177 protein-coding genes, 2 tRNA genes and 5 pseudogenes (1 of these 184 only partly in view) are annotated in these 199,983 nt (G+C 61.9%); 104 read left to right on the top strand and 80 right to left on the bottom strand.

Going from position 1 to position 199,983, the window contains the following annotated elements; genetic code table 11:
- Positions 1-232: 232 nt before the first annotated feature.
- Together F4V60_RS13040 and F4V60_RS13035 are read right to left on the bottom strand one after the other, a co-directional pair.
- Positions 233-430 (bottom strand): integrase core domain-containing protein, encoded by a 198-nt coding sequence (locus tag F4V60_RS13040; RefSeq protein ID WP_084559218.1) that lies wholly within the window; start codon positions 428-430, stop codon positions 233-235.
- 240 nt (positions 431-670) lie between these two features.
- Positions 671-766: pseudogene (locus F4V60_RS13035) on the bottom strand (IS3 family transposase); the annotation flags it as partial.
- On the opposite strand from F4V60_RS13035, the gene F4V60_RS12840 reads away from it, so the two are divergent.
- From F4V60_RS12840 to F4V60_RS11345, 4 genes and pseudogenes are all read left to right on the top strand, one after another.
- Positions 719-862, top strand: a complete 144-nt coding sequence (locus F4V60_RS12840) for a hypothetical protein (protein WP_232315931.1) — start codon at positions 719-721, stop codon at positions 860-862. The pseudogene F4V60_RS13035 and the gene F4V60_RS12840 sit on opposite strands and share 48 nt — an antisense overlap.
- A gap of 11 nt (positions 863-873) precedes the next feature.
- Entirely contained in the window at positions 874-1,038 is a 165-nt protein-coding gene (locus F4V60_RS12570) for a hypothetical protein (RefSeq protein ID WP_157105742.1), read from the top strand.
- 73 nt (positions 1,039-1,111) lie between these two features.
- A pseudogene (locus F4V60_RS12835) lies at positions 1,112-1,525 on the top strand (helix-turn-helix domain-containing protein); the annotation flags it as partial.
- A 202-nt stretch (positions 1,526-1,727) separates the two neighbouring features.
- Complete coding sequence (locus tag F4V60_RS11345) at positions 1,728-2,120, top strand: hypothetical protein (RefSeq protein WP_075730678.1); 393 nt, start codon at positions 1,728-1,730, stop codon at positions 2,118-2,120.
- A gap of 53 nt (positions 2,121-2,173) precedes the next feature.
- Here the strand turns inward: F4V60_RS11345 and F4V60_RS11340 are convergent, their stop codons facing one another.
- From F4V60_RS11340 to trmB, 5 genes are read right to left on the bottom strand one after another with little or no spacing between them, the layout of a single operon-like run.
- On the bottom strand, positions 2,174-2,524 hold the full coding sequence (locus tag F4V60_RS11340) for a DUF3054 domain-containing protein (protein ID WP_075730677.1): 351 nt from the start codon (positions 2,522-2,524) through the stop codon (positions 2,174-2,176).
- Positions 2,525-2,530: 6 nt separating this feature from the next.
- On the bottom strand, positions 2,531-3,541 hold the full coding sequence (locus tag F4V60_RS11335; RefSeq protein ID WP_075730676.1) for a lysylphosphatidylglycerol synthase transmembrane domain-containing protein: 1,011 nt from the start codon (positions 3,539-3,541) through the stop codon (positions 2,531-2,533).
- Positions 3,542-5,752 carry an MMPL family transporter gene (locus tag F4V60_RS11330; protein WP_075730675.1) on the bottom strand — a complete coding sequence of 737 codons (2,211 nt, stop codon included), beginning with the start codon at positions 5,750-5,752 and terminating at the stop codon, positions 3,542-3,544.
- A gap of 8 nt (positions 5,753-5,760) precedes the next feature.
- The gene (locus F4V60_RS11325; RefSeq protein ID WP_075730674.1) at positions 5,761-6,357 is read right to left on the bottom strand and encodes an NYN domain-containing protein; all 597 of its coding nucleotides are present in this window, start codon (positions 6,355-6,357) and stop codon (positions 5,761-5,763) included.
- Positions 6,358-7,143 carry a tRNA (guanosine(46)-N7)-methyltransferase TrmB gene (gene trmB / locus F4V60_RS11320; RefSeq protein WP_075730673.1) on the bottom strand — a complete coding sequence of 262 codons (786 nt, stop codon included), beginning with the start codon at positions 7,141-7,143 and terminating at the stop codon, positions 6,358-6,360. It lies immediately after the preceding gene.
- A 344-nt stretch (positions 7,144-7,487) separates the two neighbouring features.
- On the opposite strand from trmB, the gene F4V60_RS11315 reads away from it, so the two are divergent.
- Entirely contained in the window at positions 7,488-9,314 is a 1,827-nt protein-coding gene (locus F4V60_RS11315) for a phosphoenolpyruvate carboxykinase (GTP) (protein ID WP_075730672.1), read from the top strand.
- A 7-nt stretch (positions 9,315-9,321) separates the two neighbouring features.
- Here F4V60_RS11315 and F4V60_RS11310 read toward each other — a convergent pair whose 3' ends face one another.
- Positions 9,322-10,059, bottom strand: a complete 738-nt coding sequence (locus F4V60_RS11310) for a class I SAM-dependent methyltransferase (RefSeq protein ID WP_075730671.1) — start codon at positions 10,057-10,059, stop codon at positions 9,322-9,324.
- Positions 10,060-10,083: 24 nt separating this feature from the next.
- Between F4V60_RS11310 and F4V60_RS11305 the strand changes: the two genes are divergently transcribed.
- Positions 10,084-11,184: a glycosyltransferase family 4 protein gene (locus F4V60_RS11305; protein ID WP_075730670.1), complete on the top strand. Its 1,101-nt coding sequence runs from the start codon at positions 10,084-10,086 to the stop codon at positions 11,182-11,184.
- Here the strand turns inward: F4V60_RS11305 and F4V60_RS11300 are convergent.
- Both F4V60_RS11300 and F4V60_RS11295 read right to left on the bottom strand, forming a co-directional pair.
- Positions 11,108-12,586, bottom strand: a complete 1,479-nt coding sequence (locus F4V60_RS11300; protein WP_075730669.1) for an MmpA family trehalose lipid delivery protein — start codon at positions 12,584-12,586, stop codon at positions 11,108-11,110. The genes F4V60_RS11305 and F4V60_RS11300 overlap by 77 nt on opposite strands.
- Positions 12,573-13,697, bottom strand: a complete 1,125-nt coding sequence (locus F4V60_RS11295; RefSeq protein ID WP_075730668.1) for a PorA family protein — start codon at positions 13,695-13,697, stop codon at positions 12,573-12,575. The genes F4V60_RS11300 and F4V60_RS11295 overlap by 14 nt, the downstream gene beginning before the upstream one ends.
- On the opposite strand from F4V60_RS11295, the pseudogene F4V60_RS12635 reads away from it, so the two are divergent.
- Positions 13,618-14,715, top strand: a pseudogene (locus tag F4V60_RS12635) (acyltransferase family protein); the annotation flags it as partial. The gene F4V60_RS11295 and the pseudogene F4V60_RS12635 overlap by 80 nt on opposite strands.
- Here F4V60_RS12635 and F4V60_RS13030 read toward each other — a convergent pair.
- Genes F4V60_RS13030 through F4V60_RS11275 form a run of 3 tightly spaced genes read right to left on the bottom strand, consistent with a single transcriptional unit; the run spans position 14,671 to position 18,587 of the window.
- Positions 14,671-17,829, bottom strand: a complete 3,159-nt coding sequence (locus F4V60_RS13030; protein ID WP_084559215.1) for an alpha-(1->3)-arabinofuranosyltransferase domain-containing protein — start codon at positions 17,827-17,829, stop codon at positions 14,671-14,673. The pseudogene F4V60_RS12635 and the gene F4V60_RS13030 overlap by 45 nt on opposite strands.
- Before the next feature lie 19 nt (positions 17,830-17,848).
- On the bottom strand, positions 17,849-18,046 hold the full coding sequence (locus F4V60_RS11280; protein ID WP_075730667.1) for a DUF2613 domain-containing protein: 198 nt from the start codon (positions 18,044-18,046) through the stop codon (positions 17,849-17,851).
- 22 nt (positions 18,047-18,068) lie between these two features.
- Complete coding sequence (locus F4V60_RS11275; protein ID WP_075730666.1) at positions 18,069-18,587, bottom strand: universal stress protein; 519 nt, start codon at positions 18,585-18,587, stop codon at positions 18,069-18,071.
- A 59-nt stretch (positions 18,588-18,646) separates the two neighbouring features.
- Here F4V60_RS11275 and F4V60_RS11270 point away from each other — a divergent pair, with 59 nt between their 5' ends.
- Both F4V60_RS11270 and F4V60_RS11265 read left to right on the top strand, forming a co-directional pair.
- On the top strand, positions 18,647-19,765 hold the full coding sequence (locus tag F4V60_RS11270) for a glycoside hydrolase family 3 N-terminal domain-containing protein (protein WP_084559214.1): 1,119 nt from the start codon (positions 18,647-18,649) through the stop codon (positions 19,763-19,765).
- 33 nt (positions 19,766-19,798) lie between these two features.
- Positions 19,799-21,484, top strand: coding sequence for a VanW family protein (locus F4V60_RS11265; RefSeq protein ID WP_075730665.1), 1,686 nt, complete (start codon positions 19,799-19,801; stop codon positions 21,482-21,484).
- Here F4V60_RS11265 and F4V60_RS11260 read toward each other — a convergent pair.
- Together F4V60_RS11260 and F4V60_RS11255 are read right to left on the bottom strand one after the other, a co-directional pair.
- Positions 21,481-22,206 (bottom strand): alpha/beta-hydrolase family protein, encoded by a 726-nt coding sequence (locus F4V60_RS11260; protein ID WP_075730664.1) that lies wholly within the window; start codon positions 22,204-22,206, stop codon positions 21,481-21,483. The genes F4V60_RS11265 and F4V60_RS11260 overlap by 4 nt on opposite strands.
- Positions 22,207-22,238: 32 nt before the next feature.
- On the bottom strand, positions 22,239-22,748 hold the full coding sequence (locus F4V60_RS11255) for a phospholipase A2 family protein (RefSeq protein WP_075730663.1): 510 nt from the start codon (positions 22,746-22,748) through the stop codon (positions 22,239-22,241).
- An 88-nt stretch (positions 22,749-22,836) separates the two neighbouring features.
- Here F4V60_RS11255 and F4V60_RS11250 point away from each other — a divergent pair, with 88 nt between their 5' ends.
- Positions 22,837-24,027 (top strand): sensor histidine kinase, encoded by a 1,191-nt coding sequence (locus F4V60_RS11250; RefSeq protein ID WP_084559212.1) that lies wholly within the window; start codon positions 22,837-22,839, stop codon positions 24,025-24,027.
- Between the two features lie 10 nt (positions 24,028-24,037).
- Positions 24,038-24,721 (top strand): response regulator, encoded by a 684-nt coding sequence (locus tag F4V60_RS11245; protein WP_075730662.1) that lies wholly within the window; start codon positions 24,038-24,040, stop codon positions 24,719-24,721.
- An 8-nt stretch (positions 24,722-24,729) separates the two neighbouring features.
- Here F4V60_RS11245 and F4V60_RS11240 read toward each other — a convergent pair.
- Positions 24,730-24,803 (bottom strand) — tRNA-Gly (locus F4V60_RS11240).
- 93 nt (positions 24,804-24,896) lie between these two features.
- On the opposite strand from F4V60_RS11240, the gene dcd reads away from it, so the two are divergent.
- Entirely contained in the window at positions 24,897-25,460 is a 564-nt protein-coding gene (gene dcd / locus F4V60_RS11235) for a dCTP deaminase (RefSeq protein WP_075730661.1), read from the top strand.
- Positions 25,461-25,502: 42 nt separating this feature from the next.
- A complete protein-coding gene (locus F4V60_RS11230) occupies positions 25,503-26,822 on the top strand; it encodes a UDP-glucose dehydrogenase family protein (RefSeq protein ID WP_174775550.1) in 1,320 nt (439 codons plus the stop codon).
- On the opposite strand, the gene F4V60_RS11225 is transcribed toward F4V60_RS11230, so the two are convergent.
- The 4 genes from F4V60_RS11225 to F4V60_RS11210 form a co-directional block, all read right to left on the bottom strand.
- On the bottom strand, positions 26,805-28,043 hold the full coding sequence (locus tag F4V60_RS11225; RefSeq protein WP_075730660.1) for a YibE/F family protein: 1,239 nt from the start codon (positions 28,041-28,043) through the stop codon (positions 26,805-26,807). The genes F4V60_RS11230 and F4V60_RS11225 overlap by 18 nt on opposite strands.
- Before the next feature lie 7 nt (positions 28,044-28,050).
- Complete coding sequence (locus tag F4V60_RS11220) at positions 28,051-29,280, bottom strand: pyridoxal phosphate-dependent aminotransferase (RefSeq protein ID WP_075730659.1); 1,230 nt, start codon at positions 29,278-29,280, stop codon at positions 28,051-28,053.
- Between the two features lie 55 nt (positions 29,281-29,335).
- Complete coding sequence (locus F4V60_RS11215) at positions 29,336-29,968, bottom strand: DUF1707 SHOCT-like domain-containing protein (protein WP_232316031.1); 633 nt, start codon at positions 29,966-29,968, stop codon at positions 29,336-29,338.
- Positions 29,969-30,030: 62 nt separating this feature from the next.
- Positions 30,031-32,376, bottom strand: a complete 2,346-nt coding sequence (locus F4V60_RS11210; protein WP_075730658.1) for a (Fe-S)-binding protein — start codon at positions 32,374-32,376, stop codon at positions 30,031-30,033.
- A gap of 254 nt (positions 32,377-32,630) precedes the next feature.
- Between F4V60_RS11210 and F4V60_RS11205 the strand changes: the two genes are divergently transcribed.
- Entirely contained in the window at positions 32,631-33,701 is a 1,071-nt protein-coding gene (locus F4V60_RS11205) for an HNH endonuclease signature motif containing protein (protein WP_075730657.1), read from the top strand.
- Here the strand turns inward: F4V60_RS11205 and F4V60_RS11200 are convergent.
- The 5 genes from F4V60_RS11200 to F4V60_RS11180 form a co-directional block, all read right to left on the bottom strand.
- On the bottom strand, positions 33,698-35,668 hold the full coding sequence (locus tag F4V60_RS11200) for an ABC transporter ATP-binding protein (RefSeq protein ID WP_075730656.1): 1,971 nt from the start codon (positions 35,666-35,668) through the stop codon (positions 33,698-33,700). The two genes, F4V60_RS11205 and F4V60_RS11200, sit on opposite strands and share 4 nt — an antisense overlap.
- A complete protein-coding gene (locus F4V60_RS11195; protein ID WP_075730655.1) occupies positions 35,668-37,386 on the bottom strand; it encodes an ABC transporter ATP-binding protein in 1,719 nt (572 codons plus the stop codon). Before F4V60_RS11195 ends, F4V60_RS11200 begins: the two co-directional genes overlap by 1 nt.
- A gap of 72 nt (positions 37,387-37,458) precedes the next feature.
- Positions 37,459-38,259 (bottom strand): family 1 encapsulin nanocompartment shell protein, encoded by an 801-nt coding sequence (locus tag F4V60_RS11190; protein ID WP_075730654.1) that lies wholly within the window; start codon positions 38,257-38,259, stop codon positions 37,459-37,461.
- Between the two features lies 1 nt (position 38,260).
- Positions 38,261-39,241, bottom strand: a complete 981-nt coding sequence (locus tag F4V60_RS11185; protein WP_075730653.1) for a Dyp-type peroxidase — start codon at positions 39,239-39,241, stop codon at positions 38,261-38,263.
- A 60-nt stretch (positions 39,242-39,301) separates the two neighbouring features.
- Positions 39,302-39,691, bottom strand: coding sequence for a methylenetetrahydrofolate--tRNA-(uracil-5-)-methyltransferase (locus F4V60_RS11180; RefSeq protein ID WP_075730652.1), 390 nt, complete (start codon positions 39,689-39,691; stop codon positions 39,302-39,304).
- A gap of 182 nt (positions 39,692-39,873) precedes the next feature.
- Here F4V60_RS11180 and F4V60_RS11175 point away from each other — a divergent pair, with 182 nt between their 5' ends.
- Genes F4V60_RS11175 through F4V60_RS11160 form a run of 4 tightly spaced genes read left to right on the top strand, consistent with a single transcriptional unit; the run spans position 39,874 to position 43,492 of the window.
- Positions 39,874-40,653 (top strand): phosphoadenylyl-sulfate reductase, encoded by a 780-nt coding sequence (locus tag F4V60_RS11175; RefSeq protein ID WP_075730651.1) that lies wholly within the window; start codon positions 39,874-39,876, stop codon positions 40,651-40,653.
- Entirely contained in the window at positions 40,650-41,582 is a 933-nt protein-coding gene (cysD, locus tag F4V60_RS11170; RefSeq protein ID WP_075730650.1) for a sulfate adenylyltransferase subunit CysD, read from the top strand. Before F4V60_RS11175 ends, cysD begins: the two co-directional genes overlap by 4 nt.
- Entirely contained in the window at positions 41,582-42,856 is a 1,275-nt protein-coding gene (locus F4V60_RS11165) for a sulfate adenylyltransferase subunit 1 (protein WP_075730649.1), read from the top strand. Before cysD ends, F4V60_RS11165 begins: the two co-directional genes overlap by 1 nt.
- Positions 42,857-42,880: 24 nt before the next feature.
- Positions 42,881-43,492, top strand: a complete 612-nt coding sequence (locus F4V60_RS11160; RefSeq protein WP_075730648.1) for a nucleosidase — start codon at positions 42,881-42,883, stop codon at positions 43,490-43,492.
- Here the strand turns inward: F4V60_RS11160 and F4V60_RS11155 are convergent.
- Positions 43,464-44,759 carry an AI-2E family transporter gene (locus F4V60_RS11155; RefSeq protein WP_075730647.1) on the bottom strand — a complete coding sequence of 432 codons (1,296 nt, stop codon included), beginning with the start codon at positions 44,757-44,759 and terminating at the stop codon, positions 43,464-43,466. The genes F4V60_RS11160 and F4V60_RS11155 overlap by 29 nt on opposite strands.
- Before the next feature lie 9 nt (positions 44,760-44,768).
- Entirely contained in the window at positions 44,769-48,203 is a 3,435-nt protein-coding gene (locus F4V60_RS11150) for a proline dehydrogenase family protein (RefSeq protein ID WP_075730646.1), read from the bottom strand.
- Positions 48,204-48,735: 532 nt separating this feature from the next.
- Here F4V60_RS11150 and dnaK point away from each other — a divergent pair.
- From dnaK to exaC, 5 genes are all read left to right on the top strand, one after another.
- Positions 48,736-50,589 (top strand): molecular chaperone DnaK, encoded by a 1,854-nt coding sequence (gene dnaK / locus F4V60_RS11145; RefSeq protein WP_075730645.1) that lies wholly within the window; start codon positions 48,736-48,738, stop codon positions 50,587-50,589.
- Positions 50,589-51,224, top strand: coding sequence for a nucleotide exchange factor GrpE (gene grpE, locus F4V60_RS11140; RefSeq protein WP_075730644.1), 636 nt, complete (start codon positions 50,589-50,591; stop codon positions 51,222-51,224). Before dnaK ends, grpE begins: the two co-directional genes overlap by 1 nt.
- Positions 51,225-51,363: 139 nt before the next feature.
- Positions 51,364-52,572 carry a molecular chaperone DnaJ gene (gene dnaJ, locus F4V60_RS11135; RefSeq protein WP_075730643.1) on the top strand — a complete coding sequence of 403 codons (1,209 nt, stop codon included), beginning with the start codon at positions 51,364-51,366 and terminating at the stop codon, positions 52,570-52,572.
- Between the two features lie 24 nt (positions 52,573-52,596).
- The gene (locus tag F4V60_RS11130; protein WP_075730642.1) at positions 52,597-53,001 is read left to right on the top strand and encodes a heat shock protein transcriptional repressor HspR; all 405 of its coding nucleotides are present in this window, start codon (positions 52,597-52,599) and stop codon (positions 52,999-53,001) included.
- 249 nt (positions 53,002-53,250) lie between these two features.
- A complete protein-coding gene (exaC, locus tag F4V60_RS11125; RefSeq protein ID WP_075730641.1) occupies positions 53,251-54,771 on the top strand; it encodes an acetaldehyde dehydrogenase ExaC in 1,521 nt (506 codons plus the stop codon).
- A gap of 13 nt (positions 54,772-54,784) precedes the next feature.
- Here the strand turns inward: exaC and F4V60_RS11120 are convergent, their stop codons facing one another.
- Positions 54,785-55,951, bottom strand: a complete 1,167-nt coding sequence (locus tag F4V60_RS11120; RefSeq protein ID WP_075730640.1) for an alpha/beta hydrolase — start codon at positions 55,949-55,951, stop codon at positions 54,785-54,787.
- Entirely contained in the window at positions 55,948-56,214 is a 267-nt protein-coding gene (locus F4V60_RS11115) for a hypothetical protein (protein WP_150387369.1), read from the bottom strand. Before F4V60_RS11115 ends, F4V60_RS11120 begins: the two co-directional genes overlap by 4 nt.
- 92 nt (positions 56,215-56,306) lie before the next feature.
- On the opposite strand from F4V60_RS11115, the gene F4V60_RS11110 reads away from it, so the two are divergent.
- The 3 genes and pseudogenes from F4V60_RS11110 to F4V60_RS12820 all read left to right on the top strand — a co-directional run bounded on the left by F4V60_RS11110 (position 56,307) and on the right by F4V60_RS12820 (position 57,866).
- The gene (locus F4V60_RS11110) at positions 56,307-57,116 is read left to right on the top strand and encodes a carbon-nitrogen hydrolase family protein (RefSeq protein WP_075730638.1); all 810 of its coding nucleotides are present in this window, start codon (positions 56,307-56,309) and stop codon (positions 57,114-57,116) included.
- A 76-nt stretch (positions 57,117-57,192) separates the two neighbouring features.
- Positions 57,193-57,459: pseudogene (locus F4V60_RS13025) on the top strand (hypothetical protein); the annotation flags it as partial.
- Positions 57,460-57,674: 215 nt separating this feature from the next.
- Positions 57,675-57,866: an SIP domain-containing protein gene (locus tag F4V60_RS12820; RefSeq protein ID WP_075730637.1), complete on the top strand. Its 192-nt coding sequence runs from the start codon at positions 57,675-57,677 to the stop codon at positions 57,864-57,866.
- Here F4V60_RS12820 and F4V60_RS12815 read toward each other — a convergent pair.
- Positions 57,863-59,059 carry a hypothetical protein gene (locus tag F4V60_RS12815; protein ID WP_075730636.1) on the bottom strand — a complete coding sequence of 399 codons (1,197 nt, stop codon included), beginning with the start codon at positions 59,057-59,059 and terminating at the stop codon, positions 57,863-57,865. The genes F4V60_RS12820 and F4V60_RS12815 overlap by 4 nt on opposite strands.
- 2 nt (positions 59,060-59,061) lie before the next feature.
- Positions 59,062-60,126: an LLM class flavin-dependent oxidoreductase gene (locus F4V60_RS11100; RefSeq protein WP_075730635.1), complete on the bottom strand. Its 1,065-nt coding sequence runs from the start codon at positions 60,124-60,126 to the stop codon at positions 59,062-59,064.
- 173 nt (positions 60,127-60,299) lie between these two features.
- Between F4V60_RS11100 and F4V60_RS11095 the strand changes: the two genes are divergently transcribed.
- The 15 genes from F4V60_RS11095 (at position 60,300) to F4V60_RS11025 (ending at position 77,258) form a co-directional block, all read left to right on the top strand.
- The gene (locus F4V60_RS11095; RefSeq protein ID WP_075730634.1) at positions 60,300-61,676 is read left to right on the top strand and encodes a sodium/glutamate symporter; all 1,377 of its coding nucleotides are present in this window, start codon (positions 60,300-60,302) and stop codon (positions 61,674-61,676) included.
- Between the two features lie 161 nt (positions 61,677-61,837).
- Positions 61,838-62,674 (top strand): MetQ/NlpA family ABC transporter substrate-binding protein, encoded by an 837-nt coding sequence (locus tag F4V60_RS11090; protein WP_075731337.1) that lies wholly within the window; start codon positions 61,838-61,840, stop codon positions 62,672-62,674.
- A gap of 22 nt (positions 62,675-62,696) precedes the next feature.
- Positions 62,697-63,722, top strand: a complete 1,026-nt coding sequence (locus tag F4V60_RS11085; protein WP_075730633.1) for a methionine ABC transporter ATP-binding protein — start codon at positions 62,697-62,699, stop codon at positions 63,720-63,722.
- Positions 63,722-64,396, top strand: a complete 675-nt coding sequence (locus F4V60_RS11080; protein WP_075730632.1) for a methionine ABC transporter permease — start codon at positions 63,722-63,724, stop codon at positions 64,394-64,396. The genes F4V60_RS11085 and F4V60_RS11080 overlap by 1 nt, the downstream gene beginning before the upstream one ends.
- A gap of 187 nt (positions 64,397-64,583) precedes the next feature.
- Positions 64,584-67,136 (top strand): ATP-dependent chaperone ClpB, encoded by a 2,553-nt coding sequence (gene clpB, locus F4V60_RS11075; RefSeq protein ID WP_075730631.1) that lies wholly within the window; start codon positions 64,584-64,586, stop codon positions 67,134-67,136.
- 245 nt (positions 67,137-67,381) lie between these two features.
- Positions 67,382-67,648: a hypothetical protein gene (locus F4V60_RS12810; RefSeq protein WP_075730630.1), complete on the top strand. Its 267-nt coding sequence runs from the start codon at positions 67,382-67,384 to the stop codon at positions 67,646-67,648.
- A gap of 10 nt (positions 67,649-67,658) precedes the next feature.
- Positions 67,659-68,711 carry a nitronate monooxygenase gene (locus F4V60_RS11065; RefSeq protein ID WP_075730629.1) on the top strand — a complete coding sequence of 351 codons (1,053 nt, stop codon included), beginning with the start codon at positions 67,659-67,661 and terminating at the stop codon, positions 68,709-68,711.
- 23 nt (positions 68,712-68,734) lie between these two features.
- Positions 68,735-69,601, top strand: a complete 867-nt coding sequence (locus tag F4V60_RS11060) for a sulfurtransferase (RefSeq protein WP_075730628.1) — start codon at positions 68,735-68,737, stop codon at positions 69,599-69,601.
- A 60-nt stretch (positions 69,602-69,661) separates the two neighbouring features.
- Positions 69,662-70,870: a hypothetical protein gene (locus tag F4V60_RS11055; protein ID WP_232315929.1), complete on the top strand. Its 1,209-nt coding sequence runs from the start codon at positions 69,662-69,664 to the stop codon at positions 70,868-70,870.
- Between the two features lie 51 nt (positions 70,871-70,921).
- Entirely contained in the window at positions 70,922-71,491 is a 570-nt protein-coding gene (gene pyrE / locus F4V60_RS11050; protein ID WP_075730626.1) for an orotate phosphoribosyltransferase, read from the top strand.
- Positions 71,472-72,155 (top strand): TrmH family RNA methyltransferase, encoded by a 684-nt coding sequence (locus tag F4V60_RS11045; RefSeq protein ID WP_075730625.1) that lies wholly within the window; start codon positions 71,472-71,474, stop codon positions 72,153-72,155. The genes pyrE and F4V60_RS11045 overlap by 20 nt, the downstream gene beginning before the upstream one ends.
- A 92-nt stretch (positions 72,156-72,247) precedes the next feature.
- Positions 72,248-73,426, top strand: coding sequence for a glycoside hydrolase family 76 protein (locus tag F4V60_RS11040; protein ID WP_075731335.1), 1,179 nt, complete (start codon positions 72,248-72,250; stop codon positions 73,424-73,426).
- Between the two features lie 229 nt (positions 73,427-73,655).
- Positions 73,656-74,690, top strand: coding sequence for a class II fructose-bisphosphate aldolase (gene fbaA / locus F4V60_RS11035; RefSeq protein WP_075730624.1), 1,035 nt, complete (start codon positions 73,656-73,658; stop codon positions 74,688-74,690).
- Between the two features lie 161 nt (positions 74,691-74,851).
- Positions 74,852-76,069, top strand: coding sequence for an FUSC family protein (locus F4V60_RS11030; RefSeq protein ID WP_075730623.1), 1,218 nt, complete (start codon positions 74,852-74,854; stop codon positions 76,067-76,069).
- 181 nt (positions 76,070-76,250) lie between these two features.
- Positions 76,251-77,258, top strand: a complete 1,008-nt coding sequence (locus F4V60_RS11025; protein WP_075731333.1) for an HNH endonuclease signature motif containing protein — start codon at positions 76,251-76,253, stop codon at positions 77,256-77,258.
- 83 nt (positions 77,259-77,341) lie between these two features.
- Here the strand turns inward: F4V60_RS11025 and F4V60_RS11020 are convergent, their stop codons facing one another.
- Positions 77,342-78,187 carry a diacylglycerol kinase family protein gene (locus tag F4V60_RS11020; RefSeq protein ID WP_075730622.1) on the bottom strand — a complete coding sequence of 282 codons (846 nt, stop codon included), beginning with the start codon at positions 78,185-78,187 and terminating at the stop codon, positions 77,342-77,344.
- A gap of 267 nt (positions 78,188-78,454) precedes the next feature.
- On the opposite strand from F4V60_RS11020, the gene F4V60_RS11015 reads away from it, so the two are divergent.
- Both F4V60_RS11015 and purT read left to right on the top strand, forming a co-directional pair.
- The gene (locus tag F4V60_RS11015) at positions 78,455-79,750 is read left to right on the top strand and encodes an adenylosuccinate synthase (RefSeq protein WP_075730621.1); all 1,296 of its coding nucleotides are present in this window, start codon (positions 78,455-78,457) and stop codon (positions 79,748-79,750) included.
- 64 nt (positions 79,751-79,814) lie between these two features.
- The gene (gene purT, locus F4V60_RS11010) at positions 79,815-81,083 is read left to right on the top strand and encodes a formate-dependent phosphoribosylglycinamide formyltransferase (protein ID WP_075730620.1); all 1,269 of its coding nucleotides are present in this window, start codon (positions 79,815-79,817) and stop codon (positions 81,081-81,083) included.
- Between the two features lie 24 nt (positions 81,084-81,107).
- Here purT and F4V60_RS11005 read toward each other — a convergent pair whose 3' ends face one another.
- From F4V60_RS11005 to F4V60_RS10990, 4 genes are all read right to left on the bottom strand, one after another.
- Entirely contained in the window at positions 81,108-81,593 is a 486-nt protein-coding gene (locus F4V60_RS11005) for a GNAT family N-acetyltransferase (RefSeq protein WP_075730619.1), read from the bottom strand.
- 45 nt (positions 81,594-81,638) lie between these two features.
- Positions 81,639-82,466, bottom strand: coding sequence for a PRD domain-containing protein (locus F4V60_RS11000; protein WP_075730618.1), 828 nt, complete (start codon positions 82,464-82,466; stop codon positions 81,639-81,641).
- Between the two features lie 34 nt (positions 82,467-82,500).
- On the bottom strand, positions 82,501-84,519 hold the full coding sequence (locus tag F4V60_RS10995) for a glucose PTS transporter subunit IIA (protein ID WP_075730617.1): 2,019 nt from the start codon (positions 84,517-84,519) through the stop codon (positions 82,501-82,503).
- Positions 84,520-84,733: 214 nt separating this feature from the next.
- Positions 84,734-86,095: an FAD-dependent oxidoreductase gene (locus F4V60_RS10990; protein WP_075730616.1), complete on the bottom strand. Its 1,362-nt coding sequence runs from the start codon at positions 86,093-86,095 to the stop codon at positions 84,734-84,736.
- A gap of 246 nt (positions 86,096-86,341) precedes the next feature.
- On the opposite strand from F4V60_RS10990, the gene pta reads away from it, so the two are divergent.
- Complete coding sequence (pta, locus tag F4V60_RS10985; RefSeq protein WP_075730615.1) at positions 86,342-87,700, top strand: phosphate acetyltransferase; 1,359 nt, start codon at positions 86,342-86,344, stop codon at positions 87,698-87,700.
- A complete protein-coding gene (locus F4V60_RS10980) occupies positions 87,701-88,924 on the top strand; it encodes an acetate kinase (RefSeq protein ID WP_075730614.1) in 1,224 nt (407 codons plus the stop codon).
- A 22-nt stretch (positions 88,925-88,946) separates the two neighbouring features.
- Here F4V60_RS10980 and F4V60_RS10975 read toward each other — a convergent pair whose 3' ends face one another.
- Genes F4V60_RS10975 through F4V60_RS10965 form a run of 3 tightly spaced genes read right to left on the bottom strand, consistent with a single transcriptional unit; the run spans position 88,947 to position 93,907 of the window.
- On the bottom strand, positions 88,947-91,397 hold the full coding sequence (locus F4V60_RS10975) for a serine/threonine protein kinase (protein WP_075730613.1): 2,451 nt from the start codon (positions 91,395-91,397) through the stop codon (positions 88,947-88,949).
- A complete protein-coding gene (locus tag F4V60_RS10970) occupies positions 91,398-92,462 on the bottom strand; it encodes a glutamate ABC transporter substrate-binding protein (RefSeq protein WP_075730612.1) in 1,065 nt (354 codons plus the stop codon).
- Entirely contained in the window at positions 92,462-93,907 is a 1,446-nt protein-coding gene (locus F4V60_RS10965) for a hypothetical protein (RefSeq protein ID WP_075730611.1), read from the bottom strand. The genes F4V60_RS10970 and F4V60_RS10965 overlap by 1 nt, the downstream gene beginning before the upstream one ends.
- Positions 93,908-94,096: 189 nt before the next feature.
- Between F4V60_RS10965 and F4V60_RS10960 the strand changes: the two genes are divergently transcribed.
- The 4 genes from F4V60_RS10960 to F4V60_RS10945 are packed head-to-tail and all read left to right on the top strand — an operon-like array spanning position 94,097 to position 97,539.
- Complete coding sequence (locus tag F4V60_RS10960) at positions 94,097-94,591, top strand: NUDIX domain-containing protein (RefSeq protein ID WP_075730610.1); 495 nt, start codon at positions 94,097-94,099, stop codon at positions 94,589-94,591.
- Between the two features lie 30 nt (positions 94,592-94,621).
- The gene (locus F4V60_RS10955) at positions 94,622-95,596 is read left to right on the top strand and encodes an ABC transporter ATP-binding protein (protein ID WP_075730609.1); all 975 of its coding nucleotides are present in this window, start codon (positions 94,622-94,624) and stop codon (positions 95,594-95,596) included.
- On the top strand, positions 95,597-96,370 hold the full coding sequence (locus tag F4V60_RS10950) for an ABC transporter permease (protein WP_249041629.1): 774 nt from the start codon (positions 95,597-95,599) through the stop codon (positions 96,368-96,370). It begins immediately after the preceding gene.
- On the top strand, positions 96,367-97,539 hold the full coding sequence (locus F4V60_RS10945; protein WP_075730607.1) for a multidrug effflux MFS transporter: 1,173 nt from the start codon (positions 96,367-96,369) through the stop codon (positions 97,537-97,539). Before F4V60_RS10950 ends, F4V60_RS10945 begins: the two co-directional genes overlap by 4 nt.
- Positions 97,540-97,550: 11 nt before the next feature.
- Here the strand turns inward: F4V60_RS10945 and F4V60_RS10940 are convergent, their stop codons facing one another.
- From F4V60_RS10940 to F4V60_RS10925, 4 genes are read right to left on the bottom strand one after another with little or no spacing between them, the layout of a single operon-like run.
- The gene (locus F4V60_RS10940) at positions 97,551-99,014 is read right to left on the bottom strand and encodes a phospholipase D-like domain-containing protein (protein WP_075730606.1); all 1,464 of its coding nucleotides are present in this window, start codon (positions 99,012-99,014) and stop codon (positions 97,551-97,553) included.
- Positions 99,015-99,037: 23 nt separating this feature from the next.
- Positions 99,038-99,847 carry an exodeoxyribonuclease III gene (locus F4V60_RS10935; RefSeq protein ID WP_075730605.1) on the bottom strand — a complete coding sequence of 270 codons (810 nt, stop codon included), beginning with the start codon at positions 99,845-99,847 and terminating at the stop codon, positions 99,038-99,040.
- A gap of 28 nt (positions 99,848-99,875) precedes the next feature.
- Positions 99,876-100,862, bottom strand: coding sequence for an N-acetylglutamate synthase, CG3035 family (locus tag F4V60_RS10930; RefSeq protein WP_075730604.1), 987 nt, complete (start codon positions 100,860-100,862; stop codon positions 99,876-99,878).
- A gap of 16 nt (positions 100,863-100,878) precedes the next feature.
- Positions 100,879-101,514, bottom strand: a complete 636-nt coding sequence (locus F4V60_RS10925; protein WP_075731331.1) for a peptide deformylase — start codon at positions 101,512-101,514, stop codon at positions 100,879-100,881.
- Positions 101,515-101,530: 16 nt separating this feature from the next.
- Here F4V60_RS10925 and F4V60_RS10920 point away from each other — a divergent pair, with 16 nt between their 5' ends.
- The 3 genes from F4V60_RS10920 to F4V60_RS10910 are packed head-to-tail and all read left to right on the top strand — an operon-like array spanning position 101,531 to position 103,698.
- On the top strand, positions 101,531-101,791 hold the full coding sequence (locus F4V60_RS10920; RefSeq protein ID WP_075730603.1) for a DUF3263 domain-containing protein: 261 nt from the start codon (positions 101,531-101,533) through the stop codon (positions 101,789-101,791).
- A 10-nt stretch (positions 101,792-101,801) separates the two neighbouring features.
- Positions 101,802-102,470, top strand: coding sequence for a LytR C-terminal domain-containing protein (locus F4V60_RS10915; protein ID WP_141255862.1), 669 nt, complete (start codon positions 101,802-101,804; stop codon positions 102,468-102,470).
- 58 nt (positions 102,471-102,528) lie between these two features.
- Positions 102,529-103,698, top strand: a complete 1,170-nt coding sequence (locus tag F4V60_RS10910) for a glutamate--cysteine ligase (RefSeq protein ID WP_141255864.1) — start codon at positions 102,529-102,531, stop codon at positions 103,696-103,698.
- Here the strand turns inward: F4V60_RS10910 and F4V60_RS10905 are convergent.
- Positions 103,695-104,450 carry a Crp/Fnr family transcriptional regulator gene (locus tag F4V60_RS10905; RefSeq protein WP_084559210.1) on the bottom strand — a complete coding sequence of 252 codons (756 nt, stop codon included), beginning with the start codon at positions 104,448-104,450 and terminating at the stop codon, positions 103,695-103,697. The two genes, F4V60_RS10910 and F4V60_RS10905, sit on opposite strands and share 4 nt — an antisense overlap.
- A gap of 132 nt (positions 104,451-104,582) precedes the next feature.
- Here F4V60_RS10905 and F4V60_RS10900 point away from each other — a divergent pair, with 132 nt between their 5' ends.
- The 6 genes from F4V60_RS10900 to F4V60_RS10875 all read left to right on the top strand — a co-directional run bounded on the left by F4V60_RS10900 (position 104,583) and on the right by F4V60_RS10875 (position 107,408).
- Entirely contained in the window at positions 104,583-104,939 is a 357-nt protein-coding gene (locus F4V60_RS10900) for a cupin domain-containing protein (protein WP_075730600.1), read from the top strand.
- A gap of 22 nt (positions 104,940-104,961) precedes the next feature.
- Positions 104,962-105,342 carry a hypothetical protein gene (locus F4V60_RS10895; protein WP_075730599.1) on the top strand — a complete coding sequence of 127 codons (381 nt, stop codon included), beginning with the start codon at positions 104,962-104,964 and terminating at the stop codon, positions 105,340-105,342.
- Positions 105,335-105,910 (top strand): ABC transporter substrate-binding protein, encoded by a 576-nt coding sequence (locus tag F4V60_RS10890; RefSeq protein ID WP_232315928.1) that lies wholly within the window; start codon positions 105,335-105,337, stop codon positions 105,908-105,910. The genes F4V60_RS10895 and F4V60_RS10890 overlap by 8 nt, the downstream gene beginning before the upstream one ends.
- On the top strand, positions 105,910-106,938 hold the full coding sequence (locus F4V60_RS10885; RefSeq protein ID WP_075730597.1) for a FecCD family ABC transporter permease: 1,029 nt from the start codon (positions 105,910-105,912) through the stop codon (positions 106,936-106,938). The genes F4V60_RS10890 and F4V60_RS10885 overlap by 1 nt, the downstream gene beginning before the upstream one ends.
- Positions 106,935-107,102: an ABC transporter ATP-binding protein gene (locus tag F4V60_RS13020; protein ID WP_084559208.1), complete on the top strand. Its 168-nt coding sequence runs from the start codon at positions 106,935-106,937 to the stop codon at positions 107,100-107,102. The genes F4V60_RS10885 and F4V60_RS13020 overlap by 4 nt, the downstream gene beginning before the upstream one ends.
- 75 nt (positions 107,103-107,177) lie before the next feature.
- The gene (locus F4V60_RS10875) at positions 107,178-107,408 is read left to right on the top strand and encodes a hypothetical protein (RefSeq protein WP_075730596.1); all 231 of its coding nucleotides are present in this window, start codon (positions 107,178-107,180) and stop codon (positions 107,406-107,408) included.
- On the opposite strand, the gene F4V60_RS10870 is transcribed toward F4V60_RS10875, so the two are convergent.
- The 8 genes from F4V60_RS10870 to F4V60_RS10835 all read right to left on the bottom strand — a co-directional run bounded on the left by F4V60_RS10870 (position 107,405) and on the right by F4V60_RS10835 (position 116,797).
- Complete coding sequence (locus F4V60_RS10870) at positions 107,405-108,643, bottom strand: glycosyltransferase 87 family protein (RefSeq protein ID WP_075730595.1); 1,239 nt, start codon at positions 108,641-108,643, stop codon at positions 107,405-107,407. The genes F4V60_RS10875 and F4V60_RS10870 overlap by 4 nt on opposite strands.
- 26 nt (positions 108,644-108,669) lie before the next feature.
- Positions 108,670-109,050 carry a monovalent cation/H(+) antiporter subunit G gene (locus tag F4V60_RS10865; RefSeq protein ID WP_075730594.1) on the bottom strand — a complete coding sequence of 127 codons (381 nt, stop codon included), beginning with the start codon at positions 109,048-109,050 and terminating at the stop codon, positions 108,670-108,672.
- Positions 109,047-109,322 carry a monovalent cation/H+ antiporter complex subunit F gene (locus F4V60_RS10860; RefSeq protein ID WP_075730593.1) on the bottom strand — a complete coding sequence of 92 codons (276 nt, stop codon included), beginning with the start codon at positions 109,320-109,322 and terminating at the stop codon, positions 109,047-109,049. The genes F4V60_RS10865 and F4V60_RS10860 overlap by 4 nt, the downstream gene beginning before the upstream one ends.
- Complete coding sequence (locus tag F4V60_RS10855; protein WP_255312467.1) at positions 109,322-109,861, bottom strand: Na+/H+ antiporter subunit E; 540 nt, start codon at positions 109,859-109,861, stop codon at positions 109,322-109,324. Before F4V60_RS10855 ends, F4V60_RS10860 begins: the two co-directional genes overlap by 1 nt.
- The gene (locus F4V60_RS10850; protein ID WP_075730592.1) at positions 109,851-111,662 is read right to left on the bottom strand and encodes a Na+/H+ antiporter subunit D; all 1,812 of its coding nucleotides are present in this window, start codon (positions 111,660-111,662) and stop codon (positions 109,851-109,853) included. The genes F4V60_RS10855 and F4V60_RS10850 overlap by 11 nt, the downstream gene beginning before the upstream one ends.
- Entirely contained in the window at positions 111,655-112,155 is a 501-nt protein-coding gene (locus tag F4V60_RS10845; RefSeq protein ID WP_075730591.1) for a Na(+)/H(+) antiporter subunit C, read from the bottom strand. Before F4V60_RS10845 ends, F4V60_RS10850 begins: the two co-directional genes overlap by 8 nt.
- Positions 112,156-115,131, bottom strand: a complete 2,976-nt coding sequence (locus F4V60_RS10840; RefSeq protein ID WP_075730590.1) for a Na+/H+ antiporter subunit A — start codon at positions 115,129-115,131, stop codon at positions 112,156-112,158.
- A 310-nt stretch (positions 115,132-115,441) separates the two neighbouring features.
- Complete coding sequence (locus tag F4V60_RS10835) at positions 115,442-116,797, bottom strand: dipeptidase (RefSeq protein ID WP_075730589.1); 1,356 nt, start codon at positions 116,795-116,797, stop codon at positions 115,442-115,444.
- Positions 116,798-116,959: 162 nt separating this feature from the next.
- Between F4V60_RS10835 and F4V60_RS10830 the strand changes: the two genes are divergently transcribed.
- The 5 genes from F4V60_RS10830 (at position 116,960) to ppk2 (ending at position 122,928) form a co-directional block, all read left to right on the top strand.
- Positions 116,960-118,948, top strand: coding sequence for an OPT family oligopeptide transporter (locus F4V60_RS10830; RefSeq protein ID WP_075730588.1), 1,989 nt, complete (start codon positions 116,960-116,962; stop codon positions 118,946-118,948).
- Between the two features lie 286 nt (positions 118,949-119,234).
- Positions 119,235-120,896: a chaperonin GroEL gene (gene groL, locus F4V60_RS10825; RefSeq protein ID WP_075730587.1), complete on the top strand. Its 1,662-nt coding sequence runs from the start codon at positions 119,235-119,237 to the stop codon at positions 120,894-120,896.
- A gap of 616 nt (positions 120,897-121,512) precedes the next feature.
- Positions 121,513-121,695 (top strand): hypothetical protein, encoded by a 183-nt coding sequence (locus tag F4V60_RS10820; protein ID WP_075730586.1) that lies wholly within the window; start codon positions 121,513-121,515, stop codon positions 121,693-121,695.
- A gap of 44 nt (positions 121,696-121,739) precedes the next feature.
- On the top strand, positions 121,740-121,874 hold the full coding sequence (locus F4V60_RS12900; RefSeq protein WP_255312468.1) for a hypothetical protein: 135 nt from the start codon (positions 121,740-121,742) through the stop codon (positions 121,872-121,874).
- Positions 121,875-122,028: 154 nt separating this feature from the next.
- Complete coding sequence (ppk2, locus tag F4V60_RS10815) at positions 122,029-122,928, top strand: polyphosphate kinase 2 (protein WP_075730585.1); 900 nt, start codon at positions 122,029-122,031, stop codon at positions 122,926-122,928.
- 114 nt (positions 122,929-123,042) lie between these two features.
- On the opposite strand, the gene F4V60_RS12895 is transcribed toward ppk2, so the two are convergent.
- The 5 genes from F4V60_RS12895 to F4V60_RS10795 all read right to left on the bottom strand — a co-directional run bounded on the left by F4V60_RS12895 (position 123,043) and on the right by F4V60_RS10795 (position 128,848).
- Positions 123,043-123,177, bottom strand: coding sequence for a hypothetical protein (locus tag F4V60_RS12895; protein ID WP_255312469.1), 135 nt, complete (start codon positions 123,175-123,177; stop codon positions 123,043-123,045).
- Between the two features lie 343 nt (positions 123,178-123,520).
- Entirely contained in the window at positions 123,521-127,405 is a 3,885-nt protein-coding gene (locus F4V60_RS10810; protein ID WP_232316029.1) for a Pls/PosA family non-ribosomal peptide synthetase, read from the bottom strand.
- 131 nt (positions 127,406-127,536) lie between these two features.
- A complete protein-coding gene (locus tag F4V60_RS10805) occupies positions 127,537-127,995 on the bottom strand; it encodes a MarR family winged helix-turn-helix transcriptional regulator (RefSeq protein ID WP_075730583.1) in 459 nt (152 codons plus the stop codon).
- Between the two features lie 37 nt (positions 127,996-128,032).
- Positions 128,033-128,329 (bottom strand): rhodanese-like domain-containing protein, encoded by a 297-nt coding sequence (locus F4V60_RS10800; protein ID WP_075730582.1) that lies wholly within the window; start codon positions 128,327-128,329, stop codon positions 128,033-128,035.
- A gap of 45 nt (positions 128,330-128,374) precedes the next feature.
- Positions 128,375-128,848 (bottom strand): inorganic diphosphatase, encoded by a 474-nt coding sequence (locus F4V60_RS10795; RefSeq protein ID WP_075730581.1) that lies wholly within the window; start codon positions 128,846-128,848, stop codon positions 128,375-128,377.
- Positions 128,849-128,931: 83 nt separating this feature from the next.
- On the opposite strand from F4V60_RS10795, the gene dacB reads away from it, so the two are divergent.
- The 12 genes from dacB to F4V60_RS10735 all read left to right on the top strand — a co-directional run bounded on the left by dacB (position 128,932) and on the right by F4V60_RS10735 (position 140,666).
- Complete coding sequence (gene dacB, locus F4V60_RS10790; protein WP_075730580.1) at positions 128,932-130,206, top strand: D-alanyl-D-alanine carboxypeptidase/D-alanyl-D-alanine endopeptidase; 1,275 nt, start codon at positions 128,932-128,934, stop codon at positions 130,204-130,206.
- A 13-nt stretch (positions 130,207-130,219) separates the two neighbouring features.
- Positions 130,220-131,161: a tRNA lysidine(34) synthetase TilS gene (gene tilS, locus F4V60_RS10785; protein WP_075730579.1), complete on the top strand. Its 942-nt coding sequence runs from the start codon at positions 130,220-130,222 to the stop codon at positions 131,159-131,161.
- 15 nt (positions 131,162-131,176) lie between these two features.
- A complete protein-coding gene (hpt, locus tag F4V60_RS10780; protein ID WP_075730578.1) occupies positions 131,177-131,764 on the top strand; it encodes a hypoxanthine phosphoribosyltransferase in 588 nt (195 codons plus the stop codon).
- Between the two features lie 12 nt (positions 131,765-131,776).
- The gene (gene ftsH / locus F4V60_RS10775; protein WP_075730577.1) at positions 131,777-134,686 is read left to right on the top strand and encodes an ATP-dependent zinc metalloprotease FtsH; all 2,910 of its coding nucleotides are present in this window, start codon (positions 131,777-131,779) and stop codon (positions 134,684-134,686) included.
- A gap of 44 nt (positions 134,687-134,730) precedes the next feature.
- Positions 134,731-135,621, top strand: coding sequence for a dihydropteroate synthase (folP, locus tag F4V60_RS10770; RefSeq protein ID WP_075730576.1), 891 nt, complete (start codon positions 134,731-134,733; stop codon positions 135,619-135,621).
- Positions 135,622-135,640: 19 nt separating this feature from the next.
- Entirely contained in the window at positions 135,641-136,012 is a 372-nt protein-coding gene (folB, locus tag F4V60_RS10765; RefSeq protein WP_075730575.1) for a dihydroneopterin aldolase, read from the top strand.
- Positions 136,012-136,500: a 2-amino-4-hydroxy-6-hydroxymethyldihydropteridine diphosphokinase gene (gene folK / locus F4V60_RS10760; RefSeq protein ID WP_075730574.1), complete on the top strand. Its 489-nt coding sequence runs from the start codon at positions 136,012-136,014 to the stop codon at positions 136,498-136,500. The genes folB and folK overlap by 1 nt, the downstream gene beginning before the upstream one ends.
- A complete protein-coding gene (locus F4V60_RS10755; protein ID WP_075730573.1) occupies positions 136,497-136,979 on the top strand; it encodes a DUF3180 domain-containing protein in 483 nt (160 codons plus the stop codon). The genes folK and F4V60_RS10755 overlap by 4 nt, the downstream gene beginning before the upstream one ends.
- A gap of 61 nt (positions 136,980-137,040) precedes the next feature.
- Positions 137,041-138,261 (top strand): DUF6779 domain-containing protein, encoded by a 1,221-nt coding sequence (locus F4V60_RS10750; RefSeq protein ID WP_075730572.1) that lies wholly within the window; start codon positions 137,041-137,043, stop codon positions 138,259-138,261.
- Positions 138,262-138,263: 2 nt separating this feature from the next.
- Positions 138,264-138,920, top strand: coding sequence for a 6PGD fold domain-containing protein (locus F4V60_RS10745; RefSeq protein WP_174775513.1), 657 nt, complete (start codon positions 138,264-138,266; stop codon positions 138,918-138,920).
- Complete coding sequence (locus F4V60_RS10740; protein WP_075730571.1) at positions 138,917-139,699, top strand: pantoate--beta-alanine ligase; 783 nt, start codon at positions 138,917-138,919, stop codon at positions 139,697-139,699. The genes F4V60_RS10745 and F4V60_RS10740 overlap by 4 nt, the downstream gene beginning before the upstream one ends.
- A gap of 40 nt (positions 139,700-139,739) precedes the next feature.
- Complete coding sequence (locus F4V60_RS10735; protein WP_075730570.1) at positions 139,740-140,666, top strand: 2-dehydropantoate 2-reductase; 927 nt, start codon at positions 139,740-139,742, stop codon at positions 140,664-140,666.
- On the opposite strand, the gene F4V60_RS10730 is transcribed toward F4V60_RS10735, so the two are convergent.
- The gene (locus tag F4V60_RS10730) at positions 140,663-141,625 is read right to left on the bottom strand and encodes an HNH endonuclease signature motif containing protein (RefSeq protein ID WP_075730569.1); all 963 of its coding nucleotides are present in this window, start codon (positions 141,623-141,625) and stop codon (positions 140,663-140,665) included. The genes F4V60_RS10735 and F4V60_RS10730 overlap by 4 nt on opposite strands.
- Positions 141,626-141,705: 80 nt before the next feature.
- Entirely contained in the window at positions 141,706-143,796 is a 2,091-nt protein-coding gene (locus F4V60_RS10725; protein WP_075730568.1) for a PhoX family protein, read from the bottom strand.
- A gap of 215 nt (positions 143,797-144,011) precedes the next feature.
- Here F4V60_RS10725 and lysS point away from each other — a divergent pair, with 215 nt between their 5' ends.
- Positions 144,012-145,580 carry a lysine--tRNA ligase gene (gene lysS, locus F4V60_RS10720; RefSeq protein WP_075730567.1) on the top strand — a complete coding sequence of 523 codons (1,569 nt, stop codon included), beginning with the start codon at positions 144,012-144,014 and terminating at the stop codon, positions 145,578-145,580.
- 12 nt (positions 145,581-145,592) lie between these two features.
- On the opposite strand, the gene F4V60_RS10715 is transcribed toward lysS, so the two are convergent.
- Entirely contained in the window at positions 145,593-147,029 is a 1,437-nt protein-coding gene (locus F4V60_RS10715) for a GuaB1 family IMP dehydrogenase-related protein (protein ID WP_075730566.1), read from the bottom strand.
- Between the two features lie 218 nt (positions 147,030-147,247).
- Here F4V60_RS10715 and F4V60_RS10710 point away from each other — a divergent pair, with 218 nt between their 5' ends.
- From F4V60_RS10710 to F4V60_RS10695, 4 genes are all read left to right on the top strand, one after another.
- Positions 147,248-148,690, top strand: a complete 1,443-nt coding sequence (locus F4V60_RS10710; protein WP_075730565.1) for an MDR family MFS transporter — start codon at positions 147,248-147,250, stop codon at positions 148,688-148,690.
- Positions 148,691-148,841: 151 nt separating this feature from the next.
- Positions 148,842-151,601: an ATP-dependent Clp protease ATP-binding subunit gene (locus F4V60_RS10705; protein ID WP_075730564.1), complete on the top strand. Its 2,760-nt coding sequence runs from the start codon at positions 148,842-148,844 to the stop codon at positions 151,599-151,601.
- A gap of 311 nt (positions 151,602-151,912) precedes the next feature.
- Entirely contained in the window at positions 151,913-152,083 is a 171-nt protein-coding gene (locus tag F4V60_RS10700; RefSeq protein WP_075730563.1) for a DUF4236 domain-containing protein, read from the top strand.
- A 3-nt stretch (positions 152,084-152,086) separates the two neighbouring features.
- Complete coding sequence (locus tag F4V60_RS10695; RefSeq protein WP_075730562.1) at positions 152,087-153,406, top strand: threonine/serine exporter family protein; 1,320 nt, start codon at positions 152,087-152,089, stop codon at positions 153,404-153,406.
- Here the strand turns inward: F4V60_RS10695 and F4V60_RS10690 are convergent.
- Entirely contained in the window at positions 153,380-154,240 is an 861-nt protein-coding gene (locus F4V60_RS10690) for an HhH-GPD family protein (protein WP_075730561.1), read from the bottom strand. The genes F4V60_RS10695 and F4V60_RS10690 overlap by 27 nt on opposite strands.
- Before the next feature lie 46 nt (positions 154,241-154,286).
- On the opposite strand from F4V60_RS10690, the gene F4V60_RS10685 reads away from it, so the two are divergent.
- Together F4V60_RS10685 and F4V60_RS10680 are read left to right on the top strand one after the other, a co-directional pair.
- Positions 154,287-154,913: a carbonic anhydrase gene (locus F4V60_RS10685; RefSeq protein ID WP_075731324.1), complete on the top strand. Its 627-nt coding sequence runs from the start codon at positions 154,287-154,289 to the stop codon at positions 154,911-154,913.
- 58 nt (positions 154,914-154,971) lie between these two features.
- The gene (locus tag F4V60_RS10680; protein WP_075730560.1) at positions 154,972-155,697 is read left to right on the top strand and encodes a hypothetical protein; all 726 of its coding nucleotides are present in this window, start codon (positions 154,972-154,974) and stop codon (positions 155,695-155,697) included.
- Here the strand turns inward: F4V60_RS10680 and radA are convergent.
- Positions 155,694-157,070 (bottom strand): DNA repair protein RadA, encoded by a 1,377-nt coding sequence (gene radA, locus F4V60_RS10675; protein WP_075730559.1) that lies wholly within the window; start codon positions 157,068-157,070, stop codon positions 155,694-155,696. The genes F4V60_RS10680 and radA overlap by 4 nt on opposite strands.
- 305 nt (positions 157,071-157,375) lie before the next feature.
- On the opposite strand from radA, the gene F4V60_RS10670 reads away from it, so the two are divergent.
- The 3 genes and pseudogenes from F4V60_RS10670 (at position 157,376) to F4V60_RS10660 (ending at position 159,884) form a co-directional block, all read left to right on the top strand.
- Positions 157,376-158,164, top strand: a complete 789-nt coding sequence (locus F4V60_RS10670; RefSeq protein WP_198154408.1) for an ABC transporter permease subunit — start codon at positions 157,376-157,378, stop codon at positions 158,162-158,164.
- Positions 158,164-158,801 (top strand): annotated as a pseudogene (locus F4V60_RS10665) (amino acid ABC transporter ATP-binding protein). Before F4V60_RS10670 ends, F4V60_RS10665 begins: the two are co-directional and overlap by 1 nt.
- 54 nt (positions 158,802-158,855) lie before the next feature.
- The gene (locus F4V60_RS10660; protein WP_084559205.1) at positions 158,856-159,884 is read left to right on the top strand and encodes an ABC transporter substrate-binding protein; all 1,029 of its coding nucleotides are present in this window, start codon (positions 158,856-158,858) and stop codon (positions 159,882-159,884) included.
- A gap of 128 nt (positions 159,885-160,012) precedes the next feature.
- On the opposite strand, the gene F4V60_RS10655 is transcribed toward F4V60_RS10660, so the two are convergent.
- On the bottom strand, positions 160,013-160,600 hold the full coding sequence (locus F4V60_RS10655) for a hypothetical protein (RefSeq protein ID WP_075730558.1): 588 nt from the start codon (positions 160,598-160,600) through the stop codon (positions 160,013-160,015).
- 319 nt (positions 160,601-160,919) lie between these two features.
- On the opposite strand from F4V60_RS10655, the gene F4V60_RS10650 reads away from it, so the two are divergent.
- The 5 genes from F4V60_RS10650 to rlmB are packed head-to-tail and all read left to right on the top strand — an operon-like array spanning position 160,920 to position 165,204.
- Positions 160,920-161,510 (top strand): CarD family transcriptional regulator, encoded by a 591-nt coding sequence (locus tag F4V60_RS10650; protein WP_075730557.1) that lies wholly within the window; start codon positions 160,920-160,922, stop codon positions 161,508-161,510.
- Between the two features lie 43 nt (positions 161,511-161,553).
- Complete coding sequence (gene ispD / locus F4V60_RS10645; protein WP_075731318.1) at positions 161,554-162,258, top strand: 2-C-methyl-D-erythritol 4-phosphate cytidylyltransferase; 705 nt, start codon at positions 161,554-161,556, stop codon at positions 162,256-162,258.
- Positions 162,251-162,763, top strand: a complete 513-nt coding sequence (gene ispF / locus F4V60_RS10640) for a 2-C-methyl-D-erythritol 2,4-cyclodiphosphate synthase (RefSeq protein WP_075730556.1) — start codon at positions 162,251-162,253, stop codon at positions 162,761-162,763. Before ispD ends, ispF begins: the two co-directional genes overlap by 8 nt.
- Positions 162,764-162,812: 49 nt before the next feature.
- A complete protein-coding gene (gene cysS, locus F4V60_RS10635; protein ID WP_232315927.1) occupies positions 162,813-164,231 on the top strand; it encodes a cysteine--tRNA ligase in 1,419 nt (472 codons plus the stop codon).
- Positions 164,232-164,247: 16 nt separating this feature from the next.
- Entirely contained in the window at positions 164,248-165,204 is a 957-nt protein-coding gene (rlmB, locus tag F4V60_RS10630; protein ID WP_075730554.1) for a 23S rRNA (guanosine(2251)-2'-O)-methyltransferase RlmB, read from the top strand.
- Here the strand turns inward: rlmB and F4V60_RS10625 are convergent.
- Genes F4V60_RS10625 through F4V60_RS10610 form a run of 4 tightly spaced genes read right to left on the bottom strand, consistent with a single transcriptional unit; the run spans position 165,201 to position 168,686 of the window.
- Positions 165,201-166,040 carry a CE1 family esterase gene (locus tag F4V60_RS10625; protein ID WP_075730553.1) on the bottom strand — a complete coding sequence of 280 codons (840 nt, stop codon included), beginning with the start codon at positions 166,038-166,040 and terminating at the stop codon, positions 165,201-165,203. The two genes, rlmB and F4V60_RS10625, sit on opposite strands and share 4 nt — an antisense overlap.
- Positions 166,041-166,064: 24 nt before the next feature.
- On the bottom strand, positions 166,065-167,018 hold the full coding sequence (locus F4V60_RS10620) for a metal ABC transporter permease (RefSeq protein WP_174775514.1): 954 nt from the start codon (positions 167,016-167,018) through the stop codon (positions 166,065-166,067).
- On the bottom strand, positions 166,996-167,697 hold the full coding sequence (locus F4V60_RS10615; protein WP_075730551.1) for a metal ABC transporter ATP-binding protein: 702 nt from the start codon (positions 167,695-167,697) through the stop codon (positions 166,996-166,998). The genes F4V60_RS10620 and F4V60_RS10615 overlap by 23 nt, the downstream gene beginning before the upstream one ends.
- Complete coding sequence (locus F4V60_RS10610) at positions 167,697-168,686, bottom strand: metal ABC transporter solute-binding protein, Zn/Mn family (RefSeq protein ID WP_075730550.1); 990 nt, start codon at positions 168,684-168,686, stop codon at positions 167,697-167,699. Before F4V60_RS10610 ends, F4V60_RS10615 begins: the two co-directional genes overlap by 1 nt.
- Before the next feature lie 107 nt (positions 168,687-168,793).
- Between F4V60_RS10610 and F4V60_RS10605 the strand changes: the two genes are divergently transcribed.
- Entirely contained in the window at positions 168,794-169,927 is a 1,134-nt protein-coding gene (locus F4V60_RS10605) for a LacI family DNA-binding transcriptional regulator (protein WP_075730549.1), read from the top strand.
- Here the strand turns inward: F4V60_RS10605 and otsB are convergent.
- From otsB to thrE, 5 genes are all read right to left on the bottom strand, one after another.
- Complete coding sequence (gene otsB / locus F4V60_RS10600; protein ID WP_075730548.1) at positions 169,905-170,693, bottom strand: trehalose-phosphatase; 789 nt, start codon at positions 170,691-170,693, stop codon at positions 169,905-169,907. The two genes, F4V60_RS10605 and otsB, sit on opposite strands and share 23 nt — an antisense overlap.
- A 47-nt stretch (positions 170,694-170,740) precedes the next feature.
- Positions 170,741-171,241: an META domain-containing protein gene (locus F4V60_RS10595; RefSeq protein ID WP_232315925.1), complete on the bottom strand. Its 501-nt coding sequence runs from the start codon at positions 171,239-171,241 to the stop codon at positions 170,741-170,743.
- Positions 171,238-172,668 (bottom strand): alpha,alpha-trehalose-phosphate synthase (UDP-forming), encoded by a 1,431-nt coding sequence (locus F4V60_RS10590; protein WP_075730547.1) that lies wholly within the window; start codon positions 172,666-172,668, stop codon positions 171,238-171,240. The genes F4V60_RS10595 and F4V60_RS10590 overlap by 4 nt, the downstream gene beginning before the upstream one ends.
- A 3-nt stretch (positions 172,669-172,671) precedes the next feature.
- A complete protein-coding gene (locus F4V60_RS10585) occupies positions 172,672-173,034 on the bottom strand; it encodes a hypothetical protein (RefSeq protein ID WP_075730546.1) in 363 nt (120 codons plus the stop codon).
- A 71-nt stretch (positions 173,035-173,105) separates the two neighbouring features.
- Positions 173,106-174,713, bottom strand: coding sequence for a threonine/serine exporter ThrE (gene thrE / locus F4V60_RS10580; protein ID WP_084559203.1), 1,608 nt, complete (start codon positions 174,711-174,713; stop codon positions 173,106-173,108).
- Between the two features lie 150 nt (positions 174,714-174,863).
- Here thrE and F4V60_RS10575 point away from each other — a divergent pair.
- Positions 174,864-174,936, top strand: a tRNA-Thr gene (locus F4V60_RS10575).
- A gap of 203 nt (positions 174,937-175,139) precedes the next feature.
- Here the strand turns inward: F4V60_RS10575 and F4V60_RS10570 are convergent.
- The gene (locus F4V60_RS10570) at positions 175,140-176,147 is read right to left on the bottom strand and encodes an HNH endonuclease signature motif containing protein (protein ID WP_075731314.1); all 1,008 of its coding nucleotides are present in this window, start codon (positions 176,145-176,147) and stop codon (positions 175,140-175,142) included.
- Between the two features lie 376 nt (positions 176,148-176,523).
- On the opposite strand from F4V60_RS10570, the gene F4V60_RS10565 reads away from it, so the two are divergent.
- The 6 genes from F4V60_RS10565 to F4V60_RS10540 all read left to right on the top strand — a co-directional run bounded on the left by F4V60_RS10565 (position 176,524) and on the right by F4V60_RS10540 (position 184,381).
- Positions 176,524-176,886, top strand: a complete 363-nt coding sequence (locus tag F4V60_RS10565; RefSeq protein WP_075730545.1) for a DUF488 domain-containing protein — start codon at positions 176,524-176,526, stop codon at positions 176,884-176,886.
- Between the two features lie 250 nt (positions 176,887-177,136).
- Positions 177,137-178,120, top strand: a complete 984-nt coding sequence (locus F4V60_RS10560) for a thiamine pyrophosphate-dependent dehydrogenase E1 component subunit alpha (RefSeq protein WP_075730544.1) — start codon at positions 177,137-177,139, stop codon at positions 178,118-178,120.
- A 17-nt stretch (positions 178,121-178,137) separates the two neighbouring features.
- On the top strand, positions 178,138-179,154 hold the full coding sequence (locus tag F4V60_RS10555) for an alpha-ketoacid dehydrogenase subunit beta (RefSeq protein WP_075730543.1): 1,017 nt from the start codon (positions 178,138-178,140) through the stop codon (positions 179,152-179,154).
- A 1-nt stretch (position 179,155) separates the two neighbouring features.
- Complete coding sequence (locus tag F4V60_RS10550; RefSeq protein ID WP_075730542.1) at positions 179,156-180,730, top strand: dihydrolipoamide acetyltransferase family protein; 1,575 nt, start codon at positions 179,156-179,158, stop codon at positions 180,728-180,730.
- Between the two features lie 12 nt (positions 180,731-180,742).
- Entirely contained in the window at positions 180,743-182,146 is a 1,404-nt protein-coding gene (lpdA, locus tag F4V60_RS10545) for a dihydrolipoyl dehydrogenase (RefSeq protein ID WP_075730541.1), read from the top strand.
- Between the two features lie 306 nt (positions 182,147-182,452).
- Positions 182,453-184,381, top strand: a complete 1,929-nt coding sequence (locus tag F4V60_RS10540) for a hypothetical protein (RefSeq protein ID WP_075730540.1) — start codon at positions 182,453-182,455, stop codon at positions 184,379-184,381.
- 85 nt (positions 184,382-184,466) lie between these two features.
- Here the strand turns inward: F4V60_RS10540 and F4V60_RS10535 are convergent, their stop codons facing one another.
- From F4V60_RS10535 to F4V60_RS10525, 3 genes are all read right to left on the bottom strand, one after another.
- Complete coding sequence (locus F4V60_RS10535; RefSeq protein ID WP_075730539.1) at positions 184,467-185,858, bottom strand: NAD-dependent succinate-semialdehyde dehydrogenase; 1,392 nt, start codon at positions 185,856-185,858, stop codon at positions 184,467-184,469.
- Positions 185,859-185,947: 89 nt separating this feature from the next.
- Positions 185,948-186,964 (bottom strand): FUSC family protein, encoded by a 1,017-nt coding sequence (locus F4V60_RS10530; RefSeq protein WP_255312474.1) that lies wholly within the window; start codon positions 186,962-186,964, stop codon positions 185,948-185,950.
- A gap of 230 nt (positions 186,965-187,194) precedes the next feature.
- Complete coding sequence (locus F4V60_RS10525; protein WP_075730537.1) at positions 187,195-187,971, bottom strand: acetoin reductase; 777 nt, start codon at positions 187,969-187,971, stop codon at positions 187,195-187,197.
- A gap of 497 nt (positions 187,972-188,468) precedes the next feature.
- On the opposite strand from F4V60_RS10525, the gene F4V60_RS10520 reads away from it, so the two are divergent.
- The 5 genes from F4V60_RS10520 (at position 188,469) to F4V60_RS10500 (ending at position 194,204) form a co-directional block, all read left to right on the top strand.
- Positions 188,469-189,212, top strand: coding sequence for an NUDIX hydrolase (locus F4V60_RS10520; protein WP_075730536.1), 744 nt, complete (start codon positions 188,469-188,471; stop codon positions 189,210-189,212).
- Between the two features lie 105 nt (positions 189,213-189,317).
- Entirely contained in the window at positions 189,318-190,559 is a 1,242-nt protein-coding gene (nadA, locus tag F4V60_RS10515) for a quinolinate synthase NadA (RefSeq protein ID WP_075730535.1), read from the top strand.
- Entirely contained in the window at positions 190,556-192,313 is a 1,758-nt protein-coding gene (locus F4V60_RS10510; protein WP_075730534.1) for an L-aspartate oxidase, read from the top strand. Before nadA ends, F4V60_RS10510 begins: the two co-directional genes overlap by 4 nt.
- Entirely contained in the window at positions 192,229-193,071 is an 843-nt protein-coding gene (nadC, locus tag F4V60_RS10505; RefSeq protein ID WP_075730533.1) for a carboxylating nicotinate-nucleotide diphosphorylase, read from the top strand. Before F4V60_RS10510 ends, nadC begins: the two co-directional genes overlap by 85 nt.
- The gene (locus tag F4V60_RS10500; protein WP_174775531.1) at positions 193,068-194,204 is read left to right on the top strand and encodes a cysteine desulfurase family protein; all 1,137 of its coding nucleotides are present in this window, start codon (positions 193,068-193,070) and stop codon (positions 194,202-194,204) included. Before nadC ends, F4V60_RS10500 begins: the two co-directional genes overlap by 4 nt.
- A gap of 7 nt (positions 194,205-194,211) precedes the next feature.
- Here the strand turns inward: F4V60_RS10500 and F4V60_RS10495 are convergent, their stop codons facing one another.
- Both F4V60_RS10495 and F4V60_RS10490 read right to left on the bottom strand, forming a co-directional pair.
- A complete protein-coding gene (locus F4V60_RS10495) occupies positions 194,212-194,772 on the bottom strand; it encodes a TetR/AcrR family transcriptional regulator (protein WP_075731310.1) in 561 nt (186 codons plus the stop codon).
- Positions 194,759-196,273 carry an MFS transporter gene (locus F4V60_RS10490; protein WP_075730532.1) on the bottom strand — a complete coding sequence of 505 codons (1,515 nt, stop codon included), beginning with the start codon at positions 196,271-196,273 and terminating at the stop codon, positions 194,759-194,761. The genes F4V60_RS10495 and F4V60_RS10490 overlap by 14 nt, the downstream gene beginning before the upstream one ends.
- A 166-nt stretch (positions 196,274-196,439) precedes the next feature.
- On the opposite strand from F4V60_RS10490, the gene F4V60_RS10485 reads away from it, so the two are divergent.
- The gene (locus F4V60_RS10485) at positions 196,440-198,176 is read left to right on the top strand and encodes a pyruvate dehydrogenase (RefSeq protein WP_075730531.1); all 1,737 of its coding nucleotides are present in this window, start codon (positions 196,440-196,442) and stop codon (positions 198,174-198,176) included.
- Between the two features lie 135 nt (positions 198,177-198,311).
- On the opposite strand, the gene F4V60_RS10480 is transcribed toward F4V60_RS10485, so the two are convergent.
- Positions 198,312-198,920: an RloB family protein gene (locus F4V60_RS10480; RefSeq protein ID WP_075730530.1), complete on the bottom strand. Its 609-nt coding sequence runs from the start codon at positions 198,918-198,920 to the stop codon at positions 198,312-198,314.
- Between the two features lie 4 nt (positions 198,921-198,924).
- A protein-coding gene (locus F4V60_RS10475; RefSeq protein ID WP_075730529.1) for an AAA family ATPase crosses the window boundary here: on the bottom strand, positions 198,925-199,983 show its 3' portion. The gene runs 279 nt beyond the window's last position; only the last 1,059 of its 1,338 coding nucleotides appear in the window; its start codon lies beyond the right edge, outside the window; the stop codon is at positions 198,925-198,927.

The following is a 199,983-nucleotide window of genomic DNA, read 5'->3' as shown; positions in this document are numbered from 1 at the left end:
GACGGCGTCGGCGTCGTTGTCGGTGACGGTCAGGAGGCTCTGGTGGCGTAAGGAATCCTGTTCCGTCAGCGGTCAGTTCATCGCTGAGTCAACCGCTGGCGGATACACCACTCAAAAGGACTTGACCTCATTGCGTATGTCTTACAACCGAAAAGCCTCCCTGGGTGCTGAACTTATAAGTCACCACACTGTCAAGCCCCGGGGTTTTGTAGCGGGTCATTTTCGTTGTTGATCAGGCCGCGTGAGCCTGAAGCATGTTCCATTCTTGGTGGACTTCCCGCGGTGGGCGGTAGCCCAATGAGGAGTGCAAACGACGATTGTTGTACCACCCGATCCATTTCGACGATGCCATGAGAGCATCAGCCAATGATGACCAGGTCCGCCGGTCGATCAGCTCGGCCTTGAACAGCGAATTCAACGCATCTGCCATCGCGTTGTCTTAAGGAGTCACCCCGGGAACCGACTGAAGCTTACAACCTTCGACTCTACTAGGGCCTCTCCGTAGACGACCGAGCGATACTGCACTCCACGTTCCGAACGGTGGATCAAGCCCGAAGATGTCCTCACCAGCGCGAAGTCGTGCAGACAACGCCATATCCAACACATCCCGGGCCAGTCCTTAGCGTCTGCGCTGCAGGTCGATGGGCGCTTTTTCCTCCGGGTGATCCCTTTAAAGTCCCTCGGCGGACATGAGCCGTTCGACGGTGCAGCGGGCGAGATGACCGAGAGTATTTTCACGGTTGATCTCTGCCCACATCTTCCGGGCGCCGTAACAGGAATAGTTCTCCGCGTAGAGGCGGTGGAGTGCTTCGCTAAGCTGCCGGTCGGCGAATCGATCTGGCTGTCGGTGACCGTGATGTGAAAGCGTAGTACGTGCTCAGGGCAATCTTCGCGCTGGTGGTGGCCGGCGTGCGGATGAGTGGCTCGACCCCGAAATCTTCACGATATGTGTCGATGAACCGGACAATTGCTTTTGTGGGCGGTAGCGGGATCGGCTTGGGCGTGGATGACAAGCTCTACAACGCGCTGCTTGAGTAAGTCAGTGTACTTGACAGGCATATGAGGGTTTCCTTTTCCAATTTCCTACCCTCCATTAAACCCGGGACGAACCATGACGGAAAAGGAGATTATTCGCTGCCTCAAGCGAGCCATCATCAGAGAGGTCTACCGCGTGATCTGTACAAAGCGCAGTACGCCACAACCCAGGGATCTTCGCCGGGATGAGCTGAAAGCACTACGGATCGCGAAGCAGCTCACCCAGGTGGTCGTAGCGGAACATTTAGGGTGCGCCCCGGCGAGGATCAGTGACATCGAGACTGGGAAACGCCCGTTGACAGAATTGGCGTCGGCCTACGAAAAATTCCTGAAAAGCGCTTGGCACACTATTGAGAAACACGGGGGAGACTTGCCAAACTTGGACCTGCCCGCTGTTTTGGGGCGCACGGTGTTGTATAAGTGCCTTGAACTACAGATCTCGCGTACGTATAGCGCTATATACTTGAAGGTGTATAGCGCGATATACTAGCATTGTGGTCAAAAGAAAAGACATACTCAAAAATATCGCATCCTACGCTAAACGGACCGGACAGACCCTCACCCTTAAAGAAGGTCGCAATCACACTCGAATCTGGGTCGGTGATAGGTACACCACAGTGGGGAGACACAATGAAATCGATGATCTCATGGCCCGCAAAATTTACAAGCAAATCGGAATGGAGAAATAGCGCATGAATTCATTTACCGCACGCGTTGAGCGCGGAGAGAAGTGGTGGGTCGCACAACTCGAAGAAGACCCCGGTGTCATCATTCAGGCTCGCCGACTTGATCAAATCCAGGATGAAGTCCGCGATGCGCTTACCCTTTTCCCGGAGCTTAGCGGTTCGCCCGAAACGGCAATAATCCACCTAGAGATCGTTGGCGAAGCCGAGCAGCAAGCCCAGGCAACCCGGGACCAGCTTGCAGTCATACGGAAAGGCGAAGCCCGAGAGCTTGCACGCATGTCCCAGCAAGCTCGGCAGCTTGCCGATAGCGGGTATAACTACCGAGATATTGCCTATCTTCTTGGAATTACGTACGGCAGGGTAGGACAAATTCTCAAAACCAACCAGGCCACCGCTTAATTCGGGGTCTTAATAAACAGAACCCTGAGCTTCAGTAGGGGTTGGGAGGGGTGCTATAGGGCAGCTGCCGCGGGCTTCTTGCGGTCGAAGGCACGCCAGCCAAAGAGGAAGAGCGCTGACATGGTGGTGGCCACGATGAGGAAGCTCCAGTGTGGCAGGCGCCCGTTGACGAGCACCCACAGGGCCATGCCGCCGATGATGGCGCTGACCCAGACTATTATTCCCTCGGCCCACTTGCCGCGTGGTGGCAGCAACAAGATGATGACCCAGCCGAGAAGCGCTCCCACGGTCCAGGGCCAAAAGGCGTCGATGAAGCTTGTCAGGCTCAACCCGCCGTGCGCGAGGCGGGCGGCGATGGCGAAGATGACGAGGGCGAGAATATCGATTACTGGGGCAATGCGCATGATCTATCAGGTTTCCTTTCGACTAAGAGCAGCATAGGTCATTCCCTTGCGAGCGTAGTGCAGGAAGTAGACAACCCACCCCACGGCGGTGACCGCGGCGAAGGAAATGAGGCGGTAGATGATCGCCGCGCCGGTGGCGTCGACTGCGGTCATGCCCATGGCGACGAGGGTGGCGATGATGGCGGCCTCCACTGTGCCCAGCCCGGCGGGGGTGACCTGTGCCGAGCCGGCAAGCTTGGCAGTGAGGTAGGCAATGGCGATGCCGGCGGTGGTGGTCTGATCCTCACCCGCGCGCAGGGCCGGGATATCGCCGGTGATGGCCCATACGCAGGCCCAGAGCGAAACCATGTCGAGCAAGCGATGGAGCAGCGAGAAAACCAGTACGCGGGAGAACTCGTAGCGGTTAACGTGCACCTCTTCGAGGTTGCGGACCTGTTTAATCACTGCCTCGCGCTTTGTGCCCTTGAGCAGACGCTGGTGATTGAGCCAGGCCTCGACGCGGCGCGGATTATTGGTCAGCCAAAACAGGGCGGCGGACAGACCCAGCATGAGCAGCAGGGTGCTTACCAGGGACCAGAGAGCCATATCCGCGTTGAGGAAGAGCACACCGGCCAGGCCAATCATGACCAGCCACATCGTAGAGATGGCGGAGGAGAGCACGAAGAACCAGCCGCAGAGCATGACGGAACAGCCCCATCCGCGCTGCACGTTGAAGGTCAACACGGCGGAGAAGGCCGGGCCGGCCGGCAGGGTGGTGGACCAGGAATTGGAAGCCAAGGTCACCGCAGACGTCTCACGCAGGGGGACGTTGACGCCGCCAGAGCGGATGAGCAGGCGCATGACCTCACTCATCGCGGTGATGGCGCCCGCCGTGGTGAGGACGACGACGAGGATTCCCCAGGGATCGGCGTGGCGCAGGGTGCTCAGGCCATCCTTGAGAAAGTCCAACTCATCCCGAAAGGCCCAGCCTAGGACCGCGAGGACGACGAGGGAGGCAATGAGCTGCAGCCACTTCATCTAGCGGTCCTTTTCCAAGCGGGAAAGGAGCTCGTTGAAGGGGATCAGCTCCTCGTCCGTCTCGGCGTTGCGGGAGCCGCGCACGGCAGAAGCATCGTCGGCGTCGGATTCTTGGTTGCTCTCGCCGTGACCGAGCCTTTCGCTCAGGCGGTGCACGAAGCGCGGTGCCCACCAGTTGTCCTCGCGCAGGAGGTGCATGACGGCGGGGACGAGGAGCATACGCACGATGGTGGCGTCGATAAGCAGGGCAAAAATCATGCCGAAGGCGATGTACTTCATCATGACGATCTCGGAGAAGCCGAAGGCGCCGGCTACCACGATCATGATGAGCGCCGCGGCGGTGATGATGCCGCCGGTATGCGCGGTGCCGGAGGCGATGGCCTCATCCGTGCTGGCCCCGCGCTTGCGGGCCTCGACCATGCGGGAGACCAAGAAGACCTCGTAGTCCGTGGAGAGGCCGTAGATGATGGCGATGATGAGCACCAGGATCGGGCTCATGAGCGGGCCGGGGGAGAAGCTGAGCAGCCCGCCGCCGAGGCCGTCGACGAACATGAGCGTGAGGATGCCCAGGGTTGCGCCGACGGTGAGCAGCGTCATCAAGATGGCCTTGATGGGCAGGATGAAGGAGCCGAAGACCACGGCCATGAGTAAGAAGGTGGCCAGGACTACGTACAGCGCCATCCACGGCAGCTTGTGGAAGAGCGCATCGAGGGATTCCACCTCCATGGCCGGGGTGCCGCCGACGTAGAGGTTAACGCCCTCGGGGGCCTCGACCTGCTCGAGCTCATGGACGATCCTGGTGTAATCCTCGCGCTCGGCGATGCCGGCGGATAACACGGTGGTGCCGTCCTTGGTGGCGGTGGTCGGCGCCATCGGTTCCGTGAGCCCGTCCAAGTCACGGACCTGCATATAGACGTCCACCAGCTGCTGATTCGTGGCGTTTTCCACGACGAGCTTGACCGGCTCGGTGCGGAAGGAGGGGAATTGCTCGTTGAACTCGGCCTGGGCGGTGCGCGTCTCATTGGTGGGCGGCAGATAAGTCTCGTTGATGCCGCCGAATGTGACCCCGAGGATGGGCAGGGTCAGCAACAATAGCCCGCCGCAGATGGCCATGGTCATGAGCTTGGCACGGCGCATGGCCCACTGTGGCAGGCGGTACCACCAGGTGTCCTGGATGCGCCGCGCGCGCCGCGAGGTCTTGCGTACCGACCACTTGTCGATGTTTGTGCCCAGCATTCCAAAGAGCGCGGGCAGCACCGTTACTGAGAGCAGGGCGGCCAAGCCGACCGCGGAAATGGAGCCATAGGCCACCGACTTGAGGAAGGCCTGCGGGAAGATGAAGAGGCCGGAGAGGGCGACGGCCACCATGGCGGCTGAGAAGACGACGGTCTGCCCGGCCGTCGCGGTGGTGATGGCGACGGCGTCTTGAGGGGATCTGCCCTTGTCGAGCTCCTCGCGGAAGCGCGAGACCATAAAGAGGCCGTAGTCGATGGCTAGGCCTAGGCCAAGCAGCGTGACGACGGCCTGTGCAAAGACGTTGACCTGCAGGAATCCGGCCAGGATGGAGAGGATACCGAGGGAGCCGAGGATCGATAGTCCGCCGACTACTAAAGGCATGAAGGCCGCGACGACGGAGCCGAATACGACGAGGAGGAGAAGGCCTACCAGGGGCAGGGCTGCTTTTTCCGCGCGGGAGATGTCATTGGCCATGCCCTCGTCGAGGGAGTCGGCGACGGCGGTGGCACCGGCCACCTGGACCGGGATATCCGTCGCGCGCAGCGAGTCCTCGATGATGCGGAAGTCCTTGAGCGTCTGCTCGGCATCGCCCTTGAGGCCGATGGCGGCGAAGGCGGTGGTGCGATCGGCGTTGATGAGGTTCGGGTTGCGGGAATCGAAGTAGCTCGTGACGGAGGCAATCTGATCCGGGTATTGCTCCTTGAGGCCGGCCAGGTAGGCCTGCGCGGCGGCGAAGTGCTCGTCCGGATCGCTAAAGAGCACGATGACATCGCCGCTGTTGTCGCGGCCAAAGACCTCGTGCTCGATGGTGGCCGCGCTTGTCGAAGCCGCACCCGGGTCCTCCCAGCCCTCCTGGCTCATGCGTTCCCCTAGCCGGGAGCCGAAGCCGAGGAAGAGCAGCGCGATGATGCCGATGACCACCAGCGGGATGAGCTTGCGGTGTCTATAAGAAAAGCGTCCCCAGTTGAAAAACATGTGGCCTCCTAGCGGTGGTTGAGCAGCTCCGCAAGCGGGCGGAAAGGCTGCAGCCAGGCGCCACCTTCCGGCAGGTTATCGAGGTTGATGCGCGGGAGCGGCTCGCGGAAGACACCCTCGACGTCTTCCAAGTCGACGAACTCGAGCGCCGGATCATTGAGCGCCCAGGAGGCGTGCTCGTGGAAGCCAAGAACGCAGACGGCCTTGCCTTCGGCGGCGAGCTCCTCCAACAGTGGCTGGAAGTTCTGTCCGTCGGCAGAGGCCACGACGACGCCATCGAGACTGTCCCGATTGTCTTCGATGTAGCGGATCATGTCGGGGTCGACATCGTCGTCCTCGTGCAGCTTGGGCTTGGCAAAGACGGCGAAGCCGACGTTGCGGATGGCCTCGACCCAGGGGCGGATCGAGTCCGCGCCACCGGGGGCGACGTTGGTGAACACGGCGGCCTGCGGAGTGGCGTCGTGGAGCAAGGCGATCTCTACGAACCAGCGCCCGATGGCATCAAAGCGCGGGCGAAAAGCCGCGGTGGGGCGCCCACCCAGGATCGCTCCGAGGCCCATGTCCATATTTGGTGCATCCCACACCAAGAGATAAGTACCGCTCATTTACTTCTTCTCCCATAGATACTCGGTGATCACGTGCTCCTTTTCTAGCCCCTTGCCCTCGAACTTGGTGATGACCTGGCGGTCCACCAGCTGCGGGCACCCAGGCCACAAGTGGCCCTTGTACTCCAGGCTGGGCTCGACGTTGACCAGCTCATCTATCCACTCGGCATAGCCGGCGTGATCGGTGGCAACGTGCACAACCCCGCCGGGTTTGAGGCGTGAGGCGAAAAGATTGAGCGTACCCGACTGGATAATCCGGCGCTTGTGGTGACGAACCTTGGGCCAAGGGTCGGGGAAGAAGACGCGGATGCCGTCCAGGGATGCGGGTGCGAACATGCGCACCATAACCTCGATGCCATCGCCACGAATCATCCGGATATTGGAGATGTCCTCGCGCACGACCTGGCCGAGCAGCTTGGCCAGTCCCGGCTTATAGAGCTCGACGGCGACGATGTTCTTCTCTGCCTCTAGAGGCGCCATGGCTGCGGTGGAGGTGCCGGTGCCGGAGCCAATCTCGACGATGGTGGGCGCGCCGGGGCGGCCGAACCACTCATCGATGTCTACGAGTTCGTCTCCCAGCAGGCGGCCTAGGCGCGGCCAGTTCTCCTCGAAGAGCGCATTCTGGTTTTCGGTGAGGGTGCCGCGACGGAAGGTGACGCTGCCCAGGCGCGGGTAGTCCAGATCGTTGGAGAACTCCGCATTGAAATCGGTCTGCGGGGGGCGCCCGGGTGGCATCTCGCCGGCGCCGCGGTTGGGGGTGCTGGCTTCGTAATTATTAGTATCCATTGGCGTCTATTGTTCACTTAACCTGCGATATCGACAAAGTGACGCGCCGAATAGCCGTCTTGGTCTAGCATCTGGGTATAACCAGTGGCCGCGATGGGGGTGCCAATATCACGCTACGGAAGCCCTATTCCGCACCTAATTAGCCCCCGAAATGGGGGGCAAAATGTGCGCTATGTTCTATCTCACAGCAGTATGTGGCCGGTTAAGGGGCGGTTAACGGGGTGGATATAACCGGTGTGTCGAGAAATACGGATAAATACATCAACGGCACGTTACGCTAGTGATGGAAAGTAATTTCTTCAGCACCGTTGTTTAAAGCTTGTCTAAAACCAGGAGACTATTTAATGACCGCCACCATTCAGGGCCTCGTCGGCTCGTTGCCGACCAACAATGAAAAGCTCATCGCGTGGATTGAAGAGAACGTGGAGCTGTTTCAGCCGGATAAGGTGGTCTTTGTCGACGGGTCCCAGGAAGAGGCAGACCGCCTCGCCGCGGAGCTCGTAGAAAAGGGCACCCTCATCAAGCTGAATGAGGAAAAGCGCCCCAACTCCTACTTGGCACGTTCCAACCCCTCCGATGTGGCTCGCGTGGAATCGCGCACCTTCATCTGCTCGGAGCTGGAGGAAGACGCCGGCCCCACCAATAACTGGGCGCCGCCTGCTGCCATGAAGGCCGAGATGACCGAGGCCTTCCGTGGCTCCATGCGTGGGCGCACCATGTATGTTGTTCCCTTCTGTATGGGGCCCATCAGCGATCCGGACCCCAAGCTGGGCGTTCAGCTGACGGACTCGGCCTACGTCGTGCTCTCCATGCGGATTATGACCCGCATGGGCGCCGAGGCTCTGGAGAAGATCGGGGACAACGGTGCTTTCGTTCCCGCGCTACACTCCGTGGGTGCTCCGCTCGAGCCCGGTCAAGAAGACGTGGCCTGGCCGTGCAATGACACCAAGTACATCACCCAGTTCCCCGATACTAAGGAGATCTGGTCCTACGGTTCTGGTTACGGCGGAAACGCCATCCTGGCCAAGAAGTGCTACGCGCTGCGTATTGCCTCCGTCATGGCACGGGAAGAGGGCTGGATGGCTGAGCACATGCTCATCCTCAAGCTGATTAGCCCGGAGGGCAAGGCATACCACGTAGCTGCGGCTTTCCCCTCCGCCTGCGGCAAGACCAACCTCGCGATGATCACGCCGACCATTCCGGGCTGGAAGGCCCAGGTTGTCGGGGACGACATCGCTTGGCTCCATCTGCGCGAAGACGGTCTCTACGCGGTTAACCCGGAGAATGGCTTCTTCGGCGTCGCTCCTGGCACCAGCTATGATTCCAACCCCATCGCCATGAAGACCATGGAGCCGGGCAACACCGTGTTCACCAACGTGGCACTGACGGATGATGGCGATGTCTGGTGGGAAGGCATGGACGGCGAGGCACCTGCGCACCTCATCGACTGGACCGGTGCCGACTGGACTCCGAACCCCTCCACCAAGGCAGCACACCCGAACTCCCGCTACTGCGTGCCGATCTCGCAGTGCCCGACCGCCGCGCCGGAATATGATGACTGGCACGGCGTCAAGATCGACGCCATCCTCTTCGGCGGCCGTCGCCCCGATACCGTTCCGCTGGTCACCGAGGCCTTCGACTGGAACCACGGCACCATGATCGGCTCGCTGCTGGCCTCCGGCCAGACCGCTGCTGCCGCCGAGGCTAAGGTGGGCTCGCTGCGCCATGACCCGATGGCCATGCTCCCCTTCATCGGCTACAACGTGGGAGATTACCTGCAGAACTGGATCGACATGGGCGCCCGCGGTGGCGATAAGATGCCGTCCATCTTCCTGGTCAACTGGTTCCGCCGTGGTGAGGACGGTCGCTTCCTGTGGCCGGGCTTCGGTGAGAACTCGCGTGTGCTCAAGTGGATCGTCGATCGCATCGAAGGCAACGTCGAGGCTGAGAAGACCGTTGTGGGCAGCACCGCTCGCGCCGAGGATATCGACGTCGAGGGCCTCGACGTCGATATCGAGGACCTGCGCGAGGCACTCGCAGTCAACCCGGCCGATTGGGCGGGGGACGTGGAAGACAACAACGAGTACCTGCGCTTCCTCGGACCACGCGTGCCTGCAGAGGTATGGGAGCAGTTCGAGGCGCTCAAAAAGCGCATCGAGAGCGCATCCTAAACGCCGGCTAGGCCCGGACTACGATAACGAGATTTGAGGTCAAGAACTCGCGTAGGCCGGGCACCCGCGTTATCCACCACGCCCAGCGTGGGTGGTAGCGCGGAAAAACCCAGGCATTGTGGGCGCGCGCCCAGCGCAGCCCCTCCTTGGCAGAAACCGCGAAGAGCGAGGAACCGAAGACATTTTTCGGCTGCCGCCCGTGAATGCGGGTATAGCGATCCCGGGCGAACTCGCCGCCGACGTAGTGCTGCCACAGCCCGGTCTCGTGCCCGCCGAAGGGGCCGAGCCACACCGTGTAGCTGACTATGACCAGCCCGCCTGGGCGCGTAACCCGCACCATTTCATCGGCCATGCGCCAAGGCTCGGCGATGTGCTCGGCCACGTTGGAAGAGTAGACAACGTCGAAGGCGTCATCGGCGAAGGGCAGGCGGGTGCCATCCCCGCGCACTGAATTCGCCAGCTTTATCCCGGCCGCCGACATCTCTCCCGCATCAGGCTCGAGCCCAAAGTAGCGCGCCCCACGCCGCGCGAAGGCCGCTGCGAAGTAGCCTGGCCCGCCCCCCACATCGAGTACGCGCGCACCGTCTAGACCTACCCCGTAGTCCCGGCCCAGCGCGGTGACCAGATCCGCAGTATCCTCAGCCAAGCCGCCGTAGAAGATGTCCGGGCGAGTCTGCTCGAAGCGAAATGACCGCAGCAGCCGCCAAGAACGGCGAAAAGTAGCGAAGATACGGGTTTGTCTCATAAGGCACTAGGCTAGTGCTTCGACATGAAAATTCTCTTACTGTGCTGGCGCGATTCCACCCACCCGCAGGGCGGTGGCTCGGAGCGCTACCTCGAGCGCGTTGGCGAGTACCTCGCCGCCCAAGGCCACGAGGTGGTCTTTCGCAGCGCCAAGCACATGAATGCTGCCCGCCGCGAGAAGCGCGGGGGAGTGCTGTACTCACGCGCCGGCGCGAAGTTCAGCGTCTATCCGCGCGCGTGGCTGTTCATGCTGGCAGGCCGCTGCGGCATCGGGGATGCCAAGGGAGTCGATGTTGTCGTCGACACGCAAAACGGCATCCCCTTCTTCGCGCGCCTCGTCTCCGGGGTGCCCACGGTCTTGCTCACCCATCACTGCCATCAGGATCAGTGGCCGGTGGCTGGGCCCGTGCTGGCGCGGCTGGGGTGGTTCCTGGAATCGCGGGTGGCTCCGCGCGTTTATCGTGGCAGCCCTTATGTCACGGTCTCCCAAGCCAGCGCTGCAGATCTGGAGAAGCTTGGGGTGAGCGGCGCCCACATCATCGAAAACGGCCTCGACCCAATCCCGGAGCATGTCCCCGTGCTCGAGCGCGAGGCGCAGCTACACCTAGTGACGCTGTCGCGGCTGGTGCCGCACAAGCAGATTGAGCACGCCATGGATACCGTGGCCCATACTCCTGGCGCGGTGCTTGATGTCATCGGATCCGGCTGGTGGGAATCGCACCTGCGTGAGTACGCCGAACAACATGGTGTCAGCGAGAGGGTGCGCTTCCGCGGTCAGGTGACGGAGGACTATAAGCACGCGCTGCTCGCGCGGGCCGATGCCCACCTCATGCCCTCGCGCAAGGAAGGCTGGGGCTTGGCCGTCATGGAGGCTGCCCAGCACGGCGTCCCCACCATCGGCTATAAGTTCGGCTTGCGCGATAGCGTCATCGATGGAGAGACGGGAGTATTAGTCGCGCGGGAAAGCGAGTTCGTGGAGGCCACCGCGCGCCTGCTGCGGGATACTCGGCGCCGCAAGCGCTTGGGCGAGGCAGCCCGCGCCTTCGCGGCTACCTTTTCTTGGGAGTTAACGGGCAGGCGCTTCGAGGAGCTCCTCGGAGAACTAGTGCCAAGAGCGGGGAAATAAGCCACCCAGCCATAGGTGCCCACGGCAGCGCAGGCGGCGGGGCGGGAGTGCTTGCCACGATCCGTCCATCTAAGACCACCACGCCGACGCCTAGCTTCTCCAATTGCGCCATGTCACGCTCATCCCAGGCAGCCAGCGCGGCGAGGTAGGCGGGTGCTGCCTGGTCTACGACGTCGCCGTCGACGCTCAGCTGCCCAGAACTCAGCTGCGCAGTCACCTTGGAATAGGGGTCAATGGCTACCCCGCGTGTGCCATCAGCAGCCGTCACCTCAACGAGGTAGGGCCGGTCCACAAAAAGGGCGGTGCGGTCATCGATCTCTGCGACCAGTGCGCGGTCCACCCCGGTATCGGTAGGGGCGAGCACGCCAAGTGCACGCGGCGCATCAACGTTTTGCAGCAGCGTACACGCCAAAGCCAGCGGGGCGAAGCCGCGTGGCAGCGCGCCCAACCCGGCCACGTAGAGCGGAATGGCCAGCATGACCAGTTTCTGAGAGTCTCGCACTAGGCCGGCGCCAGGAACATTTTCCACCAGCCAGACGGCCACTCCAGGACAAAGCCACAGTGCCAGCGCAGCGCCCATGCCCATGAGAGCCAGCGCGCCGAGACGCTGGGCCTCGCGCCGCACCAGACGGAAGGCACCCAGCACTGCCAGCGCCGCGACGCCCAAACCTGCCAGCGCGAAGCCGGCGGTGCGGGAATCGGGCACGGCCTGGCTATTCCAGATTCCGCCGAGCCCGATGAGTGCGCCAGCCGTGCCGACGAGATGCTCGGCGTGGGGAGAGAAAGCCTCGACGGCTGTCCGCGCAGATCCCGTTACACTCCCCGTCTGAGCCTGCATAATCCCGGGAATGGCCCAAGGCAGCCACAGAACTAGGCCCGCGAGCCCTACTCTGGTGCGGGCACAGAAGAGTGCGGTGAGCACGGCGAATACCGCGCCGGTGGGAGTAATCGAGGCCACGCACATGGCCAGCCAGGCGCTGCGTTCGTGCCCGCGCAGCCCGCAGTAGGCGATAACGGGCAGCAGCCAGGCGGCTATGGCCAGGGACCACTGGCCCTGCAGCAAGCGCTCGATGACGAAGGGATTGGCAACAGCGCAGGCCATCGCTCCCGCCGCAGTCCACGGTGAGGCGGCCCATAAAGCGGCCGTCGCGGCGGCGCATCCCGCGGCCCCCAGGATGAGCACCCGCGCGATCCACGGGCCGCCGGCCAGCGCCAAGAGTGCGTCCTGCGGAACGTTGCGGGCGGGCAGCGCGCCGGAGCCGAGCGCGCCAGGGGTGAGCGCGGGATCGTGGAGCAGGGCCATGTCCCGCCACAGGTATTCGCCCGGCAGGAGAAAAGGCCAGCCCACAGCGGCGACGAGGATCAACCCCCACGCCAGGAGGAGCGCCTTATCCGCGCGCACGGTGGCGGCGCACGAAGATGAAGGCGGCTACGCCCAGCAGCACCATGCCGAGCGCCTTGCCCGCCCAACCGAGAAGGCTGAGAACCTTGATTGTGGTGATGAGCGGCGCCACCGTGGAATGCCTCTGCGCGCGGGAGTCATCGGAGAAAGTCATGTCCACGCTGAGCAGCGAGCGCTGCGCGGTGTCTTGTGCCGCGGCCATATCCTTGGCCTGTTTCGCATCGGTGGCATAAAAGATGGAGAGCTTCTCATCTGCGTTGAGGACAGTGCCGGTGGTCGGCTCAACCCAGACCTCGCGCGAGACCGTGTAATAGGGCTCGAGCACCACAGAATCCGCGGCGCCAAGGCTGTAGCGGGCGAGGGAATCCGGGGAGTAGAAGTCTCGCGCGGGCCCGCGCAGGGTGGCAGGGCCAGCCCCGTTCAACGCCTCAGGAAGTGAGGTCGGCGCAATATCCTGGTGATAGACGTAGGTGGGGATGGACTCGAGCGTCTCTTTGGTGCGGTAGTCAATGGGGTCGGCGCGCTGGGTCAGGCTGTCGAAGTAGGCATAGGAACGCTGCTCCGTGGCGGAGGGGAAGAAGTAGTTCAATCCATCGCGCTCGAAGGCGTCTTGCTCAAATCCGGAGGCAAAAAGCGCGCCGTCCACGTGCTGGGAGTTATTCTCACCCGGCATGGGGTAGGCGGATTCGCGGTTGAGGAAGGCCTCCTCGCTGGTCTCGAGGAGAGTCCTTCCGCTCACCTGAAAACTCACATCAGAGCTGGTCGCGGCCACGGACTTCTTCTCCGCGCCGGGAAAATCGGTGCTCTGACTGCGCATCTGCCGGGTCACGGTGATGTCTGATTCGGTGATATAGCAGTGCAGCTTGGAACTGTCGGCGCCGCAGCCTTCCTCAGCGCGGTTGGTCTCTGGCACCGCGCGCTGAGAATAGGCATCGACATCGAGCACGGGCCCAGTGGCGGGGGCGGATTCGACGGAGAAGTCTTGGTCTACCGGCAGGGGCCGCGAGTGGTTGATATACAGTGGCGGCACAATGGAGCCCAAGAGCAGCGAAAGGATCGCGGCGACGACCACCCAGGTCAGGGGCGAGCGAGAACTAGGCAATCGCTTCATTGCAGTATTATGTCCAATCAGTTTCCGGGCACGGCCAAGGCGAGCAGAAGGAGTAGGCGTGACGCACAGGGCTACTCAGCTGAGCGTACCGCAGCATCTCCCTGAACTTGATGGGTTACGCGCGGTCGCGGCTGTGGGAATCATTGTGACTCACGTGTCCTTCCAGACCGGAATCGGGTGGGGGATAACGGAGCGCTTCGATTACTTCGTTGCGGTATTCTTCGCGCTCAGCGCCTTTTTGCTGTGGCGCCGTCGTGGCCTGCACGCCCCCGGCGAGTACTTCTTCTCCCGCGTGGCGCGCCTCGCCCCGGCCTATCTCGCGTGCGTGTGCGTGGTCTTGGCCCTGCTTCCCGAAGCCCACACCGCCTCCCCCGGCCAAGTCCTCAGCAACCTCACGGCGACGCAGATTTATGTCAAGGATGGGCTCGCCCCTGGGCTTACGCACCTGTGGTCGCTGTGCGTGGAGTTTTCCTTCTACCTCGTGCTTCCCCTGCTGGCGTGGGCGCTGGCTGGGCGCACCCGTGGCCAGCGCATAGCGGTCTTAGTCACCGCCGGGATTCTGAGCCTGGGCTGGGCCTTCCTGCCCTTTGTGGCCGATTATGATTCCGACCAGGTCAACTCGCAGATCTGGCCGCCTGCCTATACCTTGTGGTTCGTCGTGGGGATGGTCGCCGCCGAATGCGAGGGGCACCTCCCGCGCTGGGCACGCAAGGTATTTAGCTGGCGCTGGCTGTGGTGGTTGCTCGCCGCCGGATGCGTATCGCTGGCCAGCCGGGAGTGGTTCGGCCCGCGTGGCCTTGTCCACCCAGAGCCCCAAGAGTTTGCGCAGCGCATCGTCGTCGGCGCGGTCTTTGGAATGTGCGTCGTGGTGCCCGTGGCGTTGGTTCCACGGGAAACCTCGCTTTATGCCCATCCCTTTGTCTTAGGCCTAGGGCGTTGGTCTTATTCGCTGTTTTTATGGCACGTTGCAGTGCTATCGCTCGTCTTCCCGCTCGCGGGTATCCCGCTCTTTAGCGGCCAGGTCGCCGATTTTGTCCTCGTGCTCGTGCTTACGGTGGCGGGCAGCGTAGTGGTTGCTGCCGTGAGCTATGTCCTTATTGAGGCGCCTGGCCGGCGTTGGATATTCCAGGCACGCCAGCGCCGCCGCGCACAGCCACAACAAGAGATCCGAGTCCCCCGCATAAGAGCCGCTGGGCCAGGGCGCGCGGGCCAGCATCGCGCCTGCGATAGCCACGAGCCCTCCGGCCAGGGCGGGGGCGGGGATGGTGGTCCAACGCACGATGGCCCAGGCACACAGCCCGGCGACAAGGGCTTGCCAGCCCAGTAGTGCGAGAACCACGAGGGCGACTAGGCCTCTAGAGCCCTGTGTCGGCTGCCACCAGCCGCTGCGCCGGCGCAGGGAAAGCAGACATAGACCTAGCGTTAGAAGCCCCAGCGCCCCGCCGAATACGAGGGCCGCGAAATACCACGGCTGCGCCACGAAAGACATGCGGAAGGTTCCCGCCTGCCCCGCCGGAATCTCAAAGGCCTGAGTCGCGGCATCGACTTCGCGGGCCACCAGCGGGGTGTCCCCGAGGAAACCTTGCAAGCCCTCGTTGAAGGCGCGCCCGGTAACCAGCAGGCGCGGGCTATCGGCGGCCGCGATCTCGGGGCCAGAAAGCCGATAATCCTGCGGCGGTGACCAAGAGGTTGACTGGAGGGAAACCCAGGCGCCGGTGCTGCGCACGCGGTGCTGGCCAGGGGAAAGCTCGAGGGTATCGCCGGGGTGGTGTAAGACGCCGTCGACAAGCACGGGCTTGGGCGAGTCCACCTTAACTTCCATGGGGCGTGGGGCGGTGAAATCGCGGATGAGCACTCGCGAGTCCTGGAAGATCTGCTGGAAGAAGAACTGTTGCACGTTGGGTGAGGTATCCGGCACGGTGAGCACGCGCTCGATGGGAGTGCCTTCCACCTCCAGGTTGGCAATACCAACGCGCTCGCTCAGCTCGACGCGAATGGCCTCGGTGTCTCCCCCGGGCACCCGCACCTGCTCGGAATGATAGGGCTCGAGCTCGACCTCGACGGCGGCCGAACCCGAACGCACCGTCACGGTGGTCTGCGAGGTGGCCATGATGTTCAGGCGCGGCGAGGAAAAGTGCCCGCGCAGCTCAATCCACCCGGTATCGCCGGGGGCCGGCCACCACGAGGTGGAGTTCTCCCCGTCGACTGCCGCGGTGACGGACTGGCGCGGCTGCGCGCCACCGAAGGCATTGGCATCCGCCGCCGAGGACGAGGCCACAACCTGCGCCCCGGTGGACTCAACGACGCTCAATGGGCCGCTCGAGGGATAGTCCCGCAGCCGGTTGTGCACCGTGGAGGGATCATCCGTGGCCAGCGGGGCAGAGAGCCCGCCGTCGAGGGTGCCATAATTGCGGTCGCTCAAGGTGGGGGTATCCGTGACAATCTGGGCGTCGCTGTCGACCAACTCGCGCACAGCAGGCCCCGCTACAGCATCGAGGAAGGCCAAAGACTCGCCGCCGCCTGCGACACGGAGCGGCGCGGATTCACTCAGCGCCATGGAGTCATTATTCAAAGTGACCACGTCGACCTCGCCGAAGGTGTGGACCTGCCCGCCGAAGTCTGCCGCGTTAGGTTCATGACTACTCCCGGAGTTCTCCAGATCGTGGCGCAGGATAATGGCGCCGATGCCCAGCCGGGCCAGCACCCGGGAAGCAGAGGAGGGATCCTGCTCGAGGGTATCCATGACGCCATCGAGCCCGCGAATGGCCTCCGGCGGGACCAAAGGGATGGCATCCCGCACGGCCCAGGGAACCTCGAGGAGAGGTTGCGCCGGCTCGTCGCGGGTCCAGCCCCAGTCCTGGCGGGCAAAGGAGGCCGGCGGATAGATAAGCGTGCGCGTTCCCTGGGCATTCGCGTTGATAAAATCCGCCGCCTGATGCCAATACTCCGGCACCTTCTCATAAGCTCCGCGCGGCAAGAGGCGCCCGCTTAGCGCAGGGGCGAGTGCGCTGACAACGAGGAGGATGACCGCCACTCCCACGGCCTGACGCCGGCTCGGGTGCAGAGTTCGTGGCAGATCTATTCCCGCCAGGGCCCGGGCAAAACCCAGGAGCAGGGGAATGCGCACCAGCGGATCGAATTTATGCAGGTTGCGCAGCGCCGCCAGCGGCCCGTCCAGCGCGTCGAGATACCACGTCGCGTGAGTGCCAAGGATCGCGATGCCGACGAGCGCCATGAGCGCCCATACCCGCGGGAGCTTGGCCAGCCCGTAGATGCCGATGGCGGCCACGGCCATGGTGACCAGGATAAACACCGGCTGCGTGGCTAGTGCGTTACCGGCAACCCGCTCGGTATCGACGAAGGGCGCCCAGCTGGTTGTTCCGCGCAGAATCTCCGGCAGGTTGAGCCACCGGGTGGTGACATAGGAGGACTCGATGAACTCCGTGAAGGGCGGCGAGTAGCGCCCCAGGATGAACAGCGGCACAAGCCACCATGCGCTGACCGCGGCGCAACCGGCCAGCCAAATAACCCCGGGCCGCCAGGCGCGGCGATAGATCAGGATGAGGGCCGCGGGCAGACAGGCAGCGATGGTGGCGGTGGCGTTGACCGCGCCCATGCACGCCACGGGGATGACTGCTGCGGCGGCGCTGCGCCAATCCAGTCTCTCGCGTAGGAAAGGCAGGATGACCCACGGGGCGAGCATCACCGGCCAGGTCTCAGAAGATATCGCCGTCAACGTGGTCAGCGCGCGGGGAGAAAGCGCAAAAAGTAGCGCAGCTACCGTGGGCCACAATCCCCGCATTCCTAGTGCCTGCGTGAGGCGCTGAAAGCCGCAGAATCCAACGACGAGCACCACAAACCACCACAGACGCTGGGCAATCCAGTCCGGGAGCGGATCCAGCAACAAGAAGAAAGGACCCTGCGGAAAGAGATAACCGTAGGCCTGATTCTGGAGCTGTCCCAGCGGGAAATTATCGCTGTAGATGGTGAAGGCGCCGGCGAGGAAGCCAGCCGGGTTGGCCACCAGATCGAGCTTGGTGTCCGCGGCGACCTTGCCCCAGGGTTGCAGCACAACAACTAGGGCGAGGAAAGCGATGGAGAGTCTGCGCCACCCGCGGGAGTTTCGGGGCATCAACTGGGAGGGAGGGGGACTACTCGCGCGAGCCGTACTCGGGTCCGCCCATGACCGCCTGATCTGCGGGAACGGCGTTGCCCTGCGGCACGGCATCTGAGCCCGAGAACTGGGCGATTCCGATGATGGTGACGACGCCGAGCGCGATGCCGACCACAGCGCTGCCCACGGCGGGGCCGAGGGTGCGCTTGTTCAATGAATCGGTTTCGAGTGCCATAGACCCAGATACTAGCAGCTAATTAGAAATACTCGGGTTCTTCTGCGTCAGAGTCTGTGGCTGTGTCTTCGTCACTATCTTGAGGGACGATGAATACGGGCAGCCCGGAGTTACGCACGATCTGCTCTGCGGTGGAACTGGTCCACCAGGCGCGGAAGCCGCTCAAGGCGCGGGTACCGGTGACGATGACGTCGACGTCGAGCTCGTGCGCGGCGTCAACAATAGCGGAGGCAATGGTGGTGACTGATTCCACGAGGTGCGCGCGCCCGGCCAGGCCCAACCCCTCAGCCACGGCGATGCCCTGGCGGCAGATGCCCACCGCCTCTTGATAGGCGGCGTCATCCTCGACGTTTTCTGGGACCGCGATGGTGGGGTGCATTCCGGTGCGACCCACCGCGCGGGCGGCTTGGCGCGCAGCTGGCTCCCAGGCGGTGAGTATCTCCACCGTGTCGGGGCGCAGCAGCCGCGCGGCATACTCCATGGCGCGGTCCGCGCGTTCGGAGCCGTCATAGGCTATCAGCATGGTCTCGCCGTTACTCATGGCGTCCATGATAGACCGGGTTTCGGGGCGAATGGGGGATGTGAGGCACACTGGTAGCCATGATTTCCAGCCGTAGCCTTCCGATTCTTTCGAGCCTTGTAGTCTCCCTTCTCGCCGCAGGCGCCCTCAGCGCGTGCGCGACGGATAGCCAGGAACCGCAGAGGCCGGCCACTATGACGACCTCTGCACCTGCGGAAACGCAAGTGGCCCCCGTCCAAGATCAGCGCGCGCAGGCGGCCTCCTTGTTGATGCCCCCGGCCCGTGACTACGCGGATGCCTTGCACAAGCTGCGCGCCGGGGTGGGTGGAATCTTCATCCCCAGCTGGGCGGATCCCGCGCTGCTGGGTGAAGGGGGCCAGAACCTGGCGGCCCTGCGCGCTGAGGTGGGCCACGATTTCGAGGTTTCCATCGACTTTGAGGGCGGGCGAGTGCAGCGCTTCTCGGAGATCCTGGGTGACTACCCCTCGCCGCAGGAGATGGCCGCGCACAACACCCCGGAACAGGTCGAGGCCATCGGCGCTGAGATTGGCACTAGCCTTCATGCGCACGGCATCAACGTGGACTTTGCGCCCGTGCTCGACGTCGATGGCAACGGCCTCGAGGTCGTGGGGGACCGTTCCTTTTCTACTGATCCCGCCGCCGCGGGCGAGTATGGCGCGGCCTTCGCACGGGGATTGCAATCGGCGGGTGTCAAGGCGGTATTCAAACACTTCCCGGGCCACGGCCGGGCCTCGGGCGATACCCACGTGGCCGAGGCGATAACCCCGCCACTCGACCAGCTCTATGGGCACGAGTTCATCCCCTTCGCCGAGGCGGTTCCCGCCGCCCCAGAAGCTGCCCTGATGATGGGGCACCTGGAGGTTCCCGGCTTAGGGGATGGTCATACTGCGGCCTCCATCAACCCGGCCGCCTATGAACTCGCACGCGATTTCTTGCACTTTAATGGTGTGATTTACACCGATGACCTGGGTGGAATGGCGTCAATCACCAACTCACTGAGCATCGAGGAATCCGTGGTGGCAGCGATCGCCGCGGGCGCCGACATGCCGCTGTGGTCCACGGATGAGGATATTGACGCGATTATCGACGCCGTGGATTCCGCCGTCACCTCCGGCACTATTGACCCCGAAACCTTCGCCTCCGCCGTCGATCGCGTCGCCGCCGCCACGCCCAACTAGTAAAAGAGCCGGTGAGGGCGTTAGTCTTAGTGCGTGGAAAAGCATCTAGCTAAACGTAGCAATAAGGCCTGGCTGGTAGCTGCCGGCGTGCTGGCCGGACTTGTGCTGATCGCGGCCGTTGTTTATATCTGGGACGTTGCCACCAATCAGGGCAAGGTTCCCCGTGCCACCTCGGTGGGCGGCGTTGATATCTCGAACATGGAACGCACGGCGGCCGTCGACAAGCTCGCCACCGAGCTCGGTGGGGTGGAAAACAAGCCCGTGACCGTGCGCTCTGGCGATCTCTCGACCGAGCTACTGCCGGCGGACTCAGGCCTGGTGCTCAACTTCCAGGCCGCCGTGGATGCCATCGATGATGCCTCCTATAACCCCTTCACGCGCCTGTATAGCTTCTTTGAAGCGCCGCAGGAAATCCCCGTCACCGTCGACGTGGACCAGGCCGCGCTGAACTCCTCCCTGCAGCACGTGCGCGAGGGCTTGAGCACCGCGCCGACCGACGGCAACCTGGAGCTCAACAACGGCGAGCTCAAGGTCACCGCCCCCATCCTCGGGCAAACGGTGGATGAGCAGAACTTGCAAGAAAAGGTCGCCGCAGACTGGCTCGACCCAGCCGGCGTTACGGTGGACCCGGTGGAGGTAGAACCCGCTATTAACGACGTCGCTATTGAAGCGATGCGCACCGGCGAGGCCGCCAAGGCACTGGATAACCCGCTGACCATCCACGGCAAAAACGACGTCACTGGAGTGCTGAATAAGCCGGAGATCTCCCAATTCGTCTCCATCGAGGCCAAGGACGGCAAGCTGGGTCTCGTGGTCGATCGCGAGCGCGCCCGCGAGCTTTTCACCGAGCGCATGAACGGCGCCGACGTGCCAGGCGTCAACGCCAAGGTCTCCTTTGCCGGCGATTCGAAGAGCGTCACGCCTTCCAAGGACGGCGAGGTCATTGACTGGGACAAGACCCTGCACGAGCTTGATAAGCGCGTGCGCGGCGACGACCGCACCTGGGACGCCGACTACCGCCCCGACCCGGCGGAGTTCACCACGGAGGATGCGGAAAAATCCACCTTCGATCAGACCATCGGCGAGTTCAGCACCGGCGGTTTCTCCGGCCCCTCCGGCGAGAACATCCGCCTCGTGGCCGAGAAGGTCAACGGCGCTGTGGTCAACCCCGGCGAGACCTTCTCCCTCAATGGCTTCACCGGCCCGCGCGGAACCGCGCAAGGCTACGTGGAATCCGGCATCATCATCGACGGACACGCGGGCAACGCCGTCGGTGGCGGCATCTCCCAATTCGCCACTACCTTGTACAACGCCTCCTACTTCGCGGGCATGCAGGACGTGACGCACACCCCGCACTCCTATTACATCTCTCGCTACCCGGCCGGCCGTGAGGCCACGGTCTACGAGGGCGCCATCGACCTGCAGTTCAAGAACACCTCGAACTACCCGGTGCGCATTGAAACCAGCTTCGGGGGCGGAAACATCACCGTGCGTTTCAAGGGAGTAAAGACCGTCGAGGTTGAGTCCATCAACAACGGGCGCTGGGCAAATACCGAGCCCAAGGTCATGTCCGTGACGAAGGATTGTTCGCCCTCTAGCGGCGCCCCCGGATTCACCACCTCTGATACCCGCATCATCCGGGATCTCTCCGGGCGTGAAATCTCCCGCGAGACCAACACCACCGTCTACGATCCGCAGCCCATCGTCCGTTGCGGCTAGGCCTTAACACCGCCTAGGCACTGCGACGGGGGAAGTACAGGACGATAAGAATGCGCGGTGCCCGGCGCTGCTGAGGAGGAACCCGGCAGCGCATTCAACACGCGGATAGCTCGGACGGGATGCCGGACGAGATCCCAACTCAACTGAGCTACAGGATCATCGCGATTGCTGATATCGACCACGCAGGGTCCAGTTTCGCGGTGGCGGAGTGCTCCGGGTCTGCCCTGCCACAGTTGCGCGGATACCGGCAGAGTGGAGGTTGCGAGTGCCGCTACCCCAGCTTTGGCCCCGAGGCTTTGACCATAGACCACCACTGCAGGCAGATGCTCAGGATCCCGCGCCGCTAGACGGGAGGAAAGCTCCCTGAAAAGCGCCTGCGCCGATTCCGTGGCCAAACCCGGACGCAGCGTAAAGGCGACAGCGGAGGGAACACGGGCATAGCGCACCGACACCGACGCGACATCGTTGCCTGCCCAGTCCTCTATGGCCTCGACCTGCGCCGGGTCCACCCAGCCCGAACCTGTGGGAAGGGCGACGAAGAGCACTTTCATATCCAAACCGCCTGCCTTGACCAGCGCGTCGACGGTCTCCCTGGCAGCTACATCGGGATCTACTCGCGGGTAGTCCCCAAAGATTCGAAGCGCTCCCTCGGAGCTGGGCTCTGTGAGTACGTCACGCGGGGAGGTTTCGAAGCCGTACCAGGCATAAACGGGAAGAATCACGGCTAGAAGTATCAAGGCGCAGAGGACTCTCCTCACCACGGCAGCCATGCCAGCCACTTTTCCTCGACTGGGGCACCGTAGCCTTGGCGTGCGCTATTAAGCCCCACCGCCACGTGCGCTGCCGAGGCCATGAAGCGGCACCCCTCGCTCTGACACGTCCTACCCATCTGCCGTTCTAGCTGGCTGTCGAGGTCACGCCGAATCTCCTGGGGGATGTACTCGCCGTTGCGGTGGGCCACCCGCAGCAGGTCGTAGCCCAAATCGTGCACGCGGCAGGCGGGCTCGAAGGAGGCGGGCAGTGCCACTGGGGAGGAGCACGATCCCGTGGGGTTCTCGGGCAGACCCGCCCCGCTGGTGGGCCGGTAACCCAGCTGCGCCACCAGCTGCGGGGAGAACTCGATGCTGGTGCTACCGGCTGCCAAGGCTGCAGCGACGGTGACCGCCTCGCCGGTTGGTGCAACTGCGTTAGCCGCAGGAGCCTGCAACCCTAGGACTAGGCCTGCAGCGATGAAAAGAGAACTAAGCTTCTGAAATCCGAACATGGACCAGGAACCTAAGAGCGACAACCCTCCGTGAGAATCCCTCTCAGGAGGGATTTATCTACGGCGCTTGCTTACTAGAGTGAGACCCATGGCCCCCACAGATAGTCTTTTTATCAAGCTCAGAGATGGATTCCGCTTCAACGCCACTACGATCCTGCTCCTGAGCACTGCCGTCGCCCTCTACGCGGTGGCCTGGCCTACCTCCTTTCAGACCCACACCCTTGTCTCCCACAACATTCACCTGGCGATAATTCCGCTGCTGGCGGCGACGGGGACCTGGCCGGTTCTCACCGCGCTGCGCTGGCCCGGGCGCTCCTGGGCATTCGTTGCCCTAAGCTGCCTAGTATGTGTGCCTTTCCGCGACAACCCCGACTTTGCCCTGGGATGGCCGGTTGCCTTTCACTTGGCGCTGGCCTTTACCCTTGGCGTCGCGATAGTCAAGGCCTCGGATAAGGTCGCCGTGGCTGCGGTGCTCGGCTCGACGGCGCTGATGGCCTTCAACCCTGCAGAAGTCCGCGCCGGCTGGGTAGTCGGCGTGATTGTCTGGTCCATATTCTTCCTCCTGCTGCGCTGGCTGCTGGCCTCGCGCGCGAGTTTGCGCCTCGAGTCCAGCCGGGCGAGCGAGGAATCCCAGTTGCGCGTCATGGCCGAGGAACGCAACCGGCTCAGCCGCGATCTCCACGACGTGGTTGCCCACCAGATGTCGATGATCGTGGTCCAGGCGCAGTCCGCGCCCTACCGCCTGCAGGGAGTGACCCCGGCCATCCACGCGGAGTTCGATTCCCTTTCCTCCACCGCCCGCGAGGCGCTCAACCAGGTCCGTGAGCTGCTCGGCGTGCTGCGCAGCGACGCGGAGGAGGGCGCAATGACCCCGGTGGGCGCGGATCAGATCGAACCGACGCTAGCCGCCGCCCGCCGCGCCGGGATGGACATCAGCTGGGTTATCGACGCCGATGTAGCCCACATCAACGAGACCGCCGGGGTGGTCTTGCAGCGCGTACTTCAGGAGTGCCTCTCCAATGCCTCGCGCCACGCCCCCGGGGCAAAGGTCCTCGTCGCACTGCACGGCACGCAGCATGAAGGGAAGAATTGGGCGCAGCTCAAGGTCGATAACGGCCCGGCCGCAGCAGGTTCCCTTCGCCCTCCTGAGCATGGCGGCGGCTCCGGCATTGAGGGAATGTCAGCCCGCGTGCGCACCGTGGGCGGAGCATTCAGCGCCCTGCCGGCCGCTGATGGCGGCTTCAGCGTCGCCGCCGAGATCCCCCTTAACGCCAGGTAGGTTGGGAATTATGGAATCGCGCACTTCACCCATCACCGTGGTCGTCGTCGATGATCAGGCCATGGTCAGGCAGGGATTCGCAGCCCTGCTCAACGCCCAGGAGGGCATCACCGTCGTGGGCGATGCCGCCGATGGCGCGCAGGCAGTCCAGCTCGTCACCCGCCTGCTTCCCGACGTCGTATTCATGGACGTCCGTATGCCCATCATGGACGGCCTGGAGGCGGCACGCCGCATCCTGCACTATGGCTTGGACAAGGCCCCGCGAATCATCATGCTGACTACCTTCGACCTCGATGATTATGTCTACGAGGCCCTGCGAATCGGCTGCTCGGGCTTCCTGCTCAAAGATGCCCCTGCCGAGGAATTGGCTCGCGCAGTCCGCCTCTCGGTCTCCGGCGAGGCGCTCTTGGCTCCCACGGTGACCAAGCGCCTCATCAAGGACGCCGTATCACGAAACTCGCGCACACATTCCCGCACGGAGCGTGCCGCCGCCCGCGCCTTGAGCGCGCTAACGCCCCGCGAGCGCGAGGTCATGGAACAAATAGCCACCGGGCGCTCCAACGCAGAAATCGCCGCAGAGCTCTTCATCTCCGAGGAAACCGTCAAGTCCCATGTGCGCAAGATCCTGCAGAAGCTCTCCCTGCGCGACCGCGCCCAGGTCGTGGTATTCGCCTACGAGCACGGCGTGGTCTAGAAAAAATTTGGAGCCGACGACGGGAATCGAACCCGCGCCAGCAGCTTGGGAAGCTGCAGTTCTACCATTAAACTACGTCGGCACTGCGCCTTTTACAGCGCTGGGATAACTCTAGCACCCGACAACTTGGCGATGTTAAACGGCTCGCGTTTGTGGCACCGCGTAGAATCTAGGCGTGCTTCTTTCAGATCGTGATATTCGTGCAGCCATTGCCTCCGGAGACCTCGGCATCGATCCCTTCGATGCTGACTTGATCCAGCCTTCTTCTATCGACGTGCGCCTAGACAAGTTCTTCCGAGTTTTCAATAACTCGCGCTACACGCACATCGACCCCAAGCTGGAGATGCCTGAACTCACCAGCCTGGTCGAGGTCGAGGAAGGGGATGCCTTCGTCCTACACCCAGGAGAGTTCGTGTTGGGTGCCACCTTGGAAAAGGCCTCCTTTCCCGCGAACCTAGCCGGCCGCCTCGAGGGCAAGTCCTCCCTCGGCCGCTTGGGCCTGCTCACTCACTCGACCGCTGGGTTTATTGATCCGGGCTTTTCCGGTCACATCACCCTCGAGCTTTCCAATACCGCTAACCTGCCAATCACCCTGTGGCCGGGGATGAAGGTGGGACAGCTGGCCATCTTCCAAATGTCCTCACCCGCGGAGAATCCCTATGGCAGCGGTGCCCTGGGCTCGAAGTATCAGGGCCAGCGCGGGCCAACGCCCTCGAAGTCTTACCTGAACTTTCGCTAGCTTTAATCCCGCGTTCAACAACGCCGCCTAGGATGAGTCTTCATGCACATGACGGTTATTGGGACGGGTTATCTCGGAGCTACACACGCGGCCTGCATGGCTGAGTTGGGGCACACGGTCATGGGGGTGGACGTCGACAAGCACAAGATCGCGTCCCTAGCCCGTGGGGAGGTTCCCTTCTTTGAACCGGGACTTCCGGCCGTCCTGGAGCGTAATATCGCGGCTCAGCGCCTGAGTTTCAGCACCGACTATGCCGAGGCAGCTGCCTTTGCCAGCGTACATTTCCTGGCGGTCGGCACCCCGCAGAAGCGTGGCTCCTACGCGGCGGATCTCAGCCACGTTGAGGACGTCATCACCGAATTGGTGCCCCAGCTGCGCGGAAAGAACACGATTTTTGGCAAGTCCACCGTGCCAGTGGGCACAGCAGCACACCTCCAAGACATGGCCAATGAGCTTGTCGCGCCCGGTGCCAGTGTGGAGATTGTGTGGAATCCGGAGTTCCTACGCGAGGGTTTTGCGGTCAAAGACACCATCAGTCCGGACCGCATCGTCGTGGGGCATGCCGGCACGACAGATGTAGAAGCTATCGCCCGCGAGATATATGCCCAGCCCTTGTCCCAAGGTACGCCCTTGCTCGTCTGCGACCTGCAGACCGCAGAGCTGGTCAAGGTCGCGGCAAATGCCTTCTTGGCCACCAAAATCTCCTTCATCAACGCCGTATCCGAGATCTGTGAAATCGCCGGGGCGGACGTGGTTCCCTTGGCCAAGGCCATTGGTATCGATGATCGCATTGGCTCTAAGTTCTTGGGGGCCGGGCTGGGCTTCGGTGGCGGCTGTCTTCCCAAAGACATTCGTGCCTTCATGGCTCGGGCGGGAGAACTCGGCGCCGACCAAGCTCTGACCTTCCTGCGGGAGGTGGATGCCATCAACATGCGGCGCCGAGATCGTTGCGTTGATATGGCCAAGGCAGCTTTCGGTGGTTCCCTGCTGGGGCGCCGCGTGACCGTCCTAGGCTGCGCCTTCAAACCCAACTCCGATGATGTGCGGGACTCGCCCGCACTGTCGGTAGCAGGCTCGCTCTCGCTGGCTGGCGCGGCAGTAAGTGTTTATGACCCGCAGGGCATGGACAATGCCAAGAAGATATTCCCCACGCTCGACTACGCGGAGTCAGCCCGAGCGGCACTCACGGAAGCCGAGCTTGTCATCCTGGCCACCGAGTGGCAAGAGTTCCGGGACCTTGACCCCGCCGCCACCGCAGCACTAGTCTCGCGCCCCTACCTCATCGACGGGCGCAACGTGCTCGACATAGATGCCTGGCAAGCCGGAGGCTGGCAGGTTAAGGCCCTAGGCCGCAGCCTCTAGTACCTCCCGCTTTGGCACCGTTAGTGCGGCGATAAGCGTGGTGATGGGCACTGCCAGGGTCAGTGCCAGCGCGCCGACAATGGAGCGCAGAAGCTCCGTGGAGACCAAGTCGCTGGAGAGAATTTGGGCTGCCGGCCTTTGCGCTGCGGTGATGAGCAGCAAGAGAGGCAGCGAGGCACCGGTATAGGTCAAGACGATGGTGTAGACCATCGACGCGATGTGGTCGCGCCCGACTTTCATAGCGGAAATGAATAGCTGCCCAGGTGAGGCCTGCGGATCGAGCTCGCTTAACTCCGTGATGGTGGAGGCCTGGGCTATGGCGATGTCGTTGAGGCCGCCCAAAGCTCCGATGACGAAGCCGCACAGGAGAACCCCCACGATGGAGACCCCGGGCAAGTAAAGCAAGAGCTTGAGATTGTCATCTGAACTCAGGCCCTGTAGGCTCGTCGAGTCGATCCCCGCATGCGCAAGGAAACCGCCAATAAGCAACGCAATAAGCAGCCCACCGAGAGCCGACGCGGACTTCCAATTCACGCCGTGAACCAGCGGGACCACGCACATAATGATCGCGGAACAAGTGACCAAAGCCAGCAGCAGCGGATTATGTCCCTCAACGAGCGCGGGCAGAAGATAGAAGAAGACCACGCCCAAGCTGATGGCCAGGCCGATGATGGCGCGCAGGCCGTGCCAAGCGGCAAGAGCAATGATGACGATGGCCGTGATGATGGTCCACAACACAAGGTTGCCGGTGCGCTGATAATCCGCGAAGGAGTAGTTCATGGCGCCGTCGGGAGCGGTGCTCTCCGCGAGCAAAATCTTGTCTCCCACGTGCAGTTCCGGCTCGCCCGCGACGCCGAAGTACACCAGCTGCGTCATGCGGCCCTCATTGGACCCAGAAGTGATATCGACCAGGGAACGTGAGCACTCTCCGCCGGCCTCTGCGGGGATAAGGGGAGGCTCGTCGAAGACCTTCCCGGTGACGTCGGACTGGCAAATGGCATTATCGACGAGGGTAACCGTGCCCTCTACCTGCGGATGGTTCATCCCATAAGTCTGCGAGAACTCTGGGCTGGTGTGATCCGAAATGGGAGTGGTGGGGCGGAGAAAGAAGGCCCCAATTATGGTCAGAAGAAGTGTCAAGCCCAAACCGCAGGCCAGAGCAATGCGCCAAGGATTACGAGTGGTGACCGGCGCGTCTAGGACCGTCGAGTGCTTTCCCATTGTGTTTCTACTGCCTGTAGCTCGCCAGGAAGTTGCCGAGCCGCTCAATGGCGTTGCTCAGCTGGGATGCCCAGGGCAGGGTGACTACACGGAAGTGATCAGGAGCAGGCCAGTTGAAACCGGTGCCCTGTACGAGCAGGATCTTTTGCGACTTCAAAATGTCCATCATGAGCTGGGCATCGTCGTGGATCTCGTAGACTTCTGGGTCTAAGCGCGGGAAGCAGTACATAGCGCCCATAGCCTTGGTCACCGAGACGCCGGGGATGGAATTGAGCTTTTCATAGGCAACATTGCGCTGTTTGAGCAGCCGGCCCTCCGCGCCCGTGAGCTCGTAGATGGATTGGTGCCCGCCGAGGGCAACTTGGATGGCGTGCTGAGCCGGAACGTTGGGACATAGACGAGTACCGGCCAATAGATCGAGTCCGTCGATGAGGCCACGGGCACGCTCGCGCGGCCCAGTGATGACCATCCATCCTGCCCGGTAACCGGCCACACGATAGGCCTTGGACAGCCCATTGAAGGTAAAAGTGAGGAGGTCCGGTGCTAGGGAAGCGATTGAGATGTGCTTCGCTCCATCGTAGAGGATGCGGTCATAGATCTCGTCCGCAAGGATGAGCAGGTTGTGCTCGCGAGCGACGTCGACGATCTGCTGCAGCACCTCACAGGAGTAGACCGCACCGGTGGGGTTATTCGGGTTGATAACCACGATGGCCTTGGTCTTTTCTGAGACCTTGGCCTTAATGTCCTCGATAGAGGGGTTCCACTCGTTCTCCTCATCGCAGAGGTAGTGCACCGCAGTCCCGCCGGCCAGGGTGGTAGCCGCAGTCCACAACGGATAATCCGGCATCGGAATGAGGATCTCATCGCCCTCGTTGAGCAGGGCCTGGGTGGTCATGGAAATGAGCTCGGATACGCCGTTGCCGAGGTAAATATCATCGACATCGAAGGCGGGGAAATCTTCCAACTCGTAGCGCGTGACGATGGCCCGCCGTGCCGAAATGATTCCCTTCGACGTGGAATAGCCTTGCGACGTCGGCAGCGAAGCAATCATATCCCGCATGATGACGTCTGGCGCCTCAAAGCCGAAGACGGCAGGGTTACCGGTGTTGAGCTTCAAGATGGAGTGCCCATCGAGCTCCATGCGCTCCGCCTCTGCCGAAACTCCACCCCGAATGTCGTAGGAGACGTTCTTGAGCTTCTCGGACTTGTCAAAACTGTGGTATTTCGGTGAGGTCATGGCGAATATATTGCCACCTTTCTTTAGGTGGTGAAACCTCTCCCCGCCGAAAGCGCTATTTTTTATTCCACTTATCCAGTTTTTGCCTGGCTAGTTTCAACGCCTCGTTAGTCAGTTCGCTGGCTTGTTGACGGCGCTGCGCCCACTGCTGGGACTCAATCATCTTTTGTTGTGCACGCTCATGCGCGGTGGCCGCCTGCAGCTCACGCTGCTTTTGGCGCTCCAGCTGCCTGGGCGAAGGCTGATGCCAAGAACGTGGCCCTAACTTCGCCACGTAGAGCAAGACCCACAGAATAGGAACAAGGAAAAACAGTGCCGCCCCACCGACTAAGAGCCCCGGTGCGCTGGCGACGAGACCAGATCCCACCAGTGCAAACCCGCCAAAACTCAAGCCCAAAGTTCCCACCACGCCGGTGGCAACGCGTGGCTTGCGCGAGTTTTCATAAGCGCGTTGCACGTCCTCGCGCGAGTAGATCTTGACCTCGTTTGATGCGGCGGCGGGAATGTCCGCGAAGATGGGGAGCAGCGCCCCGCGAGTATTGGCGCGCATGACATCGTCGGAGCGCTCCTCAAACTCTTCTATGCTTAGCCTTCCTTCACCGACTGCGCGCGCGAGATTGTTCATCGCCTCATTGCGCTCGGTGTCAGAAAGCCGCACAGAATTATCGCGCGGGTCGGCTCCATACATATTCGTCACAACCCGAATACTAGCAAATCCCGAAATCTACCTGCAGGCTCTGTTCAGCGAGATCAGCTGGCCGGAGGAGCGGGAGTAGTTGGAGGAGCTGGTGGTGCGGTGGGAGGAGCGGGAGTAGGAGGAGCTGGTGGTGCGGTGGGAGGAGCGGGAGTAGGAGGAGCTGGTGGTGCGGAGGGTGGAGCGGGAGTAGGAGGAGCTGGTGGTGCGGTGGGAGGAGCGGGAGTAGGAGGAGCTGGTGGTGCGGAGGGTGGAGTAGGAGGAGCTGGTGGTGCGGTGGGAGGTGCTGGTGATGCAGTAGAAGGCGCAACAGGCTTCGGCACAGGCTTGCTCAGACGAGTCGGCGTGCCGAGGAAGGCCTTGGGCCGCGGAGCGGGCAGGCTGCCATCCTCGAGGGAGACGGACTCGCGCAGCATGACGGCGACGTCGTTGACCTTGGTGGGAGTCTCCGGTGCGAGGGCCTTGACCCCGCCGGTGAACATGACGTTGCAGAAGGGGCAGCCGGTGGCGATTTCCTCGGCGCCGGTATCAAGGGCCTGCTCGGTACGGAACTCGTTGATGCGGCGGCCGATCTTCTCTTCTTGGAACATGCGGGCACCACCTGCGCCACAGCAGAAGGCCTCGTCACGGTTCTTGGACATCTCACGCACCTCGACGCCGGTGGCCTCGAGAAGCTCGCGGGGCGGGTCGAAGACCTTATTGTGGCGCCCGAGGAAGCAAGGGTCGTGGTAGGTGATGGGGCGTCGATTAGCGGGGGTGCGGGGAATGGGCTTGAGGAGGCCCTCGCGCACGAGGCGGTTGAGCAGTTGGGTGTGGTGGAAGACGTCGAAGTGGCCGTCGAAGTCGGGGTATTCGTTGCGCAGGGTATTGAAACAGTGCGGGCAGGTGGTGATAATCTTGCGCTGGCCAGCGGGTACGCCCTCGAAGGCGGAGTTGAGGGTCTCGACGTTGTGTTGGGCCATCATCTGGAAGAGGAACTCGTTGCCGGCGCGGCGGGCAGGATCCCCGGTGCAGGATTCGCCGGTGGAGAGCACTCCAAATTTGACGCCGGCGGTATGAAGCAGCTCGACGACGGCGCGGGTAGTTGTGCGCCCCTGCTCGTCGTAGGCGCCGGCGCAACCGACCCAGAACAGGTACTCGAGGTCGGCGAAGTCGGTGGCGTCCTCGCCGATGATGGGGACCTCGATGCCTGCGGCGCGGGCCTCGTCGATCCAGGTGCGGCGCTCGGAGTTATTGCGGCCCCAGGGGTTGCCCTTGTTCTCGATATTCTTGAACAGTCCGCCAAGCTCGGAGGGGAAATCGGCCTCGGAGAGCACCTTGAAACGCCGTAGGTCGGAGATGTGATCGATGTGTTCGATATCGACTGGGCACTGATCGACGCAGGCTCCGCAATTGGTGCAGGCCCACAAGACATCGTCCTCGATGACTCCGGCCATGGATAGTACATCGACCCCGGCATGCGGGTTGTAGTTGTCGATGGCTCCTTGGCGCAGGTCCATGACGAGCTTCTTGGGGCTGAGCGGTTTATCGGTGTTCCAGGCGGGGCATAGGTCTTGGCAGCGGCCGCACTCGGTGCAGGTGGAGACGTCGAGAAGCATCTTCCAACTGGCGGGGGTGATGTCCTTTTCTAGATCTGGGGTGGGAATGGACTTGAGGGCTTTGGCCCCGTTGGCGTTGCGCTGGAAGAAGATATTGAAGAAGGCGAGGAAGCGGTGCCACATGACGCCCCACTGGAAGTAGCGGGAGATGAGTGCGATAAAGACCATGCCCGTCAGCAGTTTGAACAGGGCGAAGAAGCTGACGAGATCGGGGGAGGCGGGCAGGACCTTGGCCAAGTGAATAGAGACGAAGTCCGTCAGTGGCGAGCCCCCGCCATAGGTGGCGATCTTGGAGGCTTTGACCAGCAGCATGCCTAAGCCTTCGAAGAATACGACAGCCTCGACGATGCGGGCGGAAAGCGTTTGGGAGTTGAAGAAGCGGGAGCCGCGGTCGCTATCGCCAAGCTTGATGCGTACCCCGATGAGGAAACAGATTCCTACGACGGTGGCTATGGAAAGCACCTCTTCGAGCAGGTGATAGACCGGCCAGTGCTGGAGGAATGGCCACCCGGAACTGGGGGAAAAGGTCTGGATGTAGGCCTCGAACCACACCAAGATTCCGAAGAGGAAACCAACCATGACCAGCCAGTGAGCGGCGTTGACTAGGGGCCTGCCCTTGAAGTGCGTATGCCCGAAGACCTCGATGAGGACCCGTTGTAGGCGCTTGCCAGGACGGTTAGTGCGGGCAGAGTTGTCTGGTCCGCCTGACTTGATGACCTGGAAGAACCTGTATGCGCGGAATAGGAAATAGCCCCACACGGGAACCGAGACGATGATGGCGATCCAACCGAAGACGGTTGACATGGAGACTCCTTATAGCTTTGATGCGCGCAGTAGTCTACAGCTTAAAGGCTAAACCCGCGCAACCGTGAGTCCTGGATTTTGCGCTACTGCGACTGCGGTGTAGAAAATCTGTGCTAAACCCTTGTGGAAGAGTGATGTGGTGATTATTATGGGTGGTATAAATCGAATGTTTGTTCGCGTCTCGGGGGAGAGCAGTGATGCTAGAAGCGTGTTTCGCGCCTTGCAATAGGCACTGTGAGTTTGCTCAGGTGTTCATGGATTCCAACCGCCTTTATTGGCGCACCTGGCACAAGGTGCTGCCCGGCCCGGAAGATGATGCTGAACTGAGTTTTTCTCGCATCGGACGCGGCTTTGGGCTCAGCGCGTACAAAGCGGAAAGGGTATTCCTCGGACTAGACACCATGTCTTATCTCCCGCGTTTGACCCGCCTGCAGGAACAGGATTGGTTCCTGGATTATGACCGCATCATCGCCATCGGACAGGCGCTGTTGGGCGTCAAGGATGAGGTATATATGCACGTTGATGAGGCACTTGTGGAGTTGTTTACGCCCAGCCGTAGAAACCAGCATTTGCCGGATGCGGGGAGGATTCGGGCCACCATCGTGGAAGTTCTCGCGCAGTTCTATTCAGAGCCGGAAGGAAAAGAAAAGCCGGAATCCTATCGACTGCAGCGCAGGGGCGACCGCGCCCATCTAGAGCTCACGTTGGATGCGCTCACCCTAGAATCCGTGGACCGGTTGGTGCGCAAGCGCGCAGAGGCTGAGGGAATCTCCTTGGCGGCGGCACTGGCAGCTTTGGTCCTCGATCCGGTGAAGACCAAGCTTGTTATCAATACCTTTCAGCCGGTGGGGAGCTCCTTGGCCCACCTCGAAGGCTATGGCTTCCTGGAAGTTGATTCCGAGGATATGCGCGAGGTCGGGCCGGCGGAAGAATCTGCGTACCGGCCCAGCGCCGGGTTGCGCGCCTTCGTGGAGGGACGCGATGGCACCTGTCGTTGGCCAGGCTGCCGGGTACCTGCCCATCGCTGCCAGCTCGATCACCGAGTGAACTATCACGAGGGAGGCCCCACCAGTAGCGATAATCTCGCCAGCTTATGCCAGCATCACCACAACATAAAGACGGACAAGCGGGCCTTTTATCTTTTGGATCCGCTCACCGGGGACATCTACTGGCTTTTCGCAGACGGAACGTGGGAGTCAACTCTTCCCCAAGGGCCCATCGTTACTGATTCCGCCAACTGGAAACAAAGCGTCATTCAGAGAATCGATGCCGCAGCAGGAAGAAAAGAACGGATGCGAGGACCTATGGAGTTGAGTTTTAGTTAATCCTCTTCGGAGAACTGTGACTGGCTAAGCCGCCAATAGGCGCCGCGCTTAGCCAGCAATTCCTCGTGCGTACCTTGCTCGACTATGGCGCCGTTCTCCATGACGAGGATGACATCGGCATTGCGGATCGTCGAAAGGCGGTGAGCAATGACGAAGGAAGTGCGATCGGCGCGTAGCGCGCTCATTGCCTGCTGAACTAGCATCTCGGTGCGCGTATCGACAGAGGAGGTTGCCTCATCCAAGATGAGCAGCGCGGGTTGGGCCAGGAAGGCGCGCGCGATGGTGATGAGCTGGCGCTCGCCGGCAGATACCGCACCGCCATCTTGATCGATGACGGTGTTGTAGCCCTCCGGCAGCGAATGGACAAAGCGGTCGACGTAGGTGGCCTTGGCTGCGGCAATGACCTCCTCATCGCTGGCATCGAGGCGGCCGTAGCGGATGTTGTCCATGATGGTGCCGTCGAAGACCACGGCGTCTTGAAGCACCATGCCAACTTGGGAGCGCAGCTCGTGGCGCGGCATTTGGGCGGTGTCTATACCGTCGAGGTAGATGTGCCCGCCGTCGATGTCGTAGAAACGCATGATGAGGTTGACCAGGGTGGTCTTACCCGCACCAGTGGGGCCGACAATAGCGGCCGTCTCGCCCGGCTCGACGCGGAGGTCGAGATCCTGAATAAGGGGCGAGTCCTTCTCATATGAGAAGTCGACGCCACAAAACTCCACCAGCCCGCGGGCGCGGCCAGTTAAGTGCTGGGAATCCTTCTCGGCAGTCTCATCCGGCGAGTCGAGGAACTCGAAGACCCGCTCGGCAGAGGCGACCCCGGACTGAATCTGCTGCATCATTCCGCCGAGCTGACCCAGGGGTTGATTGAATTCGCGGGAGTATTGGATGAATGCGGTGGCGTCGCCAAGCGTCATATTGCCACTGGCCACCCGTAACCCACCGAAGACGGCGATGGCAACGTAGGAAAGGTAGGAGATGAACTGCATGATCGGCATCATCATGCCGGAGAGGAACTGGGCCATGGCCGCGGAACGGAATAGCTCCTCGTTGCGGCTATCGAATTCTTCGGACATGGCGTCGGTGCGGCCAAAAACCAGAGCCAGTTCATGGCCGGAGAAAGACTCTTCGACATGGCCGTTGAGCTGACCGGTTGAGCGCCATTGGGTGGTGAACTGCTTCTGGGAGCGAGAGCCGATAACGCCGATGACGAGGCCGGTCAGCGGCAGTGATAACAGCGCGATGAGTGCCAATTGCCAGGAAACCGAAAACATCATCACGGTAATGCCCGCGACCAACAAGATGTTATAGAAGATCTGCGAGAGGGCCTGTTGGAGAGCCTGCTGTACGTTGTCGATGTCGTTAGTCGTGCGGGAAAGGACGTCGCCACGCTGGTTGCTATCGAAGTAGTTGAGAGGCACCGAGTGGATCTTTGCTTCGACGTCGGCGCGCAGTTGATAGACGCTGTCCATCACCAGACGGTTGAGGATGCGTCCCTGCCAGAGCTGGAAAGCAGAGGAAACGATATACATGCCGATGACGATGGTGATAAGCCTGCCCAGGTGCCCGAAATCAATGCCTTGGCCGGGCATGAGATCCATGGCGGAGGCCATGTCTGCGAAGCGATCCTGGCCTTGGGCGCGCAAACCCTCTATGACCTCGTCCTTGCTGGCGCCGGAGGGAAGTTGGGCGGAGATGACGCCGGAAAAGATGACATCCATCGCCCGCCCCATCACTTTCGGAGCATAAACGGCGAGGAAAACGCAGATGATATTCATGGCGGCGACCAGTATCAACAGCGTTTTAAACGGCGAAAGGAGACCAACGAGCCTCTTGGCAGAGGGCCAGAAGGCTTTGGCGCGCCGTGGGGCAGAACCGGACCACTCATCACCGGCCGTCTGCTCCTGGAGCTGCAGAGTCTCTTCCTCCGAAAGGGCGCCGTGTGCTGGTTTCTTGGAATTCGCCATTAGTTGGCCTCCACGGTCTTCTGGGATTCGACGATTTCTCGGTAGGTCTGGGAGCCGGCTAGGAGCTCGCTGTGGGTACCGCGGGCGACGATGCTTCCGGCCTCGAGAACGAGAATCTGGTCGGCATCGGTGATAGAGGCGACGCGCTGGGCCACGATGATCGTGGTGGCCTCGGCGGTATATTTGCGCATGGCGGCGCGCACCTTGGCATCGGTGATGAGATCGAGGGCGCTGAAGGAATCGTCGAAAAGATAGACCTTCGGTCGTGCTATTAGCATTCGCGCGATGGACAGGCGCTGGCGTTGTCCACCGGAGACGTTGGTCCCGCCCTGCGCGATGGGCATATCGAGCGTGTCGACGAAGTCGGCTTGGGCGGTGTGCAGTGCTTCCCACAACTGATCGTCGGTGGCATCTGGTGCCCCGAGCCGCAGATTGGAAGCCACCGTTCCGCTGAAGAGATAAGGCTTCTGTGGCACGAGGGATACGCGCTGGGCGATGTCGGCGCGGTCCATCTGGGAGATATCGGCGCCGTCGAGAAGCACTTGGCCCTCAGTGGGCACATAGAGCCGGGGAATCAGCGACAGCAAGGTGGTCTTGCCCGAGCCTGTGGAACCGATGATTGCGGTGGTCTTACCCGGGCTGGCCTGGAAGGAGAGCGAGTGTAAAACCGGCTCGTCGGCGCCGGTATAAGTAAAGGTGACGTCGTGGAATTCCACCTCGCCGCGGTTACTGGGCGGGGTAACGGGTGCGGACGGCTCTTGAATGGAGGGCTCATGCTGGAGGACGGAGGTGATGCGCCGGGCGCAGATGATGGCGCGGGGGAGCATCATAGCCATGAACGTGCCGATCATCACCGCGGCGAGAATCTGCAGGAGATACTGCAGGAATGCGGTGAGGGAACCGACGTCGACCTGTCCGGCATCGACGCGCTTGCCACCAAACCACAACACGGCGCCAGTAGCGACATTGAGGATGACGGTAATGAGAGGAAAAAGCAGCACGAAGAGCTGGCCGATGCGCAGCGAAAGGTTCGTGATGTCCTTGTTTGCCGCGGTGAAGCGCTCGGTTTCGTGGCGCTCGCGCACAAAGGCTCGCACCACTCGAATGCCGGTGATCTGCTCGCGGAGGACGCCGTTGATTTTATCCAGCTTGTCCTGCATGACGCGGAAGAGCGGCATGAGGCGCGAGATGATGAAAGCGATGGCCGCCAGTAGCACGGTCACGGAAACCCATACTAGCCAGGACATGCCGGCATCCTCGCGCATGGCCATGATGATCCCGCCGACGGACATGATCGGTGCAGTCACCATGAAGTTGAGCATCATCATGTACACCATCTGGATCTGCTGCACGTCGTTGGTACCGCGTGTGATCAGCGTCGCTGCACCGAAGTGATGCATGTCTTCCGCCGAGAAACGCGAGACGCGGCGGAAAATTTGTGCGCGTAAATCGCGACCCAATCCCATCGCCGTCCGGGAACCAAACCATACTGCGGCAACCGCCGTTAAGACTTGGACGAAAGCGACGGCCAGCATTATGACGCCGACATGCCAGATGTAGTCGACGTCGCCCTTCGACACGCCTTCATCGATGATATCGGCGTTGAGGGAAGGCAGGTAAAGGGTAGCGATCGTTGACGCTGTCTGGAGGACTAGCACCGCAATGACGAACCAGAAGTAGGGTCGCGAACGGCTAAATAGGATCTTTATGAGTTCCATTAGTGCACACCTTGCTCTTGAGTGACCGTGTAACCCTACACGCTCTGCAAAAGATGCGCATGCTACGCGTGGCTAGATAATGGCGATGGCCGCCTCCGGTGTCACCGTGCGGAAGCTAAAGCTTTCCTGCAGGTAGAGCCGAACGTTTTCGGCGTCATGGTGAGCATAGCCGACGGAAAGATCCTGGCCGCTCTCGAAGAGGAAATCGCCACCGCGGGTGCTCAGCACCACAGCGGAGGAAATCCCCGGAGCCCAGACGATGGGTCCGTCGATGATGCGCTTGAGGTGGGTGAGCAGCGGTGCGCCACCGCGATCGCTGCCACCTTGGACGTTAATCCACGCATCCTCGCCGAGGGCGATGCCATAAGGGCCGTCGATGCCCGCTTCGCGCAGCTTGGCGACGGCGGCCGCAGCGCGCAGCGCGAAATCGCGGGGGTCATCACCGAGCACAATAGGATCATGGGGGCTGGACTGGAGGATTCCGGTGATGCCGGCTTCCTCCCAGCCATCGACGATGGCGGAGTTTTCAACGCGGGCGAGATCCAGCGCCGCCTGGTCGAGGGTGTCATAGTTGACGTCCTGCGCACCACGGGTTCCGGTTTCTAATTCCTCGCGAGAAAGTGCGAAATCAGCCCGTAGCTCGGCGAGCGGCAGTACCTGGCGTGTGCGTGCCGTAACTTCAGCCACCTGGGAAGGGATGCCCCCTCCGACTCGGCCGAGCGAAGTAGCGGAGTATTCCCAGCCGAAGGGGCCAGCGAAATCGAGGAGCTTGCGCACTCCGAGCGCAGCCGCCGAACGCGAGGTGGCCTCCTCGTCGACCTCCTGCCAGATTTCGGAGGTAATTGGGGCATGATTGCGAAGTAGATGGCTCATTTTATTTGCCTTTCTGGTTGTTTCGGATGCCGAGGGATTCGTCGGCCCCGCCCAGACTGCTCAAAAGCTCCAGGCTGGGCGCGAAGAACGTGATTCCGGTTTCGGGCTCAGAGAAATCGAGGATGCGATCGTGGAAGCCGGGTGGATCTCCGATGAACATGCGCTCGAGCATCTTTTCGATGACCCACAGACGCCGTGAATAACCGATAAAGTAGGTGCCGAACTCTCCCTTGCCAGGGGTACCAAAAGGCATATTATCGCGGACTATTTCCAGCTCTTGCCCATCTTGGGTAATTGTATTGAGGGTCTTGTGGGATTTTTGCCCCTCGGTGGCGTCTGCTAGTTCGACGTTGTCTGCTTTGCGGCGCCCGATGATGGCCTCCTGATCTTCAGTGCTCAGGGCATCCCACTTTTCCATCGGGTGCAGATACTTTTGGACAACGACGTAGCTGCCGCCACTGAATTGGGGATCTTCCTCGCCGACGAGGGCAGCTGCGGGCAGCGCGGGGCCGACGGGATTGGCGGTGCCGTCGACGAAACCCAATAGGTCACGGGCATCGAAGTAGCGAAAGCCAGTCACCTCGTCTACGGTGTCCACGCTCCCATCCAAGGCCTCAAGCAGGAGCTTCTCAAACTCGAAGCAGATATCGGGGCGTTCCGCGCGGATATGGAAGAGGAGATCACCTGGCGTGGAGATTGCGCTATGAGCCTCACCGTGGAATTCCTTGAAAGGGTGGAGCTCCTTCGGCCGAGGCAATAAAGTGAGAGCTGGCCAGACGTCACTGCCAATTCCGACGATGCATGATAATGCGCTTTGCGCATCTCGGAAACTCACGGTCTTGACCAGATCTTCCAATCCGGATAGCACCTCGCGGACGGTGTCGATGCCATCCGGCCTTACAGTAACGACCAAGAAACAAGCCGAGCGAGTAAGCGGTGCCGCTACTGCCTGTACCGATGTGCTGGGACCCACCTTGTCCATTTTCCGTGTCCTCCTTGAAAAGTGTCTTTCACTAGGAAATGGTACGCGGAATTCCCAGGCTTAGAAGCAAACAGGTGCCAACTTGGCCCGGGCGGTGAGTGCGGTCCAATCAGTCAACTCGGAAACTGGATGGCATAAGCCTTCCCAGGTAGTAAAGGCCACTCCCCGGGCAGCAAGTTCTAGGAGTACGAGCGCACGATCCTGTCGGGCGGCGAGGCGGTGGATTTCGCTCGGGGATATATCGTCGTCCGGTGCGTCTCCCACGCGGACGTTGCCGATGAGTCGCAGCCGTGGGACTGTTCCCGCTGAGCAGAGGCCTGAGAAGCGTCGTAGGAAACCAAAGGGAGCGGGGTACCTCGAGATGAGGTCCACGCACATGCCCGCGCAGATGAGTCTCTCCGCGGTAGAAAGCGCTGCTGGTCCTTCGCCGACGATGGCTACGCGCTGCATGAATCCTCCTTGTTTCGAGATGTATAGACCGTTTAGTCTAATAAACTAGTCCGAGTGGTGCAGACCGGTCAATTAATATTCTTAAGGGATTTATCGTTTGACCCAAGCTCAGCGTGGTGGAAGCCGTTTGCGGCGTGGCTCGCAGCTGCGGAAGATGCTCCTCTTGCTTAAGGTGAATCGATATGAGCCGATCTATCAATCTATTGGGCGGCGGTTACCGCGACCCAAGCATCAGCCCAGAAGGCACGCGGGATACCGCGGCCCTGGAACCGGGCATCGCTAAGCAAAACCAGCGCCTCGTCGAGGACTGGGCGGAGAAGCTGTACGCAGAATCCGCCGAGAATATTCTCCAGTGGGCCGCAGAACACGCCCCGGGGCGTCTGGCGGTGACCATGTCTATGGAAAACACTGTGCTGGCAGAGTTGGCGCATCGCGCTGGCCTCGACGCAGATCTACTTTTTATCGATACTGGCTTCCACTTCCCGGAGACTCTTGAAGTAGCAGATCGAGTGGAGGAGCGCTACCCGGATCTCCCGCTTATTCGGGTGCATCCATTGCTTAGACCTGCGGAGCAGGATGCGGTGTACGGCCCGCGGCTCTACGCCACCGACACTGCTGCCTATAACCGTATGCGGAAAGTGGAGCCGCTGAATATGGCCATGGATCCCTATGCCGGCTGGGTTACGGGATTGCGGCGCGCCGATTCCGAGCACCGCGTCCAAGCCCCAGCCTTGAGCCTGGATCAGCATGGGCGTTTGAAGATCTCCCCGCTGGTGACCTGGAGCTTAGAGGATACCGATGCCTATATCGCAGACAGGGATCTCATCATCCACCCACTCACGCTGCAGGGCTATCGATCGATCGGCTGTGCCCCGCTGACTTTCCCGGTCTCCGAGGGCGAGGATGCACGCGCTGGGCGGGTATTTGCAGATGGCAAGACAGAATGCGGGTTACACGAATGACACAGGCTACACGGATTAAACAAGACACACACCAGGTACTTTCTCCTCACCTTAGGGACTTGGAGAACGAATCCATTCATATTCTGCGCGAGGTAGCGGGCCAGTTCGATAAGGTCGGTCTGCTCTTTTCTGGAGGCAAGGACTCGGTCGTGGTCTTTGAGCTCGCCCGCCGCGCGTTTGCACCGGCTGCGGTGCCCTTCGAGCTTCTGCACGTCGATACCGGGCACAACTTTCCGGAGGTAATCGAGTTTCGAGATCGGCTCGTTGCGGAAACCGGGGCGCGCCTGCACGTGGCCAAGGTGCAGGACTGGATAGATAGTGGGGCGCTGCAAGAGCGTCCCGACGGAACTCGCAACCCCTTGCAGTCCGTCCCGCTGGTCGAAACCATCGCCCAGCGGCAATACGACGCCGTGCTCGGCGGTGCCCGTCGCGACGAAGAGCGCGCCCGGGCGAAGGAACGCATCTTTTCCATCCGCGATTCCTTTGGCGGCTGGGATCCGCGTCGCCAGCGCCCGGAACTGTGGGACCTTTATAACGGGGGCAAGATGGCCGGGGAAAACGTGCGCGTATTCCCGATCTCGAATTGGACTGAGTCCGATATCTGGGAGTACATCGGGGCCCGCGAGCTCGAGCTTCCCAGCATCTACTTCTCTCACGAGCGTGAGCTCTTTCAACGACAGGGCATGTGGCTCTGCCCTGGAGAGTGGGGCGGGCCGAAGGAAGGCGAGGAGCTCATCCGCAAGACGGTGCGCTATCGCACGGTAGGGGATATGTCCTGCACCGGAGCAGTGGAGTCTACGGCTTCGACGCCGGATGAAATCCTGGCAGAAATCTCCATCTCTACTCTCTCTGAGCGCGGTGCCACCCGCGCCGATGACAAACTCTCCGAATCTGCAATGGAAGACCGCAAGAAGGAAGGCTACTTCTGATGAGCACCAACACCGTCGCGGCCTTGAAAGAACGCGAGTCCCTCCGCTTGTGCACAGCAGGCTCAGTGGACGATGGAAAGTCCACCTTTGTCGGGCGCCTGCTTTATGATACCAAGTCCGTGCTCGCGGATCAGGTCGAGTCGATGGAGCGCTCCTCCGCTGACCGCGGCTTCGACGGCATGGATCTTAGCCTGCTGGTAGACGGCCTGCGTGCCGAGCGCGAGCAGGGCATTACCATCGACGTGGCCTACCGTTACTTTGCCACCGACAAGCGCACCTTCATCTTGGCCGATACCCCTGGCCACGTGCAGTACACCCGCAACACTGTGACTGGCATTTCGACCTCGCAGGTGGTCGTGCTGTTGGTTGACGCGCGGCACGGCGTGGTCGAGCAAACCCGCCGCCACCTCAACGTAGCGGCACTTTTGGGAGTCCGTCACGTCATCTTGGCGGTCAATAAGATCGACCTCGTCGACTTCGACGAGCAGGTATTCTCTTCGATCGCGGAGGAATTTCACTCGGTAGCCGAGCGCCTCGGCATCACCGAAAGCGTAGTGGTGCCGATTTCCGCCCTGCGCGGGGACAACGTGGTAGAAAAGTCCGCGTCTATGCCGTGGTACTCCGGCCCGACCATCCTCGAGGTGCTCGAGTCTATCCCGGTGGTGGGCGGTCGCGACGAAGCCCTAGATTTCCGTTTCCCCATCCAGTACGTTATCCGCGAGCACGCCACTGACTATCGCGGTTATGCCGGGCGAGTTAAGGCCGGCGTGCTCAACGTTGGGGAAGAGATCACAGCCCCGCAGGGCCGCACCACCACGGTCACGCATATCGACACCACTGATGGCGAGCAGCCCCGGGCCGTGGCGGGGGATTCCGTCGTGCTGCGCTTGGCTGATGACATCGACCTCGCGCGCGGAGATCTTCTCGCCGGATCGGACCGGCCCGGTACTGTGCGCGAGTTCGCCTCCACCGTCGTGGTCTTGACGGACAAGGCTTTGGTACCCGGTCAGATGCTGCAGCTGCGTTATGGCACATCGCTGATCAAGGCGCGGGTGGAGACAATCGAGCGCATCCTCGATCTCGACGGGCTGGTAGATGAAATCGACCCCGGCCAGGCAGGGCTTAATGATATCGCCCACGTGAAAATCCAGACTGCCCAAGAGCTGGAGATCGAAGACTATAGCGCTCGTGGCGCCGTCGGCAACTTCCTACTCATCGATCCCAACACCGGAAATACTTTGGCTGCTGGGTTCGTAGGACGGCGCCTGCGCTAGGAGCCAGGTACTAAGATTGCAGGCATGGAAAATCTATCTGGACGTACCCTTTTTGTCGCTGCCGTCGATGCTGAGGCCGCGCAGATTCCCGCCGATGAACCAGTGATTATTACAGGTATCGGCACTCTGCCTGCCGCCATCGCCTTGACGGAGGTCTTGACCGCCGCACGCCTTGGGGATGGGCTGCCCGATCGGGTAGTCAATGTCGGCACTGCTGGAGCTTTGGCGGATGGTATGACTGGCGTTTTCGAGATCTCGCAGGTGCTCAAGCATGACTTCCACTTGGAGATACTCAGCGATATCCACCGTTATCTCTTGCCCGATGTCATTGAATTGGAGACATCTGGGCGCTTGCCCACTTGCGGGCTCGCCACCGGAGACGCTTTCATCTCCGACTCGGTCACACGTGCGGCGTTGTCAGGCAGGGCCTCGTTGTGCGACATGGAAGGCTACGCCATCGCCGCAGTCTGCCAGCGCTTTGGGGTCCCCGTCACCTTGCTCAAGCAGGTCTCGGACTCGGCGAATGAGGAGGCCATAGGGACATGGGCCAACGTCCTCGAGCGGGCGGCGCGCCAGATAGCTTCCGCCGCCACGGACCTAGGGGTGCTTAGCTCGAGTGCGGAGAAAGAGAACTAAATAGCCCACGCACGTTGGCGCGCGCCTTCTGCTTTTCTGGATCGGTGGAATCGGCGCCGGTAGAAATGTCGATATCGTCCAGATTGATCTCGCCCGCGCGCAGCGAGGCCATCTGCTGGTGGTACTTGAAGAGCACCGCGAAGGAAGCCGCGGCGGGAACAGCTAGGAACGCGCCGACGATGCCGGCCAGGGTCGAACCCACGGTGACCGAAAGCAGCACGACGGCCGCGTGCAGTCCCATGGCCTTGGACTGGAGCATGGGCTGCAATACGTTGCCCTCGATTTGCTGGACCAAGATGATAAGACCCAGGGCGAGCAGCGCAGTAGTCAAACCATGCGAGACCAAGGCGATAACTACGGCGAGAGCACCAGCCGTCACAGCGCCGATGATCGGGATAAAGCTGGCAAAGAATGTCACTACCGCTAGGACAAAGGCGAGCGGAACCTGCAGCGCCCAGAGGCCGAGACCGATGAAGACGGCGTCAACAAAAGCAACGGCGGCCTGGGCTTGAATAAACCCGGAGAGAGTATTCCACACGCGGGTGAGCAGCTCGGTGAGGTGCCAGCCGGCGGAGTAGCCAGTGTACTTGCGCAGCCAGGGCAGGAAACGGTCGCCGTCCTTGATGATGAAGAACGTGACAAAAAGCATGATGACCACCGCTACCACGATGGAGCTCGCCGTGGATACGCCGGTGAGTACTCCGGTGGCGATATTCGAGGCCTGATCCTGGATGAAGTTCAGCGCGTCATCGGCCACGGATTCGACCTGCTCTTTTTGAATACCGAAGGGCAAGTTATCCATCAAGTCGGTGAGCTGGCCTATGCCGTCTTCGGCCTGCTGAATGAGATCGCCGCCCTGCTTGGTCACCACCGGCGCCATGGCCGTGAAGATGCCGACGATGATAGTGAAGGCTCCGAAGAGAATAGTCACCGCTGCCAGCGCGCGGGGAAAGCGCTTGGAACGCAACCATGCGGCGACGGGGAAGAGCACGGTGCTCACCAAGATCGCCAGGATGACCGGGAGCAGCCCGACCCAGATAAAGCGCAGGAGGTATCCGGCTAAAGCCAAGCCTGCGATGATGACGATGAAGACCAGCGAGGTCTTTGCGAGCGCGACTGCATCGCGCCCGAGGATGCGGGACTTGTCGTCATCCTCGGAGTGCGGGATCTCGACCGCCGAGTCCTCGGCACTGCTCTTATCACCGTGGTCCTTGCCTTGATTGTCGCTGTCGCCGATCTTTAGTTTGGGATTGTCCTCGCTAGTCATAGGCCACCATCATGCCACAGCCGGGTGTGGGCGGATGACGCCAAAGCGGTGTGTGGTGATCGATAGTGCTTGCTCGAGGAGGAAGGGAAGGAGCTCCCGTCGGCCGTCGGCAAGCACTGGCTGGTCTTCGATGACGGAATTGGAGGAAACCGCAGCCTCATAGAGCTGCGGATCCACGGCACCCAGCGCGCGTACACGGCAAGACTCAGCGCCCGAGATTTCTGCGGCGAAGTCCTCATCTGAGACCGCGTGAACGCCGAGCCCCGCAAGTTCCCGCGCCACGGCGGGAACGGCGCTGAACTCGGCTGCGGCACCGGTTATTTCCTGCGCCAGCTTGAGCCGGAGAACCTCGCGCAGCGCGACATCGCCACCGATGCGGACCTGCAAGGGCTGTACGAGGGGTCGGTAGCGGAAGATATTGGCCTCCGACACCAGACCGGTGCGATCATGGGTGCGACCAAACTCTTCTTGCCAGGCTTTTTCATCGAGCTCCGCGGCGCGCCAGAGCCACGTGATATCTTCCTCGCTGAGCTGTTTATTCAGCTGCGGATCGCGCAAAAGCGCGGCGACGTGGGGCCGAATCGCGACGTCGAGGGGGCGCAGTGAGCTGTCCTCCCACGTGCCCAATTGCGCAACATAGTTTGGCCCACCAGCCTTGGCGCCCGGACCGATGACGGACTTCTTCCAACCGCCGAAGGATTGGCGTTGGACGATGGCACCGGTGATTCCGCGATTGACGTAGGCATTTCCCACTTCGACCTTATCCATCCAGTAGCTCAACTCCCGCTCATCGAGAGAGTGGATGCCTCCGGTGAGGCCAAACCCAGTCGAGTTTTGCCATTCGATGGCCTGCTCGAGCGTGTCGGCGTACATGATTCCGAGGACCGGTCCGAAGCACTCGTTGAGGTGATACCACGAGCCCGGCGCGACATTGTCCCGGATACCGGGGGACCACAAAGTGCCCTCAGCATTGAGTTTCTTCGGCTTGAGGAGCCATGACTCGCCCGCCTCAAGCTCGGTGAGTCCGCGCAGCAGCTTCTCGCTCGGGGGCTCGCACAGACCATTCATGGTGGTTGTGACGTCGTAGCCGGGGCCGACTTTGAGGGTTCGGACGGCGTCGATCAACTGGGTACGCAGCCGCTCCGAGCGCCCGGCGGCTCCGACGAGTATCACTAAGGAAGCCGCGGAGCACTTCTGTCCGGAGTGTCCGAAGGCTGAGTTATAAAGATCGGCGATGGCCAAGTCCGGATCGGCTGCGGGAGTGATGACGAGAGCGTTCTTGCCGGAGGTCTCCGCGAAGAGCTTCATCTCGGGACGCCAAGAGCGAAAGAGCGCGCCGGTCTCGGAGGCGCCGGTGAGGATGACCGCGTCTACTTTGTCCGAGGAGATGAGAGCTTTGCCGGCCTCACCCTCGTCCGTAAAGAGCAGCTGCACTAGGTCGGGGTCCTGGCCGTTGGCGTCCAAACCGGACCGAAAGGCGTCGACCACGACGGAGGCGCAATGCACCACCTGCGGCGCTGGCTTGATTATGACGGCGGAGCCGGCCGCCAGCGCCGCCGCGATGCCGCCCGTGGGAATGGCCACGGGGAAGTTCCAGGGCGGGGTGATAACGGTGACGCGATGGGGCTGAAAGCTGGCAGAATACTCGGCCAGCTGGCGGGCGGATTGGGCGTAATAGGTACAGAAATCAATTGCTTCAGACACCTCCGGATCGGTCTGGGTGACTGTCTTATTGGCCTCATAGGCCGCCACGGAAACAAACTGGCCGCGGCGAAGAGCGAGCTCATCAGCGATGGACTCGAGGACTGCTGCGCGGTCTGTGTGTTGCGCCCACGACTCTTGCAACTCACGGGCCCGGTCGAGAGCACTGTCGACTTCGGCTGGGTCGCTCACTTCGGAGATGGAGGGCCGAGCAGGCTCTTCGGCGAGATTCTCGTAAGCCCAGCGCCGATTATTCGCCAGTGCTGGATCAGTGTCCGGCTCATTGCAAAAGCGCCCGTACCCAGTGGCTTGACGCCCGGACTCCGCGAGGCGGTTTTGCTGGCGACGAGCACCGGCGAAGGTATCCCAGCGCACGGCGACGGCAGCGCGGAATGCTGCCTCCTGCCGCTCCAGTGGGGTGTGCTCATCAGAGCCAGGAACATCCGGGGCAAACAAGGAATGCAGGAAGTTCTGGGGAGCGGAGTTTTCCTCAAGGCGACGCACCAGGTAAGAGACTGCGACGTCGAAGTCTTCCATGTGCACCACTGGCGTGTATAGGATTTGGCGCCCGCCGAAGGCCTGGCTTACGGCCGCTTGCTGAGCGGGCGACATGCCTTGGAGCATTTCCGAGTCCATCATTGCCAGGACCCCACGCCGCCGCCCCAGCTCATAGGCCAGCGCCGCAGTGTAGAGGTTGTGGGTAGCCACGCCGATCCGGATGCAGTCGGCGTATTCTTCGCGCAGGATGAAGTCAAGCAGGCGATAATAGTTGGCGTCGACCTCTGACTTGTCTGAGTACGGCGCCAGCGTCCAGCCGTGGATTTCGCTTTCCACGTGCTCCATCGACAGGTTGGCACCTTTAACAATGCGTACCTTGATCTTCGCTCCACCTGCTTTGACTCTTTCCTGAGCAAACTCGGCCAGCTCCTCAAGGGCCGCGAAAGAATCGGGAAGATATGCCTGCAGAACAATGCCCGTTTCTAGGCTGAGGAATTCCGGCTCGCTGAGCAGCTCTTTATACAGGCGAAGGGTCAGCTCGAGGTCGTGGTACTCCTCCATGTCGAGGTTAATAAAGACAGGCGGTGTGCGCTGTGCGGCCTCCGCGTATAGAGGGCGCAACCTGTCCTTGAGGCGCGCGAGGGAACCTTCGATATCCCAGGGGTTGAGCTGGGCGACGATGGATGAGGCCTTGACCGACACATAGGTCACGCGAGGATTACGGATGAGGTTGAGCGTGCGTTGTGCCCGGGAATAAGCCTCATCTTCGCCGAGGACGGCCTCGCCCAACAGGTTGAGGTTTAGCTCCTCGCCGGACTCGGCGGCGCGATCAAGAGTCTTGTTGAGAGCGTCTGACTCCGCGTCGAGGACGAGGTGGCCCACCATTTGGCGCATACGCATTCGCGCCAAAGGCATGACGAGGTTCGGGAGGATTGGCCCGAAGTAGCCACCAAGCCCAATGAGGAGCCCGTTGAAACGGCCAAGGAACGCCGGATCGTGGTGTTCAGTGATGGATTTCAGGGCGCGGGCGGCGACAGCGTTATCTTCAGGACGCATCACTCGGTCGACGAATTCCATGGTGAAGGTGACTCCCTCGGAGTCGCGGAGCAGATCTGCGAGCTGCTCGGTCGCCTTGTCTTTCTCTTCGGCGGTAATTTTCAGCCAGGTACGTGCGCAATCGATGGCGGAAGCGAGAACCGCCTCGACGTCAACAGAATCGAGCAGCGGAGAATATGCGTTGTTCATGGGAATCGTCCGTCCTTCTTAAAGCCAACTCGGCCAAGTGCCGTGGGAGGTGCTAATGCCGTGTGGCAACGTAATGGGGCAGTGCGGTGAGGGGGTTTAAGAAGGGGAGACGGGCGGACGGTCGCCCGCGCGGCGCTGAAGGCACAACTGCAAATTCATCGAGCGACGCCTTTCATGGATGGGAGTGTTTGTAGATCTTGGCCACACATGGAGTTCCGACAGTCTAAGCCTCTGCGGAGATTCAGGGAAGAGTGGGGTGAGTTCAGGAGAATTATTTACCCCCGTTAAGCAGTGCGTTTGAAAAAACTTATGAGAAAATTGAGCGTAGCGGGAACAACTTTGGGTGCCGTCTGGTTGTACAGATTGAGTGATTCACGCTCAGGTTTGTGGAGGTTCAGTTGAGAGTTCTGTTAGAGTGGGCCGAGCAAGCAGCTTGAAGTTGAGTCACCAACAGTCAAGTAAATCGCGTCAGCGACCATCACGTCGCTGTCATACAACTAAAAGCACTATGTAACTCAAAGGAGAAAATATTATGGGACGCGCAGTAGGCATCGACCTTGGCACCACCAACTCGGTTGTGGCCGTACTAGAAGGTGGCGAGCCCACCGTTATCGCCAACTCGGAGGGCGCACGCACTACCCCTTCCGTCGTGGCATTTGCTAAGAATGGCGAGATCTTGGTTGGTCAGTCCGCCAAGAACCAGGCGGTGACCAACGTCGACCGCACTATCCGCTCCGTCAAGCGCCACATCGGCACCGACTGGACCGTAGACATTGATGGCAAGAAGTACACCCCGCAGGAGATCTCGGCTCGTACGCTTATGAAGTTAAAGCGAGACGCTGAGTCCTACCTCGGTGAGGACGTCACCGACGCTGTTATTACCGTCCCTGCTTACTTCGAGGATGCGCAGCGTCAGGCCACCAAGGAAGCTGGCGAGATTGCCGGCCTTAACGTCCTGCGTATTGTTAATGAGCCCACCGCTGCGGCCTTGGCTTATGGCCTGGAAAAGGGCGAGCAGGAGCAGACCATCTTGGTCTTCGACTTGGGTGGCGGTACCTTCGACGTTTCCTTGCTGGAGATCGGTGACGGCGTCGTCGAGGTTCGCGCTACTGCTGGTGACAACCAGCTCGGTGGCGATGACTGGGATCAGCGCGTCGTCGATTGGCTGGTAGGCAAGTTCAAGGCAGCACACAGCATTGACCTGACCAAGGACCGCATGGCTCTGCAGCGTCTGCGTGAGGCCGCCGAGAAGGCGAAGATTGAGCTTTCTTCTTCGCAGTCCGCGAATATTAACCTGCCTTATATCACCGTTGACAGCGACAAGAACCCGCTGTTTTTGGATGAGACCCTGTCGCGCACTGAGTTCCAGAAGATCACTCAGGATCTGCTCGACCGCACCAAGGCTCCTTTCAACCAGGTCATCAAGGATGCTGGGCTTTCGCTTTCCGAGGTCGACCACGTCGTTCTCGTGGGTGGTTCCACCCGTATGCCGGCCGTCTCTGACCTTGTAAAGGAAATGACCGGTCGCGAGCCGAACAAGTCCGTTAACCCGGACGAGGTTGTGGCCGTCGGTGCTGCACTGCAGGCTGGCGTTCTGCGCGGAGAGGTCAAGGACGTTCTGTTGCTTGACGTCACCCCGCTGTCCCTGGGCATTGAGACCAAGGGTGGCATGATGACCAAGCTAATCGAGCGCAACACCACCATTCCGACCAAGAAGTCCGAGACCTTCACCACTGCTGAAGACAACCAGCCTTCTGTGCAGATTCAGGTCTTCCAGGGCGAGCGCGAGATGGCTTCTGCCAACAAGCTGCTCGGCTCTTTCGAGCTGGGCGGAATCGCACCGGCACCGCGTGGTGTTCCGCAGATCGAGGTTACCTTCGACATCGACGCTAACGGCATCGTCTCCGTATCCGCTAAGGATAAGGGCACGGGCAAGGAAAACACCATCAAGATCCAGGAAGGTTCCGGCCTGTCCCAGGAAGAGATCGACCGCATGATTAAGGACGCGGAGCAGCACGCTGAAGAGGACAAGAAGCGCCGTGAGGAGCAGGAGACGCGCAACACCGCAGAATCCACTTCTTATCAGACGCGTAAGTTCTTGGAGGAGAACTCCGACAAGGTCTCCGAGGATGTCAAGACCAAGGTCACCGAGGCCGCTGACGCCTTGGATGAGGCGCTCAAGGGCGATGACATCGAGGCAATCAAGTCCGCAGTAGAGAAGCTGTCCACCGAGTCTCAGGAGATGGGCAAGGAAATCTACGAGGCACAGGCCGCTGAAGCCGGTGCTGCGGATGCTGGCTCGAATGGCACCACCAACGAAGACCCCAACGTCGTAGACGCCGAGGTAGTCGATGATGACTCTGCAGATGAGGATGGCAACAAGTAATGACTCAGCCCAGCGGAATGCCGCACAACCCAGGCGACCCGGTCAACACTGACCCGGAGGCCACCTCGGCGGACCGCGCTGAGGCAGCCGCGGAGGAGGCCAAGGCTGCGCAGGATGCGCAGGCTGATGCCTCCAGTGAGGCTGAGGTCGATCCAACCTTGGACGCAGGTTTGACGGAAGAAGCCCTTCCGGAGACCCCCGATGTGGAAGCGGAGTTGGCAGAGCGTACTGAGGATCTACAGCGCCTCAACGCCGAGTACACCAACTACCGCCGCCGCACCGAGCGCGAGCGTCAGGCCATTGTCGAGAACGCGAAAGCAAAGGTCGTGGGAGAGTTCCTACCGGTCCTCGATGATATTGAGCTCGCCCGCCAACACGGGGACTTGGAAGAAGGACCTTTCAAGTCCGTTGCGGATAAGGTGACCAAGATTCTGCAGTCGCAGAACTTGCAGCCTTTCGGCGAGGAGGGAGATCCTTTCAACCCTGAGATCCACGAGGCTGTACAGGATCTGTCCACCGGCGGTGAGCAGGTCGTCGGCACCGTATTGCGCCGCGGTTATCGCGTAGGAGACAAACTCGTACGCAACGCGATGGTCATCATCGCGGATCCGGCACAGTCCGATACAGCCGAATAAATAGCACTAAGCAAAAGGTGGCGTCGAGGGCACGTTGATGTGAGCCTTCGGCGTCATTTTTATCGGCACCATTTTTAGTAGACAATAATTTTAGAAACAGTTTCAGAAAAAACTTAAGTACGAAAGGAGGAGATGCCCAGTGAGCGCTAAACCCGAATGGGCAGACAAAGACTATTACGCGGATCTGGGAGTCTCTTCGTCCGCAAGCAAGGATGAAATCAAGCGCAGCTACCGCAAACTAGCGCGTGAGAATCACCCAGATGCCAATCCCGATAACCCGGAGGCGGCGGAGCGTTTCAAGCGCGTGGCAGAAGCCTATGACGTGCTTTCCGACGACGCTGAGCGCAAGGAATATGACCAGTTCAAGGCCATGATCCGCAACGGCGGCGGTTTCGGTCGGGGAGGAGGAGCCGGATTCCCCGGCGGGTTTCGGACAACGTCTTCGGGACCGAATACGGCGGACTTCGACCTCTCGGACCTCTCCGACATGTTCGGATCCCGATCCTCTCGAGGAGCGTCTCAAGGCGGTGGCCTGGGGGATATCTTCGGCAGCGTTTTCAACCGCGGCGGTAGTGCTGGCCACTCAGCTCGGCCGTCGCGGGGGGCCGACGTCGAAACGGAAATAAGCCTCGAGTTCCGCGAGGCTGCCAAAGGCACCACCATCCCGCTGCAACTAAGCGGTGAGGCACCATGCACCACCTGTCATGGCTCCGGCTCTAAGTCGGGCAAGGTTAGCCAGTGTCCGCGGTGTAAAGGCAGCGGCTTTATCTCCGAGAACCGAGGAAGCTTCGCCTTTTCCTCGCCGTGCCCGGATTGCGGCGGCACAGGTCAGAAGATTACTGATCCCTGCGATGATTGCCACGGCACCGGAACGGTGCATCGCACGCGGCATATCACCGTGCGCATCCCGGCCGGAGTCATCGACGGCCAAAAGGTCCGGCTCGCCGGTCAAGGTGAGGCCGGCCCCAATGGCACCCCGTCCGGAGATCTCTTCGTGACGGTGCGGGTCAAGCCAGACAAGATTTTCACCCGCGAGGGCGACGATCTGCACATCACCGTCCCGGTTTCCTTCGCAGAGTTGGCCTTGGGTGGCACCATCTCGGTGCCCACCTTGGACTCCACCGTGCGCGTCAAGGTTCCCGCCGGCACTCCGGAGGGAAGGACGCTGCGGGTGCGAGGACGCGGCATCGCCAAGCGCGGTGGCAAGTCCGGGGACCTTTTGGTCCGCGTGCAGGTGACCGTGCCGAGCAAGTTGGATGCTGCGGCGACGAGTGCTCTGCGGAGCTACGCCCAAGCCGAGAAAGACTCCGGGTTCGATCCGCGTGCGGGTTGGGCCGGGAAGGCCTAGTTCGGGGAGGAGGTGAAGCTAGCTATGAGAAAACAGGATGAAGAAAAGCTGCAGTCCAGCTACGTTATTTCCGTGGCGGCGGAGCTCTCCGGAATGCATGCGCAGACGCTGCGGACCTACGACCGAATGGGGCTTGTCACCACCGCGCGTACGCGTGGCGGGGGGCGGCGATATTCCGACCGAGACATCGCTATGCTCCGCAAGATCCGTTCGCTCTCCCACGAAGATGGCGTTAATCTCGCCGGGATCAAGGCGATTATCGCCCTGACCGAGGAGCGGGATCGCCTCGCCGCCGAGCGGGATGCGCTCCTGGAGCAGGTTCAGCACATGAGCCGCCACTCTCGCGGTGGGGAACTGGTGCACGTTCCGCGTTCCACCTCAGTTGTCATGTGGTCACCGCGGCGTGAGCGCCGATCTAAGTCCAGCTAAGCCCGCGAACCGGGGAAAGTTAGCAGGCAGTAATTGAAAGCCGCCTACTTGGAAATTCCAGGTAGGCGGCTTTTTTATGTTCCGGGTGTGAACTTTTGCCAAGTTTTTACCCCCGAGTAGTGCGCATTGCTAAGTGTTGTATATATCATTGTCCGCAATGCCGGTGATTAAGGTCACTCGAGGTATAGACCTGTGCAATCCGTCATGTCAAGATATAAAACTCATGCAAGCGTTGAAAGGACTTCATCGATGACTCACTACGCTAACCCTGGTACCGAAGGCGCCATCGTCAACTACCGCGACCGCTACGATAACTACATCGGCGGCAAGTGGATGGCTCCCGTGGACGGGGAGTACATGGATGACATCACCCCGGTCACGGGTGAAGTATTCTGCCAGGTGGCCCGTAGCAAGGAGGCCGATATCAATCTGGCTATCGATGCGGCAGAAAAGGCTTTCGAGACCTGGGGCAAGACCACCCCGGCCGAGCGTGCGCTGTTGCTCAACCGGATTGCGGATCGCATCGAAGAGCACCTGGAGCAAATCGCAGTCGCCGAGACCTGGGAGAATGGCAAGGCGGTGCGTGAGACCCTCGCAGCCGATATTCCGCTCGCAGTGGACCACTTCCGCTACTTCGCGGGAGCCATTCGCGCCCAAGAAGGCCGCCTTTCCCAAATCAACCAGGACACGGTGGCCTATCACTTCTACGAGCCGCTCGGCGTAGTCGGGCAGATCATTCCGTGGAACTTCCCGCTGCTCATGGCCGCATGGAAGATCGCTCCCGCGCTGGCAGCCGGCAACACCATCGTGCTCAAGCCCGCGGAGCAGACTCCTGCCTCGATCCTCTTGCTCGCAGACATCATCGGTGACCTCCTGCCGCCGGGCATCCTCAACATTGTCAACGGCATTGGTGAGGAGGCAGGTGCCGCGCTCTCCGGCTCGGATCGCATTGCGAAGATCGCCTTCACCGGCTCTACCCCGGTGGGCAAGATCATCAACAAGCTCGCCGCGGACAAGGTCATCCCGGTGACCCTGGAGCTCGGGGGCAAATCCCCCTCCATCTTCTTCGCCGACATCATGGATCAGGATGATGCCTACCTGGAAAAGTGCGTCGAGGGCTTTGTGATGTTCGCGCTCAACCAGGGCGAGGTGTGTACCTGTCCTTCCCGCGCACTGGTGCATGAGGACATCGCCGACCGCTTCCTGGAACTCGCGCTTGAGCGGGTCAAGAAGATCAAGATTGGTCACCCGCTAGATACGGAGACCATGATGGGTGCCCAGGCCTCCCAGGAACAGATGGATAAGATCTCGCAGTACCTGGAGATTGGTCCAAGTGAGGGCGCAGAGGTCCTTACCGGCGGACACATCAACAAGATCGAGGGCCTGGAGAATGGCTACTACATCGAGCCCACGGTGTTTAAGGGCACGAATGATATGCGCATCTTCCGCGAGGAGATTTTCGGCCCGGTGCTCTCAGTGGCCACGTTCCGGGACTTCGAGGAGGCTATTGAGATTGCTAATGACACCAACTTCGGCCTCGGCGCTGGTGTCTGGTCGCGCCAGCAGAACATCTGCTACCGCGCCGGACGCGAGATTCAGGCCGGACGCGTGTGGATCAACCACTATCACGACTACCCCGCACACAGCGCCTTCGGCGGATACAAGGAGTCCGGCATCGGCCGTGAGAACCATCTCATGATGCTGGCTCACTACCAGGAGACCAAGAACATGCTGGTCTCCTACTCCGAGAAGCGCGCCGGACTGTTCTAGGCCCTGCGCCAGATTAGTTTTTCATACGCGTAACCTCGCCCAAGCCCCGCAGAAATGCAGGGCTTTCCCAATAGGAGGAGTGATCTCCGGGTAGCCTACCCGCGCCAGGGAGAGGCCGAGCGCCGAAGAATGGGTAGCTCGGGTCGGGTCCATGCACGCCACCCAGGGGCCCGGTCACTATGCCTATGGGATCGGCGGCATTGGTGGTGGCCCAGACTCTGGCCCGCAGGCTGCTGGCGCTTGCTACTCCGGCGCCGGGGCTGGCGACGAGTACCAGGTCATCAGCTATGGCGGCATCCTGTGCGGCATGGCCCGCGACCACGGAACCGTAGGAGTAGCCGATGAGCATCCGGTGGCTGTGGGGGAAGCGCTCGTGGAGGCTGCGTTGAAAGCGGGCTAGCTCTTTGCCTGCCTGCCGTGCCGGATCCGCATGCACTGCGCCGGTGAAGTCTGCGGGGGCGCGGTAGCCAATCCATGCTACGGTGGGCGCGCCCGTTGCCTGCGCCACAGAGCGGGCCCTGTCGATGCTGCGCTGCCAGCTACTCTCCTCGGCAGAGCCCACGCCTTCCACCACCGTAGCCACGTAGGCCGGGGTGGTGGATAGTTCCGTGGGCGTGACCAGCGCAACGAGACGGCCGGGATCGGCCTCGAGGATGGTCAGGTCGGGGTTGTTTTCTGCGAGCAGGCGCACCGAGGCTGGGGCGGTGGAGAGATGTATTTCATGGAGCGCGTCTAGCTCTAGCTTGGAGAAGTCCGCGAGGCGGGAAGTTGGCGGCGGAGACTCGGGCGTGCACAGGGCGTCTATCTCCCTGGCACACATCCAATCGAGGCCATCGCCGAGGTGGCGAATCTTCTGCAAAAGCAGCGAGGCCACTACCGCCTGGGGGCTGGATTCATCGAGCCGGGCGAGCCAAGCGATAATGCCGTCCTCGGCCTGCTCGCGTCTGGCGCTAAGGTTGGCATAAACCTGAAGAAGCGCAGACACGGCGGCTATCTGCGCGGGCGAGCCCTGCGACCACTGGACTGCCGCAGCGGCAACCTGGCGTGCGGCTGAGATGGCGGGGCCGTCGATCTCGAGGTTCTCCCACTGCGGGCCTAAAGTCTTGAGGAACAGGTCGAGCCGGGTGGCAACGGAACTGTGATCGGCGGCGGCGTGGGCTAAGGATTGCGAGGGCCTCATGCGGATCCTCCTAGGGCCTGGGAAAGTGCGGCATCGGCAGCAAAACACGTGCCAAGAAGCGAGTGCATGCGTTCTGCTTGCTCGGCATTGCGCGAAGCCGTGTGGGCGAGTCTTTCTCGCCAGTGCTCTTGAGCACGCGCCAGGGCACGAGCGGTATGCGGGAGTTGGCTTAAGGAGGCGGCCAGCGCGGGCGGGGTCTGCTGGGCAAGGTCCGCTAGTTCTTGCAGGGCGTGTGGGTTGGCATAAAAATTATCATTGTGCATTGCCTTAGCCTGCGCGATAATGAGGCGCCGGAAAAGGGGCAATTGCCCGAAACTGTGGATAACTTGTTGAAGCTTCACTATTTTGGGGAAATATGAAGATAGCAGCAGTCCAATTGACCTCGACCGCAGATACCGCCACCAACCTCGCGCTGGCGAGTGAGAGAATCCGGGAAGCCGCGGCGCAGGGAGCGCAGCTCATCGTGTTGCCGGAGGCCACCTCCCAGAACTTCGGTTCCGGCCGCCTCGACGGGCAGGCTCAAGAGCTTGACGGGGACTTCGCCACAACGCTTCAGGCCCTAGCAAAAGAGTTGGGCGTCACGGTCGTGGTGGGAATGTTCCGCCCGGCCGATACCGTGGAGCGTGAGGGCAAGAAGATAAACCGCGTGTTCAATACGGCGCTGATAGTGGGGCCGGATGTCCGCAGAGGATACGACAAGATTCATACCTATGATGCCTTCAACTACCGCGAGTCAGACACCGTGGTGCCGGGAACGCAGCTGGTTACCTTCTCGGTGGGAGACCTCACCGTGGGGGTGTCTACCTGCTACGATATCCGCTTCCCCGAGCAGTTTAAGGCGCTCGCGCGCAGCGGAGCCGACATTGTAGTTGTGCCCACGAGCTGGGCGGATGGCGCGGGGAAGTTGGAACAGTGGCGCCTTTTGACTGCGGCACGCGCGCTTGATTCCACCAGTTATATCGTGGCGGCCGGCCAGGCAAGGCCTGGGGGCAGCGCGGAGGCGGGCAAAGAGTCCGGCCCAACCGGCATCGGGCATTCCGTGATCGTGGCACCTGATGGAAAACGCTTGGTCGAGGCGGGATATGAGGAGGAGATCATTTACGCGGAGGTAGACGGTGATACCGTCCGGGAGATCCGCAAGGCCATCCCCGTGCTTAAGAATTAGGAAAACCTACCCAAACTAGTGGCTCTTTGGGGCTTTGACTGGGAGAACAAACCTAGGTGAAAGAACGGGTAGGACCATGGGCCGTGGAATAACCGGTGCGGTGATGAAGCTGCTGCACGCGCACGACTATCGCTGCGAGGTAGTACGCACGTGGATGCATTCCGCCACCATGAAGGCCGTGCGCGTTAGCGCACCGGAACTATGTGCACAGGTCGACCCGCAGGAGGGCGAGTACCTGCGCTGCTGGTTCCCGGATCCGCAGCGTGGCGGCAAGGAGGCGATGCGCGGGTACACGGTGGTGGACGTCGACAAGCAAGCCGGCGAGTTCACCTTGCTTTTCCTCTTGCACGAGCCCGCCGGTCCCGCCTCCCACTGGGCCGCCTCCGCACAGGTAGGGGCGGTATTTGAGGCCTCCTATTATGGTTCCGCTCCTTTTATGGTGCCCGAACCCGCGCCACGCGGATTCGTATTCATCACCGATGCGGCAGGGATTCCCTATGTCAATGCGCTTATTGAGCAGCTCGGGGAGGACTATCCCCTCAAGGTGTGGCTCGTGGAATGGCACGCCAGCTCGAGCACGTTAAGGGGTTTGAGTGGCAGGGCTGGTTCCCGCACCTTATTTGCGAGGCCGCAATCCTGCTGCCCGCGCGTCGCTATCTGCAAAAGGAACGCGGGCTGGGGAAGAAAGACATGCACATGCATGCCTATTGGGCACAGGGAAAATGCATGGGGAAGAACCGCGACGCTTAAGGCTGCGTCCACGTGCGCGTCCACGCGCGCCAGGCTTCCCACTCCTCGCGGAATTGAGGATCCCACTCGCGGCCGTCGCTCCAACCGTGCGTCTCGATGTCGGACTCGGACACCCCGCCTGCCACCAGGCGCTCTTTGGCCCCGTCCACCTCGGCGCCTGGGCCCACCACGACGATGGTGTGTGGATTGTGCGGGCGCTGCGCGAGCAGGACGTCGACGGGGTCAGCGGCTAGTTCGAAGTGCGTGGCCTCGGCTGCAGGCTGGGCTCCCAGTAGCCAGGGATCATCTTTCTCGCGCACGAGGAGGCGCAGGTTGATCCACGGTGCCAGGGCGCGGAGATTGGCCTGGAACTCGGTGTCATAGTGCTCCCCGGGGCTATCGGCCACGGCGAAGACCGTGCACGGCACCTTGTTTCCAGCCTCGACGAGGGAGAGCAGGAAAGCACGGACCGCCGCCCAACCGGTGCCGAAGCAGAGGAATACCACGCGCTGCGGATGATGGGGGAGGAAGTCGCCTTGAGGATTGCCCAAGGTCCAAAAGTCCCCCGGCTGGGAACCAGCGAGGCTGCGTGAGGCATCACCGCACACGCTGAGGTGGAAGATCAATTGGCCGGTGGGATCTGCCGGGATAGCCGGGGTGAGCAGGCGCCACACCCCGGGTAGATAGGCGGAATTGACGGAATAGCTTTGGCCTGGCTTATAGTGCAGCGCCTCGCTCGATTCGAGCCGGATGACTGCGGTGTGGCGGTTGGGCCTGGCAACGGCGACGACCCGTGCAGCGTGTGCTGCGGGAATGCCCTTAGAATCGGCGCTGGCGGCGGACTCGGCCATGGTCTGGCAGATGGTGGTGATGACGCGCTGGGCGATGTCGTGCTGATAGGAAGTCAGCGCCAAGACCTCTAGGCCGTCGATGAGGCAGTCCTGGAACTCGGAGTATATCTCCGGCGGGAAGCCGAAACGGCGGTGTTGGCGGCCCAAAAGGCTCAGGCGCTCGAGGACATCCGGGGGCACGGTGCCTTGCCCGTCAGACTTTTCTAGTACCCAGGCTATGGCAGGTGCCAGGTCGAGGTGAGTCTGGGCGGAGGAGAGGGCGAAGACCTGGCGGGACTGCCAGACCCTTTCGAAGAGGCGCTGCTGTACTGCCGCGCGGTAGTCCTCAGTGTGATTTCTTAGGTGTTCGCCCAGTTCCCTCATGCCTAGACATCGTAGCCGGTAACAGGACCTTCGGTGTTGGGCTGCCAGCCTAAAGCCGGTGCGACGTGAGTTGCGAAGTTCTCTAGGATGCGGGTGTTGACGTCGAGTCCCATAGTAGTGGGGACGGTAATAAGGAGGGTGTCAGCGGCCATGACCGCAGGGTCGGCCCGCAATTGCTCGATGAGTTTGTCTGGTTCTGCAGCATAGGTGCGCCCGAAGATGCTGGCCCCTACGTCGGGCAAATAGCCAACTTGATCACTGTCACTACCTTGCATGCCGAAGAGACGCTGATCGGTGCCGTCGATGATGGGGAAGATAGAGCGCGAGACAGAGATACGTGGCGTCCAATCGTGCCCCGCCTCACGCCATGCCTGCCGGTAGTGGTTTATCTGTTGGAGCTGTACCTCGCCGAGGGTGTCCGAGGAAGTCTCAGATACCAGCGTAGAAGACATCAGATTTACTCCATCCTGTGCAGCTTGTGCTGCGCTGCTGTGGGTACCTGAACCCCAGAAGACCTTCCTTGACAAGCCAGGAGAATGGGGAAATGTCGGCAGAGCGGAACCCGGCTGATACATGTTGGGGTACTGATCTTCCAAGGGGGCAGCGGTGGCCTGACCGTGGCCCGCGATGGCACCCATGAACTTTTCGAAGTTTGCACGGGCTAAATCGGCCCCATTGGGGGCCTTGGCCTTGTATCCGAAGGCTTCCCAGCCGCGCAGCGCGACTTCCGGGGCGCCCCGGGAAACACCGAGCGCGACGCGCCCGCCGGAGATGTCATAGAGTGAGGCCGCCTCCTCTGCCAGGTAGAGCGGGTTTTCATAGCGCATGTCAATGACGCCTGTACCCACCTCGATATGGGAGGTGCTGCCGGCGATGGCGCCGAGCAGGGGCATTGGCGCGGAGGACTGTGGCACAAAGTGATGTACGCGTAGGGAGGCATTGTTGACACCAATCTCGTCCGCCGCTTGCGCGAGGTCGAGGTGGAGCTTGGCGATGTCCTGGGCGTTGGGCGCGCGCTGCCCCCCGAAGGCGTAGTGACCGAAGCTTAAGAATCCGAATGCTCTCATGATTACCCTTCGCAATAATGGTGATGCAACAACAAAAAGCATATCACTTTCTGCTTGAAGTGTTCAGGGCCAAGGCAGGGGGCGTTGCTATGCGTGGCGGGGGCGGTGTGGAAAGTTAGAGAAGTCAAAATCTTATAAGCCATATTTGAAACCCCAGGATTGAAAGGACAACGATGGAGAATTTCTCCGCCTTTAGCCTCATGCTCGACGTGGAGTGGATCTCGTTGCTGATGGTTATTGGCAACGTGTTGCGCCAGCGCATTAAGTTCATCTTTCAGGATCTCCTCCTCCCGGCCCCGATCACGGCCGGTCTGCTCGGCCTACTCCTGGGGCCCAACGGGCTAGGAATCATCCACTTCTCCGATAGCTTGGGTGATTACACCACCATCCTTATCGCCGTGGTCTTTGCCTCTATGGCATATTCCATGGAGATCGGCGGCAGCGTGGGCAAGGGTGCCCGCAATATGTGGGGCTACTCCGTCGTCATGTTCTTGGGCCAATGGGGCCTGTTCGTCCTCCTTGGCATCTTCATGTTTATGCCGCTTTTCGGTACCCCGAATTGGTTCGGCATGATGCTACCCGTCGGTTTTACCGGCGGTTTCGGCACCGCGGCCGCAGTCGGCGGAGCCTTGGAGGCTGCCGGTGCCGAATCGGCGGCCTCCCTGGGCTTTACCTCGGCCACCGTAGGTACACTCGCGGCCATCGTGGGCGGCGTCATCGCCGGCAACTGGGCCATCCGCAAGGGGAAGGTCTCTCACGTGCCGCGCCAGCTCTCTAAGGAGATGCGCAGTGGCTACATCGCCAAGGTTGAGGATCGCCCCTCGCTGGGCAAGGCCACGACCAACCCCTCTGCCATTGAGCCGCTGGCGCTGCACATAGGCTTCATTGTCCTCACAGTCATGCTCGCTTACCTCATCAACGAGGGTATCTCTGCTCTCTGGCCACAGGTCCAAGTCCCGCTTTTTGCCATGTCCTTGATGGTTGGACTCCTCATCCGGGCGCTCATGAACGCAATGGGGGCGCGGGACTATCTCGACCGCGATTCCATCGGCTCGGTCGCCGGCGCGGCCACGGACTACCTCATCGCATTCGGTGTGGCTGCCATCGTGCCCGCTGCCATCGCCTCTTATTGGCAGGCGCTGGTGCTGCTTTTTGTCCTCGGCACCATCTTCTGTGTGTTCTTCCTACTTTGGTTTCCGGCGGAGTTCTTCGGTGAGCGCTGGATTGAGCGCGCCATCTTTGGCTGGGGCTGGGCCACGGCAAGCGTGGCGACCGGCATCGCCATCTTGAAGATCGTTGATCCCAAACTGGAGTCTCGCACGCTCTCGGAGTACGGCATGGCCTATATCGGCTTTGGCCCCTTCGAGATTGGTTGGACGATCCTCGCGCCGCTGGCCGTTATCTACGGATTTACCACCGGCTTCGGCTTCCTTTCGTTAGGTTTGGCCGTAGCCATCTACGCGATGTTTAAGTTCAGTGGGTGGATGCCACCGCGGGGGACCATATTCTCCCCGGGGATCGGGCATGTGGGGCAGAAGCAAAGGAAATAGATTCATGCCGCCTGTGGTGGTGCGAATACCCACTTTAGCGGGGAAAAGCGTAGGGCGAGCGAAGCTTTGGTACCAAGCGGTCTACTTTGAACGGAATGATGGGTCTAGGGTAGAGGGCTGTACACATTCAGCTCTCTTTTCCAAAGGTGGTGGTGATGGTTATGACCATTTCTTCCAAGGTTTTCTTCTCCGTTGCGGCGGCTGCAACCGTCTTTTCTTTGGCTGCTTGCGCCGGAAATAGCTCGGAGGATTCCGATGCGACGAAGATTCGCGTCGGCGCCTCACCGGGTCCCTATACGGAGCTCTTCAAGGAAGGGGTGGATCCGGTCCTCACTGCAGCCGGGTACACGATCGATTACCAGGACTTCTCCGATTTGCGCCAGGCCGACGTGGCTCTCTCAGAGGGCAGCGTCGACCTCAACGTGGATCAGCACACCGCCTATATGAACGTCTTCAATGAGGAGACAGGTTCGGATTTGGCCAGTATTACCGATATTCCCACGGTCAAGACCAAGGTCTATTCGGAAAAGCATAAGTCTATCGATGATGTCGCGGAAGGACAGACCGTGGGCATTCCGCAGGATGGCTCGAATCAGACGCGAGCCTTCCGCATCCTCATCAAACTGGGATGGATCACTGTCAAGGAAGATGCCGACCAAAAGCTGTTGACCGTCGCCGATATCAAGGATAACCCGCATAATCTGCGGATTGAGGCAATGGATTCCGCGACCATTCCCCGCGCGCTGGGGGACCTAGACTGGGGTGTCATTCCCGGCTCCATCTCTTATTCGTCTGGGGTAGATCCCGCACTGGCGGTAGCGGAGGAAGACCTCGGTGAGGACCTGATCCTGCAAGCGGTTACTACTCAGGACAAAGTTGATTCTGAATGGGCCAAGGCCGTGCACGATGCCTATCGTTCTGAAGATTTCCTGAATTACCTGAAAGAGAACAATGACGATAGCTATTGGTTCGTCCCCGATTCCCTGAGCGCCTCCTAAAGCGGGTAGTCGGACTTAGACAATGTCAGCCATAACAATCCATGATCTCAGCAAGCGTTTCGCCAGTACGTCGGGCGAAGTGCTGGCTTTAGACTCCATCAACTTGGAGATCTCCCTCGGCGCGATCTTCGGCATCGTGGGCACCAGCGGGGCCGGCAAGTCAACTCTCCTACGCACCATCAACGGCCTCGAGTCGCCGAGCTCCGGGGAAGTAGTGGTCTTGGGGCAAGAGGTTTCCACGCTGAAGAGTGCGCGCCTGCGCTCTTTGCGCCGAGATGTCTCTATGGTTTTTCAGCATTTCAATCTGCTGGCAACCCAGACCGTGGCTCAGAATGTGGCCATGCCACTGATACTGGCCAAGTACAAGAAGGGGGACATCGCCAAGCGCGTACAGGAGGTGCTGGGCCTCGTTGGTTTGGCGGATCGTGCGGATTACCTGCCCAAGCAGCTATCCGGGGGGCAGCGCCAACGAGTCGGCATCGCACGTGCATTGGTGACCGATCCGAAGGTGCTGCTGTGCGATGAGCCGACGAGCGCGTTGGATCCTCTGACAACGAACCAGATCCTCGATCTGATTACAAAGGTTAACGAGGAGCTGGGAATTACGGTGATCATCATTACCCACGAGATTAGTGTGGTCTCCCGTATAGCCGATGAAGTGGCGGTGATGGAAGGCGGCCGCATCATAGAACAAGGTGAGGTGGCAGAGGTGTTCAGCCATCCCCGCGCCGCTCTGAGCCGACGCTTTGTAGAAACCGTTGTCCCGCAGCGCTTGCCACTCGCGGTGGCACACGAGGTCTCCGAGGGGCGGTATTCGACGGTCGTTCGAGTGGTTCACCGCGGAGGTTCCGCGCGGGGACTCATCAGCGACCTCACCCGGTGCGGGGTCGATGTTTTCTTGCTGCACGCCGCCGATGCGGTCTTACGCCGAGAGACTGTGGGAACAATGGTTCTCGGGCTCAACCCTGGCGGGGGCAAGGGAGCCGAAACCAAGGCCCTCGGGCTACTGCATGCCCGGCCGGGCATTGATGTGGAGGTGTTGAACTAATGGATATCACGCAGATTCTTGATACCAAGGTCGGGCTCGACCAGTACGCAACGGCGGGCTGGCAGACGCTGTACATGGTGGGCATTTCGCTCTTTTTAGGAACCCTCGGCGGGATCCCGTTGGGGGTGATCTTGGTCTTGGCGCGGCCCAGCGGCCTGCGCCCTAGCCCCGTGCTTTTTCACGTGGTCAATTTCTTCGTCAACACCGTGCGTTCCCTGCCCTTTATCATCCTGATGGTTGCCATCGTGCCTTTTACCCGGCTAGTGGTGGGGACCTCGATCGGCACGACAGCGGCTTTGGTGCCCCTGACCATCTTTATCGCCCCGTTTATGGCCCGGCTCATCGAGCAGGCGGTGCTTGAGGTGGATGATGGAATCCTCGAGGCTGCCGAGTCGATGGGGGCGACGTTAATACAGACAATCCGCTACTTCTTGCTACCGGAGGCTAGGGGATCCATTATTCTCGCGCTGACCACCTCGACAGTCACGCTGATCTCTGCAACCGCGATGGCCGGAACTATCGGCGGAGGGGGAGTAGGCGATCTAGCCGTCTCCTATGGCTATCAGCAATTCGACACCGTCGCGATTGTGGCCACTGTCGTCATCTTGATCGTGGTTGTGCAGGGTATTCAGGCCGTGGGAACCCATCTGGCACGTAAGGCCCGCAACGACTAAGTCCTCAACTAAGTCCTCAGCAGTGGGGTGTCCAAAACCTGATAGTCCTGCGCTAAAGAAAGTTGTGATTTTTTACTACCTGAGCGGAATACGCTCAAGTTTTAGTGCGTTATAACCAGTGAAGCCCGTAGAGTGGGAAGGAGGCAATCCAACCCACTCCCAGGGAGACACAAAAGGAGTTATAAACATGAACGCATTTAATCCCACAACCAAAACCCAAGAAGCTCTGCAGGACGCCCTGCAGACCGCTTCAGCTAATGGCAATCCCGATATTCGGCCGGCCCACTTGCTGGTCGCTATCTTGAGCCAGAAAGACGGCATCGCCGCACCGGTGCTCAAAGCCACCGGAGTCGATCCCGATACCGTCTTGGCCGAGGCTCGTAAATTAGTCGAGGCCTACCCCAAGGCCGAGGGTTCCAACATGGCCAATCCCAACTTCAACCGGGATGGTCTCAACGTGCTCACCCGCGCCCAAGAGCTGGCCGGGGAACTGGGGGACGAGTATGTCTCCACCGAGGTGCTCTTGGCAGCTATTGCCGGTTCCAAGACGGATGCCGCAGAGCTATTAACCAGCCGCGGGGCTACGTATGATGCCCTCAAGGGCGCCTTCCCCTCGGTGCGTGGTGCCGCGAAGGTCACCAGCGAAAACCCCGAGGATCAGTTCCAGGCCTTGGAGAAGTACTCCACCGACCTCACCGCCCGCGCCCGCGAAGGCAAGATCGATCCGGTCATAGGCCGTGATCAGGAAATCCGCCGCGTGGTGCAGGTTCTTAGCCGTCGTACCAAGAATAACCCGGTGCTCATCGGTGAGCCTGGCGTTGGTAAAACCGCCATCGTCGAGGGGCTGGCCCGCCGCATCGTGGCGGGCGACGTCCCGGAGTCACTGAAGGGCAAGACGCTCATTAGCCTGGACCTGGGTTCAATGGTCGCGGGTGCAAAGTACCGTGGTGAGTTCGAGGAGCGCCTCAAGGCTGTTCTCGATGAGATCAAGGCCTCCGATGGCCAGATCATTACCTTCATCGATGAGCTGCACACTATCGTCGGCGCCGGTGCCACGGGCGAGGGTTCGATGGATGCCGGAAACATGATTAAGCCCATGCTGGCCCGCGGCGAGCTGCGCCTCGTCGGTGCTACCACCTTGGACGAGTACCGCAAGTACATCGAAAAGGATGCCGCCTTGGAGCGGCGTTTCCAGCAGGTCTACGCAGCCGAGCCTTCCGTGGAGGACACGGTGGCCATTCTGCGTGGGCTCAAGGAGCGTTATGAGGTGCACCACGGTGTACGCATCATGGATTCGGCACTGGTGGCGGCAGCGGAGCTGTCGAATCGCTACATCACCAACCGCTTCCTGCCGGACAAGGCTATCGACTTGGTCGATGAGGCTGGCTCGCGCCTGCGCATGGAGATTGACTCCTCGCCGCAGGAGATCGACGAGCTCGAGCGCACCGTGCGCCGGATGGAGATCGAGGAGCTGGCGCTGAAGAAAGAATCGGACGCCGCCTCCCAGGAACGCCTCTCCAAGCTCCAGCAGGAGCTGGCGGATGAGCGTGAGAAGCTCGGCGAGCTCAAGGCACGCTGGGCTAACGAGAAGCAGGCCATCGACAAGGTGCAGCAGGCCAAAGAGGAATTGGAGGATCTGCGGCGCCAGGCGGAGATCGCCGAGCGCGACGGGGACTATGAAAAGACCTCTGAGCTGCGCTATGGACGTATCCCCGAGCTGGAGAAGGAATTGTCTGAGGCAGAGGAAGCAGCCAATGCCAAGGATAATTCCATGCTGACGGAGGAGGTCACCCCCGATACCATCGCTGAGGTGGTCTCGGCGTGGACCGGCATTCCGGCTGGCAAGATGCTGCAGGGTGAGACCCAGAAACTGCTGCACATGGAAGACGAGCTGGGCAAGCGCGTCGTGGGGCAAAAGGAAGCCGTCAAGGCGGTCTCCGATGCCGTGCGTCGCGCCCGGGCCGGGGTTTCTGCTCCCAATCGCCCGACTGGTTCCTTCCTCTTCCTAGGTCCTACCGGCGTGGGCAAGACTGAGCTGGCCAAGGCCTTGGCGGACTTCCTCTTCGATGATGAATCCGCCATGGTGCGCATCGATATGTCCGAGTATGGGGAGAAGCACTCCGTGGCCCGCCTCGTCGGTGCTCCTCCGGGATACGTTGGTTACGATGCCGGCGGGCAGCTCACCGAGGCAGTACGGCGTCGCCCGTACACGCTGGTGCTTTTCGACGAGGTGGAAAAGTCTCACCCCGACGTCTTCGACGTCTTGCTGCAGGTCCTTGATGAGGGCCGCCTGACCGACGGCCAGGGCCGCACGGTGGACTTCCGCAACACGGTGATCATCTTGACCTCGAACCTGGGTGCCGGTGGTACCCACGATGAGATCATGGACGCCGTCAAGCGCAACTTCAAGCCCGAGTTCATCAACCGTCTCGATGACGTGGTCATCTTCGAGCCGCTCTCCGAGCAGCTCTTGGAAGGCATCGTCGACATCCAGCTCGGCGAGCTGGGCAAGCGCCTGACCGGACGCCGCCTCACCTTGGACGTCACCAAGGCAGCCAAGGCATGGCTGGCAGAGCGCGGATACGATCCCGCCTATGGTGCCCGTCCGTTGCGCCGGCTCATCCAGAAGGCCATCGGCGATGCACTCGCCCGCAAGCTGCTGGCCGGCGACATCGTAGACGGCGATACCGTCCACGTGGATGTAGCTGCTGACTCCGAGTCTTTGGAGCTTAGCGCCTAGGTTTCTGGGACAGCGCGCGAGGCGCAGGTCTTTTAAGGTCTGCGCCTCGTTTACTGTTTTAAATAGACTGTTCTCTTCATCCAGTGAGAAAAGCTATCTGCGAGCGCTCTAAGCTCTACCATTGCGTAGTGACTAGAATCCCATGAGGCAAACAGTGGAATGGTCACAGTGGAACCCTCCGTGACTAGAGTGCGGCTTTCCAGTTCAAAGTCCGGTTCTTCGGCAACGTTGTACTTGAATCTCATATTTTGGGAACAAGTCCCCGAGTGTATTCCCCTGACATGCGGTCTTATTCTTTTCGCCCGAGCCCCGACGTCACCCTTTCTGTCCCATTGGACGAACTAAAAGGGACACTTACTCCTGAGCATGCTGGCGCTCTTGCCAAGAAGGTATTCCATTCCGTAGCTGGGGAACTAGACGGGAACTACCCAGGGGGTTGTGAACATGCAGAAGAAGAATTGAAGAATTGGCTTATGAAAAGTGACGAGGTACCTGGAGGGCCACGTGCGTGAGACTAGACCTATGAATAATGCACAGGAGATCGAGAAGCTTCTGCGCCCCCTGGTGCTTGCACCGATGGCGGGGGGTCCCTCCACGCCGCGGCTTGCTGCTGCTGTTGCCGGGGCCGGTGGTCTTCCTTTCCTGGCGGCGGGGTATCTCAGCCCTGAATCTTTGCGGGCGGATATCGCAGATTTGCAGGGCTACCTGGAGAAGTCTTCCGAGTTGCCTTTTGGAGTGAATCTCTTTGTTCCAGATCCGCAGGGCTCAAGGTGCGATGTGGAGGCATATTCTGACTATCGTGCCCGGGTGTTGGAGGTCAGCGGGGTGAGCCCGGAGCTAGTGCCAGCGGAACCCATCTGGTCCGATGATGCCTTTGAGGAGAAGCTCGAGATTGTATGTGCGTCCGCGGCGAGTTTCGTGTCTTTTACTTTTGCTCATCCCGCACCCGCGGTTGTTGAGCGTGTGCACGCCGCGGGCAAGCTCGTTATCTTCTACGCCACGAGTAGGCCTGGTATTGATGCCATCGTGGACTCGGGTGCGGATGTCATCGGCATTCAAGGGCCGAACGCGGGCGGACACCGCGCGACGGTGTTCGGGGTCGATGATGACTCGAATGAGTCTGTGCTTGAGCTTGTCGAATACGCCCGAGGAATCTCCTGCAAGCCGATTATCGCGGGCGGTGGCGTGAGCGGCGCAGCCGATGTGCGCAACCTGTTGCGCGCCGGGGCCACCGGCGTCCAGGTTGGGACGCTGTTCCTGAATGCACAGGAGGCAGGGACCAAAAAGACGCACCGGCGTGCGCTGGAGGAGTTTGGCGGGCGTGAGACTGTTATCACCAGGGCCTTTAGTGGACGCCCGGCACGCGCGATTGAGAATAGTTTCAGCGCAGCTCTGTCAGATTCGGCCCCGGGTTTCTACCCGCAGCTGCACTTTTTGACGGCAGGTTTGCGCAAGGAGGCGAATGAGCGCGGCGATGCGGAGAACCTCAATCTGTGGGCCGGGACCGGCTTTGTGCATGCGAAAGAGGAGCCCGCAGCCGACATCGCGCGCAGGCTTCTGGCCGCGCACGATTGAGCATTCGTCTCTACTATGTAGGCATGAGCATTTTGGTCTCCCCGCAGGAGTTGCAACAGTCCATCCACCACGGCGACCGCCTGACGCTTTTGGCTTCCCTTTGGCAGCCAGTAGAGGGCGAAAGCTACAACCAGTTTTCCTCAATGCACATCCCCACGGCGCAATACAGTGACGCCGCCCAAGCCTTCGTCGGCCTGCCTGGTTCCAAGGTAGGCCGCAACCCTTTGCCCGATCCGGACAAGCTTCAAAACTGGTTCGAAAAGTGGGGGCTGCGCAGCAACCGCCCGGTAGTGGTCTATGACGAGGGTCGAGGCGTATTCGCCGGCCGCGCCTGGTGGACCTTGCGCTGGGCCGGTGTCGAGGATGTTCGCATCCTCAACGGCGGGCTCAAGTACTGGGCACATCTTGGGTTTGAAACCCTCACTGGCCCGGGCAACCTCGTGGTCAATACGGACGCCGAGGTCCGCCCCGGTTCCATGCCCACTGCCACCCTGGAGGAGGCCCGCGAGTACAGCGAGAATGGCGGGCTCCTCATCGATACCCGGACCCGGAATCGCTTCTCCGGGCGGCGTGAGAACCTCGACCTGAAGGCCGGTCACATTCCCGGCGCGGTCAACGTCCCCGAGCGGTTCTTCCACCACGACGGGATTCGCACCTTGAAATCCCGCGAGGAGAATCTGCAGGTCTTGGCGGATGCAGGCCTTACCCCGGAAAACGTCAAGGACGCCATCATCTACTCCGGTTCCGGCAACCACTCCGCGCTGGCTTTGGCCGTCTTGGAGGATGCCGGTTTCCACGGCCTGCGCCACTTCGTGGGCGGCTGGTCGCAGTGGTCAGCTGACCCCGCAAACCCCGTTGAGCGTGGGGATCGCTTCCGCGTGGGGGAGTAATTGTCCCCAAAACGCCGTGTAGGCAGTGCATACGGGCGTCCTGCTTACTAATGTTGGGGAATGATGGCTTCTCTAATTCTTATCCTCGCGCTCATTGTCGGTGTGGCCGGCGTAGGTCTGCTCTATGTAGACACCAAGCGCCGCAAGGCAGGCGCTGAGGAAGCACTCCCTGCTCCGAGCTCGGCACCTGTGGCCGAGTCCGAGGCTGAGTTCGCGGTTAAGCATGAAGCTGTACCGGAATCAGAGCCAGCGCTAGAGGCAGAGCCGGAGCCACATCCTGAATTAATTGAGCAACCTAAGTCCCAGGATGAGGTTCCTCCCGAGCCTTCGACAGAACCTGAATCCGAGCCCGAGCGCTCGCGCCCGCATCCGCACCTGCCCAGCCTGCCCGGTGCAGTGCGCCGTGAGAAGAAAAAGTGGGCAGAGCACAAGGGCTTCGAGTTCTTCAAGGAAGATAGCTACCTCGCGGAGGAATGGACGCGGGGTGCTGCCGCTAGTGGAGCTACACCGCGCGATATTGTCGTGGGCCATGCTTTTGGCCACGAAATTGTGCTGACGGATCTCGGAGGGGTGGGTGTCATGGCAGCACGCACGGGGGCTGCCTCCGATACGGTGGTGGACTTTCGGCGTGTGGAGATTGCAGAGGATTCTGGGAACTCAGGAAATGAGCCCTCTGCGGACTTGCTTCCGGTGCGCGAGTTGGCGGGCTTTGAGGTCTTTTCCACTGAGGTCGCGGTGGCGCAGCGCATGATTGATCAGCGCGTGCCCGTGGCCCTAGAGATGCTCCCCGCCGAGGTCACCGCGGTGTGGATGGAATCCGAGTGGGTGCTTGCGCAGACCGCGAAGGCGGCGCGCAGCCCGCAGTGGGAGCAGATGTTGGCGCCTTTGGCCCTGCTTGGCGATGTCGCCCGCGTCCTCCCCCCGCGTTCTACCGCAGGCCACATCCTGCACGTCGATGACATGGATCCCACCCGCCTTATCCCGCCGCCGCCCGCCCCAGAGCCCACGGGCCCACGGCTGGTAGCCCCGCGAGGTGAGGCAGTATCCCAGCCGCCCATCCTGCGCCCGGAAGAGCCGCTGGAGCTGCCTAGTAGGGTGCGCAGTGATGCTCGGGGGGACATCGCCAAGCACACTGCCTTAGGCGCGGACGAGGTTGATGCCATTGCGGATGGGCGCGAGCATCCCCGGCCCGATGGATCCCGGGCGCGACTGCCGCGCAAGCTGCCTAAGGGTTCCTCCATTTTCGGGGATGGCCGGACGGAAGAATAGAATGCTATAAGGCAACGGTTTAGGACCATCACTTTCAAGGAGCGCATCACCATGAGTCTGGAACAGGGCAAGCAAGACCCGCAGGATCTGCAAGACAAGGCCCGGCTCGCGGAGCTGGTCAAGGAACTCGCCGTGGTTTATGGCAAGGTCACCTTGTCCTCCGGCAAGGAGGCGGACTACTACGTGGACCTGCGTCGCGCCACCTTGCAGCATGAGGCTTCGCGCCTTATCGGGCGCCTTTTGCGCAAGCTCACCGCCGATTGGGATTATGTCAGCGTTGGCGGACTGACCTTGGGCGCTGACCCGGTGGCAACCTCCGTCATGCATGCTGACGGGCGCCCTATCGATGCCTTTGTGGTGCGCAAAGAGGCCAAGAAGCACGGCATGCAGCGCCGTATTGAGGGCCCTAACGTGGTGGGCCAGAAGGTGCTGGTGGTCGAAGATACAACCACCACCGGCAATTCCCCGCTGACCGCGGTGGCTGCGTTGCGTGAAGCAGGCGCTGAGGTCGTGGGAGTGGCCACCGTGGTGGATCGTGCTACCGGCGCGGCTGATGTCATCGCGGCCGAGGGCATGGAATACCGCTACTTGTTGGGGCTGGATGATCTTGGACTCGCCTAGGCAACCTGCCGGCGAACCGGATCCTGGCAAGGGCCCTACGGAGTGGAATGAGGGCAGGCACGGCGTCGGCCCTTGGGAGGGGCCGTGGCCGGATGACGAGCGCTTGGATCCGGAACTGCTCGAGCACGGCGATCATCGCAACGTGGTGGATGCCTACCGTTACTGGAAGCGCGAGGCTGTCACCCAGGACATCGACAAGCGCAGGCACCCGCTGCACATCGCCATCGAGAACTTCGAGAACGATTCCAACATTGGAACCGTGGTGCGCACTGCGAATGCCTTCGCCGTCGATACCGTCCACATCGTGGGCAGGCGGAGGTGGAATCGGCGCGGCGCGATGGTTACGGACCGCTATCAGCACCTGCGCCACCACGACACCGTGGCCGAGCTCATCGAGTGGGCGCAGGAGGAAGGGCTGACGGTGGTGGCGATTGACAATACCCCTGGAAGTGTTCCCCTGGAGACGGCGCAGCTGCCTAAGCGCTGCCTCTTGCTTTTTGGCCAGGAGGGCCCAGGCGTGACGCAGCAGGCGCAGGATGCGGCGCGAATGACCTGTTCAATTGCGCAATTTGGTTCGACGCGTTCCATCAATGCCGGGGTGGCCGCGGGCATTGCCATGCATGCGTGGATCCGCCAGCATGCGGATCTTTCTCGTGCGTGGTGAATCCGCCTGCGGGCCTGATTACTATCCCTATAGGATATAGAAAAGATTCGCCGGGAAGAGTGATAATGACCTTGCAAAGTGGGGGAAGCACAGTGGAAGAAAAATGGGCACACCGCGCTGACCTTGCAGAGACGGCGATCAATGATCGCCACGCACGCGCGCTGTGGTCCCTGCCGCGTACCAACTTGGCAGTGGTGAGCTGGCCGCCCACGGGCAAGGAGAAGATCTTCGTGCACTGGCACTACTGGTGGCAGGCGCATTACCTGGATTGCCAGATTGATGCGGCGCTGCGCAACAACACCAAGCTGCGGCGACAGCGCATCAATGACACGGTTCGCGGTATCCGCATACGCAACTTGGGCAAGCTGAGCAATAATCGCTATTACGACGATAAGGCCTGGCTGGCTCTGGCGCTGGGCCGCATCAGGGGGCTGAAAAAGATCGCCCCGCCGAAGCGGCTGGCCTCGCTTGAGCGCAATATCTCCGAGGGCCGGGACGCGCAGCTGGGCGTGCTGCCCTGGCGCGAGGGCGAGACCTTCTTCAACGTGCCCTCCAACGGTCCCGGTGCCATCATGCTGGCGCGGGAGGGCAAGATTTCCCAGGCAAGGCACATCGTGGACTGGATCTATGATCACCTCCTCGATGATGAGGGCTTCATCATGGACGGCGTGCGCATGCGTATGAACGGCCCCGAGTTGGTCAAGAACATTCATCCCTATTGCCAGGGCGTGGTGCTCGGTGCCTGCCTGGAGATAGCGCTGGCCCTGCGGGAATCTGCAGGTCTGGGAGATCTCGAACGCATTGATACCGTCCAAGCCGCGGAGATGGCTACGGATACCATGCGCTACATCACCAATATCCGGGGTTTGGTACAGGCCATCGCCTCGGGCATGGCTACTCCTGCCGGGGTCATCAACTGGCCCACCGGGGACGGGGATGGTGGCTTGTTCAAGGGCATCCTCGTGCGCTACTTGGCGGATGTCGCGGTGCGCCTTCCCGCGGATTCGCCGGCGAACCGTGCCACGCGCAAGCTCGCCGCGCGGATGGTGGTGGCATCGGCGGAGTCGGTATGGGCCCACCGCCTTGAGGTGGATGGCCTGCCCATCTTCGGCTCGGATTGGACCACGGATGCCCGCCTGCCGCATAACTATGGCTTCGGGCCCACCACCATCGGGGAGAAGGTCGGCATCATCCGCGTTGCCGAGCGGGACCTCTCAGTGCAGCTTTCGGGCTGGATGTTGCTGGAGGCCTGTGCCCGCGTGGTCAAATAGGGTGCACCCGCGGTACTGCAGCAGCCTTGTCCGAGTGTGTTTGTTTCTGTCTGCATTTGTGGGATTAGACACGCCCTTTTTCAGCGCCACCCGCGCTACCGGCGCATATGGTTTCCGGCGAGTTTGTGAATAATCAAGTTCACAAAAATTGCCCGGCATGTTTGGCATAACACGGGCATACTGGGGACTTGGAAGCTTTTCCGCGCTACTCGCAAAGGACTTAAATCTCATGCCAATTGCAACCCCTGAGGTCTATAACCACATGCTCGATACCGCCAAGAAGGGCGGCTTCGCATTCCCAGCCATTAACTGTACTTCCTCCGAAACCATCAACGCCGCGCTGCGCGGTTTCGCCGAGGCCGAGTCCGATGGAATTATCCAGTTCTCCACCGGTGGCGCTGAGTTCGGCTCCGGTCTCTCGGTCAAGAACAAGGTTTATGGCGCCCAGGCGCTCGCGGCCTTCGCCTACGAGGCAGCTAAGCACTACGGCATCAACGTGGCCCTGCACACCGACCACTGCCAGAAGGAAGTTCTGGATGAGTACGTGCGCCCGCTGATCGCCATCTCCCAGGAGCGCGTTGACCGCGGCGAGCTCCCGCTGTTTCAGTCCCACATGTGGGACGGCTCGGCCATCCCGATCGACGAGAACCTCGTCATTGCCCAGGAGCTTTTGGAAAAGGCACATAACGCCAACATCATCCTCGAGGTCGAAATCGGCGTCGTCGGCGGCGAAGAGGACGGCGTTGAGGCCAAGCACGGCGCTAACCTCTATACCTCTGCTGAGGACTTTGAGAAGACCATCGATGCCCTGGGCACCGGCGAGAAGGGCCGCTACCTGCTGGCCGCCACCTTCGGCAACGTCCACGGCGTGTACAAGCCAGGCAACGTGCAGCTGCGCCCCGAGGTCCTCGATGAAGGCCAGAAGGTTGCCGCCAAGAAGTTGGGCCTCGAGCCCGGCTCCGAGCCCTTCGACTTTGTCTTCCACGGTGGCTCCGGCTCCGAGAAGGAAAAGATCGAGCAGGCTCTGCAGTACGGCGTGGTCAAGATGAACGTTGACACCGACACCCAGTACGCATTTACCAACCCCATCGCCCGCCACATGTTTGTTAACTATGACGGCGTGCTGAAGATTGACGGCGAGGTGGGCAACAAGAAGGCCTACGATCCTCGCTCCTACATGAAGAAGGCCGAGCAGTCCATGGCTGACCGCGTGGTCGAGGCCTGCACCGACCTGCACTCCGTGGGCAAGACCGTCTCCAAGTAGAACTCGCCCTCCCGCGCAGCTTCATAGCCGTGCTGTCATGTCATGGAGACGTGGCGGTGCGGCTATCATTGTTTCTAAAAGCAGATACGGGAGGCTTCCGCGATTCAAAGGAAGCCCTTAAGCCAGCCAGTTTCCATTGAGGGCACCAGAAAAACATGAGCATGACTGATAAACCGCAGAGAATATCCACGCGCGAGCGCCTGCGAGTAGTAGATCAATCAGTCATGGCCCGGGTTAACCGGCTGCGTTCGCGCTCGGTTTATATCATCCAGGCCACCGTGGGTGCCGGCCTTGCTTACTGGGTGGCCCACGTGCTCTTTGGCCACTCCCAGCCCTTCTTTGCGCCCATCTCCGCGGTCATCATCCTGGGGCTCTCCGGCGGCGACCGCATGAAGAAGGCCCTGGAGATGTCTATCGGTGGCATCATCGGCGTCGCGGTGGGGGACATCCTCTTCGAGTTCGTGGGCCAAGGCCCCTTCCAAATCACGCTCATTGTGCTCGCGGGGCTCATCGTCGGCTCTTTCATCACCAAATCCCCGCTGGTTGCCAATCAGATTGTCTTTGGCTCCATCCTCATCGCCACCATCTTCCCGCCCACTGAGGGCATGGGTGGCTTGGACCGCGCGGTCGATGCCATGATCGGCTCGGCCATTGGAATTGTCACCATCGCCCTTATCCCCAATTCCCCCCTGAGCCAGGCGCGCAGGGAGATCTGCAAAGTCTTAGGCATGGCCTCCAGCGTGCTTTCCGACGTCTCCTATGGCCTCAGGAACGACGACCCCGAACTCATCGAGGACGCCCGGGATGCCGTGCGCGGGACCCAGAGCAACATCAACAGCATGCTCGATGCGGCGAAGTCCGGACGCGAGGCCGCCGAGGTCTCGCCCATCATGTGGGCCTCCAGGCGCAATATCCGCTCCCTAGAGCGCATCCTCGAACCCGTGGATAATGCGGTGCGCGGGGTAAGAGTGCTCTCGCGCCGCGCGATGGTCTTAAGCGAGGACCACGACGAAGTATCGAAGGCTCAGCTCGAGCTCATCGATTCCCTCTCGGACATCCTCCAAGAGCTCTCCGAGCTCTATAACCACAAGAACAGGGCCGACGTGGCGCACGAGATCCCCGAGATAGTGTCCAAGCTGCGCAAAGTCGGCGCGCGTGCCTCCATGGGAGTAGTCGAGGAACAAAGCCTCTCCGCCTACGCGATTTTGGCGCAGACGCGCTCCATCGTGGTGGACCTGCTCATGGTCTGCGGCATGTCGCGCGAGTCCGCCGTGGCCAGCCTCGTGCCAACTTCTGCGCACCCGGCCTTCCCCTCCGAGGTGTGGAGCCAACAAGAAGAACGCGAGGAGCGCTCCGAGCGCGAGTCGGGCGAAGGATAGAGACCTAACTTGCCTGATCCTTCAGGATAGGCCGGGTGGCCGTGCTAGCGCACTGCCTAATTCTGGCTAGGCGGCCCAGCTGTGGATAACCGCCCCGGGCTTGGTGGGTTATCCACAGTTTTCTTACTGGGCGCGGGTTGGGGATTGTCGCACCGGTGGGCGGTGTCTTAGCGTGGCGGTCATGGGCTTGCAGGAGTACTTCGCACAACTCGGCCGGGGTGTTGACCTCGTAGCCGAGTGCTCGGGGCTATCTGCCCCAGACCTTGAAAAGATGGGGGCCAGTGCGCAGGATGCCGCCGAGCTTATAGGCCTGCACGCCATCTACTTCGGACCCACGCCTTATACGGGCAAGCAGCGCTTAGCCCTTGATGCTGCTCGGCGCAATGGGCACGCCCTGAGCACCCTGCAACACATCGAATCCTTTACCCGTCGCATCACAGGGAAACTGGATGCGTGGAACCTGCGGCTAGAATTATGCTCCACCCCAGGCGAGCATGTTACCGCGGTAGCCAGGCGCCGGCTGCGTGAATTACGTGTTCCCCGCCAGTACACCGAGCGTGTCATGCTGCGCCAGCACCCCAACGGGCTAGCCACGCTGACAGTGACCGGCAATGGGCTGGATATGGCAGATGCTTTCCGGACCATTGACCACAAGCGGCCAGGGGCAAGTTTTATCGCCCGCATGCTCGGCAAGGCAGACGAGGCCCCGGCTGGGCGTACTCGTGTGACGACTATGGCAGTCCTCCAGTTGGAGGACTACGGGAAGCTTGTACGCCGCGAGCGCGATGACGTGATGGTGCGCACCACCAGTGGGACTGTTATCACCGGCGCGCAGCTTGTTGAACGTGCCTGTGCCAACGAGGGTCTTATTACGGTGATAAGCCGTACGCTGGGGCCGGTGGACTTGTACCGTTTTCAACGCTTCGCCTCGGTCAAACAACGCACAATGCTCGCAGCAGAGCACCCCACGTGTGCGTGGCCAGGCTGTAACACCCCAGCAGAAAGAGGACAGTTTCACCATCTCACCCCGTGGAAGCACGGCGGGGAGACTAACGTTGCCAACCTGGTGACCTTGTGCAACTACCACAATGGTGTTAATGAGGATGATCCGAATGCGCCGCCACGGCGCGGGCGCCTTACCCGCGACGGCGGGACAATAGTCTGGCAGCCCCCGCACACTAGCCGTTAGGACAACACCGCCCAACGGCGACTTCCAGCACCCCAAAACCCAGCGCGCTTAAACTGTGGGCTTGTCGATAGAAAAAGCCCACACTAAGGCCGGACGACCTGCAGATCCCGCAGGTGGCGGTAGAAGGTGACGCGTTTTAGGGGACGCTTGGCACTGACGCCGTCGACAAGCACGCGTAGCTGCGGACCACCGGCCTGCACGGCCCTCCCCGTGAGCACGCTCTGCGGATCCAGGCGGCCAGGAATAGGCCGACGCAGGACCTGCGCGAGGAACCTACCGATGCCACGCGGGGCGGGATCGAGCGGCCCCAGAGCCCTAGCCGCCACGATGCCCGGGGCATCGAGCATGGGAACCAAGCGCGCGCCCCACGCACCCTTTCCCGGGCCTTGGCGCAAAAGCACCTCATTATCCACGATGATCTCCCCAGTGATCTCCGCGCGCTCCCACTGGGCAATGACGGCGGAGCCAGCCACCGCCAGGCCAGCATCGTTGCGGATGAGGGGCACCGGGCGAACCTGCCCTCTCAAGGCCAACTCCAGCGCCGCCTGCGGATCCTCAGGAATGCCCCAGTTCTGCCTCGCCGGGCTCGGGCCGACGGGAACGAATGACACCTCAACCCACATATAATCTGCGCGCATCATGCGCGTGAGCACCGCCGAAAGCGCGCCGTCACTGCCTACAACGACCACCCGGAGCGGCTCTGGAACCTCCTGGGGGGCAAACGCCGGCGTGCCCAAGTGCTCCACATCCGGCTGGGCCGCAATCTCATCTAGCGATGGCGTGGAATCCACCGGCAAGATCGACTCCGCCAGTGCATCAAGCACCCGCAACTCGCCGCGCGTAGGGATGGCACCCACCTTCTCTACCTGCGCATCATCCGGCAGCGCACCGGGGGCAGGAGAACCGCACAACAGAATCAAAAGAGCCACGACTTGTCCTTATCTCCACCGTTACTAGCTGTAATCACTAGCCTTTTGTACTCTACAGCGCCGTGTTGAGGTGGAACGGGGAGGGGGAGTTGCGAGATGCGCTCAAGACAAAGGAGCCGGCCCATTCTTGAGTTTGCCGTTTAGGGCTTGTTCAAGGCGTTGCGAAAGAGAACCTGAGTAACTCAAGGCACGTTTTGGCCTCCACCGCCTGCATAACGGGTAAGGTGAGTGGGTATTTGGCTGCAATTTCTAGGAAGTGACTGTTCAATGGCTGCGATCGTCATCGTCGGCGCCCAGTGGGGCGACGAAGGCAAGGGCAAGGCTACCGATATCCTCGGTGGCAAGGTCGATTATGTTGTGAAACCTAATGGCGGCAACAATGCCGGCCACACCGTCGTCGTTGGCGGTGAGAAATACGAGCTGAAGCTCCTTCCGGCCGGCATCCTTTCGGAGAATGCCACCCCGGTGCTGGGAAACGGCGTGGTCATTAACTTAGAAGCACTCTTCGATGAGATCGATGGCCTCGAGGCCCGTGGTGCTAATGCCTCGCGGCTGCGTATCTCGGCCAATGCGCACCTCGTAGCACCTTATCACCAGACCCTCGACCGCGTGCAGGAGCGTTTCTTGGGCAAGCGGGCAATCGGCACCACCGGTCGCGGCATCGGCCCGGCCTATTCCGATAAGGTCGCGCGCATTGGCATCCGCGTGCAGGACATCTTCGATGAATCCATCCTGCGCCAGAAGGTGGAATCCGCCCTCGACATCAAGAACCAGATGCTGGTCAAGATGTATAACCGCAAGGCCATCGATCCTGAGCAGATCGTGCAGTACTTCCTCGGCTACGCCGAGCGCCTTGCCCCCATGGTCATCGATGCGGAGCTCGAGCTGAACACTGCGCTGCACGAGGGAAAGCACGTCCTCATGGAGGGCGGGCAGGCCACCATGCTCGACGTGGACCACGGCACCTACCCTTTCGTAACCTCCTCGAACCCCACCGCAGGTGGCGCTTCCGTGGGTTCGGGCATCGGCCCCACCCAGATCAAGACGGCCCTGGGAATCATCAAGGCTTATACCACCCGCGTAGGTGCGGGTCCTTTCCCCACCGAGCTTTTTGATAAGTGGGGCGAGTACCTGCAGACCACCGGTGGCGAGGTGGGCGTGAACACGGGGCGCAAGCGTCGCTGTGGCTGGTATGACTCGGTCGTGGCGCGTTATGCCACCCGCGTTAACGGCTTCACCGACTACTTCTTGACCAAGCTCGATGTGCTCACCGGAATCGGAGAAATCCCCATCTGCGTTGCCTATGACATCGATGGCAAACGCTATGATGAGATGCCAATGACGCAGTCGGAGTTCCACCACGCCGAGCCAATCTTCGAGACCATTCCAGCTTGGGATGAGGACATCACCAACTGCCAGAGCTTCGAGGATCTGCCGCAGAAAGCACAGGATTACGTCCTGCGCCTAGAGGAGCTTTCCGGAGCGCGGATTTCCTACATCGGTGTTGGCCCGGGACGTGACCAGACCATCATCCGTCATGACGTGATGGAAGATCACGCCTAGCAGTTTGGTCTACTACCGCGCGCCGCTGCAGCGACGGTGGCTTGTTAAGGGGTAGGAACTACTTATGGATTTCGCAGAAGATAGCGCCGAGTTTATTGGAACTCCCTTGACCCCCAACGCCACGAAGGTGTTGTTGCTGGGGTCCGGGGAGTTGGGTAAGGCCTTGGCCATTGCCTTCCAGAACCTCGGTCTTGAGGTGCACGCCGTCGATCGCTACGCGGGTGCGCCCGCTCAGCAGATCGCGCACTTTAGCTACATCGCAGACATCCACGACGAGGCCAAGGTCTTAGAACTCACGGAGCGGATCCAGCCGGATTTCGTTATCCCTGAGGTCGAGATGGTAGCCGTGGGTGCTTTGGCCAAGCTGGAGGAGTCCGGCGAGGTCACAGTTGTGCCCACCGCGCGGGCCTGCGAGTTGACCCAGGACCGCGAGAGCGTGCGCGAAGTGGCGGCAGAGATAGGCCTGCCGGTTTCCGCGTATCGCTTTGCTTCCTCGTTCGAGGAGTTGCAGGACGCCACTGCTGAATTGGGCTTTCCCTGCATCATCAAGCCGGACGTGGCTACCTCCGGGAAGGGCCACATGTTGGCCCGCGATAGCCAGCACGTTGAAGAGGCGTGGAACCTCGTGCGCCGAGTCTCCTCCGACGAGGGCCGCGTGGTTGCTGAGCGCTTCGTTGACTTTGACTACGAGGTGACCCTGCTCGCCGTGCGTTCTATCGACCCAGCCACGGGGAAGCTGGCCACCTGGTTTAGTGAGCCCATTGGTCACCGCCACGAAAACGGGGACTTGGTCGAGGCTTGGCAGCCCATGGCCATGAGTGAGATCGCCTTGGAAAATGCCCGATCCGTCGCCGCACGTATCTCTAATGAGCTGGGTGGGCGCGGAGTATACGGAGTCGAGCTCTTCGTGGCCGGGGACGATGTTTACTTCTCCTCTGTCTCCCCGCGGCCTTCTGATACCGCGATGCTGACCTCCTATACCCAGCGTTTCTCCGAGTTTGAGCTGCATGCTCGGGCCATTTTGGGCTTTCCCATTGACGTGACTTTGGTGTCGCCGGGGGCGAGCGTGGTGCTCCACGCCGAGGAAGAAACCCGCGATGTGGCATATAGCGGACTGAGCCAAGCCATGACTTATGAGGAGACTGACGTGCGACTTTTTGGAAAGCCCGGTGCCTATAAAGGCCGCCGCATGGGGCTCGTTGTCTCCACGGCTGAAGATGTTGAGACCGCGCGAGACCGCGCAGCATTGGCCGCAGGAAAGATCAGCGTCGTGCCCACTCCCAGTGCTCACATGGCTAAAGCCAGCGCCCCAGCAGATGAGCAGGGTCTATAAGCGCTTGTCGGCCTAGACCTCCGATTAGTATCCTGCGCCGCTGCGGTTGCGGCGCAGGATCATGGGCTGGTGCGGAATCCTGGATTCCTCGAAGGGCTCGCCGCACTTGTCAAAGCCGTAGCCACTGTAATAATCCACCAGCGGGGTACGGGCATTGAGAAAGACCGACTGGCCAGGTGCCGTGGCCTCCGCGAGACGCAGAGCCGCTTCCATGATCTGCGCGCCGAGTCCGGTGCCGCGGGCCTTCTTGGCTATGGCAAAGCGGCCGAATTGGATGACATCTGCGCCCTCGAAGGTGGAGGGAAAGATCCGCGCGGTTCCGTCCAGTGTGCGTGTGGCGTCATCCCAAGCCAGGAGGTGAATGGTCCGGGAATCGGCGTCGGTGCTATCGATCTCTTTGTAGGGCGCTTGGTGTTCGTTGATGAAAACCTCCACGCGCAACTCATAAAGGGCATGGACATCGAGAGGATTCATCTGGGCGATGTTGGCGGCTGTAATCGTATGCGTCATGGCTGCCGATACTACTGCCTTGTTGCGTCCTCAGCGAGCCTGGCGCTATTTGTCGGCCTCGGTCAGGCGCGCGATGTGCAGGGTGAGATAGGAGACTTCATCGCAGGTAAGAGAGTCCTCGAAACGCAACTCAATGACGCCGGCGAGCAGCTGCGCGCAGTCCGCGGCGCGGGGATGCTGCTGGGCGATGGCCCGGCTGATGGGAGAATCCCCCGAGTCGAGCTGCGCATGCTGGGACATGCGCACGAAGAGATAACGCAGATGCGTGATGAAGCGAGCCACGGAGGTCGAACCGTCATGGAACTCGATGCCGAAGTACTCAGAGATGATCTCCAGCAGCTGCTGGATAAGGCCGGTCATGCGGTAAGTGCCGGAGAGATCCCCCACGCTAAAGCCCGCATTGACTAGGTGCAGGGTGAGGGCCACTGCCTCCGATTCTGGCAGTGGGGTGCGCAGCGCCGAGTTGATTTCCCGCAGCAGGCGCTTGGCTAGGGCGAGGTCCTCAGAATAGAGATAGCGGACTTCTGCCTCGAGCGGATAAGTCACGGTAGTGGAGCGCTTTACAGCGCCGTGGACGTGATCCGCCAACGCCACCACCAGCGTGAGCTTCTTCTGCAGGGCATCTGGTAGCTCGGCGCGTTTCATGGCGCCGAGGACCGTTTGGATGTACTCGCCGGGAATAGCGGCGAGTATGGCGGCGGAATGGTCAGGATCGCGCCCCACCGCCGGCACGAAGAGCTGTGCTACTCGTGCCGGGTCAACCCTATCGCCCGCCTTAGCCTGAAATCCGATTCCACGACCGGTGACAACTACCTCCTCATCCCCGCGGCGGGCGAGGATGACGTTGTTGTTGAAGACGCGGAGTATGTGCATGGAGCTTTCGGGTTTCTAGGTTGGACGGCGGACGCTAGGCAGTGATGTTAACGATAGTCTCTCCCGCAGTGGCGCGTTTGAAATCTGCGGCAGTTACCTTATTCAGGGTCTTGCTATTGGTCACGGTCACCATGACTGTCGGGTCATAGCCCGCCTCGCGTACTTTGTCGAAGTCCACTGTGGCGAGCAGGTCTCCGGTTTCCACGTGATCGCCCTTGGCGACGGCGCGTTCAAAGCCCTCGCCATGCATCTTGACGGTGTTGATGCCGATGTGGACGAGCACCTCCACGCCGTCCTCAGTCTTGATGCCATAGGCATGACCGGTCTTGGTGGCGGAGATAACCGTTCCGCTTACCGGAGAGAAGATCTCCGCGCCGGTGGGAACAATCCCGACGCCCTGGCCCAGGGTCCCAGCGGCAAAGACCGGATCATTGACGTCCTCGAGGGCGATGACCTCGCCGCTCACAGGTGCAGCAAGCTGTGAAGTCCTGGTCTTGGTGGTCACGGCACCGTCAGTGCCGCCCGCCTGTGCAGAATCTGTGCCGGCAGAAGTTGCGCCATCCTCGGCAGCTTCTTGCTCGCGCAGGGCCTTGGCCTCGGCGCGCTCCTCAGGGGTGCGGTAGTCGGTGAAGACGATGAGGAAGAAAGCAACGAAGAAGGCGACGGCAATGGCGATGACATACTTGAGCGCTGGGCTAAAGACGCCGATGGTCAGCAGAGAAGTAAAGACGAAGGCGTTGGCGGTAATGCCATTGGTACCAATGGTCAGCAGGGCGATGGTTAGACCACCTGCGAAACATCCCACCAGCATGCGCGGGTAGATGCGCTTGAAGCGCAGGTGAATACCGTAGAGCGAGGGCTCGGAAACGCCGCCGAGCAGACCAGCCATCAGAGCGGAGGCCGAGGTTTGGCGCATGACCGTGTCCTTGTCGCGAATGGACAGGGCCAGCACGCCGGCGGTGGCGCCGAAGCAGGCAAAGTTCCAGGCGCCCATGGGGCCTTGAATGAAGTCATAGCCCAGGGTCTGAATGTTGACCAGCATCAGGGCGTTGAGAGGCCAGTGCAGACCCAGCGGAACCAGGAAGGGGTAGAGCATTGGGATGGCCAAGGCGAAGACGAAGGGGGCGTTATCGTTCATCCACGCCAGGCCGGCGCCGATGCCGTTACCGGCCCACACGCCGAAGGGGCCGATGAGGAAGGCCGTCAGAGGAATGACAACGACCATGGTCAGGAAGGGGACGAAGACCATGTGGACGGAGGCCGGGATGATCTTTTGGAAGCCGCGGTAGAACAGCGCCGCCACGAAGGCCATGATGAGGGGGACGAAGACGTTGCCGCCGTAGGAAGGCAGCTGCATGGTCATGCCGAAGATGGGGATGGAGCATTGCTCAGTGCCCAAGGTCTGGTTGACTACGCAATCGACAGCCGGATTGGAATTTAGGTTGAGGAACTCTGGGGTGAGCAGCGCAGCCATGATGGCGCCGGGCACCCAAGGGTCGATGCGCAGCTTCTTTCCGGCGTTATAGGCCACCATCAGGGGAAGGAAGTAGAATACCGAGCGCCACATCGCGTCGACGAAGAACCACGAGGCGGGCTTGTCGGGCGAACGGAAGTCAATGATGCCGAAGGAATCGAGCACCGAGGCAAAAGCAATGATGAGGGAGGCACCCAGCAGCACGCCCAAGATGGGGCGGAAGGAGTCCGAAAGATACTCGAAGAATGCGTCCATCCAGGGCAGCTTGCCTTTGGCCTTGGCGCGCTGGGCGGCCTTGACCTCGTCATTGGATAGGGAGTGCATCTCGGGGAGGTGGTTGATTTCCTCGTACACGGTGGCGACGTCGCCGCCAATGACCACCTGGTAGTTGCGCCCGCCTTGGGGCACGGCGCCGAGCACCTTGGGGATGGCCTCGAGGGTTTCCTTGTTGGCAAGGGAGGCGTCGTTAAGCTCGAAGCGCAAGCGGGTCGCGCAGTGAGTGAGGGAGGAGATGTTGTCTGCACCGCCGACTCCGGCCACGATGGCCGCAGCCGAGGATGTCGTGGTTGTGGGTGACATGGGCTTTATTCCTTTCTGTACGAGGAAGTCAACGCGCGAGCACGCGCCACGCGCCGGGTATGAACTGTCCGAAAACGAGAAAAAGACCCAGGGCGCATGAAGCGTTCCAGGTCTTGCCCGAAGTAACAATCCTTAAGCCTTAAGTTACGCCCAGGTGGTCACGTTTGGCAAGAGCGGTGACTCGGCTCACCAGAATTGCTCTCGCGTTGTGGGGCTAGTTCTGCGGCCCAGCGTGGCGCACCATTTCATCCCACTCGACGATCTTGATGCGCTGACGATCATGGGCGCGGCCCGCGGCTTGCTCCGCGGCGTCGAGGCGGTGCCATCCCTCCCATGTGGTCACGGGGATAGAACGCGACTCCAGGAGATCGAGAATGTCTTGGGGATCGCGCTTGGAGGCGGGGGCGAGCTCGCCGGACTTATAGTCCGCGATGAGCATGTTCGTGGTGTCCTTGGCATCAGACTTGGTGTTGCCAATGAGCCCGACCGGGCCGCGCTTGATCCATCCGGTGGTGTAGAGGCCGGGTAGCTTGGAGCCATTAACGCCGCTGAGCACGTGCCCGCCGTCATTGGGCATGGTGGCGCGCTTCTCGTCGAAGGGGACGCCTGTGACGTCCTGCGGGTGATAACCCACGGCACGGTAGACGGCCTGCACCGGCCAGACGGTGAACTTGCCGGTGCCGGTGACGGTGCCGTCCCCATTGAGCTCGGTGCGCTCGGTCTTGATGGCGGCGACCTGGCCGTCCTCCCCCAGAATCTCTACCGGCGACTCAAAGAAGTGAATGTAGAGCTTGTGCGGGGCCGAGCCAGGCTCACGCATGGCATAGGACTCGAGGGTCTGGCACACCAGATCCACGGACTTGGCGGAGCGGCGAGCGTCTTCCGAGGCGGCATCGTACTCGATGTCCTCGGGGGCGACGATAACCTCGATGGTGGGGGACTCATCGAGCTCCTTGAGCTCCTTGGGGGTGTACTTGGCCTGTGCCGGGCCGCGGCGCCCAAAGACGTGGATCTCCTTGGCGCGGTTCTTCTGCAGCGCAGCGTAGACATTGTCCGGGATTTCGGTGACGAGGAGCTCGTCCGCCGTCTTGGCCAGGATGCGAGAGACGTCGAGGGAGACGTTGCCTACGCCAACGACGGCGACCGATTCGGCGGAAAGATCCCAGTCACGCTCGAAGTCGGGGTTGCCGTCGTAGAAGCCGACGAACTCGCCGGCGCCGTGGTTACCCTTGAGATCCTCGCCCGGAATGCCCAGGGGCTGATCGGCGGTGGCGCCGGTGGCGAAGATGATGGCGTCATAATAATCATGCATCTCGTCGACGGTGAGATCGCGGCCGATCTCAATATTTCCTAGGAAGCGAATCTCTTCCTTCTCCATGACGTTGTGTAGGGAGGCGACGATTCCCTTGATGCGGGGGTGATCGGGGGCCACTCCGTAGCGAATGAGGCCGAAAGGCGCTGGCATCTTCTCGAAGAGGTCCACGGTGACATCGAGGTCTGATTTCACCAGGAGATCGGAGGCGTAAATGCCGGCCGGGCCGGAGCCGACCACGGCGACGCGCACGGGACTATTCATTACTAAGGGGATCCTTTCTACGTTACTTCCTCGAATATTCTACGCGTGAGCACCGGAATGAAATCAACTGTGTGACCTGCGTTGCATAAAGATGCTCTTAATGGAAGAAGTGAGAAACGAGTTCCATTTTCAACCCGCAGCGGGCAGGTGCTTCAAGTAGAGTGGGATCGTCACCATGCGCTCTCAAAGGTGATCCCGAGCACATGAATTACCGCCGTCACATGGCGGCGAGAGAAAGGTTTCCGCATGTCTTCCCAAAGTTCCGCGCTCATCAGCGTTAATGGTCGAGGCTTTCAAGGCCTCGACATCTCCGGATTAGCCCCCCAATTGGGGGCTACTTTTATTCGTCTTGATGAGCTTAGCCCCTCCATCGCGGAGGTGCTGACCGAGGTACCCGCACAGCCCGTAGTTATCCAGGGAGTGGGTGACGTTCACTTCGACGCTGACGTGGCCGCCTCCTTGGGTGTTCCTTTCGTGCTCATTGCCGGCGACTCGCCGCGCGCAGCCCAGCTCGATGCCGAGCACGCAGCCTCGCTGGGAACCACCGTGGCCGGAGTATTCACGGACGTGAGCGAGGTGCCCGCTGCATTGAGCGCGCTGCCCGCCGTGGAACCGGTTATGAGCCCCACCGTATTCCAGAAGCAGCTTTTGGAGCAGGCCACCGCAGCCGGTGCCCATATCGTCCTGCCGGAAGGTGAGGATGACCGCATCCTGGAGGCGGCAGGGGAACTGGTCAAAGGCGGAGTTGCCAAGCTGACCATCCTGGGTGAGCCGGAAGAAATTAAGGAGCGCGCCGAGAAGCTTGGCATCTCCCTCGCCGGAGTAGAGCTCATCGATCACCTCACCTCCCCGCTGGCGGAGGAGTTCGCCGCGGACTTCGCCGAGCTGCGCAAGAAGAAGGGCGTCACCCTCGAGCAGGCCCGCGAAACCATGCAGGACATCTCTTACTTCGCCACCATGATGGTGCACAAGGGCCTGGCAGATGGCATGGTCTCCGGTGCCGCGCACACCACCGCGCACACCATCAAACCCTCCTTCCAGATCATCAAGACCGCGCCGGGTGCCTCCGTGGTATCCTCCATCTTCCTCATGGTCATGCGCGGGCGCCTGTGGGCCTTCGGCGATTGCGCCGTCAACCCTAACCCCACAGCTCAGCAGCTGGGAGAAATCGCCGCCAGCTCGGCGCATACCGCCGCGCAATTCGGCATTGACCCGCGCGTGGCTATCCTGTCTTATTCCACCGGCACCTCCGGCACCGGCCCTGACGTCGACCGCGCGGTCGAGGCCGTCGCGGCTGCCCACAAGGTAGACCCGCAGATGAAGGTCGATGGTCCGTTGCAGTTCGACGCCGCCTGTGACCCGGGCGTCGCAGCAAAGAAGGCTCCGGAGTCCAGCGTGGCTGGACGCGCTAACGTCTTCATCTTCCCCGACCTCGAGGCCGGAAACATTGGATATAAAACCGCACAGCGCACCGGTGGCGCGCTGGCAGTCGGCCCCATCTTGCAGGGCCTGAACAAGCCGGTCAACGATCTTTCTCGTGGAGCCACCGTTCCGGACATCATCAACACCGTCGCTATTACCGCCATTCAGGCAGGAGGAAAGTAAATGAGCTACGTACTAGTTCTCAACTCTGGTTCTTCCTCCATCAAGTTCCAGGTTGTCGATCCACACGGACACACTAACGATGCCCCTCTCGTGAGCGGTTTGGTCGAGCAGATTGGCGAGCACTCTGGCGCCATCAACGTCACGCTGCGTGGCGGGGAGGAGATCCGCGAGGAGCTCGAGATCCCAGACCACACCTACGGGCTTGAGCGCGCCTTCGAGATCATGGCGGCCAACAAGGTCGGGCCGACGGATGTGGATCTCATCGCCGTGGGCCACCGCGTTGTTCACGGCGGCATCGTATTCTCCGAGCCCCAGCTCATCGTGGATGAAATCGAGGCCATGATCGAGGACCTTATCCCGCTGGCGCCTTTGCACAACCCAGCCAACCTGGACGGCATCCGCGTGGCCCGCGCCATCCTGCCGGATATTCCGCATATCGCCGTCTTCGATACCAGCTTCTTCCACGCCCTTCCGCCGGCGTCCGCACTCTATGCCATCAACAATGAGGTGGCCTCCAAGTACGATATCCGGCGCTATGGCTTCCACGGCACCTCCCACGAGTTCATCTCGCAGAAAGTCGCGCAGCTGCTAGACAAGGACCCGGATGAGGTCAACCAGATCACCCTGCACCTGGGTAATGGTGCCTCCGCGGCCGCCATCCGCCACGGCCGGCCGCTAGATACCTCGATGGGCCTTACCCCGCTGGCCGGCCTGGCCATGGGTACCCGTTCCGGTGACATCGATCCGGGCATCATCTTCCACCTAGTGCGCCAGGCAGGGATGAAGGTCGATGAGATCGACACGCTGCTCAACAAGCAGTCCGGCGTCAAGGGCATCTCCGGCGTCAATGACTTCCGTGTCCTGCGGGAGATGATTCGCGCCGAGGACCAGGATGCCTGGCTGGCTTATAACATCTACATTCACCAGCTGCGCCGCTTCATCGGTGCGTACATGATCATCCTCGGCCGCGTCGATGCCATCACGTTCACCGCCGGCGTGGGTGAGAATGACACCGAGGTCCGCCAGGACGCGCTGTTCAACCTGGAGATGTACGGCATCAAGTTCGACAAGGAAGCCAACCTGGTGCGCTCGAAGGAAGCGCGCATGATTTCCACCCCGGATTCCCCGGTCAAGGTATTCGTCGTCCCCACCAACGAGGAACTGGCCATCGCCCGCAAGTCCGCAGCCGTTGCCGAATCCGCGCGAGAGGCTGGGCTCTACTGAGCGGCAACCGCAGCCGGAGCAGTTAGAACAACGTTATCGGGCGTACCTGGTTGGCCAAGTCAACCAGGGCATAGCGGTGGCGGGAGAACGGTGCTTGGCGGGCTAATGCCCGGAGGGCGTCGGCAAGCCCATAGCGCAAGCCGCGCTGGGTGAAAGGGAACTCGAAGAGGTCGTTGGGGGAAGCGGCCTCTTTCAGCTTGTTTTCGCGCAAGAAGCTCAAGCCCGCGGAGATGACAGCCACCTTGACCTGCAAGAAGCGCGGCTCGTTGTGGGGGATCTCCTCCAGACGCCTAGCCGCGCGCCGAATCCGCGACTCGGTCAGATCCTGCGTAATAAACTGCACGATGGTGGTCAGCCGCGCCATGCGGTGGTGCCGCGAGGCGTTGGGAACCTTGTCGAGCGTTGCCACGGCGAGCTCCACCTCGTGCTCGGCGCGGAGCTGACGCGCGAGGCCGAAAGCGGAGGAGACCGTCGTGGGATTGGTCGCCCACACCACGCCATAGAGCCTCATCGAATTAAAGCGCAGGTGTGCCGGGCTATCCGTGACGTGATCCCAGATGTCGGGGTGCTCAATGAATACGCGATCGGGGAGATCAGCGAGGGTAGTGCGCAGATTGGAACAGGCGCGCGCGAGACTGGGCTCGATGAGTGAGGTCTCATTAAAGCCCATCTGCTGCAAGATGAGCTCGTTGATGGCGGCCAGCGCGAGCTTGGGAGCAGACTCGCCTGGGAGCTGGTCAAGGACGTTGGCAAAGTGCACCTGGGCATCGCGGAAATCATCGTGCAATAGCTCCACCACCCCGGCGTACCACTGATAGCGCCAGTCCTGGCCGAGCTGCTCCTCGATGGAGAGAAGCCACTCACGCGCCTGCCCGGTGTAGCCGAGGTCGATCATGGAGCGAACGACGCCGAGCGGAATCTCCGCCGAGGACTCGTACTCGGGGGTCTGCATGGCCTGACGCAGCGTTTCCAGGGCCTCCTGGGGCTCGGTATAGGAGGCGCCTTGCAGGAGTGCCGCGCCGACATCCGCACGATCGAGCAGGGGTGTGGGCAGCGCGGATACCACCTCGGGGGCGGTGATGCGCACGGTGCGGTCGATGCCGTCGATAAGCTGATCGGTGCGGAACACCAGGTGCTTGGTGCCGAAGGTGGTGCGCTGCGGGGAGAAGAAAGAGTGCTGGGCGGGATGCTGGATGCCATCCCGGATGGCGATGACCTCACGCAACACCCCGAAGAGCTGATTGCGCATCTCATCGAGGCTGGAAAAGCGGCGCGCCGGGTCGGGGTCAGTGGCGCGCAGCAGGAGGCGGTAGAAGGAGAGGTAGCGGCGCAGCTCCGGCTCCACGCTGGGGGAAGGAATCCCCGGCTTGAACGCGCCATCCTCGGTGGGCAGGTGCAGGGTCAAGGCGGCCAAGGTGCGCCCGACAGTGTAGACATCGCTGGCGATGGAGGGGCCCTGCGTGGCCACCTCGGGGGCCTGGAAACCGTTGGTGCCGTAGATGTAGCCAAAGGCGCCGATTCCGGAGACCGCCCCCAGGTCAATGAGCTTGACCTGGTCCTCGGTGACGATGATGTTATCGGGCTTGAGATCGTTGTAAACCACGCCGCGGGAGTGGAGATAATCAAGCGCCGGGAGGATTTCGAGGATATAGGCAATGGCGGTATCGACGGGGAAGAGCTCGCCGGGCTGCTGCTTGCGGCGCTCGCGCAGGGAAGGCCCGCCCACGTACTCCATGACGATGAAGCCGCCGGGTACGCGCTGATCATCGATGAAGTTGAAAATCTTCACGATCCCGGGGTGGGTAATATCGGCCAAGAACTCACGCTCGGCGATGGCCGCGTCCTTCTCATCCTCGGACTTCTGGGACTGCAGCCCCTTGAGCACCACCATTCGCCCGGAGACAAAGTGATCGTTGGCCAGGTAGATCCAGCCCATGCCGCCGTGGGCGATGACCCCGAGGATCTCGTATTGACCGGCCACCATGTCACCTGGCTGAAGCTGCGGTGCCGGCGCCTTCTTCTGCGTCGGATCGATGAGCACTTCCGTGGCCGGGCGCGGGGTAACGAAGGGCAGCGTGGCCATGCCATCGGCCACCTCACGGTCGGTGCGCTGCGCGGTGCGGCGTTCGCGGAAAGTGTCGAGCGCCTTGCGCCGCGAGCGCTTGGAGGGATCCTCCTGGCGCCGCCTGTCACGCAGGTTACCTAGGTCCGCGATGAGGGCGGCGATGTTTTCGGGGTCGCCGTCGTAGTCCCCGGGCTCATCCGCGAGCGGATCGTAGGCCACGGCGTCGGTGTCCGGGCCTTCTTCCTCGTTGGCGAAGGGATCATAGGCTACGGCATCGGTGTCCGGACCCTCATCCTCATCTGCGAAGGGATCATATTTGACGGCCTGGGTGTGGGAATCATCGACCTCCGGCTCGAGATGGTCGAGCTCGTCCTCGCTGAAGGAGCCAAACTGGGTGTTTTTGGTCATCTAGTTCTCCTCCGGGGCGTCAGTGGCAGATTTCTTCGCAGCTTCGTCACCGTGTTCTTGTGGGGTTTCATCAATATAACGCGGCGCGGGAAGCGTGGGCTGGGGCAGGTATGCGCCCAGCCACTGGTTATAAATCCGGTTCCAGGTGCCGTCTCTTTGGATGCGCTCCAAGGTGGAATTGACCTGGCGCACCAGCGGGCGTGCGTCATACTTCTCACTGTTGCGCCGCATGGCAATGCCGTAGTTCTCCGTCTTGAGGCTTTCGCCCACGATGGAGGTATAGGCGTCTTGGGCCAGCATTCCAGACAGGACGGTATCATCGACAACGATGCCGTCGGTCTGGTTGAGCTGCAGCGCCATGAGGCAATCACCCCAGGAGACGGTCTCTAGGACGTTCGCCCGTGGCGCGTGCTCGGCGATGGCGCCCAGGGCCGTCGAGCCTTGCACCGCGCATAGCGTGCGACCGGCGGTATCTTCCATGGAGTTAATCCCTGAGCTGCTCAGCACCAGCGTGCGGGTATTCGTGGTGAGGTAGGGGGTGGAAAAAGAAACCTCTCGCTCGCGCTCGGGGGTAATGGTCATGGTGCGCACGATGAGGTCCACCGTCCCCTCATTGAGCGCTTGGGTGCGCTCGGAGGATTCGACGAAACGGAAATCCACCCGGTTGGGGTCACCGAATATATCGCGCGCGATCTCGTGGGCAATATCTACCTCGAAGCCGCGCACCTCACCCGAGGCGGTATCGCGGTAGCTGAGCAGGTTATTGGAACGGTCCACTCCCACGATGACGCGCCCACGCTTGACGATGTCCGGTACACGTTCCGCAGGGCTGCGGTCATCAGGGCGATAAGACCCAACGAGCTCCTGCGTGCTGGTCCGAGGCGGAGTAAGAGAGCCAGCCGAGCGCAGGACCGAGCCCTCCGGCAGCGGAGGCCCCGGTCTGACCTGGAGGTTGGCCACCCGCTCTTGGGGGGCCGGCGGGGTGTTCCGTGAGGGGAGGAAAGAACAGCCGGACGTTGCAAGGGCGATGACACTCGTGAGGAGTGCGCAGAGCTTTTTCTTCATCACAGGTACTCCTGCAGCCGTGGACGAATGCCCAGCCAGACGGCGATGATAGCCGCGATGGTGAGAAGCAAGACGGCCGTTGCCACCGTGGTTACGGCGTTGAGGCCCTGCTCAAGGTAGGAGCGCATGGACACGCGGGCCTCGGCGATGAGCTGGGCCAAGGCGGTATCCGTATCGGCGAAGGCTCGCGCGGTGGTGACCTCCTTATTTCCCGGGGTGGCATCCGTGGCCAGGGTGAGTGCATGATCATAATCGCCCTCGCTGAGGGCCTCCATGAGGCGGTCGTGGGCGTCGGTCCAGCGTTCCGTTGCCGCGCGGGCCTGTGGAATGAGCCCGGGGTTAGAGGCGGGAACATCCTCATCACGCAGGGCGTTTTCATAGTCCCCGAGCGCGGAGTTGATGGAATGCACCGTGCTTTGGAACTGCACGCGCATGTCTTGCTGCGAGGAGCGCAGCACCAGAGCCAGGGTCTCCGAGGTGCGTGTCTGCTGCGCCTCGATGCGCGAGGCGGTGAGGGAATCCCAGGGCCGTGAGGCGGTGGCAAAGCCTTGGTGGCCCGCCGCCCATGTGGCGAGGTTGGAGCCGCCTGCCCAGGACAAGGCGATGATTAGCATGATGGTGGCGGCCAGGAAGCCGCGATTGAATCTGCGCCTGGTCAGCCGCCACAGCCACCACTGCGCGATGAAGAGGAAAAACAGTGCTGCGAGGAGGCCGGAGAGCGGCACCCATTGCGGGGTGGTCAGCCTTTGCTGCTGCTCGTTGACCTTGTAGGAGGCGCGCTGAAAGAGCTCGGCCGCGGCGGGCAGGATCTGCTCGCGCATGAGGCTCGAGGCATTCGACATATAGGAGCTAGCCACCGAGTTTCCGGCGCGGTGATTAGATTGTGCCTTCTCCACCATGGCGGTATAAACCGGCAGCTCGCGTTGGATAAAGGTGACGAGATCTCGGATCCGCTGATCCTCTGGGCTGGTGCCGAGCACGGCCTGGGTGGCCGCGACGGAGGCAGCATCGATGGCCTCGTTGTAGCGCTGGCGATTATCAGCGGACTCCACGCCTGCCTGGACGAACCCCGTGGTGGCCACCGTATCTGCCAGGGACAGAGAGGTATAGAGGTGGTGAGCAGAGTTCGCCATGGGTTCCGTGGTGCTCAGCAGCTCATCGAGCGCGCTGTGGCGTGCCGCGGAGGAATTAGACATCGATATCCCTGCCGCGCCCAGAGCTAGGGTGAGGATCACCGTGACGGTAAAAAGCTTGCCCGGAGTAGTCGAGGCGAAGCCATAGAGCCGCCGCAGCAGGCGGGCGGGGCCGGCGAAGGAATTCATTGCCAGCTGGGTGACGTTATTGAAAGCCGGAGTGGCTGGCTCCGTGAGATCATCGAGCCAGTGATCGGCCGGGTGAACGCGCAGATCATGCACGTCAGCCACCTTCATTCCTGACTCTTTCATTCCTTTAGAATAGCGCCCGACCTGAGGACGATGCCACCATTGCCACACCTATTTCTTAAGGACTCGGAGTCGAGAGCCTCGTCGCAAAAGGTTAGTATGGGCGCTATGACATCCCAGTCACCTGAATCCGCTCACGCGTCGCGCCTTTCCTCCCGTTATTCGTCCGCCGCAGGCAGTGAGGCGGCATCCATGAAAGCACAGGGCAGCGGTGATGGTTGGGCGGCAGGGCCTGACGGAATCAAGGTCTGGGGGAAGTTTGGTGCGGCCGGGCTTTTCCTCGTTGCGGGCGATGAGGTGCTCCTGCAGTTTCGGGCCAAGTGGACGAATGCCGGGCACACGTGGGGTATTCCTGGCGGTGCCCGTGATTTTGAGGAACCTGCTGTAGCGGCAGCATTGCGCGAGACCCATGAGGAATGCGCTATCGAGGCGCGCGACGTAACGGTGCTGGGGGAAGAGGTCACGGCGGGCCCTTATCCTGCTGCGGCGCAGTTGCCCGGGCAGTGGACTTATACAACGGTGCTGGCGCAGACGCTCCACGGCGAGCGGCTTGCCACCGTTGCCAATGCGGAATCGGAGGAGCTGCGTTGGGTGGCGCTCGACGAGGTGGAAAAACTGCCACTGCTGGGGGCATTTCGGAAAGCCTTTCCCTACCTGCGGCAGCGTTTTGCACACCTTAAGCAATAGCGGCGCAACTTTTATGGCACTCTAGTCTTTATGATTGAAGTAGAGGGACTGACAAAGCAGTACAAGTCTGTCCGCGCTGTCGATGATCTAACCTTCAAGGTGGAACCAGGTATAGTCACCGGTTTCTTGGGTCCCAATGGTGCAGGCAAGTCGACCACGATGCGCATGATTTTGGGCCTCGATGAGCCAACGATGGGGCAATCGTTGGTCAACGGGCAGCATTATAGCGAGCTCAAGCACCCGCTACGCGTGGTCGGAGCCCTCCTTGACGCCAAGGCGGTGCACCCCAACCGCAGTGCCGCCAACCACCTAAAGTGGATGGCTCAATCCAATGGCATCAGCACCTCTCGCGTTGATGAGGTCCTTGACCTCGTGGGCCTGAGTGACGTCGCCGGGAAGAAGGCCGGCGGATTCTCCCTCGGCATGGGCCAGCGCCTCGGCCTAGCCGGCGCTTTGTTGGGGGATCCGGAGATTCTCATTCTTGATGAGCCCGTCAACGGCCTTGACCCCGAGGGAATCCGCTGGGTGCGCTCCCTCGTACGCGCCCTCGCCGCTGAGGGTCGCACGGTGTTGATCTCCTCGCACCTGCTTTCAGAGATGTCGCTGACCGCTGACCACCTCGTTGTCATTGGCCGCGGCAAGCTAGTGGCAAATCAATCCACCTATGACTTTGTCAAAGAACATTCCCAATCCTCAGTCATTGTGCGCTCGGAGTACCTCAAGGAATTTGCCGGTGCCCTGCGCGAGGAGGCGGTGGACTTCCAGGAAGCCGCCGACGAGGAAGGCCGGCCGACCCTCGTCATCAAGAATCGCACCACCGACTCGGTGGGCCAGCTGGCCTATTCCACCGGAGTACCGCTCAATGAGCTCAGCCTCAAGCGTGCCTCCCTCGAGGATGCCTTCATGCAGTTGACCGGAGACTCCGTGCAGTACCACGGCAATACTCCGCTGGTCATCGCGGAGCAGAGTACCCAGGAGCCCACTAACCAGGAGGCGCAGAAGTAAATGCTGCTTAATACAGTCAAGGCCGAGTGGACCAAGCTCCACACCACGCGTTCCTTCTGGTGGACCACCGCCGTATTCCTGTTCTTTGCTTGGGGCTGGGCTATCCTTAACGCCTCCCTGAGCGGACAGGTCGAGGGCGCGGCTGAGCTCAACCTGCTCAGCCCGCAGAGCGCCACCACAGTCCTGCTCATGCTGGGGCTTCCCGTGTTGATAATCCAGGCCACCATGGTGATAACCACCGAGTATCGCTATGGTGTGCAGACAACTGTCTACATGGCCAACCCGCGGCGCTGGATGGTCGCTGTGGTCAAGTACTTCTTGTACGCGATCTTCGCAGCCTTCTTGGTATTCGTCGCCATAGTTGGTGCCTACCTGCTCACCAGCGTCTTCGCGCCAGAGGATCTCGCGGATGGCTTCAAGCCTTTCAGTGATGATGCGGGTCGCCGCCTGCTGTGGCTCTACCCATTGGCTACCGCGATTCTCGTTCTGTTTAGCCAGGGCGTGGGCTTGCTGCTGCGCCAGACGGCGGGCGCTGTATCCATCAGCCTGATCCTTTACCTGGGCATCGATTCCTTTGTGCAGCTCATCCCGAAGGTGGGCGAGCGGATCATTGACTTCATGCCTTTTACCGCTTTTAACAATTGGTTAGCAGACATGGAGCCCTCCCAATATGCTTGGTGGGATTCGGCCACGGGCTCCGGCGTGGTCTTCTTCTGCTGGTCCTTGGCGCTATGGATCCTGGGGGCATTCTTGTTGATTAAGCGCGATGCATGATCCCGCTGCCGCTTCTTGGCACCCTGGCCCTGCTTTCGGCCACCGCGCCCTTTGCCACCGACATGTACCTGCCGGTGTTGCCCGCTATCGTCGAGGATCTAGACACTAGCCGCGCCCTTGTGCAGCTCACCCTCACCGGCTTCTTCATCGGGATGGGGCTGGGCCAGCTGGTAATTGGCCCCCTAAGTGATGCGATAGGGCGCAAAGGCCTCTTAATCGCAGGCGCCGGCTGCGCACTGGCGGCCTCCGTCCTCGCCGCCCTTGCGCCCTCCATTGAGGTACTTGTATTCGCGCGGGCCCTGCAGGGGCTCGGCGGGGGAGCCTGCGTGGTTCTCGCGCGCGCGGTGGTACCGGATCTCTTGGCCGGCAAGGCCGCGGCCAAGGCCTACTCTTTGCTCATGGCTCTCCAGGGCATCGCCCCAGCAGTCGCCCCAGTTATCGGTGGGGTACTGGCGCAGCCTTTGGGCTGGCGCGGAATCTTCTGGGTGCTCGCCGCCCTCCACGCGCTGCAGTTTGTCCTGGCTATCATCGTGGTTCCGGAGACTGCGGGCGGGCGTCCCCACGATCACCTCGTGTCCACCGTGGCGCGGAACTACCTGGCTGTGGCCAAGAGTCTGCGCTTCTGGGGCTTCGTGGTGACCATGGCCTACGGCTTCTGCTCGATGTTTTGCTACATCGCCGCATCTTCCTTCGTCATGCAGGAAGAATTCGGCTTCTCCGCGGCGGGCTATTCGCTCGTCTTTGCCTGCAACTCCTTGGGCCTGTTCGCCGCCACCCTGCTCAACGCCAAGGCCCTCGATACCTACTCTTCCGCCACGCTGTTGCGTGTTGGGGTGGCTGCGGCTTTTGTGTCTACGGTGGCGCTGGCGGCGTCGATTGTCGCGGGCGCTCCCGTGTGGCTCATCCTAGGAATCCTCTTTTGCGCCGTGGCTCCCACCGGATTCATCATGGGCAATTCCACCGCTTTGGCCACCGGGCTCATGCGTAAGCGGGCGGGCTCCGTGACCGCCATCATGGGGTTCATGCAGTCCTGCCTGGCCGGGGCGGTCAGCCCGCTGATGGGACTGGGCAGTGACGCGCTCATGACCATGGGCGTAGGCATGGTCATCTGCACCGCCATTGCCCTAGTCGGCGTCACCTTTGCCACCCGCAGGCTGCCGCAGGCGTGATGAAGGTCTAGTTACTGCAGCGCGGAGGTCAGGCGCATGGCGTTGTCGACGTAGCGGCGGAAGTATCCGCGCTCGTTCCATTCCGCGAGGGTGAGTTCGTGGCACACGGCGCGGTAGTTGCCGGCCAGCTCATTGAACTGCGCGATGAGGTCGCCCTTGGCCACCAGCATGGTGGACTCGTAATTCAGGCCGAAGGAGCGCATGTCCATGTTGGACGAGCCAAACATGCACAGTGGATCGCCCTCCTCATCATCCGGGTCGGTGAGGACGAACTTGGAATGCAGGACAAAGGGCTCAGGGAATTGGTAAATGTGCATTCCTGCCTCCAGGAGCGCCTGGTAGTAGGAGGATTGGGCGTGGTTGACCATGAATTGATCGGCCTTGCGGGAGACGTAGAGCTCTACGCGTACGCCGCGATAGCACGCGGTGGTCACGGCCTCGAGGAGGGATTCATCGGGGACGAAGTAAGGCGAGACCATCACGAGGCGCCGCTTGGCGTGGTGCACCAGGGAATTGAACATGCGCAGGTTGGGCTCGGTGGTATAGCCGGGACCTGAGGGGATGAGCTGAAGGTAGTTGACGTCCGCGGCCTCGCCGTCGTCATAGTCCAGCGCCTCGAGCTCTAAGGTCTCGTTGGATTCGATGTACCAATCCACGGCAAAGATTCCCGTCATCGAGGTAACCACCGGCCCGGTTAGCTTGACCATGTAGTCGATCCAGTAGCGGTCGGTGGTGCGGTACTCGCGTTTGATGAGGTTCATTGAGCCGATGAAGCCCGTGTGCCCGTCCACGATGAGCAGCTTGCGGTGATTGCGCAGGTCGGGGCGGCGGAAACGGGCCTTGTGGAGCTGAATGGGCAGCGTGAGGTGCCATTCGACGCCTATCGCGCTCAGGCGCTTGCCCAAGGTGGAGTAGCCGTCATACTTAATGCTGCCTATCTGATCGAGCAGCAGTTTCACCTTGACTCCGCGGGCGGTGGCGCGCGCGAGGGATTGATAGAAGTTGTCGGTGGTCTCATCCCAGGACTGGATGTAGACCTCGATGAGCACGTAGTGCTCTGCCTTGTCGATGGCCTGCGCCATGGCCTCGATAGCGGATTCATAGTCCGCATAAAGACCCTGGTTGTGCCCGATAAGTGCCGGGTATCCCGTCAGGGTGCGGTTGAGCCGAATGACGGATTCTATCTCGGGGGAAAGCCTGCCGGAGGGGTGATCCGGGGTATTGGCCGTGACATCCTCGATGAGCTCATTGGCCTCTTGCTGAATGCGGTGGCGCCGGCGGTTGATAGACGGCGAGCCCATGAGGAGGAAGAGCGGCAGACCCACGATGGGAAGCAGCAAAATGGCCAGCAGCCAGGCGCTGGAGCTCGAGGGGCGCCTGCCCTCTGGGACCACGCCGATGGCGATGATCTTTATCGTGTAATCGATGATCAAGAAGATCAGTTGCCAGATGGTGAGATCGACGCTGAGAGTCATAATTTTTAGTCCTCGCCCTGGCTTTAACGGACCGAGTCGAAGTCGGGGAGATCGAAATCGGCGATGAGTGGGGCGTGATCGGAGGTTTTATCGCCCGCGCGCTCAACTAGGTCTACCTGGGCACCGCGCACCGTGCGGGCCAGCGGCGCCGAGGCGAGCTGGAAGTCGATGCGCATTCCCTCGTTCTTTTGGAAGCGCATGCCCTTGTAATCAAAGTAGGTATAGCGCTGTTTCTCGGTGTAGCGGCGGGTTACCTCCTCGAGGCCGGCTTCCTCGAGCATCTGAAAGGCCGCGCGTTCTGGCTCGGTCACGTGCGTCTTGCCGCGGAAGGCCTCCATGTCCCATACGTCCTCATCGCGCGGGGCGATGTTGAAATCCCCCACCAGCAGCAGCTTGGATTGCGCACGGGCATGGGCGTAGCGCGAGAGGGAATAGAGAAACTGCAGCTTATAGTCGTAGTGGCGGTCGGTGATCTCGCGCCCATTGGGCACGTAGAGCGACCAGATCTCCACCCCGCGAATGCGGGCACCGAGGGCGCGGGCCTCCAGCTTCTGGGGCTTGTCCGGGTCTTTGGCAAAGCCGGGCTGCTCGGGGAAGGAGGTCTGAATATCGCTGAGCGGATCCCTGGAGATGATGGCCACGCCATTCCACTGGTTGAGGCCGTGGCAGGCCACGTGATAGCCGGCGTCAACGAAGTCTTGGGTGGGAAATTTATCGTCGGCGACTTTGGTCTCCTGTAGGCACAGCACGTCGAGGTCGTGGCTGTGCAACACATCCACCGCACGTGTGACGCGGGTGCGGACGGAGTTGATATTCCAGGTGGCTATGCGCATAGGCTACAGGTTACCGCGTTCAATTGAGTCATCGCCGCGTGGCGTAGAGGTGACGGTGGTGCTCGCCAAATCCCAGCTTGGTATAGAGGGCAATTCCGGGCGTGTTGCGGGACTGTACCTGGAGATAAGCGCGCTTCGCGCCGTTGTCCTTGCCCCAGCGCAGCATCTGCGCGCCCAAGCGCGTGCCAAGCCCGCGGCGGCGCCAGTCAGCGGCCACTTCTACGGCAGAGTACCCCAGCCAGCAGGTGCCGTCGCCGGAGCGCGTCAGGGTGCCGCGCGTTATCGCCACGGTCTCCCCGTCGATGCGGATGCGCCCGAAGCCGAGGGTTCCCTCGATGCGGTGACGCAGATACTCCAGCGCGGCAGGATGCAGAGCCTGGCCGCGGAAGTGGTAGAGGTCGAGCCAGTCCTTGTCGGGTTGCTCCGAAATCTCGAAGGCAGGATCGGGTTCAGCTCCTGGAACCGACTCCAGTGAGTCCAGCTCGCGAGTCATGACGAGGATCTCCGGCTCGAGCTCCCAGTCGGGGCCGAGCAGGCGTTCGGCAGGCTTACCCAGGCGCTCCGGCAAGAGCAGGCGCGTGGGTAGTCCGTGGCGCGCATAAAACTCATCGATCTCATCGATGGGGATGGCATTGAAGCCCGCGGAGGGGCCCAGCGGCGCGGCGGAGTTGGAGCGCCCAGTGACGCCGTCGCCGGCGCGCATGAGCCACTGCCCGTCGGCGGTCCAGGTGTGTTCCTTACCGGGGAAGGCGGCCGCGGTGGCGACCTCGATGGCGCGGATGTCGGAGTTGCGAATCGTGCGCGGCGAGAGCTTCTTGATGATCTTCAGCTGCGATTGCGGGATCTCCACCGCGGGCAGGGAGGAGGGAAAACCTCCCACCTCCTGGGGGCGAATGCGCAGGGGATTGAGCTCCACGACGTGCCCGAGGACGTCGCTATAGCTGCCGTCAATCTGGCGCCGCGCTACGACGCGGTCACCAACGCTGACCTCGTCCGAGCGGAAAATATGGCTCATGTGCTTCTCGCCGTCCCTAGTGTTCGGCTTCGAAAGGGTACTCGTCGTGGCCGAAAGGATCGGCTTCTTCGCCGGGCATCCACGTTAACCCCGGCTCGGTCCAGCCGTTGCGTTTGATGGCCTTCTTAGCCTGGCGCTTGTAGCGCCCGATAAGGGTATCGGTGTAGACGTATCCGTCGAGGTGCCCCGTCTCGTGCTGGAGCATGCGCGCGAAGAAGCCGTAGCCCTCCACGGTGATGTCCTCGCCGTGCTCGTTCTTGCCGGTCACTCGTGCCCAGTCGGCGCGGCCGGTGGGGAATCCCTCGCCGGGGACGGAGAGGCAGCCCTCGTCCTCGGAGCCGTCGTCGGAAGGCATGGTCTCGGGGATTTCGGAGGTCTCCAGCACAGGGTTGATGACGCATCCCTTGCGCATGCCACCATCCGGCTTCTCGGTGCCATTGGGCCCGTCGGTGTCGGGGCAGTGGTAGACAAAGAGGCGCTTGCTCACGCCTACTTGGTTGGCCGCTAGGCCCACGCCATTGGCCACGTCCATGGTCTCGTACATGTCGGCGATGAGCGTCTGGAGCTCGGGGGAATCAATCGGCTCGGTCACTGGCTCCGTGGGGTGGTGGAGTACCGGGTCGCCGTGGATAACGATGGGGCGAATAGTCATGGCATACAGTTTAGGCATGAGCACCCTGTCAGACCTAGACGCGGCCATTTTGGAGTTCGAGTCACATGCCCCGCGCGGCCAGGGACGCAAGGAAGAAGCCATTAGGGCGCGCCTCAAGATTTCTCCCGTGCGTTATCATCAGCGCCTTAACGTGCTTGTCGATGTCCCTGCTGCCGCGCAGGCCTATCCAACTCTCATTGCTCGCCTGCGTCGTGTGCGTGATAAACGCGAGGACACGCGGCGCGCCGCGCGCAACAATGGGGAACCTGAGCGCTAAAGTTACCAATGTGACTAATGTGAATCCGGAAAAGTCTGCAGAAACGGGCGCCCACGCCGCCCCCGAGAAGGCCGCCGCGGGAATGCCCCTGCGTGGCGTGGCCATGGTGCTCATCGCCGTCGCCGTCATGCTTGGTCTGTGGGGCTTGTACTCCCTAAGCTACGGCAGTTTCGATAAAGAATCCTCCTCCGCCAGCCCGGATGCCACCATGAGCGCCCCCGTAGAGGGAAGCGCTGCGGCCACACCCTCTGGGCAGGCAGGCCCGAGCGAGGAGTCCAAAGACGCCGCCGGCGATTCCCGCCCCGCCGAGGAAGCTCCCGTAGCAGAGGAGCAGGCGCCGGCTGCCGCGCCGGGCAACGGAAACGCCGAGCGTGACCCCAAGGACATCAAGGTCGCCGTACTCAACAACAGTGGCGAGGCGGGCAAGGCCAACGTCGAGGCCGATCGCCTCAAGGGCGACGGTTTTAACATCGGCTACGTGGGCAACCTGCCGGGTGATCTCCGCACGGTGCCCAAGACCACGGTCTTCTTCCCCAGCGGCGACGGCGCCGCAGAGTCCCTCGCCCGTGAGGTGGCGGCGGTCTATCAGGCCGATGTCGCCCCCATCGAAGGAAAGTTCCCCTCCGAGGCCACCGCTGACAACGGCATCATCGTTGCGCTAGCCATCCCGCAGGCCTAGGCGCAGGAGAATAAATAAAAGTCAGATGGCGAACGCACACGAGCGTTAGACTGGCTGGGTGAAGATTCCGGAAGAAAAGTTCGCGCGCTCGCCCGAGCACACCCTTGGCGTGGAGTGGGAAATCGCTCTCGTCGATCCGCAGACCTGGGACCTCGTGCCGCGCGGCGCTGAGCTCATTGAAAAGGTCAATGCCGCCTCCCCGGAATCGCACCTGGAGAAAGAGTTCCTGCAGAACACGGTCGAGCTCGTCACAGGCATTTGTCATACCGTCCCGGAGGCAATAGCGGATCTCTCTTCCTCCCTTGCGCCCGTGCGTGCCGCCGCCGAGGAAATGGGCGTGCGCCTGTGGTCCTCCGGCGGGCATCCCTTCACGGACTTTCGGAAGAACCCCGTCTCCGATAAGGCCAGCTACTCGGAGATCATCAACCGCACCCAGTATTGGGGCAAGCAGATGTTGCTGTGGGGCACCCACGTTCACGTCGGCATCAGCCACGAGGACCGCGTCTGGCCCATCATCAACGCGCTGATGACGAAGTACCCGCACTTGCTGGCCATCTCCGCCTGCTCGCCTGGCTGGGAGGGCCTCGATACAGGCTATGCCTCCAACCGCACCATGCTCTACCAGCAGCTGCCCACGGCCGGGCTTCCCTATCAATTTGAGAACTGGGCGCAGTGGCAGTCCTATATCCGGGACCAGGCCATATCTGGCGTTATCAACCACACCGGTTCCATGCACTTCGATATCCGTCCCGCCTCCAAGTGGGGCACGATTGAGGTCCGCATTTCCGATGCCGCCTCCAACCTCCGCGAGCTCTCCGCCATCGTGGCCCTGACCCACTGCCTCGTGGTCTACTACGACCGCATGATCGATCGCGGCGAAACCCTGCCCATCCTCCAGCCTTGGCACGTTGCCGAGAACAAGTGGCGCGCCGCGCGCTATGGCATGGAAGCGCTCGTCATTACCTCCCGGGAGACCGACGAGCGCTGGATCACGGAAGAACTCGAGGATCTCCTCGTCGAGCTCGAGCCCCTCTCCCGCGAGCTGGGCTGCGCCGATGAGCTGCAGCTCGTCCGCGAGATCATCGCAGGCGGAGCAGGCTACGAGCGCCAGCGTGCGTGCTACAACGAGACTGGGAGCTGGCGCGAAGTGGTCGCGCGTACCTCGCGTGAAATGGACACCCTCCTGCCGCTAGAGTCATCCCCGCAGATGGGGGATAAAGATTCTTAAGGCTCTAGGAGGCGGAAGCTGTTGCGGTGATAGTCAATCAAGTGATCGCTTTTCATCTTAGATAGCTCTCGAGAGAGCGCCGTTCGATCGACATTGAGGTGCTCGGCTAGCTCGTTCCTCCTCAGGGGGATGGTGAACATCGGCGACTGCTGCTGGGCAGACTGATCTTTCAAGAACAAGGTGAGCCTTTCGCGCAAAGATTTGCGCAGCATCATGCGCAGGTTCAGCTCAAGCCTTCGGTTCTTTTCATTGACCACTTTGAAGAGATTTTCCACCATGCGCAAACGGAGATCGCAGAGCGGCCCGTCTGGATCGTAAATGCGCTTCATGCCCAGTAATAAAACAGTGGCGGAAGTAGAAGCCGGCACCGTGCGATGAGTACGCTGCTTGCGATCCCACAACAAGTCCTCCCCGAATACTTGTCCAGGATTGATGATTTCCGTCAGATGGGTCGAGCCCTCGATGCTCTTGCTCTTGGAAAACAGGGTGCCCTCCAAGACGATTCCGATGTGGGACAGCGATTCGCCCTCCCTGCTCAGCACGTCGCCGCGTTGCACCCTATTTTCCCGTATTCCCAGGCAGCGACTGATTCTCAGCAGTTCGGGCGAACTGAAGCCGACGAAGACGTCGGAGTGAAGTCCTTCAAACTTCATTGATCCGGTGATGGGGGGATTCTTGTGCGCTAAGGCAGTCAAAGGTTCTCCTTCCGCTTTGTTGCTTGGGCAACCATTGGACGGACGGGCGTGCGCCATAATGATTCCTGCACCTTGGATAAATGCAAAGGATAGGCTAACTTAAATGGTCTTTCAACTGTGCGGGTGTGAGCCACAGGAGTCCGCCAGGGCTGAAGTGGCAAAAATACTCATCTATCAAGAAAGGCACGCATGTCCTCCCTCGATGAAGGCATCTTTACATTGGAAACCGGTTTGCCTCTTTCCACCGGCGTTGGTGATCTGGAGAAGAACAACCCCGCACCAGCAGGGGGCTACTCTCCCAAGCGCATCTATGACTCCGACAAGCTGGGCGTAACTCACGTTGCCTTTGATGCGGGCATAGAGCTCCCCGAGCATTCCGCGCCAGTTCCTATTGTTGTCCAGATAGCGCAGGGAGCGGTGGAGTTCCACGCCGGTGGAGTTGTGCATCGCCTGAGTAGCGGCTCAGTGCTCCACCTCGGCGCTGGCGTACCCCATTCCGTCCATTCAGTAGAACCCTCCCATGTCATTGTCACCTTCCTCAAGTAGAACCGGAATGAAAAGAACTCACATGAAGAAGGCAATTCTAGCGGCCAGCCTCGCCGCCATCACCACAGTCGGATTGGTCTTGGGCGGTTGCTCTGCCCCCAATAGCTCCACTGATGGAAGCCCTCAGGCTTCGTCTGCAGCGCCTGGCGCCACCTCGGATAAGACGGTCACGATCACCGATCACGCGGGCAATTCCGTGGAGATACCGGCGAATATCGAGCGCATCGCGGTTGATGAAATCCCCATCGCTTCCACCTACTTGGCATACAACGACGGTAAGGCACCGAAACTAATTGGTATGTCGCAGTCTGTGGTCGGCGCGCTCAAAGATACGGTCGTGAGTCTACGCCGACTGGCTGCGGTTGCTGGAGCAGGTATTCCAGGAGCCCGGCAAGATGGATGAAAAGATTGCCTATGGCCGCCAGCTTATCGACGACGCCAAGCAGCGAAGCTCCCAGGTCAGTGAGGCGGAACGCAAGCGTGCGCTTATCATCTTCAACTACAGCAATGGCACCGCCCGAGTGGCGGGGGATACCCCCTTCTTTGGCTACTACTGGTTGCAGACAGCCAATGCTAAGAACGCGGCCGAAGGCACTAGTCAGGGGCTGGCTCCCGTCAATGCTGAGCAGATACTGGCTTGGGATCCTGACGCGGTACTCATTGGCGGGGCCGGGCAGGCAAATCTGACGGTGGACCAGGTGCTTAATAACTCAGCCGAAGGCCTCGATCTCAGCGGCCTGCGCGCGGTCAAGGACAAGCAGGTCTACTCCAATGAGCTGGGCATGTGGAGCTGGTTTATCCCAAATCCTGATGCTCCTTTGGTTGCGAACTGGCTCGGCAAGACCCTCTATCCCGATGAGTTCTCAGACGTGGATCTGGTCAAGCAGGTCAAGGAGTATTACAAGAAGATCTACAACTTCGATCTTTCGGACGATCAAGCTCAGGACATCCTGCGGGGCTCCACGTCATAATGACCCGGCTCGTTCTTAAGGAGGGGAGACTACGGTGGTCAGCAATCATCGCCTTGATTGTCGGCCTCGGGCTCGTCATGGTTCTCAGCCTCATGCTAGGCAGGTACACGCTCACCATCGGCGACATCTATAACGCCGCGTGGTATCGCCTCTATGGCTTGAGCTTCGGCGAACCGGTCGACTCCGTCGTGTTTAACCTCCGCTTGCCCAGATTCCTGCTCGCAGCACTCGCAGGAGCAGGACTGGCAAGCGCCGGCACGGCCTTTCAGGGCATCTTTGGGAACCCTTTGGCCACCCCCGATACGCTGGGCGTGACGGCCGGGACATCGGTAGGCGCGGTCTCAGCGCTCATTCTGAATTTCTCCCTGGTGGGTGTACAGCTTCTTTCTTTCGTCGCCGGGATAGTAACGGTCGTGGTCACCACGCTCATTGCGCGGAACAAGCGCGGAGGAACGAGTGTGGTCATGTTGATACTCTCCGGCGTCATGGTCGGCGCCTTAGCAAGCGCAATCATGTCAATCCTGAAGTACACGGCTGATCCAAACAACAAGCTTCCCCAAATCACCTATTGGTTGATGGGGAGTCTTTCTGGGGCGAGTATGCGCACGCTGGCGCTAGGTGCGCCATTCATCGTGGTGGGTTCAGCGGTGATCTTTTTAATGAGATGGCGCCTTAACATCCTGGCCCTGGGGGACGATGAAGCTCGTGCAGCAGGAATGAATGTCCCGCGTGCTCGCGGCATCATCATTGTGGCTGCCACCCTCATCACGGCGGCTGTCGTATCGATGTGCGGCCAGGTTGGGTGGGTAGGTTTGCTCATTCCGCACTGCGCTCGGATGATCTGCGGTAACAATAATCGCTTCGTTGTCCCAGTGGGAACCGTCTTGGGAGCCATCTTCCTCGTAGTGATTGATACTCTGGCACGTTCCTCGATGGAGTCCGAAATCCCAATTTCTGTGCTCACGGCTATTATCGGCGCACCATTCTTCATCTACCTGCTGCGGCGTACAGGCGGTGGGTGGGCATGATAGAAATCCGCAACGCAACCTTCTCCTATCCCGGCCAGGCGCCTATCCTTCGGGGCATCAATGTGACGCTCGAGGGAGGCCACATCGTGGCGGTTCTCGGCCCCAACGGCGTTGGGAAAACCACTTTCCTCAGGTGCATGCTGGGCCTGATTCCTTGGTCATAAGCGAGCTGCTCCAATACGTTCAGGACGACGAGCTGATTGGAGCAGCTCGCTTATGAGCAAGGATTCTTGGTGGTGATGAATACCCACTACCCGGCCCATGCACTGCGAGTGGCAGACTATTCCATGATTCTGCGCGGCCAGCAGCCGCCGGTGTTTGGGCTCCGAGACAGGGTTCTCACGCCGGAAACCCTGGGCGCGGCTTTCGATGTGCAGCTCCACATCGCTGACGTTGAGGTCGGGGGACGCAGCTACCCGGCGGTCATTCTCATGAATGTTCGGGAAGAAGCTCCCCCTGAGCGGTTCTAGCTAGCAGCGGGAACCGAGCTCTTCGCGGCGGCCTTGCGGGGAATAAAACCCCAGGCCGCGTACACGGCGATGGCCACCAGACAGGTTGCCGTGAAGATCGTGGAGAGCCACGGATGCAAGAACGTGGTCGAGTCGAGGCCGCGGGAGGAGAGCTGCTCCCAGACAGGCGCTGATACGAAAGGTAGCTGGATGAGGATGAGGGCCGCGAATGACAGGAGCCCTGCTAACTGCGCGCCCCACACCGAGTGCAGGCGGTCACCCACGGCCTGGTTGACGGCGATGAAGACGACGATGCCCAGGGGAATCGTCCACACAAAGTGGTGATACCAGGCAAAGGGTGAGACCAAGCAGGAGCTGAGACCGGCAACGGTCAGTGCCGCGGAGTTGTTGCGGAGCTTATATGCGGTGCGCAGCGCCAGGCAGGTCAAGATGAAGACCACGAGCACGGCGAGGAGCCACTTCCAGCCGCCGTCGATGCCCCAGACGCGGTACATAAGCGAGCGCAGAGACTTCGCACCAGTATTGTCGTGGTCGCCCACGCGCGAGGAGTTGAACATGGCATCGGTCCAAAAGACCTTGGCATCCGGGATGAAGAGGAAGCCGAGGACGACGGTGACGATGAAGGTAAGGACGGAGATTCCGGCTGCCCACCAGCGCCGCTGGAAGAGCAAGACCAAGCCCATGTATGCCGGGGTGAGTTTGAGGCCCGCAGCTAGACCGATGCCGATGCCCGGCAGACGCCACTTGTGCGGCAAAATATCGAGGGCCACGAGAAGCATGAGCAGGACGTTGATCTGGCCGTAGAACAAGGTTCCGTGGATGGGCTCGTTGGCAGGAGTGGCTGCGGTCAGCAGGATCGCCACGAGGATTGCCAGCGGCGACAGGCGCAGCCCACGCTCCCGGAAGATCATGAGGATGATGATGAGCAGGCAGACAAAGATTCCGCCCTGCCAGACGCTGATGATGAGGTTATCGGACCAGCTGGCCATCTGCTCGAAGATCACGGCGGCAAAAGGCGGGTAAGTAAACGGGAAATTGTCTATATACGGCCCGTCATAAAGCAGGCCGCCGTGTGCAACGTCCTGGCCAGCAAGGCGGTAGATGCTCAGGTCGAAGGGGACTATCCACGCCATGGCGTTGTAGTTACCGCTGTAGATTGTGAAGCGATAAAACACTACAGCGACCAAGGCGCTCAGAAGTATCACAAGGGTAGGAGTGCCGTAGAGCTTTTTCACTTTTGCCTCTCAGGTTCTCAGGACTTTTACTTTTTGCGCAAAGACTTGCCAGCTGGGCGGTCATTGCGCGACATGGAGCCATCCGTGCCGTACAGTCCTTCGCGGCGCGCGATGCGCGAGATCCGCTGGGCGGTGACCGGACTGGTAATCATGGCAAAGATTACCAGCAACATAAGTATTCCTAAGTCACCTTTTTCGGCAATGCTAAAAGTCCCTGATCCCACAACGCGAATAAGCGCGCCGATGATGGTGAGGATGAGTCCAGTGGTCTGTGGCTTAGATACCGAGTGCACCCGCGACATGGTGTCGCGGAATCGCGCCACTCCTATGGCAGCAGAGAGCGCGAAGGCAGAACCGGCGAGGATGAATACTAGGGAGAGAATGTCGGTGATGAGTTCGATGTTCATTGGCTATCCCTCTTGCGAAAGCGCGTGACCGAGACGGTGGAGATGAAGCCCAGGAGCGCGATGACCAGCATGGCATTGGCTACGGTGGTGTTCAAAGACCAGCAGATATAGGTTGCCAGCGAGCACTGGAAGATGGCGACGAAGCCGTCCATACCCACGAGCCTATCGAGGGAGTTGGGCCCAGAGACTATGCGCCACGTCAGGATGAGAAACGCGATGACGAGCATCAGCGCGGCCACGGTGAGGATGGCATTGTAGAGGGAATCATCCATTAGGGGTGGCTCCTTTCGAAGATGGAGATGAGCGAGGCTTCGAGGCGGGCGACGGCGGCGATTTCGCGCTCAAGGTGGCTATCGGAGTCCGCGTCGAGAACATGGATGGTGAGCATGCGGTTGGCAATGTCAATATCCGTGACGGTTCCGCCTGGTTGCAGGTTATACAACGTCACGGCCAGGGAAAGGATGAACTCGTTCTCCAGCCGCATGGGCAGCTCCAGGATCGCCGTCTTCGGTGGGGCCTGCGGGCGAATGGCCAGCCACGCCACCTTCACGGAGGCGTAGAAGAGATCAGCCACCCACCGAAAACAGAAGCGGATGAACTCGCCCCAGGAGATGGAGATCCCCGCCACCGGCATGGCCGGCAGCGGCAAGAGGAATACGATGAGGCAGCCCACGGCCAGCCCGCCGAAGACATTTGCCCAGCTGACATCCCCCATCAGCAGACACCACATGACGGTGAGCCAGACAATGAACCACGGGCGGAAGCGGTGCCGGAAGCCCTGGAAGTGGATTCCATAACGGTTACTGCTCACGGTCGGCCTCCTGAGATTGTGGCTCGCTGGCCTCACTGCTAGGCGAAGGTGCGGAAGACGTGGCCCGTGCTGTAGAAGTAGCAGAGATTCCGGGCTCTGGATCCGGCAGCAGGTGCTTGCGGTTGCCTATGGAATCCGCGTCATCGTCGTAGTGATCCTTGCGATCGAGGTGGCGAGTGGGATTATCAGCCGTGTCCCCGAGCACAGCGTATTGATAGATGCTGCGATCCTGGGCAGATTCCGCGGCGCGGCTGGTGACCCCAGAGATAGGGCCGGCGAGGAAGGTAATCGAGGTGGATGCGGCCACGAGAAGCGCCGTCGAGGCCACCATGCCGAAGGGCAGGCGGCCGAAGTCCTTGCGGGACTCGAACTCGATCTCGTCGGTGACATCTGCCAGCGGAGAAACCTGCGCCATGGCCTTGTTGCCCTCTGGGGCATCCGCGCGATCGCGCAGGAAGCCCTTGGCCCAGACCAGCATCATGACATAAAGGGTGAGCAGCGAGGTGGCAATAGCGCCGGAGATAAGCACCCACGCCTGCCACGTGCCCGCATTGGCGCCGGCCTGGATGAGCAGGATCTTGCCCAAGAAGCCGGAGAAGGGTGGGATGCCGCCCAGGTTGACGGCCGGGATGAAGTACAAGATGGCAATCAGCGGCGCGGTGTAGATGAGGGAGCCCAACCGGCGCAGGGAGGAGGTCCCGGCTTGGCGCTCGATGAGGCCCACGACCAAGAAGAGGGCGGTCTGCACCAAGATGTGGTGCACGGCGTAGAAGATGGCGCCGGAAAGACCCTGGGCGGTGCCCAGGGCCACTCCGAAGATCATATAACCGATGTGGCTGACCAGGGTAAAGGAAAGCAGACGTTTGATGTCTGATTGCGCGATGGCGCCCAGAATACCCACCAGCATGGTGGCCAGGCCCACCCACATGAGCAGGGAATCGAGCTCCCCGGCGGTAAATATCGAGGTCCGCGCACGGATGATGGCATAGACGCCGACCTTGGTCAGCAAACCCGCGAAGACGGCCGTGACCAGGGAAGGCGCGGTGGGGTAGGAGTCCGGCAACCAGGCATCGAGCGGGAAGACGGCCGCCTTGATGCCGAAGGCGATGAGCAAGACGGCGAAGACCGCGGCACGGGTGCCGGCGGGAATCTCCTCCATGCGCAGGCCAATCTGCGCCATGTTCACCGTGCCCACCGAGGCATAGACCAGGGCCAGGGCGATGACGAAGATGAGCGAGGAGGCCATGGAGACCATGACGTAGCCGGCGCCGGCGCGCACGCGGGCCGGGGAGGCGCCGAGAGTGAGCAGGACATAAGAGGCGACCAGGAAGATCTCAAAGCCGACGTAGAGGTTGAAGAGGTCTCCCGCAAGGAAGGAGACGTTCACGCCCATGGTCAACAGCATGTAGGTGGGCAAGAACACCGCCACCGGCTCGTCCTTGGATCCGTCGCGGATGCCCTGGGAAATGGCGTACCACATCACGCTAAAGAGCACCACGGCCGAGGTAAAGAGCATCACGGAGGAGAGCCGGTCAGCGACGAGCGTGATGCCGACCGGGGCGTCCCAACCGCCGACCTGCAGGGTCTGAATGCCGGCGGTATCCGCCACCACGATGAGCGCGGCGTTGACCACAGCGAGGCTCAGCAGGGAGAAGAAAGCAATCTGGCGCTGCACGTTGGGCGCCTTGGCAAAAAGGAGCGCTAACGCGGCGGCGAAGGCCGGGATGAGAACCGGCAGTGCGATGATGTAGCCGATGTAGGGCAAGAGGGCTTCGACAAGCGGGGTGACAGACTCAGTCATCGCTGGCCCCCTTTACTGGCTCCTCGAAGAACTCGGGGCCGAATTGATCGCCCTCTTTGGTGGCGCGGCCGGTGGCCGGGTCATTGGAGGCGTCGTGGTCCGGCGCGGCGGAAGCCTTGCCCGGGCGGGCGGCGATGGCGGCGATAGCGGTGTCCTCTGTGTCGTCTTCCAAGACATCAGCCGTGCGGTAGCGGTACTGCCGGTAGGCCAGGGTCAGGATGAATGCGGTCATGGCCATCGAGATGACGATGGCGGTTAGAATCATCGCCTGCGCGAGCGGATCAGCAATCTGCTCGCCGTAGGGATGGGATTCGCGGCCGTCGATAGGTGGGGAACCGGCCTGCCCGCCTGCCTGCAAGAGCAGGAGGTTGGCGCCGTTGCCGATGAGAAGGAGACCCAACACCATCTTGGTCATTGCACGGTCGAGCAAGAGGTAGACCCCGCAGCCCACCAACACCCCGGAGGCGAGGAGCAAAAAGAGATTGGCTTCCATCTACTTCTCCTTTCCTTCAGTCGCGGTTGAGGCTGTGGCTGCACCAGCGGCAGCCTTGGCCTTCTTGGCCTTCTGAACCTTGGCGGCGGCTTCGCGCTGACGCTGACGGCGGGCCAGGGAGCGGGCGCGGTCGCGAGCACGCTGCTTACGGCCTTCCTCTTCGATGTCGAGGCGCGCACCCAAGGAGTTGAGAATGTAGAGCGTGAGCCCCACCACCACGAGGTAAACCCCAGCGTCGAAGATGAGCGCGGAAGGCAGCGAGACATCCCCGATAAGCGGAACCGCTATCTTGTTGTAGCCCGTGGTGAGAGGCGGGCGGCCGAAGAACATCGGCACGATGGCGGCTAGGGCGGCGAGGATGAGGCCGGTGCCCATGGTGCGTCCGCCGTCGATAGGCAGCGCCTCATCAAGCTCAGCGCGCCCTCCCGCGAGGTAGCGCAGGATAAGCGCGAGGGCGGCGACGAGGCCGCCGGCGAAACCGCCGCCGGGGGCGTTGTGGCCGGCGAAGAAGAAGTACAGCGAGAGCGCCATCATCGAGGGGAAGAGCACGCGGGTGGTTACGTCAATCATCAGCGAGCGGTTAAGCGCCTGCTCGGATTCGACCCCGGCCGCCAGCCAACGCCGACCAGTCACCCGCAGGGTGGGCCGGCGCGAGGAGCGGCTGAAGGATTGCGTGCGGTAGATGAGGGAGGCCACGCCGATGGCGGCGATGACCAGCACGGAAATCTCGCCGAAGGTATCCCAGGCGCGGATGTCAACGAGGAGGACGTTGACGGCGTTGGCGCCGTGGCCGATCTCCTTGGCTAGCTCCGGCATGAACTCGGAGATGGGGCGAGCGGTGCGCGCGTTGATGGCGTACATGCCAACCAGGGTGACCGAGAGCCCCACGCCCACGGCCAGCCAGGCGCGCAGGCGCGAGGTCTCGGGGTTTTGCTTCCAATCCGTCTGTGCGGGCATGCGCCGCAGGACCAACATGAACAAGACCATGATGATGGTCTCCACCAGCAGCTGCGTCAACGCCAGGTCCGGGGCGCCGTGAAGGGCAAAGACGAAGGCGAGCGCGTAGCCGGTGACGCCGACAATGATGACGGCGGAGAGGCGGTTATCCATGGAGGTAGCGGCGATGGCGGAGAGCATCATGATGAGCGCGGCCACCATCTGCCAGGGGTTCTCGGCCACGATCATGCGCACATTGGTGAGATCACCGTTGATGAGCATGATGACAGGCAAGATCATCAACGTGGCGAAGATGACCGTGAGGTTGAGCTGCAGGGAGCCGCGCTGCGTCGAGGCGGTGGTGTGCAGCGAGAGGTTGCGCAGAGAGTTAATGACGGTGTCATAGGCCTTGTCCGCCGAGCCGAGGGCCGGGTAGGTAAATTGCCACTTCACCAGCACCTGGCGCTGCCAGTGCAGGATGATTCCCATCGCGACGATGAAGGCCGACAACGCCAGCGGGATGGTCCAGCCATGCCACAGGGAGAGGTAGGTCTTTTCCGCGCTCCCAAACACGGAGTTGAGGTGCTGGTTGATGGCGGAAGACAAGGGCGTGGGCAGCAGACCAAAGAATATGGTTAGGGCGCTCAAGATTCCCGGGGGAAGCCAGAGCAAAAGGCCCACCGGGTGCATCTTGCGCACGGCCTCAGAGGCCCCTGCCTCCCGGTCCTTGGTGGCGAAGGCACCCCACAGGAAGCGCAGGGTATAGGCCATGGTCAGGATGGATCCCAGGACCACGCCGACGAGCAGCAGGTTGCGCGGCATGCCGACGAGGAGTTCCTCATGCATGATGGCCTCGAGCACGGCCTCCTTGGAGACGAAGCCAAAGAGCGGGGGAATGCCCGCCATGGACAGCCCGGAGATGATGGCTAGGCCATAGAGCAGCGGTTGGCGCCGCCCGAGTCCGGAGAGCTTGTCGATGTCGCGGGTGCCGGCGCTGTGGTCAATGGCGCCGACGATCATGAACAGCGCCGCCTTGAACAGGGAGTGTGCGAAGGTCAGGGCTAGGCCCGCCTGCATGGCCTCGCGCGAGCCAATAGCCATGATCGAGGTAATAAAGCCCAGCTGGGAGACGGTGCCATAGGCCAGAACGAGCTTCAAGTCCTTCTGCTTGAGCGCCATCCAGCCGCCGAGCAGCATGGTGAAGACGCCGAGCGGGATGACCACGAGGTGCCAGGTGGTCACCACGTGAAACTCAGGCGCCAGGCGCGCAACGAGGTAGATGCCTGCCTTCACCATGGCTGCCGAGTGCAAGTATGCCGAGACCGGGGTGGGTGCGGCCATGGCCCCTGGCAGCCAGAAGTGTGAGGGCGCGATGGCGGACTTGGACAGAGCTCCGGCCAGGATGAGCACGATGGCGACCGTGATATACGGAGTCTGCACCACATCCGGCATGGCGGCGATCTCGGAGAAGCTCCACATGCCGGTCTGGCGCCCGAGCAGGATGATGCCCATGAGCATGACGAGCCCGCCGAGAGCTGTGACCATGAGTGCTTGCTGGGAGGAGCGGCGGGAGGAGGCGCGTTCGCCGTAGTAGCTGACCAAGAGGTAGGACAGCAGGGAGGTGACTTCCCAGAAGACGTACATCAGCAGGAAGGAATCGGAGATGACCAGGCCGTACATGGCGGTGGCGAAGGCCATCATCTCGCCGGCGAAGAGGGATAGGCGGCGCGGGGTTTGATCAAAGTAGCCCCAGCAGTAGAGCATGACCAACGCGCCCACTCCCAAGATGATGAGGGAGAAGAGGGCGGAGAGCCCGTCCATGCGCAGGCTGAGATCGAGGTGGGCTGCGGGCATCCACGCGATGTCGAAACGCAGCGTGTTTCCGTCGGCGAAGGCGCCGTCAACCAGCTTCTGGAGCGTCCAGAAGAATCCGACGCCCGGGACTAAGGCGAGCAAACCAAAAGCCGGCCTGCCCAATGCGGAAATGAGGAAAGGCGCGATGGCGGTGGCAACCAGAAGGGCGCCCATCAATGTCAGCACGGCGGTATTCTGCGCTCCTTTTCGAGGTTTCGAAGTGCGGGGTGCAAGAACTGCGGTTTACAGATCCCTGTAGGCGTGACCCCGTGAGCGACTGCCACCGTGGCAGGCGGAGAGGGTGCGAAGAGAGATTCCCGCTGCGCGCGGTTGCCTTAAGAAAGACTTCCCGAGCGCACGCGAGACCAGCGAGGAGAGTCGATCACGGTGCTACCAATGGTGCCGATGTTAGCACTGATTTCACACTGATCAAAGATAACTCTAAATATACTGTTATATATAGGCTCGTTTGCACCGGTTCGGCGCCACCTACTCTCTACGCGTAGCGCTGGAGGAACAGTGCCTCCGCGATGGCGATCTTTTCAATCTCCGTCGGGTCAACCGACTCGTTGGCGGAGTGGATGGTGGCCTTGGGCTCTTCGACACCGAAGAGGGCGATCTCCGCGGCGGGGTGCTTCTCCTGCAGCTCCACCGTCAGGGGGATGGACCCACCCATGCCGATCTGGGTCACCTCGCGGCCATAAGCCTCCGCCAGGCACTCGCCGAGGGTGGCCAGTGCCGGCTTGGTGGGATCGGTTTCGAAGCCGCGGTTGACCTCAAGGATCTCGCACGTGACGTGTGCGCCCCAAGGCACGTGCGCCTCGATGTGCTTGACCAGCGCCTCGGCGACCGCATCCGGATCCATGGTGGCGGGAACGCGCAGGTTGAGGTTGGCGCTGGCGGTCGGCGCCACAGCGTTGACGGCCTCGGCAACGGGCGTGGAGCTAAAACCGGTGATAGATACCGCCGGGCGGGCCCACAGGAAATCTGCCACCGCATCCTGCTCGGTGCCCATGACGTCTACGCCGTCGAGGATCTGGGCGTCGGCGCGGAAATCCTCGACCGGATAGGCCTCGCCTTCCCAGATGGCGCTGGTGTCAATGCCGTCAATCTGCAGACGTCCGGCCTCATCATGCAGGGAATCCAGTGCGCGCATGAGAGCTTTAACCGCATCCGGGGCAGCGCCGCCGAACTGGCCGGAGTGTACGCCTGCTGCCAGCGTGTCTACGGTAACGAGGATCTGCCCGCCCCCGCGCAGGGAGGTGGTCAAGGTGGGGTGGCCCAGCTTGGCGTTGCCGGCATCGGCGATGAGGATGGCGTCGGCAGTAAAAAGCTCGGGCTTTTCCTCGATGAGGGCGGAAAGCCCTTCGCCGCCGCGCTCCTCGGAGCCCTCGATGAGAACCTTGAGGTTGAGCTTGGTGCCGCCGGTGGTCTCAAGGGCGCGCAGTGCAGCCAGGTGCATGGCGACATTGCCCTTGCAATCAGCCGCGCCGCGCCCATACCAGCGGGTGCTGCCATCGTCCGCGGCGCGCTCGGTCAAGGTGAAAGGATCGCTCACCCACGCCGCGCGATCCCCTGCGGGCACCACGTCATAGTGGGAGTAGAGAAGAACGGTCTTGGCCGCGGGGTCTCCGGCGCGCTCGCCCACAAGCGCTACTGAGCCATCGACGGTGGTGATCGCTTCCATCTTGATTCCGGCCTCCTCAAAGGCCTGCGCTACCCAGGCAGCGGCGGCTGCATTGGCCTCCTCGGTCCCAGGGGCGGCGTGGACGGATGGGAAGGAGACCAGCGCGCTGAGCTGTTCGAAGATACGCGGGCGGTCTGCGGAAATTAGTTCAGGAATTGTAGTCATGGTCACTAACCTACCCCGCACGCCGACAGCGGTGCCGAGCCTCCTGCTTATGCCCACAATGTGAGATCTCAGTAAGAGAGGAATAGACTTTTTCTGTTCTACAACTGTCGTCGTCTCTTTTTGAGGCCGCGGCAACCTGTCTATCTAAAGAAAGGACCTGGCATGGCGCACGATACTGCCTCCGCCACTGGTTCTCAGACCACCCCGTTGCGCGAGCTCACGCTGCGCGGCGTCATCATCGGTGGCCTTATAACCTTGGTCTTTACGGCCGCTAATGTCTACCTGGGCCTCAAGGTCGGGCTCACCTTCGCCACGTCGATTCCGGCGGCGGTGATTTCCATGGCTGTGCTCCGCAAGTTCGCCGGGCACAACATCAAAGAAAACAACATCGTCCAGACCATCGCTTCCTCCGCCGGTACCCTTTCGGCCATCATCTTCGTCCTGCCGGGCCTTATCATGGTGGGCTATTGGTCGGGCTTCGAGTTCTGGGAGACCGCCGCGGTCTGTGCCATCGGTGGCGTCCTCGGCGTCATGTATTCGATTCCGCTGCGTCGCGCGCTTGTGACCGGTTCCGATCTTCCTTATCCGGAGGGCGTCGCCGCCGCCGAGGTCCTGCGCGTCGGTGATGATGACGGCGATGGCGCCAACCACGCTGAAAACGCCCAGGGTCTCAAGGTCATCCTGATGGGCGGCATCGTTTCCGCCGTTATGGCACTGCTGGCCGCGACGAAGGCGGCCGCGAGCTCCGTGGCAACCTACTTCAAGGTCGGCGCTGGCGCCACCACCATGGGCACGAGTCTGTCCATGGCGCTCATCGGCGTCGGTCACCTCGTGGGCCTGCCCGTTGGTATTGCCATGCTCGTCGGCGTGGTCATCTCCTTCTTCATTCTCTTGCCCATGCACACCTCGGGTTTGGTCGATGGCATCAGCGACATCACCGCGCTGGGCGACGTCGTTGATTCCGTGTTCTCTTCCGAGATCCGCTTCATCGGCGTGGGCACCATGGCCATCGCCGCCATCTGGACCCTCATCAAGATCGCCGGTCCTATTGCGCGTGGCATCAGCGCCTCCTTTGCTTCCTCGCGCCAGCGCAGGGCCGGCCAAGTTGTCGACGTCACTGAGCGCGATATTCCCTTCCCCTATGTCATCGGTGCCATCATTGTGCTGATGATTCCTATCGCAGGGCTGCTGTGGAACTTCGTCTCCGGCACGGATATTCACCAGCACATGGGTGTCCTTCTTGTGGTCTCCGTGGCCTTCACCCTTTTGGTCGGACTCATCATTGCCTCGGTCTGTGGCTACATGGCCGGACTCATCGGCGCCTCGAACTCCCCGATTTCCTCGGTGGGTATCATCGCCGTGCTGGTGGCCTCGCTGCTCATCGCCGCGGTGACCCGCGGAACTGACGCGGAGCCGCTCTCGCTCGTGGCTTATACGCTCTTTACCGCGGCCATCGTCTTCGGTATTGCCACCATTTCCAATGACAACTTGCAGGATCTCAAGACCGGCCAGCTCGTCGGCGCGACCCCGTGGAAGCAGCAGGTTGCTCTCATCATCGGCGTGCTCTTTGGCTCCGTTGTCATTCCTCCCATCCTGCAGGTCATGCTCACCGGCTTCGGCTTCCAAGGCATGGAAGGGGCCGGCCCGGATGCCTTGGCTGCCCCGCAGGCGGCGCTGATGTCCTCGGTGGCATCGGGCATCTTCGATAACTCGCTGGACTGGAACCTTATTCTCACCGGCGTCGGCATCGGCGTAGTCCTTATTATTATTGATGAGGTTTTGCGCAAGACCACCGATAAGTACTCGCTGTCCCCGCTGGCCGTGGGTATGGGTATGTACCTGCCCGTCTCGCTGACCGTCATCATCCCCATCGGCGCCATCTTGGGTAAGTTCTACGATCGCTGGGCTGCCAGGCAGGAACGCCCCGAGTTTAAAAAGCGCATGGGAACCTTGCTGGCCACCGGCCTTATCGTGGGCGAGTCCCTGTTCGGTGTGGTCAACGCCGGCATCATCGCTGCTGCCGGTGGAGCCTCCCCTCTGGAGATCTTCCCCGGCGGCAAGCTCAGTGACATCGTCGGCATCATCCTCTTCGTCGCCGGCATCTCCTTGGTCTACTTCTGGACCAGGCGCCGCGCCAGCGCGGAGAATTAGAACTCGAAACCTTCGCCTTCCTTCACGCAGATTTTGCGTGGTGGGAAGGCGATTTTTTATGACCCAATGAGTGTTCGCTGAGGGCATGCGGTCAGTTCCATGTCCCACCTTGCACTCGCGTTAAACGAGTGCCAGAATGGTCGTTGGCACTCCCTAAGGGCAAGTGCTAGATAATCTGTATCTCTACGGTTGAGGCTGGAATAGCACTCACCAGCCATGCCGTCGCGGGCGGCCGTAAAGATTGACGCGAGTGTCGTCCTCATAAACTTTAAGGAGCACAAATACCATGGCAAAGATCATCGCCTTTGATGAAGAGGCGCGGCGTGGCCTTGAGCGTGGCCTGAACACCCTGGCTGATGCAGTTAAGGTCACCCTCGGCCCCAAGGGTCGCAACGTCGTTTTGGAGAAGTCCTGGGGCGCCCCGACCATTACCAATGACGGTGTCTCCATCGCTCGCGAGATTGAGCTCGAAGACCCATATGAGAAGATCGGCGCAGAGCTGGTCAAGGAAGTTGCCAAGAAAACCGATGACGTAGCAGGTGACGGCACCACCACCGCTACCGTTCTGGCTCAGGCACTCGTCCGCGAGGGACTGCGCAACGTCGCTGCTGGCTCTAACCCCATGGGCATCAAGCGCGGCATCGAGGCCGCCACCAAGGCAGTGGTTGGCTCCCTGCTCGCCTCCGCTAAGGAGATTGAGACCCAGGAAGAGATCGCCACCACCGCCGGTATTTCCGCGGCTGACCCTGCAATCGGCGCCAAGATCGCTGAGGCTATGTACACCGTGGGCAACGGCCAGGTAAACAAGGACTCCGTCATCACTGTCGAGGAGTCCAACACCTTCGGCGTTGACCTCGAGGTCACCGAGGGTATGCGCTTCGACAAGGGCTACATCTCCGGCTACTTCGCCACTGACATGGAGCGCCAGGAAGCCGTCCTCGAAGATCCGTACATCCTCCTCGTGTCCTCCAAGATCTCCAACATCAAGGACCTCGTCCCGCTGCTGGAGAAGGTCATGCAGTCCGGCAAGCCGCTGCTCATCATCGCCGAGGATGTCGAGGGCGAGGCCCTGTCCACCCTCGTGGTCAACAAGATCCGCGGTACCTTCAAGTCTGTTGCCGTTAAGGCTCCAGGCTTCGGCGATCGCCGCAAGGCCATGCTGCAGGATATGGCTATCCTGACCGGCGGCCAGGTCATCGCTGAGGAGGTTGGCCTTTCCCTTGAGACCGCTGAGCTCGAGTACCTCGGCCAGGCACGCAAGGTCGTTGTCACCAAGGATGACACCACCATCGTTCAGGGTGCCGGCGATCAGGAAAAGATTGACGGCCGTATCAAGCAGATCCGCGCTGAGATCGAGAACTCTGACTCCGATTACGATCGTGAGAAGCTCCAGGAGCGTCTGGCTAAGCTCTCCGGCGGCGTCGCTGTCCTCAAGGTCGGTGCCGCAACCGAGGTTGAGCTCAAAGAGCGCAAGCACCGCATCGAGGATGCCGTGCGCAACGCCAAGGCCGCAGTCGAGGAGGGCATCGTCGCCGGCGGCGGCGTGGCTCTGCTCCACGCAGCTGCTGCACTCGACAGCCTTTCTGATCTCACCGGCGATGAGGCTACCGGCGTCAAGATCGTCCGTGAGGCCCTTTCTGCGCCGCTCAAGCAGATTGCTCACAACGCTGGCCTAGAGCCCGGCGTCGTGGCTGACAAGGTGTCTTCCCTGCCTAATGGCCAGGGCCTCAACGCCGCCACCGGCGAGTACGTCGACCTCATGGAGGCCGGCATCAATGATCCGGTTAAGGTCACCCGCTCGGCACTGCAGAACGCCGCTTCCATCGCTGCGCTCTTCCTGACCACCGAGGCCGTTGTTGCTGACAAGCCGCAGCCGGCCGGCGCTGGTGCTGGCGCAGGCATGCCTGACGCTGACGCTATGGGCGGAATGGGCGGAATGGGCTTCTAGTCCCCACCCAGGGTGTCTAGGGCACTTAAAGCCCCATTCCCCAAGAGCCGCCTTCCTGCAAAGCGTAGGAAGGCGGCTCTTCTCGTTTTAAGGCCGCCGTCTTTAGGGACGCATCCAGCCTCCACCAAATCACTTGCGTCACACCGCTAACACTTTTGCGACGAAAAAGTGGCGGAAACAGTCAACTTGACCCAGTCTTATCTATAACAAGGCCGGTCGGCCGAGTTCCTCAACTGCCCAATGGTCATAACTTACCCCCAAAATGGGCTAAGTCGGGGAGTTGAAAAGCTAAGAAAAACTTGTCTAAGGAAAAAGATCTCAAATAAGACGCAATCGCAGTTCGTTGCCAACACGTTACCGAGTTAGAACTAATTTCAGGAGAATGTAACCTTGGAAGGTTAGTTTTCCCAGCTAAAGGAAAAGCTGGGCAGTTCCTGTGTGTTGGCTCACTATCTCTGGTTTCAAATCAGCGTCGATACAGTAAAGAAATCTAATCGTAATTTCGTCTTGATTTTTGTTGAGGGTGTGCAAGAATAACTTCTTGTGACGCCCGCTGTGGGTGTCGGTAAAACCGTAAACCATACGGGCGCAAGCTCGGATCTACTTAGGAGTTCACATGGATCTCTCCACCATCATCGATCACCTCGACAACTTCGTCACCACCTGGGAAGGCTGGGGCAAGGTATTTGAGGGGCTGAACGCGTTCGACGGCTTCAAGAACCTCTTCGAGGTCACCTCCTACGTAGGAGAGGGAACACTTCAGGATTTCTCGTCTTTGTCTTCTGAAGCTGACGCTTAAGTAAAACCTTCACCTAATCACTTTTACACTTCAAGGAGTTTCAAATGACCGACCTTTCATCTTTGTCTTCCGGCGCATTCACCATCATCAGCACTGCTTTCGAGATTCTGTCTGAGACTTTCGGACCGCTGATCACCCTCGCTAAGGGTCTTTCTGACCTGCTCGGCCTGATCGCCTAAGCACTCCTTATCGCTGCGGCGATAATTTCTAGAGCCTCGCCTTCTGGTGGGGCTCTTTTTGTATGTGTGGGTGCGGGGGATAGGGGAGGGGTAAACGTAGAGTATTGGTAGGTTCAGCAGGCCATAGCGTGATTTGACCGCTAAACTGTCCCTTATGGCTCATAGTAAAGACGACGAACTCCCCGAGATCGACCTGGCGCAAACTGACGGCTACGTCGTCGATGGTTCTGATGAAGATGACCCCTCACTTATCATGCCGGATGGCTCGCCCATCGAGACGTGGCGTGAGAATTACCCCTACGAAGAGCGCATGTCGCGCGATGAATACGAGGTTATTAAGCGCGCACTCCAGATTGAGTTGCTGAAGTGGCAGAACTGGACCAAGGAGACTGGCCAGCGCCACATCATCTTGTTTGAGGGCCGTGACGCCGCCGGCAAAGGCGGCACCATCAAGCGCTTCAACGAGCACCTTAACCCCCGCGGCGCGCGCACTGTGGCGCTAGAGAAGCCCTCCCCGCGTGAGTCCACCTCCTGGTACTTCCAGCGTTATATTCAGCACTTCCCAGCCGGCGGAGAGATCGTCTTCTTTGACCGTTCTTGGTACAACCGCTCCGGCGTTGAGCGCGTCATGGGCTTTTGCACCGAGTCCCAGCACGCGGAGTTCCTGCGTGAGGTTCCCATGCTGGAGAACATGCTCTTGGGCTCGGGTATCTCCTTGACCAAGCTGTGGTTCTCCGTCACGCGCAAGGAACAGCGCACCCGCTTTGCTATTCGCCAGATCGATCCCGTGCGTCAGTGGAAGCTCTCCCCCATGGACCTGGCCTCCCTGGATAAGTGGAATGACTATACCCGCGCCAAGGAAGAGCAGTTCCGCTACACCGATACGGATGAGTCTCCTTGGATCACCATCAAGTCCAATGACAAGAAGCGCGCGCGCATCAACGCCATGCGCTACGTGCTCTCGAAGTTTGAATACACCAACAAGGACCATGCCTTGGTGGGTGAGCCTGACGCGAACATCGTCAAGCGCGGGCGCGATCAAATTGGTGATTAAGCCGCCTTTATAGCGCAAACCCCGCATCTTCCAGCGCTGGAAGGTGCGGGGTTTCTTTGTATGAGGCATAAAAACAGCACCTCGCCGCGCGGGCGAAGTGCTGTAAAGGGTGCTTTAGAAAAGCGCCTCGATGGCGGGAATCGGAGCCATGTTGCCGGTCTCCAGCAGCAGGGAGTACACGCCGAAAGAGGACAGGCCCAGGCTGACAGCGCTGGCGGCTAGAGAAAGAACGTAAGTAATGATGGACATAAGGATGCTCCTTGAAAGGGTAGAGATAAAGAAATGAGGGCCTAGATTGGCAGGGACTGAATGAACTGCTCGAGGGCAGGGATCTCAGCCATCTGACCGAGACGGGTCAGGATGTTGTACAGGCCGAAGGAAGAAAATGCCAAGCTGGTCATAGTATTTCGACTCCTTGAGAGGATAGACAATAAGTAGGTGAGCCTAGAAAGAATGAGGCTCAGGAACGCCGAAAGAGTAAGCGCTCGTGCCCCATACTTTTGCTCACAAAACAGGCTAGCACCGTTGTTGAGGGTCCGCCTGGCATCTCCGCCTCTGTGTGGTGTACGTGATTCTTCCCCCGCGGTCCTGTCTAGCCCTTGGCCTCCCAAGGCTCGATGGGATTGCCCTGCCACAGCGAGTTGGCGGGCACGCGGTCGCCGCGCATGACGAGGGAGCCGGGGCCGATGGTGGCGGCGTTGCCAATGGTGGAGGCCGGCAGTGCCACGGAGTGCGCGGCCAGTGTCGCGCCGGCACCGATGGTGACGGTATCGAGGCTCATGACCCGGTCCTGGAAAAGGTGGGTCTGCACCACTGTGCCAGGGCCCACGGTTGCGCCAGCGCCGACGCGGCACAGGTCGGTCTCCGGGAACCAATAAGAATCGATCCAGGCACCGCCGCCGATGGACACGCCCAGCGCGCGCAGGCCGAGGTTGATCTCCCCGGAGCCGGCGGTGTGCTGCAGGAACCAGGGGGCGGCGACGGCTTCGACAAACGCGTCTTGAAGCTCGTTGATCCACACGAACCCAGACCACAGCGGGTGATCCCCTGGGACCTGCTTGCCCACACAGATCCACTTCACTGCCACGGCAATGGCCATGGCGAGCGCGCCGACGGCCATGAGGATAAGCCCGGAGAGTGCCCAGGCGGCGGCCAAGCCCCAGTGGGTGACGGCGAAGAAGAGCGCGCCCAAGGTCAGGGCCAGTAACATCGCGGAGGTCATGGGCGCGAGCAAGCGCATGGTTTCCACGATGCCGCGCGCGGCTTTGACCCGGAATGTGGGGCGGTAGGTTAAAGCCTCGCCCTCCACACCGTCGATATGCGCGGTGACGCGGCGCATGCGCTCAGGCGGGGAACCCCACCAGTTGGCGCCGGGCTTGGTCTTCTTCGGCGTCGAGGAGAGCACGGCGACCAGCGAGTTCTTGGAGAGCTTGCGGCCAGGGCCGGCGATGCCGGAGTTGCCAATGAATGAGCGCTTGCCCACCTTGGTTGTGCCGGTCAGGGTCCAACCGCCGCCGAGCTCGTAGCCGCCGACCATGGTGTCGTCGGCCAGGAAGGCGCCATCCTTGATGTCGGTGAGCGCCGGGATCATCACGGCGGTGGAAATCTCCACGTCCTTGCCAATCTTCGCTCCCAGCGAGCGCAGCCACAGCGGGGTGAGTTGGGAGGCATAAAGCGGGAAGAGTTGAGTGCGGGCCTCATCCATGAGCCTTTCGATGGCCCACAAACGCCAGCCCTGAGCCGAGCGCACTGGAGCGACGCGGGGTTTCAGCCCCACCGAGAGCAGGCGCACGCCGAACCAGACTTGGAACATATAGAAGGCGAAGGCCACCAGCGCCCCGGCTGGCGCGAAGAGCACGACTCCGATGTAGGGGTTGCCCGCAGTCACGTGGACGAGGCCGATGGTGGCGCAGGCCGCGAGGACGAGCGCGATGACGGGCTGCAACGCGAGGAAGATGGAAGTCGCACCATAGATGGCCACCCACCAGGGACGGCGTGCGGGCGGCTGATCCGGGAAGCGGTGCTTGGAACGGCCCACCTTCTTCGCGGGGGAGCCGGACCAGCGCTGGCCATCCTTGATGCGCTTGGAACCGGTGACGGTAGAGCCGGCCTCCACGTGGGCGTACTCGCCGATGACGGTGCCAGGCAGCAGAGAGGAGCGAGCGCCCACGCGGGCGCCCTCGGCCACGGTGATGGCGCCGACATGGAGAATATCGCCGTCGAGCCAGTAGCCGCACAGGTCGACCTCCGGTTCGATGGCGGCGTGATCGCCCAAGGTGAGCAGCCCGGTTACCGGCGGCAGTGAGTGTAAGTCGACGCCGCGTCCCACCTTCACGCCCAGTGTGCGCGCGTAGTTATTGACCCACGTGGCACCCGCGATGGAACGCGAACCGGAGGCGTCGGCCCAGCGCTCAGCGGCCCAGATGCGCAGATGCACCGACCCGCCGCGCGGATAGTCGCCCGGAGTGATTCCTAGGGTGAGAAGCCGCGCGCCCCAACCGCCTAAGGGGATACGGCCGAGCGGGGTGGCAAAGACCACGAGCAGCGCTATGACCTGCCACCAAGGGGTGAAAAACGCCCAGTCCAGCCCGGCGAATGCAGCCAGGTTCGAGCCCAAGAGCAGCCAGGCCAGCCAGGTGCTTGCCGCCAGAGTCATGACGGGCAGTTGGATAGCGGTCTGTGCCAGCCTCGTGATGCCAGATACCTTCTTAACCTCGCGTTGCGTGGTCACAGGGCGCGGCTGCGCGCCGGCGATGGATTCCGCCAAGGCGCCGAGCCGCGGGTGATCGTAGAGATCGCGCACCGCGACGGTGGGGTAGCGCTCACGAATGCGGCCCACCAGCGTGGCCGCAGCCAGCGAGGTGCCGCCGAGGGAGAAGAAATCGGCGTGCTCATCGCTCACGGAGACACCGAGCACGTCGACCCAGAGCCCCGCCAGCCAGGCCTCGGTGGGGCTGAGCCCCGTGGCGTCGACTCCGACGCCGGGCAGAGGCCAGGGCAGCGCCTTCTTGTCCACCTTGCCCGAGGTGCGGATGGGCAGCTCATCCATGACGCAGATGCGCGGAACGAGGGCGGTAGGCATGGTCTCCGCGAGGCGCGCGTGGGCAACCTCGTGGTCGAAGTCGGCAGTGGGATCCGTCAAAGAAACGTAGCCCACCAGCACGGATTCCCCGCCCGGGGTCTTTTGCACCGCGACGGCGGAGTTGTAGACGTTATCCAAGGCCGCGACATGCGCCTCGACCTCGCCGAGCTCTATACGACGCCCCCCAATCTTTACCTGATCATCCACACGGCCTACGAAGTAGAGGCCGTCTTCCTCTAAGCGCACATGGTCGCCGGTGCGATAGGCGCGTTCCCAGGCCAGGGAGGGCAAGGGCGCGTACTTTTCGGCATCCTTGTCTGGGTCGAGGTAGCGCGCTAGTCCGACGCCGCCGATGACGAGCTCGCCGACTTCACCCACCGCAACGGGGAAGCCCTCGCCGCCTATGACGGCAAGATTCCAGCCGTTTAAGGGCAGCCCGATGGAGACAGGATGCCCCGGGTGCAGGCGCGCGGCGCAGGCCACGACGGTGGCCTCGGTGGGGCCGTAGGTATTCCACATCTCGCGCTCAGCGGTGGCAAGGCGCTCGACTAGTTCTTGAGAGCAGGCCTCGCCACCAACGATGAGCAGGCGGATATTATCCAGCGCCTCCGCCGGCCATAGCCCAGCCAGGGTAGGCACGGTGGAGACCACCGTGATGTCGCGGCGGATGAGCCAGGGGCCTAGGTCCATGCCGGAGCGCACTAGTGAGCGTGGAGCGGGCACGAGGCAGGCGCCGTTTCCCCAGGCCAGCCACATTTCCTCGCAGGAGGCGTCGAAAGCCACGGAAAGCCCCGCGAGCACGCGGTCCTCAGGCCCGAGCGGGCCGTGGGGATGGTCAACGAGGAAGAGGGCCGCCTCGGCGTCGACGAAGGCCGCGGCGGAGCGGTGGCTAACGGCCACGCCCTTGGGCTTGCCCGTCGATCCGGAGGTGAAGATGATCCACGCGGTGTCATCCGGGGTGGGGTAGCCATCTTCTGCTTCTGCTGGAGTTGCCGCGTTCTTTGCCGCCGGCGGGCGCAGCATCCTGTTCTTTGCCGCCGGCGGGCGCAGCATCCTAAAGCCCTCATCACTAAAGAGGCCGTCGATCCCTGCCTCGCTGAATACCATCTCGGCGCGCTCGTCTGGATCATCGGCGTCTACAGGCACGTAGGCGGCACCCGCGGCCAGGGTGGCCAGGATAGCCAGGTAGAGCTCGCGGCGCCCGGAGGTCATGCGGATTCCCACGCGATCGCCGCGGCGAACGCCACCGGCGCGCAGCTCAGCGGCCCAGGCCTCGACGTCGGTGATGAGTTCGGCGTAGGTGAGGACCTCGCCGTCGTCCAGCGCGGCGGCCTCGGGGTGCATCTGCGCCGTGGCGCGGATGATGTCCCACAGCGTGCGCTCGCGTGGGGCCATATCCTCTCGCAGGTAGTGCTGTGGAACGAATACCAAGCCCGCGCCGGGTGCGCGGCGGTCTAAGGGGTCATCGGGCAGCGCGTGGCGCCCGGCGGACGTTTTTTCCGCTGGTTCAGTCGATTCCATTGCGCCTATGCCTCATCCTCGTCAGCGGCAATAATGGCCTTGGCGAGCTTGCGCAAGTGTTTGAGCTGCTTGGACGTGGACTCGTCGAGCGCTGCGTCCTCGGCCTCGGAGACGATGATGGCCAACTCGCCGTGGGCCTTGGCACCCTTCTTGGTGCAGGCGACAATCTGGCGGCGGCGGTCCTTGGGATCGCGCTCGCGCTTGGCCCAGCCGTGGCCCTCGATGGCGTCAATAAGGCGGACCATATCCGAGGCGTCGATGGCCAGGGTTTCCGAGAGCGCGGATTGGGAGGCGGCGTCCGCCTCGACCAGACAGGTTAAGACCCAGAACTCGCGCAGGGAGGTCTTGCGGGAGGCTAGCGCTGCCTCGACCTCGTCGCGCGTGCGGCGGCGCAGGCGCTCGAGCTGGAAGGAGGGGGATTGGAGAAGGGCGGTGGGTACCGCACTACCAGGTGTGGATGACATCCCACCATCATAATCTCAAATGATGGGTGCAATCCAATTAATCTACGTCGATGGCCAGGCCATCGGCACGCCAGGCCTGGGTCCCGCCCTCAACGTTGATGACATCCCAGCCCAAGGCGGCTTCTAGATACTGCCCGGCCTGGGCGCTGCGCCCGCCGGAGTGGCAGATGAGGTAGATGTCCTTACCCGGATCGATCTCTTTAAGGCGGTCCGTGAGCTCCCCTAGAGGGATATGGGTGGCGCCGCGGGCATGGCCCGCAGCCCACTCGTCATTTTCGCGGACATCAATAAGCTGCGCGCCGGCAGGCACATTCTTGGGGCTGATACTTTCCATGCCCGCAATGCTACCTGGCCGGCGCGCTTTATACGGTGGTGCCTACTACTTGTTGCGCTCGATGGCCTCGGCGAGAATCTTCTCAGCCTGGGCCTTGTTGCCCCAGCCGGAACCGGTGACTTCCTTGTTGGGCTCCAGGTCCTTGTAGTGGACGAAGAAGTGCTCGATCTCATCCTTGAGGTAGGACTCAACATCATCGATGTCCTGGTAGCGCTCCCAGCGCGGATCATCAACCACGCACAGCAGCTTGTCATCGCCGCCGGCCTCATCCGTCATCTTGAACACGCCCAGGATGCGCGCCTTGACGACGACGCCCGGGAAGACCGGCTCCGGCAGGATGACGAGAGCATCCAGCGGATCCCCGTCCTCACCCAAGGTGTTGTCGATGAAGCCATAGTCAGCCGGGTAGGCCATGGGGGTGAAAAGGTAGCGGTCCAAGAAGACCTTGCCGGTCTCGTGGTCGACCTCGTACTTGTTACGGGAGCCCTTGGGGATTTCGATGGTTACTTCAACGCTCACTGCGCATTCCTCCATAAGGAAGTGGGTTATCAATTGCTCCCAATAGTCTACCGTGTCGCCCAAGAGCGCTAGGGTTAAAGGCGATGAAAGCGAAGCAGATTTGGTGGACGTCCGCGGCGGTGCTGGTGACCGCGGCCGTCGCCGCCACGGTGGGCCTGGGAATAAGCGTTCAGCACACCTACGAGGACTTGGATCACGGCACGCCGTTTACTGAGACCGCGCCGGAAACCGCGCTGCAGAAGGCCGTCCCCGGCGAGGTGGACTTGGCCGCGCTCAAGGCTCGCCTGGACGAGCTCTCCACGGACGAGGCCCTAGCCACCTTTGGTGGCCAAGTCATCGATACCACCACCGGCGAGGTCATCTGGGACAAGAACGCTAGCACCCCGCTCGTTCCTGCCTCCTCCACCAAGCTGCTCACCATCGCCGCGGCGACTGCGGAGCTCGATGAATCGGAGCGGCTGCGCACCCAGGTGCTCAAGGGCGCCGAGGAAGGCAACGTCATCATCAAGGCTTCAGGGGACGTGTGGCTCGACGCGGAGCAGTTGGACGCGCTGGCGGAGCCCATCGGCCATGCTGAGTCCGTCTCCATCGATACCTCCGTGTGGAAGGGCCCCGCTGAGGGCAAAGGCTGGGACCCCGTCAACGTGGATGAGGGATACGTGGCCCCCATGGAGCCGGCGATGTACTACGGCGCACGCCTGGGACAGACCGAGGGCGATGTACCCCGCAGTCACGAGCCCGCACTGGATGTCGCGCGTCAGCTCGCCACGCGCCTGGGAACCGACAAAGTTGGGGTGGCGGTGGCGCCAGCCGGCGCGGCGGTCCTCTCGGAGGTGAACTCGCAGCCCCTATCCGTGCGCGCGCAGCACATGATCAAGCACTCCGATAACGTCGCTGCCGAGGCCATCGGGCGCGAAATGGCCCGCTCGCGCGGCGAGGAGACCAGCTTTAGCGGCACCGCCGCGGCGACCTTAGCCAGCCTGCAAGAACAGGGGTTTGATACCGCCGGCGTCGAGCTGAATGACGCCTCCGGTCTCTCCGTAGACAACCGCATCCCCCCGGCCCTTTTGGCTCAGATTGCCCAGCATGCCGTCACCCAGGACTCCTTGCGACCCATCCTGGATTATCTCCCCATCGCCGGGGGCGAAGGCTCGCTCTATGACCGCTATTCCGGCTCCGGGGCGCGCGGCTACGTCCGCGCCAAGACGGGTACGCTGACCGGCACCTCGGCGCTGGCCGGCACCGCGCAGGGAGAATCCGGGCGCGTCTACGCCTTCGCCTTCATGGTCAATGACGGGGACCTGCTTGCCGCCCGCCAGGCCCAGGACCGGCTCGCCGCAGCCTTGCACGATTTCTAAAGGAAGGCTCGTGATGGAAGCCTTCTGGCCGCGCCACTCGCCGCACTTCTTGGCCTGCCGGCAGGGCGTGCGCGCCGCAGACACTCCCCACCAGGTAGCGGTGGGGCTCTCCGGCGGGGCCGATTCCCTGGCACTCACCGCCGCGCTGGTGGCGGAGGGCCACGAAGTCACCGCGCTCTGCGTGGACCACGGGCTGCAGGAAGGCTCGGCTGCCCAGGCGCGCCGCGCCGCCGCCCAGGCCGAAAAACTGGGGGCTTATGCCCGCGTCCTCACCGTGCAGGTGGCAGAAGGGGAGTCGCTCGAGGCGGCAGCGCGGGTGGCCCGCTACCGCGCCCTGGCGCAGCACGCGCCCCTTATCGCCGTGGCTCACACCGCAGACGATCAAGCAGAAACCCTCCTGCTGGGCGTGCTGCGCGGCAAGGCCTCCGGCATGTCCCCGCGCGCCGAGATCGAGGGCGCGCACATCTTAAGGCCCCTGCTAAACGTGCGCCGCGCCGATACCCTCGGTGCCTGCGCCGAGCTGGGACTCGAGCCCTGGAGCGATCCCCAGAACTTTGACCAGGGCTTTCGCCGCGCCCGGCTGCGTCACGACATCCTCCCGCAGCTGAACGATATCGTGGGAGGAGACGTCGTTCCCGCCTTGGCCCAGGCAGCCGCAGATGTCGCGGCTGACGACGCCGCCTTGACCAGCGCCCCGCTTGGCCCGCGCCCGGACTGCGCCGAACTCGCGCGCCTGGCCGAGCCGGTGCGCCGGCGCGCCTTGGCTAGCTGGCTCGTAGCTCAGCACGTGAAGGTGACCCGGCAGGGGCTACGCGACATCGCCAAGCTATGCACCCAGTGGCACGGCCAGGGTGCCGTCGCCGTGGCGGCCGAACCCGGATTTGAGCCAAAGTCGGGGCAAAGGTTGGAAGTCACCCGGGTTGGTGGCAAACTAGCCCTATTGTCCGGACGCTAAAAGGAGCGCAAGCAAGTGCACAGCAACAAAGACTTCAACGTCCCCGCCAATCGCTATGGCAACGATGTCGAAGCCGTCCTCATCAACGAAGAGGATCTCCACAACCGCATCAAAGAGCTGGCGCAGTCAGTCTCGCAGCGCTATGCCGATGCCGAGGAAGAACTCATCCTCGTGTGCGTGCTCAAGGGCGCAGTATTCTTCCTCACCGACTTCGCCCGTGCGCTTAGCATTCCCTCCCAGCTGGAGTTCATGGCCGTATCCTCCTATGGCAATGCCACCTCATCTTCCGGGGTAGTGCGCATCCTCAAAGATTTGGACCGCGACATTGAGGACCGAGATGTCCTCATCGTCGAGGACATCATAGATTCCGGGCTTACCTTGTCCTGGCTCATCCGCAACCTTAAAGGCCGCAACCCGCGCTCCCTGGAGGTTGTTACCCTGCTGCGCAAGCCGGAGGTCATCAAGGCCGACATTGACTTGCTGCAGGTGGGTTTTGATATCCCCAATGAGTTCGTCATTGGCTACGGCCTCGACTACGCGGAGCACTACCGCGACCTGCCCTACGTGGGTACACTTCACCCCGATGTTTATAACAACCAATAAAGTCGCGCATTGATGAAAATTACGAGAAACAAGAACATTCTTCGCTACGGCGCGATTGCCGCGCTGGTCCTCATAGCGATCTACTCCTTCACCTTCTTCACCAACGATTCCCGCAGCTATATGCCGGTCGATACCTCGGTAGCCGTCCAGCAGCTGCAGGATAAGAACGTGGCGGAGGCGCAGATCGACGATCGCGAGCAGCAGGTCCGCCTCAAGCTCAAGAACCCGGTCAAGGTGGAAGAGCGCGAAGGCGTCGAAGAGGTAATTGCCAAGTACCCGGCACGTGCCGGCGAGCAGATCTTCAACGCCGTCAAGGATTCTGGTGCGGACAAGTACCAGACCAAGGTGACCCAAGAGTCCTTCTTTGGCTCCATGATTAGCTTCTTGCTGCCCATGCTCATCTTGTTCGCCTTCCTGTTCTGGTTCATGTCTCGTATGCAGCAAAACGGCGGCGGGATGTTCGGCATCGGCGGTTCCAAGGCCAAGGAACTGACCAAGGACATGCCCACCAACACCTTCGCCGATGTGGCGGGTGCGGATGAGGCCGTCGACGAGCTGCGTGAAATCAAGGACTTCCTGGACAACCCGGACCGCTACTACGCCCTAGGCGCCAAGATCCCGCGCGGCGTTCTGCTCTACGGCCCTCCCGGCACAGGCAAGACGCTGCTGGCGCGCGCCGTGGCCGGGGAGGCGGGCGTTCCCTTCTATTCCATCTCCGGCTCGGACTTCGTGGAGATGTTCGTCGGCGTGGGCGCCTCCCGCGTGCGCGACCTATTCAAGCAGGCCAAGGAGAATAGTCCCTGCATCATCTTCGTCGACGAGATCGACGCCGTGGGCCGCCAGCGCGGCTCCGGCACCGGCGGCGGGCACGATGAGCGCGAGCAGACCCTCAACCAGCTGCTCGTGGAGATGGACGGCTTCGGCGACCGCGAGGGCGTCATCCTCATCGCGGCGACCAACCGCCCCGACATCCTCGACCCGGCGCTGCTGCGCCCGGGCCGCTTCGACCGCCAGATCCCCGTGACCAACCCGGACCTGGCCGGCCGCGAGCAGATCCTGCGCGTCCACGCTAAGGACAAGCCGCTGGCCAAGGAAGTTGACGTGGCCCAGCTGGCCAAGCGCACCGCCGGCATGTCCGGCGCTGACCTGGCTAACGTGCTTAACGAGGCCGCGCTGCTCACCGCGCGCATCGGCGGCAACGTCATTACTTATGACGCCCTCGAGGAAGCCACCGACCGCGTCGTCGGCGGGCCGCGCCGTCAGGGCAAGATCATCTCCGAACACGAGAAGAAGGTCACCGCCTATCACGAGGGCGGGCACACGCTTGCCGCATGGGCGCTCAAGGACATCGAACGCGTGTACAAGGTCACCATCTTGGCCCGCGGGCGCACCGGCGGTCACGCCATGACCGCGCAAGAAGATGACAAGGGCATGTACACCCGCGACGAGCTCTTCGCGCGGCTGGTCTTTGCCATGGGCGGGCGCGCGGCCGAGGAGCTAGTCTTCGGCGCGCCCACCACCGGCGCCTCCTCCGATATTGAGAACGCCACCAAGATCGCGCGCTCCATGCTCACCGAGTACGGTTTCTCCCCGGATCTGGGCACCGTCAAGTATGGCAAGGAGCAGGGCGATCCCTTTGGCTACGGCATGGGCGGCGGCTCCATCGAGTACTCCGACGCGGTGGCCGCGCGCATCGACGATCAGCTGCGTTACCTGCTCGATCGCGCCCACCAGCAGGCCTATGACATCCTGGCGCAGCACCGCGACTACCTTGATAAGCTCGCGGACCTGCTCCTAGAGAAGGAAACGGTGCGCCGGCCGGACCTCGAGCGCATCTTCACCGGCATCGAGCCGCGCCCGGCTTTCGATGTCTTCCCCAACGAGGATGATCGCTTCCCCCGCCAGGCGGGGCGCGAGCCGGTCAAGACCCCGGTCGAGTTGGCCCAGGCGCGCGGCGAGGAAATCCCGAAGCGCATGACGCTTCTCGACGCCTCCCGTGCCGCCCGGGAACGCCGCCAAGCAGGCGAGGAAGCCAAGGGCCAGATTGGATTCAACTTTGGGCAGCATGCGGGCGACGTCGTGGACGAGTCTGTGGAAAGCACAGAGAGCTCAGCGGGCAAGCGGGCCCAGAAGGCTCAGAGAACGCTGAGAGCACAGAGGGTACCGCGAACGCCGAGGGCGCAGGGAATACCGCGCCTGAGCAGGAACCATCCGCGCAGCTGGCCGGGGGGCGGCACTCCAAGCCGAGCAATAACTGGGCTGTGCCCGGCGTGGAAGAGTCGAGCTCGAACCCTTATGCCTCCGGCCCCCACGCGGAAGAAGGAAAAGATGACAAGTAGCGAGATTCCGGCCATAGCGGCCTTCGATCAAGATAGAGCAGAGGCAGCAGTGCGTGAGCTGCTCTTGGCGGTAGGGGAGGACCCCGACCGCGAGGGCCTGCGGGAAACCCCCGCGCGGGTGGCTCGTTCCTACCGCGAGGTCTTTGCTGGGCTCCACGAGGATCCCACTGAGGTTTTGCACAAGACCTTTTCTGAGGAGCACCAAGAGCTCGTCCTCGTGCGCGATATTCCCATTTACTCCACCTGCGAGCACCACCTCGTTCCCTTCTTCGGTGTGGCACACATTGGCTATATTCCCGGCAAGGACGGTCGGGTGACCGGGCTATCCAAGCTCGCGCGCCTGGCGGATGTCTACGCCAAGCGCCCGCAGGTCCAAGAAAGGTTGACCCGTCAGGTCGCTGACGCTTTGGTGTCGGTGCTCGGCGCGCAGTCCGTCATCGTCGTCATCGAATGCGAGCACTTGTGCATGGCCATGCGCGGTATCCGCAAGCCGGGGGCTACGACCACGACGTCGGCAGTGCGCGGCGGGTTTAAGACCAATGCCGCCTCGCGTGCCGAGGTCTTAAGCCTTATCCGCAGTTAGACGCTGAACCCCGCCTCCCGGAGTCGGGCAAGGAGAATAGTCTCATGAGTATCGCCGATCTCACGGTGCAGGGCCGGACCCTGGTGATGGGAATCCTCAACGTCACTGAGGATTCCTTCTCCGATGGCGGACGCTTTATCGACGTAGAAGCAGCTCTTGCGCACGCCCGCGAGCTTGTGGCGCAGGGCGCAGACATGGTCGACGTCGGCGGCGAGTCCACTCGCCCCGGCGCCGTGCGCGTGTCCGCCGAAGAAGAGCTGCGCCGCGTGGTGCCAGTCATCGCGGCGCTGCATTCAGAGGGAATCCGCACCTCAGTGGACACTATGCGCGCCGAGGTGGCCGCGGAGGCGGCTAAGGTCGGCGTGGACATGATCAATGACGTCTCCGGAGGCCTCGCAGATCCGCAGATGTATGCCACGATGGCGGCCGCGGATATCCCGGTGTGCCTCATGCACTGGCGCACCGTCAAGTTTGGCTCGGCGGCCGGCAGCCATCACCCCGGCGATGTGGTTGCGGATGTCCACGCGGCGCTCGCCCAGCTCAGCGCCTCCGCGGTGCAGGCGGGGGTTCACCGCGAGAACATTGTTCTCGACCCGGGTCTGGGCTTTGCCAAGACACCGCAGGACAATTGGGCGCTGCTGCGGGCGCTGCCGGAGTTCATCGCGGGCGAGTTTCCCATCCTCGTCGGGGCCTCGCGCAAGCGCTTCCTCGCCGCCATCCGTGATGATCGCGGCCTTGAGTCGGGGCCCTTGTTGGCAGACGCGGCGACCAGCGCGGTCACCGCCATCGCCTCCCAGCTGGGGGCGTGGGGCGTGCGGGTCCACGAGGTGGCAGTCTCGCGCGATGCCGTCGACGTCGCCGCCGCCTGGAACGCCGGGGCGGCCTACCGCGGCGGGCGCAACGCTACGGGCATCTATACCAACGGCGCCAGGTAGCGCCCCGAAAGGAAATCACATGGCAGATCGCATCGAACTTAAAGGCCTGGAGTGCTTTGGCTACCACGGCGTCTTCGCCGAGGAGAAGCGCGCCGGCCAGCCCTTCATCGTCGACATCACCTGCTGGCTCGACTTCGCCCCCGGGGATGACCTAGCGCGCACCATCAACTACGCCGAGCTTGCCGACGTCGCCGCACACATCGTCGAAGGCCCCTCCCGCGACCTCATCGAGACCGTGGCCACCGAGGTGGCCCAGACCGCGATGGAGACCTTCCCGCTCCTCTACGCCATCGAGGTAACTGTGCACAAGCCGCAGGCTCCCATTCCCCGCACCTTCGGCGATGTGGCCGTAGTGGCAAGACGTTCCCGGAAAACGCAGCGGGGCAACTGATGCGCGCGGTACTGTCTATCGGATCCAACCTGGAGGACCGCGTGGCGCTCTTGGACAGCGTCTTCGCGGAGTTCGCGGACCAGATAGTTGCCTCCTCGCCTGTATATGCCACCCCGCCCTGGGGAGTAGAAGATCAGGAAGAGTTCCTCAACGCGGTGCTCGTGGTCGAGGTGCCCGAGACCCCGCTGCAGCTGTTGCGCCGCGGCCAGGCACTGGAGGCCGCCGCGCAGCGCGTGCGGCTGCGCCACTGGGGCCCGCGCACACTCGACGTCGATATCGTGCAGGTAGAAGGCGTAGAGTCCAACAATCCGGAGCTGACCTTGCCGCATCCCTTTGCTGAGAAACGCGCCTTCGTGCTCGTGCCCTGGCTGTCCGCTGACCCGCAGGCCAAGTTGGGAGAGCGCCCCGTATCCGCGCTCATCGCGGAACTGGATCCGGCCGAGGTCGCCGCGGTGCGCGAGCTGGGGAGAATGGAGGATCTGCGATGAATAGGACGTCGATTAGCGCGCTCGTAGGGGTCGCCGTATTCGTGACGGTGGCGTCGGCAATGCTCACCACCCGCTTCTACGGCTCCATGCTGGCGATACCTGCCACCGTATCCATCACCTTGTGGGTGATGGCGGTGGTCTGCGGCGTGCTCGCGCGCAAAGTCTCCCAGGCCCGCAAGGAAGACGCCCACGGCATCGGGCTCGACAGCTCCCAGCTCAACCCCCTCACCGTCGCGCAATTCCTGCTGGTGGGCAAGGCTTCCGCGTGGACGGGAACCATCGTCGGCGCGGCATACCTCGGCGTGGCCATCTACGTCGTACCTCGCGCAGGGGAGCTGCTCGCCGCGCAAGCCGACCTCGTCGGCGTGATCACCTCCGCCCTCGGCGGGGCCGCGATGGCGGTGGCCGGAATCGTACTGGAGCGCCAATGCGAGGTGAGCCCGCCTGCCGACGGCGCCTCCGCCCTCGGCGGTGCCTAAGCGCGCAACGCCGTGCCTAATAAACGTTGAATACTGAGTTGGGCGCGGTAAATTAGGGGGCATGACTGCGCGGAGCCCACAAGATAGCAACTCATCCAAGCCGGACGCCGGCTCAATCGGCCTGATTGTCCTAGTGGTGTTGGCCGGCCTGGCCAGCATCGTCATGCTGGTGTCCGGTTCCTCTGCCGCGCTGAAACTCGCACTCGTCGCCGCCTTGTGGGCAGCGGTGCTCGGCTTCTTCCTCGTGGTGCGCTATCGCCGTCAGGCGCAGGAATCTGTGACCAAGCTCGAATTGCAAGAGCGCGCGCACCGCGCGGAGCTCGATGCCGCCGCCGCCCACGCCGACTCCTCCGCGCTCGCCGCCCGAGACGACCGCGGCCAAGCCGACCTCGACATTCTGGAAGAAATCCGCAGCGAGCTCGCCTCTATCCGCGCTCAGATCGAGGATCTCACCGGCCGCGACCTGACCTATGAGCCAGCTGCCCTCCACGCCGAGGCGCGGCGCATCCTCGAGCTCGAAGCCCAAGCCAAGGCGGCCAGCGAGCGCGAATACTCCCAAGAATCCTACGGCGCGCCCTCCGAGGCGGCCATCTCCGGGCTCCTCGGCAACGCGGCACACTCTGCTTCTGCCGAGGCTAACCCGCTCAGTGACATCATCAGCGAGAAGATCCGCGAGCATCAATCCGCGCCCCGCCAGTCTGCGCGCGCTGCCGCCTCGCCGGCGCCGGAACCCGCCGCTGAGCCTTTTGTCGAGCCTTTTGTCGAGCCGGTTGCAGAGCCCACCGCGGAGCCTATTGCTAAGCCGGTTGCTAAGCCGGTTGCTAAGCCGGTTGCGGAGACTGTAGCTGAGCCGGTCGCTGAGCCGGTCGCTGAGCCGCTAGCCGGGCGTTTCGCCCAAACGGAACCGGTCGCGGAACCAGAAGCCGTAGAGCCAGAGCCTGTCGCCGAGCCCGCTCCCGAAGATGGTGCGAAGCCCGCTGCAGCAAAGACCTCGGATAAGACTGCAGATAGGTCTGCAGCGAAGTCCGCGGCGAAGTCTGCAGAGCGCCCGAGCTTCGACACCAATTCCTTCCAGGCCGTGCGCTGGGCCGCCGAAGCAGACGAGACCACGCAATTTGCCGCGAAGGATACTCACGTCCACGAGGCTCGGCACTGGAACACCGAGACCCAGAAAACCGCAGAGTCCGCAGAGCCGCGCGGGCGTCGCCGCAGTGACCAGCGCCGCGACGGCTCCGTGACAGTCGCGGAGCTCATGGCCGAGATGAAAAAGAAAGGCAAGTAGACATGCAGGCCCCGCGCATGCGAGTGGCCCACCTCGGAGACTCCTCCGCGGGGCGCGAGCTGGTGGAGGGGATGATGGGGGCGGGGCACGACGTCGTCAAGCTGGAGGATCCCGGCGACCTCCGCGAGTTCCAAGCCCTTGTTGTCGGCGTTGGAGACGCGCGCCTTGAGGCCACCGTCGAGATGCTGGAGAGCTTCGTCTTCGACGGACTCATCGTCATTCATACGTGCCTTTCGCGCGGCGTGCAGGTCCTCGACCCGCTCGAGGCGCACGGCGTTGTCGCTGTTGCGGCTGCCCCCTTCGCGCAGAAGCGCTGGGCGATAAGCGCGCTCGATGAGCTCGGTGAGACCATCGCGAGCCTCATCGTGGGCGAAATGGGTGCTACGACCGTCGAGTACCGCGATACCGAGCGGCCGGGGTTGGCGGCGCGGGTCTACTACGCCCGCATGCTGCGGCGCCTGGCCCGACACGCGGATCTTTTTGAGGACGAGCCGCCGGAACTGCTTGGCAATGTCGACAGCGAAGAGATCGTCGCGGCCTTCTACGCCATCGAGGAGCCGGGCCTGCGGCGCAGCTACTTGGAGAGCGCCCGCCGCCTAGGCGAGGTCGAATTGCGCGAAGAACTAGAGTTGTGGGCCCTGCAGGAGGAGAACAAATGACGGAAATTGTCACAGACTTTGAGCGCATCCGCATGGTCGGCAGCGCCTACCGCAAGACCGGGCGGCCGGTGGCGCTCGTGCCGCTGGGGCGAGGTGTGCATGCCGGGCACATTGCGCTGGTGCGAGCCGCCGCCCGCCGCCGTGGCGCCGTGGTTGTTGCCGCGGTGGAGGAGGGCGTCGATGCCGCTGCGCTGGAGGGGGTGGACTACCTGTGGTTTTACCGCGACCTGTGGCCGAAGGGGCAGCGCACCCAGGTGGTCCCGCTCGACCATGGCCTCGAGTCGGTGGCGGACCTCGCCCCGGAGCTCGCGCGCATTCTGGCGCTCATCGGTGCGCTCGGTCCGAGCGAGGTCTTCGTGGGCGAGAAGGACTACGAGTTGCTCGTGGCGTTGGGGCAGGCCATCAACGACCTGCACCTGGGCGTGCGTGTGCGTGGTGTGCCCGTGGTGCGCATGCCGGACGGGGTGGCGGTGAGTCTGCGCAACGCGGAGGTACCTGCGACCGAGCGTGAGCGCGCCGGCGCTTTGTCGGCTGCCCTGACCGCGGGGGCATACGCCGCGGAAGACGGGGCGCAGGCCGTGCTTTCCGTCGCGCGCCAGGTGCTCGACGCCGCCGGGGTGACACCGGAGTACCTCGCCTTGCGTGGACGCGACCTTGGCCCGGCCCCCGAGGTTGGTGATGCGCGGCTGCTGGTCGCCGCGACCATCGGTGGGGTGCGCCTCATCGACAATGTTGGCGTTCCCATCGGCATTGGGTTCCGCAACATCGACAACGGATAACGCCCTCGCGGCCGCCTGGCGCGCAGGTAAGGTGTGGAGAATGAAAATCGGAATCTTAGGAGCCGGCGCGATCGGCGGGTACTTTGGCGGAATTCTTCAGCAAGCGGGGCATGACGTGGCATTCGTGGCACGCGGCGAGAGCCTAGAGACGTTGCGCACCACGGGGCTCACGCTTATCGACTCCGCCGGCGCCACCGTCCTCAACGTGACCGCAACCGCCAGTTTTGCCGAGGCACGCGAGGCTCTCGGCGGGCTGGACGTTGCGATTATTGCTTCGAAGGCGCTGCCGGACAATGATACTTTCGGCAGCGAGGAAGATCGCGCGCAACTGCAGGGCGTGCCCGTGGTGACGACGCACAACTCGGTGGAGATTCCCTACCTTGCCGCGGATGTATTCGGGGCAGACAACGTCTTGGCTGGGGTCGCGCGCGTCTACGCCACCCGCCTGGGGCCGGCGCGAGTGAAGCGCAATCCGGGCCCGCTGAGTCTGGCCTTTGGGCTGTTGCCGCAGGCTGAGCACGCTGAGGGGACCCTTCGGACGGGCGAGCAGCTCGTCGAGGCGCTGCGGGCGGGCGGCGCGCACAGCGCCTTGGAGGACGATGCACTGGCCGATATTTGGGCCAAGGCCATGTTTGTTACCACGACGGGCGCGCTCGGCGCGTTGGTAGACGAGCCGATTGGTTATCTGCGCACCGCGATCCGCGGGCAACTTAAAGCCTTCATGCGCGAGGTCGAGTCCGTCGCCCGGGCGCTCGGCGTCAACCTGGCAGAGACGGTGGTCGAGGACACGCTGGGTTTTGTGGATCAGCAATATGCCGAGGCCACCTCGTCCATGCAGCGCGACATCACGGCCGGGCTTCCCAGCGAGCTCGACGCGCAGGTGGGAGCCATCCGCCGCATGGGCAAGCGCGCAGGGGTAGCCACCCCTCTCTTCGACTTTGCGCAGGAGGTCTTGGAGGCTCGTTAGCCCCAGGGCGGAATCCAGGTCACGCGGCCTTCTTGGCGCACGAGCCGGCCGCGCCGCGGCGGTGCGTTGGGGTCATCGTCGTTGATGGAGTTGTGATAACTGCAGCACACCGCGAGATTGTCGGCGTTGGTGTTGCCCCCGTGATGCCAGGCGCGCAGGTGATGTATCTGCGCCGTGTCTGCGGGATGGTTGCACCCGGGCCAGGCGCAGGTGGGGTTCTGCGCGCTGGCCATGATTCGCTGCTTGGCGCTGGCGAGGCGCTGCGTGCGGTAGAGATTGACCGGCCCGGATACGGGGTGCACCAGCGTGGCGTAGCCGTGCTCGCTCAGCGTCCGTTGCAGCAGCTGCGCCCCGGTCAGCGTGGCGCCGTTGGTCATGCGGAGGGTCACTTCTTCGCCGTCGCCGTCTAAGATGCGGTCAAGCGCGTCGAGCGTGACAATGACGTTGGTGGTCACCCGCGCCCGCCCTGCACCATGGCGAATAAGCTTGTCGACGCCCTCCACACCCGAGCCCACCGCCGCATATACATCCGCCAAGAGCGAAGATTCGCCGGTGATGCTCAGTGTCCAGTCGCCGTCGCGCCGCCTGGTAAGGCGCACCCCGCGCTGCGGGGGCCGCCGCGCGGGGACTAAAGAGCGTGCCAGAGTTTGGATTTGTGGGGTATCTCCTGCGGCGGTGCACAGGCGCTCGCGCAGCGCCCAGGCCTCGCGCTGAGAGCCGGCACGGGCGGCGTAACGCTCGATGAGTTTGAGCGTGGGCAGCGAGTGCGCCGTAGCGCGGGCGGCACGCTGACGTGCGCTAAACGCGGTGGGCCCGAAGTAGACCTGGGCCAGATGGAAAAGCTCGCGTGCCTCGCTGGCCGGCAGCCCGAGGGCGCGGAGTTCGGTTTCAGACAGGCCGAAGGCCTCGCCGAGGAGGTCCATCGGCGAGGCCAGCTGTGCGGCGTAGGTCTGCAACATGGGCCTAAGCCTAAGGCGCGGGGGCCACAGCGCGCGAGGGCTTAAAGCGCAGCCTGTGGATAACTACGTGGCGGTGTCAACTACTCGACGCCGATGTTGCCATCTTTCTTCCACGCGACCACGACGGCCGGACGTGGGGTGGAGTTGCCGCCGTCGGGCCAGTGCGAAGTGGGGGCTTCGAAGGTGGCGTCGTCAGCCTCGCCGGGGTGCTGGACGTTGACCATGACGCGCTCATCGGTGACGATGGGCCCGCAGGTCTCGGCGCTGGCGGGGACCGTTAGGAAGCATTTGAGCTCGCCGCGGGTGTCTCCCTCGGTGGTGACGGCATAGAGGCCGTCGTTGGAGTCGAGGGCGTTGCCGTCGGTGGAGATCCACATGTTGCCGTGGTTATCAAAGGCCAGGTTATCGGGGCAGGAAATCGGCGAGACCTTGGTCTTGTCGAAGCCGCCGAAGTAGGTGTTGGCCTCGTTGGGGTCGCCGCAGACGAGGAAGAGGTTCCAGGTGAACTTCTCGCCGGCGTGATCGTCCTCGATCTCCATGACGAGGCCGTTCTTGTTTTCCTTGATGGGTGCCCACTCGCGGGCGTCTTCCTTGTTCTTCTTGGCGTTCTCGCCGGTGGCTCCGCGGTAGGAGTTGTTGGTCAAGGCGACGTAGACCTTGGCGGTCTTCGGGTGGACCTGCATGTCCTCGGGGCGGTCCATCTTGGTTGCGCCCACCTTGTCGGCGGCCTCGCGGGTGAAGACGGCGACCTCCTCGGCGCTGAAGCCATCGACGTGAGACTCGAACTTGTTGTTCTCCGTATCGGAGGTGAGCAGCTTGACCCACGTGCCGGTGCCGTCGAAGGCTCCGTCCTCCGGCAGGACACCGGAGCCGTCAATCTCATCCTGGGGCGAGTTGCCCTCGGCCACGGCTACGTAGAGGGTGCCGTTGTCCAAGATGGTCTGGTTGTGCTTGAGGTTGCCTTCCTCGAACTTCTTGGTGGAGACGAACTTGTAGATGTACTCGAAGCGTGAGTCATCTCCGGAGTAGCAGACCACGGTGCCATCAGAGGTGATGTGGATGTTGCCGGCCTCGTGCTTGAAGCGTCCCAGCGCGGTGTGCTTGATGGGCGTGGAGGTGGGGTCGAGCGGGTCGATTTCAACGATCCAGCCGAAGCGGTTGGGCTCGTTGGGCTCCTGGGCCACGTCGAAGCGCTTGTCAAAGCGCTCCCACTTGCGCTCGGTCTCGGGTTCCTTGATGCCGAAGCGCGCAAGGGACTTCTTGGCACGCTCGTCGACGTTGTCCCCGGCGGCGAAGTACTGGTCAAAGTTCTCCTCGCCGGAGAGCATGGTGTTCCACGGGGTGATGCCGCCGGAGCAGTTGTTCAAGGTGCCCAGCACGCGCTCGCCCTGCGGGTCAGCGCTGGTCTTGACCAGGTCGCTGCCCTTGGCCGGCCCGACGAGGACGAAGGGGGTGGTGGCGGTGATGCGGCGGTTGAGGGGGCCGAACTCGCGCTTCAGCTCGCCCGTCTTGCCTACCTTGGAGACCTCGACGATGGAGTGGCCGTGGCCGGCCCAGCCAATCTTGGCCTGCTCCTCGGTGGGGTTGTCGGGATCGTAGTTGGGGAACATCATCGGCTCGGTGGTGTACTCGTGGGAGCACATGTAGACCATGCGGTTGTCATCATCCGGGTGATCGATGAGTCCGGCGAAGTCATTGTTGAAGCCGAATTGCTTCTCGGCGGCAGCGGCGGTCTGGTTCTTGTCGTCGAACTCGGGGGCGCCTTCGATGATGGGGTCTCCCCAGGCGATGAGCACGGACTGCGCGTAGCCGGCGGGGAGGACGACCTCGTCCTTGGTATTGGGGGCGACGGGCTCGAACTTCATGCCCTCCGCAGAGGTCAGCTCGATCGTGGGCTCGGTGGTTCCCGGTGCGGAGGATCCCGCAGCCTGGGAGGAGGCATCCTCGGAGGAGGAACAGGCGGCTAGTGCGCTGGCGCCGCCCACGGCGAAAACGGTGAGGCCTCCGGCGCGCAGTGCGGTGCGGCGAGAGAATTGGTCGCCGAAGTAGGCGTTGTCAGAGGTGTTTTCGCACTCGCCGAAGCAAGCGTTTCCGCATTTGTAGGTACAGGTAAGGCTGGATCGAGAAGAGGTGAACATTTTACTCAACAGGTTGCGGCCTTGAAGTGCCATAGACAATGTGCTCCATGTGTAGTTGAAAAGACGAGATCACGCCGCAGGGGAGAGAATTCGGCGTGATCGGGACGCAACTATTTAAGATTCGCCACATTTCCCCGCCGTTGCACCCACGTGGCGTGGAGATGAATAGACGGTGAAAGAATGGCTTCGCCAAGCGCGGGCAGGGTCAAATCGCTCCGTGTCGAGGGGATCGACTACCCTAGACAAGCGTGAGCGAGCAGAAGAAGACCCAAGACATTCCCGAGCAGGTACGGATCCGCCACGAGAAGCGCGAACGCCTGCTTGCCAGCGGCATCGAGGCCTATCCGGTGCACGTAGATCGCACTATTTCCCTGGCGGATTTGCGCCGCAAGTACCGAGTCCTCGGCCCAGACGAGCAGCCGGGCACGGAGGAAGGCGTGCGCTACCTGGCGGTCGGGGAGGAGACCTCGGACGAGGTCGCCATTGCCGGGCGCCTGATATTCATGCGCAACACAGGCAAGCTGTGTTTTGCCACCCTGCAAGACGGGGACGGCACCAAGGTGCAGGCAATGCTTTCCCTGGCTGAGGTCGGCGAGGAGGCCCTGGCCGCCTGGAAGGCTGACGTGGACTTGGGGGACTTCGTCTCCGTGCGCGGTCGCGTCATTTCCTCGCGCCGCGGGGAGCTCTCCGTCATGGCAAAAAAGTGGGCCATGGCCGCCAAGGCCCTGCGCCCGCTGCCCGTGGCCTTCGCGGACATGGCGGAGGATACGCGTGTGCGCCAGCGCTATAACGATCTCATCCTGCGAGAGGAGGCCCGCCGCAACGCGCTGACCCGCGTCTACGTCATCCGTGCGCTGCGCCACTATCTGGAGGATCAGGGCTTCGTCGAGATTGAAACTCCGATGCTGCAGACGCTGCACGGCGGCGCTGCGGCGCGGCCCTTTGTCACGCACTCCAATGCGCTCGATATCGACCTCTACCTGCGCATTGCGCCGGAGCTCTACCTCAAGCGCGCCGTCGTCGGCGGCATCGATCGCGTCTTTGAGATCAACCGTAACTTCCGCAACGAGGGCATCGACCGCTCGCACTCGCCGGAGTTTGCCATGCTGGAGACCTATGCGGCGTGGGGGGATTACAACGATTGCGCGCGTACCACGCGCGAATCCATCCAGGCCGTGGCCATGGAGGTCTTTGGCACCCACAAGGTGACCTTGGCGGACGGCAGTGAATACGATCTCGGCGGCGAGGAATGGCCGGAGATTGAGATGTATCCCTCCCTCAACGAGGCCCTGGCGCGCAAGTTCCCCGGCCAGCCCGAGGTCACCATTGACTCCAGCGTTGAGGAGCTCAAAGCCATCGCGCAGTTCATCGGCCTCGCGGTGCCGAAGGATGGCGGCTGGGGCCACGGCAAGCTGGTGGAGGAGATCTGGGAGGTCCTGTGTGAGGATCAGCTCGAGGGGCCGATCTTTGTCAAGAACTTCCCGCTGGAGACCTCGCCCCTGACGCGCCAGCACCGTTCCCAGCCCGGCGTGACGGAGAAGTGGGACCTCTACGTGCGCGGATTCGAGCTGGCCACCGGCTACTCGGAGCTCGTGGATCCCGTCATTCAGCGCGAGCGCTTCGAGGATCAGGCTCGCCTGGCCGCCGGCGGCGACGAGGAAGCCATGGTCTTGGACGAGGACTTCCTCGCCGCCATGGAACAGGGCATGCCGCCCACAGCGGGCACCGGCATGGGCATCGACCGCCTGCTCATGGCGCTCACGGGCCTGGGAATCCGCGAGACGGTGCTATTCCCGCTGGTCAAGCCCGAGCGATAATAGCCTCAAGCGTTAGCGGTTCGTCGCGCGCGGCAGCCCCTCGGCAAAGCCGGCGGCGGATTGCACGCCGACCACCGCGCGCTCGTGGAACTGCGGGATGGAATCCGCGCCCGCGTAAGTAAAGGAAGAGCGCACCCCGGAGGTAATACGGTCGATGAGGTGCTCCACCCCGCCGTGCTCCGGGTCGAGGTAGATGCGCGAGGTAGAAATCCCCTCTTCGAAGATCTCGCGCCGCGCCCTCTCGAAGGCCTCGGTATCAGAGTTGCGGTTGCGCACGGCGCGGCGCGAGGCCATGCCGAAGGATTCCTTGTAGAAGGCGCCGTCGGCGTCGCGGTGCAGGTCACCGGGGGATTCGAAGGTCCCGGCAAACCAGGAACCGATCATGACATTGGAGGCTCCGGCCGCCAGTGCGAGCGCCACGTCGCGCGGGTCGCGCACGCCGCCATCGGCCCAGACATGCGCGCCGAGCTCGCGGGCGGCTGCGGCGCATTCGAGCACCGCGGAGAACTGCGGCCGGCCCACGCCGGTCTGCATGCGGGTGGTGCACATTGCGCCCGGACCCACGCCCACCTTGATGATGTCGGCCCCTGCCTGGACAAGCTCGGTGACGCCGGCCGCGGTGACGATGTTGCCGGCGGCGAGTGGCACGCCCAGCCCCAGTGCCTTGATGCGGTGCAGCACGCCGAGCATGCGCTGTTGATGGCCGTGCGCGGTGTCGATGACGAGGACGTCTGCCCCGGCGTCGACAAGTGCCTGCGCGCGCGATTCCACGTCACCATTGATGCCCACGGCGGCGCCGATCCGGAGCCTGTCCTGCTTGTCGACGGCCGGCTGGTACATCGTCGCCCGCAGCGCACCCTTGCGGGTGAGGATGCCGGCCAGGGTTCCGTCCTCGTTGACCACGGGCGCCAGCTTGCGGGAGGCGCGGCGCAGCAAGCTATAGGCTTCCTGCGGGTCGATGCCCACGGGGAGGGTGAGCAGGTCCACCGACATCAGCTGCCCGACGTTGGTGAAGTTATCTTGACCGCGCAGATCCTTGGCTGTGACCAGACCAATGGGCATGTTGTCCTCAACCACCACGGCGGCGCCGTGCGCGCGCTTGTGCAGGAGGTTATCGGTATAGCCCACGGTGTGGTGTGGTTTGACGGTAATGGGAGTGTCATAGACCAAATGCGCGGACTTGACCGAGTGGATGGTCTCGGTTGCGGCGCTGACGGGGACGTCCTGGGGCAAGATGGCCATGCCGCCGCGCCGGGCGATGGTCTCAGCCATGCGCCGACCCGCCACGGCAGTCATGTTGGCCACGATGAGCGGGATGGTGGTTCCCGTGCCATCGCCGCTGCGCAAATCCACGGCCATGCGCGACTCGACGTCGGAGTGGCTGGGCACCATGAATACATCGGAATAAGTAAGTTCATAGGGCGGGCGGGAATCGTTGAGGAAGTGCATCTTTTGTGCTCCTTCGAGCGCGGGGTGTGCTAGAGAATCAAACGCCGCAATCCTACCCTTTATTCGCCCCTCCAATTTTGGACGCTAGGTCTGTGCGGCGGCGGTGAGGCGCTTGTCGCGCGGCCATGGTAGCGTGCACTCTTGTCGTTTTCGGGCGCTTGGGGGGGTTGAAAAAGCCCAGTGCGCCTGTGCAAAAAGGAAAGGTTTGTCAGCGCGTTTTGTCTTCTGAAAAGCAGGGGCCGGAGACCGGTTCTCAACTTACTCGCGAGGTGATTATCAACCTCGCAATCCTCGTCTTCGCGGCGATGATCATGATTTTGAATGAGACTTCCTTGTCGGTGGCGCTGCCCTCGATCATGGTTGATTTCGACATCCCGGCCACCTCCGCCCAGTGGCTGACCACCGGTTTCATGTTGACCATGGGCGTGGTCATCCCGACCACCGGCTACCTGCTTGATCGTTTCAGCACGCGCCAGATTTTCCTGTGCGCCACGGGCTTCTTTCTCGTCGGCACCGTGGTTGCGGCGATAGCTCCGGCCTTTATCGTCTTGTTGGCGGGGCGCGTGATTCAGGCCGTGGGCACGGCCCTGATGATCCCCACGCTGATGACTGTGACGATGAACCTCGTGCCGCCGCAGCGGCGCGGGACCATGATGGGGGTTATCTCCGTCGTCATTTCCGTGGCTCCCGCGCTGGGGCCAACGGTGGGCGGCGCCATCATTAACGTTGCCACCTGGCACGTCATCTTCTGGGCAATGGTTCCGTTGGTCGCGCTGGCGGCGGGTCTGGGCTACGCCAAGCTGGTCAATGTGGGCAAGAATTTTGATACCCCGCTGGATGTGGCCTCCGTGATCCTTTCCGCTGTCGCCTTTGGCGGATTGGTCTATGGCCTGTCATCGATTGAGAAGATCCTCGAGGGACGCGGGGCGGTGGAGATCATCGCCGCGGCGTGTGGCGCGGTGGCGCTCGTCATCTTTACCCGCCGCCAGATTGCGCTGGCCAAGCAAGGCCGCGCGCTGTTGGATCTGCGGCCTTTCCGCGTGCGCAGCTACACAATCGCCGTGGCCATCATGCTTGTTTCCTTTGGGCTGATGCTTGGCTCGGTGACCGTGCTTCCGATCTTCATGCAGACCTCGCTGGGGGTCAGTGCACTTATAACGGGGCTGGTGGTCATGCCCGGCGGTCTCCTGCAGGGCGTGATTTCCCCCGCGGTGGGCCGGCTTTTCGACGCCCACGGCCCCCGCCCCCTCCTCATCCCCGGCGCCCTCATGCTCGCGGGAGGCATCTTTCTGATGTCCACGCTCAATGAAGACTCGCAGGTCTGGATGGTGGTGGGCATGCACGTCCTCTTTGCTCTCGGAATGGGCCTGATGATGACCCCGCTGATGACGACCGCGCTCTCCTCGCTGCCGAAGGATCTTTACTCCCACGGCTCGGCCATCATGAATACCCTCCAGCAGTTGGCGGGTGCGGTGGGAACCGCCTTCTTGGTGGTCTTCTTGACCCGCGGAACCAACGCCGGAATACAGTCTGGCCTTGACCAGGCCGCCGCCACGGCCCAAGGCACGCAGTGGGCATTCCTCTTCGGCTGCGTGCTGGCGGTAGCCGTGGTCATCTTGGCCCCGCTGCTGCGGCGGGTGCCCACGCAGGAATCTCACTGATAAATAGGGGTGTTCGCTACCGGCGTACACCCCTTTGAGCTGCACAAAGAAGCGTTTTGCGGGTGCTTGGCGGAAAACCTGGGATTGAGTGGGCTCAAGGCGCGTTAGAGTAGATGACACATTAAGAGCGAAATCGCAAAGGTAGATAGCTATGTTCGAGAGGTTTACAGACCGTGCCCGCCGCGTCATCGTTTTGGCGCAAGAAGAGGCGCGCATGCTCAACCACAATTACATCGGTACCGAGCATATTCTGCTCGGACTCATCCACGAGGGCGAAGGCGTAGCCGCCAAGGCCCTGGAATCTATGGGCATTTCGCTGGAGGATGTACGCCGCGAGGTCGAGGAGATCATCGGCCAGGGCACGCAGCCCCATACCGGGCACATCCCCTTTACTCCGCGCGCCAAGAAGGTCCTCGAGCTTTCCCTGCGCGAAGGCCTCCAGATGGGCCACAAGTACATTGGCACAGAGTTCCTCCTGCTTGGCCTCATCCGTGAGGGTGAGGGCGTGGCCGCGCAGGTTCTTATTAAGCTGGGTGCGGATCTGCCGCGCGTGCGCCAGCAGGTTATTCAGCTGCTCTCGGGCTATGAGGGTGGATCGGGCGAAGGCGGGGAAGGCGCTGCACAGGGCTCCGGCCCCGTCGGCGCTGGAACCGGCCAGCCCGGCATGCGTGGCCCGCAGGCCACCTCTACCGGCGAGCGCTCTAACTCCTTGGTGCTTGACCAGTTCGGGCGCAACCTTACCCAGGCTGCGAAGGATGGAAAGCTCGATCCCGTTGTGGGGCGCGAGTCCGAGATTGAGCGCATCATGCAGGTGCTGTCTAGGCGCACCAAGAATAACCCGGTGCTCATTGGCGAGCCCGGCGTTGGTAAGACTGCCGTCGTGGAGGGCCTCGCCCTCGATATTGTCAACGGCAACGTGCCGGAGACCCTGAAGGATAAGCAGGTCTATTCCTTGGACCTGGGTTCCTTGGTGGCCGGTTCGCGCTACCGCGGTGACTTCGAGGAGCGCCTGAAGAAGGTCCTCAAGGAGATTAACCAGCGTGGTGACATCATCTTGTTCATCGATGAGATCCACACCCTGGTCGGTGCCGGTGCAGCCGAGGGCGCTATTGACGCGGCCTCCCTGCTCAAGCCCAAGCTCGCCCGCGGTGAGCTGCAGACCATCGGCGCCACCACGCTGGATGAGTACCGCAAGCACATCGAGAAGGACGCGGCACTGGAGCGCCGTTTCCAGCCGGTGCAGGTCAACGAGCCTTCGCTCGAGGACACCATCCTCATTCTGCGCGGCCTGCGCGATAAGTACGAGGCGCACCACCGCGTTTCCTATACCGATGATGCGCTCAAGGCCGCGGCCTCGCTTTCGGATCGATACATCAATGATCGCTTCCTGCCGGATAAGGCAGTGGACCTTCTCGATGAGGCCGGTGCCCGCATGCGCATCAAGCGCATGACTGCGCCGGAGGGCCTGCGCGAGGTCGATGACCGCATCGCGGAGGTCCGCAAGGAAAAAGAAGCCGCCATTGACGCTCAAGACTTCGAGAAGGCCGCCGGCCTGCGCGATAAGGAGCGCAAGCTGGGGGAGGAGCGCCAAGCAAAGGAAAAGCAGTGGCGCTCGGGCGACCTCGAGGAAATCGCCGAGGTGGGCGAGGATCAGATCGCCGAGGTTCTGGCTCATTGGACCGGCATTCCGGTTCTCAAGCTCACGGAGAAGGAATCCTCCCGTCTGCTGCACATGGAAGATGAGCTGCACAAGCGGATCATCGGCCAGGATGAGGCGGTTCGCGCCGTCTCGCGGGCGATTCGTCGTACCCGTGCAGGCCTGAAGGATCCGCGTCGTCCCTCCGGTTCCTTCATCTTCGCCGGTCCTTCCGGCGTGGGTAAGACGGAGCTTTCGAAGGCGCTGGCCAGCTTCCTCTTCGGTTCGGATGATGATCTTATCCAGATCGACATGGGTGAGTTCCATGATCGATTCACCGCCTCCCGTCTCTTCGGTGCACCTCCGGGATACGTGGGCTATGAGGAAGGCGGCCAGCTGACTGAAAAGGTCCGCCGCAAGCCATTCTCTGTGGTCCTCTTCGACGAGATCGAGAAGGCGCACAAGGAGATCTACAACACCTTGCTGCAGGTGCTCGAGGATGGCCGTCTCACCGATGGCCAGGGTCGCGTCGTTGACTTCAAGAACACCGTGCTGATCTTCACCTCCAACCTGGGCACCCAGGACATCTCCAAGGCCGTCGGCCTGGGATTCACCGGCTCCTCGGAGACGGACGCGGATGCGCAGTATGACCGCATGAAGAACAAGATCAATGACGAGCTCAAGAAGCACTTCAGGCCTGAGTTCCTCAACCGTATCGATGAGGTCGTGGTCTTCCACCAGCTCACCCGCGAGCAGATCGTTCAGATGGTGGAGCTGCTCATCGGGCGTGTGGAAAAGCAGCTGGAGGAGCGCGACATGGGCATCGAGCTCACGCAGAAGGCCAAGGACCTGTTGGCCGCTCGTGGCTTCGACCCCGTTCTCGGTGCTCGTCCGCTGCGCCGTACCATCCAGCGCGAGATCGAGGATCAGCTCTCGGAGAAGATCCTCTTCGGAGAGATTGGCGCCGGGGAGATCATCGCCGTCGATGTTGCGGACTGGGATGGAGAGTCTAAGGACAACTCCAAGGCCAGCTTCACCTTCACTCCGCACCCGAAGCCGCTGCCGGAGGGTGCCTTCAGCAACGAGAAGGAGCTCGAGGACACCGAGGTGCGCGAGCACGACGAGGAAGTCGCCACCGAGATCGATGATGACATCCACGGCGGACCGGAGGGCGACAATTTGTCTCCGGATACGCTGCCGCAGGCTCCGGCATCGTCCGGCTCCACGGATGACGGGCAGAACCCGCCACCGGCTGGTGCTGGTCAGCCGCGCTAGCGCCTGAGTTAGCAGCAGAAAGCCGCGAACCTTGTACAGGTTCGCGGCTTTCTGCGATCTCTATTGTGTGTTCCTATTCGCAGTTGGTAGGGGCGGGCACATCGTTGAAGCGCTCAATGAGGTAGCCCAGCCCGCGTGGCACGGAACCGATGAAAGGGACGGCGTGGTTGATTCCGGCGCGGGAGCTAAAGGCTGCGTAGAGGCGGCGGCGAAAAGACCAGGCCGGGGAGACTGGTGCAGTGAGAAAAGCATCGGCCTAGGCTAGCCAAGATGAAGTGGCCGCGGGGCGCAGTTGCGCTAGAGTTTAAGGCATGGGCCTTCAATATCGTTCACGCAAAAAGACCGGCAAGAATAGCTGGATCAACGTCTCTGGATCGGGCGCCTCGCTTTCTACGAAAGTGGGCCCGGTGACCTTCAATTCCCGTGGCGGCATGTGGATTAACTTGCCCGGCGGGCTGAACTTCCGGGGTCGTTGGCGTTAATTCATGTCCTTTCAACCCGGTAGCAACTACGTCCGCATGGGTATTGAGGCGGACGTTGTTTTGCGCCTTGGCATGCTCCTGATGGGGGCGGGGACCTCTGGCTACCGCGTGCTGCGCGGCATGAAACGCGCTGCGCGCGCGTTGGGTTTTGACAGGCTTGATGCCAATGTTGGGGTCACCCAGATTACGTGCACCTTCCACCAGGGGCGTTCCTTTCGCACCGTGGTGGCGCAGCAGCATTCGCCGGCGGTGGATGCCTCGCGCATTGAGGCACTCGAGGATCTCACTCACCACCGGCTGCACTATGGCATCACGGCAGAAGAGCTCACGGCCATGCTCGACGAGATCGAGTCCAACGTGGTCAAGCGCTGGAATGGGTGGATTTTGGCCTGCGCGGCAGCTGTTGCCTGTGCCTCCTTCGCTGTTTTGAATTACTTCCCGGCCTATGCGGTGGGTCTGGTGGCGATCTCGGCCTTCTTGGGCCAGTTTGCCCGGTGGGGACTGCACCGCCAGCACGTGCACCAGCTGGGGTGCATCGTCGCCGCGGGCACGGTGGCCAGCCTGTTCTACTTCTTCAGCACTGAGGCCTTAGACGCGCTGGGCGTGGCGGATTCGGCGGATTATTCCTCCGGCTACGTGGCGGCGGTTCTCTTCCTCATTCCGGGGTTCCCGCTGTTCTCGGCGCTCATTGATTTAGCCCGCTTCGACTTCGAGGCGGGTATGGCGCGCCTGACTTATGCGGTCACGGTCATCATTGCGGCGACGTTTACCGTCACCATGGTCACCTGGTTCACGGAGCTCACGCCCAGGCCTGGTACGCCCGATCCGCAGCCTTTGTGGTTTGCCGCCGCAGCCACGGCGAGCTTTTGTGGCATCGCCGGCTTTGCTTTCCTCTTTAATTCTTCGCGGCGGATGGTGCTGGTGGCCTCATGCGTGGGCACCGTGGCGAATATGACCCGCATCTTTCTCGCGGAGTTCGGCGGCACGGCGTACATGGCGGCCTTCATCGGCGGGCTGATCGTGGGGATGCTGGGCGCGGTGGCCGCGCGCCGGGCGCATCTGCCGCGTATTACCACCACGGTTCCGGCCTCCGTCATCATGATTCCGGGCACGGCGATGTTTCGCACGGTTTATCACCTCAACGCCGGAAACATGGACCAGGCCTTGAGCAATCTGGCCACCGCCTGCATGGTGGTGCTGGCCATAGGCTCTGGCCTCATCGTGGCGCGGCTCATCACGGACCGCGATTGGGCGCTGGGGCATCTCATTGACTTCAACCATCGCCATTCTCCGCCTCTAGAGGGGCAGGCGAAAGAGTCCTGAGGGGTCTTGTTCGGCGAGGCCGTCGTCAAGCAAGGATGCCAGGGCGCGGGAGCGTTGCGCGGCGTCGGGCCAGACCACGTCGATGTCGGCCTGAGGAACCGGGTGGGCGGCCGCTCGCAGCACGTCGAGGATGAGCCCGCGCACCTGCCTGTCAGTGCCTTGGAACTTCTGGACTTTTTTCTTCGCACGGGCGAGTTCCTGCTCGTTCGGCGGCGGACAGCCATCCTGGAACCAGGCGCAGGTTGGCCGCAGCGGGCAGTGCGCGCAGTCGGGGTTCTTGGCGGTGCACACCAGGGCGCCGAGCTCCATGAGAGCGGCGGAGAACCGGGGTCCCTGCAATTCTGGCAGGAGCGTGGCCACCTCCCCCAGCTCCTTCTTCGACGCCCCCGGCGCCAGGAAAGTGCCGCTGACAGCGCGCGCATAGACGCGGCGGACGTTGGTATCGACCACGGGCACGTTATGGCCATAGTGGAAACAGGCCACGGCGCGCGCGGTGTAGTCCCCGATGCCCGGCAGGGCCAAAAGCTTGTCGACGTCGTCTGGAACAGGCTCATCCCCCAGCACCTGCGCGCACTCCCACAGCCGCAGGGCGCGACGCGGGTAGCCCAGCTTGCCCCAGGCGCGCAGAACCTCGGCGCGAGAGGCGCGCGCGAAGCTGGCCGGGGTGGGCCAGCGGCTCATCCACTCCTCCCAGACGGGAGCCACGCGGGCGACGGGGGTTTGCTGGCTCATGACCTCGCTGAGCAGCACTCCCCAGGCGCTCGTGCCCTCTTTGCGCCAGGGCAGCGGGCGTTCGGCGGCCTGAAACCAGACCAATAGAGCTTGCGTATCCATCAAGCCAATCAGTCTAGAGGCAGTTGGTCGGTCTATAGTAATGGGCATGCCACTTAGTAAAGTTCCACACGAACCACAAAAGGTATGGGAAGCCCTGCAGGAGGGCAATAGGCGTCTGGTGACGGGAAACGTCATCGCCGTGAGCCAGATGGCGGACGAGCGCTACCAGCTCACTGCCGGACAAGATCCGCGAGTCATCGTCTTATCCTGCTCGGATTCGCGCGCCCCGATTGAGCACGTGTTCAACATTGGCTTCGGTGATGCCTTCGTCATCCGTACCGCCGGTCATGTCTTGGATAACGCCGTTCTGGCTTCTTTGGACTATGCGCTGGAGAATCTGCACGCCAACCTCTTGGTAGTCATGGGGCATCAATCCTGCGGCGCAGTTGCTGCGGCGGCCTCTTTCCTGTCCGGCAAGAGCGATCTTCCCACTGGCCTGCAGCGCCCCATTATTGAGAAGGTCGCAACGTGCGCCCTCGTTGCCCAGCGCGATGGCCGGGATACCACCGCCGATTTCGAGCGCGAGAACACCGTGCAGACCGTCTCGCAGATCATCTCTGATGTGCCCGCGGCACGCCGTCTGCTTGATTCCGGCACCCTCGGCGTGGTCGGCGCGCGCTACCTGCTGGAGGATTCCAGCGTAGAGACCGTGGCCACCCACGGGGTCCAATAGCCAGACACGCGGCGCGCGGTGATGTTATCTGACCCGCTCACACCCTAAAATTGGGGGCGTGACTAAACCAAATCCCGCGCAACCGAAGAAGCTGCCCCAAGAGGTCTATACCCGCCGCCGCGTCGCGGCTTTGGTAGTAATCCTCGTGGTTGTGGCGCTCTTCATTTGGGCGGTCACCTCGCTCTTTGGCGGATCGGGGAAGGACAACAACGCCGATTCCGTCGCGGTGACCTCGACCACCGCGCCGCAGGAGACGTCCGAGGCCGCCGCGACCTCGGAGACTTCGCAAAGCACAGAAAGCTCAGAAAGCTCTGAGGCCGAGGAATCTGCCAAAAGCTCTGAGAGCGAGAAGGCCTCCGAGCCCAGCACCCCGCTTGCCGCGGATGCGAAGCGGACCTGCGAGCTTGCGGACCTGCAGATTACTGCTATGGCGGCAGAGGACACCTTTGCCCCGGGTGCGCTGCCGGTGTTTTATATGCGCGTGCACAACCCCACGGCGGCGGACTGCGTTATCAACCTTGATGAGAATCAGCTGCGCTTCGAGGTCTATGGCCTGTCCACCAACGCGCGGATGTGGGCGGATACGGATTGCTACCCGGCGGTGGAGACCGGCGAGCAGGTATTCAAATCCAATTCAGACCGCAACTTCAAGGCGGAGTGGTCGCGGCGTACCTCCAAGCCGGGACAATGCACGGACCGCCAAGAGGCGCCCACCGGCGGCTACTACGTGCACGCCGTCTTGGGAGATAACCCCTCGGCGCCGACGCCCTTCAACCTGGCCTAAGAGGCAAGCAGGGAGATGGCCTCGCGCAAGGTGGAAGCCTTGCGCACCTTGATCCCCGTGGCGGTGACCTTTGTATTGGGCACGATGGCGCGGGTATAACCCAGGCGTGCGGCCTCGGCCAGGCGCCTATCTAGGCCAGGAACCGGGCGCAGCTCGCCGGCTAGTCCCACCTCGCCGATGACCACCATCTTCGGCGGCAGTGGTTTCTCGTGCAGCGAGGACCAGGTGGCTAGAGCCACCGCGAGATCGGTGGCGGTCTCGAGGATGCGCATGCCTCCCACGGTGGCGACGTAGGCGTCCTTGTCATTGGTGCGCTCGCCCGCGCGTGCCTGCAACACTGCCAGGACCATGGGCACGCGGTTGGAGTCGAGGCCGGTGACCACGCGGCGTGGGTTCTTTGCCACCGGATCGACGGTCAGTGCCTGGACCTCGGCGAGGATGGGGCGCACTCCATCCATGGCCACGGTGACGGCGGAACCATCCGGCGTGCTGCCGCGGTGGGAGAGGAAGAGGCCTGAGGGATCGGAGACCTCCCGGATGCCGGTGGCGGTTTGCTCGAAACAGCCCACCTCATCGGTGGCGCCGAAGCGATTCTTGATGCCGCGCAGCATGCGCAGGCTCGACTGCTTATCGCCCTCGAAGTTTAAGACAACGTCCACGAGGTGCTCGAGGACGCGGGGACCGGCGACGTTGCCGTCCTTGGTCACGTGGCCGACTAAGAGGATGGGGATGCCGGTGGACTTGGCCAGGGTGGTCAGCGCGGCGGTCACGGCGCGCGACTGGGCCACCCCGCCTGCTACTCCCTCGACGCCGGCGGCATGCATAGTCTGCACGGAGTCCACGATGATAAGTCCGGGCTTGAGGGCGCTGACGTGGCCGAATACGGTGTCGAGGTTGGATTCCGCGGCGAGGTAGAGGCTGTCGTGGAGGGCGCCGGTGCGCTCGGCGCGGGCGCGGACCTGGCCCGCGGATTCCTCCGCGGTGACATAGAGCGCGGTATGGTCTTGGGCGGCCCCGCGCGAGGCCACCTCGAGTAAAAGGGTGGACTTGCCCACGCCGGGCTCGCCGGCCATGAGGACAACGGAGCCTGGCACGAGGCCTTTGCCGAGCACGCGGTCGAGCTCGCCGATGCCGGTGGGAAGGGTGCGCGTGGCCTGCGCGCCGACTTTTGTTATGGGCACGGCCGGGCTGGTGGGGGTCAGCCCTGGGGTGAGCTGCCCCGTCACGGCTGCGGCGGCGGCGCCACCGGAAGCTGCGGGAGTGGATTCTTGCAGGGTGCCCCATTCCCCGCACTCGGGGCAGCGTCCCAGCCACTTAGGAGAGACGTAGCCGCACTCTGAGCACGTATGAACCGGGCGAACTTTCTTAGCCATTCCCTAAGACTAAGCCATGGCCCGGACACGGCGTGTGGTGGCGCTAAACGGCAAGCCTTAGATTCACCCAGAATGAAATGAACGGTCTATCTAGACTAGACCAAGATGTCTACGTAAAGCCTCGCTTCAAGCCCCGTACGGTGCTGGAAAGCACACTTATAAGAAGAGAGACAACACATGACAAGCACACTAGATACTCGGTCCTTCGGGGTAGCGGCGGCTTCGCCAAGCGCGCGCAACCCGAGCCTGCGCCTACAGCGACGGCTGAGGGGAGGGTCATCCCGCGCCGGAACTGGGGCCTCTACGTGGCCTCGGCCGTCGTCATATTCCTGCTCGCGCAGTTCCTGTGGTCCTTAGTCACCGTCAAAAACTATCAGTGGGACGTCTTCGCACAGTACTTCTTCAACGACGCCATCCTGCGCGGCCTGCGGTTGACGCTGGTGCCCACGGTGGTGTCCATCATTGGCGGATTCCTGCTGGGGGCGCTGCTCGCGCTCATGCGGCTGTCCTCCTCCGCCATCCTCAACTCCGCCGCTTTTGGCTACGTGTGGTTCTTCCGCTCCGTGCCGCTGCTGGTGCAGATCCTCGTGTGGTACAACCTGGGCTACCTCTATCCCACCTTGGGCCTAGGGACCCCGTTCACCACGAACTTTTGGATCTACGAGGTGCAGACCACCTCGCTCATCTTGGCCTTCTTCGCCGCGGCGCTGGGCATTCCCCGGTCCAGGCGCTTCCTGCGCATCATCGTGCCCCAGGCGGCCCGGTCCATCGTGCCCAATGCCTTCAACGAGATCATCGGCCAGGTCAAGGGCACCTCGGTGGTATTCATCGTGGCCCTGCCGGAGCTGTTCTATACCGTGCAGGTCATCTACAACCGCACCTTGGAGCCGATTCCGCTGCTCATGGTCTCCGTGGCCTGGTATGCCCTCATCACGACCGCGCTGTCCATCATCCAGTACTACGTGGAAAGGCATTATGCCAAGGGCACGCAGCGCCAGCTTCCACCCACGCCCTTCCAGCGCCTGCGTCACTGGGTTGCCACTAGCTGGGCCGCGCTTGGCGAAGCCCCCACCACCGCAAAGGTAAAGAACTAATGACCACAGCATTTACTCCACAATCCGTGTCCAAGAAAGAAGCAAAGAAGGAGGGCCTGGTAGAGATAAGCCACGTCCACAAGTTCTATGGGGAGCACGAGGTCTTAAAGGACATCTCTTTGACCGTAAACCCTGTCGAGGTGGTGTCCCTCATTGGGCCCTCCGGCTCGGGCAAGTCGACGCTGCTGCGCACCATCAACCACCTGGAGTCGATCGACTCGGGGGATATTACGGTCGACGGCGAATACATTGGCTACCGCCGCAAGGGCGACCTGCTCGCCAGCGTGGGGCTCGCTGACAAGGGGGAGGCCTACCCTAGGCAACTCTCCGGCGGACAACAGCAACGCGTGGCCATTGCCCGCGCGCTGGCGCTTGACCCTGATGTCATCCTCTTCGACGAGCCCACCAGCGCGCTCGACCCGAGCTGGTCGGGGAGGTGCTCTCCGTCATCAGGCAACTTGCTCAAACGGGTAAGACCCTCATCATTGTCACCCACGAGATCTCCTTTGCGCGCGAGGTCTCCGACCGCGTGGTATTCCTCTCCGACGGCGCCCTGGTGGAGTCCGGTACCCCTGAGCAGGTATTAGACCACACGCGCCACGAGCGCACACGGGCGTTCATTGAAAGCATCCTCTAGAAGCGCTTGTGAAAAATCTCGACCAAAACTCCCCACAGAAAAGGAAGAATCAACATGGCTTTAAGTAAGAAACAAACCGGCGTGGTAGCAGGCGGCGTCGTCCTCTTGGTGGCATTGGCTGTCGCTATCGCTGTCGCGTTTCGAGGCGATGATTCCTCAACTACTGATAGCTCCGCCGTGAGTCCGGTGGCAGACTCGACCGCAGAGGGCGGTTTCGACCTTAGCTCACAAAACGCCAAAGATAGACCGCGACAAGTCAAGGTCGATGAGGCGGTTCAAGCGTTGGAGAAGAGCGGCTTTAAGCCGGTCGAGCCGGGAAAGCTCACGGTAGCCATCGCGGTCGGCACCGCGCCGCTTAATATCTACGCTGAGGACGATAACACCACGCTCATCGGCTCCGAGGTTGATTTCGGACAGCTTGTGGCTGACGGCCTTGGGCTAGAGTTCAACCCTGTGCCCGTGAGCTGGGCAGATTGGCCCCTTGGAGTGTCTTCTGGCAAGTATGACCTAGTTACGGCCAACGTGACAGTGACGGAGGAGCGCCTAGATATCTTCGACATCGCAACCTATCGCGTAGACCTGCTCGGTTTCTACGTCCAGAAAGACAATGAAATTGAAAAGATCGAATCCGCGGAGGACATCAGCGGATTGAAGATAGTTGTGGGATCCGGAACCAATCAGGAGGAGGTGATATTGCTCTGGAATGAAGAACTAGAAGCTGAGGGGGAGAAGCCGGCGCAGCTCGTGTATTACGATGATCAAGCCGCAGCCCAGCTCGCTCTGCAGGCTGGCCGCGTTGATGCCACCTTTGGTCCGAATGCCACGGGAGCCTTCGCGGCCCGCAATACCGGCGATACCAAGCTTGTCGGTTTGATTCCTGGTGGCTGGCCACTGACTGCCAACATCGGTGCGACTACCAAGAAGGATAATGGTCTCATTGAACCAGTTGCTATCGCCCTTGGCAATGCAATTAAGGACGGCGCTTACCAGGAGGTTCTCGACCGCTGGGGCCTTGAGGACGAGTCAGTCGAATCCGTGGAGATTAACCCGCCGGGCCTGCCGCGCAAGTTGGTGCTGAACTAAAACCCCGGGAACTTCAGAAGCAAGAATACGACCGTGCTCCTCCCCAAGTCCGGAAAGAACCGGAAGTGGGGAGGACCACGGTCGTATTTGATGCAAGGAGCGCCGCACCTCGCGCGCCTGAGTGAGCTCTAGTGGCCCGAGTGTGCTTCCTCGGTGGTGTAACCGTGGGTGGACTCCACGTCACGGTTGTACTCGCCGGCCTTGAGGGGGGATGCGGCAATAGCGGCGTTGACCTCAAGGGTGCCATTGGAGAAACGGAAGACTACCGGGCGGTAGCCGGCGTAGCCGTAGTCATCATTCTTCAACGTGGTGGCAACGTACTGGACGGTGTCGGTGTTGTGCTGATCAAAGGCCGCGAGGTTGGCTGCGGAATCGGCCACGATGGACTGATCGCGGGTGAGCGGCTTGAGGCTGCCCAGCGCGACATCCTGACCGTCCACGGAGACGGAGTCGAGGGAGATGACGTCAGTCTTATAACCCTGGTGGATGGCGTTGAACTTCAGCGCGGCCGCACCGGTGTCAGGCTCGACGAGGATGGTGACATCGCGGACGGCGACCTTACCGTCCTCGGTGGCCGCGGAGGTGCCGTCAACGGCGGCGACCTTATCGGACGTTTGGGTGACGTGACCTGCAGAGCAGGAAGCCAGCGCCAACGCGGACAGGGCGGTAACGGAAATAATGGCACCGCGGCGGGCGGCGGACTTCAGGGACTGCACTTTCAGTGTCCTCCATCGATTGCGATCACAGAGCTTATCAACGATTTAGCCTAGTCCCTTTGGGTGCGAAGTACACAGTTTCGCTAAAAGCTCGCGGTTAGGCCACGGGGTAATACGGGGGTATCCAGTCCGTGTTGCTTTCCCTTAGTGGGTATAGGAAAAGGGCTGGACTTCGGCGCGTGCTAGAATTGGCGGTCTGTATGCGTGGCGTCGTCTGGGCGGCGCTGCCGTCGAGAAGCGCAAGGACTATCGCGGACCCGCGTCCCTTGATTTATACCAAGCGTGACGGGGGATGGATCCGCAGCTAAAAGGAGTGGCAATGGAGTTTAAGGTCGGAGAGGTCGTTGTTTACCCGCATCACGGCGCGGCGATGATCAAGGATATCGAGCAGCGAGAAATGGGCGGAGAGACCCTCGAGTACCTGGTTCTCCAGATCAATCAATCCGACCTCGTAGTCCGCGTCCCTTCCAAGAACGCCGAGTTGGTTGGCGTGCGTGACGTCGTTGGCAAAGAGGGCCTAGAGAAGGTCTTCGCCGTCTTGCGTGAGGAAGACGTGGAAGAGGCTGGCAACTGGTCGCGTCGCTACAAGGCCAACCAGGAGCGCCTGGCCTCGGGAGACATCAATAAGGTCGCCGAGGTAGTGCGCGATCTCTGGCGCCGCGATCAAGATCGCGGGCTGTCTGCGGGCGAGAAGCGCATGCTGGCCAAGGCACGCCAGATTCTGGTCGGAGAGCTGGCCTTGGCCAAGCCCGTCGATGAGAAGAAGGCGGACACCATGGAGGAGGAAATCCAGGCCACCATCGAGCGCCACCGTGCCGCCGGATTGGTGGAGGATAAGTCCGTAACCACCAGCCTCGATAGTGAGAACGACATTGACCTCGCGGACCTGTCCTTCGACGACAAAGAATAAGGGCCAGGGCGGCGGCGCTGGGGTAGGTGCCCGCCGGCCGGTCATCGCGCTTATCGCCGCGGCCGGCCAGGGCACTCGGCTGGGCGCCGATATCCCTAAGGCCTACGTGGAGCTGCGCGGCAAGACGCTGTTGGAGCGCTCCGTCCAGGCGATGGTGAACTCGCAGATCGTCGATTCCATCCTCATCGTCGTCAGCCCGTCCATGGAATCCCACGCCAGGCAGGTTCTTTCCGGCGTCGATTGTCCCGTGAGATTTGTCCACGGGGGCGGGAAGCGCGCGGATTCCGTGTGGGCGGGCCTGCAGGCCGTGGAAGATGAGGATGCGGTGGTGCTCATCCACGACGCGGCACGCGCTCTAACCCCTCCCGGGCTCATTGCCAGGGTGGCCACGAAGGTCTTGGAGGGCAACCCGTCGGTAATACCGGTCGTGCCTGTGGCCGACACCATCAAGACCGTCGAGGACCACGTTGTGCAGGAAACGCCGGATCGCTCCCGCCTGCGTGCGGTGCAGACCCCGCAGGGTTTTGATCTTGCACAGCTGCGTCGTGCCAATGAGGCCTATTTTTCTGGGCAGCAGGATTTCCTCGCCACCGATGACGCCAGCCTGATGGAATGGTTTGGGGTCCCCGTGGTCACCGTCCACGGCGATCCCATGGCATTTAAGATCACCACCCCCATCGATATGACCTTGGCCCGCACGGTGGTCGACGAGGCCGAACCGACCGTATTTGAGGTACCCAGTGACTAGCTCCAGCGCCAACCCGGCACCGATCATTCCCCGCGTGGGCATCGCCACCGACGCCCATCAGATAGAAAGCGGCAAGCCCTGCTGGATAGCGGGCCTGCTTTTTAGCGCGGACGATGGCTGTGAGGGGCACTCGGACGGAGACGTCGTGGCCCACGCCTTGGTTGATGCGCTTCTCTCCGCGGCGCACTTGGGTGATCTTGGTTCCTTCGTCGGCGTCGGACGCAAGGAGTATGACAACGTCTCTGGCGCACGGTTGCTCAAAGAGTGCCGGGAGCTCTTGGAATCCCACGGCTTTACTATTGGTAACGCGGCCGCCCAGCTGGTGGGCCAAACTCCCAAGATGGGACCGCGCCGCGCGGAGGCTGAAGCAGTGCTATCCGAAGTCGTCGGCGCACCCGTGTCAATCTCCGCAACCACCACGGATCACCTAGGTTTTACCGGGCGCAAGGAGGGCCGCGCTGCGGTGGCCACCGCGGTGGTCTGGAAACAGTCGCCGGAGCTCTAGCACCCCGAATGCGTGAGGGGATAAGGCGGCGTCTACTAGGATGGCAGGCGTGACTGCATCCGTGACTGAAACAAAGCCTGCCAGCAAACTCCGCCTCTTCGATACCGCTACGCGCACCCAGCGCGAGTTCGTGCCCGTCATCCCCGGGCATGTGTCTATCTACTTGTGCGGTGCCACCCCGCAGGCCCAGCCCCATATTGGGCACCTGCGTTCCGGAGTGGCCTTCGACATCGTGCGCCGCTGGTTCCTTGCCCAAGGCTATGACGTGGCCTTTGTGCGCAACGTGACGGATATTGATGACAAGATCCTCACCAAGGCCGCCGAGAATGGACGCCCCTGGTGGGAGTGGGTATCAACCTATGAGCGCGAGTTCGCCAAGGCCTATGAAACCTTGGGCGTGCTCCCGCCCTCTGTGGAGCCGCGGGCAACCGCCTTTGTCACCCAGATGGTCGAGTACATGCAGCGGCTCATGGACCGCGGCTTTGCCTATCCGGCTAGGGGCTCGGTCTACTTCGACGTGCAAGCGTGGGTCACCGCGGAAGGCTCTGACTATGGCTCGCTTTCCGGCAACCGCGTCGAGGAGATGGAGCAGGGCGAGAGCGACATCGAGGGCAAGAGGGGTCCGCAGGACTTCGCGCTGTGGAAGGCGGCCAAGCCGGGCGAGCCTTCTTGGCCTACCCCGTGGGGTCGGGGCCGCCCCGGCTGGCACCTGGAGTGCTCGGCTATGTCCACCTATTACCTCGGATCGAATTTCGATATTCACGGCGGCGGCCTGGACCTGCAGTTCCCGCACCACGAGAACGAGATTGCACAGTCGCACGCGGCGGGCGATAAGTTTGCCAATTACTGGATGCACAATCACTGGGTGACCATGGCGGGCGAGAAGATGTCCAAGTCCTTAGGAAATGTGCTCTCCATCCCGCACATGCTAGACCTCGTGCGCCCGGTGGAGCTGCGCTACTACCTGGGTTCCGCGCACTATCGCTCGGTGCTGGAGTACTCAGAGGCTGCCCTGACGGAGGCTGCGGCTGGTTATCGCCGCATCGAGGATTTCCTGCAGCGCTTCGATGATCTAGAGGCAGGGGAATGGACGCCGGAGTTCGCCGCCGCCCTCAACGATGACATCGCGGTGCCGCGCGCCTTGGCGGAGATCCACAACCGTGTGCGCGAGGGCAACAAGCTCCTCGCGGCGGGTGAGGCTGATAGCGCCCGCGCGGTGGCGAAGTCGGTCCGCGCCATGGCGGGAATCCTGGGCTTTGATCCTTTGGCGCCACAATGGAATGATGGTGCACTAGCTAGTAATGCAGATGCGGCCTTGGACGCCCTCGTTCACGCTGAACTGGAGCGCCGTGCCGAGGCTCGCGCGCGCCGGGACTATGCCAGCGCTGACGCAGTCCGTGACCGCCTGACGGCTGCGGGCATCACCATCACAGACACTCCAGACGGCCCCACTTGGTCGCTGGCCTAAGGAAAGGACTTTCACCATGCCAAGAATCCATGGCCGCGGCGGCGCGGGAGCACGCAAGACCAACAAGAAGGGCGCCCTCAAGGGCACCGGAGGCCAGCAGCGCAAGGCCCTAGAGGGCAAGGGCCCCACGCCCAAGGCCGAGGACCGCGTCTATCACTCCAAGCACAAGGCCAAGATCGCGCGGGAGCGCCGTAATTCGGGGCGCCACCAGAAGGAAACCGCCGAGATGGTGGTGGGCCGCAACCCGGTCATCGAGTGCCTGCACGCCAAGGTGCCTGCCACCTCCCTCTACATCGTGGCCGGAACCCGCAATGATGCTCGTCTCTCCGAGGCGGTGGCCATTGCCAACTCCCGCAACTTGCCCATCCTCGAGGTACAGCGCCACGAGATGGATAATATGACCGGAAACGGCATGCACCAGGGCATCGGCCTGCAGATTCCGCCCTATAAGTATGCAGAGGTCCACGATCTCATCGCCGAGGCCAAGGATTCCACGCGGCCGGGCCTTTTCGTCATCTTGGACAACATCACCGACCCGCGCAACCTCGGCGCGGTCATCCGCTCCGTGGCTGCTTTCGGCGGCAATGGCGTCATCATCCCGGAGCGCCGCTCGGCTTCTGTCACCGCCGTGGCTTGGCGTACCTCCGCGGGTACTGCCGCACGCCTGCCGGTAGCACGCGCGACCAACCTGACGCGTACGGTGCAGGAGTTCCAGAAGAATGGCTACCAGGTTGTCGGCTTGGATGCCGGTGGCGAGCACACTCTCGATAGCTATGATGGCGGCAAGGATCCCGTGGTCATCGTCATCGGCTCCGAGGGCAAGGGAATCTCTCGCCTCGTGCGCGAGAACTGCGATGCCATCATGTCCATCCCCATGACGCCGTGGGTGGAGTCCCTTAACGCCTCCGTGGCAGCCGGTGCGGTGCTCTATGAGTTCTCTCGTCAGCGCCGCCTAGCGCAGCGCGAGGACTAACGCCTCAAACCGAAGAAGCGCTCGACCACGTTAGCCGCGCGAAAAGCGTCGGTAGTGGCGCCAAGGCGCGGATCTATCTCGTTGCCGGAGGGGATGACGTGGCCCACCCCTTCCATGGTGAGCAGCTCCACCGGGTTATCTGCCTCCCAGCGGCGTAGTTTCACGCCGGGATAAGGGGCGGTTATCTGCGGGCGGGAGTCCGCGCCGTTCAAGGCGGCGAAGTGGCGTGCCGTCCACTCTGCCGAGGTCACCGGTCCGCGGGTACGCGCCGCATCGATGCCTGCCACGCCGCCCTCATAGGGAGCGAGGGGATCGGAGGTGCCGTGCATGAACAGCACCGGGGTGGGGATATAGGCCGACTCCGGGTTGCTGGGGGCGTGGTTAGCCCCTTCGCCCAAGGTGGAGGCGAAGATGCAGGCGCGGTTGATGAGCCCGGGGGCGTCGAAAAGCAGGCGCAGGACCATCTGCCCACCGTTGGAATAACCGCACGCCAACGTGCGGGAGGTGGAGAACTCCGCGCGCATGAGGCGGATAAGCTCGCGGGTAAAGGCCACATCATCGATGCCGAGCTCGCGCGCGGCAACGGGCAACTGCGCCCGGCAATCGTTGAAGTGGCGGTCCACGCCATCGGGGTAGACCAGCACTGTGCCGGTGCGTTGCGCCAACTCATCGAAGGTGCCGTTGGTGAAACGCCGCATGACGTTGCCCGATTGCAGGGATCCGTGGAAGAAGAGCAAGAGATCGGGGTGCGGGCCCAAGTGGGAGGGCTCGACCACGAGGAAGGTGCGGGTATGCCCCTGAAACTCTATGCGGCGGCGATGCAGCGTGTAATCCATGGGGGTCAAGTTTAGTCCTGCGTTCTAATCGGGGTGCGCGCAGCGCTCGTTATGGGTGCTGGTGTGGTGCTCCTCGCCCGCGGCGGCGAGCTCGAGCTGGGCCTTGGTCCCGCGTGCTGCGGCGATATCATCGCGCACGGCACGACACCCCCGCAGCCAACCCACGAGCCGGCACACCAGGTAGATGATGAAGGAAATCGTGGTGACGAAGACGGAGACCGGCAGGCCAGGCGCGAGCGAGAGCAGGAAGCCTCCCACGGCGGAGATTTCGGCGAAGAAGGTGGCCCACAGCACCGCGCGCAGCGGCGAGGAGGTAATCTGCACCGCCGCGGCGCCCGGGGTGATGAGCAGCGCCATGACCAGCAGCGAACCGACAATCTGCACCGATTGGGCCGCGGCGAGGCCGACGAGGATGGCAAAGCCCACCGCGATGGCGCGGGTGGGAACACCTGCTGCCTGGGCCATGATGGGATCGGCGGAGGCAAAGAGCATGGGGCGCCAGAATAAGAAGACCACGGCGACGATGATGAGCGTGGTGAGCCCCAAAAGCCATACCGAGGCGGCGGAGACGCCGACAATCTGTCCGGTCAGCAGCGTCATGGCCGTGGTGGCATTGCCGGGGTAGAGGTGGAGGAAGAGCACCGAAAGCCCCAGCCCGAAGCTCATGACCACGCCGATGGCGCTGTCTTGCTGGCCCTTGAAGCCGAGCACGGCCAAGATGATGGCGGCTACGATGGCACCGGCGATGGCGCCGAAGCCGATGTTGGCGCCGAAGAGCAGCGCGGCGGCCGCACCCATGAGCGCGAGCTCGGAGGTGGCGTGGACGGAAAAGGACATCTGCCGCAGCACGATGAGGGAGGTCATCACCCCGGAAAGCACGCCGAGGAGGGCGCAGGCGATAAGCGATGATTGAACGAAGTCAACCCCGAGCAAATACTGGGTGTCCTGAATGAAGCTAGACAACGATGAGCCTCCCATCGACCTTGATGACGTTGACCTTGGAGCCGTAGAGCCCGGAGAGGACCTCCGAGCGCATGACCTCATCCACGGTGCCGTAGAGGTGCCCAAAGGGCGCTATGTACAACACGTTGCTGATGAAGTCGAGCACCGGGTTGATGCTGTGGGTGACAAAGATGATGGAGGTGCCGCGCTCCCGACGCCACTTATCCAGCTTCTGCACGGTGTCTTCCTGCCGCGCCGGGTCGAGGGAGAGCAAAGGCTCGTCCGCCAACAGCAGCTGGGGGGAATTGGCCAGCGCCTGGGCCTGGCGGATGAGCTGCTGCTGCCCGCCGGAGAGCTGACCAACACGGCGATCGGCGATACCCGTGGCGCCGACCTCCGCCAGAAGCTCATCCACCTTCCCGCGAGAAGGGCGCCGGTTGCGCAGCGTGCCATGCGCCAGCGAGAGGGAGACCAGATCCCGCGCGCGCAGGGGCAACTCGGCCGGGAACATGCGCTGCTGCGGGATATAACCCACCCGGCAGTTGACGTCCACGGAGCCCGCGGTGAGCTTGCGGGTGCCCAGGATGGTGCCGAGCAGCGTGGATTTTCCCACGCCATTGGGGCCCAAAACGGCGATGAACTCGCCGCTGTTGACGGCGAGATCCAAGTGCGACCACAGCGGTTCAACCGCCGCATCCTTAAAACTTAAAAGCACTAGGCCTTAACTTTCTGTAGCGAATCAATGACCCCAGAGTAGTAGTCCAGGAAGGAGGTCTCCTCCGAGGGGGTTTCGGCGATCTCTACGATCGGGATGTTCTTCTCCTCCGCGGCATCGTGGATGCGCTGGGAGATGTCGGTCTCGGTCTGCGGGTTGTAAATGAGCAGGTCTACCTTGCCCTCGTTGATGACCTCGAGGAAGCGCGCGAGATCCGCCGCGGTTGGCTCGCCCTCGGAGATGGTGGCCTTGCGGAATCCCTCCGGGGTGACATCGGTGGCGGGGGTGTACTTCATGATGTAGTCCGCAATGGGCTCGGTCTGCGCGTAGTTGAGCTTAGGCAGTTCTTCCACGCGCCCACGCAGGGCTTCCATCTTATCCACCAGCGGCTGGCGGGTGGCGCCGGCTTCGGGGTCCTTGTCATTGATAAGATCCTCGACCTCGGTGGCTACCTTTTCGATGGCGGCGGAGTCATACCAAATGTGCTCGTTGCCCTCGATGTTGGTGATCTTGGAGGGGTCTTGCTTGGTGATGTCCTTCGCCTCCTGCGGCGTAACCACGTCAGGCTCATCATCGAGCTTGCCGTGATCGGTCAAAGGCAGCGCGGAGATGATGTGATCCTGGTCGGAGACGGCCTGGTAGATCCAGGAATCGTAGCCGCCACCGTTGACGATCAATACGTCGGCGTCGTTGGCGCGCGCGATGTCTGCGGCGGTGGGCTCAAAGTGGTGCGGGTCGACGCTATTGCCCTTGACAATGGGATCGACGTTGACGGTAACGCCATTCGCGGTATCGGCCACGGCCTTGGCTACATCTGCCCAGATGGAGGTGGAGGCAACGATGTTGATGGTCTTGTCCTTGTCCGCGGAAGCAGCGGAGTCGGAAGGGGTCGAGGAGGACCCTGCCGAGCAAGCGGTGGCGAACAAGAGCGCGCCGCCGGTCAGGAGCGCGGCGGCGGGGCGTAGATAACGAGGTCGTGTGATATTCATGTTTGATAGTGTGCGATTATTGAAAACAATTGTCAAGTGGAAACCTATTGAAAACGTGCGCGCAAGATGTGAGCACCACTGCCTGCACACCAGGTAGGCTGGCCTGCATGGTAAAACGCAGCCAGAACCGCAAAACCCTCGCCTCCCTGGCTGCGGAACTCGGGGTATCACGCACCACCGTCTCCAACGCCTATAACCACCCGGACCAGCTCGCCCCCGCCACCCGCCGCCGCATCCTGGCCGCGGCGTCGGCACACGGCTACTCCGGCCCGGATCCCACCGCGCGCAACCTGCGCACGCGGCGCGCGGGTTCCGTGGGCGTCCTGCTCACCGAGCACCTCTCCTATGCCTTCGAGGACATGGCCTCCGTGGACTTCCTCGCCGGAATGGCGGAGGCCTCCGCCGGCGCGCGCACCACCCTCACGCTCATCCCCGCCGGCCCCGATACCGCCGGCGATAGCAACGAGCCCATGCGCCTTATCGGCGGCGCCGCCGTGGATGGATTCGTGGTCTATTCCGTGGCGGCCGGGGACGCCTACCTGGAGGCGGTCACCCGGCGCGGCCTCCCGGTCGTCATCTGCGATCAGCCTACCGACGCCGGGCTGCCCTTCGTCGGCATCGATGATTATGCGGCGATAGCCCCCGCCGCCCAGGCCCTCGTCGACGCGGGGCATCGCCGCATCGCCATTCTCACCATTCGCCTCCAGCACGCACGCACCGATGGCTTCGTTCCCTATTCTCAGCTGGCGCATGCAGACATGCACGTCCAGCGCGCCCGCGTACTTGGTGCCCTGGAGGTTTTCTCACGCGCCGGGATTGACCCGGAATCTGTCCCCGTCATGGCCAGGCACATCAACGAGCCGGCCAACGCGCGTGCGGCTGCGAGCCTGCTTATTGATGCCCACCCGGACATCACCGCCGTCTTGTGCACCACGGATTCTATGGCCTTGGGCGTTATCGCCGAGGCCGCCGAGCGCGGCCTGCGCGTCCCGGAGGATCTCTCCGTCACCGGCTTCGACGGCATCGCCCCCGCTCTCAATATCGGTCTGAGCACCGTTATTCAACCCAACAAGGCCAAGGGCGCGGCGGCAGGGCACCTGCTTGCCCAGCTTATCGACGACGCCTTGGACGACACTCCCCAGCACAGCACCAACCACGGCGCCGTGCTCTCGAGCACACGCCGGCTTTTGCCCACGCGCTTTTCACCTGGCGCGAGTGTTAGCGCTCCGCGCGCGCAGTAGCGCGGGCATGAGCCAAGGCCACGAGGAACTGTGTAGCTGCGGCGGTATCGGCCAAACGCAGGCGGGCGGCAGTCTCGCCCTCGCCGATCTTCACCCCGAGATCTGGCGGCTGCACGAGGACGCGGAACCCGGACTCGTCCGTGACATCATCGCCCAAGAAGACCACCGCGGTAGCATCCACGCGCTCGCGCAGGAGTTCAATCCAGGAACCCTTGCTCGCCGTGGTGGCGGAAAACTCGATGACGGACTTGCCTGCGGTGCGCGGAAATCCAGCTGGGTCCAACTGCAGGCCGGCCTGGTAGGCCGCCTTGGCCGCGTCCGGGTCCTTCAGTTCTAGTTTGCGCAAGTGCAAGACGCGCTGGAAGGGCTTAATCTCAATCTCCGCGCCGGGGAAGCGCTCCATCAGCTTCCGGATCTCCGCCTCCTTGGCATCGAGGTGCGCCTGCATCTGCGGGCTAAGGGCGGTGGACTGCCAGGAGGATTCCGCGCCGTGCGAGCCGCCGAATACTACCGGCTCCTGCACGGGGCAGACCCTGCGTAGGCCTTCGAGGTGGCGGCCGGAGAGCACGGCCGCGGTGGTATCTGCCGTAGTGGAAAGCGCAGTGAGCGCCTCGAGGGCGCGGGGATCGGCCTCAGCCTCGTAGATGGAGGCGGCAAAGGGAGCGAGGGTGCCGTCGAAGTCCGTGACCACCGCCAAGTGCGGGGTATCCGCCAGCGCCGCGATGTGTTCTACAGCGGCTTTATCTAGGCCTTCAACTAGGCCCATATCCAAGTCTCTATCCATATGCCCTGAGCTTACGCGGTGCGGCAGCGCTACAGCGAGACCATGCGCAGAGCAGGGGAATCGATGGCGTCGGTGCGCAGGGTGAGCACGAGCTGATTATTCGGATTCATGCGGATGGAAAATTCGTGGCCGGTGGCCATGAGGTTGCGCATGTGTCCATCGGTCCAGCCGGCCGCACCCTCGCAGTCCTCCTTAGGGGTGTCGTAGACAATCTCATCGAGGCGCAGCGTGTCGGCCTCGCGGATATTGGTGCGCTCCTCGCCGCCGTGATAGGACACGTGCCCGCGGAACTGCGCGCAACCACTGCTGCCCACCAGGGAAGACTCCCCGAAGCTTATCTGCGGGACATCCACGAGTGACTCCGGCACGGTGGAGGCGGCATCCGGGGCAGTGTAGATGGACACGACCTGCCAGTCCTTGCCCACAATGCGGTCATCCCCGGGGGCTTGCGGGGCCTCCGGCGCGTTGGAGCCGCACGCAGCGCAGCCGAGCATTGCACCCGCCGCCACGCTGAGAAGAAGCTTCCTCACTTGCGCTTAGCCTCCTTCAGCGAGTCGAGGAAAGCCCGCGACCACAGCTTGACGTCATGCGTCATCACCTGCTCGTGCATGATCCGCATGCGCTCGGCCATGACCTCCGGCTGATCCTCCAAGCCCTTGATGGCGGTGAGCAATGACCTCTTGACTGATTCGATGTCGAAAGGATTGCACAGATTGGCTTCCGGCAGCTCATCGGCCGCACCTGCGAACTCGGAGAGGACAAGCGCGCCCTTGGCATCATCGTGGCAGGCCGCGTACTCCTTGGCCACGAGGTTCATGCCATCTTTGAAAGGAGTGACGAGCATGATGTCAGCCAAGCGGTAGAGCAACCGCAGGACTTTCTTATCTATAGAACGATGCTGGTAATGCACCACTGGCTTGCCCAGCTGCGAGAAGCTCCCATTGATGCGCCCCACGGCCTCTTCTACTTGCGATCGCGTCTTCTTATAATGCTCGATGCGCTCGCGCGAGGGCGTGGCAATCTGCACCAACGTGACCTCGGCTGGGTCAAGCGCCCCAGTCTCCAGCAGCTCCTCGAAAGCTAGCAGGCGCTGCAGGATGCCCTTGGTATAGTCCAGGCGGTCCACGCCGAGGATGACGTGCTTGGGAGTGCCCAGATCGGCGCGCAGCTTGTCGACGCCAGCTAGGGCCGCATCATCAAAATCAGTGAACTCATCGACTTCGATGGAGATGGGGAAGGCCCCTACTCCCACCGAGCGCCCGTCTGGGGTCTCGATATGCGCGGTGATCTTGCGGGTCGAGACCTCTCCGCTCACGGGAAGCTCGAGGCGCCGGGCTAAGTCGAGGAAGTTGCGGGCATTGGACTCGAGATGGAAACCAATGACATCTGCCCCGAGCAGCCCGCGGACCAGCTCGTCACGCCACGGCAGCTGGCTATAAAGATCGGCCGAGGGGAAAGGAATATGCAAGAAGAAACCGATGGTGAGATCGGGGCGTTTCTGGCGCAAGATGCCAGGAAGAAGCTGCAGCTGATAGTCCTGCACCCAGACGGTGGCGCCCTCGGCTGCGACTTCTGCTACCTCATCTGCAAAGCGGAGGTTGACCTCGCGATAGGCGTACCACCAGTCCAGATTGTAAACGGGCGGGACGATGAGATCGTGGTAGAGCGGCCACAGGGTGGCATTGGAAAAGCCCTCGTAGAAGCCCTCATAATCCGCCTGATTGAGACGGACTGGGTGCAATAGGATGCCATCATCGGTATAAAAGGGATCCGGCGCGGCATCGGGTACGCCCGGCCAGCCCACCCAACAGCCTTGCTGAGTGCGCAAAACCGGGGAAAGTGCCGCGACAAGTCCGCCGGGGGAGGCACTCCACGTGCGGGTTCCGTCTGGCGCGGTGTTGAGGTCAACCGGCAGACGGTTGGCCACTACTACAAAGTCGTTGTCGCGGCCGCTCATGGTTTATGCCTTCTTCGTGGTCTTTTTAGCCGTGGATTTAGTCGCCTTCTTGGCGGTCTTCTTCGTGGCCTTCTTGGCCGTAGACTTGCTGGCCTTCTTAGCCGTTTTCTTGGTGGCCTTCTTCGTTGCCTTCTTGGCAGCGGACTTGGTGGCCTTTTTAGCGGGTGCGGCATCGGCCTGCTCTGCCAAGACCTTTTTGTGTACCAAGCCCTCTGGGGAAACCCCCAGCATCGACATCAGCGTCACGCCATCAAGGAAATCGCGGGCGTAGGTTGCAACAATGCGACGGGCAGCGAGTGCGGTCTCTTCCTCGACAGCATGCGTTTGGTCAGCATTAGGCTGAGTGTCGGTGACCTTTGGTGGCACGAAGTCCTCCTGCACAAATAGAAATGAAGTTGAAGATAGCTTTCAGACAGGCCATTCTACGCTAAGGGCTACTACTTTGGCTCTTTGGGCGCGGAAGGCGGTGGCGTGGCCGTGGCCGCCGAGGATTCAGCAGACTTCGAAGGCTTCTTCGGCCCCAGCTTGGGAGGCAAGACTGGGCGGTTCACGCGCGGGGCAAAGGGCGAGAGCGGGACGCGCGGAATCCGCGGTGCCCGCTGCGTCAGGCGCGCGGCACGGCGGAAGGAGTAGCGGCCGAGCCTCTTGAAGGCGCTATAAGGCCGGAAGTACTTGGGCCGGCGCAGCCTGCGCGCCACGCGCTCGCCTAGAACCACCCCGGCGGCGAGTGCGCCGGTAATGGCCAGAGCCTTGGCGAGGTTACTAAAGCCGGTGATCATCTGCTCATTGAGAGTGGCATACATGCCGCGGTACAGGCTGAGCCCGGGAAGCATGGGTGTATAACCCACGATCATGGTGATGAGCGGCGGCATCATGTAGCGCCGGGAGAGCAAGCCGCCAGCTAGGCCCACGGCCACCGCGGCAATGCCGCAGGCAATAACAGAGGTCACGCCGAAGGGGATGACCACGAAGTAGTAGAAAACCATGCCGGCTGCTGCGGTCGCCCCGGAGACGAGCACCTCGATTCTGGAAGCGCCGCAGGCCAGCGCGAATGCGGCTGAACCGATGCTGCCGCAGGCGATGAGCAGGGGCACATGGTGGTAGACCGGCGGTGCGATGGTGGCAAGCGGTGGCAGGCTAAAGCCCAACCAACTAGAGAACTGGATACCCACGCCGACTCCACCGATGATCGCGCCGGTGGACATGATGGCCTCGAAGAAGCGCGCAGCGGAGGTAACCGGGGCGCGGGTAATACCGTCGACGAGGCATTGCACCAACGTCAGACCTGCCACGAGCACGATGATCCCGGAGCTGATGATCTGGGAAGGCGAGAAGTTGATGCCATAGCCTGCGGCCACGTTGTACAAGATCGCCGCTGGCACAACGGCGATGAACCCGCCGGTCACGTTTTGATAGAAGGGCGGCAGCCGGTAGTTGGCCAGCCACATGTTGATGCCCATGATGAGTACGGAGACGAGGAAAGAGATAACTCCCACGAGGGCATCGCCGCCGAGCATGACAGCGAAGGTCCCGCCCATTACGCCCCAGCCTAGAAGCACCTGCCACCGCGGATAGGGCGGGCCCATAGCGTTGATTTCATCGAGGCGCTTTTCCGCCTGGGCTGGGGGAGTGGTGCCCTGGTGAATGGAACGGATGAGCCGGTCCACTGCGGATAGGCGCGAGAAGTCCACTGTAAGAGAAGGGGCGACGCGGAAGACGTGGAGGTTGCGGCGCGACTCACCCGTGCCGATAGCGGTGTGGATGGTAATCGTATTCATCACGATATCGACGTGGCAATAATGCAGACCATAAGAAGAGGCCACAAGGTGAATCTGCGCCCGCGCATCCGAGTTGGCTGTGCCGGCGCAGATGAGGATCTCACCGATTCGGGCCGCGATCTCCATGACGCCGGTGACCTGTGCGGCATCGGTGAGGTCGACGGGTGCCAGCGGGGAGGGCGGCGGGGCGGCTTTGGCGGCGTCGATGGTGGCGAAGTTGCCGGAGGAAGCCCGGAAGCGATCCCGCATCGAGGAAAAAAGTGACACGCAAGAACCCTTTTAACGTACGTGGAAACTGGTCAATGGCGATATGCCTGAACTCTATCCCCCAGCCGGAAAAAGTGCACCGGTGGGGCCTACTTTTTTAAACAGACCAGGCCTCAGGTAGCATTCCTACTTGCAGCCTGGTGCTGCACTGCTGGAGTGGCGCAATTGGTAGCGCAACGCACTTGTAATGCGTAGGTTGCGAGTTCAAGTCTCGTCTCCAGCTCAAGAAATATCCCCTAACCAGCGTCATCCGCACGCTTACGGTAGTAGCGCGCAGTGATAGGCGTAGACGAAGGCCCCAACTGGCGGGCTGCTTGCGCTCTCTGTGGCGGTCATTCCGCAGGTGTGTATTAAGGACGGAAAGAGCCGGCTTGGCCGGCTGGGTGTGTTTTTGGGGTGCGGGAAGTCGCCGCCTGGCTTGTTGACCTAACGGCTAGTATGCGGGGGCTGCCAGATTATCTTTCCGCCTTGGCGGGTAAGGCGCCCGCGGCGTGGTGGCGCATTCGGATCATCGTCGTTGATGCCGTTGTGGTAGTTGCATAAGGTCACTAGGTTGGCAACGTTAGTCTCCCCGCCGTGCTTCCACGGCGTGAGATGGTGAAACTGCCCTCTTTCTGCCGGGATGGTACAGCCCGGCCACGCACACGTGGGGTGCTCTGCTGCGAGCATTGTGCGCTGTTTTGATGATGCGAAGCGCTCAAAGCGGTACAAGTCTACCGGCCCGTGTGTGCGGCTGATGATCGTGATAAGCCCTTCGTTGGCGCAGGCGCGTTCCACAAGCTGTGCACCGGTGATAACAACCCCACTAGTGGTGCGTATCATCACGTCACCACCCTCGCGGCGTACAAGCTTCCCGTAGTCCTCCAACTGGAGGACTGCCATAGTCGTCACCCGAGTACGCGCAGCCGGGGCCCCGTCTGCCTTGCCGAGCATGCGGGCGATAAAACTCTCACCCGGATGCTGCTGGTCGATGGTCCGGAAAGCATCTGCCATATCCAAACCATTGCCGGTCACTGTCAAGGTAGCCAGCCCATTAGGGTGCTGGCGCAACAGTGCGCGCTCGCAATACTTGCGGGGAACACGCATCTCACGCAGCCGGCGCCTGGCTACCGCATCAACCTGCTCGCTGGGCGTGGCGCATAGCTCTACGCGTAGGTTCCATGCGGCTCGTTGTTCTTTGACGCGGCGGGTAAAAGACTCAATCAAGCGCAGGGTGCTTAAACAATGCCCATTGCGCCGAGCAGCATCAAGGGCTAAGCGCTGCTTGCCCGTATAGGGAGTGGAGCCGAAGTAGATGGTGTGCAGGCTTATAAGCTCGGCGGCATCCTGTGTGCTAGCCCCCATCTTCTCAAGGTCTGGGGCAGATAGCCCTGAGCACTCGGCTACGAGGTCAACACCTCGGCTAAGTTGTGCGAAATACTCCTGCAAGCCCATGAGCGTCACGCTAAGCCACCGCCAAGCGGTGCGACAATCCCCAACCCGCACCAAACAAGGAAACTGTGGACAACCCACCAAGCCCGGGGCGGTTATCCACAGCCAGGCCGCCTAACCAGAACTTGGCAGTGCGGTAGCAAAGCCATCCGACCTATCCTGAATGGTTTTGGAGACGGGGAAAGAGCCATTCCCAGCGCAAGGAGAGCGAGCTTCCTGTGAGCGACCAACGCTGAACTGAGAAGGTTGTGGGGGGAAAGCGACAGTGGAAATCACCCCGCGGATTCGGTGAATAACTTAATTACGGTCCGCCTTTCATAAGGCTGTCCCTTGATTGAGGGGGGCTTCCTTCTTGTCATTTCTGAGTACCCTGGGACCCATGATTAAGACGGTGAAGGTGCACGATCTCATCCAGGGTGAAGATACTGTGGCGGGCGAAGCGGTGCTGGTGGACCGCTTGTGGCCGCGGGGCGTCGCCAAGCAGAAACTGACCTTCGATGGATGGTACAAGGACGTGGCCCCCAGCCCGGAGCTGCGCAAGTGGTTCGGGCATGAGGAGGAGCGTTTCCCGGAGTTTAGCCGCCGCTATAAGGCGGAGCTTGATGCCAATGACAGTGCGGAGCTCAAGGAGCTTATCAAGCAGGCGCATGAGGATCTCACGCTGTTATTCGCGGCCAAGGACCGCCAGATAAACCACGCGGTGGTGCTCAAGGAGTGGCTCGAAGAGCAGGTCTCCCAATAAGGGGGTAAGCCGGCGCGGAGTGCTCGGGGGAGCGCAAACGGATTTGTACTGCTCCCGCGGTTGCGCATTGTGGGGGTGTGGGCACGTGCAGTGAATTATGACACTGTACGTGCTTTTTTGTGTTCTTCGCCGTTGCTGCAAACGATTGCGAAGCTAGAATCAGGGGTGGACCAAAACCAAACACAAAGCCGCAATCATGTGTGTTGAGTTATGTCGACCCCCATGATTTAGGTACCTAGGAGGGAAAAACATGGCTGGCAAGACAGCAGCGCAAGCGCTCACCAAAGAGCAGCTATTGCACGCGTACCGCAAGATGGTGGAGATCCGCGAGTTCGAGGATCGGGTACACATTGAGAACCAAGCTGGTGACATTCCCGGCTTCATCCACCTCTATGCAGGACAGGAAGCCGTGGCGGTTGGTGTCTGCGAGAATCTGCGCGATACCGACTACATCGGCTCCACCCACCGCGGCCACGGCCACTCCATTGCCAAGGGCTGCGATCTCAAGGGCATGATGGCGGAGATCTTCGGACGCGCCACCGGCCTCAACCACGGCAAGGGCGGCTCGATGCACATTGCAGACCTCTCCGTGGGAATGCTAGGCGCCAACGGCATCGTCGGCGGTGCTGGCCCGCTGGCAGTCGGCGCGGCCTTCACCGGTAAGTACAAGGGTCAGGGAAACATCGGCGTGGCCTTCAGCGGTGACGGCGGTTCCAACCAGGGAACCATCTTCGAGGCGATGAACATGGCCGTGGTGCTCAAGCTTCCGGCGCTCTTCGTCTTTGAAAACAACGGCTTCGGTGAGGCCACCGGTGCGGACTTTGCAGTCGGCAGCGGCGACATCGCTGGCCGTGCCGCAGCATTCGGCATGCCCGCCATCAAGGTTGATGGCACTGACTTCTTCGCGGTCTACGAGGCCGCCCAAGAGGCCGTCGAGCGCGGCCGTCGCGGCGAGGGCCCCACAGCCATCGAGGCCAAGGCCTACCGCTGGTTCGGCCACTTCGAGGGTGACCCGGGACTCTACCGCACCCCGGAGCAGCTCAAGGCAGTGCGCGAAGAAAACGATCCGCTGCTTATTTTCCGCCAGAAAGTGGGGCGCAAGGTCTCTGCCAAGGAGCTCGACGCCATCGAGGCGGAAGTGAAACAACAGGTGGAAGACGCCGTCGAGTTTGCCAAGAACTCACCCTGGCCCAAGCCTGAAGAACTAACCACCGACGTCTACGCGAGCTACTAAAAGAAAGGGCTTGAGCAATGAGCAAGAAAAGTTACCGGGAAGCCATCCGTGAGGCCATGGCCGATGCACTCCGCGAGGATGAGAACGTATTCCTCGTCGGTGAGGATCTGCGTGGCGGCAAGGGCGGCACCAACCCCGATCCTGATGTCGAGGCTTTCGGTGGCGTCTTTAACGTCACCAAGGGCCTGTGGGGAGAGTTCGGTGACGACCGCGTTGTCGATACCCCCATCAGCGAGTCCGCCATCCTCGGCCTGGCTGCCGGCGCGGCTGTTACTGGCCTGCGCCCGGTCGCCGAATTGATGTTCATGGACTTCTTCGGCGTGTGCTACGACGAGGTTTATAACCAGGCGGCGAAGTTCCGCTACATGTTCGGCGGCGGTGCCCGCACCCCGCTGACCGTGCGTGGCATCATCGGTGCCGGCGTCGGCGCGGCCGGCCAGCACTCGAATTCGCCTTATAACATCTTCACCTCCACCGCGGGCGTGAAGGTGGTCGTGCCCTCGAATCCTTATGATGCCAAGGGCCTGCTCCTGCAGTCCATCCGTGACGATGATCCGGTTATGTTCTGTGAGCACAAGGCGCTGTATGACGTCAAGGGTGAGGTCCCCGACGAGCCGTATACCATTCCGCTGGGAGTGGCCAACTACACCCGCGAGGGCACCGACGTCACCATCGTGGCGCTCTCCAAGCTGGTCAATACCGCCAACGAGGTGGCTGACAAGCTGGCCGCCGAGGGCATCTCGGTCGAGGTCGTCGACCCGCGCACCACCTCCCCGCTGGATGAGGATTCCATCGTGGAGTCGGCGCAATCCACCGGCCGCGTCGTCGTGGTCGATGAGTCTTCGGCACGCTGTGGTTTCGGCCAGGACGTGGCCGCGCTGGTCTCCATCAAGGCCTTCAACAGCCTCAAGGCTCCGGTTGAGCTGATCACGCCTCCGCTTACCCCCGTACCTTTCTCCCCCGCGCTGGAAAAGCTTTGGGTGCCTTCGGCAGAACGCATCGAGGCCTCCGTGCGCAAACTCTTGGAGGCATAAAATGGCCACGAACAGCCAGATTCAATCACTCGACATCCCCAACTGGGGGATGACCATGGAAACCGGCGTCGTCGGCGAATGGCTCATCGGCATCGGGGATTCTTTCAAGCAGGGAGATCCTCTCGTCACGGTCGAATCGACGAAGATCGCCAACGATCTAGAGGCGCCTTTCGACGGCACTTTGCGGCGCATCGTCGCCGACGTGGGCCAGGAGCTTCCCGTGGGCGACATCATCGGCGTCAGCGCCGATCCTGATGTGAGCGAGGAAGACATTGACGCCTTCGTCGCCAAGCGCCAAGCAGAGGATGCCGCGAAGAGCGGCGGGGGCCAAGAACCCCAGCCCGCCGCCGCGGCGCCTGCACCGGCCAAGAAAGAAGCGGCGCCGAGCCCGCAGCCGAGCCAACCTGCCCCCGTAGCCGCAGTAGCCACCGCAGCAAGCCGTAGCGCCAAGCCGCAGTCCTACTCCATCCCGGCCGCGCTGAGCGGATCCACCCCCGAGGACTTCGAGGGTGCCACCTCGCACGCCCTGCGCCTAGCGCTCAAGGAGAACATCGACCTCTCCGGCATCGACGGCACCGGGCGTCTGGGACGCGTGACCGTGGAAGATATTGACTCCGCGGTGCGCGCAGCAGGCGGAACCGTACCCGAGCCCGTCACCAGGCGCGGCGAGGTGCATCTCAAGTCCACTGGGGACGATAGCACCGTGCTGGCCACCCCGGTCGCGCGTCGCGTCGCCGCCGAGCTGGGTGTCAACCTGCTCGACGCCCGCCCCACCGGCCGCCATGGCCGCGTGACCAAGGAGGACGTCGAGGACACCGCTCGCCGCTTCAAGCTCGAGGCGGAAGCGCAGGCGCTGGGCACTAGCGTGTCCGCGCTGGAGGAGCCGGATTTCGAGTCCGTGCCGCTGTCCTCTGTCCGCAAGGTCATAGGCCAGCGCCTGCAGGCCTCCAAGCTCAACTCGCCGCACTTCAGGGTGACCTCCGAGGTCAACCTGGATGCCGTGCTGGAAATGCGTTCTTCTCTCAACGAGAAGGTTCCGGGCGTGCACTTGTCCATCAATGACATGCTCATCAAGGCCGTCTCCGCCGCGCTTATCGAGGTCCCGGGTGTCAACGTCCAATTCGACGAGGCAAACCAGACCATTCTGGAGTTCAGCCACGCGGACATCTCCGTCGCGGTCGATTCCCCCGCCGGCCTCATCACGCCGATTGTGCGTGGGGCCGACAAGAAGTCGCTGCGCGAAATCTCCGCGGAGGTCAAGGAACTGGCCACCAAGGCCAAGGCCAATACCTTGGTCCCCGATGAGTTCCAGGGCGGTACGTTTACCATCTCCAACCTGGGCATGTTCGGGGTGAGCTCCTTCGACGCGATCATCAACCCGCCGCAGGCAGCCATCCTGGCCGTCGGCGCCGCACAGAAGCGCCTTGGCCTAGGCGCTGGGGGAGAGATCGTGGAGAACAGCATCCTTGCGCTGACCCTGTCCAGCGACCACCGCGTGGTGGATGGCGCGCTCGCCGCGCGCTTCATGGCGGCACTCAAGCGTTTCCTTGAGTCGCCCGAATTGCTACTGGTCTGATAAGGAGTAGTCATGAATAGGCACTATGACGTTCTCATCATCGGTGCAGGTCCCGGTGGCTACACCGCCGGCATTCGCGCCGGGCAGCTGGGCTTGAAAACCGCAGTGGTGGAAAAGGCCGAGCTCGGTGGCGTGTGCCTGAACTGGGGTTGTATCCCCACCAAGGCGCTGCTCCACGGCGCGGAGACCGCGCACACCATCGCGAGCTCGTCTTCGCTGGGCTTTAGCACCGGCGAGGTCAGCCTCGACATTGGAAAACTCGTCGGCTTCAGCCGCTCAGTAGCTGGCCGCCTCTCGCAGGGCGTCGCGGGGTTGCTCAAGAAGAATCACGTGGATCACCTCGTGGGCACCGCTACCCTCACGGCTAAGGGCAAGGTTACCGTGGATGGCGAGACAATCGATGCCGACCACATCATCGTGGCCACCGGCGCGCGCCCTCGGGCCCTGCCCGGAATCGTTCCCGATGGGGATCGCATCTGGACTAGTACCCAGGCTCTTATCCCCGACGAGGTTCCCGGGCACCTGCTCATCGTGGGCTCAGGCGCCATCGGCTCCGAGTTCGCGAGCATGTACCGCGACTTCGGAGCCGAGGTCACCCTGGTGGAGTTGGCTGAGCACAACCTGCCCGTTGAGGATCCGGATATCTCTGGGGTTGTCCGCAAGGCTTTCACCAAGCGCGGGATCGCCGTTCATACCGGCTCCCACTTGGAGGATGTTGTCAGCGATGGCACGGGTGTTTCCGCCACGCTTGTCGAAGGCGACGGTACCCGCACCGAACTCCGCGCCGACCGGCTGCTTCTGGCCGCGGGCGTGGTACCCAACGTCGAAGACCTCGGCTTGGAGGCACTCGGCGTGGCACGCACTGAGCGTGGTGGCTTCATCGCCGTCGACGAGTGGGGAAAGACCAACGTCGCCGGCATCTATGCCATCGGCGATGTGTCTGGACCACCCTGCCTGGCGCATAAGGCGGCGCACGAAGCAGTGGCCACCGTTGAGCACCTGGCCGGCGTGGCTGGTGCTGAAGCAGTGGACCGCAACTGGATCCCCGGCGCCACCTATACCCGCCCGGAGGTAGCCAGCCTTGGTTATACCGAGGCTGCCGCCCGCGAGCTGGCCAAGAAGTCTGGTCACAGCATTTCTGTTGGGCGTATGTCCTTCGCCGCCAACGGCCGCGCCATCGGCATGGAGGCAGCCGAGGGAATGGTTAAGGCCGTCTTCGACGACACCACCGGCGAGCTCCTCGGCGCACACCTGGTAGGCCCCGGAGTCACCGAACTCCTGCCCAGCTTCGGCGTGCTCCGTGAGCTCGAAGGCACCGCCGAGGATATCGGGCACGTAGTATTCGCGCACCCGACGTTGTCCGAGGCGATCCAGGAGGCCGCCCTCGATGCGTTGGGTAAGCCTTTGAATCAGTAATAAGACAACTCGGGCGGGGATTCTTAGGCTGAGGAAACCGAAACACAGGCAGCGCGTGATGCGAGGCCTGTGCTTTTCGTTATTCAGTTGCCTTCATCGAATGCTGCTCGACAACTAGACAGTTCACGGTCTAAGAATTCTTCTCCCCTGGGGTAAAGACAAAGGAATAATATTGCATTTAGCTGTGAAAATGGTTATCTTTCTCTGAATTCCCTGAATACTACTGATCGAGAAAGCTGCTGAGGGTTCTGGATGAGCAAACATGAGGCCCGGTTACCAGCGGCAGAGTCTGGCAGTGGCGCACTAATGCATAAGCGTTACTGGGCTGCAGGCGTGGTAGTTCTTCTCACGCTTGTTTTGGTCGGAGCTTTGGTGGTTGTTCCCCGGTCGCTGGAGTCTGCCAGTGACCCCGGCGTTGTTGATAGTGATGGAGACGGCATCGCTGATGAAACGGAGGTCGCCGGATGGATTGGAGCGCGCGGGGAGCGCTTCATCACAGATGCTAGTAACAGCGATACTGATGGTGACGGTCTTAGTGATGGCGAAGAGGCAGGCGAGCGCTTGCCTGATCAAGGAACGAGCGTGGTCTATTCCGGCGTGGCTGACCCGCTTAAAGCTGACTCAGACGGAGATGGCCTCAACGACTTCCTGGAGCTTCGTGGGTGGTCGGATGAGCAAGGCCGGCGCTACAACAGTAGTCCGCTGAAAGTCGATACTGACGAGGACGGACTCGATGATTCTATCGAAATCGGGAGAACCGTGTCCGGAGGGATCTACGCTGTTGTATCGAATCCGCAGGAGCGGGATTCAGATGATGATGGGCTCGATGATCGTGTAGAAGTCAATGGCTGGAAGTCGGTCCGAGCGGGCAAGCTCTTTTATACCGACCCACTCTTGTCAGACACTGATGGGGACTTGCTTTTCGACGGCGAAGAGGCCGCAAGTTCCTTAGAGGATTCGGATGCCCAGCCAAATGCGAAGCCCGCATACTATGGCTTTTCCGATCCCACCGTGGTGGATTCGGACGGTGACGGTTTAACTGACTTGGATGAGTTCAATTCAGGCGCCAAACCTTATGAGGTTGATACCGATGGTGATGGTCTTGAGGATGGACGCGAGGTCACCGTCATTGGAACTAGCCCTTTCCTCGTTGATACAGATGCGGATGGCAGGGATGACAAGTTCGAGGAGGAGAACCGAGAATCCGAGGGCCTCGATCCACTGTTTTTCGAGCACAGTCTTGATGCTGGGGAGTATGTAAAAAGTTTTTGGTCGGGAGCGGATGGCAAAGATGGTGGCGAAGAAGTTACTTCAACGATGGGCCAACTTTCCTCCCTTGTGTTAAGCAATGGGTCACTAATTTTCAAAGCTCGTGAGATTATTGAAGGCATCATAGATCTAGTTCTGCGGAGGAGCGGAAGGAATTTACTGAGTGTATTTTTCCCGCTGACCCCTGTGGGAATTGCTAAGAAAATAATTAAAGCAGGCTTTAATCTCAAGGAGTATCTGGAGAAACTAGAGGCATTTATTAAGCAGCATCCAGAGCTCCGCGCAGTTGCTGGCAGATTCGTTTCGACGTCTGGGATGATACCGGAAGACTCTAGAATTGCTGTCTCGGGCAAAGTGTGGAAGAGCTGGGATGACTACCTTAAAGAGGGTGCTTCCGGAGAAGGAATGCTTCATCTACAAAGTAGTGGCCGCATTGACCTTGATGCTCTGGGAGTTGCGATGGAGCAAGAGGCGCACCACAGCGGAGAGGCTTCCGCGTTTCTCGCCGACCGTGAAAGCGCTAAAAAGCGGCTTATTGGGGACGTGATAGAAAGCCGCGAGAAGTCCTGGTGGAGGTCAGTAAAGAAGTTCTTCGGTGCCATATCCGGGACAACGTGGGGGCAGTTGTCGGGAGAGGACTTAGACAAGGCTAGAGCAAAAATTGAGGCCGGGGTCCGAGTTTCCTCTGCTGCCTGTGGCGAGGAGTGCGCAAACAGCCGGCGCGCTGCGGATGTTCTTGCTGACGGCGTGTTATACGAAGCAAATGTGGGCTATGTTGGCCTGAATGATGCGGTGAAGGCCCGCATCGATACCGATGCGGCGCTGATAGCGGCAGGGGGCATCGAGGGATCCCACTGGCATTTTTACCCGAGCGTGCACTCGGGGCAGCTTGGTGGCTCCCCTGAGATGTTTGATTATCTCACCGAACACGGAATCAGGTACACCATTCACGTGCCGGTGGAATAGTGGCGATTGATAGGGGTAAACCCCCGTCGAGCCGGTCTCTCGGTGCGACGGGGGTTAGGGAGGGAGATAGAGAAAGAGCTAGATCCTAGAAAGAACCGTCGATGTCGGAGACAACGACGACCTTCTGGTTGACAAACTCGAGGATGCCGAGGTCGATGAGCTCGTGGCCAAAGCCGGAGTTCTTGACGCCGCCGAAGGGGACGTCGGCCTTGACACCGGTGGGCTGGTTGATAAACACCATGCCGGTGTCGATGCGGCGGGCCACTGCTTGGGCGCGGGCGATGTCCTTGGAGAATACAGAGCCGCCGAGGCCGTAAGGGGTGTCGTTAGCAATGATGATTGCGTCCTCAACGCCGTGGGCACGGTAGATCTGTGTGACGGGGCCGAAGAACTCGGTGTGAGCGGTTTCAGAACCGGCGGCGATGTCACTGATGAGCGTGGGGCGGAAGAATGCACCCTGCTCAGGGACGGGGGCGCCGATTTCCTCAACGGTGGCGCCGTCGGCGCGTGCCTTCTCAACCTGGGCGGCGAGATCATCGGCGGCCTGCTGCGAGGACAGCGGGGCAAGGGTGGTGGAGGCGTCGAAAGGATCGCCAGCCTTGAATGCTGCTACGTGGCCGCGGTAGGCCTCGAGGAACTCGTCGTAGACGGAGTCATCAACAATGAGGCGCTTGGAGGAAACGCAAACCTGGCCGGCGTTCCAGTGACGGCCGAAGGCGGCCCACTTGGCGGCCTTTGCCACATCGGCGTCGTCAAGCACGACGAAGGCATCAGCACCGCCGAGCTCCAGGGTGGACTTCTTGAGGTTCTTGGCGGCGGTGGAGGAGATGGCAGCGCCGGCGCCCTCAGAGCCGGTGAGGGCAACGCCGCGTACGCGCGGGTCAGCCAGGATGGTCTCGGAGGCGTCGTGGGAGGCGAAGACGTTGTTGAGTAGGCCCTCAGGTGCGCCGGCGCGCTTGTACATTTCCGCCATGGCCAGGGCGGACTGCGGGACGTTGGAGGCATGCTTGAGCACGATGGTGTTGCCCGCCATCAGCTGCGGGGCGGAGATGCGCACGACCTGGTAGAAGGGGAAGTTCCAGGGTTCAACGGCGTAGAGAACGCCGAGGGGATCATTGACCAAGGCGACATCGGTATCGCCGAAGCCCTCAGCGGGAAGGTAGCGCGGTGCCAGGTGGGAGGCGCCGAACTTGGCGTAGTACTCCAGGATCTTAGCGGAGAGCTCGACCTCAGCCTCGGCCTCGCCGATGAGCTTGCCCATCTCGAGAGTGAGGATGGAGGCGTACTCGTGGGAGTTCGCGCGCAGCTCATCAGCGGCGCGCTGGAGCAGGGCCGCGCGCTCGGTGAGCGGAGTCTCGCGCCACGAAAGGAAGGCCTCGTGGGCGCCGGCGATGGCGGCCTCGATCTGCTCGGTCGTGGCCGTTTCAAACTCCTTGACAACCTCGCCGGTGTAGGGGTTGGTAGTGCGATAAGCCATGAAATACTCTCCTCGAATTTCGAAATACTAATGTTGCTAAATTCTTATAGTACGCCCATTTTATTTTGGGCAATAAGGGTGAGGTACCACTACTGGGGGTAGCGGATATCGATAAGGCTAAGCACCTGCTCAAGGCTGTTAAGTAGGGCTCCATACAAAGGCCAAGGCGCAGAAGAAAAATCCTCACGTGAGGAGGATTCGTGGCGCAGATTCGCCAACTGTCGGCGCAGATCCGCGCTGCCAAAGGCGCGGGAATCGGGAGCCTCCAAAGCTTGGCCGGCCCGCCGGGCGATCTCCAGCCAGCTTGCGAGGAAGAGATGCTCGCTCTCGGTGCTGGTGTCGGTTCTGTTGCGTGGCGTGTCTTGAGGGGAGAATTCGGCAAGGGCGCTAATGAGTATCTGAAGGTGCGAGAGCCCAGTGAAAGTGCGGCGTAGTGCTTCCTCCCATTCCTCCTCAGATACCTCGCCTATGGTTAGGCGCCGCGGGTTGATGCGCCGCGACTCCCGGGCGAAGTTCACCTGGGACCAGGCATGGGTGAGCTTATTGCTGAGCTCAGTCGTCGTGCGCAGCCAGTCTTGGATATCTTCGGCGCTCCAGCGCGCCGGCTGGCTCTCGCCGATGCCACGCAGGATCTCCCCGAAGTGTTGCAGGGTGGCGCCGGTCAGCCAGGTGGCCTGCTGATCGCGGAAAGGTGGGAAGATAAGAAGGTTGACCGCGCACCCCACGGCCACACCGACGACAATCTCCAGCACTCGGTCGGCCAATTGTGAGCTGTCATCACTAAAGCCGTCGCTGAGCAGGAAGATTGCCATCGTGGCTACGGTAATTCCTTCCTCCCGGATCCAGCGCAGACGTGCGAGGAGCAGTCCGATCAGGAGCGCCAAGGCGTAGGTCCACACCGCAGTATCAAAGACTGCCGCCACGGAATAGGTCACTGCTATCCCTAAGATTGTGGCGATGAGGGTTTGCGCTGCGCGGGTCAGCGTGCGGTAGGTGGTGGGATGAATGGACAGCAACGCGGTCCACGGAGCCAGGAAGGGGAAGTCAGTGTGCAAGTAGGTGGTAGACAACCACCACGCCAACGTGGCTGCAAATACCGATTTTATAATCTGTACCAGTAGGATTCGAAACTCGTGGCGGGCAAAGCGGGAGACATACTTTTCCAGTGTGGCAGATCGAAAAAGCGGAGGTGAGTCTCGACCCCGCAGGGTTCAGACTCACCTCCGCCCGTGCCCCGGCCGCGGGAGATATTCTCAGAACTTCTTCACGTTGCCTAAGGCTCTCAACCTTGTGGCTTTGGGTTCACAGGCTCACTGGGATCCCTGGGCTCGAAGGCTTAGTTGTAGAGCATGCCGCCATCAACCAAGATGACCTGGCCGGTGACGTAGTTGGAGTTCTCGGAGGCGAGGAATGAGACCACGCCGGCTACATCCTCGGGCTCAGAGGTGCGGCCCAAAGCGATGCCGCCGACCTGCTCATCGAAGTTCTCGCCCTTAGGCTTGCCGTTGATCTTGCTGAGCTCTTCATCGATAAGATCCCACATGCCGGTGCCCACAATGCCGGGAGCATAAGCGTTGACGGTGTGGCCCTTGGGCGCGAGCTCCTGGGCGGCAACCTGGGTGAGGCCGCGGACGGCGAACTTGCTGGTGGAGTAGGCGCCCAGGATGGGGAAGCCCTTAATGGCCGCGATGGAGGCGGCGTTGACAATCTTGCCCTTAACCTCGAGCTCGTCAAACTTGCGCACGGCGGCTTGGATGCCGAATACGACGGAGTTGACGTTGATGGCGAAGATCTTGTTGAGGTCTTCCTCGGTCACGTCAAGCAGGGGCTTAATCTGCGCGATGCCTGCGTTATTGACCAGTACGTCGAAGCTGCCGAGCTTGTCTGCGGCCTCGTCTACAGCGGCGTCGAAGTTCTCCTTCTTGGAGACATCGAGGGCGATGAAGATTGCCTTCTGGCCAGCTGCTTCAACGGCCTTGATGGTCTCGGCGGCGGTCTCCTCCTGGAAGCCAAGGTCGGCGATGGCGATGTCGAAACCGTCATTGGCCAGCTTGGTGGCGATTCCGCGGCCGATTCCCTGTGCTGCACCTGTGACTAGAGCTACCTTTGACACTGTATTCCTCTTTCTTTGATGATCATTGAGTGGTCTATGGACTTTTTACGCTTCCATAGTAGAGCCTTGCTCTAATTAGGAGTCCTTTCCTTTGGCCCCGGTTTAGGGTAGTGCGGGCTGCAGGCGGACATTGGGGCTCTCCCGCGTGGACGAAGATGAGGAGTGCTTGGCCGCGCTACTCCGTGCACTTCATTGAGTTTTCTGGGCGGCGGGACTGTGGTGTTGGGGCTAGTTGAGCCAGGGCGTGGGGTGGGTTTCACACAGGGTTTATGGTGACGAAACTCATTCGTGCTCGGGGTGGCGGTTTTCGCGCCCGCAGGCGGCTGGTGCGCTATCGGCGCTTTCTGCGCGCCTCCACGGAATCGCGGTGTGTGAGTGTCTTTTCTGCTGAGCGGGGATGCTGTACGCTTAGTTAAAGTCAATCTGACACTAACTAAAAGTGCAGGATAAAGGCCGAGTGCCTCTCGTGGCATACGGGAAGCGCCGGTAGTAAAGGAATGAAAGCCGTGGATTATTCCGCCTTCAGCGCCACCGAGCGCCGCACCCTGCCTCCACTGGTAGCGGTTTCGGCGGTGGCTTTTGCGCTACGTCCGCCCGCCGAGGCCCGGGTGGCGGAGCTGTCAGTTGGGCAGGGTGAGACCGGTGAATCTGGTGAGTCTGGGACCACGTTGTGGCTGCCACTGGTACGCCGCCTGCGCCCGCCCTTTTCCGGGGTATGGGCCCTGCCGGGTGGGCCACTGCGCTTCGACGAGACCTTAAGTGGCGCCGCCGAGCGGACCCTGCTTTCCACGGTGGGACGCGGACCCGCCTACCTGGAGCAGCTCTACTCCTTCGGTGGGGTGGAGCGTTCCGGGAATGCGCAGCGCCTAGTTACCATCGCCTACTGGGCCCAGTACGGGCGGCACGAACTGGCCCAACCGGCGGTCGGGCCGGTGGATAATGTCGAGTGGTTTTCCGCCGATAACCTGCCAGAGCTGGCCTTTGATCACGCCGACATTGTGGACTATGCCCTCTGGCGCCTGCGCATGAAGACCGGCTACGCCACTGTGGCACATCGCTTCCTAGGCCCAGTCTTTACCCTGGCCCAGCTGCGCGGTGTCCATGAGGCGATCCTTGGCCACCGAGTCGATCCGGCCAACTTCCGCAGACAGACCCTGGCGCAGGGCTACTTAGTGGACACGGGGCAAACCGAGACGGGGGCGAAGCACCGCCCGGCCACCTTGTATCGGTTGCGGGAATAGTAGCTAAGACCGCTGCACGGTTATCGCCGCTACATAGTAATCAGCGCCAAAGAGAACGCAGAGATTTAAGGGCTTTGAAGGTTTAGAAGATACGGAGTATCCACCATGTACAGTGTCGCCGAATTGATAGCAATCACCGCCGCCGAGGAGGGCAGCTGCGATAGCAAGTTGGAGCGCCAGCCGTGGTCCGTCGATAGTGATCCGGGCGCGGGTTACGGGCCGGGGGCCTCGGCCCAGGATCCGGTGCCCTTAGCCATCCCGCGGCAACAGCCACTGCCCGCAGCCTATACGGAGGCGAGCGAGGAGGAGCTGCGGGCGCGGATCATGGCCGCGAAGAAGGCCTTGGGGAATCGCGTGCGAATCCTTGGACACTTCTATCAGCGCGACGAGGTCATTATTCATGCCGATGATGTGGGAGACTCCTTCATGTTGGCTCAGGCAGCCCGACGTTATCCGCAGGCCGAGGCCTTCGTATTCTGCGGAGTGCACTTCATGGCGGAGACGGCAGATATACTCTCCCGCCCTGAGCAAGCGGTCATCCTGCCCAACTTGGCCGCGGGCTGTTCCATGGCCGATATGGCCACCCTTGCCCAGGTGGAGCAGTGCTTTACTGAGCTGAGTGAGATCCTTGAGGAGCCGCCTATTCCGGTGACCTATATGAATTCCGCGGCCGATATCAAGGCCTTCTGTGGTCGCAATGGAGGGATAGTGTGTACCTCTTCTAATGCGGCGACGGTGCTGGAATGGGCCTTTGCCCGGGGTCGCCGCGTGGCATTCTTTCCCGATCAGCACCTCGGGCGTAACACAGCGCACGATATGGGGATCGGTGAGGAGCAGATGCCGCTGTGGCGCCCCGGGAAGAAGCTGGGAGGAAATACCCCTGAGCAGCTGCAAGATTCCCGGGTGATCCTGTGGAACGGTTTTTGCTCTGTGCATCGACGCTTTAGCGTGGCCCAGATCGAGCGCGCCCGCCGGGAGTTTCCGGGAGTGCGGGTGATAGTCCATCCAGAGTGCCCGGCTCCGGTGGTGCGCGCCGCCGATGGCGCCGGTTCCACCGATTACATTCGCAAGCAGGTGGCGGCCTCCACGCCAGGGGACACCATCGCCATCGGCACTGAGATCAACCTGGTCAACCGGCTGCAGGCCCAGTACCCGGATCGCACCATCTTCTGCCTTGACCCGGTGGTCTGCCCCTGTTCCACGATGTATCGCATCCACCCCGCTTATCTGGCATGGACGCTGGAGTCCCTGCTGGAGGGCCGGACTCCGAACCGGGTGACCGTGAAGGAATCCGTGGCCGCCGCTGCCAGAGTTGCTCTCGAGCGGATGCTGGAGGCCCGGCCATGAATGCAGTTATCATCGGCTCCGGCGTGGCCGGATTAAGCTGCGCGCTTGCCGCACTTGATGGGGCTAGTGCTGATGGGCTTACACTTATCACCCCGGTCTTTTCGGGTGAGGCAACACGCGGCAGTTCGCCGCTAGCCCAAGGCGGTATCGCCTGCGCGCTGGCCGCCACGGATAGTCCCGCGGCGCATTTGCACGATACGCTGGCCGCTGGTCACAGCCTCGTTGACGTGGAGGCCGCCACGCAGCTGACCTTCGATGGGGTGGGCGTAGTTACCCGGTTGGTGAAGCAGGGGCTCGCCGTCGACCGCGATGCTGCGGGCGCGCTCACACTCGGCCTCGAGGCCGCCCACGGCTGCCACCGTATCGTGCACTGCGGCGGGGATCGCAGCGGGGCAGTGCTTCATGCCCACCTGGTTGAGCGCGCCACGAGGATGATTGCCGCCGGACGCCTGGAGCTGCGTGAGGGGCACGAGGCCCGCCGCCTCATCCTGCGCGATGGTGTCATCGCCGGGGTGCAGCTTGATGATGGCACGATCCTTGCCGCGGATGCGGTCATCATCGCTACCGGAGGCTATGGGGCCCTATATCCGCGCAGCTCCAACCACCCGGCCACCCGGGGCAGTGGCATAGCGCTGGCTGCGCGCGCCGGGGCGCTGATAGCCGATATGGAGTTCGTGCAATTTCACCCCACTGTTCTTGATCCGGCGCCTGCGGGTCTTGATCCGGCGCGGGCGGGTCTTGATCCTGCCCAGACCGGGGAGCGCGGTTTCCTGATCTCCGAGGCGGTGCGTGGGGCAGGTGCGGTGCTGCGTGATGCCGGGGGCAGACGCTTCATGCCTCGCTTTGATGAGCGCGCCGAGCTGGCCCCGCGTGACGTTGTCTCGCGCGCCATCGACCAAGTCCTCCGCGAGGGCGGGCGAACGCACGTATTCCTTGACGCCACGGGGATAGAGTCCCTGGCTACCCGCTTCCCGCAGATTACTGCCGCTACCAAGGAGCGCGGCCTGGACTGGCAGCGCGAGCCCATCGCGGTGGCCCCGGCCGCGCATTACTCGATGGGTGGCATCGCGACAGACCTAGACGGGCGCACCAGCATCCCGGGGCTTTTTGCCGTGGGCGAGGCAGCATCCACCGGAGTACATGGCGCCAACCGCCTAGCCTCCAACTCGCTGCTGGAGGGCTTGGTCTTTGGCGCCCGAGCCGCAGCGGCCTTGGGCCGGCCCTGGGTTCACCGCGGCCAAGGGTTCCAAAAGCTAGAAATCCTCGAAGCGCTCACTATCCCCGAGGCGGATTCTGAAAGCGCTTCTTCTCACTCTGGTTCCCCTGGTACCGCTGTTTCTGGGGATGTAAATGGAGTGGGCGGCGCAGCCCTGGAGTCCGTGCGTGCGGCGGTGGGCACGCACCTGGGCATAACGCGTGAGGCTTCCGGAATCGCCATGGCCCACAACGTTGCTGCTTCTGTTGTCACTACTGTTGCTCCATCTGCCGCGTTATCTGCTGTCACTTCTCCGCTGGCCGCTGGCAGCGATGCGGGCATCATTGCCATGCTCATCGCCGCGGGCGCGGAGGCCCGCACGGAATCACGCGGGGCTCATCAGCGCCTCGACTACCCGCTTAACGATCCCGCGCTCGCGCGCCGGACCGCTTTTTCCATCAAGGAGATCAACACATGCTCACCCCAGCCCTCATCCGCACCACCGTCGCCCGCGCCTTGGAGGAAGACGCGCCCTGGGGCGATATCAGCGCAGAGCTAGTGGTGGATTCGCGTGCGCAGCTGCGCACCGAGATGCGCGCTCGCGAGGGGGGCGTCTTCGCCGGCGGGCAGGTGCTGCGTGAGGCCTTCACCCAAGTGGATCCGCGCATTAGCGTCACGGAGCTGGCGGCAGATGGGAAGGCCTTTTCCGCCGGCGCAGTCCTAGCAAGGGTGGCGGGCCCGGCTCGGGGAATACTCACCGCCGAGCGCACTGCTTTGAACTTCAGCCAGCGCATGAGTGGTATTGCCACCGAAACCGCGCATTATGTGCAGGCGGTGGCAGCCATAGGTTCTGCCGCTCGCATCGCCGATACTCGGAAGACGGCGCCGGGGCTGCGCGCCTTCGACAAGCATGCGGTGGCCTGCGGGGGTGGTAGCAACCATCGCTTTGGGCTCTCAGATGCGATCATGATCAAAGACAATCACCTGGCCGCCCTTGAAGGTGATACCACTGCGGCGCTGCGGCGCGTGCGCGCGCGTGCGGGGCACACCACCGCCTTTATAGTCGAGGTCGATAGTTTGGAACAGGTTCCAGACGTCGTGGCGGGTGGGCCCACCGGCATCCTTCTCGATAACTTCACCCTGGAGGATTTGCGCGCGGCCGTCGAACTCATCGCTGGGCGCTGCGTGGTCGAAGCTAGCGGTGGGGTCAGCCTTTCCACCGTCGGGGAGATCGCGGCCACCGGCGTGGATATTATCTCCGTCGGGGCGCTCACCCATTCCGTGCGGGCACTGGATCTCGGGTTGGATGCGCGATGATTTCGCGTTATCTCGATGCGGCGGCCAGCGCTCCTCTGCGGCCGGAGGCGCGCGCGACGATGCTGGAGGTCTATGATGCCTTCCCCGGCAACCCCGCCAGCGTTCACTCCTATGGGCAGCGTGCCCACGCGGTGGTGGAAAACGCTCGCACGCAGGTGGCGCAGGCCTGTGGGGTGGATACCTCCGAGGTGATTTTCACCTCCGGGGGAACCGAGGCTAATAACCTGGCGGTGGCGGGGATTGCGCTGGCGAACCCGCGCGGGCGCCGGTTGGTCACCACCCGAATTGAGCATCCCTCCATCCTGGAAACCTGCCGCTACCTAGAAAAGATGCACGGCTTTAAGGTGGACTACTGGGACGTCGATGCGGCGGGGCGAGTGTGTTCGCAGCCGCTGGCCCCGGATACGGCGCTGGTGGCCATGGCCCTGGCCAACTCCGAGGTGGGCACCGTCCAAAAGCTGCCGCAGGTTGCCGGGGTGCCGCTTTTGGTTGACGCCGTACAAGCTGCCCCGGCCCTTCCCGTGAGCCTGGCCGCCGGTGCCTGGCCGGGGCCGGGGGCTGGGATTGCGGCGATGGCCTTGGCCTCCCATAAGTTTGGCGGCCCGCAGGGCGTGGGGGCGCTGATTGTGCGCCGCGGAGTAGCGGTGTCGCCACAGATGCATGGAGGGGGTCAGGAGCAGGGGCTGCGATCCGGCACGCTCAATGTTGCCGGCATCGCTGGCTTCGGGGCCGCCGTCGCGGCGCTGCAGAAGGAAGGAATCGGCACCCGAGCTCAGGCCTTAGTGCACTCGCGGGAAAGGCTCATCGCCGGGATTGTGGAACAGGTTCCGCGCGCGCAGCTGACCGGACACCGCAGTGAGCGTTTGCCCGGGCACGCCTCCTTTGTCTTTCCCGGCATCAGTGGTGAGGCCATTCTTGTTGCTTTGGACGTGGCTGGCTTTGCCGTGTCCTCCGGTTCGGCCTGCGCGGCCGGATCCACAGAGCCCTCGCCGGTGCTGCTGGCCTGCGGTTTCGATGCCGATACCGCGAGAAGTGCCGTTCGCTTCACTCTGCCGGAACCGCTCCCTCCCGCCGAAGTGGATCGGATCGTGGAGATCGTTGCCCGTGAATGTGTTGCCGGGGGTCCGTGCTAATAGAGCCTTAAATGAGCGGGCTCGCGCCCCCGGAATCGATGTAATCCAAGATGCGACGGGTGAGTAGCTCACGGTTATGAGCGGAGAGATTGCGGCTGGTGATGTGATCGTGGACCCATAAGCCGGTGCTCAGCACCGTGATGGCGATGCGCGCGAAGTCCTCGTCGCCGTCGCTCTCGGCACCGGGGTCCGGCATCCAGCGGCTATCAACCTCGTCCCAGGGCGCGGAATAGTCCGGGTGCTGCTGGGAGTGGATGCTCATGAGCAGTTCAATGACGGGATCATTCTTGCCCATGGAAATAACCAGTGCGCGTTGGCGCTGGCGCAGATCAAGAGCGCTGGCGGGTGCGCCGGCGATGTCCACGAGCTCTTCTTCCCACCGGGCGGCACAATAGCGGTGGCAGTCCACCAGAAGATCGTGGCGGGTGGGGAAGTGATAGATAAGGCCCGACTTGGACATGCCCGTGGCCTGCGCCAGGGAGTCATAGGTCACCGCGGAGACGCCGTCCTTCTCCATTATCTCTAGGGCGGCCTCTAGCGCGGTGGTCTTCTTGCTAATGCGCGGCACCATTGCCTCCTGACTTGGGGTTGTGCCGGAAGCACCAGGCGGTGATGGCGACCAGCACGACCATGAGTACGGCTAGACCTTTAAGGATAGTCGTATAGGCGTCGTTATAGGCAAGCGCCGCGATGTCGTGCGTGTGGGGCGAGCGCAACGCCTCTATACCCAGCTCCTTGAGCTCCGCAGGCAAGCCGGAATGGAAGAACACGGGGAGAAGGGAACCGGTAATCGCGATGGAGAGCAGGGTTCCGAACTCATAGGAGACTTCCTCCACGCCGGCTGCCATTCCGGTGCGGTGGATGGGCGCTGCGCCGATGATGGCGGTGGAGGAAACCGACATCGTCAAGCCGGCACCCATCCCGGCGCCAGCCAGGCCGGCGAGGAAGAGGGCAAAGTGATCCTGCTGCGCGGCCCAGACGGCGCCGCCGATGCCCAGCGCCATGCAGGCGAAGCCGCCGCTGATAAGGGGGAGGAAGCCCACGCGGTGGAGAATGGAGCCACCGAGCGCGGACATTGGCAGGGCGGCGAGCGCGACCACGGAGATAGACAGGCCCGCGTGCAAGGGCGACATGGAATCCACCAACTGCAGCTTCTGGGTGGTCATCATCTCTAACCCGGCCATGCCGAACATGGCGCCGCCCGCGGCGATGACGCCGCCGCTGAAGATGGGGGAGCGGAAGATGTCAAAGGTTAAGAGGGGATCCGAAAGGCGCGCTTGGCGGCGCACAAATAGGCTCGCACCCAGCACGAAAACCGCGGCGGTTACGCCGATGAGCAGCGCCGAGCGATGGGTGCTGGCCGCGGACTTGATGGCGGTGATGAGGCTAGCCAGCGTCACTAGCGCGTAGAGCGAGGAGGCCAGGTCCCAGTGCTTGGCGGGGTTGGGAATATTGGGCGGGGCCAGGGCGAGCGTAAGCGCCAGGGCGCCGATGACAATGGGCACGTTGATGAGGAATACCGAGCCCCACCAGAAGTGCTCGAGCAAGAACCCGCCCACGGTGGGCCCTGCGGCCGCGCCGACGACGGCCACCGAGCCCCAGATGCCGATGGCGGTATTGCGCTCAATCTCGTCTTCGAATGTGAGGCGGATGAGTGCCAGCGTGGCCGGCATCATCGTGGCTGCGCCCAGGCCGAGGAAGGCGCGTGCTGCCACCAGCGCCCAGGCGGTGGGAGCTAGGGCTGCGGCGAGGGAGGCGAAGCCGAAGAGGATGAGCCCGATAGTAAACATGCGGCGGTGGCCCACGCGGTCCCCGAGCGTGCCAGTGCCCAGCAGGAGCCCGGCGAGCATGAGGGGATAGGCGTTGATGATCCACAGCTGCTGCGTATCCGTGGTGTGGAGCTCGTGGGTCAGCACCGGCAGGGCGGTGTAGAGGATGGAATTATCCAGACCGATCATCAAAAGGCCCAGGGAGATTACCGCGAAGAAGGTCCACCTGTGCAGCGGCGTTGACTGCGAGGTATAGGCGCGCCGGGCCGCTCGATGGGTGGTGGTGTGGACTCTGGTCATGAAGTGAAACTGTAACGAACGTTCGCTATTGTTTCAACCCAAGGATCCGGCTTGTATGCAAGCTCACATGTGGGGTGGCGTGTGAGAATTGAGTACTTGAGTGGCATCTCCGCAACTTTGTGAGGACACTAGTAGGAGAAAGAGACTTTTCGAAGAAAGTGGAATCATGGCTCGTAGTTATGCAGAACAATTAGTAGCGACCCTGGAAAACCAGGGCGTGACAAAGATTTATGGTCTGGTCGGTGACTCCCTTAACCCCATCGTCGACGCGGTGCGTCGTTCCTCCATCAAGTGGGTGCACGTCCGCAACGAAGAGGCAGCGGCCTTTGCCGCTGAGGCAGACTCCCTGACCACTGGCAAGCTGGCTGTGTGCGCGGCCTCCTGCGGCCCGGGCAACACCCACTTCGTGCAGGGCCTTTATGATGCCAACCGCAATGGCGCCAAGGTCCTTGCCCTGGCTAGCCATATTCCTTCCCGCCAGATTGGCTCCCACTTCTTCCAGGAGACTCACCCCGAGGCCCTGTTCAATGAGTGCTCCGGCTACTGCGAGATGGTCAACTCCGCCGAGCAAGGCGCCGTTATCCTGCACCACGCCATCCAGTCCACCATGGCTGGCAAGGGCGTGTCCGTCCTCGTCATCCCGGGCGATGTATCCACCCAGGAAGCCGAGAATGACGCCTTCACCGATTCCGTCATCTCCACCGGCCGCCCCGTGGTGTACCCGGACCCAGTAGAGGCTGCGGCTTTGACCCAGGCCATCAACAAGGCCAAGACCGTGGCCCTTTTCGTGGGCTGCGGTGCCAAGGATGCTCGTGAGCAGGTGCTCGCCCTCGCTGAGAAGATTAAGGCCCCCATCGGCCACGCCCTCGGCGGCAAGATGTACATCCAGTATGACAACCCCTTTGACGTGGGTATGTCTGGCCTGCTCGGCTACGGTGCGGCCCATACGGCTACCCACGAGGCAGACCTGCTCATCCTTCTGGGAACCGACTTCCCCTACAACGACTTCCTGCCTCAGGCCAACGTTGCCCAGATCGATATCGACGGCTCCCACATTGGACGCCGCACCAAGATCTCCTACCCCGTCACCGGTGACGTGGGAGCAACCATCGAAAACATCCTCCCGCACGTCGAGGAAAAGAAGGACCGCAGCTTCCTTGACCGCATGCTCAAGGAGCACTACAACAAGCTCAACCACGTCGTCGATGCTTATACCAAGAACGTGGAAAAGATGCAGCCCATCCACCCCGAGTTCGTGGCCAACATCATCGACGAGGAAGCCGCCGATGACGCGATCTTCACCGTGGACACCGGTATGTGCAACGTCTGGGGTGCTCGCTACATCACCCCGAACGGCAAGCGTCAGCAGATTGGCTCCTTCCGCCACGGCACTATGGCCAACGCACTGCCCATGGCCATCGGCGCTCAGGCCGGCAACGAAGGCCGCCAGGTCATTTCCTTCTCCGGTGACGGCGGACTCTCCATGCTCATGGGTGAGCTCATCACCGTCAAGACCCACAACCTGCCGGTGAAGATCTTCGTATTCAACAACTCCTCACTCGGCATGGTCAAGCTGGAGATGCTGGTACAGGGACTGCCGGAGTTCGGCACCGACCACGATCACGTGGACTTCGCCTCCATCGCCCAGGCGGTGGGCATCAAGCACGTGCTTATCGAAGACCCGAAGCAGGCACGGAGCCAAATCCGCGAGGCCTTGGACTTCAACGGCCCAGTCCTCGTCGATATGGTCACCGACCCCAACGCCCTGTCCATCCCGCCCACACTGACTTTCGCGCAGCTCATGGGCTTCTCCAAGGCTGCCACCCGCACCGTCTTTGGTGGCGGCGTTGGTCAGATGCTGACCATGGCGCAGTCCAACCTGCGTAACATTCCGCGGCCTTAATTAAGCTGCTTCTTTCGTCCTGAGTGTGGGGCCGGTACAAACTCGTACCGGCCCCACACTGCTGTCTAGAGAGGCTCTGCGGAATTCACAAGCCTGAAGCTTTGTGGATATAGTGCGGGGTTACACGGGCGTACTCTAATTGCCCTGTGTCTGGTTGCCTTGCAATAAATCTACGAGGATCGGCATCGCCGATGATGGGTTCGGGCCCTTCCGCCCTGGCCGCATATCTGGGTCACTAGTTCGCGCCAACGCACAAGCGTCATGCACCCCGTCGAAAGGGAATGTCGGCGATAGGATCTTTTTCTTCACGAGGCCCAACTTGGTGACAAGCTCATCTAGCTGGTTTGAAGTAAGTGGCGCGCGTTTCCTTTCGGCGTGCCAGCGCAGCCACACCTCGAACTTGAGATTCGAGACTAAAAGCTGAATCTCTTCCTGCTCGGCGAGCGAAATTGCTGCAGACAGCGCATGGTGTTCGTCCACGTCGACTAAGCACACACAATCGTCGAAGCGCTTTCCATTCCGCACAGCTTCGTCTCGCTCGACTATGCACTTTTGGACGACTTTCAGCGGGTCCTTGCCTACAGCAAAGGACTTAACGCAAGCAGTCGCTCCTTTGCTTCGCAGATATTTGTTCAGACCCTCAACATACTGCGGTTCGGTGCGGGTGCCTTCGGTGACGACAAGAATGCGCCGCGCAAGCTGGCGGGCGGGCCTAGAAGGACGTCGCCGCGGTCTTCTTTCCATGTGCTTAACCTTCTCCTGAGTCAATAAGTGCAGCGAAGAGGCTCGGGGAAAGCCTCGGCGTGCCGCCGTATCGTCCGGTGAGGTAGCGCTTTGCCACGTTGGCGTCAGGATGCCTAGGGAAATCAGCCAGGCAAGTCAGTTCGGTAGCGCCCTCATAAGTCTTATCGCTGAACCATATTTGCTCAGGCTCAAGGTGAACATCACTTAGTGGGGAGAGGATAAAGGACTCGTGGCTGGTGAAGAGGAGCTGTGCATGACGGGAATTAACCACCGGATCCGCGAAGGCGCCGAGGAGCACCTCAAGCAAGTGTGGGTGAAGACTCGCATCAATCTCGTCGACGAGCAGTAGTCCTCCCTGTCGCAGAGCTTCCAGCGCGGGAACCGCTATAGCCAGCCACGCGATTGTTCCATCGCTCTCCTCTTCAATTGAGAAGGGCGGGCAGTCTTCGGCGGTGCCGCGGTGCGTGAAAAGGAAGCGCCGTACGACCTGCTCGAGTTCGTCATCCGCCAGTTCCGACGGGCCGTTCGTCTCATGTAGGTTTTCGATATCTGTGCCGGTGTTGTCACCCGTGCGCAGGTCCTGGTGAAAGCGCTGAACCGCACGCCGAATTCTTTCCGGGATGTTGGTTTCCTCCAAGCTGACGCTCATCACGCCTATGTCCGCTACCTGGAGTAATGCCTCGAGGTCACCAAAAGTAGTGTCCCCATCGGCCAAAGAATCGGCGATGTTAGCCAAGCGCTTCGCGCGGTGAGAATCTTTGACTAGGACAATGTCGAAGCTCCCAACGAGATCGCGTGCGAAGCTATGTAGCGGTGAGTTCTTCAACAGGAGCGCGCGGCTTAGGACCAGTTCTCGAGGGGTTACCTCTAGAGTGCTGCGGAAGCTTGGGTGGGTCCGGAGGAGGTTGTCCTTGCGATTGCGAACCAGTATCTTTCGCCAACGCGAAGTGGGGACGTCATTCAGCCACTCTTGTACTATCCCTTCCGCATCAACTTCGAAGCCGTACACGTAGCGGCGGCCTTCGTGGACGAGATCTAGTTCGTAGAGGCTCGTCCCAGTTTG

Origin of the sequence: Corynebacterium flavescens, assembly GCF_008693105.1 — a bacterium.
In the GTDB taxonomy this organism is placed as follows: Bacteria; Actinomycetota; Actinomycetes; order Mycobacteriales; family Mycobacteriaceae; genus Corynebacterium; species Corynebacterium flavescens.
The sequence above is the reverse complement of the archived record's forward strand: the minus strand, read 5'-3'. Positions and strand labels throughout refer to the sequence as shown.

What these genes read in the sequence shown, in the direction of transcription:
- F4V60_RS13040 (WP_084559218.1), bottom strand. Translation starts at nt 430, where the DNA reads ATGGCAGATGCGTTGAATTCGCTGTTCAAGGCCGAGCTGATCGACCGG.
- F4V60_RS12840 (WP_232315931.1), top strand. Translation starts at nt 719, where the DNA reads ATGACCGAGAGTATTTTCACGGTTGATCTCTGCCCACATCTTCCGGGC.
- F4V60_RS11345 (WP_075730678.1), top strand. Translation starts at nt 1,728, where the DNA reads ATGAATTCATTTACCGCACGCGTTGAGCGCGGAGAGAAGTGGTGGGTC.
- F4V60_RS11340 (WP_075730677.1), bottom strand. Translation starts at nt 2,524, where the DNA reads ATGCGCATTGCCCCAGTAATCGATATTCTCGCCCTCGTCATCTTCGCC.
- F4V60_RS11335 (WP_075730676.1), bottom strand. Translation starts at nt 3,541, where the DNA reads ATGAAGTGGCTGCAGCTCATTGCCTCCCTCGTCGTCCTCGCGGTCCTA.
- F4V60_RS11330 (WP_075730675.1), bottom strand. Translation starts at nt 5,752, where the DNA reads ATGTTTTTCAACTGGGGACGCTTTTCTTATAGACACCGCAAGCTCATC.
- F4V60_RS11325 (WP_075730674.1), bottom strand. Translation starts at nt 6,357, where the DNA reads ATGAGCGGTACTTATCTCTTGGTGTGGGATGCACCAAATATGGACATG.
- trmB (WP_075730673.1), bottom strand. Translation starts at nt 7,143, where the DNA reads ATGGATACTAATAATTACGAAGCCAGCACCCCCAACCGCGGCGCCGGC.
- F4V60_RS11315 (WP_075730672.1), top strand. Translation starts at nt 7,488, where the DNA reads ATGACCGCCACCATTCAGGGCCTCGTCGGCTCGTTGCCGACCAACAAT.
- F4V60_RS11310 (WP_075730671.1), bottom strand. Translation starts at nt 10,059, where the DNA reads ATGAGACAAACCCGTATCTTCGCTACTTTTCGCCGTTCTTGGCGGCTG.
- F4V60_RS11305 (WP_075730670.1), top strand. Translation starts at nt 10,084, where the DNA reads ATGAAAATTCTCTTACTGTGCTGGCGCGATTCCACCCACCCGCAGGGC.
- F4V60_RS11295 (WP_075730668.1), bottom strand. Translation starts at nt 13,697, where the DNA reads ATGAAGCGATTGCCTAGTTCTCGCTCGCCCCTGACCTGGGTGGTCGTC.
- F4V60_RS13030 (WP_084559215.1), bottom strand. Translation starts at nt 17,829, where the DNA reads ATGCCCCGAAACTCCCGCGGGTGGCGCAGACTCTCCATCGCTTTCCTC.
- F4V60_RS11280 (WP_075730667.1), bottom strand. Translation starts at nt 18,046, where the DNA reads ATGGCACTCGAAACCGATTCATTGAACAAGCGCACCCTCGGCCCCGCC.
- F4V60_RS11275 (WP_075730666.1), bottom strand. Translation starts at nt 18,587, where the DNA reads ATGAGTAACGGCGAGACCATGCTGATAGCCTATGACGGCTCCGAACGC.
- F4V60_RS11270 (WP_084559214.1), top strand. Translation starts at nt 18,647, where the DNA reads ATGATTTCCAGCCGTAGCCTTCCGATTCTTTCGAGCCTTGTAGTCTCC.
- F4V60_RS11255 (WP_075730663.1), bottom strand. Translation starts at nt 22,748, where the DNA reads ATGTTCGGATTTCAGAAGCTTAGTTCTCTTTTCATCGCTGCAGGCCTA.
- F4V60_RS11250 (WP_084559212.1), top strand. Translation starts at nt 22,837, where the DNA reads ATGGCCCCCACAGATAGTCTTTTTATCAAGCTCAGAGATGGATTCCGC.
- F4V60_RS11245 (WP_075730662.1), top strand. Translation starts at nt 24,038, where the DNA reads ATGGAATCGCGCACTTCACCCATCACCGTGGTCGTCGTCGATGATCAG.
- F4V60_RS11230 (WP_174775550.1), top strand. Translation starts at nt 25,503, where the DNA reads ATGCACATGACGGTTATTGGGACGGGTTATCTCGGAGCTACACACGCG.
- F4V60_RS11225 (WP_075730660.1), bottom strand. Translation starts at nt 28,043, where the DNA reads ATGGGAAAGCACTCGACGGTCCTAGACGCGCCGGTCACCACTCGTAAT.
- F4V60_RS11220 (WP_075730659.1), bottom strand. Translation starts at nt 29,280, where the DNA reads ATGACCTCACCGAAATACCACAGTTTTGACAAGTCCGAGAAGCTCAAG.
- F4V60_RS11215 (WP_232316031.1), bottom strand. Translation starts at nt 29,968, where the DNA reads ATGTATGGAGCCGACCCGCGCGATAATTCTGTGCGGCTTTCTGACACC.
- F4V60_RS11210 (WP_075730658.1), bottom strand. Translation starts at nt 32,376, where the DNA reads ATGTCAACCGTCTTCGGTTGGATCGCCATCATCGTCTCGGTTCCCGTG.
- F4V60_RS11205 (WP_075730657.1), top strand. Translation starts at nt 32,631, where the DNA reads ATGGATTCCAACCGCCTTTATTGGCGCACCTGGCACAAGGTGCTGCCC.
- F4V60_RS11200 (WP_075730656.1), bottom strand. Translation starts at nt 35,668, where the DNA reads ATGGCGAATTCCAAGAAACCAGCACACGGCGCCCTTTCGGAGGAAGAG.
- F4V60_RS11195 (WP_075730655.1), bottom strand. Translation starts at nt 37,386, where the DNA reads ATGGAACTCATAAAGATCCTATTTAGCCGTTCGCGACCCTACTTCTGG.
- F4V60_RS11190 (WP_075730654.1), bottom strand. Translation starts at nt 38,259, where the DNA reads ATGAGCCATCTACTTCGCAATCATGCCCCAATTACCTCCGAAATCTGG.
- F4V60_RS11185 (WP_075730653.1), bottom strand. Translation starts at nt 39,241, where the DNA reads ATGGACAAGGTGGGTCCCAGCACATCGGTACAGGCAGTAGCGGCACCG.
- F4V60_RS11180 (WP_075730652.1), bottom strand. Translation starts at nt 39,691, where the DNA reads ATGCAGCGCGTAGCCATCGTCGGCGAAGGACCAGCAGCGCTTTCTACC.
- F4V60_RS11175 (WP_075730651.1), top strand. Translation starts at nt 39,874, where the DNA reads ATGAGCCGATCTATCAATCTATTGGGCGGCGGTTACCGCGACCCAAGC.
- cysD (WP_075730650.1), top strand. Translation starts at nt 40,650, where the DNA reads ATGACACAGGCTACACGGATTAAACAAGACACACACCAGGTACTTTCT.
- F4V60_RS11165 (WP_075730649.1), top strand. Translation starts at nt 41,582, where the DNA reads ATGAGCACCAACACCGTCGCGGCCTTGAAAGAACGCGAGTCCCTCCGC.
- F4V60_RS11160 (WP_075730648.1), top strand. Translation starts at nt 42,881, where the DNA reads ATGGAAAATCTATCTGGACGTACCCTTTTTGTCGCTGCCGTCGATGCT.
- F4V60_RS11155 (WP_075730647.1), bottom strand. Translation starts at nt 44,759, where the DNA reads ATGACTAGCGAGGACAATCCCAAACTAAAGATCGGCGACAGCGACAAT.
- F4V60_RS11150 (WP_075730646.1), bottom strand. Translation starts at nt 48,203, where the DNA reads ATGAACAACGCATATTCTCCGCTGCTCGATTCTGTTGACGTCGAGGCG.
- dnaK (WP_075730645.1), top strand. Translation starts at nt 48,736, where the DNA reads ATGGGACGCGCAGTAGGCATCGACCTTGGCACCACCAACTCGGTTGTG.
- grpE (WP_075730644.1), top strand. Translation starts at nt 50,589, where the DNA reads ATGACTCAGCCCAGCGGAATGCCGCACAACCCAGGCGACCCGGTCAAC.
- F4V60_RS11130 (WP_075730642.1), top strand. Translation starts at nt 52,597, where the DNA reads ATGAGAAAACAGGATGAAGAAAAGCTGCAGTCCAGCTACGTTATTTCC.
- exaC (WP_075730641.1), top strand. Translation starts at nt 53,251, where the DNA reads ATGACTCACTACGCTAACCCTGGTACCGAAGGCGCCATCGTCAACTAC.
- F4V60_RS11120 (WP_075730640.1), bottom strand. Translation starts at nt 55,951, where the DNA reads ATGAGGCCCTCGCAATCCTTAGCCCACGCCGCCGCCGATCACAGTTCC.
- F4V60_RS11115 (WP_150387369.1), bottom strand. Translation starts at nt 56,214, where the DNA reads ATGCACAATGATAATTTTTATGCCAACCCACACGCCCTGCAAGAACTA.
- F4V60_RS11110 (WP_075730638.1), top strand. Translation starts at nt 56,307, where the DNA reads ATGAAGATAGCAGCAGTCCAATTGACCTCGACCGCAGATACCGCCACC.
- F4V60_RS12820 (WP_075730637.1), top strand. Translation starts at nt 57,675, where the DNA reads ATGGCACGCCAGCTCGAGCACGTTAAGGGGTTTGAGTGGCAGGGCTGG.
- F4V60_RS12815 (WP_075730636.1), bottom strand. Translation starts at nt 59,059, where the DNA reads ATGAGGGAACTGGGCGAACACCTAAGAAATCACACTGAGGACTACCGC.
- F4V60_RS11100 (WP_075730635.1), bottom strand. Translation starts at nt 60,126, where the DNA reads ATGAGAGCATTCGGATTCTTAAGCTTCGGTCACTACGCCTTCGGGGGG.
- F4V60_RS11095 (WP_075730634.1), top strand. Translation starts at nt 60,300, where the DNA reads ATGGAGAATTTCTCCGCCTTTAGCCTCATGCTCGACGTGGAGTGGATC.
- F4V60_RS11090 (WP_075731337.1), top strand. Translation starts at nt 61,838, where the DNA reads ATGACCATTTCTTCCAAGGTTTTCTTCTCCGTTGCGGCGGCTGCAACC.
- F4V60_RS11085 (WP_075730633.1), top strand. Translation starts at nt 62,697, where the DNA reads ATGTCAGCCATAACAATCCATGATCTCAGCAAGCGTTTCGCCAGTACG.
- F4V60_RS11080 (WP_075730632.1), top strand. Translation starts at nt 63,722, where the DNA reads ATGGATATCACGCAGATTCTTGATACCAAGGTCGGGCTCGACCAGTAC.
- clpB (WP_075730631.1), top strand. Translation starts at nt 64,584, where the DNA reads ATGAACGCATTTAATCCCACAACCAAAACCCAAGAAGCTCTGCAGGAC.
- F4V60_RS11065 (WP_075730629.1), top strand. Translation starts at nt 67,659, where the DNA reads ATGAATAATGCACAGGAGATCGAGAAGCTTCTGCGCCCCCTGGTGCTT.
- F4V60_RS11060 (WP_075730628.1), top strand. Translation starts at nt 68,735, where the DNA reads ATGAGCATTTTGGTCTCCCCGCAGGAGTTGCAACAGTCCATCCACCAC.
- F4V60_RS11055 (WP_232315929.1), top strand. Translation starts at nt 69,662, where the DNA reads ATGATGGCTTCTCTAATTCTTATCCTCGCGCTCATTGTCGGTGTGGCC.
- pyrE (WP_075730626.1), top strand. Translation starts at nt 70,922, where the DNA reads ATGAGTCTGGAACAGGGCAAGCAAGACCCGCAGGATCTGCAAGACAAG.
- F4V60_RS11045 (WP_075730625.1), top strand. Translation starts at nt 71,472, where the DNA reads ATGATCTTGGACTCGCCTAGGCAACCTGCCGGCGAACCGGATCCTGGC.
- fbaA (WP_075730624.1), top strand. Translation starts at nt 73,656, where the DNA reads ATGCCAATTGCAACCCCTGAGGTCTATAACCACATGCTCGATACCGCC.
- F4V60_RS11030 (WP_075730623.1), top strand. Translation starts at nt 74,852, where the DNA reads ATGACTGATAAACCGCAGAGAATATCCACGCGCGAGCGCCTGCGAGTA.
- F4V60_RS11025 (WP_075731333.1), top strand. Translation starts at nt 76,251, where the DNA reads ATGGGCTTGCAGGAGTACTTCGCACAACTCGGCCGGGGTGTTGACCTC.
- F4V60_RS11015 (WP_075730621.1), top strand. Translation starts at nt 78,455, where the DNA reads ATGGCTGCGATCGTCATCGTCGGCGCCCAGTGGGGCGACGAAGGCAAG.
- purT (WP_075730620.1), top strand. Translation starts at nt 79,815, where the DNA reads ATGGATTTCGCAGAAGATAGCGCCGAGTTTATTGGAACTCCCTTGACC.
- F4V60_RS11005 (WP_075730619.1), bottom strand. Translation starts at nt 81,593, where the DNA reads ATGACGCATACGATTACAGCCGCCAACATCGCCCAGATGAATCCTCTC.
- F4V60_RS11000 (WP_075730618.1), bottom strand. Translation starts at nt 82,466, where the DNA reads ATGCACATACTCCGCGTCTTCAACAACAACGTCATCCTCGCCCGCCGC.
- F4V60_RS10995 (WP_075730617.1), bottom strand. Translation starts at nt 84,519, where the DNA reads ATGTCACCCACAACCACGACATCCTCGGCTGCGGCCATCGTGGCCGGA.
- F4V60_RS10990 (WP_075730616.1), bottom strand. Translation starts at nt 86,095, where the DNA reads ATGAATAGTCCCGTGCGCGTCGCCGTGGTCGGCTCCGGCCCGGCCGGC.
- pta (WP_075730615.1), top strand. Translation starts at nt 86,342, where the DNA reads ATGTCTTCCCAAAGTTCCGCGCTCATCAGCGTTAATGGTCGAGGCTTT.
- F4V60_RS10980 (WP_075730614.1), top strand. Translation starts at nt 87,701, where the DNA reads ATGAGCTACGTACTAGTTCTCAACTCTGGTTCTTCCTCCATCAAGTTC.
- F4V60_RS10975 (WP_075730613.1), bottom strand. Translation starts at nt 91,397, where the DNA reads ATGACCAAAAACACCCAGTTTGGCTCCTTCAGCGAGGACGAGCTCGAC.
- F4V60_RS10970 (WP_075730612.1), bottom strand. Translation starts at nt 92,462, where the DNA reads ATGAAGAAAAAGCTCTGCGCACTCCTCACGAGTGTCATCGCCCTTGCA.
- F4V60_RS10965 (WP_075730611.1), bottom strand. Translation starts at nt 93,907, where the DNA reads ATGAAAGAGTCAGGAATGAAGGTGGCTGACGTGCATGATCTGCGCGTT.
- F4V60_RS10960 (WP_075730610.1), top strand. Translation starts at nt 94,097, where the DNA reads ATGAAAGCACAGGGCAGCGGTGATGGTTGGGCGGCAGGGCCTGACGGA.
- F4V60_RS10955 (WP_075730609.1), top strand. Translation starts at nt 94,622, where the DNA reads ATGATTGAAGTAGAGGGACTGACAAAGCAGTACAAGTCTGTCCGCGCT.
- F4V60_RS10950 (WP_249041629.1), top strand. Translation starts at nt 95,597, where the DNA reads ATGCTGCTTAATACAGTCAAGGCCGAGTGGACCAAGCTCCACACCACG.
- F4V60_RS10945 (WP_075730607.1), top strand. Translation starts at nt 96,367, where the DNA reads ATGATCCCGCTGCCGCTTCTTGGCACCCTGGCCCTGCTTTCGGCCACC.
- F4V60_RS10940 (WP_075730606.1), bottom strand. Translation starts at nt 99,014, where the DNA reads ATGACTCTCAGCGTCGATCTCACCATCTGGCAACTGATCTTCTTGATC.
- F4V60_RS10935 (WP_075730605.1), bottom strand. Translation starts at nt 99,847, where the DNA reads ATGCGCATAGCCACCTGGAATATCAACTCCGTCCGCACCCGCGTCACA.
- F4V60_RS10930 (WP_075730604.1), bottom strand. Translation starts at nt 100,862, where the DNA reads ATGAGCCATATTTTCCGCTCGGACGAGGTCAGCGTTGGTGACCGCGTC.
- F4V60_RS10925 (WP_075731331.1), bottom strand. Translation starts at nt 101,514, where the DNA reads ATGACTATTCGCCCCATCGTTATCCACGGCGACCCGGTACTCCACCAC.
- F4V60_RS10920 (WP_075730603.1), top strand. Translation starts at nt 101,531, where the DNA reads ATGAGCACCCTGTCAGACCTAGACGCGGCCATTTTGGAGTTCGAGTCA.
- F4V60_RS10905 (WP_084559210.1), bottom strand. Translation starts at nt 104,450, where the DNA reads ATGGCGCACGCCCGTCCGTCCAATGGTTGCCCAAGCAACAAAGCGGAA.
- F4V60_RS10900 (WP_075730600.1), top strand. Translation starts at nt 104,583, where the DNA reads ATGTCCTCCCTCGATGAAGGCATCTTTACATTGGAAACCGGTTTGCCT.
- F4V60_RS10895 (WP_075730599.1), top strand. Translation starts at nt 104,962, where the DNA reads ATGAAGAAGGCAATTCTAGCGGCCAGCCTCGCCGCCATCACCACAGTC.
- F4V60_RS10890 (WP_232315928.1), top strand. Translation starts at nt 105,335, where the DNA reads ATGGATGAAAAGATTGCCTATGGCCGCCAGCTTATCGACGACGCCAAG.
- F4V60_RS10885 (WP_075730597.1), top strand. Translation starts at nt 105,910, where the DNA reads ATGACCCGGCTCGTTCTTAAGGAGGGGAGACTACGGTGGTCAGCAATC.
- F4V60_RS13020 (WP_084559208.1), top strand. Translation starts at nt 106,935, where the DNA reads ATGATAGAAATCCGCAACGCAACCTTCTCCTATCCCGGCCAGGCGCCT.
- F4V60_RS10875 (WP_075730596.1), top strand. Translation starts at nt 107,178, where the DNA reads ATGAATACCCACTACCCGGCCCATGCACTGCGAGTGGCAGACTATTCC.
- F4V60_RS10865 (WP_075730594.1), bottom strand. Translation starts at nt 109,050, where the DNA reads ATGAACATCGAACTCATCACCGACATTCTCTCCCTAGTATTCATCCTC.
- F4V60_RS10860 (WP_075730593.1), bottom strand. Translation starts at nt 109,322, where the DNA reads ATGGATGATTCCCTCTACAATGCCATCCTCACCGTGGCCGCGCTGATG.
- F4V60_RS10850 (WP_075730592.1), bottom strand. Translation starts at nt 111,662, where the DNA reads ATGACTGAGTCTGTCACCCCGCTTGTCGAAGCCCTCTTGCCCTACATC.
- F4V60_RS10845 (WP_075730591.1), bottom strand. Translation starts at nt 112,155, where the DNA reads ATGGAAGCCAATCTCTTTTTGCTCCTCGCCTCCGGGGTGTTGGTGGGC.
- F4V60_RS10835 (WP_075730589.1), bottom strand. Translation starts at nt 116,797, where the DNA reads ATGACTACAATTCCTGAACTAATTTCCGCAGACCGCCCGCGTATCTTC.
- F4V60_RS10830 (WP_075730588.1), top strand. Translation starts at nt 116,960, where the DNA reads ATGGCGCACGATACTGCCTCCGCCACTGGTTCTCAGACCACCCCGTTG.
- groL (WP_075730587.1), top strand. Translation starts at nt 119,235, where the DNA reads ATGGCAAAGATCATCGCCTTTGATGAAGAGGCGCGGCGTGGCCTTGAG.
- F4V60_RS10820 (WP_075730586.1), top strand. Translation starts at nt 121,513, where the DNA reads ATGGATCTCTCCACCATCATCGATCACCTCGACAACTTCGTCACCACC.
- F4V60_RS12900 (WP_255312468.1), top strand. Translation starts at nt 121,740, where the DNA reads ATGACCGACCTTTCATCTTTGTCTTCCGGCGCATTCACCATCATCAGC.
- ppk2 (WP_075730585.1), top strand. Translation starts at nt 122,029, where the DNA reads ATGGCTCATAGTAAAGACGACGAACTCCCCGAGATCGACCTGGCGCAA.
- F4V60_RS12895 (WP_255312469.1), bottom strand. Translation starts at nt 123,177, where the DNA reads ATGTCCATCATTACTTACGTTCTTTCTCTAGCCGCCAGCGCTGTCAGC.
- F4V60_RS10810 (WP_232316029.1), bottom strand. Translation starts at nt 127,405, where the DNA reads ATGGCCCCACGCGAGCGCACGCTGTGGGACATCATCCGCGCCACGGCG.
- F4V60_RS10805 (WP_075730583.1), bottom strand. Translation starts at nt 127,995, where the DNA reads ATGTCATCCACACCTGGTAGTGCGGTACCCACCGCCCTTCTCCAATCC.
- F4V60_RS10800 (WP_075730582.1), bottom strand. Translation starts at nt 128,329, where the DNA reads ATGGAAAGTATCAGCCCCAAGAATGTGCCTGCCGGCGCGCAGCTTATT.
- dacB (WP_075730580.1), top strand. Translation starts at nt 128,932, where the DNA reads ATGAAAGCGAAGCAGATTTGGTGGACGTCCGCGGCGGTGCTGGTGACC.
- tilS (WP_075730579.1), top strand. Translation starts at nt 130,220, where the DNA reads ATGGAAGCCTTCTGGCCGCGCCACTCGCCGCACTTCTTGGCCTGCCGG.
- ftsH (WP_075730577.1), top strand. Translation starts at nt 131,777, where the DNA reads ATGAAAATTACGAGAAACAAGAACATTCTTCGCTACGGCGCGATTGCC.
- folP (WP_075730576.1), top strand. Translation starts at nt 134,731, where the DNA reads ATGAGTATCGCCGATCTCACGGTGCAGGGCCGGACCCTGGTGATGGGA.
- folB (WP_075730575.1), top strand. Translation starts at nt 135,641, where the DNA reads ATGGCAGATCGCATCGAACTTAAAGGCCTGGAGTGCTTTGGCTACCAC.
- folK (WP_075730574.1), top strand. Translation starts at nt 136,012, where the DNA reads ATGCGCGCGGTACTGTCTATCGGATCCAACCTGGAGGACCGCGTGGCG.
- F4V60_RS10755 (WP_075730573.1), top strand. Translation starts at nt 136,497, where the DNA reads ATGAATAGGACGTCGATTAGCGCGCTCGTAGGGGTCGCCGTATTCGTG.
- F4V60_RS10750 (WP_075730572.1), top strand. Translation starts at nt 137,041, where the DNA reads ATGACTGCGCGGAGCCCACAAGATAGCAACTCATCCAAGCCGGACGCC.
- F4V60_RS10745 (WP_174775513.1), top strand. Translation starts at nt 138,264, where the DNA reads ATGCAGGCCCCGCGCATGCGAGTGGCCCACCTCGGAGACTCCTCCGCG.
- F4V60_RS10740 (WP_075730571.1), top strand. Translation starts at nt 138,917, where the DNA reads ATGACGGAAATTGTCACAGACTTTGAGCGCATCCGCATGGTCGGCAGC.
- F4V60_RS10735 (WP_075730570.1), top strand. Translation starts at nt 139,740, where the DNA reads ATGAAAATCGGAATCTTAGGAGCCGGCGCGATCGGCGGGTACTTTGGC.
- F4V60_RS10730 (WP_075730569.1), bottom strand. Translation starts at nt 141,625, where the DNA reads ATGTTGCAGACCTACGCCGCACAGCTGGCCTCGCCGATGGACCTCCTC.
- F4V60_RS10725 (WP_075730568.1), bottom strand. Translation starts at nt 143,796, where the DNA reads ATGGCACTTCAAGGCCGCAACCTGTTGAGTAAAATGTTCACCTCTTCT.
- F4V60_RS10715 (WP_075730566.1), bottom strand. Translation starts at nt 147,029, where the DNA reads ATGCACTTCCTCAACGATTCCCGCCCGCCCTATGAACTTACTTATTCC.
- F4V60_RS10705 (WP_075730564.1), top strand. Translation starts at nt 148,842, where the DNA reads ATGTTCGAGAGGTTTACAGACCGTGCCCGCCGCGTCATCGTTTTGGCG.
- F4V60_RS10700 (WP_075730563.1), top strand. Translation starts at nt 151,913, where the DNA reads ATGGGCCTTCAATATCGTTCACGCAAAAAGACCGGCAAGAATAGCTGG.
- F4V60_RS10695 (WP_075730562.1), top strand. Translation starts at nt 152,087, where the DNA reads ATGTCCTTTCAACCCGGTAGCAACTACGTCCGCATGGGTATTGAGGCG.
- F4V60_RS10690 (WP_075730561.1), bottom strand. Translation starts at nt 154,240, where the DNA reads ATGGATACGCAAGCTCTATTGGTCTGGTTTCAGGCCGCCGAACGCCCG.
- F4V60_RS10685 (WP_075731324.1), top strand. Translation starts at nt 154,287, where the DNA reads ATGCCACTTAGTAAAGTTCCACACGAACCACAAAAGGTATGGGAAGCC.
- radA (WP_075730559.1), bottom strand. Translation starts at nt 157,070, where the DNA reads ATGGCTAAGAAAGTTCGCCCGGTTCATACGTGCTCAGAGTGCGGCTAC.
- F4V60_RS10660 (WP_084559205.1), top strand. Translation starts at nt 158,856, where the DNA reads ATGGCTTTAAGTAAGAAACAAACCGGCGTGGTAGCAGGCGGCGTCGTC.
- F4V60_RS10650 (WP_075730557.1), top strand. Translation starts at nt 160,920, where the DNA reads ATGGAGTTTAAGGTCGGAGAGGTCGTTGTTTACCCGCATCACGGCGCG.
- rlmB (WP_075730554.1), top strand. Translation starts at nt 164,248, where the DNA reads ATGCCAAGAATCCATGGCCGCGGCGGCGCGGGAGCACGCAAGACCAAC.
- F4V60_RS10625 (WP_075730553.1), bottom strand. Translation starts at nt 166,040, where the DNA reads ATGGATTACACGCTGCATCGCCGCCGCATAGAGTTTCAGGGGCATACC.
- F4V60_RS10620 (WP_174775514.1), bottom strand. Translation starts at nt 167,018, where the DNA reads ATGGGAGGCTCATCGTTGTCTAGCTTCATTCAGGACACCCAGTATTTG.
- F4V60_RS10610 (WP_075730550.1), bottom strand. Translation starts at nt 168,686, where the DNA reads ATGAATATCACACGACCTCGTTATCTACGCCCCGCCGCCGCGCTCCTG.
- F4V60_RS10605 (WP_075730549.1), top strand. Translation starts at nt 168,794, where the DNA reads ATGGTAAAACGCAGCCAGAACCGCAAAACCCTCGCCTCCCTGGCTGCG.
- otsB (WP_075730548.1), bottom strand. Translation starts at nt 170,693, where the DNA reads ATGGGCCTAGTTGAAGGCCTAGATAAAGCCGCTGTAGAACACATCGCG.
- F4V60_RS10590 (WP_075730547.1), bottom strand. Translation starts at nt 172,668, where the DNA reads ATGAGCGGCCGCGACAACGACTTTGTAGTAGTGGCCAACCGTCTGCCG.
- F4V60_RS10570 (WP_075731314.1), bottom strand. Translation starts at nt 176,147, where the DNA reads ATGGGCTTGCAGGAGTATTTCGCACAACTTAGCCGAGGTGTTGACCTC.
- F4V60_RS10565 (WP_075730545.1), top strand. Translation starts at nt 176,524, where the DNA reads ATGATTAAGACGGTGAAGGTGCACGATCTCATCCAGGGTGAAGATACT.
- F4V60_RS10560 (WP_075730544.1), top strand. Translation starts at nt 177,137, where the DNA reads ATGGCTGGCAAGACAGCAGCGCAAGCGCTCACCAAAGAGCAGCTATTG.
- F4V60_RS10555 (WP_075730543.1), top strand. Translation starts at nt 178,138, where the DNA reads ATGAGCAAGAAAAGTTACCGGGAAGCCATCCGTGAGGCCATGGCCGAT.
- F4V60_RS10550 (WP_075730542.1), top strand. Translation starts at nt 179,156, where the DNA reads ATGGCCACGAACAGCCAGATTCAATCACTCGACATCCCCAACTGGGGG.
- lpdA (WP_075730541.1), top strand. Translation starts at nt 180,743, where the DNA reads ATGAATAGGCACTATGACGTTCTCATCATCGGTGCAGGTCCCGGTGGC.
- F4V60_RS10540 (WP_075730540.1), top strand. Translation starts at nt 182,453, where the DNA reads ATGCATAAGCGTTACTGGGCTGCAGGCGTGGTAGTTCTTCTCACGCTT.
- F4V60_RS10535 (WP_075730539.1), bottom strand. Translation starts at nt 185,858, where the DNA reads ATGGCTTATCGCACTACCAACCCCTACACCGGCGAGGTTGTCAAGGAG.
- F4V60_RS10520 (WP_075730536.1), top strand. Translation starts at nt 188,469, where the DNA reads ATGAAAGCCGTGGATTATTCCGCCTTCAGCGCCACCGAGCGCCGCACC.
- nadA (WP_075730535.1), top strand. Translation starts at nt 189,318, where the DNA reads ATGTACAGTGTCGCCGAATTGATAGCAATCACCGCCGCCGAGGAGGGC.
- F4V60_RS10510 (WP_075730534.1), top strand. Translation starts at nt 190,556, where the DNA reads ATGAATGCAGTTATCATCGGCTCCGGCGTGGCCGGATTAAGCTGCGCG.
- nadC (WP_075730533.1), top strand. Translation starts at nt 192,229, where the DNA reads ATGCTCACCCCAGCCCTCATCCGCACCACCGTCGCCCGCGCCTTGGAG.
- F4V60_RS10500 (WP_174775531.1), top strand. Translation starts at nt 193,068, where the DNA reads ATGATTTCGCGTTATCTCGATGCGGCGGCCAGCGCTCCTCTGCGGCCG.
- F4V60_RS10490 (WP_075730532.1), bottom strand. Translation starts at nt 196,273, where the DNA reads ATGACCAGAGTCCACACCACCACCCATCGAGCGGCCCGGCGCGCCTAT.
- F4V60_RS10485 (WP_075730531.1), top strand. Translation starts at nt 196,440, where the DNA reads ATGGCTCGTAGTTATGCAGAACAATTAGTAGCGACCCTGGAAAACCAG.
- F4V60_RS10480 (WP_075730530.1), bottom strand. Translation starts at nt 198,920, where the DNA reads ATGGAAAGAAGACCGCGGCGACGTCCTTCTAGGCCCGCCCGCCAGCTT.